A 230686-nucleotide genomic window follows, 5' to 3' on the forward strand; every position below is an offset into this window, starting at 1 on the left:
ACTAGAGAATCGCATTTCCCCGAATCCCAGTCAAGAGTCTTTGGCACCGTATTTTGGGTGAGCGGATTTCTTTTGCCTCTTAGAAGGTGAAGAAAAATGCAAAGTGATGTGACGACGCCCTTTGGGCGCCGGCCGATAACGCTTGCTCTGGTGAAACGACAGATCGCCACAAAAGAGATCAAGCCGGGCAAGTCGGCAGATAAATGGAAGATCTTCCGCGACGCTTCAGAAGCGCGCGAACTGCTCGGCCTCCAGGATCGCAGCTTGGCGATCCTGGACGCGCTTTTGAGCTTCTATCCCGAAAATGAGCTGCGTCAGGACGCTCAGCTTGTCGTGTTTCCATCGAACGCTCAGCTGACACTCCGTGCACACGGTATTGCCGGCGCCACACTTCGCCGACATCTGGCACTTCTCGTCGACGCCGGATTGATCGTGCGAAAGGATAGCGCCAATGGCAAACGGTACGCCCGAAAGGACAAGGCAGGGACGATCGAAAGCGCGTTCGGATTTGATCTCTCACCTCTGCTCATGCGCGCTGAGGAACTTGCGGGCATCGCGCAACAGGTAGCCGCGAATCGAATAGCCTTAAAAAGGGCAAAGGAAAGCCTCACGATATGCCGCCGCGACGTCCGTAAGCTCATTACGGCCGCGGTCGAAGAGGGCGCCGACGGGGATTGGGAGAAAATCGAGACCGTGTTCGTCGAATTGATCCGCCGCTTGCCACGCTCCCCGAGCCTCCCTGACCTGGCCGGTTTGCTGGACGAAATGAAAATACTGCAGGAAGAAATCCTCAACATGCTGGATTTTCATGGAAAAACAGAAAATTATAGCGCCAATGATGCCCATAATGAGCATCACAAACAGAATTCAAATACCGAATCTATAAATGAACTTGAACCTAGCTCTGGAGTAGAGCGGGGGGTGAGGGCGAACCAAAGCCCTGACCCGAAGAGCGAGCCGATGAAGGCATTTCCGCTGGGAATGGTGTTGAGGGCATGCCCCGAAATCACAGCATACGGGCCCGGCGGCGCGATTTGTAGCTGGCGAGATCTGATGGCGTCGGCGGTCACCGTGCGATCGATGCTGGGTGTCAGCGCATCAGCCTATCAGGAGGCTTGTGAGACAATGGGACCGGAAAATGCGGCCGCCACTATCGCCTGCATTCTTGAACGGGCAGGGCATATCAACTCGGCTGGCGGCTATCTTCGCGATCTTACGGCGAGAGCGCGGCAAGGTGAATTCTCGCTTGGTCCGGTTCTCATGGCGCTGCTAAGAGCGCACGGAGGCGTTGCCGGGAAGACCGGATGAGTCGATAAAACCCTGACAGCTGTCAGGGTTTTTCGTAGCGTGATTTTGGCTTCCTGACGTCGGCGCTGCCAAGCAGGTTTCGAGCACTGAAAAACGGACGGAGCACCCTTCGCTGTGGTGTTTTAGAGAGTTGGGGGTGAACAGGGCCGGCTCAGCGGAAAGAAGGCCGATTAACGCCTTTTCCTACCACGGAATTCTCTCGAGGATGCCTTCTTCTTTCCTATCATCTTCGATCGTCGGCCAGGCACCAGGTTTTTCGATCCGTCCGGTGTCAAGCGCACCTTGATCACGCGATCTGAACCTCGCTGGCAGGCTCCGACTTCATTCGATCTTCGAAGGCTTTGTCTGAGGGGCTCTGGCGCTTTTATGCCATTGGCCGAGTTTCCGACCATCGCCTAAGACGTCAGCAGGAATGGCTTCCCGCACTGTTTCGTCAGTTTGCTCGCAAATTCCAGTGGCGCTGTGGTAGAGGCTGTCATCCGAGAGAAATCGACGCCCGTCCGCCTGAATTCACTCTGTATCGGCCTATCGACTTCCTGAACCAGGTCTTCTTCTGTAATGGGCCTTCCCGAGTTCATCAGTTGTGAGCTTAATCCCTCGCCGAGGGCTTCCTTCTATCCGCAGTAGGCTCTGGGCCGGTGCTCTATGGGGTCTGTTGAGGACCGGCTGGCAAATCTAGGACGCGCAGTCACCTTAGTGCTGCTCCAAGACTTTCGGCGTAACCCATCCATCGTCCCGGCGAAGGACCTTGCTCCCGGGGGGTGATGGCAGTGCCCGCCCGAAACTTGTGTTGATGTCTCCTTCCGGCTCAGGCGGCCATTGCTGGCGTCGCTGTCGGACAGGCGGCTCGGAGCGGCAATTGGATGCCGTTTTAATGCGGCGCCGGGGAGGGAGTTCTTGGCGACTCGCTCGGAGCTCTTCATCGAAAAGATTCTTCACGCGCAGATCGTGGGAGATCGCCCACCAAGCTAATTTGGAGGCTCGCGCTAGGTCTGCCTATTTCGACTGAGAAGTGCGGCACGGATCTGCTGCGGCGCTGCGCAACAAGTCGGTCTTCGGTCGAAAGTGGTTCCACGGGCTTGCCATCGATGTCATGGCGCATCGAGCCAGGTTGGGCGCTCGCGAAATAGTACCGTTTTGAGTGGACAAAGGAGCCAACGGCTCGGCGCAATGCCGTCGCTTTGACATCAGGCTTTGGCAGCGCGCGGATATCGTTGAAGAGGCCGAGCGCGAAGGGACGGATCGGATCGCCTGGCTTATTGGGGAGAATGCCGATCGGACGGATCAGCAGTATGCTGATCGCCTCTGCCTTTTGAACATCGAACTCTGTTGCTGCGATTGGTCCGTGGCTGGCGGTCCAGGGTTTGTCCATGAGCTCCTACCTTGCGCTTCCTTTCACTACGGATCGATTGTGAAGAGAGGTTGACAGAAGCGCTACCCTGTCTTTGATACAGCGGCGACGGAGCATCGCAAGCAATCTGGCGACAGGATACGGACGTTCTTTCCGCTCTTTGCTTTCGAGGCAACAGCGCTATTTCAGTTCCCTTGCAACGTCGGAGGAGCAAACCGTGAAGGCGACGCGAGAGAAACAAATCCGAAATCGGGCCTATGAAATCTGGGAGCAGGAGGGCCGTCCGCACGGCGAGGACCTCAAACATTGGCTGAAAGCTTTCGAGGAGATTGGAAGCGAGGCCCAATCTACCGCGAAGCAATCAGGAGAACGATCCGAGGCTGACAAGCGAGCGAAGACGGTCGCTAAGGTGAGAAAGCCGGCAAGCCTTGACGAAAAGCGATCGAAAGACAAGCTCATTCCTGGGGCCGAATCTAATGCCGCGAATGCAACGGTGACCCAAGTGCCTCCAAAATCCAAAGAGCGGAAGGCCGTGGATGCTGCTTTATCAGAAAAGCGCGGGGAGACGCCCAAGAGTAAGCTAAAGCGCGCCTCCAAGAGCATCGAAAAAGCCATGAGTGAAAAGCAACTCGAAGAGTTCGCATCGACCAAAACAAAAGGTAAACCTCAACATGTTGCTAAGTAAAGCAACGGATTCGGCCGCCCCGTAACCAGGCTCTCATGGGCGAACGAGCCCGAAGCGGCGCGCTTCGTCCAACAGCGCCCTGACTGAAGACGGCTGCCATTTCCGGCCACCACGCGGCGGCCGCTCATGCATTTGGTCCAATTGGGCAGCAATGTCGCGCAGCGATAGATCAGGATCGGCGATCGCGATCGCGGCGACCAGCTTCATCAGATTGTCCTCCGGCGGTCGGCGAGGAGAGCGGCCGAGCAGTTCTGGCTCGGCGAGTTTCTCGCGTACCATCCGATGGATTGCCCGGCGCAAGCGTTCGACCGTCCAGTCGTGACCTTTGCGATTGAGTATCCGCACGACATTATCCCAACTGTGTTGCGGTCGCAGCTGGCGTACCGTCGGCAGCCATGTCTGCGCCGATGAGATTAACTCATCAAGATAAGCCCGATTGCGGGCGGCCGAGACAGCGCGGAGCGCCTCCGGTCGGCGCTCGCGAAGTCCGGGATTACCAGCGAGCCGGCCCCGCGCCTTAGCTGCCGTCATGCCGGCTTTGGTACGCTCCGCGATCAGCGCACGCTCGAGCTGGGCTACGGCACCTAGCACCTGGAGAGAAAACATGCCTTGCGGCGTCGAGGTATCGATTGGATCGCGAAGGGATCGGAAGTGAACGCCCTTCTCCTCGAGGTCTTCGATGACGGCAAGCAAGTGGCTAACGGAGCGTGCCAGCCGGTCCAGACGGACGACGACGAGCACGTCGCCCGCGATAAGTTCCCTCATAAGCTTGGTCAGGATCGGCCTGGACCGGGATGCGCCGGATCCGTGCTCCTGATGGATGCGGTAGCAACCAGCCGCTCGCAACTCGTCGACCTGGGCGTCGTTGAACTGCTCGTCCGTCGACACACGCGCATATCCGATGAGCCTTTGCGGCGGAGGACGGGGATCGGGGATTTCACGTCTCGCCATGAAATTTCGCGACCCTTTCAGAAGTCGTTTTGTACAAATAATGAATGCGTGAGAAAACGTTCCTTTGCAAGCGTGTTTTAGGTGTCGAATAGCGGCCCGCCAGACGCGAAATACGCCCGCGGACGAGCAACGGAGCGTGCGCATAGGCAAACGCGCGTCAGCGGGCTTGCCTGGCGGAAATGCTGGAAACCCAGCGGGTCTGGAGGAGGCGAGGGGAGCGGGCCGCACTTACGCGGGGACAACTGGCGCGGTGAGAGGACGATGGCAAGCCTGGAAGGGCTGTCGTGGCGCTTCAAAGACCAGGCGTTTAAATTCGAACAACCTGGCCGGCATCCGCTGAAAAGCCCGGAAACCACGCGTTTCCGGGCTTTTAGGGGGACCGACATCACTGATTTGCGACTCGAGATCAATCACTTCCGATAAACGCTACTTATCGATGGTCAAACATCGTTCCCACAAAAGTGGCCTATGACGGACGCCAACTGTCGACTGGTGTCCGTTTGGCAAATCATTTACCATGATTTCAATGTCTTATGATCTCGCCAGATTGCCCATCTCAAGCCTGCTGCGGCCGATTTCGGAAGCGGGGTCGGCGTTGACCCGTCTCGACGAACGCATTGCGCGTTCGCCGCTCAGTGAGGGGTTTATCGAGCGCTCGCACTTCACCGACGCCTGTGCCTCGCTGTGGATCGACGGCGAGCTCGTCCATCTTGAAGACCTCGTTCTCCATGATGCGACAAAGGATATTCGTACACCGACCCACGAACTGACCATCGCCCGCGATGTTCTGAAAACCCGTCGGCGCATTGCCGCGCAGCCGCCCGGCTGGGCGCTCTCCGCCGATGGCACCCGCAGCCTAAGGGGCCAGGCGGGGACGGTGGCGTTGGGCGGCTTTGCGGGCGCGAGCGAGACCGCGCCGGCTATCGACGGGGACGTCCGAGGAGGGGAGGGGGACGAGGTCGAAGATAGTGTAAGCACGCTCGACGCCGAATTCGCCGCCATCGATGCGGTGCTGGCTCGCTCCGACGCCGCGATCGAGCAGGCAAAACTGCCCGGCCGCGCCGGTGCCTCGGAAAAGGATCCGCTGGTTTACGATCTTGACTGGGACGAGGACGAGCGGCTGGAGGAATGGCGGGGCGTGCTGCGGCAGGCCCAGGACCTGCCTGCAGTGCTGCAGGCAATCGTCGCCCTCGATGCCTGGAACGAGATCGCGGTGCTTCAGCATGCGCCCTGGCTCGGCCGGCTGCTGTCCGCTTCACTCCTGCGCCAGGCCGGCATCACCACCGGCGCGCATCTCGCGGCGATCAATCTCGGCCTGAAAACTGTCCCCGTCGATCGCCGCCGGCATCGCGACCGGGAGGCCCGGCTGCTGGCCATTCTCGGCGGCATCATCGCCGCCGCAGAGCTCGGCCTGAAGGAACATGACCGTTTGCTGCTTGCGCGCAAAATGATGGACCGGCGGCTGATCGGGAGGCGCACCTCGTCAAAACTGCCCGAGCTGATCGAACTGGTGATCTCGCGGCCGCTGGTGTCGGCAGGTATGATCGCGAAGGAACTTTCCGTCACGCCGCGGGCGGCGCTGCGGATCGTCGAGGAGCTGGGCTTGCGCGAGATGACGGGGAGGGGGAGGTTTCGGGCGTGGGGATTGCTATAGTGCTCGAATTGAAACGGGGGAGCTCGCGTGACCGTCTACTTCGTAACTGAACTCGATAACAGTTTGGCTGGGCGGCTCTACATTAAGATAGGACGATCAAAGGCGCTGACCCGCAGAATCTCGAATTTGCAGACGGGCAACCGGCGAACGATCGCGCTGATGGGGGAGATCAGAACTTCTTCAGTCGAAGAGGACAAAGAAATCGAGCAGGACCTCCACCGCGTCTTTCGAAACAAATTGGACGTCCGCGAGTGGTTTTCTCTCACGCCAGATGATGTCATCGACAGTTTGAAACGGTATTCCAGCAGAGCCTATATTGCCGTCGGACAGGACGCTTTCGAGATTGTCCCTTACGATCGTGATGCTGTTCCTGAATTTGCAAGTCCTTGGTTATGGGGCGAGACTGATCTCTACGAATTTTGCCCAAAGTGCGGTTGGGCATGTGGGTGGACCTATAGCGAGAATTTTGGTGGCGATCTGTGCCTGGAATGCGGCGCTTCAGAAAGCGACTACGACGCTCCAGACCCAGATTGAACGTTCGGCTACCTAGCGAGTGACAGTTATGAAACGAGTGAAAAGAGATCCAGCCAAATTCGACGCCATTGAATTGTACACGGCGGTTGGGCGTGATCGCGGGTACAAGCTCAACGTTGAAGGCGATATGGACAATTTCCTCGACGCCGTGAAAGGCTCGCTCCAGGCATCGCAAACAAATCCGCTTCTGCTTCATGGAAAGCGGGCAGAGGCGCTCTTCGCTCATGTTGCTGGTGCTTTGGGCTACTGCAAGCTCATAAAACAGGAGGACGCCGGCGCTATATTCGCGGCGGCAGGAAATCTTATCGCTCCAGATTACAGGATTGTGCTGAACGACGGGTCAGCATTGCTGGTCGAGGTAAGGAACTTCTACCTCAAATCGTTCGACAAAGAATTTACGCTGCCTGCGAAGACGATGGCCGGTCTTGAGCAATATGCTGAACTCAATGGTCTTCCACTCAAGATCGCGATCTATTTTTCCAACGCAAATGCCTGGGTCTTGCTGTCGAAGAGCGCGTTCAAAAGGGTCGGAAAGCATTTTACGATTTCTTTTGTCCAAGCAATGGCCCTCAATGAGATGGCCATACTCGGAGATCGCACCATCGCCACGCTACCGAGATTGTCCCTTGAATTCCGGACGACGCCAGACCTGGCGATGGAGCCGGACGAAAACTCCGAGGTCGTCTTGACCAACAAGTCGATGAAGTTCGAGTGTGGGGACACCGAGATTGTTGGGGATGATGCTAGAGAGATTGCTTTTTATCTCATGAGATATGGGCGGTGGCCATGCGGTGAGCCGACGGCTTCATTTCAGGGGAAAAAGGTCATCGCCCTCCAGTTCTTGTTTGAACCCGAGCAGGTGCATGAGGGTCAGGGATGCGAAACAATCGGCGGTCTAAGCCAAATGGTCAGCAGTGCATACAGGGAGCTGACAGTTGACGACACGGGTGTTGTAGCGCTGGATATCCGACATGACCCGGAAGTATTCACGCTCCGAATTCCGGAAGGCTTCAAGAACGAGACCCTGCCGCTTTGGCAATTCATCCTGCAGCCCAATCCTGTGTTCGGCCAAACAGAAATCAAAAAGACAATCGACATGTAGATTGCAAAAGAACGTTGTCTCGTTGTCCTGGGGGACTTAAACCTCTGCCGATCGATGGATATGTTTTCGTAGTGCTTAGGACCGAGGGAAGCTATGTCGGCTGACTTGCATACCCAGCGTGGCAAATGGTCTGAGGCAAATGTGCCGCACAAGGGTTGGAGTTGCGTTGGCGTAGATGATCTCGAGGAACCCTCGCAGGTGTGCGAAATGTGTGAAAGCGTCGATATTCGCTACGTCCACTACATGGAGCACCCGGACTATCCGGAGACACTGGCGGTCGGGTGCGTCTGTGCAGAGCACATGGAAGAAGACTACGCGCGACCGCGAGCCCGAGAGAAGGATCTGAGGCGGCTCGCTGCACGCAGGAAAAACTGGCGTGGAAGGAAGTGGCGGATCTCCCAAGCGGGAAATTCCTATCTCAATTCCGAGGGGTTCAATCTGACGGTTTATCAAGGCACGGAAGGGTATCGCATTGCCGTTTCACGCCGTGGAACCGCGAAGCGTCAATCCGGTCGTAAATGGTATCCCTCGGAGGAAGATGCCAAGATGGCCGCCCTCGGGGCGCTCATTTGGGCGAAAAGTCACCTCTGATCAATTCCCTTCGAGTTCCTGCAGGCCGTTGAAGAGAGGCACCAACCAACAGCTCATCCGAGGTCGATGATGTTCCAGCCTGCAGCAATCAGGCCTTGACGTTGGGCAGCGGTGATCCGTTCCCTATCCATTGCAAGACCAAGGAGATGTCTCGGTCGGCTCGCAGCGACGTAAGCTTTTTTCATGAAAGAGGCTCGAATTGAAATATGCGTTTTAGGGCGTTCAGGATCGAAAATTGGCGCAGGCAACGCGTGGTCGATGATATGCGGCAGCATTTCTTTCAAATCAAAGAGCTTCTGGTATTTCGTTTCCAGAAGGAGGGTTGCGTCGTGAGTCTCGCCCTTCACGCTGTGAAGGGTTGCCAGCTCGATTCTGACGCCGCCTTCTGAGATGAAGGTATTTGCAGGGGCTTGAACTTCCGCAGCTGCAGGCGCCGGCGCAGGATCATAGGCGAGAAAACTGTTCAATCCAGCATTGTTGCCAGGAAGATGGAGGAGCGCACGAAGCGCGTCCACATGATGCGCCCACTCGTCCTCCGCCGGCTCAGCACCGATTAGCCAATCGGCTATCATTTGACGGAGCGGTGCATAGACCTGGGCAGATCGAACATAGTCGGACAGACCTGCTCGGGATGGTGGTTTCTCTTGGCCTGCACGATTTGTGAAGTGGACGCCTGCCAGCCGAAAGGCGGTCACGAGGGCGTCGAAGATGAGCGAGAGGCCTTTACCGCTTGCACCAAGGCAAGTTGCTTGTCTGACCGCTTGGCAGAGCGTGTTGGGCTTTGTGCTTTGGGGTTGCAAGTTACGTTGAAAACTAGGCCAATAGCTTCCAATACTGAGGGGGGCTGCCGCCTCACCGTTGTTCTCGGCGACCCCGGCCACCGCTTTAACGACGAGGCGCCGCTCGACGGGAAGTGCTTGCACCAGTTCGGCAAAGCGACCGAGAACCTGCCCTCGCGTGCCGTCACAAAACAGTATAACCGTGCTGCTCGGATCTTCCTGCTCCAATTCACAGCTGGTAGTCAGAGCAAGTTTTCGGCTGCTCAGCCCTCCCAGCTGGCCAGCAATGGTTGGGCAATACCGATGGCTTTCTGAAATCGGCTGCATATCCGCGGCATTGTAAGAGGTGTTTGGCCGTTCACCGCCGACCCCGTCAAAGATCGATTGATCCGGGTCGCCAAACCTCTGGTAGTGTACCATCGGATGGTCGAATATTGCGCTGATAAGGTCGTCCTGAAACCGCTGCACATCCTGCATTTCGTCGATCAATACGATCGGAAATCGATGTCGCAGAGAATCGACGAGGTGGTGATTGTGGAAGAGCGCTTCCTGTGCGTATGCATACATTTCCGAGTAGAAGAACGCGCCTTCAGCTTGGAGTCGGCTCTTAATCGCTAGCAGATTTGCATAGGACGGAGATGGTGATGGCGCCGGAAATGCCGGAGTTTTAAGCACAAGGTTGTCGTTCTCCCAGCGGTACCGAAGATCTGATAGCGAGGCGTGCTTATTTCCCAAATAGGTCTTTGTGCCAGGCAATGCCATGCGCTCAAGCCGGGCCGTGCAATGATCGTCGTCGATCTGGGTGACGGTCACACCTTTCGACCGGAGGGAGGGCAGGGCGATGTAGGTATTAACGAATTCCTGTATCGTGCCGATGAAGTACGGATAGTTTCGAAGGGCGAAGCCCGACGGATGCCCTGATAGGCATTTCAGGATCTCGTCTCGGGCGACATTGGTGTGGGTCAAAACACAGATACCCTGCCTTGGAGCGGTCCATTTTCGGACCAAGCACAAAAGCTTGAGACCCACCAAAGTTGTCTTTCCGCTCCCCGGGCAGGCCTGGAGATCGTGGTCCCCGCAAAGTGCTTGCCGGCGAGAGGCATCAAGGACCAGAGGAACTGAGCGGTTCCGGTTCAAGACGAGAAGCAGCTCATCGATATCGTTGTCGCCTAGTTCGATCATGACGGATCAAGCCCCAGCCTGTTCATGGGCACCAGTGACATAATCGAGTGAGCGAACCAGGTATGAAGGTAGGGCCGCTCGCAGTTCTTGCCGCATCTGCTCTACAAGCTGGAGGTTCTGCTGGTGACGCGCCTCCGCCTGTTGCTCCGTCTCATCTGCCGGCGCCGCGGTAAGCTGGGGGGTAAAGCGCCGTTCAAGGATGGGCCCCAGCTTATAGGCCGTTTCCGTTTTCGACTTGTCGACTGAGATCCGAGCATACACGGTCAGCGCCCGCTCAGTCGGATCTGCTGGCAGCTGGGCAAATGGTACATCGCCTCCGGGAGCGGCCTCGTAGACTTCTTCAGCAAGTCCGCACATCAGCAGTGAAAACTCGAACGTCCAATGGTTGGAGATTTCGACACGGACATTCTGTCCCTGAAGTTGACGACGGTTTGTCACCCACGTTGCTCTTGCCTCTGGGTTTCCATCGTAATGCGATTCCCAGTAGACCGCGCCCCTTGGCTTGTATGGGATAAAGCCGAGAGGATTTCCTTCAGCAATCTTTGCTCCTTCCGGCCGCAGATCCATATCCCTGACACAAACAACTGGGATCGGGAGCCATTTGTCACGGTGTTGCTCATCAGCCAAATTGAGCCGCTTGAAGATGTTGGCATAGCGGGCGAAGGCAGTGCTGCCTACATTGACGATCGATATGCCATAGTCATCGAGCGGCCTGCCGAGCAGCTTCGCTATCGTTGGCAGCAAGATGTTTTCACCATCGCCTTCGACAATAATAACCCCTTTGGCGAAAAACAGGTTTGCCTTCGTGACGTCGAGAAATTTCTCTAGGAAGACATAATCGTCGTCGTCCAGCTCGGTGAGCCCCTTTCGGAGTGGAAAGGCTTTCCCTCCAGACATGATGATCAAGCTCTCGAGGTCGGACTTCGAAGCGAGGTTCGGGCTGTGTGTCGTGAGGATGCTCTGCAGAGCAGGTTTTTCATCGCCGCCAAATCCTTCTCGAATCGCCTTGAGAAACTTCATCTGCAACTGGGGGTGCAGGTGGGCTTCGGGCTCCTCGATGAGCAACATTGGAAAGTCGTCTTGCTCTTCCTCGAGCAGCAGAAGTTCCGTGGCCATAAAGAGGAGATTGCTATATCCCAGTCCCTGCATTCGCTCGTTTTCGTCGATCAGCAGTTGGAGTCTCTCGATAACGGCCCTTAGCATCTGCTTACGCTCAACTGGACCTAATGCGTTGAGATCGATACCGCCGACGATTTCGATGATGGGGCTCAGTGGCGTATTGGCAAAGTCCAAACCTTTGAGCTGTCCTTTAATTCGCGTGAGGCTGTCCGCGATGCCTGGGTTTCCGAGAATCGTGACGTTCGCTTGGATAACCGCGTCGAGAAGATTGTCGACGTGGACAGCATTGCGAAAGCTTTCAGCTGCGTTGAGGACCTGTGCGAGCCGAGAGCCCCGGCCGCCGCTTAGTTCGGCTTCGGCATCACGTAGTGGCTTAAGATAGGTTGCCGAAAGGTACTCGCGCGCCTCGCGTTCTATGGACGGTCCCTCACCTAAGGCGCCGGATCGGATGTCGGAACGAATCTGCCGGGTGCCCCTAACGACTTGCTCGGTCAGCTCTGCAGCGAGGGTCACATAGAGGAATGGCTTACGCTGGCCGTCAAACTCTTCGAATGTCAAATGCTCGAGGAAAGCCGCTGCTTGATGAGTGGAAAGGTCTGAAAATCTAAGCCGGATTGAAAATCGCGTTGTGTCGCGGCGGAAATCGCTTTCGAGAATGCGCAACCACTCTCCTGTCCTTGACGACAAAGTGTATCGTATTGCATCGATAAGTGCGGTTTTGCCGGAATTATTCTCCCCAACAATAATATTCAAAGTCTTATTTAGTTCGACTTCAAGGTTTTCGAAAATGCGGAAATTCTCGACCTTAACCCGTTGCAGATACATGACTTCCCCCAAGAATCGCTTGGTCAGAATTGCAAAGCGTTTGACGGAAGTCTACTGCAGTAATTCTACTTCGGCGGGTATGCACATGGGAGGTGACCAACGAATGGAAGCCATTCTTGCTCGCAAAGGGAGCCACCTACGACGGGAGTTCCACTGCTTTCGCCTCTTACCGATCCGGATTGGTGCTCTTCGCTCATGGCCATCTCTTGCAAATGGCTCGACGTCGGGCGGGTTCATGTAGGCGGCCCGGAAGTTTTCGAGCGTCTCGTCGCTCGGGTTTTCGGCCTGCGGGATCGCACGGATTATCTCGTGCGACGGTGTCGATAATCGTGCGGCGTTGCTCATCTCGTATTCCATCGAGCCGCAGTGGCAGCTCCGCCGCGCCAATCCGGGCGCAAAGGCGATCGGCGGCTACTTGCTGCCCCTCTTGCTTGGCGAGCGCAACCCGGATGAACTCAAGCATGGTGAATGCGATTTCCGTGGCCGCAGGTCGGCGCGCATCTTCTCGACCAGCTCCGGCCACTGCTGCGCATCGCGGAGCTGCTGCGCCCTCAGTTCGCGGTCATAATGCCGATAGCCGCGTTCGCGCTCAAGATGGCTCGTCTTGTAGTCAAGCCCGCCATTGTCGGCTAGCCTGATCAGCTCCTCGCAGCGTTGGCGCCAGTGGTCGGGATCCATGTTGGATCCATAATTGGATCCATAAGCGAAATAAAGCACGCCGCCATTCCTCCGCCTAATGCCGTCAAGGCTTCGTCTTGTAGTCCATCATAAACTCCAAAAAAACAAATTGTTATCGGTCCTATGGAAGAAGTTTACTGTTCGTTATTGAATTTTCGTCCACTTTGAGCCAAACTGCAAGCTGGCATACGAGGGTTTCCATACATGACGACGGCAAAAGCGGATCTCGACTCCGACATTATCAGTCTTGCGCGCCTGGCACTTGCGGGTCGGGCTCAGGATATCCAGATGCTGGTGCAGCGCATCGCGCGCAAGACGCGCGCAGACAAGCCTGAGCTATCCCACTCGCTGACCACTCTTCTTCGAGAGGCTCCTTCGAAGGAGACTCCACTACGCCGGATGGCTGAAGTGCCAATGCCGGTGGATTCCGATTCCCGCCTCCACCTGCTTAAAATCGAGGAAGCGATCGAACTCGACCACCCTCCAGTGCTTGCAACGGAGGTATCGGTGGCGCTTGAGCAACTGATCACTGAGCGTGGCCGTCTCGAAGCCCTAGACGCGGCGGGGCTAGATCCCACGAGAACTGCTCTTTTTGTCGGCCCTCCGGGAGTTGGGAAGACGCTTGCCGCTCGATGGCTCGCAAAGAAGCTCGGCAAGCCCCTTATGATCCTCGACCTTGCTGCGGTTATGAGCAGCTATCTCGGACGCACCGGCGCAAACCTGCGCCAGGTACTCGATTATGCCAAACAGGCGGACTGTGTTCTCTTGCTTGACGAACTCGATGCAATTGCAAAGCGTCGCGACGATCGAGACGAGGTTGGTGAGCTTAAGCGGCTTGTCACCGTGCTCTTGCAACAGATTGATGATTGGCCGGCGACGGGGCTTTTGCTAGCCGCCACCAATCACCCAGATTTGCTCGATCCTGCCGTTTGGCGGCGCTTCGAGATGAAGGTCGAATTTCCAATGCCTGAGCGGCGGGCAATTCATGAACTCGTGAAAGACCTGCTTCAACCTTACAATGACAAGGCTGAACACTGGGCAAAAGTGCTTTCCGTTGCACTTCAAGGCCAATCTTTCAGTGATATCCGGCAATCGGTGGAGCGTGCGCGCCGGGCAGCTGCGATCTCGGGAGAAGCGCTTGAGACACATTTGCAGGCCCTGATTTCACCAGATCATCTTTCGAAATCGGAACGCATCAATCTTGCAACAATGTTGGTTGACGGCGGACTTTCCCAGCGCAGCGTCCAAAAAATGACCGGCGTCGCTCGAGATACCGTGCGCAGCCATTCTCAGGCTGAAGCTACCCCGCGCAAACGAAAGGGCGCTTGATGGCGAAACAGAATTTTCTTCTGGGGAAAGGCGAACGCCTAGTTTCTTCCGTGACCGGCGTCAGAGGTGGCGCCCCCAAACAGCATCCCTACACTTTTTTTGAATCTCGGTCTCGTCTGGCACCGATGTTGACCCGCGCCGTCTCCTTCGTGGACAGTCTTCCGGCTGCAGCATGCCCGGACGATAAAGCCGTTTTGTCGGTTGTCCTCAATCCAGAATATATTGCAAAGTCCTTTTATCCGAAGGAGCTGTTCCAGCAGGTCGGCGTGGAGGCCGTGGGGAGCCGCACGCGATCAATTACTCCGCGAAAGCGATCACTTGGACGCCCTTCAGAAGAGACTTTAACTACAGAAATTTTCGTGATGGGGCCGCGAGCGTCTCTGCGCAATTGGAGCTCAGCCCTTCCTCAGTGGAACAGCTCATCCGCTGCAACAAACGGGATCATATCCATCGAGGAGATCGGTGCTCCTAATGCCGATGACAAGCTGAAGGGGCATCTGCCAGATACGGGCAAGGTGACGTTTGAGGCGGTCCTACACACCGACGAGCTTCTCGGCGAGCAGAAAATCGTTCGTGCGTTTCGGACGTACCTTGCGGAGCTTGGGATCGACGCTCCCATGGATAACCGCTTTTATGCCGGTGGGCTTTGCTTTGTCGAGCTGACCGCGCCAAGTGAACGCGCTGAGGAGATCGCGACCTTTACCGCGGTCCGCGCACTTCGACAGATGCCGACCCTTCGTGTGCTCCGGCCGACAATTCGAGCCGCTGCGACACCCTCGCCTCAGATTCAATATCCTTCGGAAGCAGCATTGGATCCGGGGATCAGGGTCGCCATTTTTGACGGCGGTGTGCCAGACAATCATCCGCTGACAGCCTGGACTACGCCGATCGATACCACGGGCGTGGGTAGCTCGCATGAGGATCTTCGACGTCATGGTGTGCATGTCACATCTGCGTTCCTGTTCGGGCATATCGATCCGACTAAACCGCTATCGAGGCCTTACGCGCCGGTTGAGCACTATCGTGTTCTCGACACCGATCCCAGCCAGGATCCCGAAGGGCTTTACGAGGTGCTCTACCGCATTGATCAGACGCTTCTCAGTCAGCAGTTCGATCTGGTCAACATAAGCCTCGGACCGCATCTTCCTATCGAGGATGACGACGTCCACGCGTGGACTGCGGTGCTCGACGACCGTTTTGCACGAAACGATACTTTGGCAACGATCGCTGTCGGAAATGACGGAGAACGGGACGCGGCGCTTGGTTTCAACAGGATACAAGTGCCTTCTGACTGTGTGAACGCGATGGCCGTTGGTGCCGCAGATAGTCCCGATGCCACTTGGGCACGCGCGGCGTACAGCTCCGTTGGCCCCGGCCGAAGCCCAGGTCTTATCAAGCCTGATCTTGTCGACTTCGGCGGCTCGCTGCAGCGCCCGTTCCTCGTTGCAAGTCTGGACGGAAAACCGCAGCTCGAAGTGACGGGTGGAACGTCCTTTGCATCGCCGAGCCTGTTGCGGGTGGCCGCCGGCGTGAAGGCACACCTGGGCGCCAATGTCGACATGCTCGCAGTAAGGGCATTGCTCGTTCATACGGTCGAAGAGTCATCGATCTCTGCTGAAGAAGTCGGTCGGGGCCGGGTCGCCAGAACAATGGACGATATTCTATTGTGCGGCGACGACACCGTCCGGGTCATCTATCAGGGTACCATTTCTGCCCGCAACTACGTGAGAGCCCCGATCCCCGTTCCCGTCGAGGAAATGGAAGGCAAGGTCCAGATTACGGCGACGATCTGCTACAAGACCCTGACGGATCCCCATCATCCAGGCAACTATACGCGTGCGGGCCTGGAAATCGCGTTTCGGCCCAAGGATACAAAGCGAAAAGAAGACAAGAAACTGCATGCGGATACGCAGAGTTTCTTTGGCAAGGCTCAGAAGGGGCTGACGGAAGGCGATCTTCGGCGTGACGCCTGGAAATGGGAGAATACGCTCCACGCCTCGGTCGGGTTTCTTGGTAAGAGTCTGCGCAACCCAGCGTTCGACATTCACTATAACGCCCGCCTCGAGAGCCGAGATTTCGAACCGGAAGACGAATTGCGTTACGCGCTCGTTATCAGCGTCAAGGCAAAGCGCGTTGCGGATCTCTACGATCAGATTGTTCGTCGGTATCAGACGCAACTCGAGCCCCTGCGTCCGATTATTGAGATTCCGATCCGCCGGTAACATCGCTTAATCGCACCAGCGGATTCTTCCGTTCCGAATAAAAAAATGGGAGCGGCAACCGACTTGGCGCCAAACGGAAGGGTGGAGCGTGCCTGTGCCATCCTTCTCCACTTTTGCGCGCCAGACGGCTTTCTCGTCAGGAACTAGGTTCATTTCTAGAACCGCGCCGCAGCCACAGGGACATACCATCGTTGCCTGCCAGGGGTCTCCATCCTCATTCAGGATGTAGAGGGTCTTCGGTGCTACGAACCGCGGCATGCTCCCCTCGCGTATTACGCCGCGATAAGGGCGGCGCAACAGGTGACGAAACATTCCGGTAAGATAATGACCAGTATCCGAGAGCCAGGTCACGAGCGTGGCTCCGAAAGTTCTGGCAAGCCAAGAAGCGGCGAAATCTTGCCGTGGCCGGTCCACGGATGAAGAAGCACACAATTCTCCTGCTCCTCGTCCGCAGTCAAACGCAGCTGACCCAGACTGAATTCCACGGAGGCAACATCACTGTTCGGCATCTGGCGATAGGGGTGGATCCTTGCGAGGAAATCATTCACCGCTAAGGCTGCCGCGAACATGTTGATGCTGATCACCGCAGGCCGGCTGACGGTCAAGCCGCGGAAGTACTTGTCGCGCACCTGCTGTGCCTCTGCTTCCGGATCGGAGTTTGCAAGTCCTTCCTGCGCGACTGTTCGCAGCGAGATGACGTCACGAGAGATCAGGCTCGAACGCCCGGGAACGATGTAGTGGATCGTGCCCAAAATGTCCTGAATTCGTCCCGCCGCATTGCCGTCGCCGGTGGCATCGAGCATGACGCCGACGTCAAAATAAGGGATGATGTGATAGGTCGATACCAAGTTCATCGCAAAGCGCCCGGTATGCGTATCGACGCAGCCGAATATCACGTCGCACACAGAGAGCGCATCTATCGCCGCTGGCGACATCAGGGTTGACGGCACCTTGATGATCCGGGTCGGGAGCTCCGTTGCGATCGCCGCTGCTTCAGCGACGTCCACCTTGAGCCTACCCATGCGGGCATCGGCGACTGTGCTGTTCAGGATCCGGTTCAGATTGCGATCCTCGACGATATCAGGGTCTATGATGACGATTTCAGCAAAGCCAAGGCGAATGAGCTGTTCTAGCAAAGGGCTACCAGTTCCAGAAATGCCGACGATGCCTGCGCGCAGCCTTGCAAGCGTTGCTGTTGTGCCCTCGCCAAACGCCTGGTCCTGAGATCGGCCGAACGACGAAGAGCGATCGTGAGCAGTTGCGGGGAAGAGCCGAATGTCCGGTCCAGCAACGCTGATCATGTCGATCGACCGCATTTCGTCGCCCTGCCAGAGATAGCGGCCAAAGAGCCGACCACATGGCTGCATTACAATGCTACCATGTGGAATATCAGCGCCGATCCAGGAACGGACGACAGGGAGAAGCTCGTGATCTCCGATATCGTCAACCTCCGAGAATTGGGGGAAGTTGCCAGGGTGGCAATGAACCTTCACTACGCTAAGTCCGAGGTCCTCTGCATGATCGAGATGAGGAACGATCAGGTCGGTTGGCCAGGAAATGCGGTCATCAAGCCTTTTGCACTTGTCATGATCGAGCAAGATCACATCCCGAATGGAAAGGCGGTAGCGGTCTGAATGATTGCTTCCTCCGCAGAGCAAGAGGGCGGCGGCCTCGAGGCCATCACCAGGGAAGAGATGGCCTTGCAGCAAAGCATGCTGATCGACCGACATGCTGAGGGTCACGTTCATCGCGAGGCCTCCTGTTCGAAGATCTCCTCGATGAGGAAGAGGTGGGTTTCGAGGCAGTCAACGCCGGGCACCCACAGGTTTGCACCAGAGCGATGACGCGACCAGCGCTGAAAGATCCTGCCCTCGATCGGCTGCTCGACCTGCGTCTGCGGAATTTCGCGGCCATCGACTCGGGCAAGCTTCGGGTAGACGTAGAGCATGTCGAGCGGAGTCATGGGGTAGCCCTGTTCGATGCGGATCGCGAGCGACACGCTCTTGTGGTTGAAGCACGAGGGGACCGGGAAATCATGGAGAATTGCCCAGGTCGAGCCATCCCTGACGATATCGAAACGATGGCCATAAGCCTCCAGGAAAGCCATATCGGCGTCCAGGAGCGGCGCATCGCGCCGCCCCTGAACTTCACCGTCGGTCTGTTCCTTGCGGATCGCACGGAACTTTTCAGTGCCCGGATGACGAAGGTCGATCTTCTGGTCGAGATCAACCTTCTGCGGCTTGTGGCCGGCGAGCTTTACGCGGAGCGTATAGTTTTCCGGCGGCGTCAGGCCGGCGAGGACCAGGACCTCGCGGCCGGTGATGTACGGCTTGTCCCAGACGAACGACTTGTCGTTGATCTTAAAGCGGTAAGCCTTCGCCAGAGGAGGGCGCTTGCCTTCCTTCGCGTAAGCTTCCAGTTCGGCGATCTCGTCAAGGACTTCTTCGATGGGGGAGGCCGCGCCTTCATTTCCAATGCTGTTCATTTCTAACCTCGTGGGTTTGGTTGTGCTGACCAATCCACCGCGGCTGGTCAGTGGCTGCATCATCTGCGAAGCGTGCTAAGTATGTCAAGCAAAAAAATAGCATGCTTGAGAAAATTAGCACGCGACACGCATGCTTGACTTATCAAGCAGGCGGGGTAAAATGCTTTGCGCCGCGAAATCCATGGGCAGCGCTGGCGCCACAAGCGCTGCCATTGAAAGAGGAGAGTCGTGAAAGTCACCCTTGGAGAATATCTCGGGTCAATCCGCACAGATAGAAAGCTTACTCTTCGCGGAGTCGAAGAGGCGACAAACAAAGAAGTCTCAAATGCTTATCTAAGTCAGATTGAGAACGGAAAAATTCAGAAGCCGTCCCCAAACATACTTTATGCCCTCGCGAACCTTTATGGCGTGGACTACGACAAACTGATGGAGTTGGCAGGTTACATTACGACGACGCGTACCGATGTTGAGCGCCATGGGAGGGCGGCGACTTTCGCTGAATTACACTTAACGCAAGCCGAGGAATCCGAACTGCTCAAGTACCTTGGTTATTTGCGTTCGAAGAAGGATTGATCAATTGAAGCTTGACGACAGTTCGCTCACTCCGAGCGAGTATGCAGCAATCCATCGCGCGGCGACCGATCTGTTGAACAAGGCAAGCGCATGGGACCGGCTACCTACGCCGGTCCCCGATTTGCTAGGCGCCGCGACACTTCGCGTCGCACCGATGAGCGCGTTCGATCCCCGTGCGCTTCTGCGTCATGCTCGCGAGTTTGGCGCGCGCGCCGCAAACCTTGTTAAATCGGCGATCGAAAAGGTGAGGGGGATTTTCGATGTTCACGAAGACCTCATCCATGTCGATACAACGGTCGCAGAATCTAAGCAGAATTTTCTGAAACTTCATGAGGCGGGCCATAAACACATCCCGCACCAGTCTGGGCTATTCAAGTGGATCCAGGATTGCGACAAGTCGCTGTCGCCTGATGTTTCAGATCAGTTCGAACGTGAGGCTAACATCTTCGCTTCGGTTGTCTTGTTTCAAGATGGGCGATTCGCAGAGATGGCAGCCGACAGCGCTTTTAGTATCAAAGTGCCACTGGCCTTGAGCAAAAAATTCGGTGCGTCTGCCTACGCTTCCATGAGGGAGTATGTCAGGCGGAACGATCGGGCCTGCGCGGTGATTGTCCTCAATCCCGTTGAAATATGCCCTGTTCTCGGAATGCGTTCCGAATTGCGTCGCGTCGAGCTTTCGCCGCTTTTCCAGAAGCGTTTTGGTGAGTTGAAATTGCCTGAACATGTTGATCGGTTGAGCCCGCTTGCGGAGTTCATACCACTTGCAGGCCGACGCATGTCGCGCCCTGGAACACTACGACTTGAAGATAAGAACGGCGATGTCGTTGAATTCATCGCCGAGGGATTTGGAACGCCTTTTAATAGTTTCATCCTCATTCACGCGACGGCAGAGTTGAAGAAATCAATCGTTGTGCCTTTTCCCTCCAGTCGGATCGTGCGCATTGTGGGGCAGCAAAAGTTCTGAAGGATCCGCCCCGATCGCGGAGAGCTGGACTTTCTCAAAGCGTTTACTGACCAAACTCGGCAGCCCGAACCAATGAGGCGCCGATCAGTTGAACAGGTTCTATCGTTATGACCTACAGAGTGCCGGAATGGTCGGAAATACGTGCAAAAGGAAAGGCTCTAGCCAGCGAGCATCCGGATGATAAGTTTATGACAACCGTCCTTGAGGGCGCCTTTCTAGTAGGAGAGAGTGAAAATCCGATCCGGGGCAACCTATGTGCGGCAGCCATGCGTGAGCTCACAGGCCATGTGCTTCATTCAATGGCTCCCGATCAACGGGTGACAGCCTGTTGCTGGTACGAGCTCGTCAAAGATACTAAAGGCCCGACGCGCAGGCAGCGGGTTACCTACATTATTCAAGGCGCTTTGCCGGCAGACTTTGTGGAAAAGGTTCTGAAACTAGACCTTAGCAAGATAGCTCGACCACTGCTGGCGACAATCGAAAGGCTCAACCGTTCGACGCATGTGCGAGAAGAAACCATCCTCGACGACGACGAGGAGATACGCGTGCTGGTGGATGACTCCCTTGACGGCCTGCTGGATATCTACGACGCAGCTCGAACTTGCCGAGAAGAAGTGCATCGCTCGTTGAGGACGGAGGTCTTCGACGCTGTTCTGGACACACTACTGTCGGAGACCTTGCAGGATCTCGATGAGCTATCGACACATACCTCCGTTGATGGACATGACATCAACGACTACACGATGACTTTCGTTGATGACGAATTCATAGAACTGGCCGTCGATGGAACTGTTTACGTCGAGCTGCAATACGGCTCCGGATCGGATCTCCGAAATGACATGGGCGTCGTCCTCTCAGACTCGTATCCGTATACCGCAACGATGAATGCACGAGTGATCGAGCCACAGCGCATAATTCGAGAAAGCGTCGTCATCTCCGTCGATAATAGCGCGTTCTATGAATGATCGGTTCCTGCCGCTAGCTACGAAGTCCACGATGAAAATCGCGGTCTCGCCGTGTCTTCTCGGAACTTGTCCCAAACGCCGCGCGGCGTTGCGTGCTATCATGTCCGGAAATCTTTGCGACATGGCCGATGAACGCTAAAGATCCCGACAGCGGAGCTATGGCTGAAACTGGGTGATGACGGTTTGAGAAGGGCGGCGTATCGAGGCGGGTGATGAAGCCTGCCAGAACCTCTCAAGGAGAGCGATACGCCATGAACGAGACTATCAACATTGTTCGCCTTCGTCAGCCCGGTTTTACACGTATCCTGCGCCTACCCGGAGGTGAGTTCAAAAAGCTCGCCCTTAACGTCGAGGGCTATCACTGAGCCATTGAACGTAAGTAGCGTTGGAATGACAATGCCCACGCCTTTTCCCGCGCGCGTCGGCGCAACGACGAGGCTGTGAGGCTGCTCGCTATTAGTCAGGTAATAGTCAGACCAAAAACGAGCACTCGTCTTCCCAAACACTGGACCACTGATGCGATTGTACCGCTGAAGATAACCCGCACGCCGCATTTCATCCACGCGAGCCCAGCGCGCGGTGCCGTGATGTTGCCGATTGCGTCCGGGCATCATCTGCTGCATTAGCAGAATGGTTCCCGACGTTAAGACGACGACAGCCAAACCCCGGTAGAAGAAGAGGGTTGTGTAGCCCAGATAGAAAGGCGTCTCATACCAAAACGCGAGGATGTCAAACGTCATCAAAGCCCTTCCGTCAAAACCGTAACGGAATGTTGAGTACAAGCTCGCCCCACAAAAACCTGCAGCCAGTGAACACACGATGCTCACAGCTATTCTTAAAGGCCTAGTTTCGTTTGAAATCATCAGTCTATCGTATCGTTCGATTGGTAGTAGAATGCCGCGGTCCTCACGGCATAGAACCCGTCATCAGGCGATGTTGCCACTCGTTAGCGGCGGCACCCAGAGAGCGGAAGATCCGGACCTGGCTGAGATACGCAATATCCAGAAATGGACTAAAACGCTACGCCGCGAATTATAATCAAGTTAAAAAGAGTATATTTATTGTTACAGGTTCAATCGGATTAAAACACCTTTGTAACTTACCGAGGTTGCGGGCACTCGTCGTCTCGTTATCGATGACGTGAGTTGATGATCGCCGCGGCGTTGCGAACGCTTGAGATACGAGGGTGTTGGAAGCCTCAGCGCGCCGTGGTGACAGGTTGTTCCGGCCAAGCAGAAGCTAAATCGCGGCTTGACCAAGCATGACGCCAAAGAAGACCGCAGTGCGCAAGCCGTATTGTTGCCAGATGCCGCGAAAGCGGCTTCGTTCAATTGCACAAGATGCTTCCCACTTCAAAGGATGAGCTCTGGAGCTGGAGAGGCCTCTCCAGCTTACAAATGTAACGCAACGTTGGTTTGGCAGACCAGGCTTCGATGGTACGCTCGTAGGGTAAAGAAATAACTTCGGAGTCCGACCATGGATCGCGATAGTAAACGGGTACGTGCAGCTGGAAGTTCATCCCGCGCCGCCGCTGGCGTCACACGACTAACTGACCTGCCGACAGACGCACTTTCAGAAGTGGCGAAAGGTCTAACCCCCGAAAACCCGCGCGAAGCGGCAATCAATCTTGGCCAGTTTAAAATAGCGAACCTTGCGGTGCAAAAAGAGTTCGCGAGAGGCAACGCAGGGCAGTTTGAAGAGCGGCTCAATCGGCTCGGCACTTCATTTGCGACTTTGTCTGAGAAGGCGCTGCCCGAATTTCCGGACGATACTCCCGAGGCCAACTTTAATTTCGCACGCCGGCAAATTCCCGCGATCCAGCCACTATTAAAATTTTACGAGCCCAATGCGCAAACGGCAATAATCGACCACGCCATCTTCAACGTTAACAAATGGGACAAAGCCGCCGCGGTCGCCGAATTATCGACCAACCTAGGGGACCTTCATCATGATCATGATAGAAGGCGCATTGTTGATCGAGCGCTGACTTCTTTCGCGGACGATGATCCAGAAGTTCGCGGCAACGGAGCCAGGGCCCTTGTAAGGGGACATGACCATTTGAACGCAGGCCACAAGGCGCAACTTGCCGCCATGTTTGACCATACCCCGGAGTTGGTCCCGCTTTATAACCAGATGATGAAAGAGCAGCAAGATTTGTCCCGCAGGCAGCCTGCACGGCCGCAAGGGTCAGTGGACAGGAGCATCGACGCAATTGAGGTTCAGGTCCAAGCGCTCCCAGCAGGAGTCGGTTCATTGGAGCAAGCGAAGGCGATGCACGACGTCGCGAAATCCATCACTGAAACCTTTGATCGCGCGCGTGCGGAATTCATTAGTTGCGGTAGAAGCAGGGAACGTTCAAGCTCCGGGCGATGAGTTCATCGGGAGCTTGCAGCGCAGATAGCCAAGCTTGGATAACACGGAGCGCCCGATCACCCGATGGGCGCTTCCTGGAAGCTCTCTAGATGCCGTAATGGGCCGGCGTCTCATGAGTAGCCAGTTGGGTGGCTGTCCCTCAGAATGATGATGTTTTGGAACGAGGTCCGAGCGATCGGCCTCAAGCATCATGAGAGGAACAGCCATGGAGTATTATGCAGGAATCGACGTCTCGCTGAAAGAGAGCAGCGTGTGCGTGGTCGACGCGACGGGCAAGTTGGTTCGCGAGGCCAAGGTGGGCAGCGAGCCAGAATGCCTGGTCGGGTATTTTGATCAACTGGACTTCCCGGTAGAGCGCATCGGCCTTGAAGCGGGTCCGTTGTCCCAATGGCTATACGCGGCTCTCGTTGCTGCGGGTCATGAGGTGGTTTTGCTGGAAACACGGCATGTGAAGGCGGCGCTTTCGGCGATGACGGTGAAGACTGACCGCAAGGATGCACGAGGGATTGCGCAACTTCTCCGCATGGGGTGGTATCGTCCGGTCCACGCCAAATCGTCGCCGGCCCAAGACACTCGGGCTCTATTGGTTGGCCGCAAGCTTCTGCAGTCCAAGCTGCTCGACGTCGAGCTCAGCATTCGAGGTATCCTGCGCGGCTATGGATTAAAGGTCGGCGAAGTGAGCCGAGGGCGTTTTGAGGCGCGCATCCGCGAACTGATTGCAGGGCATGCGACATTATCGATGGTGATTGACGCGATGCTGACGGCGCGAGCAGCGCTGTGGAGCGAATTTACGAAGCTGCACCGCGAGATGCTCAGGATCGCCCGCGCCGACAAAGTTTGCCAACGGCTGATGAGTGCGCCGGGTGTCGGTGCCTTGGTTGCGCTGACCTATCGCTCTGCAGTCGATGATCCTGCCCGGTTCGAAAAGTCCAGCACCGTGGGTGCCTACTTCGGGCTGACGCCGAAGAAATATCAATCCGGCGAAACCGATCGCGATGGCGGCGTGAGCAAGGTCGGCGACGCGATGGTGAGAACCGCATTGTTCGAGTCCGCGCACATAATGCTGACGCGGGCGTCGCGCTTTTCCAGTCTGAAGCGCTGGGCGCTCGATGTGGCCAGGCGTCGCGGGATGAAGCGCGCGAAGGTTGCCCTTGCACGCAAACTCGGTGTCGTTCTTCACCGCATGTGGGTGGATGCGACGGAATTTCGCTGGAGCGCAAGCCCTATGGCGGCATGAGGCGAAATATGTGATTGATGCAGTCAAGTACAAGGCTTGCATCTGATGAGGTCCCGTCGCTGGGACGCAGGCTTGGCAAGGTCGTGTGTAGTGCTGTGACCGCTTCGGCGAAGCACGCTTCCTAGATTGACCTGTCGGCTTGTTGATCTGATGGCATAGTGTGGCAGTCTTCGTGCTGACCACGGACAGAAGCATGACCTCAGCGACGAGATAATCATTCAGAGGGACTTGACGATCAAAGGCCCATTACAGAAGTTCGCCGCTTTCATGGAAGCCCGCAGCGCCGAGACCATCACGACTGATCTGGCAATGGAGTGGGTCACCTCGATGGGTCGGCAGCCGAGTTGGTCCATCCGCCTGGCTGATGTGCGCTGCTTTGCCCAGCACCTCACTCATTTCGATCCTCTGACGGAAGTGCCACCAAGCGACGCTGTGCCGTCGGCACGGCGGACAAAGCCCTACATCTATAGCGACATCGAGATTCAGGCGCTTCTGGCGGCAGCACTGTCGCTACCGCCGGCCAACGCCCTGCGACGCTGGACATATCACTGCCTGTTCGGGCTGATAGCGGTGGCTGGACTGCGCCATTCCGAAGCGCTCGGCCTCCTCCGGGCCGACGTCGATCTCGACCAGGGCGTTCTGGCACTGTAGCGTTAACCGAGCATCGATCAAAATGTGGGATCTGGCGGCATGACCAGAGTTGCCCGTGATCAGCGCTCTTTCATATTCGGCAAGCGTGCCAAACAGGTTGAACAGGAATGCGCCGTGCGAATTCGTCGTACCGATCGCTTCCGTCAAAGAGCGGAAGGCGACCCCGCGTGACTTCAGATCCTCAAGAATCCGATCGGGTGGGAGAGTGACCGGCCCAGACGGTCGAGCTTCCAAACGACCAGCACGTCACCTCCGCACAATTCTGCAAGGCAAGCCTTCAGCCCCGGCCGATCGTCGCGCGCGCCTGAAGCGCGATCCTGATGTAGGTGACGCTGATCGACCCCGGCTGCGAGCAGGGCGTCGCGCTGCAAGGCAACCGACGGGCGCTCATCACTACTTGATACCCGCATGTATCCGATCAACATATACGACAAACCTCGAATCAGGAGTTGTCGTACAGTCTCACATTCCGACAGGGTTAGTCGCATAAAAATCCCCGGGCTGCCCCATCGATTTCAACCTGCCGAACCGTTACGCGGAAATCACCTGTTTTCCGTCATGCCGAAAATCTGAAAATCTCTTATGGCGTCACCACACGAAACTGGTGGACCTGTCCGCCTTTTGTGAGATGCGCATTCTTGGGAGGACTTCTTTTAGTTCTTGCTGCCGGCATTTGGTCCAAAGGTTCGGACATGTCCGTACGACGGGGCCACCTGGGTCGTCCTACGCTTTGGAAGCCGATCACCGCCCACGTCCTCCCTCCTGACGAGAACGTTCATCGAGCCCCCTAGTGGCGTTCGGCGTGACTTGTTGCGAGAGCTCCGCGGCTTGCTGCCTGATGTCGTTCTGCGTGCGCTGATCGACCACGTCATTGCGCTCGATGGCGATACGGGCATCCATGCCGGCGTTGATGTCGCGGCCCGCGGCTTGCCATTTGATAGTGTCCTGCATGCGCGGATCGTCCACGTCATTGCGCTCGATGACGGTACGGGCAACCATGCCGGCGTTGATGTCGCGGCCCGCGGCTTGCCATTTGATTGTGTACTGCATGCGCGGATCGTCCACGTCATTGCGCCCGATGGCGGTACGGGCATCCATGCCGGCGTTGATGTCGCGCTGCGCGGCTTGCCCTTTGATTGTGTACTGCGTGACCGGAGCGGTCACGCCATGATAGGTGATGATGTCATTTGCAGTTCTAGTCCCAGCTGAAGAGTCAATCAAGGCATTTAAGGAACGAGCGGATCGTGTTTCCTGTTGAAGCGTTCTGAATTCAGACCGAATTGTCTGATCGCTCTCAATAACTGCTCGGAACCTCTGAGCGGTGCTGCGCAACGCATTGATTTCATAGAAAGCTGCGACCCTGTCGTTTTGATTGGCTACCTGCCTGAATACCTCTGTCAGCGTCTCATTTGGCAGATTGTCGATGTTGACAGGGGCTGTTGCGCCGGGCGCATCGAAATCCACCATTGAGGTCTCCTGCTCTGGCTCGATCATCGTCATCTCCACTTTGGCACTGTCCCCCACGGCGCATTAGATGTTCATGTAGAAGCTTGCACTGTGCAATACTATCTGGCGTACGGTACCCGGTAAATGGATATTGCGTTTCATTTGTCGTAGCCGTACGCGCGATTTCTGGATTTCTGAGTAAGATGCTGCGTCCGCGTGAATTTTGCGCGTCTATTCAGTCGGGTCCGACGACAGCGAACCGAGAGGAATAACGGTTAGAGTCCCCCGGGCATAGCCAAGGCGAGACGCTATGGTGGCGCTGTAACGTTAACCGAGCATCGATCAAAATGTGGGATCTGGCGGCATGACCAGAGTTGCCCGTGATCCAATTTATCGTCGCCACCGATTTCCAGGCGAGGTAATTGCCCATGCTGTTTGGCTATATTTCCGGTTTCCGCTCAGCCTGCGGATGGTCAAGGATATGCCGGCAGCGCGATCATGCCAGGCGTCGAGCATCGTTCTCACAAGGGACTGAATAATAGGGCGGAGAATTCTCATCAACCCGTCCGACGACGGGAGAGGATCATGAAGCGCTTCAAATCAGCGCGACAGCTTCAGCGTTTGTTTCCATCCACGACCCGATCGGCAACCTTTTTCATATTCCCCGTCACGATATTCCATCCAACCACCATCGCGAATTGCAAGCAGCAGCCCTGGACACTTGGCGAGACGTCGCTCGCCTTCAAGCTGCCTGATCGCAGCAAATATCGTACTTCCTTGGCCTTGGCACGTTAAGTTTACGATGCCGTCGTAGCCCCTTCCTGCAGGTTCTGCACGAACGGCCCGATCAGCCGGTGGGCCTCCAGCAGTTTCGCCGGCGTGGTGATCCTGGTGACGAAGTTGGCGCGAGGAACTTGCCGCCCTACCTTGTCGGAAATATCGACCGTGTCGGCAAGGTTGTCCTTTGCCTCACAACGCTTCCACAATTACCTTCGCGACGTCCTCGCCTGGCATCGGAATAATGCGGCAAGCCGGCGGCTTTCTGGCATTCCCTGCATCGGGCCGATCACGGCAAGCGACTATCGTCGATAGCAACACTGTTTTTTTGGGCCGCTCCTTCGCGGCTGGCTTGGTCTAACGCCGCGCGCGCATAGTGGTGGCAAGGAGAACCTTTTCGGCATCAGCAAGCAGGGGGATAGCTATATTCGGCGCCTGCTTGTTATCCGCGCCGAGCTATGCTGCAATTTGGGTGACGAGGCTGATCAAGCGGCGCTCTGCGGCTTCAGTTCAATGACCTCGATTCCATCCTGGAAGGTTGCACCTGCGATGAGTTTAGGCAACTGATTTTGTCGCTTTCAGTCGTCGCCACGTCCTGGCCGCGGCCATGACCAGCTTGAAGACCATCAGCCTGGCGGTTTTCGAGGAGAGTGAGCCCTTGGTACGCACCGTGCGATGGCGAACGGTTGCAAAGACGCTCTCGATGGGATTGGACGTTCGCAGATGATCCCAATGTTCGGCGGGGAAATCGTAGAACGCCAGCAAGGCATTCTGATCTTTGGTCAGGCAGTCGACCGCCTTGCCGTATTTCGCATCATATTTCTCGACAAAGACGGCAATCGCCGTCTCGGCTGAGGCTCGGTTCGGGGCGGAAAAGATTTCGCGCAAGTCCGTCTTCATGGCGGCCTGCACCGATTTCGGCACCTTGTTGAGCACGTTGGCTGTCTTGTGCACCCAGCATCGCTGGTGCTTGGTGCGAAACCGGTAATTTTTCCGGGGTTGTACACGGGTTTTTAGGCTGAGACAGGCCATCAGAGTCGCTTTGCTCGGAGAGGAAGCGATGGCATTAGAATGGACGATCACAATCGTGGGCAGGAACGAATTTGGCGACACCTGCCGAAAGGAGATCCGCGTCGACAAGAGCTGGGAGCGCCTGTTCGACGGCGATATTGGCTTGTCCATCGACGATGGCAAGACGATCATGGCGGCGCTGCAAAGTGCTGTCGTCAGCCATGAGGCGGAAACTTATTCTCTCTTTCGCCGCGTTTGCCCGGACTGCCACACTCTCCGATCAGTCAAGGACTATACGACACGAAAGGTCCGAACTGTTTTCGGCGCTGTGAAGGTACGCAATCCCCGCTGGATGCTCTGCGAGAAGTGCTATCCCGGCATGGTCGCTGCCTTCGCGCCCTTGAAGGAAATCTGCCCCGATCGGGCGACACCGGAATTGATGGAGCTGACTGCGCGCCTGGGGAGCATGATGCCATACCGGCAGGCTGCGAAGGTGCTTGCCGAGTTTCTGCCGATTGAACCAACCGAAACGCATGCGACTGTACGCAAGCGCACCATCAAGATCGGCGAGCGGCTCGACGATCAGATCGCAAGTGAAGAGCAGCACGCGAGGTCGCAAACGGATGAGCGACGCCAGATGGAAATGCAGCTTCCCGGCGACCGGCGCAAAGAGTTCGTCGTCAGCATCGATACCGCCCATGTTCGCAGCGTCGATCGCAATTCGGCGCGCAACTTCGAGCTCGTTGTGGCCCGGTGTGGTCGCGGTGGCCGGGGCGAACCAGGTGGCCGATATTTCACGACCGGCAGTACCAACCAGACCGCTCTTCGAGACCGAGCGCTGCACGCGCTTCAGCAGGAGGGATATTGCGGTTTTGGCGACGTCACCGTGATCTCGGACGGCGCCGAAATTCTGAAGCGGCTGCCTCGCGCCATGCCGGAGCCGACAGCCCATATCATCGACTGGTTCCACATCGCCATGAAGATTCAGCCCATGCAGCAGATCGTCAACCACATCGTGCGATCCCAATCGAGCCCCTTCGAAGCGCTTCCGACCATCGACAGGGACATCAGAGCCGTGAAGTGGCGGCTCTGGCATGGGCGCATCGACCGCGCGATCCACGACCTTGAGCGGATTGTTGCCGGCTTGCAGCAGGCGCAGGGGGAAGGCGAGTTCTCGATCGCGCGGCTCTACAGCCTCGGCTGGCAACTCCTGACTTACATCCGTTCGAACCGTGGTGCACTCGTCAACTATGGAAAACGCTATCGCTCCGGCCTTCGTGTCGCTACGACCTTAGCCGAGTCAGCCGTGAACTCGCTGGTTGGCAAGCGGATGGTGAAGAAGCAACAGATGCGCTGGTCCATCCACGGCGCTCACATGCTGATGCAAGTCCGAACGGCAGACCTGAACGGCGAGCTTCGTGATCGATTGCGGGCACACTTCCGGCAGCCAGAACCGAACGTGCCTCCATTGTTCAAACCCAAACCTCCCCTTCTCCGAGCCGCCTGACCCCAGAGAAGTTACCGGTCTCTTGAAACTGTTAGGAGCGGAATCTTACGGTTAAATGCAAAACGACACCCTGCCATCGAGCGGATCGACCAATGGGTCGCACTGCTTGGCGTTGACCGCAGCGTGCGCTCGATCACAGCAGCAATCTGATCGTCGTCAATCGTCCGGGGCCGACCAGGGCGAACTTCGTCGAGCAGACCATCGAGCCGATCTTTAAGAAAGCGTCGTCTCCATTTGCCAACCGTATGTTCATGCACGCCCAGCTCGCCCGCAACCACCTTGCTCGGAATTCCGTCGGCACAGCGAAGAATGATCCGGCACCGCTCGAGCAACGCGATGCCTCCGTACCTGTCGTTCTAAATAGTCCCGTTCCGCCTTGCTCAAAACCAATGGTGCCGTCGGTCGGCCGGTCGCATTTGCCATTGCTCAACTCTCATGAAGAGTCAAGCGTACAATGCAATGAACTTCAGTTCCAGATGACTAGTAAATCAGCGGGTTCCAAGGGTCGCGCTATCTATGGCTGGAAGAAGCCTTCCGCGCATTTGCAATAATCGCGAGTCTTCGTGATCCGGCATGCTCCAACGCCTCCTTTCCCGTTCACCTGCGCTCGCTCAACGATGAGAGCGACGAGCCAATGCTGGTGGCCCAAGCAAAAAATTCGAACGGCGCGGTAGCTCCAGACAAGTAGTTGTCTCTTTTTTGACACATTATGGGCAAATTTTTAACGGGGATATTGATGCCCCCTTCTGGTTGTGTAGCGATGATGTATTCTTGCCCTCAGCACAAACTGAGGGGGATGTATGAGGAATAGTTTAGCTTTCTCCGCAGTTGCCTCATTTCTTCTTCTCTCCGGCTGCGCCATTTCTCCTTATCAGGAAGAAGTGACCGGCGTATCAACTCCGATCGTTGTCAGTCGAATACGCTGTGAGACACGCGATGCAATTAGAGGCCAGATGGCCGCTTATCTTCTTTTACAGGAAGACGATAAAGTAGCCTTGGCAAAAGGTTATGAATTAAAAAACAGGAAAATACCTTACTCAGAAATCGATCTCCGACCGCTGAGCCGCGATCTAAAAAATACAATCGCAAGCTTTGCACGATATGCGGTGACCTATGACTTTACTTTCGACGGGACGATAACGAGCAATATAAATGGTAGCCTGACTCCAACCACGACCTTCAGCGCTGGCAACCGTGGGTTCCCATTCACAGCGAGAATGGACAGGTCTCGTCAAAATATCCAGACCTTTCGGGAAACCGATACGTTCGGCGATCTGCTTAAAAAGACACCATCAGACTATTGTCCCGATCCACATGAAAACACTCCTCGCAATTACATCTATCCAATTACCGGATCCATCGGGATGGCAAAGCAGCTGCGAGACTTCCTCTCGCTTAAGGTGTTTTCCAACCTCGCCGCCGAGGAAGGGCCGCCAACTTTTACCTCGACCATCACATTCACCACAATGATGCGCGGAACCGCTGACCCAACCATCGTTATCTCACCCGTTTTGAACACAACTACTCGAAGCGGAGGCTACGGCGTTACTTCAGAGCGCTCGGACGAGCACAAGGTCATTGTCGGGTTTGCAGCGAAAGCGTCCGATATGAGCGAGGCTGAGGTTGCGCAGTTCCTCGCCCCGGGAACAGCCTTCCAAACTCCCCGCGGGACGGTCGAGGAGGTTGCCTCCGAAAAAGCAGTCAATGAAAGCATCTTGCGATTTGAACTTGGGCGTCAATCCGGCCCAATCATAGTCAATGAATCGTTGTTATCCCTATTCTAGGAGAACGAAAATGGCTAAAGGCAAGCAGTCAAAGTACAGTGAGACCGTGACCATCACAGCCCAGTCCGTCGGAACGTTCTTGGATATGCTGAAAACGAAAGGACTCCGCGAGAAGTTTCTGGCAGAGGCACCTCAGACCAAAACCGTACTTGCCGCAGGGCAAAGCGAGCAAGTCCTCCTCGACAAAAACATTTTTTCCGCGAATGCTGGGGCTAACCCGGAGGCACTCGCGGACGGTATAGATGCACTTTCGGCAAATAAAAAAGAGGTTCCTCGGGAGGTTTGGGAAGCTTCGCTGTCTGTTGAGCCCGACCTTATGGAGTTCGCTCGCTCATTCGTACTTAAACACAAACTCGCCACCGACCATTCAATCGCTAAAAGTCTTAAGGCTCGACGCTGTGGCAACGGAATTGAATGCCCGCCGGGCCAGTGACAGCCTTGCTTAGGTGGCTCTCTACAGGTGCAGGATCGCCATTGTTTGGACGCTCGTGAGGTAATCCGCTTCTGATGGCCCTTCGTAACGCTCCGTTAGAATATGACGTCAAGCCCGTCATGGCCTCAGCGACTTATCGGGCGCCGGCCAAACGCTTCGGCTGGCGGCACGATGGATAGGATAGTGTCCGCACCGACGACGGTCGCAAGATCTACATCGCGCATGCCGATCGTGTTTGCTCGCTTGCGTATTTCGGCCAACCGCCCCACCAGATAGGTGATAGCCTCCGCACCGGACGAGAGCAGCACTTCGCCACGGCGTTCCCCAACGCCCCATTCCGATTACCGTGATCCGCTTCATGATCTCTCTCCTGTTTTACCCAGTCAACAAACTGATGGGGACAGCGTTCGCTACAAGCGCCGCTCCTTATTGAAACTTTCGGCAGGCTGACTTAGCGTTTCCATGCGCATGTGAGCATAAGGTGACGCCTGGCGCCTCGATACAGTCACCACATCAAGAACCCAGCGTCGGTTTGGCTCCCGATTAGGCTGAAGAGAAATACGCCAATCATTGGAGAACTGGCCATGGACAATGGCGCAATCCACCTGAACGGATTCGATGAACAGGATCCCCATGCAACGGCGGGTTTGACCTGCGATATCGAGCTTGAGGCTGTTGGCGGGCTGACCCCGCGCGAAGTCGCCGGGCGAATTGCCGCCGCACTTAGAAGCCTCGCCACCCAAATCGAGACCGGACTGCTTGAAAGCGGACATCACCCGATCGACGACGCAGCTGGGGAAATTGGTACAGTTTATCTCGATTTTTTCGGTGAAGGATAAACGGCACAGGCTCCGGGGTGCGAATCCTGGAGCCGCTTTCGATGCTCTCGTGTCCAGCCCGGAGATGGGGTATTCGGCTTTCGCCCCATCTTCTACGGTGATGCAGGGAGGTGCAGCGCTTCGAGCTGATGATAGAACGTGGTCTGTTCAAACAGACACAAGCATCAGGAAAGGAAGCGCAGCATGAAGCACTTTATTGGCCTCGATGTCTCGGTGAAAGAGACCCCGTTTGCATTCTAGACGAATCCGGCAAGATCTGTCGTGAGGTGAAGGTTGTCAGCCACCCTCACGATCTCGTTGCGGTGCTGAAGGGCCAGACCTGGAACGTCGAACGGCGGACTTGAAGCCGGACCTTTGTCTGAATTAGATCGACTTGCGCGCGCCCTATACTCTCATCGAACAGCAATGCCCGTCCTGTGTGGCGGCCGGAAAGATCCGCAAATTCTGCATGAGATGGAATCGATCGGCCACCTGACGCGCTTTGCGGCGCACCCTCGCGAACAGCTTGCGCGTAAAGCCCGCCTCGATCTCGGCTCACGATCTCGATAGAAGGGTGCCGCTCCAGCCATTGCGCCGCACTCGCCACGCTGCGGTCCTCAAGTATGTCGACAACCGAGCGACGCTCCAGGTCGACGATCATCGTGCCGTAGCGCCAGGATCCGCCAGCTCCAGTCATCCATGCCAACGACACGGATCGAGGAGTCGCTGCGCGCAAATATTGCGTCCCGATTCAATTGCCGAAGGATCGTGTCATCGCTGATTCGCCAGGACGGCCACCCGCGCTATGGCCAAGGAGGCCAACGATCTCTGCGACCCTCCTCGTCCGGCGCGCATAAGGTGGAGCAATCGTCGGCAGTTGGTCGGTGAACGTCTGACGTTTACATTCTTCATTCGTACACCGCCAGCGACTTAACCGAAGCTTCTCTGTTACGGTCTTGCCCTGTGCCGGCAGATCTTGAAGGCTTCGATGAGACCGGCCGTGCCGGCTTCGAGTCCGCCGTCTGCAATCGGGGCAAACGCCGAATGCTGGTCCGGCAGCGGAAACCACCCAATTGTCATCATCAGTGAGGGCGACACCCAGAACTCTGATCCCTGGGCCGCGTGACCATTTCGTTTTCGTTCGCATGGTCGCCTATAGCGGCATTGTCGCTAACGGCCGGTGAACCACACAAATTGAGGAAGACCCTAATTAAATGGCAAGCGAGAAGCGCCTCACGCCGGCTGCAGCTTGCCGCCGAGCGCTCAGGCTCGATCGGTATGGCGTTCGCCGCTGCCGGCGGCAGAGCACGGCTTCCGACTTTTTGGCAGCGTCCGGTCCCTCGCTGACGCTTTTCGTGCTGCCGTCCTCTCCTTTGCCGGTCCCAGCCTTGGCGCACCGGTTAGCGCTCTGCGCTGCTGATTAGAATCGATGAGGGCGCACTTTCTCGAGGCGTTCCGGAGGCTCGCGTCTGCCTAAGCTGGCGCGCTCTGATGTTCCAACAGCCATACCAACGACGGAAACCGTGACGAACAATGAAGGTCGACGGCAAGGCAATTCCCGCTCACGAAAGGTTGAGTTGCCGACGGCGCCGCACGACGGCCGCACCTGTTCATCCAGTCGGAGCCGCCTTGTTAATATTTAATCTCGGCACAAGTGGTCGCGCTTGCCTCGCTTAGTCGCTTGCATTACCGTCATAGTTGCACTCACGGCTGGGAGGACGAGATGGAGCAGGACAAAGGCGGTTTCGAGATCATCGAACGAAGCGAAGCGGGCAATCTCGGCGGAAACGAGCTCAATGCGCGCATCCTCGAGGTCTGGCAGGAAATGTTGGACGAACCGGGCGGGCGGGCGCAAGTGGCCGCCGTGCTTGGCGTAAAAGAGTCAGAGCTTGATCCCGCCAAGCCGCCCGTGAGTGCAGCGGACGGGCCTTCGGGAGCGATCATCAGCACGGTCATCATTTCGGCTGTTACGGCGTTCGTCGTGGGGGCAGCGGGAGCTGCGGGAAAGCAAGCGGGAGATGTGGCTGGCAAGGCGGCAACCGAAGCGCTGGTTGCCGCGATCCGCGATTTCTGGAACAGCCGGATGCGCAGAAAAGTCACGCCGCCAGGCACCAATGATCTGGGACGGGCAAGGGACGACGAGGCTTGACTAATGCCTCTCGCGCCCGGTGACAAGACAGCCATCGCACTTTGGCTGGCGGCAGCACGCTACCTTGACGGCGAGGCGTGCCTAATTGAGGAAGACAAGGTCCTGAACGCGCACCAGGCGGCGTTCGCTGCGGTCAACGCCGAAGCATTGACGGCTAAGACCGCGATCACGTCGGAGAAGGAGGTCGCCGCCTATCTCTTGCGGGTGGGGCAGGACATTCGCCAACGTGACGCAACGAATGAGCGATTCACCGAGTTCTGCGACGAGCTTCGCCGGCTCGCAAGCGTGCTGGCCGATGGCAACGGCGATGGATCGACCTGTGGCACCGGCGCCCCCATAAAAACGTGTCAGAGCGGCATTCTAGAGGTTGCTAGGCTAGTGGAGCTTCGGGTTCGAGATCTGCTTTACGCGGCCGGAATTAGCGTGCCCGAAGACCTGCTCATCAGCTACGTGACCGCCCTCACAAAGAACGGCCATTCCTGCCTTCCTTTCAAAGTTTCGGGGTCCGCAGACATCGCGGCTCCTGTGCGGATCGTCGATATCGTTATCGTGGATGGCCAGCTTTCGGCGCGCGATGTGCTCGACATCGCCTACATACTGCACCACGAACTGACATGCCATGCCTTTCAGGCTTGTCAGAGTACGCAGAAGCTGGCAAACGCGCCTGCAAAGTGCCACTGGACGGAAGGATGGATGGATACGCTGGCCTTCGATGCCACGACAGGGTGGATCGATGTGGGACCGGCTGCCTGGGTTCCATTGCAGGGCGAGATGGGGAAGGGGGAGATCTGGGACTTCCACGATTTCCGTTATCGCGCTCCGCCTTACCTCCTGCCATCGGATCTGACGCGAAGGCGCGGGGCCCGCGAAGCGTTCCGAAGACTGCAGCAGATTTTCGAGGAGGATATGGCCTTCCCGGCTGAAGAGGCCAGGAAGCACGCAGAGCGATTCAGCTGGATCGCCAACACCCATGCAGAAGCCAACTCGCTGCGGCTTAGATTGCTTGCGACGCGTCTGTCCACCTTGTTGCGCAATAAGTCTCGCCCCGATGTTGGTATAAAGGCGGCCAGAGACTGTCTTGCTTTTACCGCCCATCGCAATCTTTCCCGTCTCGAACGCGAGCTTCCCGAGTAGATTTCTCAGGCTACTTGACATTATGGGGTACAGACCCCAGAATATTGATCAGTGTTTCTAAGATGTATCGAGATGGCAAGAGATACAGATGCCGGTGTGAAATTGCGGGGCGCACTCCTGCGTTTGGATGCGCTCAAGCCAGAGGGTTTCACCTCGCAGGAACTTGCGACGCTAGCGAGTGTCACGAGCGAAACCGCGCGCGATTTCCTCAAGGCAGACAGAGCCTCTTATACTCGCACCGTTCAGCCCAAGCCATCGGAAAAGGGCAGGGGGCGCCCGTCCAATCTCTATGTCGTCACTGACGAGGGTCGTGAAAGCCTCGTTGAAGAGATCGTTCAGCTGCGTCGGCAATTTGCCGAAAGCCCCGACGAGCTCTCAGCCGATGACTGCTTCCGCCCGATCGTCGAACTCGAAGAAACTATCACCGACCTCGAGGCGAGCGTCATGCGCGTTGCCGATTTCGAGGATCTCCTGATCGAAGCCAAGGAAAGCCTGAAGTCATGCTGGCGTGACATGAAGGCCTTGGAGGCAAGACAGTCGGTCTACGCAGTGGAGTTCGCTTTGCGTCTCGGTGCAGCCGAAAACCGCACCGAGACGGTGACCGGCAGGGCAGGGCGGACGGCTCATAGAAAGGTAGCGCAGCAGGCCGATGTCGAGCAAATCGACTTTGTCAATTGGATCGTCGGAAAGTTTGGCGGTTGGTTCGACAAGCAGTCCGGTCAATTCGCGCCGGTGCTTATGCTGTTTGACGGAATTCAGGGACACGACCCGATCTCGAGCCAGCTTGTGGAATTCTACCAGCGCAACGCGGTATCGATCGCAGCCTTCGATGTGGCCAGAATGGAGCACGAAGAGCGGTCGGAGCTCTACAAGGCGATTGCCCAGCTTCGAGAGGTTACGCCACTCGCCGGCAGCAAACTCGTGCTGACCATGGACGGCAAGACCGATCTGGGACAACAGCTGGCAGAAGAATTCGAGGCCCTAATGCGACCAACAGGCGGCCATGACGAAATTTATCTGCCAGATCTCGGATTGATGGACCTCAAGCGTATCCGACAGTCCTATCTTTCGCGTCTGGCCGTGGCCCAGCAGGGAGAGATTGAGCCGAATATGAAGCATTTTTTCTCGGTCTGCGCCTCTGCACTCTCCGCGTTTGATGCCGTAGAGGAAACCTCGGACACGATTGCGGACATGGCGAGCTTGCTTGGTGACGATACTCGAAGAGAGAAACTTCTAACCGCTGCTCACAATCTGCTCGGCGATGTTGTTTGTCTTGATTCAAACTTCAACCAGTCAATCAAGGATCATCTGGATGGTGCGCACGTAACTTATGTCGCAAACCGCTTGGATTTCGAGCTCTTCGATAGCAGTGGGGACCTTGCTGTCTAAGGCCGCTTGGTCCTAGCCGCGCGGCGCCTTCAACGGAAAATCCCAAAGAGGCGCAGCGTGATCGCTGCCACCAAATATGGCAATAATTTAAGCAGTCAGCGCCTCTTGCCACCCTGTGTGGCCGCGACGAGCTGATGGAGCTGTTCAATGACACGCTGCAGTCGCTGGTTCGCCAGATCGCTGACCACGCTGGTGACGAAGCTTCGATCGTCGTCGGCAAGATCCTCGACAAAAATGACGACAACTCCGGCTACAACGCCCAGACGAGCGAATATGGCGACATGATCGCCATGGGTATCGTCGACCCGGTCAGGTCGTCCGTACGGCTCTGCAGAATGCAGCTTCGGTTGCTTCGCTGCTGATCGCCACGGAAGCCATGATCGCCGAGCTGCCGAAGAAGGACGCAAGTCGGTCTGCGTATGCGGGGAGTAACAAATCTGGACCGTCGGCTTTCCCTCGGTGTGAATGCTGTGCCCTGTCTTCGCAAAAGACTGCTTCTTGAACGTTGCGGGTCATGAAAAGCGAGATCAAACATCTGCCCGAACAGCCCAGCCACTCCGTCGGAATGGAACACCAGCATATTGTTCGCCTGAATATATAGCCCACGGAACGTAAAGTTCATGGAGCCGCAAAGCACCTTCTCCGGGATGCCGTTGCGGCGGGTTATAAGGACTTTGTGATGCTGGAGATTTTGAACTGTCTGCGCTTGACCGCCGCTCCGCTCTGTTTGAAACGCTTAGCTGATCGCGATTCCGCACTGTCGGCGAGGTCGTGGCCGTTTGGAACGCCGTCTTCCTTCGAAGAAGAGTCGTCGATGATTACTCTCAAACGCGCTTTAAACCGCTCCAGCCCTGCGGCGATGTCAGGCTCATTCAGATCATAGCCATCACATGAGCGTGATGCCAGGATCGGCATGGCCTGGCCCATGAAATCGAAGAGAAGGTCGCGGGCCTCGAAACCAAGCCATTCATAGACGCTCTGGCCCGATCATTTCTGACGTCGGGTTTTACGAAATTCAAACTCTGCTTAGCGTTCGCGGGAATAATATCTTCCCTCCCGCCGAACTGTTCCTTGTAAGCCTGTGACGACGCGAAGTTGCGCGTGAACCCGATATCGACCAGTCCATCATAGGTCACCGACCTCTGTTCGGCGTCGAGTGTCAGGCTGGTGCCAGCCAACAAGTTCGCCATCACGGGGCATGTGTAGTTTTGTCGCGCGATAGACGTAGACGCCGTCGACTGGTTGGTACGGGAAATGGATCCAGCGGAACTTCTGGAACGGGGCCACTGTCGACAAGAAGTTCCTATCGCCGTTGACTTCGGCCCCAGCCCCCGCTGGGTAGGAAAATGCCAGACGATTACGCAAGGGTCAGAACTGGTCGGAGGAGGGCGACTTAACTTCAATCGAAAAACCGACGAAGTCCGGTTCCGGTTCTAGAACGTCAAAACCTAGCATTGTCATGCGATCGCCACGCCAGAGTTTGCAGGTAAAACCATCTTTGCTGTCAGAATTCTCGAATTCGTCCATAACGATCCCCCTTTAGCGGCAAAGCGGCCCCCGCAGACCGCCGCTGAATTTCTGCGGGTGAATATCGACTGCGAAACCTTGTAACTATCGCATGGATAGTTGATGTCGCTGCGACACTTCGCGTCTGCGAAGCAGACCTGCAACGATGCTTTCCAGTGTGAGCGGCAGCCTTTGAGGCTCCAAGCCATTTCTCACGTACCGGCTTTCAAGCCGTGCCCTTCCGATGCTGCGGCTGCTGCAGGGGGAGAAAATCTAGCGCGTTGCGCCTGAATATCTTGTCGCAGATTTCTTCGGTGAAGCTGCAGTCGTTGCTGAGGAAGGCTTTGCCCCTATCCACATTGTGTTCATAACCCTTTTCCTGACCGAGCATCAGCCAGTCAGTACCAAATATCAGACGGTCCACCCCTGGATCAAACAGGTCGGTCCAAAGCCGGAAGTTCGCCGCCGGTGATTTTCGCAGCGCAGCGTCGCCGCTACTTCCGAAAATAACTGATATCGGCGTAGATCTTCTGTCTGGGGTGCGCCTTAATATACTCGCCCAATGCCCACTCCCAGCTTCTTTGCGATGGCTGAAAGCCCATTGGTGGATAGAGCTTCACGCCGGCGAACCCAAACTCGTTCAACGCGCGTTCGACGGTTTTAAGAGAGCTCACCTTGCCCTTGTGGTTCTCGAAAACCACTTGCCGCAACGGGTCAAAGCCGATGTAGCCATGGAGCACCGGTCCATCTTTCTGCTTGGCGCAACCCACCGAAATTTGAGACATCGCTTCTATCTGCTGGGAAAGCGGTGATTTGACATCTTCATAGAGCCACTCGTCGTAATCGACGAGCGCGGGCGCCAGCATTAAGGGTTTGAAGCCTTGGCGGCTCGTGTCAGCGATGAGCTTCTCGACAGGGACATGGCGATATAATCTGAACAGGCTGAACCAATTGAGATATCGCGAAATCGTGCCCCTTGACGCAAATGCTTCCCGACTGGCAACGCGGGCATCGGTAAAGCTCATTTCGGTGTCGGACTGCATGATCTCTATGCGTGAGCCGAGCATGAAAGCTAGGAATTTTTCATCGCCGGCAACTCGGTTCTTCTGCTGAGATGTGGGGACCGTCATTGTCGCGATATTTCGCCGCCGCCGATCGAGCATGACCAGGAAGTTGGCGGTATCCGCTATGGCCGCCTCGCGTGCTTCAGTCGGCTCCCGTCTCGAGACCCGGGCACGCCCCTCGAAAAAGCGATCTCCTCCTTGGCTGTCGGCGCTTTGTCCGCTCCCAGGAGTGTCAGAATGAGCTCGATGAATCGGTTAACGGCGTCGGGATCCCTGATCTCGAATGTCCAAATCGCAGATTGCTTCGGAAAATCCCGGACAACGACCTGGCGCAGGAACCGTGCTGCCGGCAGATCCGAAGCGTTGAAGACGTGGCAATGTGCATCGATGATCGGCTGTGCAGCGCCCGGTCGAGATGGAGCCGGATCTGTTCTACGGCAGCCGCCACTCAGCACAGCAAACGACAACGTCGTATGGCGAAGAAATTCTCTCCTCGCATCCCCGGCCCCGAGTATCCCTGAAATGATGCAATCATAACGGTAGTATATTGGCAATGGTGTTCATGAGGCGCGTGAGAAAAAGGAAGGAGAACAGGCAGACCGGGTCGGCGTCCTTCGCAAGGCAGGTTTGTGTCGCTCGTCCACTTAATAGGCCAGAGCTTACTTCAAAACGGATTTCAACCGGGCAGGGTCACGGGACATGCAAGATCTGCCAGTCGCGATCGGACGCTACCGAAGGTAGGGAATTGCAGATCTTGTCAAAATGGGCGCGATTGACCGTAGAGCTTGCCCAGGCGCAAGCTCATGGCGTGCCTGCTTACGCCGTATCTGCTTGCCAGTTTGGCGACTTGAACGTCATCGTCGATCGCCAGCTCGGCGTCGTCCGCTTCGAGGAAATCCTCCGGCATAAGGAGGTTCGCCGCAAAAAAGTTGGCCTCTATCTCAAGAACGCTTGACGCCTGGGAGGAAGTGGCATCGCGGAAATTGATGCGGTACTCACGATCGACATGAGCGCCGAGCCCTTCATGCAAAAGGTAATGGCCGAATTCATGCGCTATGGTGAAACGTTGCCGCTGCTTCGACTGCTCCGAATTGACGCCTATGATGGTCACGCCGGGCTTGCGCGCCAGAAGGCCGGACGTTTCCCCAAGATCTCCATATTGCACTTCGATACCCGACTCTTCGGCTATTCGTTCGACCGGCACCGCTGGTCCATATATCGCATGCTCGAGCAGAAGCGAGTGCACCGTGCGCTTGATTAGCGCAAACCTTGGTCGCCGTGCAGTCATTTCGAGCCCTTGCTTGGGTCAGAGCTCAATTTTTCGAGAAGTTGGTCGAAACCTTGCGGCGCGTCGGAGACGGCCATCTTCACTTTTACCGTTTCCGCTGGTGGAAGAAGCTCGCCCGGCTCGGCCGCGAGCGCCTGCGCTATCGAGAGGAAATTGTGGAGGGGTATCGCTTGTGTGCCAGCTTCGATGTTTGTGATCGAAGTCCTCGCTAGGCTCACTTTTTCAGCCAAGGAGGCCTGACTCATGGCCCTTGCTTCGCGCTTGCGGCGAATGGCTTCACCGACTGCAGCGTAAACCGGATCAGGCATTTCCGACCATCTCTTTCCTCAAATCCCGTAAACGATTCTACATCATCATCGGTATATGTCAATTTTGCTGACATTCGTCATTGTTGCTGACATGTAGGATCTATTGACATTAGGATGGAATCGGTCCTTTTTGGTGTCCACGTTCCCCCATGTGGACGGAGCGGATGCGGCAACGAAACGAAAGGACAGGCCGATGACCGTCGAGACCGCGGGAGAGCACGAGGATGGCAAAGCCAAGCCCAAGTCGTACACGTTCTTCGTGAACGGCAAGAAATACGAGACGGACCAGCTCTCGCTGACCGGCCTCCAGATCAAGGCCAAGGTATCAGGTTGGGATCAAACACATGATCTCATCCTGGAAGGCCACGGCAACGACCCGGACCGCGTGATCGCCGACGACGAGAACGTGAACCTCGAGAAGGATCACGGCCCGTTGCGTTTCTCCTCTGCCCCCAAGGCGAACTTCGGCTGAGGGACTGGCGATGCTAGAGAGGCAGGTAGAAGATCTCAACAATCGATACCCGGGGGTGTCTACCAGGCCGCTGCCAAGCGGCGCGGTCGTGGTGAGCGTCCCGAATGTATCCCTGCCTGAGGGGTGGAACAAGCCGTCAACGGAAATCCGTTTCGTGGTTCCGGCCGGGTATCCTTATGCGGCTCTCGATTGTTTCTGGGCCGACTCCGGGCTCAGGTTGGCGGACGGCCGGATCCCGAACAATACGGGGGAAAGCAATCCGATACCGGAAGACGGTGGCACCGGCCTTTGGTTTTCGTGGCACCTTCAAGACCAAAAGTGGAACCCCAACAGGGACACGCTTTCGAGCTGGATGAACGTCGTCATCTCGAGATTCAGGCATCTCCAATGAGCGGTCTCCGTTTCACGTCCGAAGCCTATGCCGAACTTCAAACGCGCTTGTTCGCGGAAAGCGACGTGGAAAGCTGCGCCGTCGCATATCTGGACTACTCCGCGGGAGCGGACACCTGGATCGTCTGCGCGATCGCGATTCCATCCGACACCGTCTATGAACGGCGCACGAGCGACGCCGCGGTTCTGAGCGCTGGGCACGTCGTGGAGATCGCCAATCGAGCCCGTGCCGAGAACTATTCTGTGGCAATGATCCACACACACCCTCATTCAGCGGGTTTTCCCGAGTTCTCCCCGGTTGACGACAGCGGAGAACTCGAGCTCGCCGAGTTCTTCGGCAGGCGAATTCCCCGTGGCAAGCATCTCGCGTTGGTCGTCGGCCGCGACGGTTGCCGCGCCCGCGTCCTCGGGCAACGCCAGGAAGTTCCCGTGTGGGAGGTCGGTTCTAGCCTGGTTCTCCGCTCGGCCCCGGAACGGATCGACATCGACGATCGTCATGACCGTCAAATCAGGGCGTTCGGGGAAGGAGGCCAGCGGGCCGTTTCCCGACTGCGTGTCGGGGTAGTCGGAGCCGGTGGCACAGGCTCGGTCGCGATCCAGCAACTCGCGCATCTCGGGGTGAACGATCTCACGATCATAGATCCGGACTATGTCGAACTGACTAATCTGAACAGACTGGCGGGTTCGATCCCGTCCGACGTCGGATCATCGAAGGTTTCGGTCGCGCGGCGTATGTTCCTGGGCATCAACCCATCCGCAATGGTCGAGACGGTGCAGCGAAATGTCGTGGACGCGGACGTAGGCCGGAGGCTTGCGGAAATGGACTTCATTTTCCTCTGCACGGACTCGCACGCCAGCCGCGCCGTGATCTGCCAGGCGGCCTACCAGTTCCTCGTGCCCGTTGTCGACATGGGCGTCAGCATCACGACGGCGGAGAAAACGATCACGCATGTCACAGGTCGGGTGCAGATGCTCGCCCCCGGGCTGCCTTGCCTCGTATGCACACAGGCCTTGGACGGAGAGCAGATCCGGCGCGAAATGCTCAGCCCGGAACATCGGGTCGCAGACCCGTACGTGCTCGGTGACAAGCCGATCCCCCAGCCAGCTGTCATTTCCCTCAACTCGACCATGTCGTCCTTGGCCGTCACGATGTTTCTCAGCGCGGTCACGGGCGCGCCGTTGGCCGCCCGCTTCCAATACTACGACGGCCTCCGGGGAACTGTGCGTCCGACGACGGCGCGGAGAGTCGAGAACTGCGTGGCATGTTCGGCGGCGGGTGCGCTGGCGAAAGGATATCGGTGGAGGTTGCCTGTAAGAACGTTGAGGTGTGACGATGTCGGACCGACGTGAAGTGGTTCTGTGGTATGGCCGAGCACCCCGTCTCGAAGTAGTTGCAGAATTCGACGCCAAAGGCTTGCGGCTCGAGCATGTCATCGATCCCTACTATCGGACGGACATCCTGCCTGTCAGGGCAGTCGTGTTTGAGATCAGCGCAGAATGCCTTGAGAGCGTCGTTTCCGCGGCAGAGGCGCAAGCTGGGAGGGCGCTTGATTACAATAGACTTGTCATCTTCAACGCTGTCGATGACCGCAGCATGGGGAATGCGCAGAAGGCCATAGGGGAAATTCTCGCATTGCCGCACGCCGTTCGGAGGACTGGCGCGGAAGCGAGGGAACTTGCCGCTCTCGCTCAGGGGCATGACAAAGGCGGCCGGCCTAGATTGGACCTCGACATATCGATCGCAAATGACCGACGGCCCCTCGAACCGGGAGACACCCGCCTTTTCCGGAGGGCATTCGCCGACTGCACGAAGGTTTCGCTGGTCGAGTTGACGGGCGGTCGATCCGATGCCCGGGTTTTCGCGGTCCACAGGACGATGGATGGGTCTGACGGCGGCGTTTGGCCACAGCCCGCCTTTGCAAAGCTCGATTCTCCCCACAAGATCGCCTTGGAATACCAGAACTACAGAAAGTACGCGGAGCCTTTCATTCCCTTCGGATTGCGCCCGAATGTGAGCGGGACCTACGAAGGCTCGGAAAAGGCGCTGATGGTCGGGAACTTCGTCGATCGCTCGGAATCGCTCTGGGACCTTGCCAGGCGGAATGTTGCGGATGAGGCGATAAACTCGCTCATAGACGACACCCTCGCGGGTTGGCGGGCCCAGGCATATACAAGAAACCCGGACTACGGCTCCATCGCAGCGGCGATGCAGGGCGCGGGTATTTTCGACCCTGAGAAGCTGCAGCGAAGCCATCTGAAGCATGCCGAGAGGCAGGGACTGCGGGAAAACTTTCCCAAGTTATGGGAGCGCTTGAAGGCCCACTCCGTCCACTATCGTGCCTGCCCGATACACGGGGATCTGCATGGGGAAAATGTCAGGGTCCGAAAGGGTCAGGCAATTCTGATCGACCTGGCCTCCGTCGCCGCTCGCGGGCCCGCGGTAGCTGACCTTGCTTCTCTCGAAGTATGGCTGGCGTTCGAACTACCGCCGGAATGCGATGCGGATCGTTTCGGGGACGATGTATGGACCAGAGAGGTGGACAGGCTGTTGGCGGTGGCTTGTTTCCAGCACCCGCCTGGACCTGTGGACCCGCTTTCGCGTTTCGCCTGGATGGCGAACGTTGTCCGGCAGATCCGCCATATGGGCATTGCCGCGCAGACCACGTCGAAAGAGTATCAGACCGCCGTCGCCGTCCAGCTCCTCCGCAGATGCCAGTGGGATGGGGCAGGGGACGCTGATAGGTACCGGCGGAGCCATGGCTACGTCATCGCTCTCAACCTCATCAAAGACGTATTGTAATAGAGGGCTTCATGGACCAGCCAGCCAGGAAAATCCGACTCCAGGGCGAAGTGGAATACAGGGATGAGTCCTTAGAACTGTTGAAACTCCCTGGAGACGCCGCGATCGTCGTCCGCGGACAACCGAGATCCTTCATGCTGAAGTGCCCGGACGGTTGCGGAGAAACGCTTGCGGTGAACTTGGATGGAAGAACCGACAAGGCGTGGATCCTGGACATGAGAGGCGGAGAGCCGACGTTGTTTCCCTCCGTGTGGAGAGACAGTGGCTGCAAGAGCCATTTCGTTGTTTGGCGTGGGCACGTGTTGTGGTGTGATCGATGGGAGGACGGAAACGTCGAGCCGGCCTACGACCCTGCCCTCGAAGACAAGATATGGAAATCACTCCCGGATGATCGGCTGAAGAGTGCCGTCGAAGTCGCATATGAGTTGGACGAGATTCCTTGGGATGTGTCGAGGGTCTGTCGGCAACTCGCTAGGTGCGGTAAGGCGGAGGCGGGGACCGGAAACCGCCGAGATTGGTTCCGTAGGAGATAAGGGTGTCGAGATTTCTGTGTGGCGCCTGGCTATCTGGTGAGCGATGTCTTTCGGAAAGTGCGCCAAGTCTATTGGGACCTGTCCGCCTGTCACTTGGCAGTTAAACGGGGTCTTCCTCAATTTGTGTGGTTAACAGACCGTTAGCAATGATGCCGGTATGGGCTGGCATGCGAACGAAATCGAAATGGTCGTCCGGTCCGGGTATTAAAGTGCAGAGCGTTGTATATTGGGTTGTGTCTGCTTGCGGGCCAACGTCTGGCATATGCCCTGATTGCCGATACCGGACCAGAACTCGGCAGGGTTGGTCGTACCGCAGTCTTCAAGACCTGCCGATCCAAGGTAATGTCGTGACGGTGAAGCTCCAGTTGAGCCGCTAACGTTGCACGCATCTGCAGTGCAAACGGAAAACGTTTACCGATCGGATCCCAGCGATTGCCTCCCCTATGCCCGCCGGACAACGAGGGTGGACAATACGGGCGGGCGGCCCGGCGAACGCTTGATGCAGCGGCTCGGGATGCCGATCAGCGACGACACCTTCGGCACTTGAAGCGGAATGCTGCACGGGCCGACGACGACGCCCCGACTCGGATCGTCGGCATCGATGACTGGAGTTGGAGGAAATCGTGGCGCTACGGCACGATCATCGTCGATCGTGAGCGTCGAAAGGTCGTGGACATTCTCGAAGACCGGAGCGTGGTAAGCGTTGCGCAATGGTCGGAGCGGCACCCCCAATATCGAGGTCGTGAGCCGAGATCGATGCGGGCTTTACGCGCAGCTCGTGAAGGCGCGCCGCAAGCATCTCAGGTGGCGGATCTCTTTCATCTCGTTCAAAATTTGCGCCACGCTATCGAGGAACAAATGAGCCTTTGCGGCCGCGCTACAGGCAGAGCATTGTTGGCCCCACGAGGACATCGAGATTTATAATGATGATCGAGCTTTGCATGAGCAGGCCCCCGAAACGCCGAGGCGCAATCAGCTTCGCCGCGCGCATCGGCAGTCTCGGGAAGGATGTGTTCGAGACGATCCACGCCTTGAGCAAAGAGGGCCTGTCGTGCTCGGAGATTGCACGTCGCACAGGATATGGCCGACGCAGCATCGCGAAATGGCTAACTTTCGCGGCGCCACCCGACCGACGCAGGGCCGCGCTGCAGCCGACATCTCCTCTATATTCGAAGCGTTTCTCACCCAGTGTTGGAAGGATGGCAATCGCTGCGGACGGCATCTGTTCCACGATATCAGGCACCGCGGATACACCGGCAGCTTCTCCAATCTTGAACGCCTCCTGGCAACCTGGCGCCGAGCCGAGAGGCCGGGAAAGGATAAAGATGATGCGGTACCGGCTCCGATCGTTCTCGCTGACCAAACCTATGACAATGCGCCTGTGCGTGATCCGCAAACCGGACATTTGATCTCACCGGTTATCGCCGCTGCTCTTTGCATAAAGCCGCGCGGAACGCTGACAATCAATCTGGCGCGGAAAGTCGATGCCCTCAAACAGGGATCACCGACGTTTGCGGTTTTGCGCAAGTTTGCCATGCGGTTTCGCAGTATATTTCGTAGCCGGGCTTCGGGGAAACTCGAAGAATGGATCGATGATGCCATTCACTCCGGGCTCGCTTCCTTGGCCCGTTTTGCCCGCGTTCTTCGCCGTGATATCGACGCCGTCTGTAACGCCATCGATCTACCCTGGAGCAATGGTCAGGCAGAAGGTCAGATAAACCGCCTGAAGACGATCAAACGTGCAATGTATGGCAGGGCGGGCCTAGAGCTTCTCAGAGCACGGATGATGCCGATCAAATTGGCCGATCTCCACACAAAGTGAGGAAGACCCAGCTTCGGTTCCATACTGGACGTCCGATCATGCCCTACAGACGAACCCTGACTTCTGCGCCAAGCTAAGGCGACCGACATACCTTGCGTTGACCTACTGTCGGGTTTGTCGCGTCCGCGACATGGTGATGTTCGGCCCGGGCGTGCCGCGCTCAGTTAAGACATTGAATGATTTGCAGAGCAGTTTATCTGAGGCGCTCCCTGCGCAGTTGGCACGATTCTTGCTGCCCTAGTTGTACGGCGGCACACGTCGGCATGCCCTTCCATCGCTTAGAGAGTGGAGTGCCACCATGTCCGAACAACCCTTGCCGACGCTGCCGATGTGGCGCGTCGATCACATCGAGCCCTCGCCCGAGATGTTGGCGCTACGCGCCAACGGTCCGATCCACCGCGTGCGCTTCCCGTCCGGGCACGAAGGCTGGTGGGTGAAAGGCTACGACGAGGCCAAGGCGGTGCTGTCCGACGCGGCGTTCCGGCCCGCGGGAATGCCGCCGGCGGCATTCACTCCGGATACGGTGATTCTCGGTTCGCCGGGGTGGCTGGTCTCGCACGAGGGGGGCGAGCATGCCCGGTTACGCACGATCGTGGCGCCGGCCTTCAGCAACCGCAGGGTGAAGCTGCTCGCGCAGCAGGTCGAGGCGATCGCCGCGCAGTTGTTCGAGACGCTGGCGGCCCAGCCCCAGCCCGCCGACCTGCGGCGCCACCTCTCCTTTCCGCTTCCGGCCATGGTCATCAGCGCGCTGATGGGCCTGCTCTACGAGGATCACGCCTTCCTCGCCGGGCTGTCCGACGAGGTGATGACGCACCAGCATGAAAGCGGCGCCTCGCGCCAGGCCTTGGAAGAACTGCGCGCCTACATTCGCGGCAAGATGCGGGACAAGCGCCAGGATCCGGGCGACAACCTGCTGACGGATCTGCTCGCGGCAATCGACCAGGGCAAGGCGACCGAGGAAGAGGCGATCGGCCTGGCGGCGGGCATGCTGGTGGCGGGCACGAGAGCACCGTCGCGCAGATCGAATTCGGCCTGCTGGCCATGTTCCGCCATCCGCAACAGCGCGAACGCCTGGTCGGCGATCCATCCCTGGTGGACAAGGCGGTGGAGGAAATCCTGCGCATGTACCCGCCGGGCGCGGGCTGGGACGGCATCATGCGCTATCCGAGGACCGACGTGACCATCGCGGGCGTGCATATTCCCGCGGAGAGCAAGGTGCTGGTCGGGCCTGCCGGCGACGTCGTTCGATCCGCGCCATTTCGACGACCCGGAAACCTTCGACATCGGACGCGACGAAAAGCTGCACCTGGCGTTCTCCTACGGGCCGCACTACTGCATCGGCGTGGCGCTGCCCAGACGGGAACTCAAGGTGGTGTTCGGTTCGATCTTCCAGCGCTTTCCCGCGCTGCGCCTGGCCGTGGCGCCAGAAGAACTGACGTTGCGCAAAGAGATCATCACTGGCGGGTTCGCGGAGTTCCCGGTGCTCTGGTGATGCGCGGACGCCGACGGGAATCGCGATCCTCTCCGCAATTTGCCGGCGCGCCTGGCGCGCGCCGGTCAGATCAGCCAGCCAAGAGGTAACCAAGATGGACGTGCAAGAAACCACGGCAGCATGCCGGGACGCCTTCGCCGAACTGGCGTCGCCAGCGTGCACCCACGACCCGTATCCGTTCATGCGGTGGTTGCGCGAGCACGATCCGGTGCATCGCGCGGCGTCGGGCCTCTTTCTGTTGAGCCGCCACGCCGACATCTACGAGGCGCTCAAGGCCACGGGCGATGCGTTTCGGGGACCGGCGCCGGGCGAACTGGCGCGCTATTTCCCGCGTGCGGCGACCAGCCTGTCGGTCAATCTGATGGCGTCCACGCTAGCGATGAAGGACCCACCGACGCATACGCGTCTGCGCCGGCTGATCTCGCGCGACTTCACCATGCGCCAGATCGACAACCTGCGGCCGAGCACCGCGCGCATCGTCGCAGCGCGCCTGGACGGCATGGCGCCCGCGCTGGAGCGCGGGGAGGCGGTGGACCTGCATCGGGAATTCGCGCTGGCCTTGCCCATGCTGGTCTTCGCCGAACTGTTCGGCCTGCCCCAGGACGACATGTTGGGGCTCGCCGCCGGCATCGGCGCCATTGTGGAAGGCCTGGGCCCGCACGCCAGCGATCCCCAGCTCGCCGCGGCGGACGCGGCCAGCGCCAGGGTGCTGGCCTACTTCGGCGACCTCATACAGCGCAAGCGCACCGATCCCCGCCACGACATCGTGTCGATGCTGGTCGGCGCACACGACGACGATGCCGACACGCTGTCGGATGCGGAGTTGATCAGCATGCTGTGGGGCATGCTGCTGGGCGGCTTCGCCACCACTGCTGCGACCATCGACCATGCGGTCCTGGCGATGCTGGCGTATCCCGAACAGCGGCACTGGCTGCAGGGAGACGCCGTGGGGGTGAAGGCATTCGTCGAAGAAGTCCTGCGCTGCGACGCGCCCGTCCTGTTCAGCCCCACTCCGCGTATCGCCCAGCGCGACATCGAGCTGGGCGGCGTGGTGATCCCGAAGAACGCGGACGTGCGGTTGCTGATCGCGGCCGGCAATCGCGACCCGGACGCCTTCGCCGATCCCGACCGCTTCGATCCCGCGCGGTTCTACGGCACCAATCCTGGCGGCACCAATCCTGGCATGTCGACCGACGGGAAGATCATGCTGAGCTTCGGCCACGGCATCCACTTCTGCCCCGGTGCGCAACTGGCCCGGATGCAGTTGGCCGAGAGCCTGCCGCGGATCCAGGCGCGCTTCCCCACGCTGGCATTGGCCGAGCAGCCGACCCGGGAGCCCTCCGCGTTCCTTAGGACGTTCCGCGCGCTGCCGGTGCGGCTGCATGCGCAGGGGGGGCCTGAGATGCGCGTCGTGGTCGACCAGGATCTGTGCGGAACCACCGGGCAGTGCGTGCTGACGCTGCCGGGCACCTTTCGCCAGCGCGAACCGGACGGCGTGGCCGAAGTGTGCGTGGCGACGGTCCCGCAGGCGCTGCACGCCGCCGTGCTGCTCGCGGCCAGCCAGTGCCCGGTCGCCGCCATCCGGGTCATCGAAAGCGACACTGGCGATGGCGAGCGCGCCAGCGCCGACCCTGCGCCTTCTCCGGCGGAGGCTGAGCGGCATGCCGCGAAAGACCAACGCAATCCAGGAGGACACGATGGGACGGTTTGAAGGCAAAGTGGCCGTGGTGACCGGCGCCGGCATCGGCAAGGGACGTGGCCGCGCTGGTGGCCTTCCTGCTCTCCGACGATGCTGCGTTCATCACCGGCCAGGTCGTGTGCATCGACGGCGGCATGCTGGCGCATGTGCCGACTTACGCCGACGGTGGCAACAGCCGCGCCGCGCGGCCTGCCGGCGACACCGCCGAAGCGGCGCGCTGCTGATGGACATGCTGCTCAACCCGCTGGACCGTCGGCACCGGCTGCGGTACGACATCCCGGTCGTGCCCGGCGCTTTCCCCCTGGTCGGGCATCTTCCCGCCATCGTCTGCGACCTGCCGCGCCTGCTGCGGCGCGCGGAACGGACGCTGGGCAGCCACTTCTGGCTGGATTTCGGCCCTGCCGGACACCTGATGACCTGCGTGGATCCGGATTCGTTCGCACTGCTCCGGCACAAGGACGTGTCCTCGGCGCTGATCGAAGAGATCGCGCCCGAATTGCTTGGCGGAACGTTGGTCACCCAGGACGGCGGCGCGCACCGGCAGGCGCGCGATGCGATCAAGGCGGCGTTCCTGCCCAAGGGGCTGACCCAGGCCGGCATCGGCGACCTGTTCGCGCCCGTCATCCAGGCGCGGGTGCGGGCGTGGCGCGACCGCGGCGACGTAGCCATCCTGCGCGAAACCGGCGACCTGATGCTCAAGCTCATCTTCAGCCTCATGGGAATCCCCGCCCAGGACCTGCCGGGATGGCATCGCAAGTACCGGCAACTGCTGCAGTTGATCGTCGCGCCCCCGGTCGACCTGCCCGGACTGCCCTTGCGGCGCGGCCGCGCCGCCCGCGACTGGATCGACGCGCAGTTGCGCCAGTTCGTCCGCGACGCGCGCGCGCATGCCGCGCGCACCGGGTTGATCAACGACATGGTGAGCGCCTTCGATCGCAGCGACGATGCGCTCTCCGATGACGTCCTGGTCGCCAATATCCGCTTGCTGCTGTTTGGCGGTCACGAGACCACCGCCTCGACGATGGCCTGGATGGTGATCGAGCTGGCGCGGCAGCCTGTGCTGTGGGACGCCCTGGTCGAAGAGGCGCAACGCGTGGGCGCCGTGCCGACCCGGCACGCGGACCTGGCGCAGTGTCCGGTTGCCGAGGCGCTGTTCCGAGAGACGCTGCGCCTGCATCCGGCGGTCACGCTCCTGCCGCGTCGCGCGCTGCAGGAATTGCAACTCGGCCAACGGCGCATTCCCGCGGGCACCCATCTGTGCATCCCGCTGCTGCATTTCTCGACCTCGGCGCTGCTGCACGAGGCGCCTGATCAGTTCCGCCTGGCGCGGTGGCTGCAACGCACGGAGCCGATCCGACCGGTGGACATGCTGCAGTTCGGTACCGGCCCACACGTCTGCATCGGCTACCACCTGGTATGGCTGGAACTGGTGCAATTCTCCATCGCCTTGGCGCTGACCATGCACAAGGCCGGGGTGCGGCCGCGGTTGCTGAGCGGCGTCGAAAAAGGCCGGCGCTATTACCCGACCGCACATCCGTCCATGACAACCCGCATCGGATTCTCATGAGCTGGCATCGCATGCCCCTTGTGGCGAGGCAGCGGCGCCGGCGACGCGCGGCATTGCTGCGCTCGGCGCGCGCGCTCGGTGCGAACGCCGGCAACACCGCGGCGGTTCGCCGCTCGCCGTGGCCGTCTCCTGTCAGGTACAAGGACATGAACAACATGCAGACCGGTTCCACGCTACACGACGACCGAACTTGCGTTTCCGCGCTCGGCGGATTGGGCGCGCAGGCGCGCGGCGCATCCGGCAGGCTGCTGCCGGAGATCTGGATGCAGGACGGCGCAAAGCGGGTCGAACAGGCGCTGGCGCGTCTTCTCTGCGCCGAAGACGACGGTGAGACCGAGCTGATGGCGGCGATGCGCTACGCCACCTTGCAAGGCGGGAAGCGCACCCGCGCCTTGCTCTGTCTGGCTGCCGGCGCACTGGCCGACACGCCGGCGCACATGCTCGACGACGTCGGCGCCGCCATCGAGATGATGCACGCCTGTACCCTGGTCCACGACGACCTGCCCGCGATGGACGACGACGTGCTTCGCCGCGGCCTTCCGACCGTGCACGTCAAGTTCGGCGAAGCCACTGCGATTCTGGTCGGCGATGCGCTGCAGGCGCACGCCTTCCTGACCCTGGCGAGCCTGGATGCGCCGGGCGACAACCGTATCGCGCTCGTGCGCGAACTGGCGCAGGCGGTGTCCGCCGAGGGTGCCGCAGGCGGGCAGGCCATGGATCTGTCGCTGGTCGGAAAGCACGTCGAGCTGGACAGGATCGTGGCGATGCACCGGATGAAGAGCGGAGCGCTAGTGCGCGCGTCCGTTCGCATGGGCGCGATATGCGCCATCGCGGAGGATGCCGCGCACGCTGCGCTGTACTGTGCGCTCGATCGCTACAGCGCCTGCTTCGGCCTGGCGTTGCAGGTGGTCGACGACATTCTCGACGCGACAGCGGATACCGCGACGCTGGGCAAGACCCCCGGCAAGGACGCGGCGGCGCAGAAGCCGACCTGCGCGTCGATCATGGGGCTGCAGGCAGCGCGCCAGTTCGCGCTGGATCTGTTGCGCGACGCCGGGGAGGCCATCGCCCCGCTGGGGCCGCGTGCGGAACGGTTGGCGCAGATGCTGCAGCGCGCCAACGCGTATCTGTTCAAGCACGCGCCATGCGCATGAGCGCGCGCGTCCGCGTGGAGTCGCCCCTGTGCCGCTGCGATCGGCCGGCGGCAGCGGTGCATGCTGCGCTGTGTCCGAGTCCGCGGCGCCGATCGCAGCGGTTGGCCAGCACGGTCGCGGCGCACGCGGCGCGCTGCGCGCAAGCCCATGCGGCGGACCGGCGCCAGCATCGGGGCGCGTCGCCGCGCCGGAGCAGGCCGGCCGTCCGGCGCTGCCCATGTGCGCGGCGTCTGCCCGATCCTGGTTCTCGTCAACCGTCTGCAGAAGGAACATCCCGCGTGAACGCGCTGTCCGAACAGATCCTTTCCGAATTGCGCCACCTGCTGAGCGAGATGAGCGACGGCGGCAGCGTCGGTCCGTCCGTCTACGACACGGCGCGAGCTCTGCAGTTCCACGGCAACGTCACCGATCGGCAGGACGCATACGCGTGGCTCATCGCGCAGCAACGGGCCGATGGCGGATGGGGAAGCGCGGACTTCCCGCTGTTCCGCCATGCGCCCACGTGGGTGGCGTGGCTGGCATTGCAGCGTGCCGATCCTCTTCCCGGCGCTGCCGACGCAGTCCAGGCTGCAACCCGGTTCCTCGAGCGCCAGCCCGATCCCTACGCGCATGCGGTGCCGGAAGACGCGCCAATCGGCGCGGAGCTGATCCTGCCGCAGTTGTGCGGCGAGGCCGCATCCTTGCTGGGCCGCGTGGCGTTTCCGCGCCACCCGGCGCTGTTGCCGTTGCGGCAAGCGTGCCTGGTCAAGCTGAGGGCGGTGGCGACGTTGCCGAGCGGCCATCCGTTGTTGCACTCCTGGGAAGCCTGGGGGACGTCGCCGACCACCGCATGCCCGGATGACTACGGCAGCATCGGCATCAGTCCGGCGGCCACCGCCGCGTGGCGTGCGCACGCCGTGACACAGGGGAGCACGCCGCAGGTCGGGCGCGCCGACGCGTATCTGCAGGCGGCATCGCGGGCGACGCGCAGCGGCATCGAAGGTGTCGTTCCCAACGTCTGGCCGATCAATGTGTTCGAGCCATGCTGGTCGCTGTACACCCTGTATCTGGCCGGGCTGTTCGCGCATCCCGCGCTCGCCGAGGCGGTGCGCGTGATCGTCGCGCAGCTCGACGCCCGCCTGGGCGTGCGCGGTCTGGGCCCGGCTTTGCACTTCGCGGCCGATGCGGACGACACCGCCGTTGCGTTGTGCGTCCTGCGCCTTGCAGGCCGCGACCCGGCGGTCGATGCGTTGCGCCATTTCGAAATCGGCGAGCTGTTCGTCACCTTCCCCGGCGAGCGCAATGCCTCGGTGTCGACCAACATCCATGCCCTGCATGCGTTGCGACTGTTGGGAAAGCCCGCCGCCGGCACCAGCGCCTACGTCGAGGCCAATCGCAACCCGCACGGTCTATGGGATAACGAAAAATGGCACGTTTCGTGGCTGTATCCCACCGCGCATGCGGTCGCTGCGCTGGCGCAAGGCAAGCCCCAGTGGCGCGACGAGCGCGCGCTTGCGGCGCTGCTGCAGGCGCAGCGCTACGACGGCGGCTGGGGCGCCGGTCGCGCGTCCACATTCGAGGAAACCGCCTATGCGCTGTTCGCGTTGCACGTGATGGACCGGAGCGAAGAGCCGACAGGGCGCCGGCGCATCGCGCAGGCGGTGGCGCGTGCGCTGGAGTGGATGCTCGCCCGCCATGCGGCGCATGCATTGCCGCAGACGCCGCTGTGGATCGGCAAGGAACTGTATTGCCCCACCCGGGTCGTGCGCGTGGCCGAACTCGCCGGATTGTGGCTGGCGCTTCGTTGGGGGCGGCGCGTCCTGGCCGAGGGAGCAGGAGCGGCGCCATGATCCAGACCGAACGCACGCTGCAGCAGGTGCTGGAGTGGGGGCGTTCCCTGACCGGGTTCGCCGACGAGCATGCCGTGGAAGCGGTCAGGGGCGGCCAGTACATCCTGCAGCGCATCCACCCGAGCCTGCGCGACACCAGCGCCCGCACCGGCCGCGATCCGCAGGACGAAACGCTGATCGTGGCGTTCTATCGCGAACTGGCGCTGCTGTTCTGGCTCGACGATTGCAACGACCTTGGCCTGATCGCTCCGGAGCAGCTCGCCGCGGTGGAGCAGGCGCTGGGGCAGGGCGTGCCGTGCGCGCTCCCCGGATTCGAGGGCTGCGCTGTGCTGCGCGCTTCGCTGGCCGCGCTCGCCTACGATCGTCGCGACTATGCTCAGCTTCTCGACGATACCCGGTGCTACTGCGCGGCGCTGCGCGCCGGACACGCGCAGGCGGCAGGGGCGGAACGCTGGTCCTACGCCGAGTACCTGCACAACGGCATCGATTCGATCGCCTACGCGAACGTGTTCGGTTGCCTGTCGTTGCTGTGGGGGCTGGACATGGCGACCTTGCGCGCGCGTCCGGCGTTTCGCCAGGTCCTGCGGCTCATCTCCACGATAGGGCGCCTGCAGAACGATCTGCATGGACGCGACAAGGACAGGTCGGCCGGCGAGGCCGACAACGCGGCGATCCTGCTGCTGCAGCGCTATCCGGCTATGCCTGCGGTGGAGTTCCTCAACGAAGAGCTGGCCGGCCATACGCGCATGCTGCACCGGGCGATGGCGGAAGAACGCTTTCCCGAGCCGTGGGGACCGTTGATCGAGGCCATGGCGGCCATCCGCGCGCAGTACTACCAGACCTCGACCAGCCGCTACCGCAGCGACGCTGCGGGGGGAGGCCAGCGTGCGCCGGCCTGAACGCGCGGGAGGCGGCGGCGCGCGCGCGCTGCCGTCGGTCCGATCCCACGCAACGCCGTCGCCCGATGCGACGGATGGAGCGAGCATGAGCGACACCGCCCTGAGCGGGCGCAAGGACGACCATCTGGACATCGTGCTGGATCGGCGAACGGCGCCGGCCACGGTCGCCGCCGGCTGGGAGTACATCCGTTTCGAACACTGCGCATTGCCCGAGTTGGACCTGACGCAGATCGACCTGCGCGCCTCGCTGCTGGGCAAGACCATGCGCGCGCCGCTGCTAATCAGCTCCATGACCGGCGGCATGCCACGCGCCGAGGCCATCAACCGGCATCTGAGCGAGGCAGCGCAAGCCTTGGGGATCGCCATGTGCGTCGGTTCGCAGCGCGTGAGCCTGCAATCCCGCAACTCCCAGGGGCTGACGCGCGCGCTGCGCCGCCTGGCCCCAGACATTCCCTTGCTGGCCAATATCGGCGCCGCGCAACTGCGCGAGGCCGACGGCCTGGACCTGGCGCGCCGGGCGGTGGATGCGCTGGAGGCCGATGGACTCATCGTCCATCTCAATCCGCTGCAGGAAGCGGTACAGCCGGAGGGCGACCGCGACTGGCGCGGCGTCCTGGCGCAGATCGCTCGCGCCGCGCGCAGCGTGGGCGTGCCGATCGTGGCCAAGGAAGTGGGGTCGGGCCTGTCCGCCTCGGTGGCCTGTGCGCTCGTCGAGGCGGGCGTGGCGGTGATCGATGTCGCCGGCGCCGGCGGCACCAGTTGGGCCGCGGTGGAGGGCGAGCGCGCCCGCGATGCAGCCGACCGTGCAGTGGCGATGGCGTTCGCCGATTGGGGGATTCCGACCCCGGCCAGCGTGCAGGCGGTACGTCGGGCGCTGCCAACGGTGAAGCTGATCGCGTCGGGCGGGATCCGCGACGGCGTCGACGTGGCCAAGGCCATCCGCCTGGGCGCGGACATCGCCGGGCAGGCGGCCGGCGTGCTGCGCGCGGCGACGGTGTCCACCGAGGCGGTTGTCGCGCATTTCGAGATCGTCATCCGCCAGTTGGCCGTCGCCTGCTTCTGCACCGGATCGGCTGATCTGGCGGCGTTGCGTCAGGCGCGCTTGTTGCCCTCGGCGCATCTGCCCGCCGGTTGATGCCGGCGTCGCCCGCACGTAGCGGTGGGCGCCTAGCAGGCTGCTGAAATACCTACGCCAAAGATAGACTACTGATCCACCTTGGCGAGGCGGTTCGATGCGCGGGAGCGATGTGTTCATGGAACAGCTGTTCACGATGAAGCGGTTGGAGGATTTCGTTCCAGCCGATCATCCACTCCGCCCGATCCGGCTGACGGTCAATGAAGCGCTGGTGCGGCTAGACGGCTTGTTTTCCGGCATGTACGCCTGCAGTGCCAAAGGCGGTCGCCAAAAGGAACTCTAAAACAACTGATGAACCAGCGCCAAGTGATCTATGCGCAGGCCCAGCTCAGAATTGACCCTTTAATCGGAATCCCAATAAGAGCGCGGCTGAGTGCCGGAACAAGCTTCATGCCAAGCTTTGCATCGCCGTGCCCGAACCAACTCCTATCACGCCGACGAGGCACACCGGCGGTTCTGATGTGAAGGCCGCCGGTAAGTTCGGTCACAGCTCCGCCTGTTGCAGCGGCGATGTGAAGCCGCAGCTTTTCCGGAATTGTCTTGGTCTCCGCGCCAATAGAGGCTGGGTTTGCAGCAGCGGACGGCTCGTATCGCTCTCCAGTTGCCTCATGATCATGATCGGTATTGATCCAGATCGAGATCGCCCTCTGGCCGACGCGGTTGCGGGTCCTGTCATTGATGAAGGACCCTCCATCCCAAAGAAAGCTGGACGGATCGCGGGCGATGATGCTGGGCATCAGCGCCTCTGTCGTCAAAAGAGCTGGTCTTCTTGACCCCAGCCATGGAGCTCAACGTCCCGCGTCGGAGCGCTCTCTACTTCTGAAGGAAGTTACTAGGTCCGCTCGGGCTTGTTCGGAGGCTTTGCTGATGGACGTCGTGGTTGCTGTGGCATGCCCAGCCACCGGTCTATTGACAATATCAGTACGCTGCTCAGGCGGTAAAAAATCAGATGCGCCCAGCTGATGGGTGGGGGGCTGCATCGGCACGCGAGCCCCCGAATTGCCGATCTCGCTCAGCTGCCGCTTCCTGGGGAGGCTTTGCGGATTATCAGTCCTCTGCCTCTTCGCCGGTATCAGCAGCGCTGTGTAATGAGCAGTGTTGATGATGACGCCGCCGCTGTTCACGAGGTTGCTCCTGTCAAGTGTACTCGTCAGCTCGTCCTGGGCCTCGCGCGTCTTGCCCAAATGCCGTTCAAACGGCGCTGGCGCGACTTGTCGGGCTTGCTGCTCTTGCAAGACGGCGTGTTGCACCTGCGAGCCAGCTGCTACAAAAGCTTCCGCGGGGATTGCGGCAAGCTCGTGCGGCAAGCGCTCCTCCCTCAGTCGGTTTTGCAGCGCCTGCCGATCGGCGACGAGGTAGTTGAGGTCCAGCGGCAGCTGCGGGGCTGGCCGCTCTTCGTTCGCCAATCGACGAACCAGCTCGCGCGTGCCGTCCACCACGAAGACGCCGCAATCTACACCGTTGTTCTGCCGGGCCATGGCGGGTGACACCAGGGTGGTCGCGTCCAGTCTTGTTGCGAGCTGTTGTGCAGGCGCGTCGTTGTATCCCTGTCCATTGTGCTGGATGGAGTCGTAGTGATAGGCGACCGCTCTTTCTGGGTCGCGGCGATCAACGAGCAGCAGCGACCAATGCTCGATGCGGAGAGGATCCGGCGCCGGATCCATAGGATCGGCACTGTTCACTGGCAGGAACACGAAGTCGGCTGGGGCGTCGTTTTGATGATAGATGGACAGCACCTTATCTTGCACGTCCACGTCGGGACGGCGCAGTTGATGGGAGACCATCGCATCCACCAACCGCGTCCGGGCGGCGAGCGCTGGATGAGCCTCCTGCAGGTCCTGCGCCAGCAACTGGTAATCCCTGTGGATATGGGCGTCGCTCAGCAGTTCGGCGGCGCCGAGCACCGCCCCCTTGGGGAGGTTGGACGAGCCTGACGGAAAGGCTCCGATCTCAGCATCGGAGGAGGTGGTCAGATCGACCAACGGAACACCGCGATAGGTGTCGGGTGGCAGGAGGTTGCCCTGGTCAAGCGCATCCGGCGAGGGCCGGATCTGCTGTTCGCTGGCAGCCAACATTGGCGGGGCGGCGGCCTGAACTCCGGCGTGCCCAGAGCCCGCCGCGAAAGCGTCCGCCACGATGCTGTTGAGGTTATCCAGTCCAGCGGGCATCCCTGGGTCGCTGAAAAAAGACGAGGCGGGTCGATCGTCCTGCCGCTCCTGAAGCACCTCGCGGTACCCCTGCACCAGTCGCAGAAGCTCCTCCGGTTTGGTTGGCGGCTCGTCGGCACGATCATCGAACAGCGGCCGGAGCGCCTCGCGAACCGCGTCTGACATGGGGGACGGGGCAGCCCGCCCGGGCTCCTGAGAGCCGCCCGCTGAAACGGCCTCCGCCTCGCGAACCCGGTTCAACGCGGGCACGAGCTTGCGGTCGGCCGGGAACAAACTCTTGGCGAATTCGATCCGCGAATCGTGATCCAGCCCAGAGATCGTCTGCCCCCGACGCTCAAGCTCCTCAGAAAACTTGCGAAGACTACGACCATAGAGGGCACGGGTGCTTGGGGCCAACCTGCTGTCACCGGTCACCTGTTTTAAGACATGCGCGTCGGCCTTTGAGGGCATCCTCGGCCGCCCAGTAGGAGCTGAATAGCCCGGCTCATGATACGTACGAAGGGCGTTCAACGCGCTCTTGATATCCCTGTTTTCCGGAAAGTAAGCATCGACGTGATCGGCCAGGGATTGGTGATTCTTTAGATCAATCGCTTGGCCACGAGCGCCGAGATCATTCGCCAATCGGCGAAGTGCATTCGTGTATATATGGACCGTGTTCAGGCTGTAGTGTTGCTGAGCCGCAGCGTGAGTGATCGCCTGATCAATAAGGCGCCGGTGTTCGCTGGACAGATGGGGATAGTGGCGATCATGGTCGCCACTCGCGACAGGAGCCGGATCGGCTCGGCGCGCCTCGGCCAAGTGCTGCTCAAAGCCCACTTGCCGGGCTTGGCCCGCGGCGCCGAGCACCGCCCCCTTGCCAGCGGGCATCCCTGGGTCGCTGAAAAAAGACGAGGCGGGTCGATCGTCCTGCCGCCCCTGAAGCACCTCGCGGTACCCCTGCTCCAGTCGCAGAAGCTCCTCCGGTTTGGTTGGCGGCTCGTCGGCACGATCATCGAACAGCGGCCGGAGCGCCTCGCGAACCGCGTCTGACATGAGGGACGGGGCAGCCCGCCCGGGCTCCTGAGAGCCGCCCGCGGAAACGGCCTCCGCCTCGCGAACCCGGTTCAACGCGCGCAAGAGCGTGCGGTCGGCCGGGAACAAACTCTCAGCTAATTTGATCCGCGAATCGTGATCCAGCCCAGAGATCGTCTGGCCCCGACGCTCAAGCTCCTCAGAAAACTTGCGAAGACTACGACCATAGAGGGCACGGGTGCTTGCGGCCAACCTGCTGTCACCGGTCACCTGTTCTAAGACATGCGCGTCGGCCTTTGAGGGCATCCTCGGCCCAGTAGGAGCTGAATAACCCGGCTCATGATACGTACGAAGGGCGTTCAACGCGCTCTTGATATTCCTGTTTTCCGGAAAGAAAGCATCGACGTGATCGGCCAGGGATTGGTGATTCTTTAGATCAATCGCTTGGCCACGAGCGCCGAGATCATTCGCCAATCGGCGAAGTGAACTCGTGTATATATAGACCGTGCTCGGGCCAAGGTGATGCTGAGCTGCAACGTGAGTGATCGCCCGATCAATAAGGCGCCGGTGTTCGCTGGACAGATGGGGATACTGGCGATCATGGTCGCCACTCGCGACAGGAGCCGGATCGGCTCGGCGCGCCTCGGCCAAGTGCTGCTCAAAGCCCACTTGCCGGGCCTGGCCCGATTGCCCCATGACGCCGCCGCTGTTCACGAGGTTGCTCCTGTCAAGTGTACTCGTCAGCTCGCCCTGGGCCTCGCGCGTCTTGCCCAAATGCCGTTCAAACGGCGCTGGCGCGACTTGTCGGGCTTGCTGCTCTTGCAAGACGGCGTGTTGCACCTGCGAGCCAGCTGCTACAAAAGCTTCCGCGGGGATTGCGGCAAGCTCGTGCGGCAAGCGCTCCTCCCTCAGTCGGTTTTGCAGCGCCTGCCGATCGGCGACGAGGTAGTTGAGGTCCAGCGGCAGCTGCGGGGCTGGCCGCTCTTCGTTCGCCAATCGACGAACCAGCTCGCGCGTGCCGTCCACCACGAAGACGCCGCAATCTACACCGTTGTTCTGCCGGGCCATGGCGGGTGACACCAGGGTGGTCGCGTCCAGTCTTGTTGCGAGCTGTTGTGCAGGCGCGTCGTTGTATCCCTGTCCATTGTGCTGGATGGAGTCGTAGTGATAGGCGACCGCTCTTTCTGGGTCGCGGCGATCAACGAGCAGCAGCGACCAATGCTCGATGCGGAGAGGATCCGGCGCCGGATCCATAGGATCGGCACTGTTCACTGGCAGGAACACGAAGTCGGCTGGGGCGTCGTTTTGATGATAGATGGACAGCACCTTATCTTGCACGTCCACGTCGGGACGGCGCAGTTGATGGGAGACCATCGCATCCACCAACCGCGTCCGGGCGGCGAGCGCTGGATGAGCCTCCTGCAGGTCCTGCGCCAGCAACTGGTAATCCCTGTGGATATGGGCGTCGCTCAGCAGTTCGGCGGCGCCGAGCACCGCCCCCTTGGGGAGGTTGGACGAGCCTGACGGAAAGGCTCCGATCTCAGCATCGGAGGAGGTGGTCAGATCGACCAACGGAACACCGCGATAGGTGTCGGGTGGCAGGAGGTTGCCCTGGTCAAGCGCATCCGGCGAGGGCCGGATCTGCTGTTCGCTGGCAGCCAACATTGGCGGGGCGGCGGCCTGAACTCCGGCGTGCCCAGAGCCCGCCGCGAAAGCGTCCGCCACGATGCTGTTGAGGTTATCCAGTCCAGCGGGCATCCCTGGGTCGCTGAAAAAAGACGAGGCGGGTCGATCGTCCTGCCGCTCCTGAAGCACCTCGCGGTACCCCTGCACCAGTCGCAGAAGCTCCTCCGGTTTGGTTGGCGGCTCGTCGGCACGATCATCGAACAGCGGCCGGAGCGCCTCGCGAACCGCGTCTGACATGGGGGACGGGGCAGCCCGCCCGGGCTCCTGAGAGCCGCCCGCTGAAACGGCCTCCGCCTCGCGAACCCGGTTCAACGCGGGCACGAGCTTGCGGTCGGCCGGGAACAAACTCTCAGCTAATTTGATCCGCGAATCGTGATCCAGCCCAGAGATCGTCTGGCCCCGACGCTCAAGCTCCTCAGAAAACTTGCGAAGACTACGACCATAGAGGGCACGGGTGCTTGCGGCCAACCTGCTGTCACCGGTCACCTGTTCTAAGACATGCGCGTCGGCCTTTGAGGGCATCCTCGGCCACGGCTCGTGATAGAGTTTGATAGGTTGCATGATCAGTTTCTTGTCCATCGGTATTCCAGACTGCCTGTGGCGCCTACAAGGTTTTCAAATGCCCTAGATTGCGTGCTGTCTCGCGTGGGTCAGCGGTTATTAGGGTTCGGCAATATTGGTTACTAGCTCTTTTGGAAGGTCAGAGAGGTGAGTGTCTACCCCGGCGTTCCCGCCGTCACGGGGTGATATCGAGATCCACTGGTCGACTCCGAAGTCATGTCAACTGACCTATAAGGCTAGCATCGAAGCTTGGTCTGCTAAACCGATATAGCGTTACATTTGTAGTCCTGCACTTCTCCAGCTCTGCGGGGAAATTAATCTAAGCCCAAGAACGACTTGCCAACATCTTCCACACCATCAACACCCTCGCCATTGAGGCCATCGAAAGCGGACGCGAGCAGATTGCCAACGAAGCCATCGAGAAATGGGAGCCGGAGTTTGATGCCGAGGCCGCCTTCGCATGACGCCGGAACATCCTCTCGCATCCACCTAGCGCGACGTCCGCTGGGCGTTGAAACGTTGAAAGTCTCATCGCTAAGGTCGACAGAGCTATGGAATAGGGTAATAGATAATCTATAGCCAATATTTTCTAAATATATGCAGACCCGCGAAACAGCAGCCTCCGAATACATGGCCGCGGCCTATCTGGCCAACAAGGGCAACCATCGCCACTTCATGGAGAAGGAAATCTACGAGCAGCCCGAGGTCATCGCCGATGCGCTCGGTCATTGTATAATCTTCTTAGAAAATGGATCGGCCGTCGGTAACATCGCCAAGCTGCGCAAGGCCTCTGCCGTGATTTGCTGGAGCATGCCGTTTATCCCTTTGGCCCCCTCACGCTGCTTGGCTGTGCTTGGGGGCAACCCGGTCGAGAAAAGCATCGAATGCGGCAGCAACAGCGCGAATCACAAAGCGATGCTCCTGCCGCACGCGGATGAAACCATCTTCGATGTCCACGATCCCGTCCTCGGCCAGCATCGCCAAGCGTTCAGCTGAATCGAGAAAACGGATTGGGTCAAATCCGTGGGCGGCACAGATTGCCGGCACATCGGCCTCCAAATCGCACATCAGCCGATCGATGATTGCGGCTCGCACGCGGTCTTCGTCGCTGAGACGATAGCCCTTTGACGTCGCCAGACGGCCAGCTGCGATGTGCCGGCTGTAGGAATCCCGTGTGACCTCGTTCTGGACGTAACCCTCGCCGACACGGCCGATAGCTGACGCGCCAAAACCGATCAGGGTTTTGCAGGTGTCGGCCGAGTAACCCAGCGAGTTACGCCGCAGGCGCCCGGCAGTCTGTGCCAGCGCGAGCTCGTCGTCCGGCAAGGCGAAATGGTCGAGCCCGATCTCTCGGTAGCCGGCGGCAACCAGCGTCTCGGCCACGGCCGCAGCCTGTTCGGCGCGGGCAGCGCTGTCCGGCAGCGCTGTCTCCTCGATCAGGCGCTGATTCTTTATAGCGGACGGAATGTGCGCGTAGCCGAACACCGCAAGCCGGTTCGGGCGCATGGCGACCGCCGCCGCCGCGGTCTCGACGCAGGACTTCACCGTCTGATTCGGGAGACCGAAGATGAGGTCGAAATTGATGCGGCTTACTCCATGCCGGCGCAGCTCTTCGACGGCAGCGACCGTCTGCGCCTCACTCTGGACCCGGTTGATCGCTTTTTGAACAATGGGATCAAAGCTCTGCACCCGGAGGCTCGCGCGGTTCACCTCGGCTGCCCCTAGGGCTTCGGCTATCTCGGTCGTGAACGTGCGTGGGTCGATCTCGACGGCGATCGTAGCTGTTTTCCTTAGTGCGAAGCGGCGGCGCAGGAGCTCCATCAGAGCGAGGAGCTCAGCGGACCCGACGAGGGTCGGTGTTCCGCCGCCGAAATGCACGTCGCTCACGGGCAGTGCCTGCGGCGCTTGCTTCGAGACCAGCCGGATCTCGTCGCGCAGCAGCGCCAAATAATTGAGGATCGGCGCATCATGGCGGGCGATGGTGGTGGGGAAGCCGCAATACCAGCACAGCGATCGGCAGAACGGGACGTGGAGATAGAGCGACACCGGATCGTCAGCCGGTAGGTCCCTCAGCCATTCCTCATACGTCTCGGCACCGATCCTCGCGGAGAACTCCGGCACCGTCGGATAGATGGTGTACCAGGGCAGGCGGGCCTCGCGATATTTTGTCAGGAATGAGGTCTGCAACAGTTACCGTCCCATGCTGATAATTGCCATCCTTACCGCTGCGCTCTCCTGTGTCTTTGCGCTATGTCAATCCGTTCCGCTTTCGGCGCGCTCAACGGCGGTGATGTCAGGTTAACGCGTTTGAAGTTGGTCCTGCCTTGGCTGACAGGTTCAGGCGAGCGTACCGGTCATGGCTTTCCAATGCGCCATTGCTCCCAGGCGATGAAGGTGGAGAGAAAAGGCTGAAGGCTTGGACTGAGGAGGAACGAAGAGGTCGCGAATTGCGGAGAAGACTGAAATGAAGCAAGGTTTCCCGGGGATCGGAATCCCTGCATTGTCCGTTCTCGTTTCCGTATAGGCAGATGGGAATTTTCCGCCCGGTTATTCAGCCCTTTGTGCGATCGATGTCCGACGGTTGGCATGATCTGTCGTCTGGCAGCAGCATAAGAGCCGAGCTTGTCGGTGATCATGCGCTTCGGTGCCAGCCCCTGTTTCTTGAGCAGCCGTGTCAGCAATCGCTTTGCCTTGGTGTTGCGCCGGATCTGGACGATTTCATCGAGGACATAACCGTCCTGGTCGACTGCCCGCCACAGCGGGTATTTCCTGCGGCCGATGGTGGACCGAATTTCTTCGACCAACACCGGATGGTCTCGTATGAGACCACGATCCCCGTTCCAAAAGCATTTCCTCGACCAGGCGTAAGCTCAAGGGAACCGATAGTACAGCCAAACGGCATGGGCGATGATCTGAGAGCGGTGACGTTTATAGCTAACTGGCGAGTGGTTCATGCCCCCGCAAATAGCAGAGCCAAACTGACCACGAGTTAACCTGACATCACCGTGTGACCGCTACTTGCGGCGCGGTAGAGCGCAAGCTCGATATTGAAATCCGAGCTGTGTTCGGAGGAGCCGCAGTCGTAAACATAGGTGAATTTTGAGACCAGGCGATCACCATCGAATGTACGGCTCGTGCGGGAGGCTCGAATGTTTCGCTGCTGCCAGTGTGAAAGCCACCATGTCCAACCGGGTGCTGCGTCCTGTTGATCTTGAACCGTGCATCGGTCTGCGTCCCCCGAGTTCTACTTTTGTTATCCCGCCGCAGCCTTCCCCACGCCGGAGAAGCAATCGCACGTTGTCCGATCAAATCGGTTTCTACAGTGGGGGATGGTGACATGACAGCGCGGAGGCATACAGAATTCGTTTCCCGACGCGGTTTGACGTCGCGTATCGCAGTGGCAAAGCCCGGTCGAATGATCTATATTCCACTCATGACCGACGAACAGATTTCGAACTCGACAAAAAGGACCGTGGAAAAGGTGCTTCGCGACCGGCTCGCTGCCGCCGGCTTTGCGGGTGCGGAGATCCGTGCCGATCGGGATGGCGACGGCGATCCGATCCTGGTTGTCGATGTAAATTATGACTTCTCGGACAAGCCGATCAGCTCCAAGATCACTTTCGGGCTGTCGACGGAGGTGAGGAGGGCGCTTCTCGCCGTTGGCGAAGCGCGGTTCCCGCAGATCCGCCATCATTTCAACGAACAACAGAAAATTGCTAGCTAAATCCGTGTCCCACGACCTGATCGCCACAGCCCGCAGGCTTGCGAAGTCCAGTCCGTTGCGGCCGCGCGGACCTGAAGCGCGGCGTCAGCACCGCCTACTATGCCCTGTTTCATACGCTGGCCCATGAGTGTTCTGATCTTCTCGTCGGGGCTGGCGATACCCGCAATGATCCGGCATGGGCACAGGTCTACCGCTCGCTCGAACATGGGATAGCGAAGAACTCATGCAAAGCTGCCGCGACCAAGGCATTTCCAAACGGAATCCTGTCGTTCGCTGACACGTTCAGCACCATGCAGGAAGAGCGACATCGAGCCGATTACGACCCGCTGGCACGATATGTCGGCCCCGACGTCCTCGTCTTGATCGACAATCGCGAACAGGCCCTCCGCGACCTGAACTCTGCGCCGCGATCGGATCGCAAGGCGTTTGCCGTCTGGGTTCTGTTTCAGAAGAAGCGCTAGCCATCGAGAAGGCAAAGGATTGCGCCAAAGTTGGCTTCTGCGAAAACCCGACACTCGCGATCGGCTCAATTAGTCCGCCACGACCACTGCCACTTCGCGGTCAGACCGGCCGTCAAGTCCACGTCCTCGCCAGTCTCTTCCAGTTGCCCCTTAGAATAACCGATCTTGAAGGCAGTATGGCCCTCATCATCGAAATTTAAATTGATGTCGTTTGGCACTTAAACGGGGTCTTGTTCACTTTTGTGGAGATCGGCGTCATCCGTGCTTTAAGAAGTTCAAGGCCTGCCCTGCCATACATTCCACGTTTGATCGTCTTCAGGCGGTTTATCTGACCTTCTGCCTGACCATTGCTCCATGGCAGGTCGACAGCGTTACAGACGGCGTCGATATCACGGCGAAGAACGCGGGGCAAAACGGGCCAAGGAAGCGAGCCCGGAGTGAATGGCCTCATCGATCCGAGTTTCGTCGAAGCTCGGCTACGAAATATACCGCGAAACCGCATGACGAACTTGCGCAAAACAGCAAACGTTGGTGATCCCTGTTTGAGGGCATCGACTTTGCGCGGCTGATTGAGTGGTAGCGTTCCGCGCGGCTTTATGCAAAGAGTGGCGGCGATAACCGGTGAGATCAAATGGCCAGTTTGCGGATCACGCACAGGGGCATTGTCATGTTTTGTCGGCAAGATCGATCCGAGCCGGTACCGCATTATCCTTATCTTTTCCCGGCTTCGCGGCGCGGCGCTAATGTCCACGACCTTTCGACGCTCAAGATCGACGATGATCGTGCCGTAGCGCCACGATTTCCTCCAACTCCAGTCATCGATGCCGACGATCCGCGGCGGGGCGTCGTCGTCGGCCCGTGCAGCATTCCGCTTCACTTGTCTAAGGATGGTGTCGTCGCTGATCGACATCCCGAGCCGCTGCATCAAGCGTTCGCCGGACCGCCCGCCCGTATTGTGGCCAAGCAGGTGGACTATTTCGAGGTGGCCGAGGAGCTGCATTTCGGCCGGGCGGCCGCCAAGGTGCGCCAGTAGCAGGCGCCTGATCGCGATCCCTATCTGCATCTTGAGGCGATCAAAGAGGGATAGGGGATTTCAGGTGAGGGAATGGCCTACTTTTGGCGTCGGCTCGAATCTCTCAGCAAGGAGTTAATGCGATGTCTCACCGGCCAATCGCTCTTTGTCCTCATGCATTGCTAGACGTTCATACTGCTGGACAGGATAAATAAGCTCGCAGCCATAAGCAAAATACAGGAGCAATCGTTGAAAAAATGAATTTTTAGCCGGCGTATACCTTCCGACGTGGGCGGAGGCCAATTGCAAACTCGGTAGACGCTCGCCATCGACCGTAGCCAACTGCAGATGCGAGTAGCCAACTGGCTTATGTGATTGCTGTTTCTGGCCCATGCTATGAAACCCTTGAATGCCCATGGTGTGCGGTTGAGCCCTTACTATAGCCTAGCGGGTGGCAATCCCCCATTCCAATGCGTAGGAGACATGACAGTATGCAGATTGATTATGCCGTCGGCGATGGCCCTTCCATCTATGGTGTTGACCTCGCCAGCAAAGGTCTCAGAAAACGGGAGCTGCGGTCCGACAGACTAAAACTCGCAACACAAAGGATTTCATCTTTCATGGCTTTCTATCCTTGGACATTTATCCGGACATTCACATTTGTCGGCGCTACTGCCATTGTGCTCGGCACGCAGGCTCCGTTGGCGCAAGAATTGTCCACCCCGTCACAATGGCCGGACACGCCAACGTCACGAGTACAAGCCCTCGCAGTGCTCCAGACGCTGAATGCCCAGCTCCTCAGCAATACCAGCGCAACGTTGACACTCGATAGTTGGTGCGCTTTGCACAAGCTGGCGCCGGAAGGCTCCAAGATCGTGGCGCACCGTGTCCGCGGGCAGGACAAACCCGCAGATGCTCTTATCCGCGAACTATTGGCCGTTGGACCAGATGAGCCAGTCTCCTATCGACGCGTTCACTTGGCATGCGGCGACCGCATACTCTCAGAGGCTGACAATTGGTACGTGCCGGCAAGACTGACGGCTGATATGAACAATGCGCTGAATACGACCGACATATCGTTTGGTCGAGCTGTTCAATCACTCAAATTCGCCCGCACAAACTTATCGGCCGAATTACTTTGGTCACCTCTGCCGAAAGGTTGGGAAATGGGGGCCGAACTGCCGGAGTCGGCGATGGCGCCTCTTGCCGTGCCGCCGTTCCTTCTCGAACATCACGCTGTGCTGAAATTGAGGGACGGAACGCCTTTCAGCGCATTGATCGAAAGCTATACCAGCAGCGTTCTGGATTTTCCGGCTCCGCATGTGCGTCCTCGATAGTGCTTGGCGCGATTGTCACCAAACTCGGCATGTCAGGATTACAGGACGACGAAGCTTCCGCCGGACATCGTTGCCCGGCAAGGTCGCGCTCGATGTCGTAAAGTGCACCGATACGGTCGAGAGCCTCACGTGCGATCTCGGCTTTATTCGAGGTCCAGATATTGTGGAACGCGTCAGCAATGATGACATGGACGCCTCCCTTCCGCCGGAGCCAAGCTTGGGGAATATGAAGGCGTATCAACGAGAGGGTTCATCATGCAAGCTCATGCCAGCGTTGTTCGTAGACCTACTGCCGACAGTTGCTTCCCCATATGCACGCCGGACAAGGCGGGTCGCCGAGATTGTCGGTCTGCTCGGCCATAGCGCAGGTGGACGCCCCGGCGAGCGATTGATGCGCCGGCTCGGCATGCCAGTCAGTGACGACACTATCCTGCGGCAGCTGAAGCGGGACGCTGCAATCGCCCACCGTGGCTCTCCGATCCGGGTCGTTGGCATAGATGACTGGAGTTGGCGACGATCGTCGCGGTACGGGCACGTATCGTCGATCTCGAGCGCCGTTCGGTAGTGGACTTCCTTGAAGACCGGAGCGCCAAGTGCGGCGCAATGGCTTAAGGGGCACCCTTCTGTCGAGATTGTCAGCCGCGACCGATGCGGGCTCTACGCCCAAGCCGCTCGCGAGGGCGCACCTCAAGAACTTCAGGTGGCCGATCGATTTCATCTCATGCAGAATTTGCGGGTCGCAATCGAGGAACAGATGAGCCTTACGGGTCGCGCTACGGGAAGAGCGTTGCTGCCCGATAAGGATATCGGGAACACACAAGTCGACCTCCTTCAGGATGATGCGGACGTTGACACAACGCTTCGGCGCAAGATACGCCGCTAGCTGATCGTTGCGCCTGCCAGACGCCACAACCATCGTGCGCGTCAGCTCGCGCACTGGGATGAAGGACAAAAGCCGCTTCGACACGCGATACTTTATCGCCTCCGCCGAGCTGACGGCCGAACGGGCCGCTCATGCCGTGCGGGCCACTGGCTGATCGAGAACGCTCTGCACTGGACCCTCGACGTCTTCTTCAACGACGACCAGTCGCGGCTCAGAAAAGGCCACGGCGCACTCAACCTGGCCATCGTGCGCCATTTCAAGAGCGTTTGCTGTTTTGCGCGGCTTTGCCATGCGGTTTCGGGGTATATTTCGTAGCCGCAACTGGGTTGTGTCTGCCTACGGGCCAACGTCAGGCATATGCCCTGATTGTCGATGCCGGAGTAGAAATCGGCACGGCTGGTCGTACCGCAGGCTCCATGGAACGGTTCCTCCTGTTGTGGCGTTCGAACAACGCCACCCTTTAGCACGTCGATGCTGTTAGAGCGGGCCGTTCACCTCATCAATTTTTGTGTCTTGGAATTGAGCTATCGACCTGGCTGGTCACTTCGTTGTCTCCAGGCAACAGCGAGAAGATGTCAAAGCATGTGGTGGACGGCGGCGATCTGGCCGAACTGCTGGTTCGGTTTGTTAGATACAGGAGAAGACGCGGCTCCTGAATGGTCATCCATATCGAGGTCTACTGTGACTAGCTCTTGCTTCTTGCCAGGATGCTCGACGGTGTTGCATCGATGCGGCAGTTCCACTCGACGGGCCTTACCTCGGCAGGTTCCCCTCGCGGCTTTCCAATGCGTCATGGCGCGGGGCCGATGAATGTGATGGAGGCGAGTGCGGAGCGTCTCGTCAATATCATCGCTGAATGGGCGGCGATCAATTTTTGGCAAGCCGGCGTGTATCGCTTCGCATTGTCCGATGTACGACAGTGTCGGACCTGCAACATAACCGGTTCGATTGATTACGTTGTATCAAAAGGAGTTTTTGCTTTGGCACGCACATTGCGACGAGTCGTTCGCAGATGCGTCAAGGACCAACGATAGTCGCGTGGAGATGTCGAAATGTCAGCAAAGCTCATTCTACCGGTGCCCGCATCCGGTCATCCTACAGAAGGACATTCCAGATGCAGAAGAATGAAGAGGCCGTACTCGCCAAGGAATAGTCGAGCCGAGGCTTCACAGGCGCTTTTGCTGCGCTTGCCTTCGCGCGAATGCAAACTCTACACTCGCTCCAACCCGACGAGTTCCTGGATGTCCGCAAAGGGCGCACTGTCACAGCACCTGCGGGAGGGCGTCGGTCGATGACGCATGCCGGAATAGTTTCGCGTACTCGTGCATTTGCCCTGAGCATGGTCGCGCTGCACCCTCTGATGACCGGGGAAGCGGCGGCCGTCGAAGCTTCGCGAGCCGAATCCGAGATCGGAAATTTTGTGCTGAGCAACGGCATGGAGGTGGTCGTCATACCCGATCACCGGGCGCCGATCGTCACGCAAATGGTCTGGTACAAGGTCGGCAACGCCGATGAGGTACCCGGCAAATCCGGCATCGCTCATTTCCTGGAGCATCTGATGTTCAAGGGCACGACGAAGCACCAGGCCGGCGAGTTTAGCGCAAAGATCGCGGAGATAGGCGGCGAGGAGAACGCCTTCACTTCGTCCGACTACACTGCCTATTTCCAGACGGTCACGCCGGGCGCACTCTTGACGATGATGGAATTTGAAGCTGACCGGATGCGCCATCTCGTGATCGTGCCGGAGCGCGATGTCATTCTCGAGGAGCGGCGCTTGAGGGTCGAAGGCAATCCCAAGGCGCTTCTCAACGAGGAGATGCAGGCGACCCTCTATCAAAACCATCCTTACCGCATCCCGGTGATAGGCTGGATGCAGGAGATAGAACGGCTCAATCGCGGGGACGCCATGGCGTTCTACGATCGCTACTATGCCCCGAACAACGCCATACTGGTAATAGCAGGCCATGTGGACGTCGCTAGGGTGGGCAAGATGGCGGAGGAGACCTACGGGCGTGTACCGCGCGGTCGGGAGCTGCCGCCTCGGGTGCGGCCGCAGGAGCCGGAGCAGAACACCAAACGGACGGTCGTGCTCACCGACCCGCGCGTGACCATGCCGAGCTTCCAGGAGTCCTTGGTGGTGCCTTCCTACAGAACGGCCGAGCCGGGCGAAGCCGAATCCCTGGATCTTCTGTCGGAAATACTCGGCGGAGGAACGCGCAGCCGCTTCTACCAGGAATTGGTGGTGAAACGGGGAATAGCCTCTTCTGCCAGCGCCGATTTTGAGGGAATGTCACTCGATGCGACGAGCTTCACAATTTACGGCTCGCCGCGGGGCGAGGCGAAGATCGATGCGGTGGAAGACGCGATCGAAGCTGAAATTCGGAAAATCATCAGGGCTGGAGTCACGGAGGTCGAACTCGAGAAGGCCAAGAATCGCCTCGTGCGCTCGATGATCTTCGCACGCGACAGCCAGGCGGAAATGGCCCAGATCTTCGGGGCGGCGCTCGCCACCGGCAGTACTGCGGAGGATGTGCAGAAATGGCCGGAGAGGGTCCGCGGGGTAACGGCGGCTGAGGTTCAGGCGGTTGCCAGGAAATATCTTAATCCGGACCGATCGGTGGTGGGGTATCTGCTGCCGCGAGAAAACGCATCCTCAGGAGATAGGCGATGACGACGTTAAATGGACTGCCGTGCGAGGCGGTTAAGCGACTGCTGATTGTGCTCCTATTGCTGAGCCTTGCCGCGGCGATGCCGGCTCGGGCGGCCATCGCCATCCAGGAGGTCAAGGCATCGAGCGGGATCAAAGCCTGGCTGGTTGAAGATTATGCGGTCCCGATCATCACCGTTAGTTTCGCGTTCCGGGGAGGCAGCACGCAGGATCCTTCCGATAAGGAAGGCGCTATCAATCTCATGAGTAGGTTGTTTGACGAAGGAGCTGGCGACCTTGACAGCAACGCCTTTCAGCAACGGCTGGACGATGCCGGCGCCGAGATGCGATTCGACGCGAGGCGTGATGCGGTCTACGGACGCATGCGAGTGCTTGCCAATCAGAAGGATGATGCGTTCGCTCTTCTCCGGCTGGCCATCGAGCAGCCGCGCTTCGACCAGGCGGCCATGGATCGCGTTCGTGCCCAGATCGTCTCCCGTATCACGGCAAAAGAGAAGGATCCGGAGACGGCCGCACAGATCGCATGGATGAAGGCGATCTATGGGGATCATCCGTATTCCCGGCCGTCTAAGGGCACCGTGCAATCCCTCGCCGCCATCACGGCCTCCGATCTGAAGGCGCTTCATACGCGACTTTTCGCTCGCGGCAACCTTGCCATCGCCGTAGCGGGCGCAATCGACGTCGGCGCGCTCAAGCGCGATCTGGATCAGATATTCAGCGGCTTGCCTGCGGAACCCTCCCTTGTGCCGGTCGCGGAAACCGCGCCGAAGCTGGGGCAGGAAATTCGAATCCAGCATGACTTACCTCAGGATCGGCTGCGCCTGGCCTATCCGGGAATCAGCCGCAAAGACCCGCAATTCTTCGCAGCCTATATGATGAACCACATCCTCGGTGGAGGCGCGTTCACGTCCAGGCTCTGGAACGAAGTGCGCGAGAAGCGAGGGCTCGCTTACGGCATCGAATCTCGCCTCGAGAACAACGATCATGCCTCGGCACTCGTTATCGGCACGAGGACCCGCCCGGATCGCGCCGCAGAGACGCTCTCCCTCATTCTCGCCGAGGTGAGGCGGATGGCGGAGGAGGGCGTCGGCGAGGAGGAGCTCGAAGCGGCGAAGAAAAATGTAATCGGCAGGTATGCGATCGACAATCTCGATTCATCCAGCGTGATCGCCGACACTCTGATCGCAATCCAGATGCAAGATCAAGGCATCGACTATATCGAGCGGCAAAAACAGTTAATCCAGGCCGTAACCGTTGAGAACGTTCGGTCGGCCGCGAGACGGCTTCTCTCCGCCGATCCCGCCGTGATGATCGTCGGACCGCCGCTCGAGGGCCGGAAAGGATGACGGTTCGCAGGGAAAGCCCGCCCGTTCGGCGGCAGATTTCATGATCTATAACAACCATTCACCGGATCGCTCAAAGATCCGCACTGTCAGTTGATCGAGGGATTAGACAATGGCAAGCACCAATTTCCGCCCCCTTCACGACCGCGTCGTCGTTCGCCGCGTTGAATCCGAAGAAAAGACCAAAGGCGGCATCATCATTCCCGATACCGCTAAGGAAAAGCCGCAGGAAGGCGAAATCGTCGCCGTCGGTTCCGGCGCTCGTGACGAGTCCGGCAAAGTCGTCGCTCTCGACGTCAAGGCTGGCGACCGCGTTCTGTTTGGCAAGTGGTCCGGCACAGAAGTCAAGATCAACGGCGAAGACCTTCTGATCATGAAGGAAGCCGACATCATGGGCATCATCGGCTGATCCAGCCGGTCGCTTTTTACCCGAAATCGCTGACAACCCTTCGGAGCTTTCAAAATGGCAGCTAAAGAAATTAAGTTCGGCCGCACCGCGCGCGATAAGATGCTGCGCGGCGTCGATATCCTCGCTGACGCAGTCAAGGTGACGCTCGGCCCGAAGGGCCGTAACGTCGTGATCGACAAGTCTTTCGGCGCGCCGCGCATCACCAAGGACGGTGTTTCGGTCGCCAAGGAAATCGAACTTGAGGACAAGTTCGAGAACATGGGCGCGCAGATGCTGCGTGAAGTCGCCTCCAAGACCAGCGACGTTGCCGGCGACGGCACGACGACGGCAACCGTTCTTGCCCAGGCCATCGTTCGCGAAGGCGCCAAGGCCGTTGCTGCCGGCATGAACCCGATGGACCTGAAGCGCGGTATCGATCTTGCTGTCGATGCCGTCGTCAAGGAACTGAAGAACAACGCCCGCAAGATCTCCAATAATGCCGAAATCGCCCAGGTCGGCTCGATCTCCGCCAACGGGGATGCCGAAATCGGCAGTTTCCTTGCTGAGGCCATGCAGAAGGTCGGCAATGAAGGCGTCATCACCGTCGAAGAAGCCAAGACCGCCGAAACCGAACTCGAAGTCGTCGAAGGCATGCAGTTTGACCGCGGCTACCTGTCGCCGTACTTCGTTACCAATCAGGACAAGATGCGGGTCGAGCTTGAGGATCCCTATGTTCTCATCCACGAGAAGAAGCTCTCCAACCTGCAGTCGATGCTTCCGGTTCTCGAAGCCGTCGTGCAATCGGGCAAGCCGCTGCTCATCATCGCTGAAGACGTCGAAGGCGAAGCACTTGCCACGCTCGTCGTCAACAAGCTGCGCGGCGGGCTGAAGATTGCTGCCGTCAAAGCTCCGGGCTTCGGCGACCGCCGCAAGGCCATGCTCGAGGACATCGCGATCCTCACCGGTGGTACGGTCATCTCCGAAGACCTCGGTATCAAGCTCGAGTCCGTTACCCTTGAAATGCTCGGCCGTGCGAAGAAAATCGTTGTCGAGAAGGAAAACACCACGATCATCGACGGCGCCGGCGCCAAGTCCGACATCGAAGGCCGCGTTGCTCAGATCCGTGCGCAGATCGAAGAAACCACCTCCGACTATGATCGCGAGAAGCTGCAGGAACGTCTTGCCAAGCTCGCAGGCGGCGTTGCCGTCATCCGCGTCGGCGGCTCGACGGAAGTCGAAGTGAAGGAAAAGAAGGACCGCGTCGACGATGCACTGCATGCGACCCGTGCGGCAGTCGAGGAAGGCATCCTGCCAGGGGGCGGTGTGGCGCTGCTGCGCGCCTCCTCGCAGCTGACGGTCAAGGGTCAAAACGCCGACCAGGAAGCTGGCATCAACATCGTCCGTCGCGCGCTGCAGGCTCCGGCCCGCCAGATTGTTGAGAACGCTGGTGACGAAGCTTCGATCGTTGTCGGTAAAATGCTCGAAGGAAATTCCGATAACTACGGCTACAACGCTCAGACCGGCGAATATGGCGACATGATCGCCATGGGTATCGTCGATCCGGTCCAGGTCGTTCGCACCGCCCTTCAGGACGCAGCCTCGGTCGCCGGTCTTCTGGTCACCACGGAAGCCATGATCGCCGAGCTTCCGAAGAAGGACGTTCCCGCGATGCCGGGCGGCATGGGTGGCATGGAAATGATGTGATAAGGCGAACGCCTTAGCACAGCGGGTATGATCCGACAGAGCAGCCGCGTTCGCATTGTGGGTCGCCGTTGATGTGTCGGGGGCGTGTTTGACTTGCATCAAGGCTGATTGACCTAATGGGCCGTAATGTCTTCGTTTCTACCCTATGCGCATAAAGTCGCGCAACCTTTGGCAATAGCTTTGGAGAGCAATATGGTCTTGTGTATGGAGTCCCCGGCTCCCTCGATTAAAGTGCAGAACTGGCTGCGTGGCGAGCCCCTCACGATCTTCCAGCCCGGCAAGGTGTACATCGTCGAATTTTGGGCAACTTGGTGCGGACCATGTGTGTCGGCGATACCCCATCTGGTGCAGCTGCAGGAGAACTACAAGCACAGCGGACTTGAGGTCATCGGAGTCGCGGCAAGTGAAGTCGCTCCATCGGCCGATGAGGCCCGAACCAAGTTGAACGCGTGGTTGACCGAAAAGTGCTCGAATCTGAACTATCGGATCGCGTTCGACTCCACAGGCGAAATGATAAAGCTTTGGATGGAACCCAGCTTTTCTGTCGGAATTCCGACCTCGTTCGTGGTCGACCGAGACGGCCACATCGCCTTTATCGGTGATCCGATGAAACTCGATGACGTTTTGCCGAAAGTGCTTAACGGCAGCTGGCGCACCAGCGATCAAGCGAAAGCCGCTGATACGGAGCGGATCGCCGAATGCGAACCGATAGCGCGCAAAGAAGCGTTGAAGAAGCCGATCAATGATAAATTTTGGGCATCGGTGAAGATAGAGGATTGGAAGACGGCACTCTCGGCGATCGAAGAGGGCATCGCCTTGATGCCGGACGACATCAATATCCGCGTGCTCCATGCGCAGCTGTTGCTTCACAGAATGCACGATATGCGGGCCGGCTTGCCCGTCATCCGCCAATTGATTCGCGACGCGATCCAACGAAACTCTGAGCATTGGATGATTATGGCGATAGACCAACTCTTCCATCCGGCGTATGACCATTCGCGCTTCCCGTCTGCTGAGCGTCTCGCGATGGGCAAAGAGCTGTCTGAACACATCCTTGCACTTAATCCCCAGCAAGGCGACGTCCCTAAGTTCCTGTCTTATCGGGCGGTCGCTCGGTACTATTACGAGAGCGGCAACAAACATCGCGCGATCGAGTTGGTCGAGCTGGCACTGAAGTCGCTGGACGGTCCGGAGCCAGTCCCGGACGAAATGAGACAGGACTTTCTGTCGGATTTGCTGCAGACCTTGGCCAACTACAAGGGTGAGGAGGTTCGCTACGGCGCACTCTGTGTCGCTCCGCATAACAAGTTCTCGAACGGTGCCACGCCGAGGGTGGAGAAAGAGAAATCGAATTGAAGATGCGTAAGAAAACCTCTTGAATGACCTTTTATTCCGTTTGGACCACCAAAAGCTCGGCGCATCGGCTCCCTCTCCACTTTCGCAAGCATCTCAAAACGACGGCACTAACGGCGGCGCTGCTCACCGCAGCGTCGGCGAGAAGTGGGCGCAGCAGTATATTAAACCGACGTCAGCATGACTTCCGACGTGGAAGCGGCGCGCGCGAGCTGGTTGACGGACCGCAACGACACATTCCGTTAGCGAATGGTCGAAGCCGAAGATGATCGGGAGCGGCAAACTTGCTAATGCGAGAGATAAGCGGTCGGCTGGCCCCCAATGCGATTCGGTGGATCGTTGCAATCTCGGTGACGCTGCACCTGATGGCCAATTGCGCAGTTGGGCAGCTTCCGGCTAAGAAACCTCTGCCCCCGCCATCAGAGCAAAGCATCACCGTTGAAATTCTGGCGGAGGCGCAAGCTGAAGTGTCGCGATCCTCCGCTGTTATCGAGGGGAGAAGCACGCCCCTCCCATTGTCTGCGTCGGCTAATGAGGCACACAAAGAAGCGGGCACGAAGCCGATTGCGTCTGCAGAACCAACCCCAGCAGGGGACACCATGGTGCACGCGAAACAGCTGTTTTCGTCAAAGATATTGGCGGATCCGCGGAGAAAGGAAGCGCTGTTGGCGCTTAGGCAGCTCGCTAGAGATGATCAAATTATTCAGGTGTGCAACGTCGAGCTCATGGAGCAAGTCCAAAGGTGGAATTCCGACTACCAGCCGGATTTCGTGGTCGCTTACGCCAAAGCCGACACAAAGCTGTCTGGTCTGACGCTCCAAGCGAATGGCGGAGCACTTCGAAGCAAACGACAGTGGTACGATGTCAAGTTCAAATGCGAAGTCACCCCCGATCTGGAACAAGTCGTCGCGTTTGAATTCTCGCTAGGAGCGGAAATTCCCGAAAGCGAGTGGAAAAGGCATTCTTTGCCCGTCGGCGACAGCCCATCCGATTAGGACCGAGGGACAGCTCATCCTTGAGGTGCGTCACGGCCCCCATTGATGAATGACCTCGGCCGTTGATCGTTTTACATTGTAGTAGCTAGCCACCAAACTCTTCCTGCTGTAGCCATGGCGGCGGCAGCGGGAGAGATTCTGCCGACCATTCAGCAGTTGGTGCGGGAACAACGGCGACGGCCCTTAGACCGCTGATGTCCGCTCTATACTTCACGGCCGGTCCTTGGGGTCGAACTGAACGATAGCGATCCAATTGGCAGTGAGTGCCGGTTTATTCTCGTTCTCGATTTCGACCGTAACCTCGCAGGTGGTCACCAGCATGTTGGCGGCGCGAAAGCGGCAATCCAAAAGCACGAAGCGGCCACGCACACGGCTGCCGGTCTTGACCGGCGACATGAAGCGGACGCGGTCGAAGCCGTAATTGAGGCCCATGGTCTGTTCGCGGATCTTCGGCATGCCACTGAAGTTCATTACCGACAGAAGCGAAAGTGTCAGGAAGCCATGGGCGATCGTGCCGCCGAACGGGCTTTCGGCCGCTGCGCGTTGCGGGTCCACGTGGATGAACTGATGGTCATGGGTCGCATCGGCGAAGAGGTTGATTATCTTTTGATCGACGGTGATCCATTCTGATTTGCCGACTTCCTGGCCGACCAGCCTCGACACTTCCGCGAGGGAGATTTCATGCATACGAGCTCACTTGATTCAATTTCTAAATACGAAAGTATTGGCGTTCTCCGATGGAGGAGCGTCGCTAGCTGAAAGCGTCACAATCATTCGACGGTGACCGATTTGGCGAGATTGCGCGGCTGGTCCACATCTGTGCCCATGAAGACCGCCGCGTGATAGGCAAGAAGCTGTAGCGGCAGCGAGAAGATCATCGGCGCGATAATCTCCTCGACACTAGGCAGCACGATGCGGTGCATCGTATCGAGTTTGGATATCGCAGCTCCCCTCTCATCGGTGATGAGAATGATGCGACCACCCCGGGCGGCCACTTCCTGCATATTCGAGACGGTCTTGTCGAAGAACCGATCATGTGGGGCGATGACGATGACCGGCATGTTTTCGTCGATCAGCGCGATCGGACCGTGCTTCAATTCACCCGCCGCATAGCCTTCGGCGTGGATATAGGAAATCTCCTTGAGCTTCAGCGCGCCCTCCATCGCTAAGGGAAAATTCGTGCCGCGGCCGAGATAGAGCACGTCACGGCATTTCGACAGTTCCCGCGAGAGGAGCTCGATCTTCGGCTGGATGCTGTTCAGCACCTGTCTCATGATGTGCGGCATCTCGGTCAAGCTCTTGACGAGTGCCTGCTCCTCATCGTCGGTGACCGTGCCGCGCCCCTTGCCTGCGCCGATGGCGAGCGCAGCGAGGACGGCAAGCTGGCAGGTGAATGCCTTGGTAGAGGCAACGCCGATCTCCGGGCCGGCGAGGATCGGGAAGACGGCATCGGCCTCCCGGGCAATGGTCGATTCGCGGGCATTGATGACGGCGCCGATCTTCAGGCCGTGCTCCTTGCAATACCGGAGCGATGCGAGCGTGTCGGCGGTCTCACCCGATTGCGAGATGAAGAGCGCCGCCGACTGCGGCGACAGCGGAATTTCGCGATAGCGGAATTCGGAGGCGACGTCGATTTCCACCGGTAGGCGCGCATAGCGCTCGAACCAATATTTGCCGATCAGGCCCGCCAGATAGGCAGTGCCGCAGGCAGAGATGGCGAGGCTCGCAACCTTCGCAAAATCGAAACCGTCGGAAACGGGCACCACGCGATTGTCGATGAAGTTGACGTAGTGGCCAAGAGCACGGGCGACGACTTCCGGTTGCTCGTAGATCTCCCTCTCCATGAAATGGCGATGATTGCCCTTGTCGACCAGATGGGCGGTAGCCATCGAGATCTGCCGTGGGCGCGTGACGACGTTGCCCTCGCTATCGAAGATTTGCACTCCCGTTTTCCCGATAACGGCCCAGTCGCCATCGACTAGATAGGTGATATCATTGGTGAAGGGAGCAAGAGCGATCGCATCGGAGCCCAGGAACATCTCGCCGTCGCCATGGCCGATCACCAGCGGCGGCCCATTGCGCGCCGCAATGATGGTCGATGGATCATCCTGGAATAGGATGGCAAGCCCGAAAGTGCCCTTGACGCGCTTCAGCATAGCATGCATCGCCTCCTGGCACCCCATACCATCCCGCCGGTATTTTGCCAGAAGTTGGGCAACGACCTCGGTGTCGGTGTCGGTCTGGAATTCCGCCCCTGCCGCCGCCAATTCGTCCTTCAGTTCGGCGAAATTTTCGATGATGCCGTTATGGACGACGGCGACACCGTCGCTAAAGTGCGGGTGCGCGTTGCATTCTGTCGGTGCCCCATGGGTTGCCCAGCGCGTGTGGGCGATGCCGATGGTGCCACTCAGCGGCTCTTCCTTCAGTCTCGTCTTGAGATTGACGAGCTTGCCCTCTGCTCGGCGGCGATGCAAAGCGCCCTCGGTGATGGTCGCAACGCCGGCCGAATCATAGCCGCGATATTCGAGACGCTTTAACGCGTCGACCAGCCGCTCCGACACTGGCTGTTGCCCAACGATGCCAACAATCCCGCACATGTTCGTCTCCGTATTCATCCCGGCAGCCTTAGCCGACGCAGTAATCGCGAGGACGGACGCCCGCCCGGCGCGCCTTCCTTCGGATCTCCTAATAGCATTTGGCAAGATTGGTAAAATTGATTGTAGCGATAACTATCATCCACCCTATGGATACATTGAGATGCGTTTGAGGGCCTTGTTCGTGGCGCTCGACCGAACGCGGCACACGGCCGCCCGAAGCACCCACCCCAGTCAGCCGGCCGTGAGCGCAACGATCGCGCGGCACCGCACCTATTTCGGCGACGAACTGTTTGCAATGCAAGGCCCGAACTAGCCCCGCTAGCTCCCTACCGAGGAATTGAATCCTCGTTGCTCGGATCGGCCTGGTCCCGAGCGAGGATCTGACTTTGCTGGTAGCACTATCGAAACAATTCGTTGACCCAGTTGTAATAGCTCATCGCAGGACTAAGCCCGCCGCCGCGTGACAGCGCCCAATGGGGTTGACTAGAGTGCGTGCGCCGCTGTCAGGGTGCATTTGGCGATCAGAGCGTCGAACCTAACGGAGGAGACTAGATCAAAAAGCCTGAGGCGCATATCGGTGTATCCGTTTGGCAAATAGGACGCATGAAAACAAATAGTTTTACCGCACTTACCGAATCCTACTAGGACACAGTCATTCTAACCGGTGCGGAAGTGAATAAGGAGTAGCCGGGCGAAACCGACTATGCGACTGCCCTTGGCGACTGAAACGGAGAAAAAATTTGTCTGATGCAAAACTGCAGAGCGTACTTTCCTGTCTTTCGCAATTGGGCAGGCAGCTGGATCCTTTGCCATCCATGACAGCACCGGATGCTAGTTGCATCAAACTAAACACGAATGAGAATCCATTCGCGTTGCCGTCACCCGTAATGCAGAGCGCTGTTGCGGCGCTCGAACGGCAGTATCTATATCCAGAAGATGACAACAACGGCTTGAGGGAAGCAGCCGCCAAAGCCTATGATCTCTCCAGGGATCAGGTGATCGCCGGGAACGGATCGTCTGAACTTCTCGGGCTCATCTATAGGGCATTCCTTGCTCCAGGTGACACTGTGGCGATGATGTCGCCAGGGTTTTCGTTCAACCGCAAACTGGCCGCGCTGCAGGATGCTAAATTTCTCGAAATCGGATGTGACGAATTTCAATCATTGCCGATCGAGCAATTGCTTTTCGGGCCTGCAAAAGATGCTAAATTCATTCTCTTAGCCAATCCGAATAACCCGACTGGGACATTTGTTCCGATTGCCGACATCGAACGCCTTGTAGCACAATCCGACCGCTTGATCGTAGTGGATGAGGCCTACGTGGACTTTGCACCTGACAGCGCTCTGCGTCTCATTAACCGTTATTCGAACCTTCTGCTCTTAAGAACATTTTCGAAAAGCTATGCCGCCGCAGGCATTCGCGTTGGGTTCGGCCTCGGTCATCCTGAGGTCATCGGCAGGCTGCGCAACATCCAGAACGTCTTCAACATGAACGCGATAGGCCATGCGGTTGGAGTCAGCATCCTTTCGCATCGGGCCGCCTACGAAGAGAATCACAAACATATTAGGGATGAGAGACAGCGAGTGAGCGCTACGCTGACGCAACTTGGATTCTCCGTAACTCCCTCGCAGGCAAACTTCTTGCTGGCCCGTGTGCCAGCTGGACGAGACGGCATCTGGTGGCAAGCCTCCTTGGAACGGAAAAAGATACTCGTTGCCGCCTTCCCTGATGAGGGTCTGAAAGATTGCATCCGCGTTAGCATCGGTACAAAAGCGCAAATGGATGCGTTTCTTGAGGCGGTCAATGACATTTTGGGGGCTGAGAGTTCTCGAGCGTCGGCCGTGAAGCCTCATTAGTCTCTGCTCTGTGCTGTGCGGCAAGATGGTACGGCGAGAACCGCACTGCTTTGGCCGATTGTCTACACCTCCGAAAGTAGGTCCCATAGGCCGGCTTGCTTCGGTGAATGCCGGTGCTTGCCAATGCCTTACCTCAAGGTATGCCTCCGTTCTAACTGCAAACCCTGGGCACCTGGGCCGATATCCTTGGAAACCTTAAGGATGCATCGTGGGCAGAGCGGGGGCGGCGCCTACTGATGAGCCTTTCAGCAAGAGCCGAAAGTGCAAGCACAGGTGCCCAACGTCGAGATACCTCAATGCTCTGGGCCCAGCCGGAACAACAGTCAAAGGCAAGCATAAGTCATGTCAAGCCAAGTTTTCAAGTCTTAGGTCGCTTGGATCACGCCTGAAGCTCTGTGCATGAAAGTTGGAGATAGCGGAATGAGAAATGCCTTTTCTTCTAAGCTAACCGTTGGCATCTTTGATCACTTGGACGAGGACGGTCGCGATATCGCACAACAATACGCAGATCGCTTGAGGTTAACAGAGACCTGTGATCGGCTCGGTTTTTATGCGTATCATCTCGCAGAGCACCATTGTACCCCGCATGGGACGGCTCCATCGCCGAATTTGTTCCTATCGAGCGTCGCACAGCGCACCCGCCAACTTCGTGTCGGCCCTCTGGTCATGCTGCTTAGCCTTTATCACCCGCTGCGCGCGTTTGAAGAGATCTGTATGCTGGACCAATTGAGCGGTGGTAGGCTCGATCTGGGCATAGGGCGCGGCTCTCTCCCGGCCGAATTGGGTTATTTCGGGATCGGTGCAGACGCGATGCCAGAGTGCTACGTCGAAGCGAGCGAAATCCTTGTCGAGGCGATGAAGGGCGGCACCCTATCCTACCAGGGCCACCATTTTGAGCTAAACAACGTCCCTTTGACACTGCGGCCTCATCAGCGGCCGCATCCGCCTACATGGATCGCCACGAATCGACCCGAGTCTGCGTGTTGGGCCGCTGCGAATGGCGCGAATATCGCGTGCCTAGGACCCGCGTCCGTTGTTCGCAAAATTACTGATGCCTTCCGCTCCCATCGAGGGAAAATCGGTGACGCGGGCGATGAATCGCCCTTTCTCGGATTGCTTCGAATGGTAGTAGTCGGACGTTCTGCCGAGCATGCCTATTCGCTCGCGGCACCTGCTTACGAACGATGGCTTAAGAGCTTCAAGTTCCTTTACGATGTCAATGCGATTCCAATTCCATCAAACCTGCCGCTCACCTTCGATGCAGCAATAGAGAGTGAATTGTGCGTGGTAGGAACGGCAGCTTTTGTGCGACGAACCCTTCTTGATCAGTTGGAGCAGGCGGGCGCCAACTATCTTCTTTGTCAACTCGCGTTTGGAGATCTGCCCTTGGACGATTCCCTATACACCGCCGTGGCCATTCAAACCGAAATCATGGATCGAGTTGGCTGACTGTGGCAATAGCCTGCGAACTTAGGAATATGGAAGCGCCGCTTGACCTTCCCATGCAGCCTGCGGGAACTAATGGTAATTAGTGTCTCCATTGCCATGCGCCCCCGCACTCCCTGCAAATTGAGGATGTCGCGACGCTGAGGATCGAGGCATCCCCAGTTGGATAGATGGTGTACAAAGTCAGGCGGGCATCGACTGCTTAATAGCGAGCAAATATCTGTCGATTTGTTCTTGGCCGGCTAGCGTTATTGATTTGCGACAAGGAAAGGCTAGTCGGGCGGCGGCATAAGGCCCTCACAAACCTTAATGACGGAACTGAAGATGTCTGACTCCCTGATTGAGAAATATGGAGACGCCCGGCTGCCGCGATACACGAGTTATCCTACCGCCCTGGCTTTTTCTGCAGCCGTCGGGCCTGACGATTACGTGAAAGGCCTTGCGGAAGTGGGCATTGCCGGACCCGTCTCAGTCTATGTCCACGTGCCTTTCTGTCGATCCTTGTGCTGGTATTGCGGCTGCCATACGAGCATTACCCGACACGACGCACCGGTCATCGAATATCTGGATGTCATGAGCCAGGAGATCGAACTTGTCGCTTTCGCTGCGGGCAACGCCGTGCCTGTCAACAACATACACTTCGGAGGCGGTACGCCGAGCATTGTGAACCCCGATGACTTCGCGCTCCTGATGAGAAAGTTGAGGAGTGCGTTTCAGTTCGAAGACGCCGCTGCCATCGCAGTTGAGATCGACCCGCGGACCCTCAAAGCGGCGATGGTCGATGCATTGGGTGAGAACGGCGTCAATCGCGCGAGCCTCGGCGTACAGAGTTTTGATCCCGTCGTGCAGGCGGCGATCAATCGTATTCAAACGGTCGATCAGACGGAAACGGCAGTGAGCAAGCTGCGGGCTGCGGGCGTCTCCAGTATCAATTTCGATTTGATATATGGCCTTCCGCATCAGACCGTCCGGTCCTGTGTCGATACTGTAAAACTTGCCATAGAGATGCGGCCGGACCGGCTGGCGGTTTTCGGCTATGCCCATATCCCCTCCTTGAAGAAGCACCAGCGTCTCATCGAGGATAAGACACTTCCCGATGCGTGGCAACGCAATGAGCAGGCCGAGGCGATAGCGGGCGAGCTGGTTAAGGCGGGATATGCAAGGATTGGTCTAGACCATTTCGCGCTGCCGGAAGACGAGCTTGCCCTTGCATCCGGAAACGGAACGCTACGGAGAAATTTCCAGGGCTACACCTCCGACAGCTGCGATACCCTCATCGGCCTCGGCGCTTCCGCCATCGGACGGCTTCCGACCGGCTACGTTCAAAATCATGTGCCGCTTGGTCGTTACGCTGAGCGTGTGAACTCCAGCGTGCTGCCTACCGCGAAGGGATACCGGCTGACGCGCGAGGACAATTTCCGCGCCAAGGTCATCGAACGCCTGATGTGTGACTTCGAGGTCGATCTTGCCAGCTTGAGCATGGAGTTCGGATACGATCCTGACTTCCTTGTGGAGCGGAACGAGAGCCTGAAGGAGCTGGAGGCGCACGGCGTCGCATTCATCCGCGATGGCCTGATCACCGTAGAGCAGAATGCCCGGTTCATGGTGAGGGCGGTGGCGGCTGCTTTCGATGCCTACTTTGGGTCGTATGGAAGGACACACAGCAAGGCCGCTTAGCTGGAAATAGAAGCCCCAATTTCCAGCCTTCCCTAGTTTTCGCGATGACGATAAATCGCCGACGGTGGACGTCTGAGTATAACCAGAAGTTGATCATAGTCGCATTTTAAAGAGTTATATTCGTTTAATTGAGGTGGCTGCGTCTGACCTCCGGGTCAGGTGCTGATGTTTCCGTCATGGAGGCTTAGGTTAGAGACGATTTGGCGGCTTCTTTGAGCGAACGCAAGGAACGGTGCGTCTTCCGTCCCATGGTTTTTGCATAGGATAACGGGATGACTGACGCGCAGATAGGCCTTTCCATAGTAACGCCGGTGATCGTGCTGTTCGCGATTGCCTTATATCGCATGGGAGTCCTGCAGCGGACAGGCATCGTTTCGTCCGCTCAGGCAGCCATCGCGATCGCGGCCAGTCTGTTACTGTAGAGGTAGAGAATGAATATGCAGATCCCGCCGGATTTCACGGAACTGAAAACGTCCTACGCTCAGCTGCTGGCTTGGTGCGGCATCCTCGAGGCGATTGCCGATTTTCTTCCTTGTCGTGTCGATGAGGCGATCTGTAACCATATGGCGACAGATCTGATGCCGCTATTGGACCGGATGTATTAAATGGAAGAGCGGCTTCTCTCTGGTGGTTTAAGTCTTATCACGAGCGACTGCGAGCAAATGGATGCCGAACTGCGACGGAAAACGAGCAGGAGCATGAACCGGGATGCTGCACAGCAGGTGACCAATGCATTTGAGGCGTTGAAGAGTGGCAGATGCCATCTCTCCTCAGATGCCACCGCCTATATGTTCCGTTCATTTTCTCCATTCGATGCGAGAGCATATTAAATCTAAGCAGGAGATCATGAGGGTGATCGCCACGTTGTCTGAGCTATAGCGCGGGCAATCTGAATTAGCGACGATTCTCATCTTGTTTGCCGCGCGGCACTGAGCAGCGTGCTGTTCGGCAGCCGGTCGATATTGAGTTATCTTGAGAGCGCGGTAGCCGCCTGTCCCTTGAATGGCTGAAGCTTTGACATCTGCAGCAAAAGTGTGACTTGCAATTAATATGGACTCTGGCGCGGGTGGCTGCCTACCTGGACGGAACCCTTTCAGCAGTTCTTGCGCGCTATTGAATAGGGTCACAGCGGGTAAATCTGATCCGGACTTTGCGCGGTGATGGTGTGCATGGATCGCATCACCATCCGCGCGGCCGAGGCCGTTACTGGGTCACTCGCGCGAGCTCTGCATTCAGCCGCTTGCGCACCGTGTTCGGAACCTGTGCCATCTTGATTGCATCAAGGTTGGACGGATTGTCGCCCACTTGGATGAGCACAACCATCCCCATGCGTGCGTGCGGCGTGCATTTAAGGAGATAAGCACCAGGAATGTCGAATTTTGCCTGGTACTGCTCACTCGGCTTCGACTTGAATTCCGGAGCACCTTCGGGGATCAGTCCCTTGAAAGTCTCCACGTTGTGGCCCTTGTCAGTCGGTACGAAGGTGACCGTATCGCCGGGTGCGATCTTCACGAAGCTAGGTTCAAAGACCATGGCGTCCCCTCGCGCACCTTTGTTCAGCATCTGAATTTGATGTTCTGCTGCCATTAACGGGGCTGCAATCAGCGCTGCCGTTGCAGCGGTAAGACCGAATTTCAAACGCATCTCCATATCTCCTGTGTTTCGAGGTCGGCTTGACCTCGGCCATAGGGATACAACGGGGAGCTGCTGCGCTCCTTGACGGCGGTCAAATTGGAGCGAGTCCCGCTGTTTTGTTTCGGCGTGCGTCGTGGGGAGTATTATTCGTCAGCTTGGAAGCATATGCAAACATCCGCAATCTCATAGGAATCAGGGGGATGACTTAGGTCGAAACCGTGTCGAGAAGTTCGCGTACATTGTGGGCAAGTTGCTTTGCGGAATAGGGCTTGCGTAGCCATCTTTGTGCGGACACCATGTCGCGGCCCGCCACGCCAGGCTCGGAATATCCGGAGGTCAGCATCACCGCTATACCCGGCCGCAGGATGCGGGCCTTCCTCGCAAGCTCATCGCCGGTTATGCCGCCAGGCATTACGATGTCGGTAAATAGCAACGCGACATTTTCTTCGCGCGTGAGTATTTCGACGGCTCGCTGCGCGTTCTCCGCTTCCAAGATATTGTAGCCCATCGACGAGAGCCTTGCGACCACCACGCGGCGAACACGAGCGTCATCCTCAACGACCAGAATTGTTTCTGATCCGCCCGGTAGCGGTTCCGCGACAGCAGGCTTTTCCTGGATGCATTCCGGCTGTTGGCTCGCTGCCATGGCAGGCAGATAGATTCTGACCGTGGTGCCGCGGCCAACTTCGCTGTAAAGCTGGAGATGCCCACCGGACTGCTTGACGAAGCCATACACCATGCTGAGACCGAGGCCAGTGCCTGAACCCGCCTGCTTCGTGGTAAAGAACGGTTCGATGGCGTGCTTCTTGACTTCGTCCGTCATGCCGAGGCCGGTGTCGCTCATCGAGATCAGGACGAAATTGCCACTCCGGACCTCGGGATACATCTTGGCGCAATTGGCATCGAGATGGACGCGCGAAATCTCCATCGTAAGGCTCCCGCCTTTTGGCATGGCATCTCTTGCATTTAATGCAATATTCAAAATTGCGTTCTGCAGCTGCGAGCTGTCGACCAAAACACCTAGTCCTGAACCCGCGATAACGGTGGAGAATTTGATATTCTCTCCAAGCGTCCGGCGAAGCAGATCGGAAAAGCCGGTGACGAGCTGTCCAAGATCATCATACTGCGGATTGAGAGGCTGGCGCCTGCCGAATGCCAACAACTGCCCAGTCAGTTTCGCTCCGTCGGCGGTAACTTCCTGGGCTTCCTGCAAGATGTCACGAAGACGGCCTTGCGGAAGCTTGTCTTCGATCATCTCGAGATTGCCACTGATCACGGTCAAGAGGTTTCTGAAATCGTGGGCGATTCCGCCCGTCAGTTGTCCAACTGCTTCCATCTTCTGAGCCTGCCGGAGGTCTTCCTCGATTCTGTAACGACTGGTGAGATCCCGCACGAAACCGGTAAAGATGCGCTGCCCGTTCCCGGCAGCCTCGCCGACATGCAGTTCCATGGGAAACTGTGTGCCGTCAGCGCGCTGACCGGTTACGACACGGTCGTAGCCGATGATGCGCTTTTCGCCTGTCCGGAGATAGTGCTCGATATAGCCGTCATGGTCATTGTGGTACGGGTTCGGCATCAGCTTGCTGACATTGTGCCCGCGAACATCATCCGCCGGCATGCCGAATAGCCTTTCGGCGGCCTTGCTGAACGACAGGACATTGCCTTCGTGATCGATGACAATCATCGCATCAGGCACCGTATCCAGAATCGAAGTCAGGTGTGCCTCGCGCGCGGTGACCGCCTCCTGAGCCAGTTTCAGGGCGCTGATGTCATTGTTTGCCTGGATGATCGCAGAGCCGCCTTCGAGAAGATTCACGAGAACGCGTCTCGACACGACATGGACATCATGCCCGTTCTTATTGCGATGGACGACCTCGCCCTGCCAGAAACCGCGGGACTTCAGCTGGCTGCGGATGCTTTCGATCGGTTCCGGAGAGCGGGTCGCCAGGAGCTCGTGCACGGTTTCGCCAACGGCTTCTTCGCGCATCCAGCCATACATGTTTTCACAGCCGATCGACCAGTGGGTTATCACTCCGTCGAAGCGGTGGATGATGATATCCGCCCCATCCAAGACATGCACCATTGCATCGAGTTCCTGATAGGATGCGGTTCTCGGCGAAACGAGACGATGTGGCATGGCTGCGGACCTGCGTTGACTTGCGTTAAAGGAGGCTAACGCTGTGGCAGGTTTTTTCCAAAAAATCATCAGCATTGCCCGACAGCTGAACCACACGGTCCAAATTCATGATCCTCAAGGCATGCCGGCCTTCGGGAACTACGATGTTGCGCGACGCAAGCTTGGTGATGGTCCTTGAAACGGTTTCGATGGTGAGGCCGAGGTAGTCGGCGATATCCTGGCGATTCATGGGAACGCGCAGCAGGCGATGATTGAGGTCGTTTTCGGCGTGTGTCGCGAGCTTCAGGATGAAGCTGCAAAGGCGCTCTTCTGCATTTTTCTTCGACCGCAGCACCATGTGATCCTGCGCTGCTGCCACTTCGCGGCACAGCAGGGCGATGTACTCTGGCCGGAGGCACTCGCAGCGGGCGATTTCGTCGAGGAAGGCCTTCCTGGTGATGCGGCGAATTTTGCATTCCGTAACCGCTTCTGCAGTGAAAAGGATATCGCTTTGAAGAGACGCACCGATGAGATCACCGGAAAAAAGAAACGCGGTGATGACGCGCCGACCCTCTCCGATGATACGATGCAGACGCACAACGCCTTCGGTGACCTGAAAAAGATGTTTGACGCTATCACCCTCCCAGCAGATCGCCTTGCCCGCAGCGACCGTTTCCGTAGCGGACAAAAGGAATAGGGAGGACAGCGACGTCGCCGTGCGAACCGGCTCGTTTGTAAGTTCGTTGTTTTCGAAAGCCGCATTCTTCTGCATCAGCATTGATCGTGTTCCCGTGGTCAATGAGGACATCTGACGTTAGCCGAGTCACACGGGAATGATGGCAGCGTGCCAAAAAGTGAGAGTTTGTAACAGTTTGTAACGGCCACGGCAGTCGGTCCCAAACAAGCGCTTCGTTGATTTAGATCAAGGAGCCGGCACCCGGTCCATGACAGTGCTGTCCATAGTAGCGAGAGCGCCGGCCGCCGCCGTGCGGTCGTCTGCGCAGTGGGACGACATCATGAAATACACAAATGAAACAATGGTGGTTGCTGTTGGCGCGTTTCTAGCCTTGCTCGGCGCAGCATTCGCTCGCGATCATCTCTTCGCTGTCCATATGGCGATACTGTGCTTCTGTCTATTTGCAGGCACTATGCTGCTCATGAGGAAGTTCGATTTTTCACCTGCCGGACGGCAGCATAAGGTCGACACGTCCGGCTATGTTGACGAAGTCATACGCTACGGCCTCATCGCGACCGTCTTCTGGGGCGTCGTAGGCTTCCTCGTCGGCGTTATCATTGCGGCGCAGCTGGCGTTTCCGGAACTCAACGCCGCGCCTTACCTTAACTTCGGGCGGCTGCGCCCGGTTCATACCTCCGCAGTGATCTTTGCGTTCGGCGGCAACGCCCTTATTATGACGTCCTTTTACGTCGTGCAGCGTACCTGTCATGCCCGCCTGTTCGGCGGCAGTCTGTCCTGGTTCGTCTTCTGGGGCTACCAGCTGTTCATCGTCATGGCTGCCACCGGCTACATTCTCGGAATTTCGCAGGGTCGTGAATATGCAGAGCCCGAATGGTATCTCGATCTCTGGCTGACGATCGTCTGGGTCGCCTATCTCGTCGTCTTCTTGGGAACGATCCTGAAGCGCAAGGAACCGCACATCTACGTGGCGAACTGGTTCTATCTCGCCTTCATCGTTACGATCGCAATGCTGCACGTCGTGAACAACCTTGCAGTTCCCGTCTCTTTCCTGGGATCGAAGAGCTACTCGCTGTTTTCTGGCGTCCAGGACGCGCTAACGCAGTGGTGGTATGGCCACAACGCCGTCGGCTTCTTCCTGACGGCCGGCTTCCTCGGAATGATGTATTATTTCGTTCCCAAGCAGGCGAACCGCCCGGTCTATTCCTACCGGCTGTCGATCATCCATTTCTGGGCTCTGATCTTCATGTATATCTGGGCCGGGCCGCACCATCTGCACTACACTGCGCTGCCGGACTGGGCCCAGACGCTCGGCATGGTCTTTTCGGTCATGCTGTGGATGCCTTCGTGGGGCGGCATGATCAACGGCCTGATGACGCTGTCGGGCGCCTGGGACAAGATCCGCACCGATCCCATCATCCGCATGATGATCATGGCAATCGCCTTTTATGGGATGTCGACCTTCGAGGGTCCCATGATGTCGGTCAAGACCGTCAACTCACTCAGTCACTATACGGAATGGACGATCGGTCACGTCCACTCGGGCGCGCTTGGCTGGGTCGGCATGATCACCTTCGGTGCGATCTACTCCATGACGCCGAAGCTTTGGGGGAGGGAGCGCCTCTACAGTCTTCGCATGGTTAATTGGCACTTTTGGCTGGCAACTCTTGGCATCATTATCTACGCGGCCGTTCTTTGGGTCGCAGGGATCCAGCAGGGTCTGATGTGGCGCGAGTATAATTCGCAGGGCTTTCTCGTGTACTCCTTCGCAGAGACAGTGGCCGCAATGTTCCCATACTACGTGCTGCGCGTCGTCGGCGGCGGCCTCTACCTCGCCGGTGGTCTCGTGATGGCATGGAACGTCTTCATGACGATCCGCGGCCGCCTGCGGAACGAGGCAGCTATTCCGACCACTTACGTGCCCCAGACGCAGCATGCCGAGTGAGGTGAAAAATGGCATCGATATTGGACAAACATAAAATCCTCGAGAAGAACGCCACACTCCTTCTGGTCTGCTCGCTCCTAGTAGTCAGCATCGGCGGCATCGTCGAAATCGCTCCGTTGTTCTATCTCCAGACCACGATCGAGAAGGTGGAGGGGATGCGGCCATACACACCGCTCGAGCTAGCTGGCCGCAACATCTACATCCGCGAAGGCTGCTACGTCTGTCACAGCCAGATGATCAGGCCGTTCCGAGACGAAGTGGAGCGTTACGGCCACTATTCTCTCGCGGCCGAATCCATGTTCGACCATCCATTTCAGTGGGGATCGAAGCGAACCGGTCCCGACCTGGCTCGTGTCGGCGGCCGCTATTCGAACGAATGGCACTTCCAGCACCTCTCCGATCCGAGAGCAGTCGTGCCTGAATCGATCATGCCCAAATACGCGTTCCTCAAGAAAAACGAGATCACTGCCAGAGTCGGCATGGATGATCTCAAGGCCAACGAGGACGTCGGAGTGCCTTACACGGACGACATGCTTGCCGAGGCCGAGGCTGACATGAAGGCGCAGGCCGATCCGAGCGCCGACACTACCGCGCTCCTCCAGCGTTATCCGAATGCAAAGGTCGGCGACTTCGATGGCGATCCGAGGAAGCTAACCGAAATGGATGCCCTGGTGTCCTACCTGCAAATGCTCGGGACGCTGGTCGACTTCTCGACCTATGACGACGCCACCGGCTACCGATGAGGTGAACCAATGGAAACTTACACGGCAATGCGGCACTTCGCCGACAGTTGGGGCCTTCTGTCGATGGCGGTGTTCTTTCTAGGCGCAGTCGTCTTCACGCTCCGTCCCGGTAGCAAGCAGTCCGAAAAGCAAGTCGCCGCTATTCCGCTGGAGGATGATTGAGATGTCGAAAAAGCATATCGATGAAATCAGCGGCGTCGAAACCACGGGACACGACTGGGACGGCATTCGCGAACTCAATACCCCGATGCCCAGGTGGTGGGTATGGACATTCTGTGCGACGATCCTCTGGGCGATCGGATATGCCGCCGCCTATCCGGCAATCCCAATGATCACGTCCGCCACGAAGGGGTACATTGGCTTCTCGAGCCGTGGCGAGCTCCAGCAGGATCTCAACCATGCCAAAGCTGGAAAGATGGCGTTCCAAGAGATGATCGCGGCTAAGTCCGTCCAGGATATCGACGCCGATTCGGCCCTTCGCGAGTTCGCGATCGCCGGCGGGGGTTCTGCATTCAAGGTCAACTGCGTACCTTGCCATGGCTCCGGCGCTAGCGGCGGACCGGGATTTCCCAATCTTAACGACGATGACTGGCTATGGGGCGGCGATCTCAAGACGATTCAGACGACGATCGCCCATGGCATTCGCTTCGACGGCGACGCCGACACGAACGTCTCGCAAATGCCGGCCTTCGCCGACATCTTAAAGCCGGAGCAGACGAAGCAGGTCGCAGCATATGTGTGGGGCCTAACCAACATTCCTTCCAATCCGGCACTCGCCGAATCCGGTAAGCAGATATTTCTCGACAACTGCGCGGCCTGCCACGGCGAAGACGCCAAGGGCAACGCTGAGATAGGCGCGCCCGACCTCGCCGACGCGATCTGGCTCAAAGGACGTGGCGAGGATTCGATCGTTCGCCAGGTGACGGCTCCCAAGCACGGCGTGATGCCAGCGTGGGGCGGCCGCCTAGGCGATACGACCATAAAAGAACTGACGGTGTTCGTGCATTCGCTGGGCGGTGGGACCTGAAGAAATACGATATGACTACCCATGATTACAACCCGCTTTTCACTGTGTACGGCGCTCCGCGCGCGGTCGTACACGCCCGCGTCTCAGTGCGTGCCAAGCCGGACGATGTAAAGCGAGAGCAGGGCAATCCGGAAAAAATCGGCAGTTCGAGGTGAGTTTGACTTGCGTCAAGGAGCACGCAACGACCAGCCGATAGATTGCCATTTGTGAGGAAGTTCCCAGCGGGCACTCTCCCCCGTAGTTCCTCACGAGGCCACGCCACCCGTCCACAGGGGCGTGGCCTTCTTTTTGGCTTCTCCGGTTTGACCTGGATCAAGGAAGGATGCTGCCGAAAGTCGCACACGGGCAGGTGAAATGGAACTCGTCCTATGAACCTCTGCACAGCGCCAAATCCCCCCAAGGACGTCGAACGGCGCCATGCAGAGCGTGTAGACGCCCGACGCAACCGCCAGCCGCTCTACGCGGCGCGGAAGAAGGTATTTCCCAAGCGGGCCGAAGGAAAGTTCCGTCGGTTCAAATGGATCATCGCCTTGATCACGCTTGGAATTTACTATCTGGCCCCGTGGATACGCTGGAACCGCGGACCTTACGCACCGGATCAAGCAATACTGGTCGATTTGGCCTCACGGCGTTTTTTTTTCTTCTTCATCGAGATCTGGCCCCAAGAGTTTTACTACGTGGCGGGCCTGCTTCTCATGGCTGGGTTCGGCTTGTTCCTGGTCACATCCGCTGTCGGACGTGGCTGGTGCGGTTATTCCTGTCCGCAAACCGTGTGGGTCGATCTCTTCCTTGTCGTCGAGCGGGCGATCGAAGGAGACCGAAACCCCCGCATGAAGCTCGATGCCGGCCCCTGGACATTTGAGAAGCTTAGAAAGCGGGTGGCGAAACATGCCCTCTGGCTGACAATCGGCGTAGCCACGGGCGGCGCGTGGATATTTTATTTTGCCGACGCACCGCAGCTTATGAAGTCTCTCGTGACAGGCGGGGCCCCCACAGTGGCTTACGCCACGATCGCAACCCTGACTGCGACCACCTACATTTTCAGCGGGCTGATGCGCGAGCAGGTGTGCACGTACATGTGCCCCTGGCCCCGCATCCAGGGCGCGATGCTGGACGAAAACTCTCTAGTCGTTACCTTTAATGATTGGCGGGGTGAACCGCGTACGCGCCATGCCAAGAAGGCGGAGGCATCAGGTCAGGCTGTAGGAGACTGTGCCGACTGCAACGCCTGCGTGGCCGTCTGTCCAATGGGTATTGATATCCGTGACGGCCAACAAATGGAGTGCATCACCTGCGCGCTTTGCATCGATGCTTGCGACGGCGTGATGGACAAGATCGGCAAGCCGCGCGGTCTCATTGCCTACGCCACTCTCAGCGATTATTCGAGCAACATGCGCCTTGCAACCGATGGCGGCAGATTGCCTGTGCAGCCGGCGCGCGTCCGAAATGCCGAGGGGACATTCGTCCGTGCGATCCGGCATTTCGACTGGCGCATCATCTTCCGTCCACGCGTGGTTTTCTACGCCGCCGTTTGGGCGGCGATTGGCGTCGGGATGCTTGTCCATCTGGGCCTCCGCGAACGGCTGAAATTGAACGTCGTCCATGACCGCAATCCGCAGTATGTACTCATATCCGATGGCTCGGTCCGCAACGGCTACACGCTCAGAATTCTGAACATGGTGCCCGCACCCAGAAAGGTGAACGTGCGGCTGGAGGGCCTGGACGGCGCAACCATGCGCATCCCCGAGATCAGCATGCTGGATGGGCGTGCCTTCATCATCGACGCCGAGCCTGACGCGGCGACGACCCTCAGGGTATTCGTGACGCGGCATGAGACCGCAACGCCCGTCAGTGGCTTCCTGTTCGTCATCGAGGACGCCGACCACACGGACAGGGCTCTTTACAAAGCCGCATTCAACACTCCGGGAGAAGCCAGATGACCACACAAGTTCCTGCACGAGCTTTTACAGGCCGCCATATTCTTTTGATCATGGTGACGTTCTTTGGAGTGGTGATCAGCGTCAACGTCACTATGACTTGGTTTGCGTCTTCAACCTGGAGCGGGCTCGTGGTCGAAAACACCTACGTGGCCAGTCAGCAGTTCAACAGCAAGGCAGCTGCGATGAAGGCGATGGCAGCCTCCGGCATTGCCGGAACACTTTCCTTCAGCGCTGACGCAATCCATTACGACATCCGCAAAAAGGATGGCTCGCCCGCTGCCGTGGACGAGGTCGCTCTCAATTTCAAACGGCCGGTCGGAGAGCACGAGGATTTCCAGCTGCCCGCTGAGAAGATCGGAGAAGGAAAATTCGTAGCCCGTCACATCCTGCCTGAAGGTGACTGGATAGTGGAAATCACCTCCCGGCACGGGGGAACTATGGTGATGCACGAGGCAAGACGTATCGACACCGCGGAGTTTGGCAAATGACCTGCTGCACGATGGACGCCGAAAGCGCGATGGCCCTCAGCGACACGACTCCTAGTGCCGAGGAAATAACACTGGCGAGCCATTCGCTCGGCGATGCGCTGCGCCAACTCGATCTGAGCGTGCCCGATATCCACTGCGGCGCGTGCATAAGCACGATCGAGCGTGCTTTGGGGCAGCTACCTTTCGTCAGAAAGGCACGCGTGAACCTGACGGCGCGTCGCGTGGCATGCATCTATCGCGAGACGATGGACGGCGATCCGGTCAACCCAACTGAGATCATGGCAGCGATCAGCGCTGTCGGATACAGGGCACATCTGTTTGCGCCGCTTGCAGGCGAGAATGACAAACCGAAAAACCAACTGCTTCTGGCAGTGGGAGTATCCGGTTTTGCGGCCGCGAACATCATGCTGCTGTCGATTTCGGTCTGGTCCGGAGCGGATGCCGCTACTCGCGACATGTTCCACTGGATTTCGGCGATGATCGCCGCTCCGGCGCTTGTCTATGCCGGGGGCTTCTTCTTCCGCTCGGCATGGAATGCGCTCAAGCACGGCCGGACGAACATGGATGTGCCGATCTCGCTGGCAGTGGCCCTTTCCTATGCCGTCTCGCTTTGGGAGACGATGCACCACGGCGAGCATGCCTGGTTCGATGCTTCGGTCTCCCTGCTGTTCTTTCTGCTGATCGGAAGGACGCTTGACCATATCATGAGGGAGAAAGCCCGTGCGGCAATCAACGGATTGGCCCACCTTGCTCCGCGCGGTGCTCTGCTGATCCAGCCTGATGGGTCTAAACGCTACGTGCCCCTCGAAGATATCGCCGTCGGCGATGAAATTTCGGTCGCGGCAGGCGAGCGTATTCCTGTCGACGGCGTCGTGGCAGGCGGCGCAAGCGAAATAGATCTGTCGATCGTGACCGGCGAGAGCGCTCCGGTTGCCGTCGCCGGGAATGACGAAGTCAGGTCGGGTGCGATGAATCTCACCGGCTCGCTCATCTTGCGCGCCACAAGCACGGTCAAGAATTCATTGCTTGCGGAGATCATTGCTCTGATGGAGGCCGCCGAAGGCGGCCGGGCGCGATACAGACGCATCGCAGACCGTGCAGCGTCGGTTTATTCTCCCGCGGTCCACTTGCTGGCGCTCATGTCGTTTCTCGGCTGGGGTATATTCGGCGGCGACTGGAAGCAGGCGATGCTCGTGGCTGTTGCCGTGCTGATCATCACTTGCCCGTGTGCCCTGGGTCTGGCGGTTCCCGTTGTCCAGGTGGTTGCCGCCGGCGAACTTTTCCGCAGGGGGATTATGGTGAAGGATGGCTCGGCATTGGAGCGATTGGCCGATGTCGACAGCATTGCATTCGACAAGACCGGCACACTGACGATGGGCGTTCCGTATCTGATCGAGGTCGAATCCGCTGATGAAAAGAGTTTGGCGGTGGCCGCCGGCCTGGCCGCTCATTCGCGGCATCCGCTGGCGCAGGCACTTCTTCGCGGTCCCGCGGCAACGGCTAGATCCTTCGATCGCGTGACGGAGATCGCCGGCGGAGGATTGGAGGCCGTGACAACGGAAGGCACATATAGACTGGGCAGTTCGTCCTTTGCCCGCGAAGAGTCACGGCAAACGACAGGCGCAAATGGCCCCTTTTCGGAGGTCGTATTGTCGAAGGATGGGCAGGCGATGGCCCGGTTCTTTTTCGACGACACTTTAAGGCCTGGGGCGGCCGAAGCGGTCTGCGAGCTGAAGGCCGGAGGCCTTGAAACGATAATCGTATCGGGTGACCGGCAGGCAGTCGTCGACAACGCCGCGCGTGTAATCGGCATCGACAGAGCGCTGGGCGGGTTGACGCCGAAGCAGAAAGTTGAGGAGTGCGAGCGCCTCTGGACCTTTGGCCGCCACGTCCTGATGGTTGGTGACGGCATCAATGATGCGCCTGCACTTGCAGCAGCCCACGTCTCCATGGCTCCCGCGACTGCTTCGGATATCGGCAGACAAGCCGCCGACCTCGTATTCTTCAACGATCGCCTGACCGCTGTTCCGGATGCCATCGCAGTGGCAAAGCGGTCTGCCGGACTCATCCGTCAGAATTTTGCGCTGGCAATTGGATACAACGTTCTTGCCGTGCCGATCGCAATCGCCGGGTTCGCGACGCCACTGATTGCGGCGGTTGCCATGTCGACCTCTTCGCTGATCGTTATGGCAAACGCCCTGCGCCTGAACAGCTTGAGACAGCGGCAGCAGATAGCTGCAACGACGAGCAGCGCGGAAGACGCGGAGGTGTCGGCCGCATGAATATGCTCGTCTACCTGATCCCCATTGCTCTTGTGATGGGTGGGATCGGACTCGGCGCGTTCCTGTGGTCGCTGAAGAGCGGACAGTACGAGGACCTTCAGGGGGCGGCCTGGCGAATAGTCGCCGATGACGAAGATGACCGTGATGACGGAAGATACCAATAATCTGGAGAAGGGGACTGCCATGCTCGCTGTCAATCCGGCGTTGTTGAATTCTGATCTGTTCAGGGGATTGGAAGAAGATGCGCTTGAAGCCTTTATGGGCATCGCCCGGCTTCGAACCGTCGCGCCGCTGCAGCAGATTGTTGCTGAAGGAGATGATGCCAGATCGATGTTCTGCGTCATTCACGGCTATGTACGGCTCATCAAAACGGATCGCGCGGGACACCAGGCCGATATCTATGTCTGCGAGCCCGGGGATACATTCGGAGAATATCTTTTGTCGGTAGGCAGAACCTACGCCTATGGCGCTTGTGCGACCAACCACACGGCGATTGCGGAGTTCGATTTCGGATCTTTGGCCGCACTTCTCGACCGGTTCCCGCCGGTCGAGAAAAACATCACGCGGGCGATGGCGAGGAATTTCCTGGCGGCGGTAGAATGCATCGCTGCCGATCGTCTAAACACTGCTGTGCAACGCGTAGCGAACTACCTCCTCGACCGAGGCTTGCATGATACGACGTCTGCAGTGATCCGGCTTCCTTATCCGAAGCAGGTTCTTGCCCGTAAACTCGGACTGGCTCCAGGGGCTCTCTCTCGCGCGTTCGCCTCCCTCTCCACGTTCGGCATCGCTGTCAGAGGTAGGTATATCCATATCGCCGATGCCGATCTGCTGAGGACGGCATGTTAGGTCGCGCTCTGCGCCTCCCACACCTCACCCGTATGTTGGAGCTGCCGTTGCTGCCGCGATGCGGATGCTGCGTTTCAGCACGCCGGTGCGGCGGACTAGCGCGGAGATCGTGTGCCGTGAAGGTGGAAACATGCTCGAAGCTAAGTTATCTGTAGCGTCAATGCTGCAGTGGGGCAATAAAGCATGGACACGGATCGTATTCTGGTGGTCGACGACGATCCCCGGATAAGACAGATGTTGGTTCGGTATTTCGAAGATAGCGGATACAAGGTGCGCGCAGTCGGCGATGGCGCCGAAATGCGCGCTGAACTGGCCAAGACCGGCTACGCGGCGATCTTTCTGGACCTTGTTCTTCCGAAGGGCGAAAATGGCCTCGAACTGTTGAGGGAACTCCGCAACACGTCCGACGTACCGGTCCTGATGCTGACCGGTCAGGACGACATCACTGACAGGGTTGTCGGTCTGGAATTGGGTGCGGATGACTATATCGCAAAACCCTTCCACCTCCGCGAGCTTCTAGCACGGCTCCGTACCGTCCTGCGCCGCCGCAACGCGTGCCTCACAACCCCCCGCTCGTCAGGAGAGGAGGAGTGTTTTCACTTCGAAGGATGGCGCCTGGATATCGGCCGCCGCCGGCTGACATCTCCGTGCGGGGAGGATGTGCCCCTGACAACCGGCGAGTTCGACATGCTGCTCGTCTTCCTGCGGAATACCGGGCGCGTTCTTAGCCGTGAGACATTGATGGACATGACAAGAAATCGCAGCTTCGCGGCCTTCGACCGCGCCATTGACGCTCAAATCGCGCGGTTGAGAAAGAAAATCGAGACCGACCCGAAGGATCCCAGTCTGATTCAATCCGTGAGGGGCGTCGGCTACGTGTTCACCGCACAACTGCGCTAAATGCTTCATAATTGATCGGCGTCAATGTTCGCTCAAGCGCGCGCGTTATGTTCCTTCGAACAGCAACGTCCGACGTCACGAGCATCGGTTAGTCCAACACCTCCCAAAATACGCATAAACACCAGTCGACCTTGGGCAGCGGACCATTCCGGTCAAGACGTCAGAACAGCTGCCACCTTATGCGCCGAGATCGGCGCGGCTCTTTCCGTCCTTATCATTGGATTTGCTGCCCGTCCGCCGATCAGCGCTGGCAATTACGAGTTATATGCCCCCTGGCATGAAGGGCGTGCACGGGAAATAGGCATGTTGGACAGACGGTGCCGTGAAATCGATGGACTGACGACCGACATGGTCAGGCTGGAAAAGCGGGTTAGGGAAATCGAGACACTGCTGGGAGCCATGCACCTTCGCTGCGAGGTCAACACGCACTATGGCGACCAGGACAGTGTCGGTGATGCTGTGCGACAGCGGGCGCTTTATGCAGATCTAACAATAATCGGACCCTTACTTCTTGGAGACCGTGATCTCGCGCTGTCAGTTATTGACGGCAGTCTGGCCGAAACGGGAAAGCCGCTACTTGTTGTGCCGAAGGGCGCGAAGGCAACTCTGTGCCCACGGCACGTGCTGGTCGGATGGGATTGGCGCGTCGAGGCGTTCCGTGCGGTTCGAGAGGCTACGCGTCTCCTGTCTCGATCGAAGGAAGTTCGTGTCGTGATGTCCGATCGCGAAGCAGCCTGCAACGGAAACCGCGATCCGGGCGCCGACATTGCTGACTACCTCGCTCGGCACGGTGTTCGCGTGGCGGTCGATCGAATGCCGAGCGTCGGCCCATCACTCGACGCGGTCCTTGCGCGGCATGCAGCGGACGCATCCGCGGATATGATCGTCATGGGCGCTCACGGGTACCGGGGGCTGCGTCAACGAATCTTTGGCGGCGCCACGAGATGGATCCCTGAGAAGCTGCCATTGCCGCTGTTTTTGGCTCGATAATTTGCCGCCGGGCACCGATGCTGTTCGACGCATTGTATCCCTTGACTACGCGCCGGACGCGGCAGCATTCGCGAAGCCAGCGGATCTGAAACTCCCGGAGAAAAAGGACTGCAGCGTTCGGTCTGGCGTGCTTGCCGACATAGTCGTAGAACAGTCTTGCCGTTCTTCCGGAACGGGAATTTCGTTCCCATCCTCGTTATGGCTCCTGAAACATGCCGGAAGTCGTCGAGGCCCTCGGTTCGGCCGCCCGGTCGAAGCGAGTTTTTTCGCCTTGGCTCGGAAAAGGATCGAGTTCAGCCGTCCGAAGTAGACGTCGCTCTTACCTTTCCAGCCGGGTCATTCGGCAGCGAGCTGGTTGTCATGGATTTGGTGGTCACAATCTTCTTCGTTATAACTAGGTCACTGATTTAGGTTGCATGGCTTCATCCGCCACTAGCAGGCCGATTGATAGCCGCTCGCGTTGTCCGATCTCCGACAATGTGTCGAGGCCGCGACATAGAAGTGATTGTTCTAGGGCATTGGTTTAAAACGATTTTCTCCTTTGGCACGGTCCATGCTTGGCCATCTAGGAGCGCCCACTAAGCGTTCGCAACCCTCTACTGCCGTCAAAGGATAGTGCGAGTTTTGTCAAGCAACATCGGGGCGTCACTCAATGCGAGAAACGCATCTCTTCACCGCCTTCGTTGAAAATTTCCACTGAAGCCAAGACCGCTGATGTGGACCTAGGATCGATGAATGGGGGGCAAGGTCACGGGGAGGTTAGCGACCGATTACTGTCAGCCTCCGGCGGCTCGCAGTCTCAACCCGCTATCCCCATACAGAGAAATTGTACTTTCGCTATCGACGCAGCTCGAACCACCTCGTGGACGGCACCACTAACGGAGACAAACATGACGATCAACAAAATTGCATATGCCATTATCGTCGCAGGGACTGTCGCGGCGGCTTGTGAAGCTGACGCGTCCGACTTGATCATCGCACCCGATGCGGCCATCCCTAGCCCATGGCAGGTACGCCTGCGCGCGCTCGGCGCCATCACAAACGACTCTGGCCGGGTTGGTGGATTAACGGGCTCCGACCTCTCTTACTCTGACTCGGTCTTCCCAGAATTCGACATCTCCTATTTCTTCAATGACAATATCGCGGCCGAGCTCATCCTGGGCACGACCTATGCCAAGGTTCACGGTCGTGGCTCAATTGCCGGTTTAGGTGAGGTCGGCAAGACTTGGCTGCTGCCGCCGACATTAATGCTGCAATACCATTTCACCGATTTTGGTGCCTTCCGACCCTATGTGGGCGCTGGCGTGAACTATACAAAGTTCTACAATCAGTCAGGCAATACCGCCGAGAGCCTCCACGTCAAGAACGCGTTTGGCGTGGCCTTGCAGGTTGGTTTCGATTACATGATCGATGATCATTGGGGTCTCAACGTTGACGCGAAGAAGATCTTCTTAAGGCCGAATTTCGACGCTAATGTCGGCGGAAACAACGTCACTGGCAAAGCGAAGCTCGATCCCTTCCTCATCGGCGCTGGCATTACGTATCGCTTTTAATCCGGCTTCGACGACAACAAGCATCCCGCGCGAGTCACATATCGAGGGACGGTCATTCGCAGCAGCGCCCCTCGACCGGGCCTACGGCTGAAGTGCTCGTTTCAAGTTAGTTTAGCGCGGGACCGTCATGGACCACGCGGCCGGTTTCAGCTTGCCGCGTGGCGTCTCTGTGGAAGTGGGGCCAATTCTCGATTGCGAGTTTTGACGCCGCAGGAGCGACCGCATTCTGCGATCGCTGTGATCCGATGGGATCGCCGAGAAGGCTCGTCGGAGTTTCGGAATATTATGAGGCGCGTTCAAGGCGTGACCGAACGCGGATATTCGCAGTATCCGACGACGGATTAACGGGGACCTTTTTTGCCGGGTCTGTCAGAGCTGTTTCTCCATCAGAGCGGTCGCCTCGGCGCACACTGGCCTATGTATGATCATCTCGTCGCCTTCGGACAGAAGGGACAGCGCGAGCGCGTTGAAGCTACCACGCCTGGTGAGGGAATATGAGCCAACTTCTTCTCGAACATGCCGGTGGCAGATTGGCCGCGGTTGTCGGCGTCGCTGCCGTTCCTGGAAGCAGGGCATCGGCTGCTCAGTGCACACGAGAGACATGAACCAAAAATCCGCGTCAGAGTGAAAGTCAGTGCCGATTGACAGTGACCGCGAGGGCATCGGAAAGCCCAGCAGCCCCGTCCGTCGAAGCAAAGACACCGCACAAATATCAGCCTTTCCCAAACCCTGACGTACTCTCAACGCCTAGGTGGGTGAAGTCGGGGGCTTTTAACAGCCCTTGACCCGAGCTGGACTTCCGAGGACCTTTGCGCCTGCAGGAACATCTCGCGTGACTACGCTGCCAGCGCCCACGACCGCATTATCGCCAATCGTCACGCCCGGGAGAATGATTGCTCCACCGCCGATCCAGACGTGCCTGCCAATGCGGACGGGTCGTCCGAACTGCAGCCCTGCCTGCCTCTGCTCGGGATCATGCGGATGATCGGCGGTATAAATCTGCACAGCAGGCCCAATTGCGGTTCCTTCGCCAATCGTCACCTCTGCCACGTCAAGGATGACGCAGTTGAAATTGAGGTAAACGTGGGCTCCGATCCTGATGTTAAAGCCGTAGTCGCAGTGAAAGGGCGGACGGATAACCGCTCCAGGCCCGACCTCTCCTAGCCGCTCGCAGAGGAGCACATGCCACTGATCGGCGGGGTCGCCCAGTGTATTATTGTACCGCTTCAGCCAAGCCCCGGTGACCAGCAGGTCGGCTTGGATTTCCGGATCCGCCGCATTGTACATCTCGCCTGCCAGCATCTTCTCTTTTTCACTGCGTGTCATTGTTTCTTCTCAGATCGTGTTTCATAGAGGTGGTCAGTCGTTGATCGAGCCGAATTGCTCTTGTTCGCTCGATCGCAACTGCCCCGGCGACTGCAAGTGTAGGCTCAGAGGAGATAAAGCATTTTTTCCTCCGTAGGCGGCTGGGTCAATCATCGTCTACTCAAGCGGAGAAACATCCTGCCGAATAAGGGAAAGGCAGTAAGCAATCTTGCGCCTGTGCCAGCTCCGAAAGCGGGAGAATCGGACGAGGCGGCTCGGCTTGGGAGATTCCGAGCGAGTCTGCAAGCGCATAGACCGACCGAAGGCTGGAGAACTGCCTGAAGAGATCCCAGACCGGTTCAGGGCGGCATCGAGCCGGCGCGCTTCTGCAATATCGCCGGTTTGAGCAGCCATTACGATGCGGAGACAAATGCTGGGCATGACCCCCCTCGGCAAGCACGCTATACCAGGTATCGGCACCGCAGATCATGGCTTCTGTGGCGTTCCAGTCGCCACTGTAGCCGATCGAAAAATCGTCTGGCGTGATTCCTCTCTGGCCCGCCAGATGGCCTCCGATCTCATCGCTTTTGTCCGTCGGGTTCTTAATCGCGACAGTGCCGGATACTTTGGCCAAGCGCCCCACGAGCGCCGGCGTGAAGCGAAAATGTGTCGTTCCAGGATTGTCATAAATGAACGATTGGCAGACGGCTCTCATGGGCAACGGTCGAGAAGTGCTTGAAGACTTCATCCTCCGTGAGGGAGCGTAGGAGACGGTGGCAAGCAGGCCCGCGGCGCCCAAGGCTTTGGAATCCTGAGCCAACCTGACGTCCTCGTCGGTTCGCAAAGCACCGACTCCTACCACAACCGGTAAGCGGCCACCGGTTTCCTCGAGAGCCAACGCAAGTGCCCGGCGGCGTTCCTTTCGTGCGAGGTCCGTGTGGGTGCCGGTACTGCCGAGGAGACCGATGGAATCGACTTCAGCCGCGCAGAGCCGGGCAATCAGCCCGCGCAGCGCGTCCGCAGCGATCTGGCCGTCGCGTTTCATCGGCGTGATAGGAAATTTGGATAGTCCGCTCAAAAATTCATTCCTTACTCCCGATGTTCGTCTCATTCGCCGGTTGGATGGAGATCCAGCAGTATCCGTCATAGAACCTGAAGAGCCTGACGCAGATCGGCGATCAGATCGCTGACATCTTCAAGGCCTACCGAGAGACGGACGAGGTCTTCTCCGACCCCTTCGATCAAGTGAGCATCTTTCCGGATAGACTGGCGCGCCCGGAGTATGCTGGCCGGATGATAGATGAGGCTATCCGTGTCCCCCAGGCTCACGGCACGTGTCACCAACTGAAGCCGGTCCAGCATTGTTCGCGCACCTTCAAAACCCGAGTGAAGGCCGAAAGCAAGCATGCCAGACCCTTGGGTCATTTGCTTGCGCGCTATGGAACGGGATTCGAGGAAGGGATAGCTCACCCAGGCAACGGCTGGATGCGCCTCGAGCATGCGCGCGATCGCAAGGGCCGAAGCACTGTGTCGCTCCATCCGAAGAGACAGTGTCTTCAGTCCCCGCAGAATCAGGAATGCCGAGTGCGGCGACAATGTCGCACCCGTAATGTAGCGCAGGCCGGTTTCTCGCAACATATGAAGCGTTTCAGCGTCTCCAAGCAGCGCACCGCCCAGGGTATCGCCGTGCCCATTGATGTATTTGGTTAAGGAGTGCAGCACAATGTCGGCGCCATGTTCGATCGGCCGCTGGAGCGCGGGAGATGCAAAAGTGCTGTCCACCGCGACCTTTACATTAAGCCCGTGAGCACGCTCTGCGATCGCCGCGATATCAAGAATGGTGCTCAGGGGATTTACCGGCGTTTCGAAGTAAACCAGCTTCGTCTTGTCCGTGATTGCCGCGTCGAGGTTCGACGGTTCGGACAAATCCACGGGAACGACCTTGATCCCGAAGCGAGGCAGGCCCTGCTCTACCATGGCAACGGTATTCGAATACAGCGTGTTATGCACGACGAGCTCGTCGCCCTGCGACAGCAGTGACAGGATCAGGGTGCCGAAGGCAGCCATTCCGGTCGTCACCACAAGACCTGCCTCAGCCCCTTCCAGGTTGGCGAGCCTCTGCTCAAGAATCTCAGTGGTCGGGTTATATTCGCGGGCATAGAGCCTGCCGCCGTGCGATGCCGCAGCGTCATTCGCCGCCACGCTTTCAAAGCCATAGGTCGATGTCAGGAAGACGGGTGGCTGGACCGCTCTTGAGAAGGCGGCAGGATCGAACGCGTGGTGGATGGCCCGGGTGTCAAACCCAAGGCTCACGCCGTGCGACAGGTCGGAGTGGTCCTGGAGGTTGCCTTGTTGGTTGCTGCCGGTCATTGGTTCGCGGTATCCTCTTTGCTTCCGACCACAGTGGCAGCATACTGGTCCGCAAGAAATATCCAATTCCGCGGAAAGAAAATGGTCCAGTTGGAAAGTCAGGCAATACCCGAACGCGCAAGGAAGATGGGAGCACGCCAGATTTACGAGGCGCTCAAGGATCAGATCTTGAGCCAAGTTTATCAGGCTGGTGGTCAGCTGCCGTCATCTCGAAATCTGTCGAACGAGCTTGGCGTGTCACGAACGACCGTGACTGTCGCCTATGAGAGAGAGAGAGAGAGAGAGAGAGAGAGAGAGAGAGAGAGAGAGAGAGAAGAAAGCTGCAGCTCGCTCGCCTTGAAGAAATCCGACCCGATAATCCTACCACTACATGCCAACGCTTAGCATCGGAACCAACCAGAACAACCTTCGGCCATTTTTCCCGCGACGGTTGCTCGCCTAGCTTTCCGGCTGAGATTACATGCGCGAGGCCTCCTGGAATAGTATTTCCCGCATCCAGATGCTTCCAGGATCCGTGTTGTGAACGGCCGGCCACTGGACAGCCTCGGTGAACGGAGGAAGCGGGAGCGGAAGTTCGACGATTCGCAGGGGTATCGTTTTTGCGAAACGATTGGCCAGCCGCAATGGCATGCCCGCTATACGATTGGTTCCCAATAGTAATGGCGGGATCAAGTTAAAAGCGGGCACGACGAGTTCGATACGTCTCTTCAGGCCGTGCTCGAGCAATAACCAATCATCGATCAACGGCTTACGCATACGTCCGAAGGCAGCTTGAACATGCCCCATAGACATGTATCTCTCCAAGCAAAGCTGCCGTGGCAGCTGCTTGTTCGTGAGGCAGCCGACGCACACGAGTGTCTCATCGAACAGTTTTGCTTTGGGATGCGCGCTCGACATGAACAATTCCGGAAGAATTAAAAAATCGACATGACCGGAGTGAAGAAGCTCACCTGGATCGTCATCGAGAGGCACCAATTCGAAGCTGACGCCGGGGGCCTCCCGAGCCACGCGCGCCACGATCTTCTCAAAGAACACGTGTGTCATGAAGTCTGAAAGAATGACCCTGAAACGCCGCTCCGATTTCGCCGGGTTGAACGGTTCCGAGGAAACGATGGAGAACTGGATGTTCAGCAGGGTATCGCGGACCGCGCAGGCGAGGGCCTCCGCACGCGGTGTTGCAATAAATTCGCGGCCCTGCATTACAAACAGCTCGTCGCGGAAATAGATGCGTAGCCGGGCGATGGCTGCGCTCATGGCGGGTTGACTGAGGTTGATGCTGCGCGCAGCAGCGGTGACGCTTCGTTTGGTCATCAAAGCGTCGAGTGCAACGAGAAGATTTAGATCAAGACCCTTAAAACGCATGTCCGGATGTATCCATTGCGCGGACAAGCGCTACCCAGAGTTTAGCCAATACTGCAGAATAGACGTTAAAAGGGCTGCGGCGATGATGCCCCGCAGTGGTCGGGTTATATTCGCGGGCATAGAGCCTGCCGCCGTGCGATGCCGCAGCATCATTCGCCGCTACGCTTTCAAAGCCATAGGTCGATGTCAGGAAGACGGGTGGCTGGACCGCTCTTGAGAAGGCGGCAGGATCGAACGCGTGGTGGATGGCCCGGGTGTCAAACCCAAGGCTCACGCCGTGCGACAGGTCGGAGTGGTCCTGGAGGTTGCCTTGTTCGTTGCTGCCGGTCATTGGTTCGCGGTAATCCTCTTTGCTTCTGACCACAGTGGCAGCATACTAGTCCGCAAGAAATATCCAATTCGGCGGAAAGAAGATGGTCCAGTTGGAAAGTCAGGCGACACCAGAACGCGCAAGGAAGATGGGAGCACGCCAAATTTACGAGGCGCTCAAGGATCAGATCTTGAGCCAAGTTTATCAGGCTGGTGGTCAGCTACCGTCATCTCGAAATCTGTCGAACGAGATTGGCGTATCACGAACGACCGTGACTGCCGCCTATGAGCGGCTTGCGGCAGAGGGCTTTGTGGAGCTGCGCCAAGGTGCCCGCCCGCGGGTCGCAGCGTTGCCATTCGGGCAGCGTCCGAGAGACGCCACGTCGAAGCAACGGGCCGCTCAGCGCCTGTCGGCCTATGGTGAAAAACTTCGGGCGACACCGCCTTGGCTCGATTATTTGCCTAGTTCGCTCATGGTTGATTTCCGCTACGGAGATCTCGCTCCATCCGATTTTCCGGCGCTTGCCTGGAAGAAAGCTGTCAACGCGGTCATCGCTCAGCGACCGAGCCGACTTGCCTACGATGACCCGCGAGGATCGCTGCGTTTGCGCCAAGCCCTGCAAGGGTATCTTTGGCGAGCGCGAACATTGCGCTGCGATCTGGAACAAATCATCATCGTGAATGGCTCCCAGCAAGGATTAGACCTTTGCGCGCGACTTCTGCTCGGCCCTGACAGCGAGTTCGTCATCGAAAACCCCGGCTATCGAATGGCTCGTCAGATCTTCGCCAGCACAGGCGCCTCCGCAATCGCCGTCGGCGTCGACTGCGAGGGTCTGAAGACCGAGCTATTGGAGGGCGTGCGTGCCCGGCTGGCCTACGTCACACCTTCCCATCAGTTTCCGCTCGGCGGCGTCATGCCGATTTCTCGCCGTCATCAGCTTCTCGAATGGGCGCGGGAAAACGGTGCTTACGTGATCGAGGACGATTACGACAGCGAATACCGCTACGATATCAGCCCGGTGCCTCCACTCCATAGTCTGGAGGCCGGAAACAACGTCATTTATCTCGGTACGATCTCCAAAACGCTCTCGCCCATGATGCGCATCGGCTATCTTGTTGTGCCGCCGGAACTGCAGGACGTGTTCGCAACCGCCAAGCAGCTGTTTGACAGACATTCGCCGGTGACCGAGCAGGAGGCCTTGGCGTCTTTGATCGAGAGCGGCAGCTATGAGAGCCATGTGCGTCGCGTACGGCGGCTGAACAGAGACCGACGCGAGACGTTGTTGAACGCGTTACAGCGCGCATTCGGCGAAAGGATCTCCGTGGAAGGCGCCGACGCCGGACTGCATGTTGTGGTCTGGTTCAACGAACTGCCGAAGTCGTCCGAGACGGCTTTGCTGGAAATCGCGCAGCGTGCCGGCATCGGAGTTTACTGCATCTCACCTCTTTATGAGCCGCAACCGGAAGAGGCGACGGCGGATAGGCTCGGGCTTGTCATGGGGTATTCAGCCTTGACCCCGCAGCAGATCGAAAAGGGTGTTCAGCTTCTTTCGGCAGCAGTCGAACGAGCCAAGGGGCAAGTCTAACAGTTGCGGCGGCATACCAACCGACGCAAACGCCATAGGCCGTTGCTGGATGTCAGCCAGTCCCATCCAAGCAGAAACTGGACCAGCAACATGTGATCAAACTGGCTCTAGAGATCTAAAGACCAGTTCCCCGCTAAAGTTCAGCTATGACCGGGACTGGGTGCCATGACCGTGGGTTTTTACCTGCCAGGCACCAGCATCAGCCGTAACCGATGTTCCGACCCCACATTGCCGGTAATCGCCTGATCTGGGATGGGCTTCCATGGAAGAGCGACAAGGAGTTTCTCCATGGAGACTACGTTGGAGGTTCTCACGACGCGGCGGGGCCGACGTGAGGCTCATCGCCAATGGCCAAACGAGGTCAAGGCCAGGATTGTTTCGGAGAGCTTGCGACCGGGCGTGACGGTGAACGAAGTCGCGGAACGCTACGGCCTGAAGGCAAACCATCTGTCGTCCTGGCGAACACTGGCGCGGCAGGGCAAGCTGGTTTTGCCGGAGCCGGAAGAAGCAGTCGAATTCGCGGCCATGGTTATCGAGACGCCCATGCCGGAGCCGCTGGCTGCCAAGGCGGTTTCCCGCGCTGAGGTTATCGTCGGTCCGGTCACGATCCGCCTTGAAGAAGGTGCGTCTGCTGCCCGGATCGCAGCCATCGCGCGTGCCTTGGCGGCGACGACATGATCTTCACCAAATGGAGGATATAAGCGACGCACTTTCGAAGATTCTTCAAGCTGGGGGCTCGCAGATCGGCAACGTCACGGATTTTGGGACACCAGAGAAGCCATATCTGATCGCGTACGCACGCGATCCAGAGGGAAACGTCCTTGAGCTTGAGCAAACGAGCACTGGCCGCTAATGGCTGCATGGTCGCCATCCCCGTCATGTTCTACAGCACTCGGCACTGCAAAACGCAGCTCGGTCAAAGTGTAAGCTCGACACCGCTCTGATGTCCGTTGTCAACGCTTTGGGCATGAGGAAGCTACCGCTCTCGCGAACGGTCCTCTCATGATGATCGCGCATGGGTGGAGGCGGAACTGAAGGACGTCGGTGATCAAGCTCTGATGCGCGGGTTGGCTACCGCATTCCCGATTGTGCGTCCGGGGCTGTTCCTATCTTACTGCGGGCGTCGGTCGATGCCGGCCACAAAGCGGTGACGGATATTCCCCTGCCGTTGTCCCGCCTCCGCCCATGCGCGAGGTGCAAGTTCGCTGCAGTGACCTATGTTCTGATCGCCTGCGCCTCCCTTGCAACAGCCCACATGAAGCCGGCCAGTTCACGGGCAATTGCAGTGCAAACCACCGTCGTTCGTTTTCCCCGTGCGGCCAGCAAGCGATATCGAGCCGTCAATCGGCTCTGAGCTTTCCACGCGATTTCTCGCACTCTCGGCGGGGCTTCCTCCAAGCGATACAGCTTCCTTACGCCCAGCTTCGGCGGATGGCGATACGTCCACGCACTCTCAACAAGCATGTGTCGAACTCGACCGTTGCCAGCCTTCCTTATTCCGCCTCGTCTCACGGTTTCACCCGTGGATCGCTCGCCAGGAACGAGACCGAGATAGCCCATCAATTGGCGTGGGCTTTCAAATCGGGTTACGTCACCGACCTCTGTGGCGAAGGTGACGGCGACAATTAGATCGACACCACGCAGGGTCTGCAGCGCTCGAACGACCGGGGCGAGAGACCAGTTCGGGACAAATTCCTCGATCACTTTCTCCAGTCGTTCGGCACGCTCCTTCGAAGTGCGCACTGCCTCGATCATTTCCTGCAGTGCTATCTGATGTGCCGGATGATCAAACTGCTGCTCCTGCAGCCAGCGCAGATACCGCATCGTCCAACCTTTCTTGCGCGGATAGATGCGACCATGCTTGAGCATGAAGGCGCTACCTGTTGCCGGTGAACCCGTAATGTCTCGATAGCGGCAGAGCGGGCGCGAACGAGATCTCGCATAGCTTCGTGACCTTCGTCGGGAACCCAAACGGCCGTGAGCTCGCCGGCCCTCAATAGCCGGGCGAGCGCAAGCGCGTCTCGACGGTTCGTCTTAACCCGGTCACCAGGCTTCCTCGGGATCAGCGACGGAGCGACAACCATGCAGTCATGGCCAAGCGACTTGATGAGCCGGTGAAGGCCGTAACCGGTGGGGCCGGCCTCGTAGCAGAAATGCACGTGATCAAACTTCGCGACTATTCGCTGGATAATGCGGCGCATGCTGGCATCCGATGCATCAATCTCGCCGAAATAGCGAACTTCTCCGTCCCGGCCGGATTCAGCAATTGCAATCGCATTCTTCAGTTTGGCGACATCGATTCCGACAAAAGCTTCTCTATAATCTGCCACGGCTCGTCCTCCTGTCGTGAGGATCGGCTCGGCCCTTCCGAGCAACCCTCGGAAGACCAGTGTAGGGCGAGCCACCTCAGCCACGAAGACGGACATACGGTCTTACCACCAGCCCACCGGTTACAAAGAAAGCTTGATAAGGCTAACGCACGACTTGGCAGATAGACTGCTCCATACCCATATCGCGCCCGCCGTTTCCCCGCGGCGACGTCGGCGTCGCGCCTCCTTCGCCTCCGGCGCCGATCTCACAGACCGCATCGAGCCGCTTCATCGATGAACTTCAATGAAACCGTGAAACCATGGCAAAATCGATCAAATGGAAATGGACCTGCGAATCCTTAACCCCTAGCTAATGCGTCCAAAATTCCGCCAGCGTCTCGGCGATCAAGTGAAGAGAGGTGTTCAAACGACGCCAAATCGCTCAAGCATCTTTCGGAGCTGCGCATTCTGTTGATGAAGATGCTCTGTCAGCAAGCCCTTCAGGCGTCTGTTCTCGTCGTCAAGCAAGACTAACTCGAAAGACACTTCGGCTCGAGTGGTTGCCGCTCGCTCCCTCCGAGCAGGCCCCGTGCTATCAGCACCATCATTGACACTCGCACGTCGCCGGCGCGTCGCCGATTTTGGAGATCGCAGCTTGGAAAAATCGACATTCAATTTTTGCACGGAGTCGAACGGCGGATCATCGCCATGCTGAAGTGGATAAGTTTGCCCCGGATCAACGGATGAAGTCGAAAATTGCTCGCTGTCGCTGGCTTCAGCATTGTCGAGGCGAGTTTCCGTACTTGCATCCGGCGGCAGCTCGCTGCCTTCGCCTGGAGGCTTCGAGACCATGCGTGGCTCGAAAAGATCCGGCGCGTCAGCTACGGCATCACGTGCAAGAGCCTTGAGATCTGTGTCGCCCCAAATCGAACCAGGCCGCGTTGTCCGTCGGCGGGCCGACTTCAATTCGACAACGAACTTTCGTTGCTGTGGTTTCATATAGGTGTTCCAATCTTTTGAAAATGTGAGTCAGTCTCACGATAGGCCGAATCGTTCGAGCATTCATTTAAGCTGCAGTTTCTGCAAATACAGCATTTGAGCCAAATTGAATTCTCAGCTGCTTGATCTTCGTCGAGGCCTTCCACCTCATCCAAGAAGGTTTGTCAGCCGGACGAGGATTGCGCGCCTAGATCCTTATTTGCTACGGCAGGGCTTTGCGCAACCATGTCGGTGCGGGTTCTCTTCACAAGTCTAACCCGCCTCGCCCGCGATGTTCGTGAAGGCTTTTGCTCTTCTCACTTTCCGGCGCCAACGCATGCACTTCAGTACCCGGCCGTCTGAGCTCATGACGCCCCGATTCCTGGACCTCTTCGACTGGCGGCTGGACGTCGAGCTGTCCATTTCAGTTGAACCCGTCATCGCCACGAGATCGATGGGTGAGTTCTCATCATGATTGAGAGTATGGTATGCTTCCGTTAGGTCAAAGGGCACGGCGGAGGTTTGTTGCGCTCCACTTTCGTTTGCCTTGGTATCGGCCACATACTCAATCGAGCTCTCTCGTGTTTCTGCCGGCTGTCGCCGCGAGGTTATTCGAAAAAGAATTCCATAGTGTTCTCATAGTGCTTCTAGTGCTTCAAGGCACCACGACGTTGCCGCAGCTTTAACCGGGCTCGGCGCGGAGCCCGGATCATTTCTCCTTTTTCGCGACTGGGTTGGTCGGTGATCAATCGAGCCCGAGCCGCTTGCGCAGGTCGGCATTTTCCGCACGTAGCTTATCTGCCAGAGTTTTACGGAGCCTTTTATTCTCTTCTTGAAGCTGAATAAGATCCGCCATCTCATCCGTCGCGGGCACTGTCGCCTGAACGGCCTGCTCGGTCGGCTTTGGCATTCTTTTTCTTCGGCTGTTCTTGCCACCGAGGTGCGTTCCTGCGGGCGTCGGCTTCGCTTCTTCAGATAGTTCACGGCGCTTCCTGCGATTCTTTGGCACCTTCGCGGCCGTCACAGGTGATGAGACTACCGTCGTTTCGGCACTTGCCTTCTGGCGCCGTGGTGCGCCCTGCGTTTTGGGCGCCGGCGCTTTTGCCAGTGCATCCGCGTCTTCTACCTTGATACTGGGTCCCGCATTATTCTCGTCAGCCATGAGTTATCTCCCTCTGTAAGCAAGATTTCTTTTCGGCTGAGTGAAAGACGGAGTCAACCTAGTACTACAGTTGGTGCGCCGGGAGACCGGCAAGGAGTAGATGGTGCAAGTCCATTACGATGAAGGCGTAGCGAGCCACATGGGCCCCGAGCCGTGCGCACGCATCCGCGAGGGTGTGGGCGAAGCGTCGGTAGGGGAGCATACAGGCCAGCCATTGAGCCGCGTAAGAGTGTTATCCCGGGTGCCGACGCCGTCAACTGTGCGGAAGGCGACACGGGCGGGTGCGCAATCGCGAGCATCCGTCTGGCCTGGCGTGGTCGCAGACCCTGGCATGTATGGAAGCTCCTTGTATGGGAACCGGGAGATCTCCGGGTCGGCCATGACCCCTTTTGGGTACATGGTCCGCAGCGGGAAGGCGAGGAGCCGTCGCCGCTGATGCACGACACGGAGAAGTCTGACTTCGGCATATTAGCTATGAAGCCGACGAACAAAACCGGGTTGCCGGTAGCGGAGTTGGTGGAGCCAAGGCCGGGGACCAAGAGGAACGCGGAACAGCAACGCATGCACCGGACACAGAGCCGGGCGCGCATGTCCCTGTCGCTGGATCGCGTACGGAAAGTCGCAAGGCTAAAGAAAAAGGAACGGTTCACCGCACTTCTCCACCACATCAATGTCGATGCACTTCGAACGGCATTCTACGCGCTCAGGCGCAAAGCTGCCGCTGGCGTGGATGGCATAACCTGGCAGGACTATGAGGCAGACCTTGAGCCTCGGCTCAGGGGCCTGCAAGCACGAGTTCACGGGGGAGTGTACCAACCGCAACCATCTCGCCGGACGTTCATACCGAAGGCGGATGGAAAGCAGCGGCCGCTGGCGATCGCAGCCCTGGAAGATAAAATCGTCCAGGGCGCAACGGTCATGGTGCTCAACGCGATCTATGAAGGTGACTTCTGCGGTTTCTCATACGGGTTCCGACCCGGACGAGGCCCGCACGATGCGTTGGATGCCTTGTCCGTCGCGATCAGCGAGCGGAGGGTGAACTGGATTATGGATGCCGACATCCAAAACTTCTTTGGGGCGGTCAGCCAGGAATGGCTGGTCCGCTTCCTGAAGCATCGGATCGGCGACAAGCGCATCATCCGTCTGATCCAGAAATGGCTGAAGGCGGGCATCCTCGAAGACGGAGTCGTGATCGTTGATGACAGGGGCACTGGTCAGGGCTCGGTAATCTCACCGCTCCTCGGCAACATCTACCTGCATTACGTTCTCGACCTCTGGGCCAAGCGCTGGAGACGGTGCGAGGCCACCGGCGACATGATCATCGTGCGCTACGCGGACGATGTGGTGGTCGGCTTCGAGCATGAGGACGACGCTCGTCGTTTCCTCGATGCGATGCGTGCGAGGCTTGAGGAGTTCATGCTGTCGCTCCATTCGGACAAGACCCGCCTGATTGAGTTTGGTCGCCGTGCAGCGGCCAACCGCAAGAAGCGCGGGGTCGGCAAACCGGAGACCTTCAATTTCCTGGGGTTCACGTTCATATGTGGAAAATCGCGCCGTGGGAACTTCCTCCTTCAACGGAAGACGCGACGTGATCGCATGCGGACCAAACTTCGCGAGATCAAGGCGGAACTGCGGCGTCGAATGCACAGGCCGATCCCTGAACAGGGGAGATGGCTGAAGCAGGTCGTAACTGGGCATTTTGCGTACTTCGCGGTCCCCACGAACGGCCGAGCCCTGAACGCGTTTCGGTTCTACATAACCGATCTCTGGAGACGTACCCTTCGGCGGCGCAGCCAACGGAGCGGTCTAACCTGGGATCGCGTAACAAGGCTCACCGATCACTGGCTCCCCAGACCCCGGATCCTTCATCCCTGGCCACAGTTGCGCTTCGCCGTCACACACCCGAGGTAGGAGCCGAGTGCGGGAATTCCGCTCGCTCGGATCTGTGCGGGGGGCGCTCAGCAATGGGCGTCCCTACCGCGAACGTTTAATCTGAAATCATGATTCACTCTCGGCATTTAGCTGGAGGGAATTGCATGTCCGTCGCAAGCTGGTCTGGGTCGGTATTGGCATGGCAACGCGAACTCGATGCATTGAAGGAGCGACTGGGGCCGGTTTTTCGTCGCCGTGAATTGCGCTTATCGAGTGGCGCCTTTCTTGATGGCGTTCTGTCGGGAGTGGAGCGCAAGACTGGCTGGCTGATGGCCGAGCAGGCAGGGCTGGAGCGGCCTTATCGGATGCAGTCGCTATTGGGGCGCAGCCATTGGGATGCCGAGGCTTTGCGCGATGTCGTTCGGGCCTATGCGGCAGAGGCCCTCGGAGATGCGGACGGCGTTCTGGTGGTGGACGAGACCGGGTTCCTGAAGAAGGGCGAGCATTCGGTCGGGGTGGCGCGGCAATATTCCGGGACGGCCGGCCGAATTGAGAACTGCCTGGTGGGTGTCTTCCTTGACCTATGCAAGCCGCTACGGCCAAACCCTGATCGACCGGCGGCTGTACCTACCGAAAAGCTGGGTGGACGATGAGGTGCGGCGCGCTTCAGCGCAGATCCCACAAGAGCAGCACTTTGTCACCAAGCCGGAGATTGCCTGTGACCTGATTGCGGCGGCACTCGATGCTGGCGTCCCCTGCGCCTGGGTGCTGGCCGATGCGCTTTATGGTTCGGATTCGCGCCTACGCAGGATGTTGGAAGGCCGCGGCCAGCCTTATGTTTTGGCGGTCCGCTCCAATCATTGCCTACGCTTTGTACGCGATCAAGGGATCGAGCAGACCGATCCTCAAACGATGGCCGAGGAGTTGGAGCCGCAGGCTTGGCAGAGCCATGCCGCCGGCGAAGGCGCCAAAGGCTTGCGGCTCTATGACTGGGCCCGCATCCCTCTTGGCTCTCGCCCGGATCCACAGTGGGAGCGCTGGCTCTTGATCCGCCGCAACCGGCGCGAACCCAACGCTCGCGCCTATTATTTTGTCTTTGCGCCCGTCGGAACCGAGCTTTGCGAATTGGCGGGTGCTGCCGGATTGCGCTGGACGGTCGAGGAGTGCTTCCAGCGCGCCAAGGACGATCTCGGCCTCGACCATTGCGAGGCCCGTTCCTGGCATGCCTGGCACCGCCACATGACGCTCGTCATGGCGGCTGCAGCGTTTCTCGCCAAGTTGGGCTCCGACGTGCGCCGCAGCGCCGCTGGCAAACCGAACGAAACGAGTCCAAACCCGCCAATCGCCGCCTAACCTACAAACTTGCGCTTTTGCCCAGCGTCGCAGAGATCCGCTATCTGATCACGCGACTCCTATTGCGACCACCAATCAGGACTGGCTTCGTTCTGGCATGGTCACTCTGGCGACGAAAGCATCAAGCCTACGCAATGAGCGCCCACTACAAAACCAGACTAAAAATGCAACTGTAGTACTAGGCTACGGGGTTGCTCTCAATTGAGACGCAGCGCCCAACGACCTTGTTGAGAGAGAGAGAGAGAGAGAGAGAGAAGAAGAAGAGAGAAGAAGAGAGAAGAAGCTGAAGCTCGCTCGCCTTGATTAAATCCGACCCGATAATCCTCCCACTACATGCCAACGCTTCGCATCGGAACCAACCAGAACGACCTTCGGCCATTTTTCCGGCATTATGGAGCAAATGCCACAAGAGCCTCTATAGAAAAATCCGCAATTATGTCGTAACCACCACCAGAGCCGGACATCATCTCCTCATCCGAGACCGGAAACGGCTCGCTGCATCGCTGGACCGGGTCAAAAGGCGTTCCATCAACCCGGCAGTCGAACTTGGACCGTATCGGGGCGAGTGGTTGTAACGCCGGATTCAGAAACCTACCTATGTGCATAGTCTCTCGATCCACATTGGGATAACAGATGCGTTCAAGGCGAAGCCCTTGACTTAGTTAGCCCCACCACTTATCTATGTGTTCAGGCAGGCTGACTTAAAGGTCGCTGCCATGTCAACCAAGGCTCCATAGTCTTGGTCTCGTACACCACGGTAATGGACAATTCATCAAGGCCCGGCGAAAGCTGGGCCTTATGCTTTTGGTGTTCGAGCTTTGTGGTAGAGGCACATTCGCGCAAAGTAGCTCAGATTCCGGCGGGAAATCGACTTCTGATCGATCACCTTAGGATGGCACGAGAGTATCTCCATCCGCACAGAGCAACCGTCATCAAGGGGCACGAGGCAGTAAACGACGGCCCATTTTCGGCCGTCTGCGGTTTCCACAAAGACTAGGTTATCCATGCCACCGTAGCTTTTCGAGACGTGCGTTAGGCTGTTGACCACAATACTTGCTCTGATCGCCCCGACGAGAGTCTTGGACATTGCATAACGGTCCCCGTCGAATGTCCGTTTAGTCCCGTGGTGATCAAAGGCATGATGTAGTTCTCCGTGCTTTGTCCTCTCGGTGTAGACGTGGTTCGAGAACACCACCTCCACGACCAAGTCAGTTCCGTGCTCGATCCCCTTGCCTGGAATCGCTGCGGAAAATGCCTTCAGGTGTGTCAGGTCGTAGACGACTTCGTCGACGGTGATCGGGAAATGTTCTGTAGGGATGCTCACATAGGCGCTATAACTGCAACGGTGCCGTGTGCCAACCGGTATTACGCGTAGTCGACCGAAAACTAAAGGCTCCATAGGTCACGGACGATCCTGGTATCCTGCCGTTGAGGCCCTGGCGCGGTACGCTAGCGTGGCCAAGGGTCAGCGCCACAGGGAGGATCGTCATTCAAGAGCTGATCCACCGCCTCGACTCCCGGAAGGGCCCCTGGTAATGATCTCCACATGTTCAGATTGATACGAATAGAGCGCTGACCTTTTTGCCCGTCTTCCGACGCGCTTGTCCGCCTATGTCCCGTATATCGAACGGAAAACTGAACATGCTCCAGAAGCGAATTCCTATCCTGAGGCCGAACTCCTACGACCCCTTCTCCGCAGGAGACCGGAGGTTCGAAGTACGACCGCTGCGCTTGGCCTAATCCGAAGGGGGCTTCGGGCAGCATCCGCTCCTGCGCCCAGACAGCGGCGATCTAGATCCGGAGAATCGCTCCCCGAGGACAACGCCTACGGCCTCTTCGTAGACTTCCGCTGGGCCGACAACGGCGGCGATCCGTACTGCCCGCGCTGCGGCTGCCTGGAGCCCTACAACGTCCGTCGAGTCGTTTCCGGTGCTCGGAGGCGGAGTGCCGCGCCGAGTTCTCGGTGACATCAGGAACCGTCCTCGCCAACCGGAAGCTATCGTTCAAGAAGATCATGATGGCGATCTGGGAGGAAATCACGGCCGCGAAGGGCATGGCGGCGCTTCATCTGAGCCGCAAGCCCAACGTCCAGTACAAGACCGCGTACGTCCTGTTGCAGAAGCTCCGCGAGGCCGTCGGCCTTCGCCGTGATGCGATCAAGCTGCACGGCACGGTGCAGATCGACGGCAAGTATGTCGGCGGCGTTCCCGCAAGGCGAACAAGAAGGAAGAGCGCAAGGACGGCCGCAAGAAGGAAAACCAGAACGGCAAGCGCATGTGCGTTCTGGCGCTGAGGGAGGCGAACCGACACGCGCCGAACCGGACGCTGACGCGGGTGATCATGGGCGAGAACGGCAAGGACACCTGGGCCGCGGTCGCCAAGCATGTCGATCCAAAGGCGCTCCTGATCGCCGACGAGCACAAGGCGTACGACGATCGGCCTTGTCCAGATGACTCGAGTGAACCACAGCCTGCGATACCAAGAGGAAGACGGTACGAACTCGAACGTGATCGAGAGCTTCTTCAGCCGCGTCGAGAAGGCCTACAAAGGCATCAACCACCGCTTCTCCACGAAGTACCTTGACTGGTACATGGCGATGCTGTCGTGGAAGGAGGACACGCGCTACATGGGGCTGCGCTGGCAGTTCGCCGATCTCCTGCGAACGGTCACCTCAAGGCCAACGTCGCGAAACCTCTGCGGGTACTGGCAATGCGCGGCCCAGAACATCGTCGACCAGATGTGGCTGCAGGGCGAGCCGCCGGACTAGCGGCTGATCTCCCAGAGGTGGCGACGGCCGTCTGCGGTGCCAGCCCGGCGAACCAGTCCTTGCTTCACCAAACCGTTCAGCGTTGCGGAGAACCTGCTCGTGAGAGCAGACTCCAACCGTGCCGCTTCGCTCCCGAGGTCGGCCTCGCTTGCGAACTTCTCGGCGATTTCCGCTGTCGTCGTCGGACGCTCGGAGCGGCGAAGGATGTCGAGCACGATGTGACGGTTGTTTTTTGCCTTCCAGAAGTTCGGTGACGCGCCCGCCCACCGTTTCTCGGGAAGAGGCGCGGCGTGCCTTCGAAGGCGGCGTAGTCAGTTCGAAACTGGGGTCGTAAACCTTGATCACCGTCTCGAATGCGGATTTCTGAGCTTCGAGGACGACGATCTCGCGCCGCAGTTCTTCCATCTTGCCGTCGATCTCGAGCAACTTCGCTTTCAGTTCGTCTACGACTTCCACCATAAGCAACACTCCCGAGGCACCCTCAGGAGATAGCATCAGCTCTCATCGAAATCTTGTGGCAACTGCTCCATAATGCCGCATTTTTCCGCGGCGGTTGCTCGCCTAGCTTTCCGACTGAGATTACATGCGCGAAGCCTCCTGGAATAGTATTTCTCGCATCCAGATGCTTCCAGGATCCGTGTTGTGAAGGGCCGGCCACTGGACAGCCTCGGTGAACGGAGGAAGCGGGAGCGGAAGTTCGACGATTCGCAGGGGTATCGTTTTTGCGAAACGATTGGCCAGCCGCAATGGCATGCCCGCTATACGATTGGTTCCCAAGAGTAATGGCGGGATCAAGTTAAAACCGGGCACGACGAGTTCGATACGTCTCTTCAGACCGTGCTCGAGCAATAACCATTCCTCGATCGACGGATTACGCGTACGTCCGAAGGTAGCTAGAACATGCCCCATAGACATGTATCTCTCCAAGCAAAGCTGCCGTGGCAGCTGCTTGTTCGTGAGGCAGCCGACGCACACGAGTGTCTCATCGAACAGTTTTGCTTTGGGATGCGCGCTCGACATGAACAATTCCGGAAGAATTAAAAAATCGACATGACCGTAGTGAAGAAGCTCATCTGGATCGTCATCGAGAGGCACCAACTCGAAGCTGACGCCCGGGGCCTCCCGAGCCACGCGCGCTACGATCTTCTCAAAGAACACGAGTGTCATGAAGTCTGAAAGAATGACCCTGAAACGCCGCTCCGATTTCGCTGGGTTGAACGGTTCCGAGGAAACGATGGAGAACTGGATGTGCAGCAGGGCATCGCGGGCCGCGCAGGCGAGCGCCTCCGCACGCGGTGTTGCAATAAATTCGCGACCCCGCATTATAAACAGCTCGTCGCGGAAATAGGTGCGTAGCCGGGCGATGGCTGCGCTCATGGCCGGTTGACTGAGGTTGATGCTGCGCGCAGCAGCGGTGACGCTTCGTTTGGTCATCACAGCGTCGAGTGCAACGAGAAGATTTAGATCAAGACCCTTAAAACGCATGTCCGGATGTATCCATTGCGCGAACAAGTGCTATCCAGACAATAAGTTTAGCCAATACTGCAGAATAGACGTTAAAAGGGCTGCGGCGATGATGCCCCACAACTGCAAGCACCACGGCACGCCTGATCCGATCACCGCGCTCGACACTAAGGCCAGCGAGGTGATCGGACGTGCTAGCCCAGGCATTGGGTTCCGGAGTACCGCTGCTTCCAGGGGAGGATCGATCACAGCATGACGCTAGAGGAGCACTTGATCGTCCACGACCATCCCACCTCCGAGACAAGGATGGTAGGGTGCTTGGCTCGCCAAGCACCCGCGCTTCAAGATGCATATTTTCGATCTCCTCGTTGTGGCTCAACTTGACGAAAAGCTTCTTCGCCGAGATGCTGGGGAAGCGCATCCGGTGCGGTTTCACGAGCGATGCCGAACTTTAGGCTCCAACCACTTGGCAACTGCCCGCCTATGGGTCGCCTTCATGAGGCACCCAATCGTGAGAAGGATCATGCCGCCAGCGATGCGGTGGATGGTCTGTGCTGGAATTCTTGGGTACATTGCTGGCATCTCTCCGGTAATCAGAATCAAGAGATGGCGATACTACTGTCCACCCCGCAGCCCTCTCCATGCAAAGTCCATATGCCATCATGCGCTTCGGGTATGGTCGAGAACTCGATGTGAAGTGCGCGCTGCGGGCAAGCCGTCAGCAACTGCGAGGTGCGCCTCGTTCAGTAAGCCAATCGACGGCTTCTGTCCTTCGCGGTGCGGCAGGTCCGGCTCTAATTGCGTTTTGCGGCTGTCGTTGCACCATTTGCCAATGGCGCGCTGCTTTCCTGCAGGTGACTGAAGCGCACAAATTTAGATTGAGTGCGCCTTGCAAACGCCATCCACAGCATGAATAGCAATCATACGAAAAGTCAATTTTTCAGACCTGGCGAATGCCTTTAGAAGAACGTCGGGTAAAATCGGAGGCAGAAATGAAAAGCCAAACACACCTCAACTGTTGCAAAAAAACATGAATGGCAATTCCGGCATCAGATGTCATCAGGACAGACCTCACAAGGAATTTGAAGTGGGGCGGTCTTCGCATGGAGATTTTTTGTGCTTCTGAGCCATTCCTGCAAATATGGCGTCAGCCAGCACAATCGCCTACGCATTCTGTGCGAGCACGGTCTCGATATCGACCGCAGGATAAGCTCTCGCACACTTCAGCTCGCGGCCTTTGCTCTCAACCCCGGCGGGTTTGATGAGGCCCAAGGTCGAGGGAGGAGGGGCTGTCTTATCGTCAAAGGGGCTACATGATTTTTGTTGGTTCACCGACACGCCAAACCCGCCTGGCGCTTCTTCGGGAGCGCGTTTGCCGTTTTGAAGGATTGCAAAATGACCCCATCAGTGCATACAAGCCCCATTTGGGTCTCGCGGCCATGCACGGCTGCGCACGGTCAAGCAGCGACATGTCCCTATGTCTCGGTGTCACAGGCCAGGTGCCCTGACTAAAAGAAAACTCCCAAACCCTCCAACCTAATGGCGTTGCCGGGAAGACTTCCGGCGCGCTCATCCGACCTTAAGGACGTGGCGCGAGAACACTAGCTCCCGAGGAGAGAGAACCATGGATCAGCCCGCTTGGAAGCGGCCGCATACGCGTCTGATCGTCGAAGGCAGTGACGCCGCACAGCGACCGCAGATGCCGAACTTGGCGTCCGTCGACCTAAACCTACTGGTAGATCTCGAGGCCCTGCTGAGGTACCGCAACATCACCCACGCGGCCCAACAGGTTGGACGGAGCCAACCTGCGATGAGCCGAGCGTTGTCAAGGCTGCGCGGTATGTTCAATGACGATCTTCTGGTTCGCGGCTCGGGCGGTCTGGTGCCGACGCTGATGGCTGAACGCTTGGCCAAAATGCTGCCTTCGGTGTTGGATGCGATTCGCCAGACGGTGAACTGCAGCGTCGCCTCAAGGGAATGGCGATGGAAGGTAACGATGGCCATGCCCGACCACCAAGCGTTGGTTCTGCTGCCGCGTCTCCTGCCGCGGCTGCGCGAGCGTGCCCCTCATCTCGACATGGTCACCGACCCTGTCTTGGCCGGCGCACTGCGGCGACTCGAGCAAGGCGAGATCGATCTGGCCATAGGGCAGATCGGCGCCGCTCCGCCTGGCTACTTGCGGCGCAGGCTCTACGCCGACCGCTTTACCTGCCTGATGCGCCACGATCACCCGGTCCTGGAACAGGAATGGACGATCGGGACGTTCGCGGCCTTGCGGCACGTTGCCGTTGCCTCGGAGTCGAACGACCGCTTCCATCAGATCTATGACGTGTTGGGCGAGTCGGGCGTGTCGAATTGTGATCCAATCGTGGTTTCCAACGTATTGACGGCGGCGGTAGTGATCGCAGCGACCGACTTGGTGCTGATTGTACCTAACCGCATTGCGACGCAAATCGCCGCCATGCTACCGCTCGCGCTTGTCGATCCGCCTATGGAACCAAAGCCCTACGAGGTGGCGCTTATCTGGCACGAACGTTGCCACCGCGATCCAGGGCATCGCTGGCTGCGGCGCGAAATCACCGCCGCAGCGCGGACGGCCGGATAGGCCTAACGCACGCATCAAATGGCGAAGCGACTGGACCGTGATTACTCTAACCGCTGGCGAAGAGATGTGCGGTGAGGACCGGCGAGCTTATGGGATGCTGCTACAGAGTGATGACCGAGGAGGGCATCGCGGACAGCGGGGGCAAGGGCCTCCGCACGCGGTGTTGGGATAAGTTCGCGGCCCTGCATTATAAACAGCTCGTCGTGGAAATAGGTGCGCAGCCGAGCGATAGCCGCGCTCATGGCCGGCTGACTGAGCTTGATGCTGCGAGCCGCGGCCGTGAGCTTGCGTTCGGTCATCAGAGCGTCGAGCGCAACGAGGAGATTTAGATCAAGGCCTTCGAAACGCATATCGTAGTGTATCCATAGCGTGAATGATTGTCATTCAAACAATCAATTTTACCAATCTTGCTGGGTGCTATTAGAAAACGCTGAATTTAACCGAAAGCAAGGGCGTCGAGGAAAAATTTATAAAGGTGCCGAAGTACGGGAAGTGTTCGACATCGAATCATGATGCTCTGGAGATTCTACGAACTGAATTAGCCAGTATCACGATTGGACGCCCTTGTGACGTGCACCGACGACACCACTGCTTTGATCGCGCTTGAGTGCCTCAAGAAAAAGACAAACTGGAGTTTTTGCATGTCTTCTGAAGTGCGTTGGAAAATATGCTGGGAAAATGAGTTGGAAGCCTCAGACCACTCGGAACTCGCTGAGTTTTTCCGAACGATCTATGGGCCGACAGGAGCGTTCAATGCCAAACCCTTCGAGGGTGGCCGAAGCTGGGGTGGTGCGAGGCCGGAACGCCGCGCAATCGCTTACGACTCGAACGGTGTAGCCGGCCACATCGGCTTCTTGCGCCGATTCATAAAGGTTGGTGCGACTGATTTGCTTGTGGCCGAGCTTGGCTTGTACGGGGTGCGACCGGATCTGGAGAGACTAGGAATCGCTCACTCGATCCGCGTTATATCTCCGGTCCTGCAGGAGTTGGGCGTCCCATTCGTCTTCGGTACGGTTCGACACGCCATGCGGAACCACGTGGAGAGATACTGCCGAGACGGTACGGCCAGTCTTGTGACGGGGGTTCGTGTGAAGTCGACCCTTCCAGATGTGCATCCCTACATGCCCTCCACCCGCACCGAAGACGTACTCGTTTTCGTAGTTCCGATTGGACGCACGATGAGCGAGTGGCCGTCCGGCACATTGATTGAACGAAACGGACCGGAACTATGAAACAGCTCGATTATATACGCGAAGTGCCGATTGATTGCGCTGACGGCAGCGAAGATCGCAGCGTTTACTTGACGTTCGACGATGGTCCCAATCCATTTTGTACGCCGCAGATACTGGATGTGCTGGCTGAACACCGCGTACCGGCGACTTTCTTCGTCATCGGTGCGTATGCGAAAGATCAGCCGGAACTCATCCGACGTATCGTCGCGGAAGGTCACGATGTCGCTAACCACACGATGAACCATCCGGATCTGTCGACATGCGGACCCCACGAAGTAGAACGCGAGATAAGTGAGGCAAATAAGGCCATTATCGCCGCATGTCCTCAGGCGGCGGTCCGGCACATACGAGCGCCCTACGGGGTGTGGACCGAGGACGTGCTTTCCACATCGGCAAGCGCTGGACTGGCGGCTGTACACTGGTCGGCAGACCCGCGAGATTGGTCTCGCCCGGGCGCCAACGCGATAGTTGATAGAGTGCTGGCCTCGGTTCGGCCCGGCGCAATCGTGCTGTTGCACGACGGGTGTCCTCCCGACGAGTTGGGCAAATGCACGCTTGCCGGTCTGCGTGACCAAACTCTTATGGCACTCTCGCAGATCATCCCAGCATTGCATGGCCGTGGATTTGCAATTCGCCCCCTTCCCAGCATCACTGAACAGACGAGAACCCATGTATCTGCTTGACACAACCAGCACCGCCGCCATCTCGATCTATGCGCTGCTCTCGACGGTCTACAAGAGCATGCAGGTTCTTTATGCTCGGCCGACAACCGGTTCGGCGGTATCGGCGGCACCGGTCGAAACCGGCCCTTTGCCAGCCGTGGATGTTATCGTCCCCTGTTTCAACGAGGACCCGCGCATCCTCTCTGCATGCCTAGCGTCCATTGCACACCAGGATTATGCTGGAGAACTGCGCGTCTATGTCGTTGATGACGGTTCTAGCAACCGCGACGCCATCGTGCCTGTACATGATTCCTATACGCGCGATCCGAGGTTCAGCTTCATTCTGCTCCCAGAGAATGTCGGAAAGCGCAAAGCTCAGATCGCCGCCATACGCCGATCATCTGGAGACCTGGTGCTGAATGTGGACTCAGACAGCACTATCGCGTCTGACGTCGTCACCAAGCTTGCATTGAAGATGCAAAATCCGGGGGTCGGTGCGGCCATGGGCCAGTTGACGGCCAGCAACCGGAATGACACCTGGCTGACGCGATTGATCGACATGGAGTATTGGCTTGCCTGCAACGAAGAGCGCGCGGCACAGGCTCGCTTCGGTGCCGTTATGTGTTGCTGCGGCCCATGTGCTATGTACCGGCGGTCCGCGCTCGTTTCGCTGCTAGATCAGTACGAGACGCAACTGTTTCGGGGCAAACGAAGCGACTTCGGTGAGGATCGGCATCTGACAATCCTCATGCTGAAAGCAGGCTTTCAGACCGAGTATGTTCCGGACGCCATAGTGGCAACCGTCGTTCCGGACAGGCTGGAACCGTATTTGCGCCAACAACTGCGTTGGGCACGCAGCACGTTTCGAGACACGTTTCTAGCGCTCCCTCTACTGCCTGGCCTCGACCGTTATCTCACGTTGGACGTGGTCGGGCAGAATGTCGGGCCGCTGTTACTCGCCCTGTCGGTAGTGACCGGACTTGGACAGTTCATACTGACAGCCACAGTGCCATGGTGGACAGTCTTTATGATTGCATCCATGACCATGATACGCTGCAGCGTCGTAGCGGTTCGTGCTCGCCAACTTAGATTTCTAGGGTTCTCTCTGCACACGCTTGTGAACCTCTTTCTCCTACTTCCCTTGAAGGCTTATGCTCTGTGTACACTATCCAATAGCGATTGGCTGTCGCGCGGATCCGCGGTCAATGCACCAGGCATAGGTGGGAAGCAGGGTGCCACCAAAAAGCCAGAGCTGGCGACATCTGAAGTCACTTATAGTGGCCAGTGATCGTCGCGCCACCGCAGAGATAATTTTGGGACAAGACATGAATGGTCAATTATTGAATCTGGAGGCGGCCGTAGCGGATCCGCGTCGCCTCCATCCCAACCTATCGGAGCGGGAGTACCATTCGAAATTAGACGCAAAGGAGTCGCCATCTGGCCCTACGTTCTCCGTTGCAATCGACCTCGATGGCGTTACGAAGTCATATGACGACAAAGTCGTAGTCGACGGGCTGTCGTTTTGCGTTCCGGTGGGAGAGTGTTTTGGTCTGTTAGGGCCGAACGGCGCAGGGAAAAGCACAATTACCCGTATGATCCTAGGCATGACATCGCCTGGCGCGGGCAAGATCACTGTGCTCGGAGTGCAGGTGCCGGGCCAGGCTCGCTTGGCACGCGCGGGTATCGGCGTGGTGTCGCAGTTCGACAATCTCGACTTGGAATTCACGGTTCGCGAGAACCTGTTAGTGTACGGCCGCTACTTCCGTATGAGCACGCGCGAGATTGAAACGGTCATCCCATCGCTCCTTGAGTTTGCGCGGCTTGAGAGCAAGGCAGACACACGTGTGGCGGACCTATCCGGCGGCATGAAGCGGCGCCTGACGCTGGCGCGTGCGCTGATCAATGACCCGCAGCTCCTCATTTTGGATGAACCGACCACTGGTCTCGACCCTCACGCGCGCCACCTGATCTGGGAACGGCTGCGATCGCTGTTGGCACGAGGCAAGACGATTCTCCTGACGACCCATATTATGGAAGAAGCGGAGCGGTTGTGCGACCGGTTATGCGTGCTTGAAGGTGGGCGAAAGATCGCCGAAGGCCGACCTCAAGCGCTGATCAACGAGCAGATTGGCTGCCCGGTGATTGAGATCTATGGTGGCAATCCACAGGAGCTTAGTCTTTTGATCAGGCCAAATGCCCGGCGCGTGGAGATTAGCGGCGAGACCCTGTTCTGCTACACGCCTGATCCAGAGCAGGTGCGCGCGCAGTTGCGTGGCTATACGAGTCTGCGCCTCCTGGAGCGTCCGCCTAATCTAGAGGATGTTTTCTTGCGGCTAACCGGACGCGAGATGGAGAAGTAAGCGATGAGTAAAGATGGCGCAACGGCATTGCCCGCCAGCGGTTTGAACTGGGTCTCAGTTTGGCGTCGAAACTATCTGGCATGGAAAAAAGCCGCGCTAGCATCCATTCTCGGCAACCTCGCCGATCCCATGATCTATCTATTCGGCCTCGGCGCGGGCTTGGGAGTGATGGTGGGGCGCGTTGACGGCGTATCGTACGCAGCATTTTTGGCGGCCGGAATGGTCGCGACAAGCGCGATGACTGCGGCGACCTTCGAAACGATTTATGCGACTTTTGCTCGCATGCAGGGTCAGCGCATTTGGGAAGCAATGCTGTACACACAGCTCAGGCTCAGCGATGTCGTTCTCGGGGAAATGGCGTGGGCAGCAACCAAGGCGTCTCTGGCGGGTACGGGAATTGGTATTGTCGCCGCCATGCTGGGCTACGCTCATTGGTCGTCCCTCCTCTATGCGCTTCCAGTCATTGCCCTGACTGGCTTAGCCTTTGCGAGCCTGGCAATGGTCGTCACGGCACTTGCGCCCAGCTACGACTACTTCATATTTTACCAAACGCTTGTAATTACCCCGATGTTGTTCCTATCTGGCGCAGTCTTTCCGGTCGACCAACTGCCTGTAGCCTTCCAGCAGGCAACACGCTTCTTGCCTTTGGCGCATTCGATTGATCTCATCCGTCCGATGATGCTCGGCCGCCCAGTTTTTAACATCGGTCTGCATATCGGCGCTCTCTGCATTTACATAGTCGTACCATTCTTCTTGTCGACAGCATTGCTTCGTCGACGACTGATGCGTTGATGATGCTCGCGGCGGGAAAAGAGGGACACGCGATGCTGCAACGCTGCAGTCGAAAAGTAAGCGAGCTCGGCTTGCAAGAAATGGCAAAAATAAGGTCGAGGCGCATGCGCAACCTAAGATTGAACTGGCCTCGCGCATATATGACAGTTCAGAATGTTTCTGGAGCTACCGCAAATGCTAATTAGAACACGCATCCATTCCACACTTTCGCCTGAGCCATTTGCAATCCTTGGGATGCCGAGGACCGGCACGCACTATTTGGAAGAACTGCTAAACGAGCATCCGAATGTATTGAGCAACGGTGAGCTGCTCAATACGTATGATACGAATTGGCCTGATAAGGATCGCCTGTTAGGTAGCGACTACGAGCTTCTCGAGCGTGCCTTCTTGCGCTACCCGACGCGCAGCGACAAGGAGGTTACTCATGTCGGCTGCAAGATCAACGACCCTCAGTTTCAGGAACGTCCCGGCTTTTTTGCCGAGCTGGCCCGTTGGCCAGGCCTCAAGGTCGTCCTTCTGGTTCGCAGAAACACCTTGGAATCGCTCAGATCACTAGTGCAGGCAAGGCAAACCCGACGGTGGCTTAAGTTCAGTTCGGACAAGCCTGTCGCTCTGCCGCGACCCGTGACATTGTCAATCGCCGCCTGCGAAGCCTATTTCAAGGCTGCCGCCGATTTCAACGCTCGGGTCGCTAGCGCCTTCGAGACTGCTAGCATGGTTCAACTCGAGTATGAGGAGCTCCTTCACGATCCCTGCGCTTGCGTGGCAACTGTCTTGGAGTTCCTCGGGGTTCCACCGCTTCACCTTTCCGGTCGCGGCATCCTACAGCGCCAAGAATCGCGCCCGTTGAGTGAAACGGTACGGAATTTTCGAGAGTTGCGGGATCACTTCGCACATGGACCTTACGCGAAACTCTTTGATCTTGATCAAGGTTGATCAGCAGAAGTTCAAATAGGTCGATCTATTCGATTCAACATCCGGAGTGGCGTGGCCCGATGAACGCTGGCCGTCCTCTGCCGGGATGAAATGAAGATCGAGGGATATTTCTGATGCCCTGCACCAACCCGTTATTAGTTCCAGCGAAGGCCCCTTTTCTATGTTTGTGCCGCAGAGAAGTAATGCCGCACTTCCCCACCTGCGGGAGTGTCGCTCGTGGAAAGAGTACGCTCATCGGGCATTTGCTTTGGGAAACACAACAGATTCTGGACGACGAACTTGAAGAATTATGACGTTGCCGATCGTAAGATCATTGCCAGACCGAGGAGTGATTATCTCAGCCGATTGGAGGCCGAGAGCATCTTTATTATTCGGGAAGCAGTCTCGGAGGCTGAAAACCCTGTTCTTCTCTATTCGGTTGGAAAGGACAGCTCGGTGCTACTTCACCTGGCTCGAAAGGCCTTCTACCCTGCTAAGGCGCCGCTTCCTCTGTTGCACGTCGATACGCGATGGAAGTTTCGCGAAATGTACCGCTTCCGTGATCATGCGGCCCAGGCGAGCGGAATGGATCTGATCATCCATGTAAATCCGGATGCGATCGAACAAGATATAAATCCATTCGATCACGGTGCAGTCCATCACACGAGGATAACCAAGACAGAGGGCCTCAAACAAGCGCTGGACAACCACAGGTTTGATGTGGTCCTCGGCGGCGCACGGCGCGACGAAGAACGGTCGCGAGCGAAGGAGCGCATTTTCTCGTTTCGTACTGACAAGCACGTATGGAATCCAAGGAACCAACGGCCGGAACTATGGAGCCTCTACAACGGCAGAAAAGCACGCGGCGAAAGCATGCGCGTCTTCCCGCTGTCGAACTGGACCGAGCTGGATATTTGGCAATATATCCATGAGGAAAACATACCGCTGGTTTCCTTGTATTTTGCGAAAGAGCGTCCAGTCGTCGTTCGGGACGGTCTCATCTTGGTCGTCGATGACGGCAGGATGCGGCTATCGCCAGCCGAGACAATTTCTATGCAGACGGTGCGTTTTCGAACACTTGGTTGCTATCCGCTGACGGGCGCTATTTCATCGAATGCGGCAAACGTAAAGGACGTTATCGTTGAACTGCTGAGTGAGCGCCACTCGGAACGGCAAGGAAGACTGGTTGATGCTGGCGCGACCGCTAACATGGAGAAATGCAAGACCGAGGGATATTTCTGATGCTGCGAAGCGGATCGTCAAATACCTCCAGCAAAAAACTCTTCTTAAGGTTCGTCGCGCAACAACAGGCGAAGAGCACTCTGCGATTCATTACGTGCGGAAGCGTAGATGACGGAAAAAGCACTCTCATAGGACGCTTGCTTTGGGAGACACAACAGATCTTCGACGATCAGCTTGAGGCCCTGAAGGCCGCATCAAAGCGGTATGGGACGCAAGGGGAAGAAATCGATTTCGCCTTACTCGTCGACGGTCTTACAGCAGAGCGCGAACAGGGTATAACGATTGACGTTGCCTATCGCTATTTCTCGACACTGAGGCGAAAGTTTATAATTGCTGATACTCCTGGGCACGAGCAGTACACACGAAATATGGTGACCGCTGCATCAACAGCCGATGCTGCTGTTTTGCTCATCGATGCTTGCAAGGGGATATCAGCACAAACTCGCCGGCATGCCTATCTCGCTGACCTCCTCGGAGTTCGTCACGTTACCCTTGCAATAAACAAGATGGATAGGATTGGATTCGACAGGCGCGTCTATGATCATCTGAGCAATGAAATGACTGACTTTGCATCGAAATTGCGGTTTGATGAGATAACAGCAATTCCGATCAGTGCATTAAAGGGCGACAACATCTCGACCCATTCAATGAATATGCCTTGGTATACCGGCGGCACCTTGCTGGGATTTCTGGAAACCGTCAAGCCGTCCCGCGAAGCAAATGATAGGCTGGTTATGCCGGTGCAATGGATCAATCGAGCAAACTCCTCATTTCGAGGAATCTCGGGAACGGTCGCTGAAGGCACCGTTAACGTGGGCGATACTATTCGCGTCGCTGCGTCAGGGCAGACGGCAAATGTCACGGGCATCGTCACAATGGATGGCTGTTTGGAGACCGCGTCGGACAATCGCGCCATTACGATTACCTTGGACAAAGACTTGGACGTTTCCCGCGGTGATGTATTATCTAATCCTTCCTCGCCGGTTGAGCTGACGGACCATTTCGAAGCTACAATCGTGTGGATGCACGAAGAGCAGGGCCTCGTCGGTAGAGCGTATGATATCAAGCTAGCCACGCAATGGGCATCAGCTTCGATCTCTACGATTAAACACCATATTGATGTTAACACTTTCCATCATGAGGCAGCCGGCAGTTTGTCGCTAAACGATATTGCTGTGTGCGATGTATCCCTCAATAGACCGTTGGCATTTGATTGCTACGAAAATTCTAAAATACTTGGTGGCTTCATATTAGTCGACCGCTTCACCAATGTCACACTCGCCGCCGGGATGATCAAATCTAACCTTCGACGTGCTCAAAACGTGCATCGTCAATCGCTGTCCATAAGCCGGGTGGAGCGCGAACTGCTCAACGGTCATAGTGGCAGGGTCATTTGGTTCACCGGTCTTTCAGGCTCGGGAAAATCCGCTATCGCGAATGCCCTGGAGATCGAATTGCATGCGCGCGGGAAGCGCACTTATCTCCTTGACGGCGACAACATTCGACATGGCCTTAGTAAAGATCTCGGGTTCACCGATGCGGATCGGGCTGAAAACATCAGGCGAATTGCTGAAGTCGCGAAGTTAATGATGGATGCCGGATTGATCGTGTTGGTAGCGTTTATCTCGCCGTTTCGTCGGGAGCGGCAGTTGGCGCGCGAATTGATTGGTAAAAACAATTTTTCGGAAGTTTACGTAGATACGCCCCTCGACACCTGTGAAAGACGCGACCCGAAGGGCTTGTACAAGAAGGCCAGAAGCGGTTTATTGCCCAATATGACAGGTATAGGCAGCCCCTACGAGAAGCCACTCGCACCAGACATTGCTGTGCACGGCGCCGATACGCCAATCGAAGAAAGCGTCAGGGTAATTGCGTCCCTCTTGGATATGAGGTGAGCTAACCTCATTTCGTCCTTCGTTGAGTTCCCGAGGACACCAAGGAACGAGCGCTGAATTTCTCCGCTGGTGGAATCGCGGCGAGCTTCAGCAGGTCAAGCCAGCTCACGGCTCACGGACTGATTGTTCCGAACGACCATCAGACGCTCCGAGTTCAGGATCGTGTTACGCTATTGTTCTTCGCGCTCATTGCTATCAACGTCCCGCATCAGTCTCCACGGGATAGCTTCCTCGCCTCGACCGTGATGGGCAGGCGGGTATCCTGCGGAAGGTCGGGGAGGGCTAGCCGCCATCCATTCCTCAGCAATACAAAGCCGCCCCACAAGTTTTCCTTCTCGACCGAAATGATCGGCTCCTCGAGATCCTTCTTGGGAATATAGGCAGACAAGCCGACGCCAGTTCTACGAATTGTCACTTTCATCTGGCTGTCGCTTTTCTGAGACAAGTGGCGATTTCAGAAGTCCCCGGAGTTGCAGCCTTATCGAGGCTCATTATTTCATAGGCGCGCATCCCGACGATGGTGCCGCGATCAACCCATTCGACCGCATAGATGTAAAATTGCTGAAGAAAGGTGCCCACGTCTCGCACAAAGCCTTCGTCGCCCTTCCGCACGAGATTCTCGCCGATGTCCTTTCCAGGATAAGTGCCGTCATTCCTTACTTGACGGGTGGCGCGGACCCGCTCACCCGGCATAAACCGTGGTCGCTCGCGAATTTCGACCTCCTGTTCGCGTACAAGACCCATTGGCCGCTCCTCTCATTCTTTGTGCTGCGATAATCGGTTGATGGTCAGGCAGCGACGCAGGTCTTCGGCACCGGACATACCAAGGCGCATTGCTGCGTGTCGAATTCTCCCCTGCACTCGGTGCATTTTTTAGGATCAACCACGTATTTTTCCCCCTTGAAATTGATTGCGCCTGAGGGACATTCATATTCGCATGCGCCGCACTGGGTGCATTGGGATGCAATGATCTTGAAGGCCATGTTTTAGCTCCTGGTTCAGTCAGAAGGTGGCTCAAGCCGTCGCCACCAACGGTTCGACACCGAACTCGGCGGCGTAAAGCGCACCGATCGCAGTCTCGATGTAGTCATAGCCATAAGCGTCCGTTGCTCGCACGCCCGCTTCTGCCAACTGTTTCTTCGGGCAATCACCGATCTTGGCGCACAGCAAGACGTCTATGCCTTCGAGCGCGGCAATGATGTTATAAAGAGTAGCCTCCTCGCCCCAGCCACCGAGGCAGTACTGCTCGATCTTGCGGTGCCCTACCAAGTCAATCCCTTTTTGAGAGACTGCGTAAACTTGGAATTCCTTCGCATGGCCGAAGTGTTCGTTGATCCGGCCGCCGCCTTTGGTGGTCACGGCAATAAGAAGCGATCCGCCGGACCCCACGGACGTGACTGCTGTGATCGCGTCCTTCCTTGCCGCCAGATGATCGCCGCGCTCGCGCGCGACCAGCTGGCGGTAGGCGTGGCGCTTGCTGGCGTTGTAGGTAACATCGCTGGGGATTTGGTCGAGCGTAAACTCCCGCCCACGATCATCGCCGAGCAGACCCACAGCATCGGCGCGGCACTGCCGGCAATGGCGCATCAGCTTGGCGCCGCCTTCGAGACGATCTTGAAGCGCCTTCAGTTCTAACGGCTTTGGACCACGCTGACCGGTCAGTCCGTAATAGGTACCGTGGGAAGGCTCTGAAATCAGGGGCATCACGTTGTGCATGAATGCGCCGCGGTCCCTGACCCATCTGTTAACTTCGATGAGGTGCGCGTCATTGACGCCCGGGATCATCACCGAGTTAATCTTGGTGAGGATGCCGCGTTTGGACAGCATCTCCAAGCCTAACATTTGCCGCTCGTGAAGGATCCTGGCGGCTTCGATGCCGGTGTAGCGACTGTGCCCGTAGAATATCCACGGGTAGATCTTTGCCCCGACCTCCGGATCCACCATGTTGATGGTGATCGTCACGTGATCAACATTCATGTCAGCAAGCTCGTCGACATGGTCCGGCAGCGCGAGTCCGTTGGTCGAGATGCATAGCTTGATGTCGGGAATTTCCCTCGCGACTCGTTCGAACGTCGCTTTTGTCTTCTTCCAATCGTAACAGGCGTCGCCCGGTCCGGCGATGCCAAGGACGGCAAGCTGCGGTACTTCGCTGGCAACGGCAATCACCTTGCGCAGCGCCTGGTCGGGAGTAAGCTTTTCCGATGCAACCCCAGGCCTACTTTCGTTAGCGCAGTCATATTTGCGATTGCAGTAGTTGCACTGGATGTTGCACGCTGGTGCGACCGCGACATGCATGCGGGCGAAATAGTGATGCGCTTCTTCTGAAAAACAGGGATGGTCCTTGATCCTCTCCCAGATCGCCGGATCTATGTCATCCGGCGCAGTAAGGCCACAGGACGAAGATGCGCAGCCGCCGGATTTTGCGGCCCGCGGCCCCCCGTCGGAGGATGCTTTGCTGGTAGTCTCAAGCTGTATCATCGGTTCCGACATCGCACGGCTCCATTGGCGAGTGAACGTTACAATTCCACAAGCAAGAGCGATGCCAATCCATAAAATGCTGCTGTTTCACCGGGATAACGTTAACTTGTCCGCTTTGCCGGCTTGCTGCTACAAAGTTTTTGTCGGACTTGCGACAAGGGCCACGGTCGCACCCGAAGTGTCGTGTGTTAGACCAACTGAAGACAGAAGTGACGCTCGCGACATCCCTGATAACACTCGCGTCAGAACTTTTTCACCTCGATACGAAGCCGGCGCAGAGCATAGCCGACCTGCCGCGGCGTCAGGCCTAGGATACGAGCCGCCCTGGCCTGAACCCAACCGGCCGTCTCCATTGCATTGATCAGACGGTCACGGTCAGTCAGCCCCGATGCCCCGATCGTGGATGCGGGACCTGTTGGAGCGCCGGTGTTAGCCGACGGTCCGACTAACACCCCATTACCTGGAGCGAGGTCATTGATGGCGTTGTTGCAATTACCACAGCCAGCTCCTTTCTTGAGGAGCGAAGAAAAGCATCGGCCTTGCTGGCAGGCGAAATCCGATGGAGCGATCGTACTTGAACGGGCGAGAGTGGCGGTCCGTCGTACGCAGTTCTCCAGCTCGCGAACGTTGCCGGGGAAGTCGCATTTCGACAATATGTCGAGTGCCGATGGCGCGAAGTCGAGATCGCGACCATTCTCATTGTTGAATCGCTGGAGGAATACTTTCGCTAGACGTGGAATGTCACCGTCGCGCTCCCTAAGCGGCGGCAAAATGATAGGCACCACATTGATCCGGTAATAAAGGTCGGCTCTAAACTCCCCATTCGCGACGGCCGTCTCGAGGTCTTTGTTGGTGGCGCATATTAGTCTAACGTTTACTTTCAATGTCTTCGTTCCGCCGACTCGCTCAAGTTCACCTTCCTGCAAGACGCGCAATAACTTCGCTTGAAATGCTGGCGATATTTCGCCTATTTCATCCAGCAGCAACGTTCCACCATCCGCCAGTTCGAAACGGCCTGCTCGCTGAGAGATCGCTCCGGTGAAAGCGCCTTTTTCATGTCCAAACAGCTCCGATTCCAGAACACCTGCCGACAGTGCGGCGCAATTCAGTTTCACGAAAGGCTTCTTTCGCCGTGATGATAACTCATGTATCGCCCTCGCAAAGGATTCCTTGCCGGTGCCGCTCTCACCCCTCAGAAGTACAGCGGAGTTGGTCGCTGCCACGATAACGGCGGTCTTGACTACCTCCTTGAGCGCAGGACTCTCTCCGACAATCCAGCTGATAGTTTTGGGAGTTTGCGGGGCGGGGCCAGGCTTCCCCCCGATCCGCGAAATCTGTTCTGCTTGTTGTTCCTCGGCGATTGATCCGCCATCTCTGCACAGGTTGCGATTGAGCCGGGTGGCCAAGCCGGTGAGGTTGGCGACCATGGTCAGAAAGAGTATCTCCTCCTCGTAGTTATCACTGGCGGTGCCAGTTTCAGCGCGATCAATCCATAATGCCCCGAGCACCTTCTTTTCCACCTTGACGGGGACACCGATGAAGGTAGCGGCACCATTGCCGTCTAAAGACGTTCGCAGCGCAGCTTTGAATAGGTCCGACTTCCTAATGTCCGGCACGACGAGCGATGTACCGGTAGCGATGATATGCTCTATTGCCGTTTTCGGCTCGATTGTGGGAGTGGGTGACGGAGAGTCATGGCCAACACCGGAACATGCGGTGATCTCTGCCTCTCCTTCCTCGGCGGAAATCACGATCGCGCCGTGGCGCATTGGCAGAAGCGAAGAGAGGGTATTCAGCGCATTAGCAAGCGCGATCTCAAGACGAGGGGAAGCGATGAGGTCTCTCGATATCCGGTAGATTCCGCTGCGCCACATGTTGGGGTTATGCATGTTCATGACGGATGGTTCGCCCGCAGGTCTACTCTATCAGCACGTGAGCTGTTAAACCCTGGCGGGGGGTTGTCCATGACTTTTCTACCCTTAAAACGCGAACTTCGTTGTTCGAGCATTCAAAAGTTGATTATACCTGCATTCGAAAACACAGCAAATTAAAATCGTTCGAAAAGCGGCCAATGGTGATTTCCTAATGAATATCCGTTCGCCGTCGCTTACGCAGCAAGGCGGTCGATGCTCTCTGAGCCGGAGGTGGCGCTCATCATCCGAACTTGAAGAGGATCCCGAACCCACCTCGCGGATAATTCCACTCGATGTCACCGTTCGCTTCGCATAACACTCTGCACGTGCCGCATTCCATGCAGCCATCCGCAACGATTTCCACCTGCCCGGTGTCGTTCAACTCATAGCATTTGGCCGGACAAATCTTCGTCAGTGCGAGCAGGTTCGGGCTTGGCGACAGGTGCGCCCGCACTTTTATGTGTGGGCGCCCCGTGTCGACCAGATAGCGATTCTGGTAGAGTTTGTCCTCGATGCGCTCCACGATGGTTGCCGTCATCTGAATTCTCCTTTAGCGCCAAGCGAAGGCGAGGCGGATTGCGTCGCTGACCAACCCCCAACGGGACCGTGCCTTGATGAAGGCGGCGGTTGTCGCCTTTTCCCTTTCGATCTTAGGAGTCCCATCAACGCGCACGAAATTCTGCGCGGCCTGCGATATCAGCTTCGGATACGTCGTGAAGAAACTTTGACAATTGGTATGGAGGAGGGCGGGCATATCTTTGTGCTTCATCAGGTCTTTCATAACGAAGGACTTGTCCAGCATGCTTTTGTAAAGGGAGAGGTTCTGCTTGGTCATCGAACCTCCGCGGCATTTTATGCGGAAGATCGACTCGCCGGCGATGCGCCCCGACGCCATGGCGAGGTTGGAACCCTCGCGGTGCACGGCATTGTTGAGTTGCGCCGCGTCGCCAACGACGACCCAGCCGTCGCCGAAGAGCTGCGGGATTGCCTTGAAGCCGCCCTCCGGAATGAGATGCGCGGCGTATTCCTTGACCTCCGACCCCGCTAGCAGCGGTCGGATTGAGGGATGGCGCTTGAAGGCGTCGAGAAGGGCGTACGGTTTTTCCATGGTTTCAGCTAAGCCGGAGACGAGGCAGCCGATGCCGAGCGAGATTGACTCCCTGTTGGTATAGAGGAAGCCCAATCCGGTAATTCCGCGTGAAATTGTCCCGCCTGCTTCGATCACACAGCCTTCGTCCTCGGTCAGGCCAAAGCGCTCTGCGATGACCTCTTCCGGCAGGAAATGCATCTCCTTGACCGCGAGCGCCACATTTTCCGGCTTCGGCATCTCGCGCAAGCCGGCCCGCGTGCCGAGAAGCCCGTTTACCCCTTCAGCGAGAACGACTACATCCGCAAGGATCACGTCCCCTGCGCGGTCCGTGTGAACACCTATGACCTTGCCGCTCGAATCCCGGGCGAGTTTCGTCGCCGTTGTCTCGCACAGAACCGTGCCGCCAGCCTCACGTACCTTGCACGAGAACCACTTGTCGAATTGGGCGCGGATGATCGTGTAGCGGTTTGGCCTCCGCTCATTGAAGTCGTCTGATCGATAGTGCATTCCTGTGTGCGACGTGTCGTCCATTATCCAGAACCGCTGCTCGACCAGATGCCGTTCAAGAGGCGCGTCGTCGCGGAAATCCGGAATGATCGTCTCCAGCATGTTGGCGTACAATATGGCGCCTTGGACGTTCTTGGAGCCTGGATACTCTCCGCGCTCCAACTGCAACACTCTCAGACCGTGACTAGCCATCGTGTAAGCAGCCGCGTTTCCGGACATACCGGCTCCGACTACGATGGCATCGAACTTCTCCTCGCTCATAGGCCTTACCTCAGTTCACAAGCTTCATACGATCGCGCGGCGCCATCCGCTTGGTGAAGGCTTCTGTCAATGCCGGCAAGAACGTGATCGCATCAGCCACAACGCCCATATGGGCGAAATCGAAGATGGGGGCGTTCCGATCGGTGTTGATAGCGACAATTAGATCAGCTCCTTCGACGCCAACCCGATGCTGGACTGCGCCCGATATTCCGGCCGCAACGTAGAGCTTGGGCCGGATCGTCTTGCCGGTTTGGCCGATCTGCCGATCAAGCGGCATCCAACCCTTTTGGACCAGCGGTCGCGAACAGCCAAACTCACCGCCGATCGTCCTCGCGAGATCCTTCAAGTGCTGCAGGTTCTCGGCTGCACCGAGCCCGAGCCCGCCGGCAACCACGATGTCGGCATAGGCGAGATTGGCGTCCTCCGTTTGGCCATCAGAGAGAAAGCCAAGGACTTTGGTGACGATCTCTTCCTCGACCATCGTCAGATCGTGTCGGACAACGCGTCCGATTGGCTTAGCCACTCGCTGCGGCGTCGACATGACCCTCGGACGCACCGTTGCCATTTGCGGACGGCAGTTGAGCGTATAGATTGTGCACAGCAAGGAACCACCGAAGGTCGGCCGTGTTGCCGCGAGGGAACCATCTGCATCAACATCCAGTTCCGTGCAGTCGGCCGTGAGCCCCGTCTGCAACGTCGTTGCCACAGAACCCGCAAGGTCGCGGCCGAGCGTGGTCGCACCGAGCAGGAGAATTTCAGGTTTGTGGCTAATGACCAGATCTGTCAAAGCTTTGGTAAAAGGCTCATTTCGATAATTGGCGAGTAGCGGCGACTCAATGAGGTAGGCGAGGTCGGCGCCGTAAGCGAAGGCGTCTGCAATGGCAGGCCCGGTCCCCACTCCATCCGGCGGCCCGACAACCACCCCAGCAAGCTGAACGCCCAGCTTGTCGGCAAGCTTGCGGCCCTCACCGAGCAATTCGACAGACACGGGATGGACCTGGCCCCGCTCAAGCTCAATGAAGACCCAGACGTCCCGATGGTCCTGGAAATCGTTGGGCAACTCCTTCTTCATGCCAGCACGGCCGGCGGCTGGAGACGGCGTTTCACTTTTTTGGGTTTCCATCATATGCTCCTTGCTGCTCACGCACTGCCATTGGATGAAAGCTCAACTTCCAACGCCGGTTGGTTGGTGAAGATCGATGCGACCACCTCGTCGGCGACATGGTCCACCGTTTTGTCGGTAGTGTCGATTTGCATAGCTTTTTGCGCTCGGGGGGTGGGAGCGAATACGCGCTTCACGACCGTCGGCGATCCTCTCAAGCCGCAGTTAGCCAATTCCTCAATGCCGGCGTCGGCAGCACTCCACTTCAGAATTGGGAAACGCGCGGCACGCAAGGCGTCATCGAGAGAGCCGCGGCGGATAGTATTGACGCCTTCCAGCATAGTGATTAGGCACGGCAATTTGCTCCTCAGCATCTGCGTGCCGCCTTCCGAGCGCCGCTCAACCGTGATCTCGCGCGCATGGAGATCGATAGAGGCAATTTTCGTTATGTAAGTCAGTTGTTGGAGATCCAGGCGCTTGGCAATTCCAGGCCCGACCTGGGCGGTGTCGCCGTCGATCGTCTGCTTACCAGTAAAGACGATATCAGGCGCGCCAAAGCTATCGCCAATCTTCGCGATTGCTTGAGAGATAGCGAATGAAGTTGCCAACGTGTCGGATCCCGCAAAGTGACGGTCGGTCAAAAGTATCGCGCGGTCCGCGCCGTAGGTGAGCGCCTTGCGCATCGCTTGCTCTGCCATGGGTGGGCCCATAGTGAGGACGGTGACCTTGCCCCCATGGCAGTCACGCACTTTGAATGCTTCTTCGAGCGCGAACAGGTCGTAAGGGTTGATGATGGTCGGCACACCTTGGCGCATGATGGTATTCGTCACCGGATGGACGCGTATCTGCGCGGAGTCCGGCACCTGCTTGATACAGACTACGATGTGCATGATGTTTTTAGGCTCCCGATCGAATGTGGATTGGCGTTTCGGCTTACTCCAAGCAGTATTCGTGCCAACCACATTGCGCATAGGTAACCCCCTGAAATGTTGGTGTGTTCTCTTTGTCAGGATTTCGCCAGGCGACAGTTTTGTCGGATTGCCGACATTGTCGTGTAGCAATCCTGCCGCACTCATTTCTTTCCGAATGGCGTCCGGATGGAGTCCAACGGTACAAAAGTGCGACACGGCGCCGCAGCCTTGGCCGGATCGCGGTCCTTGAGCACTTTAAAGACCCGATGCGTAAGCGGCGAAGAAGTTGCAAAGTCCTCGTAAGCGCGCTCGAGCGTGGCGCGCGCACGGGCAGCGATCGCTTTGTCCTGGAGATCGGAATTAACCTCCTCGGCCAGGTATTGCCCCATGCGCTTCATGATGTGGAGCCGGGAGACATTGAGCACCTTCGGATCATAGGACACGCCAAGAACTTCGAAGAATTCCTCGGCAGCCGACAAGCGCTTTAGCTGCGCGAGAATGTCGGTGACATCAATAGGAAGGTTCTCGCCCGCACAACTGTTCATTTGCGTTTTCCTTTGGTGGTCGCGGATGCGTTCGCTCCAAGCTGACGAACAGCAGCGAGCTTCGCAGATCGAGAAATGAGACGCGGTTGACAGCGGCAACGCTACTCAGGATTGACCCGTCGAGGCCCTGCAGCATTATCCACGGCTCAAGCCGTATCGGGAGGCCGCCAGACCGACCCCGGCACGAACTTCGTCGACCTCGTCGGCAGCCACGCAGCCGTATCGATCCCGCTGTGCAGCACGCGGGCTGAAGCAAACGAGTGGGCGGCCCCAGCTTCCCCACGTGGTGAAGGCGACGCCGGGCCATGCGTGTTTTATTGAGAACGACCGGAAGTTTCTGGTCCTCGGTTCTTCCCCTCAGGCGGGGCGCCGGATTGGGAGCCCTCATCACTTAGCCTGCCCCCTGGAGACAGGGACAGCGTCACGTAGTTTTTCCACGATTCCCGGTATCAGTTCGAGTACCCGATCCACATCCTCCTCGCGGTTATGGCGTGAAAAGGAGAAGCGAACTGCACCGAGTGCCGTAACGTGGCGAATGTTCATCGCCCTTAGAACATGGCTCGGTACCGAGGATCCAGAGGTGCAGGCGGAGCCCGAGGAGCAAGCGATGCCATGGCGATTGAGCAGAAACTGCATGGCTTCTCCAGCAATGCGGTCGAAGGCGACGTTTGTGGTATTCGATAATCGTGCCAGCGGATCACCGGTGACGAAGGTCCTGGGGATCCGTTCAAGAAGTCCTTTCTCCAATCGATCGCGGAGCGATTTTACCCGCTTGTTTTCCTCGTCCATGCACTCCAACGCGAGTTCGGCCGCCTTGCCTAAGCCCGCGATCCCGGGCGTATTCTCTGTGCCCGCGCGGCGGCCGCGCTCCTGGTGACCACCCCTGACGAGTGCATGGAAGGGCACGCCGCGTTTTATGTAGAGCGCGCCGACGCCTTTCGGCCCATGTAGCTTGTGGCCGGAGAGCGACAGCATGTCGATTGCGGTCGATTTCAGGTCCATCGGAAGCTTGCCGACCGCTTGCACTGCATCGGCGTGGAAAAGTGCGCCAGCTTGCTTGGCCATCTCAGCAAGCCTTTCCACGGGGAAAATTGTTCCCGTCTCGTTGTTCGCCCACATGATCGAAACGATCGCCACGCGATGGGTGAGGGCGGTCCGGTAGGCGTTAAGATCGAGTCGGCCATGGTGGTCCACCGGGATCCTGTGCACCTTAACGCCGCGCGTCTTCTCAAGGTGTGTACAGAGCGTCAGCACCGCCGGATGCTCGACCTCTGAAGTGACTATCTCGGTGCGCCCAGGAACCGCCTCGAGACCCGAAAGGATCGCCGTATTGACGCTTTCAGTCCCGCCCGAGGTGAAAGTGATCTCATGGTCGAACTTTGCACCGATCAGCGCTTGCAACTGCTGGCGCGCCGTCTTGATCGCTGCGCCGGCAGCGGCGCCGATATCATGCATCGATGAAGGGTTGCCAAACTGATCTAAAAAGAACGGCAGCATCGCTTGAACAACTTCGGCATCGACTTGTGTTGATGCATTGTTGTCGAGATAGACAGGCCTCAATGATACCACGCTCCAACTACCGAAATGATGGAAGCCTCACAGCCGCAGGCCCGTCGAGCGGATCCCGCATTGCCGTTCGCCCTGCCCAGACGATCAGCTACAGGATTTGCCGCAGGCGCACTTCTCCCGCGGGTTAGGATTGTCGAAGATAAAACCGGAGGAACCCGCCTCCGTGACGAAATCCAAGGTCAAGCCGGCGATATGGTCTTGAGAGCCCGCGTCCACGAACACCTTGACCCCACCCGTCTCAATGACAGCATCGCCCTCTCGCAACTCGCTCTCCAGGCCCACATGGTATTTGGGGCCGGCGCAGCCGTCCACTTGGACCATGATGCGCAAGCCGTTCACAGGCTCGGGAGACTGGGAAATAATACCTTTCGCTGCGGCGATTGCCTTTTCGGTGAGCGTGACCATCGGATCGTTTCTCCTGGTTTCCGAGTTGCGTTCGCAATCGACAATGCACGTAGCGTGCCAACCGAAAAACCCGTTCCAAAACAACGTAAAGCTCAACCACCGCTATGTGGCATTTCCGACACCGTCGGAGATCGGACAATGCAGAGTGGTGGGGCTGGGTTAGCGTGAACTCGTATGAGTCATTCCTGCCAAGCGCCGGCGACCGACGTGGGTTCTCGAGTTTGCTCAGTCCGCGACCCAACTTGAACCACACTGAAAAATTAGAGCCGCAACCTTTCGCGAAACGCAATTTAGGGCCTGCGTCACTGAGCCGTCAGAACGTTCTGTCCTCTGGTTAGGGGCGGGCGCGGCCAAGTCACTTCAGCGTTGCAAGAATGTTTTGCGGTGACGAGACTCCATACGGATCGGTTTCGCAATTATCCGAGAGTCCTTCCTCCACAAACCATTGCTCCACAATGCCGTCGTCGATCAGGGCAGCGTAGCGCCAAGAGCGAAGGCCGAAGCCGAGATTATCCTTTGCGACTAACATGCCCATCTTGCGAGTGAATTCGCCTGAACCATCAGCAATAAGCTTGACCTTCTTCAGTCCCGACGCCTTGCCCCACGCATTCATCACGAAGGCGTCATTGACAGAGAGGCAGTAGACCGACTCGATTCCGTGCTTAACGAATTCGTCGTGGAGCTTTTCAAAATCCGGCAATTGCTGAGTCGAGCAGGTCGGGGTGAAGGCGCCGGGAAGCGAAAATAAAATCGTGCGCCTACCGCTAAAATAGTCCTCCGTAGTCTTGTCTTCCCAACGGTATGGATTTGGCCCTTCCACGGTCTCATCGCGAACACGCGTGCGAAAGGTAACGAACGGAACCCTTTTGTTCATCGTCATCAGCATTGCTCCTTTAGAAAAAGATCTGATGCGTTTGCCACCACACCTGCTGTCGAACCGGCGATTTTGGATTGTCTTCCAGATTTCGCCACCAGCGCGCAGGTGCTCCAGGAAAACGCATTGGCGGACGCGTCAGAGGCGTTGCCTCAAATGCTCTTCTCGGCTGCTGGCCGGCTTCCAACGAACGAGTAGCAAACGCCGTGCCATTTTGACATCAAGGCTGTAACGGCACCGCTTCTGCCGAGCACGGTTAGGATCTGGTGTAACGGATACTCAGTCCATTTCCATCGGCTTGAGCAAGCGCTGCCAATATTTTAAGTCGTGCCGTGCGCAGGTGGATGGCAACTCGCCGGGAGCTCGGTCATATGCTTACCTTGTCCGCGGGGGACTGATCCAATGGGCAGTGTTGCAAATCCACCATGCCGCGAGTTTGTTCTCGCGTCTCAATAACGAGGGCTGCAATTTTTGGCGCAGACCCGACATCCAATCTCGTCGTTTTGTCGATCCCGAGACGCGCCGGTGTTCATTCTGACTGCAACGGCGAACTCATTTAACCTTTGAAAACCAGCAAAAACTTGACTAATCGGCTCTGTAACCGCGATTGGCACGAGTTTTGAAACGCCCTCCTCGCGAGCAGCCAGACCTGCCGCGCCGCAGATCATCTCGTGGCGACGTCTGGAGCGAAGGAGGGGAAGCAACATGTCAAATGTCATTCAGAACCGCAATTTGTCGAAAAGGAGAGTGACCCTCCTGACCGATCGGCGATCATCGCAATCGCTAGGTCTCAGCCCACCTATAGACCTCGATATGGACTTCGATCGGTATGTGTTTTCCTGCGTCCTCTTGCATGCGCTAGAAGAGATTGCTGCGGAGGTGGCAACTGCGACCGAGGCAACAGGCCTTTCCCGTGCCGAGCTTCGAAACGTCCTTAACCGCTCTGTTCCCGCCAGTGTTATGCAGGCCTTCGGATTGGAAAAAGTGCGCGAAGCCGAGCCGTGTGTGGAGGAGGAACTTCTGCGCGATCTGCTGCTCGCGCATGCTCGACCGGGCGACCCAACAAGCGCCTGTTTCGCCAAGATCATCGCCCGGCGCGCCTTGCGTCACGACCATCTGTGGTTGGAGCTTGGTCTTTCCGATAGGTCCGAACTCAGTCTCTTGCTCGCCACCCATTTCCCCACGCTTGCAGCCGGCAATACCAATAACATGAGGTGGAAAAAGTACCTTTATCGCATGCTTTGCGAGGCTGAGGGTTTTTCGCGATGCACCGCACCCAGTTGCCGGGAATGCAAGGACTTTAAAAGCTGCTTTGTCCCTGAGGAAAGCGCAACACTGGGGTGCGCGACTGATTTGAATTAGGAGCAGCTAACGTCAGCTATTGGCCGCAGCCATGCCTTGCCCGTCAATTCAGCAGACGGCGTTGAGACGGTTCGTGCGCCGCCCATATGGAGGATTTGGCAATGATCGTTGAGGATTCCGCGGAAATCCGCAGAAAGACACCGTTCTATCGACATCTCTATGTCCAGGTTCTTGCGGCAATCGCCGCGGGTATCCTGCTCGGACATTTCTATCCCGAACTCGGCACGCAAATGAAGCCGCTTGGCGACGCCTTTATCAAGCTCGTGAAGATGATCATCGCGCCGGTCATCTTCCTGACGGTCGCGACCGGTATCGCCGGTATAACCGATCTCGCCAAGGTCGGCCGCGTCGCCGCCAGGGCGATGGTCTACTTCCTGACCTTGTCGACGCTTGCGCTCGTCGTCGGCCTCGTGGTCGTGAATGTGGTGCAGCCGGGAGCGGGCATGCATATCGACCCGGCTTCGCTCGATGTGAAAGCGATCGCCGCCTACACCGCGACGGCGCATGAGCAGTCGGTCACCGGCTTCCTCATGAACATTATCCCGACGACGCTTGCCGGCGCCTTCGCCGAAGGCGACATCCTGCAAGTCCTCTTCATCTCCGTACTCTTCGGCATCGCACTTGCCCTGGTCGGCAAGAAGGCCGAGCCCGTCGTCGACTTCTTGCAAGCGCTGACACTGCCGATCTTCCGGCTGGTGACTATCCTCATGAAAGCCGCACCAATTGGTGCCTTCGGCTCCATGGCCTTCACGATCGGCAAATACGGCGTCGCCTTGATCGCTAACCTCGCCATGTTGATCGGCACCTTCTATCTCACCTCGTTCCTGTTCGTCTTCCTCGTGCTTGGTGGGGTGGCGCGTTACAATGGTTTCTCGATCGTCTCGCTCATCCGCTACATCAAGGAGGAACTGCTGCTGGTACTGGGCACCTCGTCCTCGGAAGCGGCTCTTCCGGGCCTCATGAACAAGATGGAGAAGGCGGGCTGCAAGCGTTCGGTCGTGGGTCTCGTCATCCCAACCGGCTTTTCCTTTAACCTCGACGGCACCAACATCTACATGACGCTTGCGGCGCTCTTCATCGCCCAGGCGACCGACACGCCGCTCTCCCTCGGCGACCAGATCCTGCTGCTGCTCGTCGCCATGCTGAGCTCCAAGGGTGCCGCAGGTATCACCGGCGCCGGCTTCATCACGCTTGCCGCGACGCTCTCGGTCGTTCCGGCGGTGCCGGTCGCCGGCATGGCGCTGATCCTTGGCATCGACCGTTTCATGTCGGAATGCCGCGCAATTACCAATATTATCGGCAATGCAATTGCGACGCTCGTCGTCGCGAAGTGGGAAGGAGAGCTCGATCGCGCGCAGCTCTCCGTCGCGCTCGCCGGCGAGCTGCCGATCGACTACATTCCGCCGGTCATCTAGCCGGCCAAGTAATGCCTCCCAGGGCCCGCACGACAAGTGCGGTTTGGCGCGGTCTGGTTCTCCAGATCGCGCCCTTTTTCTACGCGACGATGGGCGCGCCTTTTGTGCAACGAGGTGCTCCCTTGCGTGGGATGACTCGTTCGCGGCGGCGGCTACAAGTTTTGTCATCGAAAGTTTTCGATCGCAACAAGGGCGTTACAAGCACCCGCTAATGCCCAAATGAAACGCCAAGTAGCATGCTATCGTGAGCTCCCATTGCTCGTGGCCCGTAGCCGATGCACTTCCGCTCGCGTCAGGCCGCTTCGCTACGATCGACGATGGCCTCGGGTCCAAAATCGTGCCGCGGACATCTTCCTTGGAGAAGTATTTCGGCCACCACTCTCCTGTCTTGCCCGCGGCGATTGGGCGCCGACTGACGTTCGGGCGAAACGCCGGATCGGAACCGCGAGGAGCAGTTATTTCAACTGGATTCGTTCTGTCGAACTCTGGCCGGCGAGGATGGGAGACGGTCGGCGCCGTTTCCCTCGTATTGGGGCCGATGACGGGCGCGCCGACCTCAAGGCAGTTGTGCAGCACATGGCGAAGCCGCTGGAAGTCGCACCAAAAGGGCGGACTATAATTGCTGGCGGATTTCTCCTGATCGTCTCAGATTCGGTGTCCGCCCCGACTTCCTGCCGTCATCCCACATGGACGTACACCGGACTTTTTGTCGCATCTGCGACACAGGTGTTTCGTCTGCCTCTCGCCTTCCTAAGACTTAAATAGCTGAAAAGCAGTCATAAAAGTACTTCCTCGGCTTAATCAGCCAGATTGGCATGAGTTTTGAAGCTTTCCATCACAAGGCGGCAATCCACTTCGGGCCTGCACTGTGTCGTGGGTAAGCGCGATGGAGCGAAGGAAGAGAAAGACTTTGGAAAAGCATCACGCTGCATGGAAGAAGAGAACATCATCGTCTCGCTCCATTTTGGAGTGCGATGCGATGCCGGTTCCGGCCTTCTCGAACCTGACCCCCCGTCGCCGTCGGCCGCCGCGTGATCGTGCATCTTCATCGCGCCATTCGAGTCTGAAAAAATGCCGCCCCTCGGCGAATTCGCTCGTCCGCTCTTCGCCGGACGGGCCGCAGCCTGCCGACGAGGCCAGCCACTTTGCCGAATGTGAAAACGATCCACCTGATGAGTGGCAAGATGGAAGGAGAAAACCGGGTGGACAGCGGTTCCATCCCAGATCATATCCCGCTCAATTTTGTGAGGGACTTCAGTCTGTTCACGTCCCGGCTTGGCACCGGCACCCAATGGAGACCTACACGCAGCTGTTGCTCTTGCATCCATGGAGGGCCCCACAATCCTTTAGTCCGGGGTGCCGGGTGATCACGCGCGCGCAAAACCAGCGCAAGGCGCTGCAAGACCTCGAGACCTCGTCCAGTCATCGCAGCATCTTCTCCCAAGCGCTCGGAGAAAGCTGGTCAATGATCCCGCTCGAGATCGATCCAGCGACTCATGGCATCTTTCTTACACTCCTAAATCCGCTGTTCTCGCCTAGGCGAGTGCGCGACTTGCTCCCCATGCGGAGGCAATGATGCATGGGGAGGCTGTCAATCAGGTCGGTGCGATCTGCTTTCGGTCCAATCCTGACGGGATCCTCGAAGTTCTTCTGATCACGACACGCGAAACCGGCCGCTGGACCATTCCGAAGGGATGGCCGATCAAGGGATTGCAGCCGCATGATGTTGCGGAACGTGAAGCGTGGGAAGAAGCCGGCATAAAAGGCAAAGCCAAAAAGAAGCCATACGGGTACTACGCATATCTGAAGCGGCTTAAAAACAACCGCTCCATTCAGTGCGTCGTGGAAGTCCATCTCCTGAAGGTCAAGAAGGTCAGACCCACGTTTCCGGAGTGTCGAGAACGCGTGCTAGCCTGGCTCCCACCGACCGAGGCATCTTCACAGGTTCCTGAACCGGAGCTGAAGAGTCTCATTGCCGGATTGAACGCCAAATTCAAGCTTCGGGCGGGAAAATGAAATCGCCGGCGGGCGATGGTGCAAGCCGGCAATTTGCGTCCGTTTTCGAGAAACCAGCGGGCGTCAGCCCGACACAATCAGCAGTTCAGAGTGCGACCATCTTCTCGAACCTGCGCCGGTTCCATCGGCTGCTTGTGGTGACGTCTCCTGATTCTAGGCTTTGAGCGCCTTGAATAAGCGCCAGACGAGGGCGCGGATCGGCGGAGCGCACCTCTTTCGCCTTTGCTGGCAACAGCTTTTGTAGCAGTCGCTCGGCATGGATCCAACACAATGCGTGGATGGTGATCGGAACTGGCCGGCGTCGTCGGAGATGATCACGGTCTTTCCAAGTGACGATGGCGGATGGCGCCCATATGGCGGCTTCGCCCAGAAGGCGCACGAGCTGCCGATCGAAATATCGATGCTATTCTCGGCCAATGCTCCAGGAAGACAACTGGGTATGGAATATGAGGGGTGAATTGCTTTTCACCTTTGCGATGATCGCTTGCTTAGCGACGTGCGCTTTCAGCCAATTCATCGCTCGGTCGTTGAGGACACAATCCTGATGCCCCCAGCAGGATCGACAGGAAAGTGGGCCGTGATTTCGATAGGTGGTGCGGACGTTCGAAAAGCAGCTCGCCGCCTATGCAAGGCAGCGCCATTCTGCATGTCGGGCTTGTCCGGCACCCTTCATCACGGTCGACGATATCGGTGCCCGGCACAATCGGCGCAGCGACTTCACCACTCATCGCTCAGCACGCGGATCACACGCGCCTGCGGAATATGTTTTGCGATCTCCAAACCTCTGGGCAACGCGGCAAGAATGAAGACACCCAACACGGTACTTCCTTGAAATGCACCAGATGGCCCGACAGCGGTCTTAGCTGACGTCATCAGACACCTTCAGTCGGTTTGTCGGAGCCGCGACACAGCTAGTTTCGTAACGTCTTGGTCATCCTAAGGCTAAATGCCTGAAATTCCGCATTAAATCACCTTCGTCTTGATCAGCCAGATTGGCATGAGATTTGAAGGACCTGCGTGCTGAGGTCCTGTGCTTGTGTCGTGAGCAACTGTGTTGCCGAATGGGAAGACCCGCGAAGCTGATGAGTGGTTGGATAGAAGGAGAAAACAGAGTGGCGAGCAATCCCATTCCAGATCATGTTCCATCCGAGTTGGTGAGAGACTTCAGTCTGTTCACATCGCCCGGCATGGCACCAACACCGAACGGAGATCCGCACGCAGCTGTTGCTCGCGTCCATGGAGAGCCCCGTATTTTTTATTCCCCCTTTAACACGCGCGATGGACGGGGTACCTGGGTGATCACGCGCGCGCGAGACCAGCGCAAGGTGCTAGAGGATCTCGAAACCTTTTCCAGTCATCGCAGCATCTTCTCCTCCGCACTCGGCGAAAACTGGCCAATGATCCCGCTCGAGCTTGATCCACCGGCCCATGGCATCTTTCGTGCACTCCTAAATCCGCTGTTCTCGCCTGGACGAGTGATGGCGTTGGAGCGGACTGTCCGTAAGCAAGCGAGTGCGCTGATCAACCGGATCGCCCGAATGAGGACCAGCTGTGACGTCATGAAGGATTTTGCCATTCCATTCACAGTGGACGTCTTCCTTGGCTTTCTGGGGCTCTCGAATAGCCGAACCGAGATTCTTATTCGCTGGGTAAGCGATTTGCTCCACGGCAATGGAGTTAAGCGAACGGAAGCGGCTCAATCGATCGTGAAGTTCATTGACGAAGTTGCAGCGATGCGCCGCAAGCAACCAGCTGCCGATTTCATGACGTTCGTCGTGCAGGCGCAGATCGAGGGTCGCTCCCTGACAAAGGAGGAAGTCCGGGGCATCGGCGTACTTTTCTTGGTTGCGGGACTCGACACGGTCGCTGCCGCGATAAGCTTTGACCTAGCCTATCTCGCACGCAATCCAGGGGACCAGGACTTGCTGCGGAGAGAGCCCAACCGGATCGCGCTCGCGGTTGAAGAATTGTTGCGCGCCTATTCAACCGTTCAGATCATTCGCGTAGCCACGAAAGATGGAGACTTTGAAGGTGTGCCGATCCGTAAGGGAGACTACGTTTCATGCGCCACGATGATTGCTAACCGTGACCCCGTCGAATTTAAGTGCCCTGACACTATCGACCTGGCACGACAGGACAACCGCCACATAGCGTTTGGCTATGGTCCTCATCTTTGCCTGGGAGCAAATCTTGCGCGGCGAGAGATTGCCATAGGGATCCACGAATGGCTGGCGCGGATCCCCACCTTTCGGATCAAGGAAGGTACGGCGCCGATCACCCATGGCGGCCATGTATTCGGGGTTGAAAATTTGATTCTGACCTGGTCCCGGCCGACTCGCCCGGAGCCGGTAGAGAGAAACGAAGAGCCATCGCACTCGCCAACCGTCGGCATTCTTTCTGCATCAAGCCACGGCATGTGATGTGCTAAACGGAACGAAGTTTCGTATAAGGTCCGGGGGAGCGTAGCCGTTTTAAACGAGAGCGCCGACAATTTTGTCGGCTTTGTCGCATCCACAACACAGCCTTCTTTGGTCGAATCTTTGCCTTTATCTAAGGCTAGATGGCTGAAAAGAAAACATAAAATCTTTTTTAGCGCCGTCAGCCGAACTGGCATGAGTCTTGAACCTCCTTAAAGGCGCCGGTGGCCCGGCTAGCATTCACGTCGATGGACAACCGCGATCGCTGGAGAGCGTAAACTGGTCGTGATGCTAAATGCACGGACAAAACCATTGTCTACGGAGGAAAGAAATGACGAGGATCGCAGAAAAGCCTTTTGAAGCTGTCGAAAAACCACCCTTAGACCGCGCCAGAGCGACCGATTGCGGAGGCGAGCAGCTGGCGCCGGTTCTTGACGCCCAGAAAATGTTCAAGCCCATCATGGAGACCACTATCAGGATCGGTAACCCACTGTCGCCGATTGCTGCACTGCAGGCCGACGTCTGCGCCGAATTTTCGCATCTACAAGCACCGATTGGGGCGACGTCGGCGTCCGAAGTGGTCGAACGGCAGTCGGCCGTCCTGCGCAAGCGCGTCGACATGGCTATTGAGCAGACCAGGAAACTCCAGGCGCTGAACCAATTTGGCCGTCGTTCGGGGCAAAAAAGGTCGGACCGATGATGTATGGCGCACTATTCGTATCGGGGCTGGTGGCCTGTGTAATGATGATCCTCGTGATCGGGCACGAAGCGAAAAAGACGGATAACGGTGCCCCGCAATCCGCCATCTATGGCCATCAGAGCTAGGTGTTGCCGGGCTTTAAGTTTACGCCGACGCCAAAAATACGAAACCTTGGCTGCGCAGGTGAAGGCATGAAAACGCCACTTCCAACCTCAGAACCCCAAATGAATGAGCCGATGGACCAAGCAAGCATAACCGAACTACTCGACCGCGAGGCGATCCGCGACTGCCTCTATCGGTATTGCCGCGGGATCGACCGGGCGGATGAGGCCGCGCTGCGGAGTGCGTACTGGCCGGATGCGCATGACAATCATGGTGCCTATACCGGCTCGGCCGAGGGCTTCATCCGACTTGCACTAGGTATCTTCAAGACCGGACCGCGTAATGTCCATCAGATAGCGAATATACTGATCGAATTCTCCGGACCGTCAGAGGCAGCAGTCGAGAGCTATTTCATGGCGCTGCAACGCGGGCCGGACACGGCCGGTGAGATATGCCAGATGCTCCTGTGCGGCCGCTACTGTGATCTGTTTCACAAGAGGGAAGGGGAGTGGCGCATCGCCGAACGAACCGTGATCTACGATTGGTTTGAGCAACAGAGCCCACCCGCGCCTCCAGAATGCGAAAGGTTTGGATCGCGGCAGCCGATTGGAGCGCCTCATCCGAATGATCCAGTTTATGCGCTTTTGAAGTGCATCATACCTTCGAAAAATCACCTGGAGAACCGGACCGGCATCGGAGGCGAAGGACCATGATTAATCTGCGACACCCAGCGTTCCCTGCTGCCGACGTCTGCTCGGTGAAGATGCGCTTAAATGGTCGTCTGTTCAGGGTCATGACCCCGCCAGCCACCTATTCAGGCATCGAGAGCCCGATGCTGGCGCAGCCACTACGAGATCCCAACGAAGTCTCGCCTCAAATCGAGCCACGCCTTCGCCGTCAATATATTACCGAGAGGACGGCCCGTGTTTTGCCCTACACGTGCGTCGGTCAGGCGGCGGATCCTGATGAGTAGGATTGGAGAACCGGAAGAAGTGGCCGACGCTGTTTACTTCTTGGCTTCGTCTGACGCCTCCTACATCAACGGCTCGATCCTCCATGTGGACGGCGGCTTGACCTCTTCCAGCGCGGACGCGCCAGCAGTGATCTGAGATACATGAGTACCGGGAATTGCCGAGGCGACCGGTCGCGCCCGTCAAGCTCCCGCTCACTTGGCTCGCAGCGCGGCCTGATCGAGACGGAACGTCTCATTGGATCAGCCCCAGCCTTCCACGAGGCGGCTCACGGTGAATGGCAACAGCGGCTTGCGGGGTCGACTACTCCACCATCAATGAGAACCGACCCCGCGGCCGCCAAGAAGCTGGGCGCATCATCTGATCTTCCCCACCGCGCACAAGAATGGCTCGAGAACCGAAGGACGGAAAACAACTGTCTAGCGGAAGGAAGAGACTTAGCCGATCGGCGCCAATGCCGGTCAAAACCACAACCAAACCCAAGGAAAAACCCCAAATGGCGGTGTTTTGCCCCTTGAGTTCTTTTATTGGAGAAGATTCATGGAATTCGCAACATTCATGCTGGCCACTCAGCGCGGTTACCATCAATCGTCCGATAGCGTCATCCGCGACGCCATTGAACAGACCATCCTTTCGGAGCAGGCCGGCTTCAATACCGCTTGGTTCGCGGAACATCACTTCAACAATTACAGCCTAGTTCCGTCGCCCTTGATGATGGTCGCTCATTGCGCCGGTGTGACCACCACCATTCGCCTCGGCACTGCTGTCTGCGTGCTTCCGCTTTATCAGCCGCAGCGCCTGCTCGCCGAGATCGGCTTCGCCGATGTGGTTGCAAGCGGCCGCCTCGAGCTCGGTGTTGGCTCAGGGTATCAGCAGTTCGAATTCGAGCGCTTTGGCGTCAACATCGATGAGGCGCCGGCCATATTTTTGGAATACCTGGACATCTTGCTCAAAGGTCTCAATCAAAATGTCTTCTCGCACAACGGCCACTTCATGCAGCTACCCCCTACGGCGATTTCGGTCCGCACCATTCAAAAGCCCGCCCCGCCGATCTGGATCGCAACTGCGTGTACGCGAAGCATGCGCCGAGCTTATCGTGAGGGACATAATCTCTTCGTAACCGCGTTACACGACGGCTTGGAGATTTTGGGCGCGGTGCGGGGAACCATTCAGAAGGCGGCAGCTTCCGAGGGTAAGAGCCCTAGCGACGCCAAGGTATCGCTGCTGCGCTGCTGTTACGCCAGCGATGATGGAGCGGAGATCGACCGGTATCTCGACAACGCCCGTTTCCAGCGCCGGCTATCCGAAGCGCTGTATCAGCGTCGCCAGCAGAGCCAGGATGGCTATATGATGCAGGCAACGCCGACGCAGCAGGATCTGTCTTTCGAGACTATGCTCGACAACCTGCCGATCGGCAGCATAAACCGAGTTATTGATCGCCTCCTGCAAGAAATCGAAGTCCTGAAGCCGGACCAGATTGCAATTCAGACTCAGTTGGGAGACCTCGATCCGAAGACAATGCTGCGTCAGATAGAGCTCTGGGGAGAAAAGATCATCCCAGCAATCAACAAATCGCTCGGTCATCTGGAGGTTTGAGGCACTACGGTTCGTATGCTTGATTATTTCAAGCGCCGCGCATGCGCGATAGGGGCCTCCGCAAACCGACACAATGGCGTTGCGGGCGCACAATGACGCTGGGCATATGGTGTAGCTAACGCCGATGTCACAGCGCATGCTGGATTATCGTCAAGAGCCGATGGGAGACAGCGTTATCGGGCGGATGGTCGGGTAATTCGTCGCGTCCGGCTTCGCGCTCGTCTGGGTCGAATGGTCGATGTACGCGCGGCGAGGTCTCTGCTTGAGCAATCACAACCAATCCAAACTGGCCGTCGGTCCCTGCGACCGGTCACCTGCGCGACCTGAAAAAAGGACTGTCTCCGCCAATTTCCTGCAATTGTACACTGAAGTACCGGTGACTGTTTAAAAACCTACTCGTCACATCCCAAACACTACCGGACGTAATATCGTGACGCTTGAAAGGTGAAGCCGCGCGCAATCCGCTATAGCCGTCGAGCTTTCCAGTCCCACTGCCTAAAACCGTGACACCACGGGCCATTGAGGCTCGGTCTAGCAAATAGGTTTTTCGGAACTGCTGTCTCTGGCATACTACATTTGAACCAAACCGAGCACTTCAATCTGAGAGGGCTTGCGCCGTAGACCAATTTGTCGCCGTTCTGACGCGACAACCAATTTATGACACCGTCGTCACCTTTGTCGGCTCCGCGACACCGCTTTATTTCGTCAGATCGCGTACTCTACCGTCTAAGTAGCTGGAAAAGCAGCAAATAATTTTCGGTCAGCCCAATCGATCTGCTTGGCATGACTCTTGAACCCCTTCTTGCGAGGCGGCGGAAGCTGCCGGCGGGCATCCACGTCGCGGACAACCGCATTGGTTCAAACAAGTGAAGGAAAGTAAGCATGGCAGCTCTGCGTCAGATCGCATTCTATGGGAAGGGGGGCATTGGCAAGTCCACCACCTCCCAAAACACGCTCGCCGCCCTTGTTGACCTCGGGCAGAAGATCCTCATCGTGGGCTGCGACCCTAAGGCCGATTCCACCCGCCTGATCCTGAACTCGAAGGCGCAGGATACGGTTCTGCATCTCGCGGCAACGGAAGGTTCGGTTGAAGACCTTGAACTCGGCGACGTGCTCAAGGCTGGCTACAAAGGTATCAAATGCGTGGAGTCTGGCGGCCCGGAGCCCGGCGTCGGCTGCGCCGGACGCGGCGTAATTACATCAATCAACTTTCTGGAAGAGAACGGCGCCTACGACGACGTCGACTACGTCTCCTACGACGTGCTCGGCGACGTAGTGTGCGGCGGCTTCGCGATGCCGATCCGTGAAAACAAGGCCCAGGAAATCTACATCGTCATGTCCGGTGAGATGATGGCACTCTATGCCGCCAACAATATCGCCAGGGGCATCCTGAAATATGCCACCGCCGGCAGCGTACGTCTGGGCGGCCTGATTTGTAACGAGCGTCAGACCGACCGCGAGCTTGACCTCGCTGAAGCGCTGGCTGCCAAGCTCAATTCCAAGCTCATTCACTTCGTGCCACGCGACAACATCGTCCAGCACGCCGAGCTCAGAAAGATGACAGTGATTCAATATGCGCCGGACTCGCAGCAGGCGGCGGAGTATCGCGCGCTGGCCGAAAAGATCCATGCAAATTCGGGCCAAGGTACCATCCCGACTCCCATCACCATGGAGGAACTTGAGGACATGCTGCTCGACTTCGGCATCATGAAGACCGACGAGCAGATGCTTGCCGAACTTCAGGCCAAGGAAGCGAAGGCGGCAGCCTGCCAGTAACCGAGGCTGCAGACAAGGGGCACGCAGCTGAACGCCGCGCGCCATTCGACGAACGATGCCTCGTTGCTGAGGCGTCATCCGAACCTTCAAAGGGGGCAGGCCCAATGAATCTCGACTACGAGAATGACAGTGCTTTCCATGCGCAGCTTATCGAGGAAGTGCTGTCGCAGTATCCAGACAAGGCGGCTAAGCGCCGCAATAAGCACCTCAGTGTCGCGACGGGCAGAGAGGGAGCCGGCGAGGACGTAAACGCCGTTTCCGAATGCGACGTAAAGTCGAACATCAAGTCCATTCCGGGCGTGATGACGATCCGCGGCTGCGCCTATGCCGGCTCAAAAGGTGTCGTTTGGGGTCCGATCAAGGATATGGTCCACATCTCGCATGGTCCGGTTGGCTGTGGTCAATATTCCTGGTCACAGCGCCGCAACTACTACGTCGGGCTGACAGGCATCGACACCTTCGTGACGATGCAGTTCACCTCCGACTTCCAGGAGAAGGACATCGTTTTCGGTGGCGACAAAAAGCTGGAAAAGGTCATCGACGAGATCGAGGAACTGTTTCCACTCAATAACGGCGTTACCTTGCAGTCCGAATGCCCGATCGGTCTGATTGGCGACGACATCGAGGCTGTATCCCGAAAGAAGGCCAAGGAGCACGATAAAACGATTGTGCCCGTGCGCTGCGAGGGCTTTCGTGGTGTGTCGCAATCGCTCGGCCACCACATCGCCAACGATGCGATCCGCGATTGGGTCTTCGACAAGAAGGACGTGGAATTCGAGTCCGGTCCCTACGACGTTAATGTGATAGGCGACTACAACATCGGCGGCGATGCCTGGGCCTCGCGCATCCTGCTTGAGGAGATCGGGCTGCGCGTGGTCGGCAACTGGTCTGGGGACGCAACGCTCGCAGAAGTAGAGCGTGCGCCGAAGGCCAAGCTCAACCTCATCCACTGCTACCGGTCGATGAATTACATCTGTCGGCACATGGAGGAAACGTACGGCATCCCCTGGATGGAGTACAATTTTTTCGGCCCATCCCAGATCGAAGCCTCTTTACGCAACATAGCCAAGCATTTCGGACCAGACATCGAGGGCAAGACCGAGAAGGTCATCGCCAAGTACAAGCCCTTCGTCGAGGCTGTGACCAACAAGTACCGGCCTCGCCTCGAGGGCAAGAGGGTGATGCTTTACGTCGGCGGATTGCGCCCCCGTCACGTCATCACGGCCTACGAGGACCTCGGCATGGAGATCGTCGGCACCGGCTACGAATTCGCCCACAGCGACGACTATCAGCGCACCGGTCATTACATCAAGAAAGGCACGCTGATCTACGACGATGTGACCGGTTACGAACTGGAGAAGTTTATCGAGGGGATTCGGCCCGATCTCGTCGGCTCCGGCATCAAAGAGAAATACCCGGTACAGAAGATGGGCATCCCGTTCCGTCAGATGCACTCTTGGGATTATTCCGGCCCGTATCACGGCTATGACGGTTTCGCCATTTTCGCCCGCGACATGGATCTGGCCATCAACAATCCGGTCTGGGGCCTCTACGACGCGCCCTGGAAAAAAAAGACGGCGCCCGCGGCGGCAGTTGCAGCCGAATGAGTCAATGTCTCGCGGACAAGGACCGCGGGAGACCTGAAACGTCTCAAAGGTCTCTGTGCCGCCGTAAGTCGCGGCCAGATGGAAAGAGGTGACCACTATGCCGCAATCGGCCGACAAAGTTCTCGACCATGCTCCCCTGTTCCGCGAGCCGGAATACAGGCAAATGTTTACCGAGAAGAAGCTAAACTTCGAATGTCCACACCCGGATCAGATCGTTACTGATCAACGCGAATTCACCAAGAGCTGGGCATATCGCGCAAAAAACCTGGCCCGCGAAGCGCTTGTCGTGAACCCCGCCAAGGCATGCCAGCCGCTCGGAGCGGTTTTCGCAGCGGCTGGATTTGAGCGGACGATGTCGTTTGTCCATGGCAGTCAGGGTTGCGTTGCCTATTACCGATCGCACCTGTCGCGACATTTCAAGGAACCGTCATCCGCGGTATCGTCGTCCATGACAGAAGACGCGGCTGTATTTGGCGGCTTGAAGAATATGGTCGACGGGCTCGCCAATACCTATAAGCTCTACGACCCGAAGATGATCGCGGTCTCGACCACCTGTATGGCAGAGGTCATCGGCGACGACCTGCACGGCTTTATTGAAAACGCCAAGAACGAAGGTTCCGTCCCGCGTGACTTCGACGTGCCCTTCGCCCACACGCCGGCCTTCGTCGGCAGCCATGTCGATGGGTACGATAGCATGGTGAAAGGGGTGCTGGAGCATTTCTGGAAGGGCACGAAGCGCACCGAAGTCGCTGCTTGCGTAAACATCATTCCTGGCTTCGATGGGTTCTGCGTTGGCAACAATCGCGAGTTGAAACGCCTGCTCAACCTGATGCGGGTAACCTACGTGTTCATCCAGGACGCCGCCGACCAGTTCGATACGCCTTCCGACGGTGAGTTTCGCATGTATGACGGAGGCACCAAGATCGAGGACGTGAAGGCGGCGCTGAATGCTGAGGCAACAGTGTCGCTGCAGCACTACAATACTCGCAAGACGCTGGAATATTGCAAAGAGGTTGGACAGGCGACGGCCTCATTCCACTATCCGCTCGGCGTCAAGGCGACCGACGAATTCCTGATGAAAATTTCGGAGATTTCCAGGAGGGAAATCCCCGAGCCAATCCGGTTGGAGCGTGGCCGACTGGTCGACGCAATGGCAGACAGCCAGTCCTGGCTGCACGGCAAGAAATACGCGATCTACGGCGACCCGGACTTCGTCTACGCCATGGCGAGCTTCATCATGGAGACCGGTGGCGAGCCAACGCATTGCCTCGCCACCAACGGCACCCCAGCCTGGGAAGCCGAGATGAAGGAACTGTTCGTATCTTCGCCCTTCGGCAAGGATGCACAGGTGTGGGCCGGCAAGGATCTCTGGGCAATGCGATCACTTCTGTTCACCGAGCCGGTGGACCTGCTGATCGGCAATTCCTATGGCAAGTATCTTGAGCGTGACACCGGCACGCCACTGATCCGACTGACGTTTCCGATCTTCGACCGGCACCATCACCATCGGTTTCCCCTCATGGGCTACCAAGGCGGGCTGCATGTCTTGACGACCATCCTCGACAAGATCTTTGACAAGCTCGATCGCGAGACGATGCAGCCGGGTGTGACGGACTACTCTTATGACCTCACTCGCTAAGAGCGGCGGCCGGCCTAGGCCGGCCGTCTCTCCGCCGAACTTGAAGGCCAGCGCAATGCCCTCGCTCGACGTCAAAATCCAAGAAGCCTTCGACGAGCCTGCCTGCGCGAGAAATCGCAGCAAGGAGCCCAAGGCGCGCAAAAAGGGCTGTTCGAAGCCGTTGACCCCAGGAGCTGCAGCCGGCGGCTGCGCTTTCGACGGCGCCAAAGTCGTGCTGCAGCCGATCACCGACGTCGCGCATCTAATTCACGCGCCGCTCGCCTGCGAAGGCAATTCCTGGGACAATCGCGGCGCTGCGTCGTCAGGTTCCATGCTTTGGCGCACAAGCTTCACCACGGACCTTACGGAACTCGACATAGTGATGGGGCGCAGCGAGCGGAAGCTCTTCAAAGCGATCCGCGAGATCAAGGAGGGATATGCGCCGGCGGCAATCTTCGTCTATGCAACCTGCGTTACGGCGATGATCGGTGACGACATCGAGGCGGTTTGCAAGCGCGCGGCGGAAATGTTCGCCATACCCGTGGTGCCGGTCAATGCGCCGGGCTTCGTCGGTTCGAAGAACCTCGGCAACAAGCTCGCCGGCGAGGCGTTACTCGACCATGTCATAGGCACGGTGGAGCCCGATGACGCAGGCCCTCACGACATCAATATCCTTGGCGAATTCAACCTTTCCGGCGAATTCTGGCTAGTGAAGCCGCTCTTGGATAGGCTTGGTATCCGTGTCCGCGCCTGCATTCCAGGCGACGCACACTATGTGCAGGTTGCCTCGGCCCACCGCGCACGTGCAGCTATGATGGTGTGCTCGACCGCTCTCATCAATCTCGCTCGCAAGATGGAGGAGCGCTGGGACATCCCCTTTTTCGAAGGCTCCTTTTACGGCATTTCTTCCACCTCGGAAGCGCTCCGGCGGATCGCTGAACTGCTCGTAAAGAAAGGTGCCGACTCCGAGCTTCTCAATCGCACGGAAGCGCTTGTTGCGGAAGAAGAGGAAAGGGCATGGAAGAGGCTGGAAGTCTACCGGCCTCGACTTCAGGGCAAGCGCGTGCTTCTCAACACCGGAGGTGTGAAATCCTGGTCGGTCGTCCATGCGCTGATGGAGATCGGCATGGAGATCGTCGGCACATCGGTCAAGAAATCGACGGTCGATGATAAAGAGCGAATCAAGCAGATTCTGAAGGACGAAAACCACCTGTACGAGTCGATGGCACCGCGCGAGCTCTACTCGATTTTAACCGAGCACAAGGCTGACATCATGCTGTCTGGCGGTCGCACCCAGTTTATCGCACTGAAGGCGAAAATGCCTTGGCTCGACATCAATCAGGAGCGCCATCACGCTTACGCCGGCTATGACGGCATGGTGCAACTCGCACGCCAGATCGACCTGGCAATCCACAACCCGATCTGGGCGCAGGTGCGCGAACCCGCGCCATGGGAGCAGGCACTGCCTGCGGAGGAGAGGTTGGGAGAAGGAAGAGCAAGCGCGTTGAATTCGAACGGCGAGACCGCCGGTGATGACTGTTGAGGTACTATTATGGCCCACATTCTCCTCCAAACTAAATCGGCGGCGATTAATCCTCTGAAATCGTCGCAGCCGCTGGGCGCTGCCTTCGCCTTTCTCGGCATCGACGGCGCAATACCACTGTTCCACGGCAGCCAGGGGTGTACCAGCTTTGCGCTGGTGCTGCTCGGGAGGCATTTCAAGGAAACGATCCCGCTGCAGACGACGGCGATGGACGAAATCGCGACGATCATCGGCGGCGCGGATCGCCTCGAACAGGCGATTTTCAATCTCAAGGCCCGCACAAGGCCCCGGCTGATCGGGATCTGCACGACGGCACTGGTCGAGACCCGCGACGAAGACGTCGCTGGGGACCTCGCCAACATCAAACGCAAGCGGGCGACAGAGCTCACAGGTACGGAAGTGGTACTCGCCAGCACGCCGGACTTTGACGGTGCGATAGAGGAGGGTTGGTCCAAAGCTGTTACCGCTATGATCGAAGGGATTACGCGGCCTGGGACGCAGAAACGCGACCCGACGAAGGTCGTGATCTTGCCCGGCTGGAACATAACAGTCGCCGACATAGAGCATCTGCGCGAGACGGCCGAGAGCTTCGGGCTCACACCGGTAATCCTGCCAGAGGTGTCGGGCGCGCTCGATGGCACCGTCCCCGACCACTGGGTCCCGACCACGTATGGCGGCACGAAAGTAGAGGACATTCGCGATCTCGGTGCGGCGATACAGTGCATCGCCATCGGCGAGCAGATGCGGCGACCGGCTGAAGCGTTGCGACGGCTAACCGGCGTACCGTACGTGCTGTTCGAGTCGCTCACAGGCCTAAGGAACGCGGACCGGTTTATCTGGCTGCTTACAGCAATGTCGCGCGAACAAGCGCCGGCCAATGTCCGTCGCAGCCGCATGCAGTTGCAGGACGCCATGCTCGACGGACATTTCCATCTTGCCGGCAAGCAGGTCGCAATCGCCTCCGAGCCGGATCAACTCTTTCAGTTCGCAGACTTTTTCACTGGCATGGGTGCGGAAATTACAGCCGCCGTCACCACGACCGGGACTTCAAAGACACTTCAAATAGTGCCGGCGGGCACGGTCCAGGTCGGCGATCTCGGTGACCTGGAACGTCTCGCCGCGGGGGCCGATCTTCTCGTCACGCACTCGCACGGCCGGCAAGCTGCAGAGCGCCTCGGCATTCCGCTGATGCGTGTTGGTTTCCCTGTCTTCGACCGCCTAGGCAGCCAGCACAAGCTTACAATCCTGTATCAGGGGACGCGCGACATGATCTACGAGGTTGTCAACATCGTTCAGGCTAACCAGCACCCGCCGACGCCGGGCGCACTTGATCCAACCTGTAGCCGGGAAATGCAAAATGAGCTCAACTCGTCGTCTCTCGCTCGTCAATGACGGGTTTCAGATAAAGCGGCCAGAACGGCAGGCAGGCGCATTGCGGGTAGCAATCGCCACTCAAGACATGAAAGGACTGAACGCGCATTTCGGGTCGGCCAAACGATTTGCCATCTACGACGTGACGCCCGACGCGTGGAGTTTCGTGGAAGCGGTAGCGTTCGATGACGTTTCCGATGAGAGCGGAACGCATAGAGCCGAAGGTGAAGACCGCATCGCTCCGAAGGTGGCAGCTTTGAAAGGCTGCCAGCTCTTATTTTGTCTCGCTATTGGCGGGCCTTCGGCAGCCAAGGTTATTGCGGCAAAGATCCATCCGATCAAGGTGCCGCAGCCGGAATTTATCGACGACGTGCTCGCGCGCATTCAGACGATGCTCAGAGCGGCTCCTCCACCCTGGCTACGCAAGGTGTTAGCGGAAGCGGGCGCCGCCGGAAAGAAAGCCAGCTTCGAAGACGAGGACTAAATGATGACAACGTTATCTGATCCCGCGGTTGCTCCTGCTGTCAATGACGACAAAACCCTTGCAGACCCTTTCGTCAAATGCCTCGTGCGGCTGATCCGCGCTGAAGATTCCTGCGGATTGTGGAGAGGCAAGTGCGACGCCGATCTGCTGGCCAACTTCACCGTAACGGATGAACAGCGCCGAGCAATCCCCATCATTGGCGATCCCGATCCGTATGTCCTGTGGAAGCTCGATATTTTTTACGCAGCCGTCGGCCTCGCTATCGAGGAGCGCTCGGACCTTTTGGTGTCGCGGACGATGGAGGTCAGCCAGGAGGGCTTCGGGCGAGTGCTGTTTACGACCAAAAGGTTGGTCCTGCTGTCAAAGACCCTGCGTGACGTTCACCGGTTTGGCTTCAATACGCTTCGGGATTGCGCCAAAACCGGTACGAGGCTGGTCAACGATGCGGTCGCAGTCATCAAAGCTTATCCGGACGTGGCGAGGGCGTGATGGAGCCCATATCGGGGAAAGAGATCATGTCAGACCTTGAAGAATTGAAGCAAAGAGTGCGGAAGCTGCAGACGCGCGCCGGGACTGCGAAGATGGAATTGCACGACCTCGCCGAAGACCTTCCGGTCAACTGGGCCGAAATTACAGCAGTCGCTGAGAAAACGTTTCACGCGTTTGCTGAGTTGGACGCTGCGAAAAGAGAACTCGCTGTGTCGGAGAATTCACAATGACAAGCTCATTCGTCACCCGCGATGGGTCTAGATGGATACCGGAATATCTGAACAAAATCGATGGTGCGACCTGCATCGGCTGCGGCCGCTGCTTCAAGGTCTGCTCACGTGAGGTTATGCACCCTCACGGCGTCGACGATGCAGGTGAAATCCTCGGCGTCTGCGATGGCGAGGACGACGACTTCGATGGCGAGCTCAATCGAGTGATTATGGTCGTCGACTACCCCGGCCGCTGTATCGGCTGCGGAGCCTGCGCCCGCGTCTGTCCCAAGAACTGCCAGACTCATGTCGCGACTGACACGATTGTCTGATGATCCGACAGAAGAACCAGGAGAACTGCAATGCGCTTTGGAACCCTTCACCGCATCCTATGGCTGCTCATGTGCACCAGTTTTCCCGTGGTCTACTCCGTCTCGCATTCCATTCGCGTAACGATCGTCACGACACTGGCTGCCTCGCTGCTTCTTCAACTCGCTTATTTCGGAAGTGTTCTTTTTCTGGTCTGGCGGAATAACTGCGCTCGCAGAGCTGTCCGAGCGCCTCATCATTTAGGCTTCTTGCGACGAGGACACCCCAACGATCGCTAGGGCATGGGTCAATCCTCGGAAGGTCCCCAGCTTTGGGAGAACGTGGCGCGCAGCTCGCATGGCCGAAAGTGCAATCGCAACCTCATCATGTTGACACCATGGGCTGTTCTGCGAGCAGGAACGATCCTGGCCATTCTCCGGGAGCATGATGGGATATTGACTTTGCATGGCGCAGGAAGACCCGCAGGCACTAGCTATAGATCGAAGCGCTCCATCGAAAAGAAAGGCAGATTCAAAGTCGAGGACTGAATGATGACAACGTTATCTGATCCCGTGGTTACCCCTGCTGTCAATGACGACAAGACCCTTGCCAGCCCCTTCCTCAAATGCCTCGTGCGGCTGATGCGGGCTCAGGATTCCTACGGATTGTGGAGAGGCAAGTGCGACGCCGTTCTGCTGGCCAACTTCACCGTCACGGATGAACAGCGCCGAGCGATCCCCATCATTGGCGATCCCGATCCATATGTCATGTGGAAGCTCGATATTTTTTACGCCGCCGTCGGCCTCGCTATCGAGGAGCGCTCGGACCTTTTGGTGTCGCGGACGATGGAGGTCAGCCAGGAGGGCTTCGGGCGAGTGCTGTTTACGACCAAAAGGTTGGTCCTGCTGTCAAAGACCCTGCGTGATGTTCACCGGTTTGGCTTCAATACGCTTCGGGATTGCGCCAAAACCGGTACGAGGCTGGTCAACGATGCGGTCGCAGTCATCAATGCATATCCGGACGTGGCGCGGGCGTGATGGAGCCCATATCGGGGAAAGAGATCATGTCAGACCTTGAAGAATTGAAGCCTTAAGGATACAGCGGCCGCTGATCGCAACGCCAAAAATTTCCAATTGGGCGCCCTCGCATCTGGCAAAGGCGAGAGTCGAGGATCAGCCATTGCGGAACGTGTAGCTGTAACCATTGATAGCCGGCGCTCCGCCTAAGTGCGCATACAGAACCCGCGATCCCTCTGGAAAAAAGCCTCTCCTGACAAGATCGATCAGTCCTTGCATCGATTTGCCCTCGTAGACCGGATCAGTAATCACGCCCTCGAGCCGCGCACACAGGCGGATAGCGTCCTTGGTTTCGTCGGATGGGATACCATAGCATGGGTGCGCGTACGCCTCGAGGAGGACCACGTCGTCTTCGACGATTTCCGAGCCGAGATCGACGAGCTTCGCTGTATTCCGGGCAATGCTTAGCACCTGCGCCTTGGTTTGGGCAGCAGTGGCGGAGGCATCGATACCGATCACGCTACGCTGTCGGCCGTCCTTGGCGAACCCGACCAGCATACCAGCCTGCGTCGATCCCGTGACCGTGCACACGATGATATAGTCGAAGGCAAACCCAAACTGTTGTTCCTGGGAGCGCACCTCCTCTGCGAATCCCACATAGCCGAGGCCGCCATACTTGTGAGCGGAAGCCCCGGCAGGTATCGCATAGGGTATGCCGCCCTTTGACCTGACGTCTTCCAGCGCATGTTCCCAGCTGCGGCGGATGCCAATGTCAAAGCCCTCGTCGACCAAGCGCAGGTCGGCGCCCATGATACGGCTCAACAGAATGTTGCCCACCCTATCATAGACGGCGTCCTCATGCGGCACCCAGCTCTCCTGCACCAAGACGCATTTCATGCCGATCTTGGCGGCGACCGCAGCGACCATCCGCGTGTGGTTGGACTGCACGCCGCCGATTGAAACAAGAGTGTCGGCCTTGGTGGCGATCGCGTCTGGGATGATGTATTCGAGCTTGCGGAGCTTGTTTCCGCCAAACGCAAGACCGGAATTGCAGTCCTCGCGTTTGGCATAGATTTCGACTTTTCCCCCAAGGTGCTTTCCCAGGCGGTCAAGTTTCTCGATGGGGGTCGGACCAAAGGTAAGCTGGTAGCGTTCAAATTTTTCCAGCATGTTCTCTCCAATAATACGATGAGCGAAAACAGGTATGCACGTGTCACTTTGATAGGCTGCTCGCTCGGCTCCTCAAGTATCGAGACAAGACAAGCCGTAGTGCGTGCCGCTCAGAGGGTCACCGTTTCCTGTTGAACCGAAAGCGACAGTCTGCCCCCAGCGTGAAAGCTATGGGACTACGCTCTCTTGTCACCTTAGCGTTTTTCGTCGCTGCGACTCAAACGGCTTTTTGCCGTCACCACTTGCCGGCTACACCAACATCGCGAACTTCTCCACGTCATTCAAGCGGCACTACGGATTTTCGCCCAAAAAGGCGAGAACTGTATGACGCGCCTACACTGTAAAAAATTTGCCCGCGCGCAGCGTGACCTTCGGCAAAAGGACGTTAACCGTCTTTTAACGGTGGCGGGAATCAATCTGATACGCGAATAGGTGACAACAGCGGACATGGCGCCCGCCAAGGCCTCGTTGACTCTTTTGCACGATAAACGAGGATGCATTGTGCACACACCCCAACATGGTCACAAATCGGTGTCACCAATGTTGATAATCGGGAAGAATAGGGTTTGCTGACCGGGGAGGGCTGGAGCAGATCGGAGGAGGACGGCCGGCTTTAGAAGTGGCCATGGACCAGCCATAAAGAATGGCGTCAGAGTTCTCAGTCCCAATGAAAGGATGTTTAATGAAGGTCATAATCGAAAATACCGTATGCTTGAACACGGGTGATGCGGCAATTTTGATGGCAATACGGCACATTCTCAGATCTGCTTTTGGACATGATCTGAAGTTCCTGGTGTTTGACTCGCAGCCGGACGTTTCGCGACGGCTGTATCCGTCGCCTGCCTATGGAGACATAGAGTTCCGCCGGTTGATTTCGGAGACGGTGTTCAAATACAGCCATGGAACGGGCTCCTTCAAGGACGCCGCCAAGCCACTTTACAACAAGCTTCTCTTGAAGCTGCTCCGCATCTTTTCAGATGGATCCTTGTCGAAGTTCGGTCTCATCAGCAAGCGCGATCGGAACAACATCCAGGCTTATCGTGATGCAGATATGGTCATTACCACGGGTGGAACCTACCTGGTTGAGACATATAATCTGGAGAAGCGGCTCAACCAATTCGAGCTGGACGATATTCTCGGCAAAACGCCGATCTTTTTTACGCAGTCTCTGGGACCGTTCCGCAATCCGACCAATCGCCAGAGGTTGAAGCAGGCCTTCGACAAGAGCGAGCTTATTCTTCTGCGCGACGCGCATTCGAAAGACAATATTTCGGAGGTGGTGGCCGATATCGAGAAATGCCATGTCGTTGCGGATTCGGTGTTCGCTCTGGCTGATACGGCCCGCATACAGGCCGTTCTTTCAGCACCCGCAGGTTCGGGCACAGGTGTCGTGGCGATCTCCGTCAGGAACTGGAATTATGTGAAAGATGGCGAAAATGGAATGGGTCGATACATCGATTCCATTCGTGCCATGGCAACTGTCCTCGTTCGGGCCTACGGCAAGAAAGTGGTCTTCGTCTCCACGTGCCAAGGTGTGCCGGAATATGCCCATGACGATTCAAAAACTGCAAAAGCAATCTACGCCAGACTGGACCCGGATGTTGCCGCCAATACCTCCGTGGACGATGGGTTCCATTCACCAGAGCAGTTGATGGCAATGGTGAAAGGGTTTGATTTCGTCGTCGCCACGCGCATGCACATGATGATCATGTCGTTGTGCGTGGGCACGCCCGTGCTGCCAATCGCCTATGAATTTAAGACGAAGGAGCTGTCGGCGCGCCTTGGGATTGCCGAGCTGACGCTTGACATCAACACGGTCACCGCGGCAAAAGCCACCGAGATCCTGGCGGGATTTGTTTCGGGGCTCGAGCAGTATCGGCAAACGAGCTTGAGCTCAGTGCTTGAAGAGCATGCCTCGGCAATGTCAGTTGTGGAGCCGTTGAAGCAGGCTTTTGCAAGATTAGCGGCGAAGCGGAGCGGTTACGTTCTTCCAGCTGGCCAACAGGTTGCGCCGCGAGGGGGGGTAAATCAGAGCCAAAACCAAAGCGATGCCGTAGTTTAAGACGACCGCCGCTGAGATCGACCATAGATCGTTTCCAAGCAATTCGCTCTTGGCAAGGGCATCACAACCGATCCAGGCCAAGAGCGAAGAAATCAGGAACAGACCCTGAATCGACATAAAGTCCCATCCCGTCACCGGGCCTATTCTGTGGAGAAGCACTGCAAGCACCGGTATTCTAAGAACATAGCCGCTGATGGCATAGGCCGCAGCGACGCCTGTTGCCCCCCATGGCAGTCCAACGAAAAACGACAGGACTGCGGTTAGCGACGAGTATATGCCCCAATGGAACATCGTTTTTGTTTTGCCTTGGCAGATGAAGATCCAGCCGGTGGTGTTTCCGGTAGGTTGAACCAGACTTGCTATGCCAAGCCAGGCAAAAATCGGCGTGACGGGCTGCCATTGCGGGCCGAACAAGAAGTTCACCACGGGACCGCTGGCGCAAGTCAGGGCGCCGATGCCCGGCATGGTCACGGCGGCCAGCAGCCAGTTCGTCCGCATGTAGATGTCTCGGAACCGCGGCTTGTCGTCCTGAATGCGGCTCAGCATCGGTATCATTACCCGCGTCAGCGGTTGATTGATGTTTTGTAGCGGAAACAGCAGAAGCTTGTAGGCCCGGTCGTAGTAGCCGAGCTCGATGGTGCTGGAGTACTTGCCGATCAGAATATTGGGGAGATTTCGGGAGAAGAAGTTCACCAGATTAAACCCGGTGAGGTTGAGGCCGAAGGAAATGATGTCGTGGTCGACACGGAGTGTCGGCCGGCCAGGCATCCAGCCGGTACTGAGCCACGCCGACAGCAGCACGATTGCTACGGCCACGGCAGGACCGATCGCCAGCGACCAGTAACCGAACCCCAAATAAGCGGCCATGGCAGTGACGGCAAAGCCACCGACCGTGGACGTCACGTCATTGATTGCCAGCTGGGTGAACTGGAGGTTCCGGTTCATCAGCGCTAGTGGCAGCGCGGCCAAGCTGCCGATCAGCAACGGCAGCGCTGAAGCGATGGTGATCGCTGTCATTCGTGGATCGCCGTAGAACGCCGCAACCGCCGGTGACAGGGCCACCAGCACGGCGGTTGAACCGAGACCGACGGCAGTGCTGACCCAGAACACCTCGTTGAGCTGCGCGGGCGTGATGTCCTTGCGCTGGATGACGGCCTGCTGCAGCCCCATGTTCTGAAACAGGCTGATGAACGCGGCGATCGGGCCGACCGAGGCCATCAGGCCGAAATCCTCCGGTACCAGCAAGCGCGCGAGGATAACGACCGACAGGAACTGCACGACCATCTTGATAAGCTGGGAGCCGGCTGTAACAAGCCCGCCGCGCAAAGCCGTTCGTCCAAAGGAGCGCTGGTCCATGGTGTTCACTTTCATTTACCTGCTTTTGCGATGTCGCTGACGATAGTCGCGAAGCGGTCGTTCAAGGTTTCGGCATTGTATTCCCGTTCGACCTTCAGGCGCGCGTTCCGAGCAAACTGCTCACACTGTTCCGGGTGTGTCGCAATCCAGAGGATGGAATCTGCAATGGCCGCAATGTCTTTCTCGGGCGCGAGAAAACCGGTCTTGCGATCTGCGATCAGCTCCGGAATGCCCGAGTGATGAGTGCTGACGACGGTGAGGCCGGCGGCCATGGCTTCCATGAGGGCGACGGGAATTCCCTCGACGTCCCCATTGCCCGCCGTGACGCTGGGCAAGACGAAGACATGGGAATGCCTCAGTTCCTCCTTGACCGTAGCATGGGGCAGGCTTCCAGTGAACGCGACACGGTCCGTAATGTCACCCTCGGCCGCGATTTGCTGAAGCTGTTCGCGATTGGGACCGTCGCCCACGATCGTGTACCGCCAATCGAACTCTGGTTTTGATTTCTTGACTAGGCTGAGGGCCCGAAGGGCAAGCTCCACCCCCTTCTTCTCGATCAGCCGGCTCACGGAAATAAGTCGCAGCGGCAGCTCGCGCCGGGACTGGGGCGTGAACGGTATCTGTGTTATGTCGATGCCCATGCGGTGTACCGACACCTTGTGATCAGAAGCACCGGCCTCGATGAGAAGCCTGCGGAAGTAATCGTTGACCGGCAGGTTGAGCGATCCAAACTTGAAAAGATCACGGTATTCGCCAAGTCGCTTTTCATGAAACGGAACGCCAACGTCGTAGCCGTGAAAAACCGTTATGATCGGGGGAGTGATCAAGCCTCTTTTCTTGAGACGCGCAACCCGCGCACCATTCTGTCCGAAATGGGCGACGATCACGTCGAAACTATTGAGACGACGGACCGAAAGCATGTCGAGAAGTGTAGAGGCCTTGTCCCTCAGTCCGCTCGGGAGAGTTGCGATCCTGGAGCGGAGACCCGCTGCGGGTCCCCACCAATCCCGTGTTCCCGCCATCAGTGTCGACAGGGGCTCGACGGAGGTGTCGATATGAGCTTCCGGCGCAATGCCGTTGCAGACGACACCCACCTCAAAGTCTCGCTGAAGCAAACCTGCCATCTGATTGATAACAAAGGTCTCGGAGAGTACAGGAAACCTTCCGACAACATAACCAACGCGCATATGAAGCCCTTTTGATGTGATCCCGAGAACAGTGTTTCGGGTCTTGTGCATGGCAGGAAGGCCATGCACACTCTGCGGATCCTAGTCAATCTTGTTGAGGCCCAGAATGGGCCGTGTCAGATGCCCGACGCGCCTCGGTCACCGAGCCTGCGGCTTCAGTCAGGACATCCATGAACATGGCGAATTGGCGAACTGGGTCCAGTTGCGGCCGTTTTGAAAACTCCAGAGCCGCAGAAGACAGGGCTTCGTAGTGCCCCTTGTCATCCCACAGCCGACGAACGGCCTGTACCCAATTCTCCACTGGTGCGTCATAGTCGAGCAGGACGCCACCCGCGCCGATCGCTTCGGGAAGGCCGCCGCGTGTTGAGCCCACGACCGGAATTCCACTGCAGTGGGCTTCGGATGCCACGCGTCCCCAAGCCTCTTCCCATTTGCTTGGCGCAAGCAGGATCTTCGTTCGGCCATAGACCGTCGTCATGTCACTCGTGCGGTTCTCAAGCTTGACATTGCCGAGTGGGGCGATGATCCGCTCGATCTCGGCACGATGCTCGTCGCTCAGCTTCCAGCTCTCGACGAACAGTAAAGGGATGTCCTTGCACTGTTCGGCAATTTTTACCGCCAGTTCGAAGCCCTTCTTATTGTAAGGGTTGATGAGCGTGACGTATTCACCCGTCGAATTGGTGCGGTAATGAGAAGCATTGATGGTCGGCGGGATCACGACCGAATCGATACCGAACTTCTCTTTGTAGATTCGCGCCGTAAATGCGGAGTTGGCAATGTAGAGAGCCGAATGGAGCTCTCTCAGGTCGCCGGCCAGTTCATTGAACTCGACACTTCTCAGGTAGACGACAAGCGGAATATTGTGGATTTGAAGCGCCTTGCCGATCGGCACAGACTTGTGGCACTGAACGACCGCCACATCGGGCTTGGTCTTCTGAACCGCAAAATCTGCCGCTTCCCAGGGATACCAAGCTCGAACCACCGGATAGCCAGGGAATGTGTCCATGGCAGCGCGCTGGCCCAAGAGCTTCATCTTCGCTCTGACTTTGAAGCCGAAAAAGCCGTCGCCGATCAAAGGGGCTAGAACCGCGGGTTGATGTCCCATAGACCGCAATTGCTCTATCAGATGATGCGTACTTGACTGCACGCCGCCACTGAACTGGGGATAATATCCATTGCCGCCAGCAAAAAGAACATTCATGATCGCTGCTCCTCTACCGCATTACTGCGAGTTATTTCGCAAATTGCGCCGCTTCAGACCTTGCTTCGAACTTGCCGATCCTTCTGTCCAACAGTCGTTGGCATCAGGAATAGGTCAGGGGCGCTTTGCCAATTTGCTTTAGAATTTCCGGGATCGATCCCGAGGATGACCATTGGCAGGAATGTCTTGATCGCGCTTGCTCAAGCCGTTCAGGCTGCCTGGCGTCCGATGCCGAAGTATTCAAGTCCGTGACGCGCAACTGTCTTTGGATTGTAAAGGTTACGGGCATCGAAGATGACAGGTGTTGCCAGTGCTTCACGCAACATGTCGAAAGAGGTAGCCCTGAAATTCTTCCACTCCGTAACGATCATCAGTGCGTCGGCTCCACGCAGCGCGGCTTCCTTGGTGCCGCACAATAACAGGTCATCGCGCTGGCCATAGATGTTCTGGCACTCGGCCATGGCCTCTGGGTCATACGCACTGACACTGGCGCCCGCGTCCCACAGGGCTTCCATCAACACACGGGAGGGCGCCTCGCGCATGTCGTCCGTGTTTGGCTTGAAGGCAAGACCCCACAAGGCAAAGCGCTTGCCACGCAAATCACCGCCGAAATACTGGTACGCCTTGTCGAACAGAACAGATTTCTGGGTGTTGTTCCGCTGCTCGACCGCTTTCAGCATGGTGGCATCGAACTTGACGCTCTCGGCAGTCTTGATTAGGGCGCGTACGTCCTTCGGGAAACAAGAGCCGCCATAGCCTGCACCGGGATAGATGAAGTGATAACCGATGCGAGGGTCACTACCGATGCCCTTTCGGACCTCTTCAATATCGGCGCCCAGATGTTCGGCAAGACATGCCATCTCATTGATAAAGCTAATTTTTGTCGCTAACATGCAGTTGGCGGCATATTTCGTGAATTCGGCGCTGCGGATGTCCATCACGATGATCTTTTCGTGATGGCGGTTGAAGGGCTCGTAGAGCTCACGCATCAACTGCTCAGAAACCGGCGACTGCGTACCGATGACGATCCGATCCGGCCGCTGGCAATCGGCGACCGCCGAACCTTCCTTCAGGAATTCGGGGTTCGACACCACGTCAAATTCAAGCACTTCGAGCCCGCGCATCTTGAGAATTTCGCCGACGCGCTTTCTCAGTTTGTCACATGTTCCGACCGGAACAGTTGATTTGCTGACGATAATCTTGGGTTCGGTCATTTCCTTGGCGATCGTCTCGGCCACAGCCAAAACATATTTCAGATCGGCAGAACCGTCTTCGCCAGGCGGGGTGCCCACCGCGCTGATCTGGATCCGGCCGTGCTTGATCGCAGCGGCCGCGTCCGTCGTGAATGTCAACCGTCCAGCCGCATGGTTTTCCTTGACGAGATCCTCGAGGCCAGGTTCGAAAATGGGGATGATGCCATCTTTCAGCCGCTGGACCTTCTCTGCGTCAACGTCGACGCAGATAACATTGTGGCCGACTTCAGCGAGGACCGCTGCCTGAACAAGCCCCACGTAACCAATGCCAAAAACAGTCAGATTCATTTGACCTCCTTGTTCGCTTTCCGACAGGGCAGGCCTGTCGGTATGCTTAGTCAATGCCCTAGGTTTCTTCGAAGTAAGGAATGTGGCGGACCGTGCCAGGCTCGGTACGGATTCTCGATTGGAGGACGAGGACGACCCGCAGCAGGAAAAAAGGAGAACTGCGGTTGTCTAAAGCCTCGTATTCCTAAGCAAAACATCACCCTCCACACCACGCGGATAGTGGGCTACCAATTCGAACCAAGGCAACAGGTCAAGAATCGCTCGTAGGGACAGCTGCCCATCATAGAGTTCCTGGTCGCTGTATTCCGTGTAGATGAAACGTGTGTTGCTCAAGGTCTGTTCGCCGCCAGCGATGACATTTGCCTCGGCTCCCTGCACATCCATCCAGATGAAATCGATCTTCTTCAGGCCCGCTTCGCTGCACCAGTCATCCAGCCTCCGAGTTTCAACTGAAATGGGGCGGTCGAACCGAACCCAGTCATATTCGGAAAGATGGATCTTAGGCCGGCGTATTGAGCCAGAACGGTCCCATTCCTTCGCACTTCCATCTCCGTTGCTGGGGTGGAAATCGATCCTGCCAATTCGATCACTCATTGCGATCTCAAATAGCTTCACCTTGTCTAGGTAAAGGTTCATGTATGCCTTAAAGCGAGCAGCCGCCCGAGGGTCCGGCTCAAAGCAGTAAAGCTGGGCTTCCGGGCAAAGCCTGAGAAAGCGTCGCGTATCAGTTCCATCATTGCAGCCGATATCCAGGATCACGGGATCGGGCTTTTGGAGGAGCGAAACAATCTGTCGATGTACCTTCAAAGAAGACGCAGGTTCCCGCAAGGCCTCCAGAAACTCTCGCACGGGCCGGTGGATAGATTTTCGCAGGCTTCCGCTAAAAAACTGGATCGTTTCCATTTAAACTTTTTCTCCACATTTCAACTGCAGGCGACCCCTGCGTCACTTTCACCGACCAAACTTTGGTCGCCTCCGAGCGGTCCTGCAGCCGAGGCAGGTAGGTGTTATGTCAGTACAGCCTCCATGCACTCCGAGAGCGTGCACGAGAGACCTCCGGTAGACGTGTTCAAGAAGCGAGATTTTCAAATCCGCCGGTTTTGGTAAAATTGGTTGTTTTGATGCCCTCCATCCAGGAGGTGGATGGATCACCACCGTCAAACCCATCATGCTTATCCGTGACAATACTGCACGGTTCCTTCGATCTCCGCGTACGACGCTCCCGCAGCGTTGACGATATGCGCCTGCCGATGAGCCGCCACCGCAGCTCCTTCCTGGCATGGGTAAGGGGTTCGTGCTCCGTTTGGCCGAGCTTGGTCAAGGCGATGCCGCGCGCCGGCTATTTGTCTGCCACGTTTTCGACAAACCATTCATAGGATTTGACCAGTCCGACCTCAAGAGAGGTCTTGGGACGCCACCCCATTGACTCCAGTTTGGCGCTGGACAAGAGCTTTCGTGGCGTTCCGTCAGGCTTGGATGCGTCAAGTCCTATCTCACCTTTAAAGCCAACAATGTCGCAGATGAGCCGCGCAAGTTCGATGATGGTTATGTCGCTCCCGAAGCCGACGTTAATGTGTTCTGCCTCGGAATAATGCTTAAGCAGGAATATCAACGCATCGGCACAATCTTCACTGTACAAGAACTCCCGGCGCGGCGTTCCGCTCCCCCAAATAGACAATCGATCGAGGCTTTTAATCTTTGCATCGTGTGCTTTGCGTATTAACGCTGGCACGACATGACTGGAGGCGAGATCGAAATTATCGCGAGGACCATAGAGGTTTGTCGGCATGGCTGAAATGAAGTCTGCGCCGTGTTGCTTGCGATAGGCCTGACATAACTTGATGCCGGCAATCTTCGCAATTGCGTACCATTCGTTGGTCGGCTCAAGCTGACCAGTCAGTAACGCTTCTTCCTTTATGGGTTGTGAAGCATACTTCGGATAAATACAACTTGATCCAAGAAAAAGTAGCTTCTCAACGCCGTTCTGCAAGGAGGCCTCGATAACGTTGACCTCCATTGCCAGGTTCTGATAAATAAAGTCAGCCGACATAGTGTTATTTGCAAGGATGCCGCCCACCTTCGCTGCCGCCATTATGACAGCGTGCGGTTTCTCTTTCGACAGAAACTGCTCAAATTCCTTCTGCCGCGTTAGATCAACGTTCTGCCTATCGGCAACGATAACTTCGCAGTCGATTGGGCTATCGCGCTGCCGACCATGCCCCTGTGTCCTGCAACCCAAACTCGTTTTCCGCTTAACGAATACATCGACTTCAGGCCTCCTTTACTGTCAAGCTGCCCTTTATTACGTGAAGGTCTTCGTTGATCATTTCGCGGACAAGCTCCCTCACGCTTGTTTCGTGTCTCCAGCCCAGAACCCGTTGCGCCTTGGTCGGATCGCCTAAGAGCAGATCTACCTCTGTTGGCCTGAAATAACGTGGATCTACTGCCACGACGCATTTGCCTGTGGCGACATCAATGCCCTTTTCCTCGACCCCTTCTCCCACCCATTCAATCGTCTTTCCGGTTTCCTCGAATGCCCATTCTACAAACATGCGAACCGGTGTTGTCACCCCCGTAGCCAGGACATAGTCGTCTGGCCTGTCCTGCGCTGACACATCATCCACATGCCGCGCACATACTCACGGGCATGGCCCCAATCACGTTGAGCATCAAGATTTCCCAGATAAAGCACGTCCTGTTGGCCGAGACTGATTGCTGCCGCACCCCGGGTAATCTTGCGAGTGACGAATGTTTCACCTCGCAGCGGGCTCTCGTGATTGAAAAGAATACCGTTGGAAGCGTGGATGTCGTAAGCCTCTCTATAGTTCACGACAATCCAGTACGCGTAGAGCTTTGCGGCAGCGTAAGGTGAACGCGGGTAGGTGTCTTCTCATTTTGCGGTACTGCTTGGGACCATATAGCTCTGACGTTGATGCCTGGTAAAAGCGGGTCCGATTGGTCAGTTCAAGAATTCGAATAGCTTCAAGCATGCGCAAGGTACCAATTGCATCAGCATTCGCGGTGTATTCCGGCGTTTCGAAGCTTACCTGGACGTGACTCTGCGCGGCGAGATTGTAGATTTCATCCGGCTGGGTTTGCTGCACAATGCGCAGCAAATTGGTCGAATCTGTCATGTCTCCATAGTGGAGAAAAAACCTGGCTTCAGGATCGTGCGGATCCTGATAGATGTGCTCTATACGTTGGGTATTGAATGATGATGAACGACGCTTTATGCCATGAACTATATAGCCCTTTTCCAGCAGCAGTTCCGCAAGGTATGCCCCATCCTGACCTGTTACCCCCGATATTAAAGCTACTTTCTGATCTGCCACTTTGAAATCTCCAATTATTTTGCTTGTGGGGGGAGGACTGCATTTTGAATAGCGCTCTCAGCGCCAAACGAGGTCGATGCAGATCACCCCGCTGATGAGGCGCCCGTGCGTGAACAGGATGCCGTCCGAGGCAGAAGTGGATAGAGCGGTTTCGCTCCGTCTGAGGGATTTCCTGCACCAGGCCTTGGAGCTCGACCTCAGTAGGCCTAGAAAGTCGATGCGTCGGCATTCGCGGTACATTCGAGGCTGACCACTTATGAAGCCGGAAGATCCTCTGACGAATCTTCAATCAAGATCAAACGACTTGGGTCGTTCAGGTCGAATTCAATAACCCGAGGCACGAAAAGTCGGGCGTAGCGCGTGAAGGCGCTGGTCGGGGGAAAACGAATCACGGTATCGCATCGCGCGAGAAGATACATCTCAACGAGGGCGGAAAGGCCGCCCTCGACTCCAAGTGCTGGACTGTGCAATGGTCCCGCCCGGCGCGCCTGGAAACTTTTGGAGATAGTGAACAGATCTGGAACTGCAGCCGATACCTGATCCAAAACCTGCTCGCTATCCGTACACAAGAACACCCTCACAGGTTTTGGATGCGGTAACGTTTTGGCCTTTTCGATGGCAGCGCATACCTGCCGTAGGGCAAACTCCGGATCGGACCAATAGGGCGCATGGTCCATAATATCTTCGCCATTGCCGTGTCGAACATGAACGCCGATTATGCTGTGACCTTTGAAGTGTTCCTGATAGATAGCTTCAATCCGAGCTTGAACTTCGGCCTGCGGCTTGACACTCTGAAAAATCTGTCGCTCTGCCTCCTGATCGCAGCGCCACATCAAACAAGCATCACACACTACTGTATTGGCTTCACTATCAGCTTGAGCCTCGAAAAGCTCACTCAGTTCGTCGCGTTCTCGGAAAATCTGTTCATCTGGGCGGTAAACGCAGTCAATCGATGGCTTATTCCACCACTGTGGGAAGAACGGCCCCGGGAACGAAACCTGGTTGATCTGCTCATCGCAAATAACCGGAACGCCAGCAATGTCTCCAATAGGCTCGAAGAACAGCGGAAAGGCGTTCGTAAAGGGTTGATCGAGATAACAGGACTCACGCCAATCGATGGCTAGCGTGCGCCCCGTCCGCTGCGCGTAGCGCCAAGCCGCCGCCAGCGACCACAGGCAATCACCGAAACCAGTACGCCGTCGAGAAACGACGAACCGGTCCTTCATCAATCCACTAACTAGCATTTGCGTTGGCCTCGTGCCGGAATACCGATGGACTGCGATGTTACATCTACGTTTGCACGCCAAAATCTGATCACAGCAGTCGGGATGCTACCAAATTGGGTATGGAGCCCCTTGTAACACCGCGATCCATAGCCGTTGCGTTCTCTTAGCACTGCCCGTCCTTACTGCGCCGCTTGTAAACTCGTCGCCGACCGCTTGCTTCGGGTTAATTCAGCGGTTTCTAATAGCGTTCCGCAAGATTGGTAAAATTGATTGTTTGAATGACAGTATCCACGCTCTGGATATTCCGAAGGCAACTGCTTCAAGAGCCTTTGCTGTCGTTCGGGCGGGCGTCGGCTCAATAGGAAAGGCACTGACTAAAGGAAGAGGGTCATCGCTACCTCCTGCGGGAGCGGAACTGACCGCCGAGGTTGTCCGCCACGCCAGCCGCATCAAAGTGCTGCTAATCGCGGGATCGGGATCACGAGCCGTTGCAGAATGGCTTCGAAACCTGGGCACCGGCGACGGTCGCCCGCTCGGAATTTCGGACCACAGATTGAGGGCTCGCTCTCCAACGGCGTGTCGAGCCGGATGGATGTGACGCGCGTGTGCGACATCCTGAACAAGAAGCCGTGACATCGGCCACGTCAATGCGATCACCCTGCTGATTGGCTCAGCGGACTGCCGGGCGTTCAACTTCGGCTCTCACCTCAACCATCAGCTCCTGGAGAAGGCTGGCGCCGAGGATGCCCGGTTGGCAACGTTTCGACGACTTTGACTTAGTCACGGCGTTCCGTGGTGTCCATTCGCTTAGCAGCGCCAGTCCCTTTCAAGCAGTTGTTAAGCGGTATTTTGGTCGCCAGCCTCAATGTAGCAACGCAATTCAGGCGCGTTTCCGGAAGCTCGGATGTGCAGGATACGGCCGTCCTCCAATGTCAGGCGCAGGCCATCCACGTTATTCGTTGCCTTCACGCGACCGATCCTGCCAAACAAATGCGCAACATTGGCTTCCGACGAATGCAGGGCCCTGCAGGAAAAAAACCAGGCGGCTTTCTGCGACCCGGCGCTACGCGTTTGGTGATGAGACTCGAGCTTTCTGCCACCGAGGTCGATGTCTTGGCCGCCGGCACCCGATTACTGCTCACGCGCTCCGGCAGGCAAGTGCTAAATAGATCGGTACTGTCTTTCTTGGCGACCGCACGCATGCCGGGGAATTTGGTGCTGCGCCGCGGCTGTGAGATCAGGCTCGGTCGCCAGGCCGACGCGCACGAAAACAAAATTTAGATCACGGCCGCTAGGAGTACAAGATCATGGCATCCATCGCTTGGATGCTTTTCATCCAAACAATCAATTTTACCGATCTTGCCCGATGCTGCCATAGCAAAGCAGCACAGGTCTAGAATGCGGGCGACTTCATTGGTCTCGGTGTTTGCCTGCGGACTGCGCCGGAACTCATCCGGCTGCTAAGAGCAATAGGCCTTATGAGTCGCAGAAGCTCCGCGAGGGGCAATTTTCGCGAGTCGGTTCGGCTCCGAGTAGTGCCGTGTCCAGGCCGTAACGCGTGATGGAAAGGAACAGAATGGCAGATCAACTCGCAACAGAAATTATTGGTACAATCAAGAACCGCGCCGAATCAGAGAACCGCGAGAGAAAAAACACGGTATCGATCGGCGAAATAACGACTGCCACGGAGTTGACCTCGCTTGGCATCGATTCACTGGGTTTAGCCGATGTCCTTTGGGACTTGGAACAGACCTACGGTATCAGGATCGAGATGAACACGGCCGATGCCTGGTCGAATCTCCAAAATATCGGCGATGTGGTCGAAGCCGTCCGTGGCTTGATCGCCAAGGAGGCTTGAATGGACAGGCGCGTCGTAATTACTGGGATTGGCGGGCTTTGCGGGCTTGGGACCAACGCCGCCTCCATTTGGAAAGAGATGCGCGAGGGCCGCTCCGCCATCGGCCCGATCGTCAACTCCGAGCTCCATGAATTGAGGGTCAGGATCGGCGCCGAGATCAAGGCGCTGCCCGAGCACGACATCGAGCGCAAGCAGCTCGTCTCCATGGACCGCGTCAGCCTGCTCGCTGTGCTTGCAGCGCGCGAAGCCATGCGGCACGCCGGACTTTCCTGCAATGAGGGAAATGCCTATCGCTTCGGTGCGACGGTGGGCGTTGGCGGCTGCGGCTGGGAAACGATCGAGGAAACCTACCGCGCCATGCTTCTGGGCGGTAAGCGTGCCGCCGTCTTCACTGTACCCAAGGCGATGCCGGGCGCCGCCACCGGCCAGGTCAGCATGAGTCTCGGCCTGCGCGGGCCGGTCTTCGGCGTCACGTCCGCCTGTTCCTCGGCAAACCATGCGATTGCCTCCGCGGTGGACCAGATCAGGCTCGGCCGGGCCGACGTGATGCTTGCCGGCGGCAGCGAAGCGCCGCTCATATGGGGTGTGCTGAAGGCATGGGAAGCACTGCGCGTGCTTTCGCCCGATACGTGCCGGCCCTTCTCCGCCGACAGGCAGGGACTGGTACTCGGCGAGGGTGCGGGCATGGCCGTGCTGGAAAGCTATGAGCATGCCACGGCGCGTGGTGCCACGATCCTTGCCGAGATCGCCGGCGTCGGCCTTTCCGCCGATGCCTCCGACATCGTCGCGCCGACTGTCGAGGGGCCGGAGGCAGCAATGCGCGCCTGCCTTGCCGATGCCGGGCTGGCTGCAACGGATGTCGACTATCTCAACGCGCACGGCACCGGCACCAAGGCCAACGACCAGATCGAGACGACGGCGATAAAGCGCGTCTTCGGTCAGCACGCCTATTCAATGTCCATCTCTTCTACCAAGTCCATGCACGCGCATTGCCTCGGCGCGTCCGGCGCACTCGAGTTGATCGCCTGCGTGATGGCTATCCGCGAGAGCGTCGTGCCGCCGACTGCCAATTATCGTGAGCCTGACCCCGATTGCGATCTCGACGTCACGCCCAATGTGCCGCGCGAGCGCAAAGTGCGCGTGGCACTGAGCAACTCCTTCGCCTTCGGCGGCACGAACGCGGTTCTGGCATTCAGGCAGGTGTAATCAGGATACAGTGGTTCCGGTTGAACGACCGCATAGCCCGGGCCGCCAAGCCCCGACCACATCACTGATCTCAACTTTGATAACCTCAACAACCGCCTGGATCCCTTCGATTTCACGTCTTTGAAGAAAGGTGGCCGCCAATGTTGTGCAGCAGGGCTCCTAGACGAACCGAGTCCAAGGGCAAGTCCTTCATTACGAGTCTGTTTCGGATTCGCCAGCCGAGCATCCACGACCCGGGTGTCCCGTCCGGTCGCGACCAAGTCTTTGACTCTTATCCCGATTGATTCGGAAAATTATCGCATTCCTGACTAGCCCGAGCACTCGCGGACCACAAGGACGTCCGCCGATCCCCGGCGACGTCCACAGTTCCGAGCTGTACTTGGATAACATCAAGGCCCATTCGCTCGACGCAGACTGGCATATCTGAGCGGTGACAAGCCCGGCCAAGGTGAAAGCCGCCGCTCTGTACCGAGGTTCCTACTGGTTCCGGTCCCCAACCATACTTCGACCTGTCGGCCGGCGATAAAGGCGCACAGCCTGCGGATCCTTGTAGCCGATTTCAAACTGCGGGCAGTCTCTTCCCGAGCCTTAGATCCGGGCTCTCCAGCAATGATAGCACTCTGAAAGTTAGGACCAACGAGGACCGACGCGCCGGACGCGCGCGACATCCTGTTGAGTGTCTGCGGTCACCGTGCCGTTGCCGCGGGGTAGCCGGCCCCTCAGTGCGACGATCACATGATCGGGGACGACGAGGTAGGTTCAGTCGAGTCTTCTTAAATTCAAGAAACAGATAATAGATTGATCATAAATCGATTGGAATAACTTCTAAAGCTCGGGCATCGGTTACCTGTCCAAAGCGAAGGAAACCAAGATGACAAAGACCTTAATCCTCGTCTTCCATCCGGATTTGTGCCGTTCCAAGGCCAACAAGGCGCTTGTTGCGGCAGCGGCTGGACTGCCGGGGACTGAGATAGCCGATATGCAGGCTTTCTATCCGAACGGTATCGAATTATTCCGGGATGGGGAGTCCGAGGCTGCGCGGCTTCTCTCAGCCGACCGTATAGTGCTGCAGTTCCCTTTCCAGTGGTATTCCGCCCCACCGCTTCTAAAAGCATGGCAGAATGCTGTTCTCACCCGCATGTTCTACATGACATACGAGCAAGAGGGTCGTGCACTTGAGGGCAAGCCGCTGCTGATCGCGGTTACTACCGGTGATGTTCCGGAGTCATATGGTCCTGGTGGCCGAAATATGTTCACCATGGACGCGTTGCTTGCTCCACTGCGGGCTACTGCCCATCGCTGCGGGCTCGCTTGGACCAAGCCGTTCGTTGTCTACCAAGCGGACAAACTGGACCCCCCACTCCTTCAAGTCGCAGCAGCCGATTACGCCGTGACGCTGCGAGCGTGGATCAATACCTCCTCCTGCAGCAAGGTGGTCTGAGGCGTGGAAAAGCCTCATGCCACGTTCACGGATCATCGTGCCTGTGCTGAACGAGCAGCCTGCGAGGTTCGACACGTCCGGGAAACTTCGCTAGGTTGTTTGTCGGCAAGGCAAGGCAAGGGATGGCGCTCAAGGCAGATCGACCACAATGGCGGCCGTCACGCGCATGCTTGAGAAACAGATCATCCCCGCATGACCGTGGCCTGCCAGGCTCATCGTCGTGATGAGGGCTCAGAAAGCCGGAAAGAGTCTTCTAGCCCAATTCGATCATCGGTTTTGGCACTGCGTCGCCACCTATCGATAGCCTTTGTCCCGACCGACCCAGCTCTGGACGCAGAGTGAACTGGCTGCAGTCGGGAAGCTTCAACGGTACTTCTGGAGAGTATTGATTTCGGTACCCGACACTCCGCTCCTCTACATGTTACAAACGACCGGCGTCCAGTATGAGGATAAAGTCTGCGCCGCCCCCGGCCATTACCCTCCGATGGGGCACGCCTATGAGAGTAGTGTTTCCAGGGATCTTGGATGCATCAAGCCCCCGGGTGCCACCGCTTTCCATGGTTTTGACGCTTTGGCTGTCGATGCCACGGCCGTCGGAGAGGCTTGCCTTCCCTCCAATTCCCGCGCTTCGATGACGAGATGATGTTTGATGCCGAAGGCCCATCGCCCAAAGCTTTGCCCTGCCGAAATCGCGCAACCGGCCCCCGTGGGGCGGTCGAAAGACTACGAGCTATTCTCGCTCAGCTGGAGCTCAGGATGTAACGACGATTTGAAGTGAGGGCGGGACGCGCGTTCATTGAATAGAGCGTAGTGAACCTCTTGATGTCGGCCGTATCCACCTCGATCGGTTCCTTCGCTATCATCCAGTCCACGATTTCGCTGCAGGGCGGTGTGGTGAGCGACCCCTCATAGGCCCAATACGTGAGCGAGGCGGGCAGCAATTTGCTCGGCTCGACGTCGGGAAGGGCGGTCTCTTCACCCGCGTTTTGCGGGAAGGCCGCAGCCAAGCTGGCGAAAGTCGCATTGGTGGCGCCCGGAACAAGGAAAACGCCAAGCACGCCCAAAGCACCCGTTTCGGCGTGTTTATGGACGAAATGCGCCTCCATCGGGAAATGCTTGCCTTCGACCAGATGTTCACTCGGAGAATGGAAATGGTATTGCACCAGCTCATAGGGCCGATCACCGCGGCGAAGCGTCCCTCCGGGCGCCGCTTTCACCTGGATCGTGTGCCCATTATTGAGGATCGTCCCGCCGCTCTTCCAGTCTAGCACCAGGTCCGGGATGTCGGCCTTGATCGCGCCCCGGATATCGAGCGGCGATTGCTGCGAACCGGACGAGCAGGCACGGTTCTCCTCGGTCAAATATCCCCAGTCTTCTGGACCAGCGTCGCCGCCATAGCTCCAATGCACGCCTTCCGCTGCGAAAGCGGTCTTGACGCAAAGCGGGCAAGCAGCAAGCATGGCCAAACGTTTGATGAAGTCACGCCTTTGCATATTCATTCCCCCACTCATGAGACGAGCAAATAGCGCTCGCCGTAGAAGATACTCATAAAAACGATTGTCTGATGACCCATCGGTCGCAGCGGCGGTCATGATGCTTTCCAGCATAGTTGCGCGCTCGATCGGGGTCTGCAGTAATTCCTCTTCATCAATAAGTCGAGCTCAAGTTTCAGTCGATAGTATCCCCACGGTGACGGCCGCCTTGCTGAAGAGGGCTGAAGACTGCAAGTCCTAGTGCAAGCACTAGGGATAGTCTTATGACAAAGCAGCTTGTTGAGGTTATCACATCGGTCGAGCGACGTCGGCGCTGGTCTCGGGAGGATAAAGAGCGGCTGGTCGCGGCAACGTTTGAGCCAGGAGCCAGCGTGTCGGAGATCGCGCGATCTGCTGGTATCCATTCCGGCCAGTTGTTCCGCTGGCGAAAGGAACTGTGCCAGGTATCGGCGCCCTCAATCTCACGGTTTATCCCTGTCGAAGTTGTCGCGAGCTTGCCAGCGCCTGATGCGGTGGAAACGGCCCCGCCTGCACGGTCGCGCAAGAAGACGAGCATCGTGACGATCGAGCTTGGCCGCAGCCGGCGCCTTCGCGTCGAGAGTGACATTGACACCGAAGCCCTGGTTCGGATCCTCGATATCCTGGAGCGGCGATGATCCCGGTTCCGAGCGGCGTGAAGGTCTGGCTGGCAACAGGTTACACGGACATGCGAAAGGGTTTTCCCGGCCTTGCCCTGATGGTGCAGGAGACGTTGAAGCGCGATCCTCACAGCGGCCATTTGTTCTGCTTCCGCGGACGTCAGGGTGGATTGATCAAGGTGATCTGGCATGATGGCCAGGGTGCCTGCCTGTTCACCAAGAAGCTGGAACGGGGTCGCTTCTTATGGCCGTCGGCGGCCGATGGCACGCTGGTGATTACGCCGGCGCAGCTCGGTTATTTGCTCGAAGGCATCGATTGGCGGATGCCGCAAAAAACCTGGCGGCCGACGTCGGCTGGATGAGCAAAACCGCTGGCATGACGGGAGCGAATATGATTCCATCTCGTCATGACCGACGCGGCCGATCAGCTTCCCGACGACCTTGCCAGCGCTCACGCGATGATCCTCGCGGAACGTGCCGCCCGTCGTGAAGCCGAGGCCGTTGCTGCTCGTGCGCAAGCTGTGAACTCGCATTCCGATGCGCTGATCGCCCGGCTGAGACTGGAGATCGAGAAGCTCAAGCGCGACATCCATGGCAGCCGCTCGGAGCGGAAGGCCCGGCTTCTCGAACAGATGGAATTGCAGCTCGAAGAGCTGGAAGCCGACGCCAGCCAAGACGAACTGGCGGCAGAGATGGCGGCACGATCATCGACAGTCAGGGCCTTCGAGCGCAAGCGTCCATCGCGCAAACCGTTTCCCGAGCATCTGCCGCGCGAGCGCGTCGTCATTGCCGCGCCGACAAATTGCCCGTGCTGTGGCTCGGCCAGGCTGGCGAAACTGGGCGAGGACATCACTGAGACGCTGGAGGTAATCCCGCGCCAGTGGAAGGTGATCCAGACGGTGCGCGAGAAATTCTCCTGCCGCGAATGCGAGAAGATTACTCAGCCGCCTGCGCCCTTCCATGTGACGTCGCGTGGCTTTGCCGGGCCAAACCTGCTGGCGATGATCCTGTTTGAGAAGTTCGGTCAGCATCAGCCGCTGAACCGGCAAAGTGAGCGCTATGCCCGCGAGGGCATCGATCTCAGCCTGTCGACGCTTGCCGACCAGGTTGGCGCTTGCGCCGCGGTCTTGAAGCCAGTGCATGGATTGATCGAGGCACATGTGCTGGCTGCCGAGCGGCTGCACGGCGATGACACCACGGTGCCGATCCTGGCGACGGGAAAGACCGAAACTGGCCGCATATGGACCTATGTCAGGGATGACCGGCCGTTCGGCGGAACATCGCCACCGGCAGCCCTCTACTATGCCTCGCGAGATCGTCGCCAGGAGCATCCCGAGAGGCATCTCAAGACCTTCACCGGCATTCTGCAGGCAGACGCATACGGCGGCTACAATCCCCTGTTCAAAGTGGATCGCAATCCAGGTCCGCTGACGCAGGCGCTGTGTTGGGCGCATGCCCGTCGCAAGTTTTTTGTGCTTGCCGACATTGCCACTAATGCGAAACGGGGAAAGAACGCAGCAACGATCTCGCCGGCTGCGCTCGAAGCGGTCAGCCGCATCGACATGCTGTTCGACATCGAGCGCGAGATCAATGGCTTATCTGCCGGTGAACGACTGGCACGACGGCAACAAGACAGTCGTCCTCTCGTCGACGAGCTTGAGGAATGGCTTCGTTCTGAACGAACAAAGCTGTCGCGCAGCTCACCGGTCACCGAGCCCATCGATTACATGCTGAAGCGTTGGGAGGGCTTCACGTCCTTCCTCAACGACGGCCGCATCTGCCTCAGCAACAATGCTGCTGAGCGGGCCCTGCGTGGCTTTGCTCTCGGCAGAAAAGCGTGGCTCTTTGCAGGCTCTGACCGGGGTGCGGATCGCGCCGCCTTCATGGCGACGCTGATCATGACAGCCAAGCTCAACGACATTGATCCGCAAGCTTGGCTCGCCGACGTGCTCGCCCGCATCGCCGACACCCCCATCACTAAGTTGGAGCAACTGCTCCCTTGGAATTGGTCGGCCGTGGGGGCGATTGCCGAAAAGGCGGCGTGATCAAAGGACTGGATCGGCGATGGGATACCGCAACACCACGCTCTACACCCTTAAATATGTGGCTGAGATGCTCGACGAGGACGAGGACTTTCTCCACGATTGCTCTATCGAGATGTTCTCAGAAGATGGACGCTTGAGTGCCTACGACACCTATCCGGCATCTGAACTGAGCGAAACCATCGTCGTCTTCACTGAAGACGGAATCGATAATCTTCAGCACATCGTCAATGTACGTAGAGAAATGGGTGACGCTCCACCCAAGCCTGCCGCTATCAAACCGCCGGAGCCGTAGCTGCTGCGGCCTTCACCGGACGGGTACAGTCGATACCTTTCGTAGTTTGTTACAAAGAGCATATCCCGTTTCGAGTCGAATCCATCCAGTCGGGAGGGTCAAAATCGTTGGAGATGTCGTCCGGGTGGACGAAACCAGGCGTTACGCCGGTGGTGATCGATCGGCGGAGAGCGCCTGGAGGGAGCGCTTCGACATGGCGCTCGTCATGCTCAGCGTACTGATCCTGATTCTCGGCCTCGTCGGCTTCCTCCTCAATGTCTCGCCTATGCGCTGGAAAGTGATCTCTTGCACTGGCGTCCTCAGCAAGGATGATTGAACCAGCGGTGGACGGTGCCTTTGTCGCGGAGGGCAATTGAATTTCCGATTCGCGTTCGTTGACTCGATCTGAGCTGGACGAGAAACGCGTCAGCCTTGATCATAATCGTCTCGAAGACGACGCCCCTCACGCCGAGAAGCGATAAGGAGGTTCCCTCCCGCACGCATCCGTTCGATGCCGGGGCAGCAGGCAATTGCTCCCCAGCCTGGGCACTCGCGCTGGCAGGCGCATGGTATGGCTGGCTTGGATTACGATCGCGCCAGAGCGGTCCCCGGAATGCCGGCTGATTGCCGCATAGAGACCGCGGTCGTGATCGGCCGAGTCGGTGTCAACGCGGGCTCCCGAAACTCGTGCCCCTTGAGCCGAACACGCCCATACGTTGCGCAAGCATGTGCGCCCTCCACAAAAACCAAGCTGGATCTTTCGGTGCCCCGGGGCCATGTGATCTGCTTCGCCAGATACTGCTCTTCTGCCTGCGTCAGTTCGTCGTAGCCGATCAGGCTGAAGAGCTCTTCCATCCGGCAATCTCCTTCTCGATCCGGATGTTTTTTCAGAGCGGATGCGGTCGCAGAAGTCGCATTCCGGCGATCGCTGCGCGCATGGCGTGATTGGCCCAGATGACCGTGGAGATGCCGGCGTCGCGGTCGGCAGAGACCGGCGTGTTGTAATATTTCGTCGGAACGATGCAGACCGGGAGCTTGTTGTTCCACTCTTTGGCAAAGGCGAGGATCTGGTCTGCGACAGCCTTGCGGGAATAAATGAGGATCGCATCGGCTCCGGCTTCCCGATAGGGGTCGGCTCGAAGCAGCGCTTCGTCAAGGCCATGGCCGCCGAACAAGGGCTTCAACGACTATTACGACCTTCCCAACGACACGGCTTACGCCGAGATCTCGCCTCCGTCGGTCTCGTCTTCTGGGCAAGCCGCACGCTCGCACGCGGCCTGGACCGGCGCTATGCCGATATCATGGAACAGGCGCTCTATAATGCGCAATGAGCGGTCTTTCGCTCGACGGCAGGAGTTTTTCTATAGAAATCCGCTTGCGAGCAGAGGCAGGCACCACCGTTGGAAATGGCATGGCTCCCGTTGTTGCGCACCTAATTTAACATCGCCCGTCTCGTCGCCTCGATCGGCTCTTACATGTATGCGGTGGCCGAGGACGAGATCGCGTTGCATCCCTACGATGAAGGCACGGCACGGCTGGAGCTCACGAACGGCGCTGCAGTCGAGCTGAGTCAGACGACCAACTATCCCTGGGAGGGCGCGATCGCCTTCACGACGAGGATCGAAAGGCCGGCGCGGTTCGCGCTGTCGCTGCGAATACCGGAATAGACGGAAGGCGCGAGCTTGAGCGTAACGGCACGATGGCCGATCTTTCGGCCCATGTCGCCGACGGCTATGCCCGCATCGAACGCGAATGAGCGGCCGGCGACCGCGTGGCGCTCCATCTGCCGCTCAAGCTTCGGCCGCACTATGCCGATCGGAAGGTCAGACAGGATGCCGGCCGCGTCGCGCTGATGAGCGGCCCGCTCGTCTATTGCCTCGATGCAGCCGACAATGGCGGGGATGTGAACGCGATCGTTGTCCCCCGCGAGATTGCGGCCGCGGAGACGACCGTGCTCAAGGACCTGAACGACGCGGTCGCTGTCGACCTCCCGGTCAAGTGACGACACGGCGAACTGGGGAAAGGCGCTTTACCGCAAGGAATGCTCGTGCCAAATCTTGACGACGAGGCCGCGATCCCAACGGCCTTTGCAATCGCGCGAACGTTCCAGGGCGCGGCCTCCTGCTTGGGCGTTTCCAGCGTCAGCGCGACCACCTGATCCATCAGCGCGGGATCGAGTGGCGCAATGCCGGGCGAACGGCTCTTGTCGCGCAAAAGGCATCCACGCCTTCGGTCATGAAACGCTCCTGCCATCGCTAGACGCAGGTCTTCGATCTGCCGGTCGCCGCTATAATAGCCACCGTCCCAGGCCGTCATCGCTCATCAGGATGATCCTCGCCCGCCACCCATGCTTCTGCGGCGAACCGCAGCAACGATGGCTAGCCGCACCGCTGGCGCCGCTTCGAACTGTCGAAAGGCAAAGCTTTTGCTGAGAAACTGCACGATGTCGTCGAGCTCTACGTCTCGCCGCCGGCCGTGCCATTGTCCTTTCCGTCGATGAAAAATAGGCGCTCGACCGAACGCAGCCGGGCCTTCTTTGAAGAAGGGGCGGGGCGGCGTTTCGTCGTTACGGCAAACTGCTTTTTTGTCGAACTTGGCGTAATAGAACCGAGCTTCGTGCTGCTCGGCGGAAACCGTGTCCGGCGGTTGAAACGCCAGCGGCGAGCTGAGCGCGTGGGCGCGCCATAAGAGTTTGGTCCCGCAGACCCGTAAACGCGGATTGGTCCAACTCGCCAAGGAGCGGAGCAAGGGGCGCATGGGCGCTAACGTTAATAGAAAGATGGACATCGTTTGCCGCACACGTCCCAGGGTTTCGCCAACGAACGAGATTCCGCAGCGGCCATTCCAAGGAATATCAACTGAAAACTTCCGGTTGTGCATTGCGAACTCACGCCGAAAGACTCCACAGCATTAGTTAAAACCATCATATTTCTGCTTCTTCTGCGCTTTGTCTGTTTCGACGATGTAGCATCGACCCGGAATGTGCCGCTCTTGGTGCATTGCGGCGAAAGGCGGTGGCGGCGTTCGCAACGACAGCCGCGTCGCTGAAAGGTGATGCGACCTTCCGGCGCATTACTCCTTGCCCCTTCCATGACTACCGCATCGCCAGATGCTGGGACATCATCCATAAACCTGGTGTCAGAAACACGACACAGCGGTGCTCGAGCCGCCGCCTAGCGATGGCGCCTCTCGCCACTGAATTACACTCAAAAATTCGCGTCAGCGCTCATAAACCCCAGTTGGCATGAATTTTGAAACTCCCTCGCCGTACAGCGCAGGAGCTGCCAAACAGCATGGAATTATTCGACAAGTGATGGCGGAAACAAAGGTCCCATGGCTTGGGCTCGTAGCTCGAGAGCCTACTGCGAGGTGAGGAGCATGTCTGCAGCAAGCAACTTGCGCGTCGATAGCAAACGACTGATCGAGGTGAATTCCATGGAGTACCGCAGGATCACAGACGTGACTTCAACGTCTAAGGCAATAGCCAGAATGTCCGATCAGTTTTCGCTTGATGCGCCAGTCTATTGCGAGGTGACGACTGATGAGGAGGTTGCCGTCGCGTTTGACATGTTTCTAAGCCAGCTCAATGGAGCTATTCGCATTGAACAGCTGTTCGACCGATTATTCGTTTTTGCGCGCAACTTCAACTGCCGGTGGATTGCCTATGGTGCTCCGGCGCAATTTCAGGATCCACATAGGCAGAACGGAGGCAAACCACAGATTACATCGAATTATCCTCCCGAGTGGCAAGAGCACTGTGTCGAAAAAGGCTATGACAAGATCGATCCCACCGTAAAGACGAGCCGGTTTCATTCGGCCGCTTTTCGGTGGAGTGAAGCGTACAAAGATGCAAGCACAACTGACAGCGAAAGACGCGTCTTCGACGAGGCTGCAAAGTTCGGCCTGAGGTCTGGTGTTACCATTCCTCTGCATGGGCCGTGTGGTAGCTTTTCGACCATGAACTTTGCTCAAACGGAAACGCGCGATCTAGAAAATATCGCGGTCGCCTACCTGCAACTTGCCGCGTTGCATTTTCATTTGCAGGTAGTGGGATGCTTGGACGTGAGCGGCGGCGATGTTCCCAGCCTTTCTGCCAGAGAAAAGGAGTGTATTCGGTGGGTAGCAAAAGGAAAATCATCATGGGACATCGGAGTTATTCTCGGAATTTCCCAAAATACAGTCAATTTCCATGTTAAAAATGTATTACGAAAATTAGAAACGGGAAGCAGGACGGTTGCCGCTTTGAAAGCTGCGCGATTAGGACTGATCGAACCGTAATTTGGACTGCCATACATCAATCAGACCTCGTTAGGGCTTCAATTGACAGTTTGCCGACTATCCACGATTCTCCGTCCGCAGGCCGTTGGGAGCATTCAGTTGGAGTATTTGCTTGGCCAATCCACTATCTGGCCGTTGCCACGGCATCGATAGACGCGTTTGACGCTTCCCCAGGAACGGCCGTCACTTCGCGCATTTGGGCGCATAATATCGCGAACACGGCAATAACCGAATGGCGGCATATCGCCGGTTGATCGGTTTGATCTTATCGACCAGACCCGCGTCCGCAAGCGGAGCCCGCCTACGAGCTTCCGAAGGACGTTGCTTGGAGACCCGCCGCGTTATTGGATCGAGTGACATCGAGCTTAACAAAGCTTTTTTGGGCCAACTTGAGAATTTCGCCTTCGATCGTCTTCTTGCCGAGCGGGCGCTGTCGTTCCTCGACCTGGTTCTGAAGAGCTCGATAGTCGGAATCGGATAACTCCTCCTGCGATGCTGTCGCTGCAAGCATGCGCCAGGTGAACAATTGGTTCGCCTGGATGCCATGCCGCCGAGCAAAATGCTCCCGTCGCGTCCGATTTCAATGTCTCTTGCAGATTGCGAGCCTTTCGGCCGTCAACTGGTGGCGGCGCTCCGAGCCGGACAGCACTTCTATCTTCGAATTGTGAGCAGTCATGATGGGCACGTTACCTCGCTTACCTAACCGTGGAGATCGCGTCCGGATTTTTTGGGCCACATATTCTGACTGGAGTAGGCGGATACTAAAGAATGGCTGGTGACCACACTACCGACGTAGGTAGGCGCATGGGCTGTGTTTAGCGTTTAAAACAGCAAAACAACCGCGCGAATTTCAACTGACGCTGTCTTGTGAGCAGAGCAAGATTGCATCGCGTTGTTCAAGGAGTATGCCGCGACGCTTTCGTGGCATCGTCGGGAGAAGATCATGCTTCAAGAGCGTCATTCCAACTTGCTGGCCACCTTTGAAAGACTCGAATCGAACGTGCGAACGTATTCGCGATCATTTCCTGTTGTGTTCAGGAAGGGCGAAGGAGCCATCCTCGAAGACGAGGGTGGTCGTCAGTATATTGATTTTCTCTCCGGCGCGGGTGTCCTTAATTACGGGCATAACGACCGCAATTTTCTGAACCATGCTATGCAATACCTAAACGCCAACGGAATTATCCACGGGTTGGACATGGCTACGTCAGCAAAACGAGAGTTTTTGGAGCGCTTCGAGGAAATAATATTACGTCCTCGCGGCCTGACGTACAAATTTCAGTTCACTGGTCCCACCGGCGCCAATGCCGTCGAAGCTGCTTTGAAACTCGCACGCAAGGCCACTGGACGTCACAGTATAATTTCCTTCACCAACGGCTTTCACGGAGTGAGCTTGGGGGCGCTTTCCGTAACGGGCAATCGATACTACCGAGATGCGGCAGGCATTCCTTCCGGCGGCGTAGCGTTCATGCCTTATGACGGGTATTGGGGGCCCGATCAGGATACTTCGGAATTTATGGAAAAGGCGCTTGCGGATGCGAGCAGTGGTTTCGATCTACCAGCAGCCGTCATTTTGGAGACTGTCCAGGGCGAGGGCGGCATCAATCATGCGAGCAAGAGTTGGCTGCAGTCGGTGGAGCGGCTTTGCAGAGAGAAGGGTATCCTCCTAATTGTCGACGACATTCAGGCAGGTTGCGGACGAACGGGTGATTTCTTCAGCTTTGAATTTGCGGATTTATTGCCAGACATCGTTCTCTTGTCCAAGTCCCTCAGTGGCTGCGGACTGCCGCTGTCCCTTTTGCTGCTCAAACCCGAATTCGATATTTGGCGACCGGGCGAACACATCGGTACCTTCAGAGGCAATAACCTTGCCCTCGTAACGGCGACTGCTGCATTGCGAAAATATTGGACGAATGGAGAGCTGTCTGCGCGTGTGACGAAGACAGGGCACATTATGAGCCAACGTCTTCGGGAGATTGGTGAAAGCAATCAAGATCAGAGTCTTCTCGTGCGCGGAAGGGGCATGATGCTGGGGCTCGATTGCGGCACAGGAGAACTGGCCGGGAAAATCGTCCGAAACGCCTTTGAAGAAGGGCTCGTCGTAGAGCGATGCGGCGCGGACGATCAGGTTATCAAGCTTCTCCCTCCGTTGACAATTGACGAGCAGACACTTCAACGCGGCCTGGACATTCTGGAGAAATCTGTCAACGCAAAGGCTTAAAGTGGTTACTGCATCCTGCTACACCTCCGAAGAAATGGCCGCGCTCGTGATCTAACGTCGTCGAGGCCGTAGCCGGCGCGCCAGGAAGCATGACCTGGCTTTGAGCTTTAAACAGCGAGCGCGTCATCCCGATCCGTCTGCCGAGGGCTGGTTTCGGGCGAGAACGAGCGGTCCGCCATGCCGTTGCGTCCACCCGCCTTGAACCGTGCGACTCAGCGGGACACGGTCTTTGGTGAGACGCATAGAAGCGTGCGGCTTTTGTTTGAGACGACCGCCCCCCGGCTACCACCGCCATTTCTTATCGACGCAAAGGCGTCAGTCGGCGTTCCTGTGAATGTCCATTCGAAATCTGCAAAACTGACGTGTGGCAAATCCAGTCCCCTTTATCCGCTCCGAATGGACAACCTCCTGAAAGCTCACATCTAGAGCGCCCCGGAATGGTACTTCTCAGCTGACCAAGCCGCAGATCGAACGCGGCCGCTGACCCCAGCCAAGCGGGCCGGAATTGGGCCAGGTCGATTGCTTTCCCGAAAGCAAAATCAGCGTGCCGATCCTTCCCACCAACTGACTTGAGCTTCGGCTTATCAGCTATCTGGTCTGATAGTGGACCGAGTGCTGGATGCAGAATTAGTCTCAATGGCGTTCTCAGTCCGAGGATGGCTAAAATGCTTCAGAGCTTGGCGATCATTGTCAACGACGCACGAGAGATAATCATAGACCAGAAAGGTCGCTGCCAAGCGGCGCTAGGCTTGCCTGCGGGCACATCAGTGCTAAGTCACTTGTTGTCTCAGTTGGCGCAGGCAGGCGTGCAGAAGACGGTGATCTTAAGCCTTTATGGTGTTGGTGATCTCGGCTTGGATTTGCATAACAGCCTGAATGGCATGGAGCTCTGCTTCCGCGCTCTGCCTACGCCGAATGCCGGGCGCCTCATTGATGCAGTAACGGTAGACGAGATTAGGGAGGTATTTGGTGACGTCTTTGTTTTCACCGAGAACCTCAACATCGACTTCTCGCTTATCGAGCGCTTGGCACAGTCATCTGACAGCAACCTCGTCGTAGTAGGTAGGGCAGATAGCCAGCGATCGTTGCGCTTGCTAACAAATAAGTCGCTACGGCTTACAGCAATCCTCCCCCAGGACGCTGCCAGTGGGAGAAACGTCTCTGATTTGAGACCTGTCGGCGTTTATAAGTTCGGGCCCAAATTCCTTCGCAGCATTGCGCGAAATCGACGGCGCCGGTCCAATGATGATCTTGAGTTTTTCGAAGCTGCATTGGGCCGTCAGGCGTATGAAATGCACGTCATACATCGTGAAACCACAGCCCGCCACGAAGGTTGACGTCAATCTTGAGGGGCTGCTTCTGCCTCCAGTTCCAACTTGACGCGGCGGCCACGGCAAAGGCGAAGTGGCGCGCCGCTCTCCGTTCATGCTTTGTGGACATTCGGGAAGCCGTTCCGCCGATCGGCCCAGAGATGACCCAAAGTTCATATTCGACATCATGTTACGCTGACATCAGCGATGCCCGCCAAGCCAGGCCGATCCAAGGCATGCGAGTGCCGCAACATCCGGCGCCCTCCCGAGCCCTCTTATCTGGCTGCTTGAGGTGGGCCATTGTGGGGGCGTGTCTGTGAATAGCATTTCTTGCCGTTCTATAGTCCCGACTGAATCGAGGTGTTTGCTCTAAGCTCAAGGCGCTCCTGCGGGCAAGGATCTCCATTGAACCGCTCTGACATCAGCAATCTGAGCGCGATGGCTAACTTAGTAGCGATCTCGTCAGTGCTGACGTCTATCAGGTGTCGAGCGATGTGCCACCAGACTTGCAGCAGATCTCGGCAACCGAAACGCCTTCATCATCCTGCTTTGAAATGGACGCCTTCTGGGCGTCCGAAATCTGCAACGCCTTCACCGTTTTCCGTTCCTGTCCCAGCCAGAAAAGTGCACCGAAAAACTTTAACCAATATGGTCCGGTTTGAAGAGTTCAGCTCATTGAGCCGACAATGACGGAGATGGAACACAGCTCCTTTGGTGCCTTCCTCTTGTTCTAGAAGGATTTTTTCATTTGGCATAGTGCATGCACGGCTGTCGCAAACGCACCACGCAGCCAGGATCAATGACCATGATCAACAACAATGCTTCTGGACCAAACTCTGACTACTTTTCTCAAGGCTCCGTCATTCCTCCTCGTGAGGCACTGACCTTTCTTGACCTCGAGCTGAATATAACCAGCCATCGTGTGCGGCGAAATGGCCACCCGATACATCTTACTCCAACAGCATTCCGTCTTTTACATCACCTGATGAAAGACCCATTCAGGGTGTACTCCCGACCTGAACTGAAGAATGCAGCTTGGCCGGACAATGTGCATATTGGCCCCCGCACCATTGATGTTCATATCGGCCATTTGCGCGCAGCCCTCAACCGAGTAGGCGAGCCAGGTCTCATACGAACCGTGCGGTCCCTCGGCTATGCGCTTTTCGAGTAGGGGTCGGCAATGCCTCGGCAGCGGGTAATAGCCCCTATATACCCCTTGATCATCGTCTTGCGTAGCAGATGGTCGAGCTAACTTCATTGGGAGTGAACCAACATCGCGAAAAGAGTGCCTGTCTCGCGCACATGTCTCACGAACGTCATGTTGTAGTGACGGCCAGGCCAGAATGGCAGCAGACATATACGGCGAACGGGCGGCCGTGTCGTTTCTTCCATCGGACGTTCAATCGCGGAAGGAGTTCTGCCGGCATTGACAGAAAGGTCTCGCAGCCGACACTCCTGTATGTTTTGGCGTATCGGCGACATGGTGGTTTGGCGCGGCTGTCTGCTGCGCATTTTGCTTAACGAATTGAAGAATCAAAAGAAAAATTCTTAGACGAACTTTTTGCCGGTTGGGCACGATTTTTGAATCCCTCGTAGTAAGCGGTGGAAATGCCAACATCTTCCTCTTTTATATTCAATTCACGTAACAAAAAGGAAAGCCACTATGCCAACTCCACGTCGGAAGGCACAACCCCAGCGTCGCTTTTGCGCTCGTGCCGTTCGTTTCTTAGCTTTTTTGGACCAAGCATCTTAGTCCGCTCACAGAAAGTCATCAGTCGTTTCGGGTTGGTCCGCACGGGATTGCGGGGCGCCCAGTTCCGCTATTCCCAAACAGTGCTTCAGGACTTTTTTAGTCGAGCAAGGAAGTAGATCAGAATGGATCTCCCCGTTGTCAGTGCCATCAAGGACAGCTATGAGCGGCTGCCTCGGCAAATGAAGGTCGCCGCAAGTTGGTTGGTGGATCATCCGACTGAGGTCGCACTGCTGTCGATGAGGGAGCAAGCGCGAAGAGCGCATGTCCCTCCCACAACACTAACGCGACTAGCAAAGCGCCTTGGCTTTGACGGTTTCGACAAGTTGAAAGTTGTGTTCGCGAACAGCGTCAGGAAACGGCCACAAAGCTACACGGGATGTAAAGAGGAATTGATAGCACGAGGGGAGGCCGAAGGTGATGGCGCCATGGTTAGCGACACGGTCGAAGCACTGGATAGCTATCTCAGTGACCTCGCGAAACCCTCCACCATTGCCGCGCTCGCAGGAGCCGCCGATCTCATGGTGGAAGCAAGGCAGATCTTTTGCATCGGCCTGCGCTCGAGTTTTCCTGCGGCCCATCTTATGCATTATCTCGGGTCATTGATTGACTTGCCCATGGCATTGATTGACGGCGTAGGGGGAACCCAGAATGATGCACTCCTGTCTGCGAGCCGACGAGATGTTTTATTGGTAGTTTCAGTTCGCCCGTATAGTCGATACACAATGCAGATCGCTGAATTCGCAGCGACGCGCGGTGCGAAGCTCGTGGCGTTGACGGACAGCGAGCTCTCCCCTATTGCCAAAATCTCTGAAACTGTAATTCGCGTTCGGACCGAAGTGCCTTCGGTCTTTCACACCATGACTCCGGCGTTCGCGGCGGTAGAATGTCTCTTGCAATTGATCGCAGCCAGACGCGGCAGCTGCGCGATTCAAGCTTTGGCAGCCAACGAAGCAGATCTCGCAGCACTAGATCAGCAGTGATAGGAGTTTAAAAACTATTTGCGACAAGGTCCTTCGCGATTGGGTCCGTCTCGTTTCCTTCGCTCGGTTGACGACGGTTCTGTCGATATACTGAACCGAAGTATTCCCGTCGCTGCGGCTCCAAACGCTTGAACTATAAGGCTCGTGCCGCACTGTCCCCTAATTGGCACGCCGATTGCTTGGGGACACGCCGAATTATTCCTTGCGATAGTGGCAAACCGCAGACTTCAGCTGAGGAGGTTTAAAATGAAATGCACTCGAACGCTCAAGATCACTCCAGCGGACGCTGCACTGTTGAGCGCGATCCCGCCAATCAAAGTTTTGCCGCGTCCGACGCAGGTGCCGCTGTCATTCGCCCAGCAGCGGCTTTGGTTCCATTCGCATCTGACGGGCGGCCGGGACGCCTGTCACTTGCAGATGAGGCTTCGGCTCCGAGGCAAGCTCGACGACGCGGCGCTGCAGTCCGCCTTGGACGGGCTGGTGGCGCGTCATGAGGTGCTGCGCACCACCATCGGAGTGGATGGCGACGAACCATTCCAGCGAGTGGGGCCGGCTAACGTCGGTCTGCCGCTAAAACAAGACGATGTCATAATGGGAGCCGCCGCGGAGGCGACCCTCGCGATGTTGATAAGCAATGAAGCGCAGGCACCATTCGACGTCGAAGCCGGGCCGCTGGTCCGCGGGCGGCTTGTGCGTTTGACAGTGGACGACCACGTGCTGCTGATCACCATGCACAACATGGTCTCCGATGAACACTCATTGAACATCCTGACGCACGAGTTCATCGAGCTCTATACCGCCGTCCGGACTGGCCGCCCGCATCAGCTGGCGCCGTTGCCGGTGCAGTATGCGGACTACGCGCTTTGGCAGCGCAGTTGCCTGGTGAGAGAGGTGTTAGAGCGGCAATCGGAATACTGGGGGCGGATGCTGGCGGGTGCCCCAACAGCTTTGAAGCTGCCGAGGGACCGGCTGCACTCAGCGCGGGCTGACTACAAGGCCAATTCCGTCGAGTTCGTTTGGCACGAGCCGCTGACCGCGCAGCTCATGGCGCAGAGCCGACGTTTTGGGACTACGCTGTTCGTGACTATGCTGGCGGGCTGGGCGTTTTGGTTGGCAAGGTTATCGGGTCAGGAGGAATTAAGCATCGAAATGCCAGGCGCCAACCGCACGCGCACAGAGGTTTCTAGGCTTATTGGGCCCTTCATTAACACCCCGGTGTTGCGGATCGATTTGTCGGGCGATCCTACGTTTGAGGCATTGCTGGAGCAAGTGAACACGGCCGTGCTTTTGGCGCAGGTATATCAGGACTTGCCTTTTGATCAGGTGATCGAACGCGTCAATCCGCGAAAGCAGGCCCACACCGCAATCATACATGCTATACCTGCATCGTCAAACAACCCTGGGGCGCCAGTGGAATTGCCGGGGCTGAGCCTCGAGTACATCGGCGTTGACGAACGTGTCGCGCAACATGATCTGGCGCTTGAGCTTGGTGAGGTAGGTGAGACGATTCACGGAAGGCTTGTCTACGCGACGTCGCTGTTCGACCAGAGCACGGTCGAGCAATTCGCGAGGTATTTGCAGCAGGCGCTGAGCCAGATGGCGGTCGACTTCGGCCAGCGGGTTTGGTCGGTGCCACTGTTGGAGAAGGAAGGGAGTCGTCTTTCGGCAGAGTCGAAGCCGAGGGAAGTGGCTTTTTACCAGGATCGCTGCGTTGACGAGCTGCTTGAGTCGCAGCCGGAGCTGGACGCGGTTCATTGCGAGGACGAGAACCTGAGCTATCGTGAACTGAACGCGCGGATCTCCGCGGCGCCTCAAGTTCGCCAAGTTCAAGCATCGGTCGACAACTTGGACGCGATCGAGGGAGCGCGCGACGGAACCGAGGGGGAGCTACAAGCTAACAGCATCACGCGTTATCATGTAACAAAATTCTATCGAGAACAAATCACCGACAAGACTTATTCCGAGCAGCTTAGACATATCGTCGAGCCCTCATTCGAAGAGTTCGAGAGTCCCGGCAATCTGGATACGAGCGGCGAGCACGACAACACCGTCGTGCCCGGATTTCAGCACAAATACCCTCAGACGGGGTTGTTGCTGGTAACGGACCGTTGCGCTTCATATTGCCGTTATTGCTTTCGCAAACGCATCGTGGGTAAAAATTCCGATGAAGTTGCAACAGATTTCGCGCGAATTTCAAAATATATTAGAGGACACCCCGAAATAACTAACGTGCTGCTATCCGGCGGCGACCCGTTCATGCTTAGCACTGCCAAGCTCGAAAAAATCCTGGATAGTATGCTGCCGATCCCGCATTTGAATTCGATTAGGTTCGGCACGAAAATGGTCGCCTACGAGCCTAAGAGGTTTGAGGATCCCGCTTTATTACCTTTGTTCCAGCGGATCAATGACGCAGGTAAGGCCGCAGTGATCGTCACACATTTCGATCACATCGGTGAAATCTCGGTCGATGCAGAACGCAATATTCGTTCCTTGGGTGCACAAGGCGTGCAGTTCCTCAACCAATCGGTACTTCTTAGGCGTATCAATGATAGTCCCGAAATCTTGGCCGCGACGTTCGCCAAGTGCCACCAAATGGGTGTCCACCCCTATTATCTCTTCCAAGGTAGGCCGGTAAAAGGCGCATCGCATTTTCAGGTTTCACTGCGCCGCGGACTAGAGATTGCCCACGGCATCAACCAACGCCTCAGCGGTATTCAAAAGACCTTCAAATACATCATGTCGCATTACACAGGAAAGATCGAGATCCTCGATCTTGGAACCGATGGCCGCATGTATATGCGATATCATCAAAACAAAACTCCGGAAAAAATTGGAAAGATCTTTTCACGACTGTACGCCGAGGGTGCATGCTGGTTGGATGATTTGCCCGAGGGATGAAATCCAAAGGCTCGCGTTTCTGGTTGTCGGCCCGTTTTCGCAAGGCAACGATGCGGAGATCGATATATCGCGCTTCCGCAGCCCGAAGAAGCTTGCCGTTACGCAAGGCTTGTACTCTCGACGTCTTCGATTGGCGGAAAGACCTATCGTAAGTATTCGGCAACGATCGGCGAGGGCCGCAGGGCTTTTTTGCGTGAACGACGGTTCCACTGATGGCTAGCGCATCGACTTGTTTGAAGATCGCAAAGCCGATGGCGGAAACGTTCACTTGGAGTGCCCGCTCCGGAGGTAAGATCGTCCAAGGCGCGGTCGCTGAAGTGCTCAGGGTGCGGGTTTCGGTAATTCGCGGACAGGGATTCCATTAAATCTCGGACAGCGATTTCACTAAATCCGGGACAGCATTTCCGCTAATTCCCTGACAGTCTTTCGGCGATTACAACATCGACTTTCGTACGCGCCGTTTTTGCCATTCTGAGCCTCGATTTGAACGAGGGGCTGATGAATGGCGAGACGGAAACAGCCGAGACTTACTGACGTGAAGGACATTCGATCGATATTGCGACTGACGCACGAACAGGGGCTTTCGGTTCGTGCGATATCGGAACGGCTGAAGATCGCAAAATGACCATTTCGACGTATCTGCTGCGGGCGCGTGAAGCCGGGCTGACGGGCTGGCCGTTGCCGCCTGGGTTTGACGAGGACGCTGTTTTGCTGCGTCGCCTGTTCCATCGTCGTTGCCGCCCGCCCCAGGACATGCACGAGCCCGACTGGGGCAAGATCGCCAGCGAATTAAAGCGAAAGGGCGTGACGCTGACTCGCGGACCGCGGCCCAACGGTTATGGATATACATGGTTCTGTGAGCGGTTCGCCGCTTTCGAACAGCGCGCCAGCGCCACCTTTCGCAATCGCCACACTGCCGGCGCGGCGATACAGACCGACTACGCCGGCCACACCGTCCGGGTGATCGATCCGGCGACGGGTCGAGATTTGGCCGGCGCAGATCTTTGTCGCGGTTCTGCCGCCCTCCTTGTACACCTTCGCCTATGCAAGCTTCACTCAACGGCTGCCGGACTGGATCGAGGGTCAGCAACGGGCGCTGCGCTTCTTCGCTGGCGTGACGAAAGCGATCGTCTGCGACAACCTCAAGGCCGGCGTTGCCAAGCCCTTGTGATTTGAGCCGGCCATCAACGCCACTTTTGCAGCATTCGCCGAGCATTGCGACACGACGATCCTGCCGACCCGTCCAAAACGGCCGAAGGACAAGGCACAGGTCGAAGGCAGCGTTCTCATCGTTGAGCGCTGGATCCTGGCGCGGCTGAGAAACGTCCGCTTCTTCAGCCTCGTCGATCTCAACGTGCGGATCAGCCAGCTTCTCAACGATCTCAATAACCGACCGATGCGACGGGTTGGCAAATCCCGACGTCAGCTCTTCGAGGAGATCGAACGCGAAGCGCTTGCACCCTTGCCGGCAACCGCATTCGAATATTCCGAATGGAAATCGGCAAAGGTTCATCCCGACTACCATGTCGAAGTCGATAAGGCCTTCTATTCCGTGCCGCACCGCCTGATCGGCCGCCAGGTCGATGTCCGGCTCACAAGCCGGATCGTCGAGATCTTCCACGATCACCAACGCGTCGCCCGCCACCGCCGGACGTCGCAGCGGTCACCGTCAACGAGCACATGCCTAAGACACATCAGCACTATGCCAACACGACGTCCGCGAGCCTCATCAAGCAGGCTGCAAAGATTGGCCGCAACGTTCGCGGAGTCAGCGTATACGCTGCCTGTGTCGATACTATCTTCCTAAGTAGGTGCACGCGGCCGATGTCGCCGTTTAAAGGTGCCAAGCCACCGCCAAAACTCCAGTTCGGACTAGGTTTTGGGATCGCACCTGAGAGAGCGGGCCGTTGCGGGCGTGTAGGCCGCACAGGTCAGACGTGGCCATCCTGTGGACGTGTGACCGGTCATGCATCAACTTTCAAAACGGCAGGGCTCATACCGCGATCTTTTGAAGATCCCTGGCCTCTTCCCTCTCATCGTTGCTGCGACCCTGTCCCGTCTGGCCGGGCGCATGTTCGTCCTCACATTGGTTCTGTTCGCCCTGGCGCAGTTTTCGTCATCGGCGCTGGCAGGGTGGCTGACATTTGCAGCGATCGTTCCTGGTCTGATTGTAAGCCCTCTCGCGAGCGTTCTGCTCGATCGCGTAGGGCCGACAATTGCGGTTAGGATCGACATGATCGCCAGCGCAGTCTTCGTCGTCGCGATCAGTTTCGTCGGTTGGGCCGGTTGGTCCAGTCCGCCGGCCTTGTTCATCCTGGTGATGCTGTTCTCGCTCACCGGGCCTTTGGGCGCCGCGGGAACCCGCATTCTGCTCCCGCGGCTCGTTCCACCCGGCGCGCTTGATCGGGCCAACGCACTGGACATCGCAGTCTACGCCATCGTCGATGTCGTTGGGCCGGCGATGGCGGGTGTCGTCCTCGCCTGGCTTGGGCCAGAAGCTGCGATGGCTATGATCGCCGCAGCGTACGCTGGTGCCGCGATCTGCTTGCCCCACGTCCAACACTTGCCGGGATCGGATTCCACACACACATCTTTCTTGCGTCAAACGATCGAAGGCATTCAGATGGTGGCGCGGCAGCCGACCCTCCGCGGCCTAGCCGTCTCCTATTCACTGTATGAGATCACATGGGGCGCCCTCTACGTTGTGGTTCCGGTTTACGTGGCCGATCACTACGCCACGGCGGCGGGCGATCCAGTAACCGGGCTTTTGTGGGCTGCGATGGGTATTGCCGGAGGCGTCAGTGCGCTCCTTGCCGGGCATGTGCGCACAACTGGACGCGAGCGCGGTGTCATGGCCGCCGGAATGCTTGTCACCGCATTTGCAGCATGGCCGGTTGGGGCGGAATTCGGATTCGGCGGTCTGGCAACCGGCCTGATGCTCGCCGGCGTGGCGTCCGGGCCTATCAGTGTCGCACTGCTGACCTTGCGCCAACGCCGTACCGATCCGCAACAGCTTGGGCGCGTGCTTTCCATTTCGATCAGCCTGAACGGCGCCGGTTTCCCGCTGGGCTCGGCCATTGCTGGGATGGTGATCCCTGAATCGTTGTCAGCCACATTCGCTCTGGCAGGTATCGCCTCCGTCGTTGCAGCCATCGCAAGCATGTCGATCCCTTCGGACACAGCGCCGGCGGCCTGATGCTTCGCCGCTGTAATGTCGCTTTTCAGCGGCCGAGCGATACCGAGGGGCACTCTCTCTCTCTCTCTCTCTCTCTCTCTGAGCGTTGTGAACCGGCGCTGAACTTTGACCCCGTATTGGAGTGCGCCCTTTGGGGTGGACATGGATCAGGCTGCTGATTTGCCAGTCTGGCGGATGTGTTGATCCTCGAACTCTTGGGGGCTCAAAGTAGCCGAGCGCTGAATGGAGCCATCGTTTGTTGTTGTAGGCCTCCTCGATGAAGTGGGGAAGGTGCTCGGTGATCTCTTCGAAGGTTTCGAAGGCCATCGGATAGACCGCCTCGACTTTCAGCGTGTTCATGAAGCTCTCTGCCTTGGCGTTGTCATAAGGGTTGCCCCGGCGACCCATTGAACCGATCAGGCCGTTGGCGGCCAGTGTCTCGCGGTAGAGCTCGGCAGCATACTGGGCAGATTCAACCGGTCGTCGCAACATCTTGAACAAGGATGTTACGATGAAGCCTCACAAGCGTCGTTCAGATCGCTCGACACGAAGCAAACTACGTTCGCCGGGCCGGCCACCAGTCTGGCAGCGTGAGAATCTTTGCCGCTTCTGGCAGGGTATTTCGTCTGGTCAGACGAGTGAGGACGCGGCGGTAGACGCCGGCGTTTCGGCACCGGTCGGAGCGCGATGGTTTCGGAGTTCAGGAGGAATGCCACCAACGCATTTGGCCCCATCGGCAAAGGCGCCGGGCGGGCGATATCTAACATTTTCAGAGCGCGAGGACATTGCAATCGAAGTCGCCAAAGGCACCTGCATCCGGGCCATCGCACGCAAACTCGGCAGGTCGCCGAGCACGATCTCTCGCGAGCTGCGGCGGAACGCAGCCACACGAGGTGGGAACTTGGACTATCGGGCCAGTACAGCGCAATGGCATGCCGATCGCGCCTCCCTTCGTCCAAGGCCAGGCAAGCTCGTCACAAACCCTGCTCTGCGCGATTATGTTCAGGAACGGCTAGCAGGTACGATTACCAAAGGAGATGGCGTCGGATTTACCGGCCCTGATGTGATATGGAAGGGGCGCCGTGCTGTTCACCGCCAGAGCAGGCGCTGGTCAACGGCCTGGAGCCCGGAGCAGATTGCGCATAGGCTTCGGCTCGATTTCCCCGAGGATCCGACCATGCGCATCAGCCATGAGGCTATTTACCAAGCGCTGTATATCCAGGGACGTGGTGCACTGCGTCGGGAGCTAACCGCCTGCCTGCGGTCCGGACGGGCTTTGCGCATGCCTCGGGAACGAGCCCGAAACCGCGGCAAGTCCTTCATTGGCGACGCAATACTGATCAGCCAGCGGCCGCCCGAGGTTGAGGATAGAGCCGTGCCCGGACATTGGGAAGGGGACCTCATCCTTGGCTTGGGAAGCTCCGCAATCGGTACACTGGTCGAACGTGCTACGCGCTTCACGATGCTGCTGCACCTGCCGCGCATGGAGGGCTATCAACCCGGAAAGAGCATCAAAAATGGTCCGGCGCTGGCCGGCCACGGTGCCGAAGCTGTACGCGATGCCATAACGAGATCGATCACAAGTCTTCCAGAGACGTTGCGCCAGTCGCTTACCTGGGATCAGGGCGCAGAAATGGCCCAGCATGCACTTCTGCGGGTCGACACGGGACTACAGATCTACTTTTGCGATCCCCAAAGCCCCTGGCAGCGCGGCACAAACGAAAACACGAATGGCATATTGCGGCAGTATTTTCCTAAAGGCACCGATCTCAGCAAACATACCTCCGACGAACTCGATGCGGTCGCCCATGCTATCAATACAAGGCCACGCAAAACACTTGGCTGGAGAACACCAGCGGAAGCACTCGACGAATTCCTCTCAAACGTTAAAATCCACAGTGTTGCGACGACCGGTTGAATCTGCCCTGCGAGCCGCGGTCGGAATGGTGGACCACGCCCGGCGGCGGCTTTCTCCTGTCAATGGCCGCCTCAAGGCTGTCACCGTCAGCCGTGCGTCGATCGATTGACCGATGGCGTAACCGACGATCAACCGCGACCAGGCATTGAGGATGATGCGACGTAGATGAAACGGGTCGGCAGGGAAACATAGGTGATCTCGCTGACCCAAAGCTGGTTGGGAGCCGCTCGGATGTCCTTCGCCAGGTTCGGGAAGATCGGGCCGTCGTGATCGCTGTCGGTCGTGGCGATGAACCGTCGCCTGATCTTAGGCCGCAGATCGTGTTCGCGCATGAGGCGGTCAATCTTCTTGTGGTTCACGACAAGGCCCTGCTGCCGCAGGGCCGCACCGACGTGGCGGTAGCCGTAGAACTCGAGCTCGTCGTAGATCGCGAACGTCGCTTCGACGATCGCGGTGTCGTCGGCCGATCTTTCCGGGCGGTCATAATAGGTGGAGCGCTTCCCATCAGCCGGCATCCTTCCGCCACGGAGATGCCGCGGGGCCGGTGATGACGGATGTAGTCCCGTCGGTCGCGGTGCCTTTTCACAGCCCCTTTGCGAACGTCAGCTCCAGTGCCTGTTTGCCGACCAGCCGCTTCAGCGCCGCGATCGAGGCCTCGTATCCCTGGATGAGGTCGGCGGCCTGCGCATCGTCGTCAAATGCGCCTTCCTCGTATTTTCGTGACCCAGATGCGGATAAGATTGCACGACACGTCGTGGCGTTTTGTCAGACCATGCAACGGTTCGCCGGCGAGGAATCCTGCACGACCTGACGTTTAAATTCGACGCTGTGACTGCGGTGCTTTGCCATGAGTCTTCTTTCCGAGAACCCGGTAGGCCGGTCAATTCCTCACCCGGGTCTATCCACCCAAGGACCGCACTTCATTATCCGCATTAGCTGTGTAGACTTGAGGACGTTGCTGTTCGGGACCAGACGCACGTGAGACGCAGGTAGTCGCCGCCGCGGGATTAAGCGCATGTTTTTGCATATCCTTTCTAACACATCCTCGTCGTGGCACACCAATTGCATCGGCGTCGCGAAGAAGCCGTTACGATCATTGCGTCTCATACTTAAGGAAGGGGGTCCGTTGAAGACCTCGAACGATCCCAAGTATCGCGCTCCACCCGATGGCTACGAAGGCTTATTGTCTAAGGTCCTACTGCGAAGTGCGCGTCTGCTGAAGTAAGTTGTTTTTCTTTCTTGTTCTTGCTGTTAACAGCCTCTGGTTGTAGGTGGCAAGCCAAGGCCGTTCAGGCGGCATAATTCCAACGCATGAGTGTGTGGACTGAAAGCCGGTCGGTGGAAGACGCATGATGGGGCAGGGGCGAATGCGCGCGTGTATCTCGCCTGCGGGGCGACCGACATGCGCAAAGGGATCGACGGCCGCGACGCCTGGCAATATTCATCGCCCACGCCTTAAGCCAGGACCATATTCTGACCACCGTCAGCATGACTTGAGCCGCTTCATAGAGCAGCGTTCGCATCATTGTGTCACCACACAGGGAAATCCGGCCGACGCGATTGCTCTCACCAGATTGGTTCATCACTGGGCCAGCACTAATGCAGGGCCAAAATCCGTGGCAAGGCTTCAAGTCGGTCTATGTCGCACGCGCCGCTCTGGCATGCCGGAACCAACGAGATCTCCCGCCTCCAGATCGTGCAGACGAAAGCGGCTGCTAGCATATTGTCATCGCAGCCATCGATGGACTGAAGGTTGTGCAGAGGCGATAACCTATAGACCATCGTACAAACCTTCGCTAGTGCGTCAGGCCAGAGCCCGGATGAAGTCTGCTGCTTTCACTGACCCCCCCATGCGCGCCAGCTTCTTGGTCCTGATCACGCGAACTTGCAATTGGTGTCATCGACCAATCAATCAGGTCTACGGCACGTTGAAGTATCGCTTTGGTGCGTGCAAGATCTGGCGAAGCGGCGATGACATGTCCGATCTTGTCTCGTTCATCACCTTTCCTGACGATCGGAGTCCCAGGTTCGATAAAAATCTTTACCTCTTGGACACCTGGTACCGCAGCCGCCCGAGTGTCCCCACCGATGGTATCGAGGATGCCATCGCGATCAGGAATTAGGACCCGCGCGGCCGCGGTATCCGAACGACTCTGGCGAAAAGTGCATTCCTCTCCGATGACAAGCTTGATGTGTTCGGCGATGAGATCGATGCCGTACGCCAGCTTGACCAGTTGAGAATTAGGTGTACCCGCAAGACGAGGATTGACTTCAATTATAACTGGGCCGAGCTTCGTCCACCGTAAATCAATGTTCTTTGGCCCCCAGCCAAGACCGAGGGCTTGCAGACAGCTGAGCGAAACATCTACGAGGCGGTTATGCCTGTAATCGGTCAGAAAGGCGGGATAGATGTACTCACGACAGACGAAATGCGGTGGGTCGCCGAAGTCAGCGGCGCCAATTCCGATGACCTCATTTTCCATTATTTCAACGCTATAGTGGGGCCCTTGCGCGAATTCTTCGACCAGTATTCTTGGCGAACACTGCCATCTGTGATCTCCCAATAGATAGTCCGTATGTTCGGCAAGCTCATCCACATTGCGGCACAATCGGACACCGCTGCTGCCGATGCCGACGGCTGGCTTGACAATCACCGGAAAGTCAATTTCGGTAGCAGAGTCTTTTACGCCCATAGCATCTACCGCGAAGCGAAATGCAGGCACAGGTACACCGCACTCCGCAAGAAGCTGACGTTGAGCGAACTTGTCGCAGCATCGCTCAACCGCTGCGGGGTTCGGTCCCGGCAGACCGAAGTGCTGGCAGAGCTTGCCGACGGCCGCGTATAGTGACTCCCGCGCGCTGGTTATGCCAGCAACGTCGGCGGACCGGGATAACCTAGAACATACCTGTATCATCGCGGCAAGGTTATCTGTGTCGACACAGATTGTCTCACAGTCACTTCCTACAAGATAGTCATACTGACTTGGATCAGCTGACAGAGTAATCGGATGAAGACCAAGACGCTGGGCCGCCTGGATGTACAGCGGGCCATTACTTGCGCCTTCAAGGAGAACGAGAGCTCTTTTTCGCATTGACTGGTGACTCCGAAAGATTGCATGAAGTGCTGTCGCCCTTCACACCGCAACCGGCCCACTTCGCGGCCGAACAACGATTAAGATCACGTAGCAGCAGACGCTATTCTGTTGAAGGCGATCCGAATTCTCCATTCGAAACAGAAGGTCGCCAGTAGGTGACGGACATGAATGCTGTCTCGGTTTGATAGCAGTGTGGATTTGCATGCACATGGGACTGAATGCAGCCGCTTTCAGTCACTATTGCAGTTGACGAATACCAACGAATACCCCGAGCCTATACTACCATCCTTAATAGCTGCACGGGACGAGATTGTCCCACAGTCGGGGGCGAACTGTGGTTTGGGAGGAGGCCGCTCAGGCGCGTGTGATGGTGACGCACTCACCGTTGCTCCGCCGCCGCCCATACGCGAGATGCAAGTTGCAGCGTCGGGCGGATTTACGACGGGGACGGCTGCGCTTCTCTCGCGACGGCCCACATGAAACCGGCCAGTTCGCGGGCGATCGCCGTGCAAACCACGTCGTGCGCTTACCCCGCCCGTTCAACATTCGATAGCGCGACGTTAGCCGGGTCTGCGCCTTTCATGCGATTTCCCGCACTTTCGGTGGAGCTTGTTCCAGACGATACAGCTTTTTCGCGCCCATTTTCGGAGGATGCCGATAAGTCCACGCGCTCTCGACCAGCATATGTCGAACTCTTCCGTTCCCTGCTTTGGTGATGCCACTCCTCCTGACTTTCTCTCCCGGTTGATCGTTCTTCAGGAACAAGGCCGAGATATCCCATGAGCTGGCGTGTGTTCTCGATCCGACAGCACATCGCCGGTTTCGGTGGCGAATGTCACGGCGACGATCAGGTCCACGCCGCGTAATGTCTGCAATGCACGAACGATCGGCGCCAGCGACCAGGCAAAGCAACGAACTCCTCGATCGCACCTTCCAGCCGTTGGACCCGTTCGTTCGGGATGCGCACCGCCTCGACCATTTCCTGGAGTGCGATTTGATGTTCCGGGTGATCAAACTGTTGCTCCTGCAGCCAGCGCAGATAACGCATCGTCCAGCCGTTCTTGCGCGGATAGATACGACCGTGCTTGAGCATGAAGGCGCTTATCAGTTGGCGGTGCACACGCGATGTATCGACTGCCGCCGCTCGAGCGCGAACGAGATCGCCTATGGCCTCATCCCCTTCGTCCGGAACCACACCGCGGTCAGCTCGGCGGCCCGCAACAGGCGGGCGAGCGAAAGTGCATCTCAGCGGTTCGTCTTCACCCGATCACCGGGCTTCCTTGGGATCAGTAAGGGCGCGACCACGGTGCAATCGTGGCCATCGGATCAAGCGATCGAGACCGTAGCCGGTGGAACCGGCTTCATAACAGAAATGCACGTGCTCAAACTTTGTGGCTATTCGCTGAATCACCCGGCGCATGACTGCGTCCGACGCCTCAACTTCATGGAAAGAAGGACCTCTCCGTTCCGACTGCCATCCGCAATCGCGATGGCACTCTTCAGCTTGGCAACACTAATTCCGACAAAGGCTTCTCTATAAGCCGACATGGCTCGTCCTACTGTGATGAGGATAGGCTCGGCAAGCCCGAGCAACCCTCGAACGCGCAGTGTGTAGGGCGAGCCACACTTCACGTTTTCAGAGGCGGACATACTGTATTACAACAGACAAGCCGGGCTTAGCAAACACGGCGCCGAAGTCGATCCTCAAACTTTACAGGATCTTCACAACCGCAAATCGCTCGACAATGTTAGGTTCCCGCGCGTCTGAGATCAGCCACCGGTAAGAGCTGGTGGCAATTCCGAATTACGCACGCGGGGGTCAGGAGCCAATGGCAAACAGAGCACTTATCCTGCTTGAAGGTCATAAGAGTAACGGTCCGCTCTACATTCAGGCGGCCCAGCGTCTTGATCTTCATCCAATTACTCTGACAACGGATCCAACTCAATACCATTATCTGGAAAGGGAGAAGATTGATGCAATCCGTGTTGATACGAAGAGTCTCGATTCGCTGATTCGCGTGTGTTCTCGGCTACGGACGACCTATGACATTGTCGGCATTACGGGGTTTTCGGGCCTCGACGAGTCGTTATATTTGACCGTTGCGAAGCTCTGCCAACACTTCGGTCTACCAGGACCGAACCCCGCAGCGGTTGAGCGATGCTGCGACAAGTTCGTTCAGCGACAGTGTCTCGCGAAGGCTGGAGTTCCAATGCCTGCCTTTCGCTTGGCGGCAGATGCTATGGGAGTAAAAGACTCTGCTACCGAGATTGGCTTTCCGGTGGTAGTTAAACCAGCTGTAGGGAGCGGCAGCAGCGGTGTCCGACTGTGCCGCGACGTCAGTGAATTAACGGAACATACGAACTATCTGTTGGGAGGGAAGCACACATGGCCGTGCGAGCCTCGTATACTGGTCGAACAATTCGCGCGAGGGCCGTCTTATAGCACTGATACGATGGGAGATATGGTCATCGCCGTTGGTGCGGCGGAGTTCGACCAACCACCGTATTTCGTCGTTCGCGAAAGCGTCTTTCCAGCCCGGCTAACTGGTGATGACTATAGACGCATCGTCGATGTTTCACTGAGCTGTTTGCAAGCCCTCGGTCTTAGTTGGGGGCCAACGAACATTGAATTTCGATGGACGAAGCAAGGCCCCGTCGTTATTGAAGTTAATCCGCGGCTTCCCGGTTGGACCACTCCCCGTTTAATTCAACTGGCTTACGGAGTTGATCTCATCACCGAGCACATCAATCTTGTCACCGGTGAGAAATGCGATTTGCGTGCAACACATTTGCTCACTGCAGCGGCGCGGTTCCTAGTTCCTCATCGCGATGGTATCCTTGATTGGCTCGACGGCGACAGTCGGGCGGCTGCGGTACCTGGTGTCGCTGAGGTCAGATTTTATGTTAAACCAAACACCCTGATCGTCAGAAAAGGCGATTACTTGGACTCTGTTGGTCATATTATCGCGGCTTCACCCAGCTTTGCGCAAACTGAGGCCATACTCAACCGTGCTGTTGACTTAATAAGCTGGTCAATCAATGGTTGCGTTTGTGTCTAGCGGCCTAGCGCGCAGCAAGCGAGCACCGGCGTGGAATCATTAGTGTTCTCCGGTAGGGATTGGGTTGCTGACCAATCTGTACGACAGATGTATCCATCCGGCCAGGCTTGCAATTACCCATAAGTAACTGACTCGCTTACGAAAATTTTCAGTAAAATCTTGAATCAAAAGTCTCACTTGTGGTTCTTTGTCGAGCATCTGATTCGTTTAAGGCGGTGCTGTATGTCGGTCGAGACGATGTGACGGCTGATAATGACAGCCATTGGAGCAAGCAGTAAATAGACGCGGCGTCTTTCAAGGATGCGCGCCTTGGCCGACTCTGCACAGAACTTTTACGACAGCTTGGAGAGCACATGGGCGGCTCTATTCCTTTCGCGTGCCAGGACTGGGCCGCCACCAAAGCGGCTTATCGGTTTTTCTCCAACCCGAATGTTGAGGAAGGCGATATCCTCAACGGCCATTTTGCCGCGACCGCTCAACGCTATGATGCCTGCAGCGGCCCGTAGCGGATCCGATGGAAGCCCTCGGGCAGGACGTGTAACAGAAAGCGGCGGATGAACTCATCGGCCGACACGGTCATCACCTGTTGCCGATCGCCGTGCCGACAATCCTTCCAGCGGAAACGCACCGCGCCATCCTCGATAGGCGAAGGGCGGCTTGGCAAAGACGACCCACTCGGCCCTTCGCAGCGGCGCCAAATAGCGCCGGAAGGCGTTGCGTTCGCTCAGGGCCCGCAAGTCGGAGAAGAACTGCAGTTTGCCGGCGTCGAAGGCTTTCTCCAGGTGCTCCAGGAACAATCGTCGGAACAGGCGTGAGAGAACGCGGACCGGCAGGAAGAAGCCCGGCTTGCAGGCGATCCATCGCGTGCCGTCCGGCGAGAACCCGCCACCCGGGACGACGCAGTGCAGATGGGGTGGTGCAACAAATTTTGCCCCCAGGTGTGCAGCACGGCGAAGAAACCGATCTCGGCGCCGAGATGCTTTGGGTCGGCAGCGATGGTGCGTAGCGTCTCGGCGGTGGCGCGGAAGAGCAAGCCGTAGACGAGCGCCTTGTTCTGATAGGCGATGGCGGCAATGGGCGCCGGCAGCGTGAAGACGGCATGAAAGTACTGTGTATCGAGCAGCTCGGCCCGTCGATCCTCCAGCCATTGCGCACGGGCCAGCGATTGGCAGCGGGGACAATGTCTGTCGCGGCAGCTGTTGAAGGCGATTGCGCCTGTGTCCGCATTGATCGCACGCTTCCACGTGCCCACCGAGCGCGGCGGTGCGGCACAACTCGATCGACGTCACGACGCGGCGCTGAGCGGTCGACAGCGATGTGTGCTGGGCACGATAGGCCTCGCCGTAGCGGCGGAGTATGTCCGCCACTTCCGGCCCCGAACGGACCATCGGGAGCTCAGAAGTACTGAGGCTTGGCGGGCGGCGGCAAGGTGGGCGCTGGACGTGGCAAGAGCTCGAAGGGGCTCGCGGTAGCGCAGACCTTGTTGGTGGCGATGCGCAGATAATGGGCGGTAGTCGCCAGGCTGCGGTGACCGAGCAGCAATTGAATGGTGCGCACGTCGGCGCCTGCCTCAAGGAGATGGACGGCGAAGGCGTGCCGCAAACTGTGCGGCGTCACCGGTTTGGACAAGCGGGAGAGATCGTGCGCTTTCGCGCAGGCTTGCCCAACTGCATCCCGAGTGATCGGGTGGCTGGTGCGATCTCCGGGGAAGAGCCACTCCTTTGGCCGCCGCATCCTCCAATAATCGCGCAGGATCTCCAGGAGCTTGGGCACAACATCACATAGCGGTCCTTCTGGCCTTTGCCCTGCTCGACACGGACGACCATTCTCTGGCTGTCAATGTCCGTGGGCTTCAGGTGCACTGCTTCCGAAATGCGTAGACCGGCGGCATAGCAGGTGGTCAGGATCGCGTGATGTTTGAGATCGAGCACGCAGCCGAGAAACCGCTGCACTTCATCCGGACTGAGGACGATCGGGAGCTTCTGTGGCTTCTTGGGAAGCGGGAGGACCTCTTCAGGCACCCAGTCTCTTTCAAGCGTCACCTTGTAGAGAAAACGCGGCGCCGAAATGGCGGTGTGGATCGAGCCCGGCGCCAGCTGCTTCTCGTTGGCCAGATAGACCTGATAGATCCGGACGTCCTCGCGTCCGAGCAAGTCCGGCGACTTGCCGAAGTGTCGTGCAACCGCGACACCTGATTGCAGATACGAGAGTTGGGTATTGAGCGAGAAATTGCGACCTGCATGTCCTCGCTCATGCGCTGGCGAAGTGGGGTCATGACGAGCTCCTCTGTCCGATGGAATGGGCTAAAATAGCCGTCCCATCCTCGCGCAGTTGGGGCTCCTACTGAATACGTGACCTCCTTGCCGCGCCGGCGTAGCGGAGCAGGTTTGGATGAGCGAGGCGATAGTCGCCCAGTGTTCGGCCCTGGCATCCAAGCCGCGTTCATAATGCCGGGTTTCTGACGTTCGAAGCAAGGTCACTTATCCCTTCCATCCCCTGTTTGGCCAAACCGTATTGGTAACCGGCAGCCATGAGCACGAGGGCGTTGAACATCTGCTCATTCGGCAGGCCCATGGTGGTTCTTTCAAATCCCTGCATGGATGTTTGATCCTGCGACAAGTTCGATCGAGATTGTAGTCGAGCCGCGCCTTTCGGCAACCAAGCTCGTTGAACTGCGCGCTTTCATTGATTCTCTCGTAACCTGTTGCTCGATGCAAGAAGCCGAAGGGATAGGTCATGAGAAAGCAGTTTCGCATGCAATTAGTCTAGATCTGTTCGTCACAGCCCGGCCGGTAGACCTGAGCGACACCCAGCGCCAAGAAGTGGGGCATTCTGCGATGATCGGTGAATCCGGTCGTCGCTACCGCAGTGCTCCACCGGCTATTGCACCACGCCGTCATTCTGTTCGGGCGGAAACGGAGTAATCGACCAATCGATCAAGTCGACGGCCTGCTGCAATATCGCCTCAGTTCGAGCAAGGTCGGGTGAAACGGCGCGTACATATCCCATGGAGTCTCGGTAATCGCCTTTCCTGACGATCGGTGCCTTGGGTTTCACATTCAATTTAACCTCGGCGATCCCGGAGACCGCAGCCGCCCTACGGTCGCCATCGATCCAATCGAGGATGCCATCGCGCTCAGGAAGCAGGGACCGCCAGGCCGCGATGTGGGAACGCGTTTTGCGCAAATCCCATTCATCCCCGATGGCAAGCTTGATATGCTCGCTGACGAGATCAACACCGTAAGCGAGCTGAATGTGTTGAGGGCAGCCGCCAAGCCGCGGATTGACTTCAATGACCACTGGGCCACGCTTCGTCCAGCGGAGTTCAATGCACGATGGGCCCCAGCCAAGGCCAAGAACTCGCAAAGAGCTTAGCGAAACATCCGCGATTTGCCCATTCTCGTCATCGGTTAGTGGGGCTGGAAAGACGCCCTGACGAAAGACGAAATGGGGTGGGTGGTCGAAATCGGAGGCCTCGATCCCAAAGACCTCGTTTCCCATCATATGAGCGATGTAATGGGGACCTTCGGCGAATTCTTCCACCAATATTCTCGGCGAAGATCGCCATACGTGCTTCCCCCCCAACAAATAAGTCGTATGATCGGCCACCTCATCGACGTTGCGGCACAACCGGACACCGCTGCTCCCGCTGCCTACGGCTGGCTTGATAACCACTGGCAGGCCGATCCCCGCAGCAGAAATTTCAACCTCAGTCGCATTCGCTGACAAGCGGTAAGCAGGTATTGGGACGCCAGCCTCCGCAAGGAGCTGATGTTGAGTGAATTTGTCGCAGCACCGCTCAACGGCTGCGGGGTTCGGTCCCGGTAGACCGAAATGCCGGCAGAGCTTGGCAACGGTTGCATAGACCGACTCTTGGGCGCTCGTAATGCCGACAATGTCATACGTTTCACCCAGCCGAGAACATTCGCGAATCAGCGTATTGAGATTGCCTGTATCGACCCGGATCGCCTCAATGCTTTCCGCCGCAAGATAGTCGTACTGAGCTGGATCAGCCGACAGGGTAATTGGATGAAGTCCAAGACGCTGGGCCGCTTGGACGTACAGCGGACCATTGTTCCTGGTGCCTTCAACTATGATAAGGGCTCTTCTTGCCATGGGCGTTGACACCTCCACTTGTGCTGTAGCCGCTTGAGCGACGCGGGCGTTTTGTCCGTGCGTGAGCTCAAATTTCAGGGCAAACGTAGCACTATGAGCGATTTACAGTCGCAAAGATTCTGTGAAGTTATCTGAAAGTATCTGTTGCGATGTTTTGCGGATCTAGTGGCTTGATCGAAACAAAAGAGTCCGATTATGATTTCCTTTTCGACATGCGGTTTGCGACGATAGCGCATGCGCACAGCTATTACATTCGATGTTTCGGCCGCCGACCGGCATGGCCCTTTAGGCCATTTTATTTCCGCAAGTACCTCGCCGCAGAAGCACGTGTGGCGGGTGAAGATCATTTTGATGAGCGGTGATGGTCTTGGACTGTCGCGATCATGGAGGCGACTGGCACGAGCATGGTCTTGCACCGCACCGCTGGCGCAGCTTCAAACTATCGAATGATAAGGCTTTTGCCAAGAAACTACACGACGTCGTCGGACTATACGTCTCGCCGCTAGCCCATGCCTTGTCCTGTCCGTCGATAAAAAAGCCAAATTTAGGCACTTGAGAGGTGGCTCGGGAAATTGAACGGTTGTGATAAATGGCTTTCGGCTCATGAACACTGTCAAGCGAAGCGAGGAATTGACCCCGCCTGTTGCCTCACCGAAGAATGTTACCAAACGATTTGGTGGGTGGAAGAACCGGCGTCATCCAGTCGCCATTGAGTATCTCAAGGGCCGAGTCCTGACGCCAGGCTTTCACCGCCATCTGCACCGTCCGCAGGCTTTTGTTCGTGAACCGTGTCCGATCGACGTTCATCAGCCGCTACAGTACGACGGCTGCCGAGACTGTCGGCTCAGCCTCCGGCCATGCCCGAATCTGAGCTTCATACGGCCCGAGCATGGTCGGCCTCTTCGGATAGGGTTTGGTCCGCCGATATGACCTTTTATGCGTAGGTCGCACCTCGCCAGCTTTCCAAGATTAGCGGTGAAGCGCTGCAGGTTGATGACGACAGGTTCCTCAGGCGTTACTTGCACTCCACGCCGATCGACGCGTCTTCCCAAATCCTCCTGCGCCGCACGGATGCCAGTGAAGAGCATTACCGGGTCCGCCGTGGCTTCGGCACCCACGAACCTGCCATAGCCGACCAGCCGTCGAACGATGGCGCCGTTCTTCTGCTCGACCCATGCCTGATCATTCTTCCGATAGGCACGGGAACGGGTCACTTCCAACCCTTGACATCGGCACCAAGAAACCACGAGTTCATTCATGAAGGCACTGCCATTGTCGAAGTCAGCGCCCAGCAGCGGAAAGGGAAACAGCGACCTGGCACATTTAAAGGCAGCGATCACAAGACCGCTTTCTCGCGTCCGCACCGCACGCATTCGGTCCACCCTGTGGCAATATCGGTCAGCACCATTATCTGTACGAAGCTGCCGGATGAAGAGGTGCCGGAATGCGCCACGAAGTCGACCTCGACATAACCTGGCGGCGGATCGTTCCAGTCCCCGAACGTGCGCACAGGAACCGACCGCCGAACCGCAGAACTCATTCCGGCACGGCGGCGTTGTCCGCCGCGGGCCACAGCACGCACTTCCGACAGGAGGCGATCCATGGTCGCTGCGTTGATTGTCAGCAGCTTGTCCCGCAGCTCGATATCAAGATCCAGCCGGCCATGCCGCTCAAGAGCCGGCAGCAAGATGGGGATCAGCGGCTTGAGGCGTTTCGAGCAGAGGCGGTCGGATGCTTCCCACAATGCTACCAGTGCCTCCCGAACATCGGCGCCATAGGGATATTGTCTAGTGGGTGACGAGCCGGTCGCTCGACGGCGGAGCACTCGGATCGCATGCTTGCGGTGATAACCGGTACCTGCGACGAACTCGTCCAGAATCCGTTGCTTGTCGGCCCGGCAGCTCGATCGATATCGCTCGACAATCGCTTCGACCAATTCCGACCCTCGCCACCCATCCTCCGAACCAGGATGACAACGACGGCTTCATCCCCTCGGGACGGGGACCCTATCGGTAACAATCAACGTGAGGCAATGCGGGGTCAGTTTCTCATTTCGCCTGACAAACACGGCAGTATGCCGGGAACAGGGAGCTATGATGACGAAACGACCCCGCCGCAGCCATAGCCCCGCCTTTAACGTGAAAGTCGCGCTTGCCTCGATAGAGCCGAAGACGTCTTCGATGACGGTCGGACGGAAGCCCCGAATCGGCCGTTTTTGTCAAAAGCCTGCATCCCAAGACTGGCGAACTGACGCTGGAGAACGATTTTTTAGCAGGCGCGCTCGGGACTGTTGAGCGGAAAGCGATGATCGACCGGAACCACGGTTTCCCGCCAAGCCCAGATACTCCGCATCAGCCGTGGCAGCGTCTATTACCTGCCCCGGCTGGCGTTGGGGCCTGATCTGGTCCTGATGCGCCGGATCGACGAACTGCATCTGGACTATCCATACGCCGGAAGCCTGATACTTCAAGGGCTTTTGAAGGCCGAAGGGCATGATGTTGGACGCCTGCGTCTACCCGTATCTCCTGAAGAACCTCGCCATCACCCGGCCCAATGTTCCGATGGCGCGGGGCTCGTCTATCTCTGCGCGCCGTCGTGGACGGGTTCAGCCGCCGGGTTCTGTCCTGTCGGCTGTCGATCACCATGGAGACGGCGTTCTGTATCGAAGCTGTCGAGGAAGCGCTGTCGCGTTACGGCAAGCCCGACATAACACCGACCAGGGCAGCCAGGGCAGATTCACCTATATCGACTTCATCAAGGTGCTGAAGGATGCCGAAATCAGCATCTCCATGGACGGCAAAGGGGCCTGGCGGCACAACTTCTTCGTCGAGCGTCTCTGGCGCTCGATCAAATACGATGAGGTACGTCTCCACGCCTATAAGTCGGCCCCAGAGGCCCGCGCCGGGATTGGCCGGTATCTGGCTTCCTATGACGGCCGACGCCCACATTCATCCCTTGACCGGCAGACGCCGGATCAGGCTTACTTCAACGCGCTGACGCCGATGATGGCGGCAGCGTAATCGAGGCGGGAATCCACTTAGCAAAACGCCCCAAGTTGTTCAGACAAATCGAGCCACCCCTAGGAGAGAAGGGGCCGCATATCTTTACTATTCGCTAAGGTTGGAAATGGTGTGATCGACCAACTAATTAAGTCGACGGCACGCTGAAGTATGGTGTCCGCAAGAGCAAGGCTGGATGAAGTAACGATCACATATCCAATAGGGTCTCGGGAATCGTTTTTCCGGACGATCAGCGTCTTGGGTTTAACATATAATTTGACCTCCACAACACCTGGTACGGCAGCCGCCCGACTGTCGCCATCGATCCAGTCGAGGATGCCATCGCGCTCAGGAAGCAAGATTCGCACGGCCGCAGTCCTCGAATGCCTTTTGCGCAAATCCCATTCCTCGCCGATGACAAGCTTGATGTGCTCGGCGACGAGATCGACCCCGTAGGCCAGTCGGATCAGTTTAGGTTGCCCAATACCAAGACGCGGATTGACTTCAATGACTACTGGGCCATGCTTCGTCCAGCGGAGTTCAATGCACGTTGGGCCCCAACCAAGGCCAAGTGCTCGCAAACAGCTTAGCGAAACATCGGCGATTCGCTGATGCTCATGCTCAATTAGCGCGGCCGGACATGTGGTTTCGCGACCGACGAAATGTGGCGGCGGGCCGAACTTGGCGGCGGTAATTCCAATGACCTCATTTCCCATTAGATCAGCGATATAAAAGGGTCCTTTTGCGAATTCTTCTACCAAGACTCTCGGCAAAGATTGCCATACGTGCTTCCCGCCCAATAGATAGGTCGCATGTTCGGCTACCTCATCGACGTTGCGGCACAACCGGACACCGCTGCCGCCGCAGCCCATTGCTGGCTTAACGATCACAGGCAGGCCGATCTCTACAGCAGAGCTTTGCACTTCCGTCGCGTTCGCTGCCAAACGATAAGCAGGTACTGGAACGCCCGCTTCTGCGAGAAGCTGACGTTGAGTGAATTTGTCGCAGCACCGTTCAACGGCTGCGGGATTCGGTCCCGGTCGACCGAAATGCCGGCAGAGTTTGGCAACTGTCGTAGGGATAGACTCGTCGAGTCCCGCAAAGCCGATGATGCCCGCGATGTCATATGTGGTACGCAGCCGGGAACATTCGTCGATCAGCGCATCGAGATTGTCTGTATTTATACGAATTGCCTCGGTCCCGTTTGCCGCAAGATAGTCGTATTGAGTCGGGTCCGCCGCCAGGGAAATTGGATGAAGACCAAGACGCTGGGCCGCTTGGATGTATAGTGGCCCATCACCTCTTGACCCTTCAACCATGATGAGCGCTCTTTCTGCCATTGGCTTTATCCCCTACGTGATGTGTGGCGGTTCTGAGACTACATCGGCATCTTACTTTTTTCGCCGTGCCTGGCTCAGAGTTTGCCGTTAGCCTACCATCGTCAGCGATTTACGGTAGTAAAGATCGTGTAAATTATGCGAAGCATCTGTTGCAGATCGTGTCCCGTAAGGTGGTGTAGGTCCTGAGGTGGCCATCAGTGTTTTTCCGGCAGGGTCGGGTTGTTCAAAGCCGACCTGATGGAAAGACCAGCGATGACAGAGGTGGCTCGGTTTGTCTGAACAACTCGGTGCGGTTTGCTAAGTGGATTCCGGCCTCGATTATGCTGCTGCCTTTATTGGCATCAGCGCGTTGAAGTAAGCCTGATCCGAGGTAAGCGCGTCACTGCCGAACGGTGTGAATCTGACACTGGAATGCTGTGTTGTGGACGATTCTCGATGGCATGGATATCGATGCGGTGGTTCGCCATCCGGTTTGGCAATATCTGATGGGATGGTTGCCGCCCGCACCAAATGGCATCGCAGTGTGCCAGAACAGTGGATAATGTACAATGTATTGCGCCTACATCAGCGGGTATTTGACATACGCTTCCATCGTTACCCTCGACGAGGCCTGCTGAGCCAAACCTTCGTCAAAGAAGGAAACGGAGGGCGAGTACATCGATCGCGATTAGGTGCGCCGGTCCGATGATCGACACACCGGTTGTATCGGTACTCATGGTTCGATAATCATTTGCTTAGTGGCACAAGCATGCGTAAGTGGCGCATGATTGCCTTGTCAGTCAGGCAAACCTGCTCCTTGTGGTTGCGATGGAGTCGACAAATCGGCCGCTGTGCGGTGCGTGCCATTTCAGAGCCTCACAAATCCTGGCTAAGCTTCACGAGCGAGCACAATATCGTTTGCCGGCCTATCTGCCTCCGTTCTGTACCAGTCAATTGCCCCCACATCATAAGTCAGTTGCCGCGAAAGGACATTCACAGCGCCCTTCTGCCTCGGCAGAGTTCATCCGTTGTAGCCACGCATCACGCGCGACACCGCTCTACCGATTATGACCGCTGACGGCAGGCCCTCATTGATACGGATCAACGGTATGATTTCCTTTGAAGTGAGGTTCGGAGTCACCTCGCTGCAATCCGCACAGCTCGGGGACCACACTCATGCGCTGCTCCGTTAGCAACGGATAAACCGGCCTGAACATCCAGTACGGCCTGCGAGCGGTACGGCAAGCGACAGGAACGGCAAAGGCCCATTCCACGAAGTTCGCTAAAGTTCACAGCTTTGCGGCGGTAGCCAGATTCCGCCCCGAAAGAGAGGCCGGCAGAGCAGCGTTCCAAGCCTTTGTGGTGCAATTTTCACCCGAAGGGCAAAAAATAACGCCTGATGGCCCGCCCAATGCTGTTGGAGAAAATCAGCAACGTGGCCAATGCGACGAGGGCCGTCAGCTCAAGCCCATGGGCTGTTGGATCGCTGATGATGGTGTGAACGCCATGTGGCAAGAGCCAGCTACGGACGCATTTGAGAATTGCTCCCCCCAACGCCTGGAGCGGGATCTGAAAATCACGAGTGAGACGTTGGCACTGTTCGTTCGGTCGTTCGGTCCTGGTTGAACGCGACCGTTCCCTTTCCGGAAGACGCTCAGGCCGTAGCTCGCGCGAAGGCGGCTGAGTGTTACGACCAGTTCATGGCTCGCTTGGCGCTCGATAGTCGCGGGGTCCGAAGCTTTATCAGGAGGTATCGGACGAGGTCGACGAGTGTGGTTAGCAGGAAATGGACATGTAGGGAGGTGGAGGTGGTGCCTCTGATCGCCAGCAGCTGTGACGTCTCTGGGGATCTCCCAGTCTTACGGATCGTGATGAGACTTCGAGCTACCGACCGGCTGTGACGAGTTCGCCAAAGGCTTGTCAGTCATCGGGCTGAAGGGTGTCATATCTTCCGGCGCGGGATGGAACTTGCGTATGTATTCATCGACAGAAGATGCTGATCTGCTCGTCTAAGCTCGTGCAGGGAAGCAACTCGGTCACGAGCTGCTAACAGTCCGCACAACACTTCCGAAATGGCCAGAGCCGGCGTCAAAGTATGGAAGAAGGTTTGGCTCTCTGTAGAGAAAAGCACGACATTCTCAGCGATGGTCACGAGAGGAGAAACCTCACTATCTGTGATCGCAACAATTCCAACGCCTTTTTCCCTAGCAGCTTCAGCAAGTTCCAAAGTTTGGTGTGAGTAAGGATTTATCGAAATTGCCAGCAAAACGTCTTGGCTCGTGGCGCGAATAAGCGCATCGCCGCTTGTACCGGCAGGACTATCGAGATGAACAGTCTTTTCGCCAAGCAATGTCATGACGTAGTGGAAATGCCAAGCCACTGAGTGGCAAGATCGCAACCCCAGAACGTAAACTCTCCTGGCTTCGCCTAGGCGCTCGGCGATGATGTTGAGCCGCATCAGCGTTTCTGGTTCACAGAGACGAGCAACTTGTGCAGAGAGGCCTTGTAACATACGTTGCGCCAGTCCTTCCCCGTTTGCGGCCCCCTCGTTTCGCTGCAACGCACGAGCGGCAAACCCCTCCGCGCTCACCCGAATGACGTCCGCATGCTGGCCCCGAAAGTCTTCGTAACCGGAGAATCCGAGAAACTTTGCTAATCGCGTCATCGTCGAGGGTTGCACGCCCGCATTACGGGCGAGTTCTCGCATCGACACGAGCGCGACTTCCTGAGGATGCTCCAAGATATGACGAGCCGCCTGCTGCAGTTGTTGCGACATATCGTCAAACCGCTCGATAATTCGAGCGTGCAAAGGGCCTTTTTGCAACATTTGCCTCACATCATCAGCTGCCATACCTCATCCGGACCTTCTCTCCAGCGAACAAAAAAGTCAAATCACCAGAGGCGGTTCCCACCATATAGTGCTCACAGTCCATTCATTTAGAAAACAAATGCATCAAAAGTTTTGTTGTAAAACAGTTGTTGCATACTCGAGCAAAATCTGCAATTCAATATTCGAACGCGCCGGTCCCGGCTAAACGGTCAGCTGAGATATTTTTGTATGACTAAAATCCTTCATCGAAACATCGGTACGAATCTGCCCAAGGCCGTCGCGGGCGAAGGCATCTACATCACGGATAGCGAGGGTCGAAGGTACATAGACGGGTCAGGCGGCGCCGCCGTCAGTTGCCTTGGCCACAACCATTCGGAAGTGCTTGCAGCGATGAAGGCGCAGATGGGGCGCATCAGCTATGCTCATACTTCGTTCTTCACCACCGATATCGCTGAACAGCTTGCTGAGCAGCTTGTTGAGCTTGCGCCGGAGGGTCTGGACTATGTTTACCTGGTCTCTGGCGGCTCCGAAGCCGTCGAGGCCGCGCTTAAGATGGCGCGCCAGCATTTCGTGGAGGTTGGCCAGCCTGAACGACGCCATATCATCGCACGTCGGCAGAGCTATCACGGAAACACAATTGGAGCGCTGGCAACCGGTGGAAATGAATGGCGCCGCGCACAGTTCAAGCCTCTCTTGCCTGAGACCCATCATGTCTCACCGTGCTACGCCTATCGCGACATGCAGACTGGTGAAACACCGGAGGCTTACGCCGAACGGCTCGCCGCCGAACTGGAGGCTAAGGTCATCGAGTTGGGAGACGACAGGGTCATGGCATTCGTTGCGGAACCCTTAGTTGGCGCGACGCTGGGCGCCGTGGGGCCGGTTGCTGACTACTTCAAGCGGGTGCGGGACATCTGCGACAAGTATGGGATCTTGCTCATCCTCGACGAAGTCATGTGCGGGATGGGCCGCACCGGAACGATATTCGCGTTGGAGCAGGAAGGAATCGTTCCCGATCTGGTGACCATTGCGAAGGGCTTGGGCGGTGGTTTCCAGCCAATCGGAGCGGTGCTGCTGTCTGAAAATATCTATCGCGCATTTGCGGAAGGTTCGGGGCTGTTCCAGCACGGACATACTTACATCGGGCATCCGATCGCTGCGGCGGCAGCCAGCAAAGTGGTCGAGATCCTCAAACGCCCGGAAATGATGGTCAACGTCGTAAAGATGGGTGATCGGCTTCAGGCTGGACTTGATGCGGCACTAGGCCAATCCCCTTACGTTGGCGACATCCGTGGCCGGGGTCTGTTTCGTGGCGTGGAAATTGTCGCGGACAAGGACACGAAGCAACCGTTCAATCCAGCTCGAAAAATTCACTCGAGGATTAAAGGAGAGGCAATGCAGCGTGGCCTGATGTGCTATCCGATGGGTGGCACCATTGATGGCAAGCAAGGCGATCATGTGCTGCTGGCTCCGCCCTACATCGTTCAACCCGAGCAGATCGACCTCATCGTCGAGCGGCTCGCTGCAGCAATCAATGCGGCCATTGAGAGTTGAGGCTCCGTCATGAATGCCTTGCGTCTAACACCATCTCCCTGTCTTCCTCTTACCGACGAAGAGTGGCCCACAGAAATTGCAGATATGAAGGCAGGCTTCGCCGGAGCGCTGAACGTGTACCGAACAATGGCGCACCATCCAGCATTGCTGAAGGCCTGGGCTCCGCTGCGCCAGCATATCGTCAAAGACAGCGCTTTGGGGGCCATTCGGTCGGAACTCGTTATCCTGAGATCCGCCCATCGGATGGGCGCGGATTATGAGTGGGCCCATCACGTTAGCCGCGCCCGATCTCTTGGTATTTCAGATGCACGAATTCAAGCTATACGCGGCTCGCCCGATGGGGAAGATGGACTAATTGCCCGGGCCGTTGATGCGCTTTTCGATGGCTTCCAGTTGCCCGCAAGTCTCGAACGAGCGCTATCAGCCGCGATCGGGACGCAAGCTGTCATCGACCTCATGGCGACAGTCGGGTTCTATTCCATATTGGGCTACATCCTCCTGACCTATAAAACCCCGATAGACGAAGCCGTCGCGGCAGTAATGACGGAGCGGCCACTAACTGAAATTCTGGACTATGGCCGCGGATCCATGAGTTAGGCGTTTTGTTAGGCGGAACGAAGAAGCTTTGGTCTGGAAGGCCACACCGCTTCACAGGATATCGCAATGATCGAGCTAGATCGCATAGATATGGCGCTTCTTGAGGCAGTTCAGAAGAATAATCGCCTGAGCTCAGAAGAACTTGCAGAGGCAGTCCACCTCTCTCCGACAGCATGCCAACGTCGCTTAAAGCGATTGCGCAACGAAGGAGTTATCGAAGCGGATGTGTCGATCGTATCGCCCAAAGCAGTCGGACGACAAATTACGATGATTGTTCTGGTCTCTCTTGAACGAGAGAGAGCTGACATCGTCGACCGATTCAAAGGTGCGGTTCGAAATACACGGGAGGTAATGATTGGCTACTATGTAACTGGAGATGCCGACTTCATACTTGTTGTCACTGCGAAAGACATGGAGGGGTATGAACAGTTCACCCGTCGCTTCTTCTATGAGAACCCCGATATCAAGGGATTCAAGACAATGGTTGTCATGGATCGCGTCAAAGCCACTTTCGCCTTTCCCGTGGAGGTTTAACATCTGCTGCCCTGGGCCCAGTGGTAGACGAGAGAGGTTCCGAAGGGTCACCGATATACGTCAGCGAGATACTAGTCCCACTCGCGAGGGTACCGAGAGCCGGCAAAATCCCGGCTTTTGCGTTGCACCGAGGCGCTGCCGGTAAACGTCGGCAAATTGCGGTCATAACAAAACGAAAGTAGGGGAAGTTCACAAATGAGGAATCTCACAACCGACCTGCTCTCCAGGATAGAGCGCGATGCGGTTATCGAGGTGCGTCACGCCATGCATCGCGAGCCGGAACTTTCAAACGCTGAGTGGAAAACGCAACAGCGGATTATCGAGATGCTGGCAACTTTCGGCGTAACAGGCGCCAAAACGTTTCACGAAACAGGCGTGTACATTGATATAGAAGGATCAGCACCTGGTCCCGCACGCTCGGTCGCGCTGCGCGGGGACATCGACGCACTACCGATTCAGGAAGACCGCGATGACCTGCCCTATACGTCGCAAGTGCCGGGTGTAATGCACGCCTGTGGCCACGACATGCACGGATCGATTGCCTTGGGAACGGCTCTTGCTTTTCACCGAATGCGAACAAACTTCTCCGGAAAAATTCGAATTTTCTTCCAGCCGGCGGAAGAGGCCGAGCCGCTCGGCGGTCGTACGGTGCTGGAAGAAAATCTGCTCGACGGCTTCGACGCCGCAGTCGGGTTTCATGTCCGGACGGATATCCCGGTGGGCTCCTACGGTGCTCGGGCGGGCGCTGTGACGAATTCATCCGACCAGTTTACGCTCGAAATTACTGGAACGATGGCCCACGGTGCGAAACCACATGCGGGAGTGGACGCGATTGCCATCGCTGGCGCGTTCATCAACGAGGTTCAGAAGGTGGTTTCCCGCGAAATGCCGGTAGACGATCGAGCGATCGTGACAATCGGGACGATCCATGGCGGAGAAGCGACAAACATCATCTGCCCATCCGTCAAGATGACGGGTACGATCCGGACCGCCAGTTTCGAGCGGCGGGAACTCCTAGTCCGACGCGTCCGCGAGGTTGCCGAAGGTGTCGCCACGATGCATCGGGGCACCGCAGGATTCAGTTCTCAATTTGGCGAGCCCCCTGTGGTCAACGACCGCGCCATGGTCGAACATTTCCGACAGCTTGTCGTTCAAACTGTGGGCGAGGACAAGTATGTTGAAGGAGCGTCGAGCGCTGGCAGCGATGACTTCGGCTTTTACTCAAGCTGCGTGCCATCGATCTATTTTTGGTTCGGCAGCAAAGAGCCAGGCAACGAGTCCGGCGTCCACACACCTAGTTTCGGGGCCTCTGACAAGGTTCTGATCCCGACAACAGAGCTAGCGATCCGGTACTGTTGGGATCTTTTGCACGCTGACGGGATCTACCCAGCCCATTCAGGATGCCATTCTTGAGATGCCCGGGAATGAGCGCCGGCCTGCTGCGCTTGGACAAGGTGCCGCTGCGACTTTAGATGCCCTTCCCAGGTCTCTCCGTTGCCGCGAAAAGAGGCTATCCTGATGACCTCACCCATCTTGGCGGACGCGTTTGCTCTGCGATACTTCGCAATTTCGGCACCAATGACAGAGGTGGCTCGGTTTGTCTGAACAACTTGGGGCGTTTTGCTAAGTGGATTCCCGCCTCGATTACGCTGCCGCCATCATCGGCGTCAGCGCGTTGAAGTAAGCCTGATCCGGCGTCTGCCGGTCAAGGGATGAATGTGGGCGTCGGGTATTATAAAAACGGAGATAGCGGCCGATCCCAGCTCGGGCCTCCGGCACGCTTTTGTAGGCGTGCAGATAGACCTCCTCATATTTGATCGACCGCAGAGCCAGATCCCGCGAAGAGGCGACAACCATCTGCGGGGGCTGCGAAGCGGCAACGGTGATCCTCACAAGAACCAGTGCCAGAAACGAGAGTAGTCTCATGAGTTGGGGGCTTAAGCTGCGTGAGCGGTTGGGCTTCAAGCGCGCCGCAGTGGCGGTCGCGCGAAAGCTCGCGGTCATCATGCACAGCATGCTCAAGACGGGAGAGATGTTCAACGCATTGGCTGGCGCCACCGCATAAGCGAGAGTGTCAGCCTTCTTCCCTCAGCGTCGTCAAAATCTGATTTGAGGCACTGAGCGTCCCTGCTGCGGACGTGGGTCGGATCATTCCGTTTTACTGGCCGCAGCTCGGTCGAGACTGCGCATCAAACATAGGAAGATTCCACCTGAGTAGACCCATTATGCGGCGACCATGTGACGACCGCGGAGACAACCCTGCTCCCGGCACCGGACAGCTCTGAGAAACCATGGCCGCTGAGGCCCGATCCGACCAATCAATTTACGCTGCGTTGCGCGTTCCGCAATACGGGGACAACGCCGAATGCCCAAAACACCTTGACTAACGGAATGCGATTAGATGGGATATTCGGCTTTGCGTCTCAGCGTTGACCATTGCGGATTGCGGTGCTGCGCTTCTGGCTGATGGTAAAACGAGGTCATGTCTCTCAACAGCCTCAAACATCAAAGGGAGAAGCGCAGCATGAAACACTATTGTGCACTGGACGTATCGGTGAAAGAGACCGCGGTCTGCATTGTCGATGAGACAGGCAAGGTTTGCCGGTAGACGAAAGTTGCCAGTCACCCTGAGGATTTGATCTCGGTGATCAAGGATCCGAAGTGGCAGATTGGACGGATCGGTCTTGAAGCCGGACCACTGTCGCAATGGCTTTATGAAGGACTTGCCAAGGCGGGATTGCCGGTGATCTGCATCGAGACCAGGCATGCCAAGGCATTTTTGAAAGCCCAACCGAATAAGACGGACCGCAACGATGCGCGTGGCATGGCGCAGA

At 57.7% G+C, this 230686-nt stretch carries 185 protein-coding genes and 46 pseudogenes (1 of these 231 cut by a window edge); 144 read left to right on the forward strand and 87 right to left on the reverse strand.

Features of this window, described 5'->3' with window-relative positions:
- The first annotated feature begins 96 nt into the window (after positions 1-96).
- Positions 97-1308 (forward strand): plasmid replication protein RepC, encoded by a 1212-nt coding sequence (gene repC / locus ISN39_RS33940; protein WP_194732343.1) that lies wholly within the window; start codon positions 97-99, stop codon positions 1306-1308.
- Positions 1309-2326: 1018 nt separating this feature from the next.
- Here repC and ISN39_RS33945 read toward each other — a convergent pair.
- Positions 2327-2680, reverse strand: a pseudogene (locus ISN39_RS33945) (ProQ/FINO family protein); the annotation flags it as partial.
- 196 nt (positions 2681-2876) lie between these two features.
- Between ISN39_RS33945 and ISN39_RS37785 the strand changes: the two are divergent.
- Both ISN39_RS37785 and ISN39_RS33955 read left to right on the forward strand, forming a co-directional pair.
- A pseudogene (locus ISN39_RS37785) lies at positions 2877-2978 on the forward strand (DUF2934 domain-containing protein); the annotation flags it as partial.
- A gap of 183 nt (positions 2979-3161) precedes the next feature.
- The gene (locus ISN39_RS33955; RefSeq protein WP_194732611.1) at positions 3162-3344 is read left to right on the forward strand and encodes a DUF3008 family protein; all 183 of its coding nucleotides are present in this window, start codon (positions 3162-3164) and stop codon (positions 3342-3344) included.
- A gap of 33 nt (positions 3345-3377) precedes the next feature.
- Here the strand turns inward: ISN39_RS33955 and ISN39_RS33960 are convergent, their stop codons facing one another.
- Positions 3378-4295, reverse strand: a complete 918-nt coding sequence (locus tag ISN39_RS33960; RefSeq protein WP_194732345.1) for a recombinase family protein — start codon at positions 4293-4295, stop codon at positions 3378-3380.
- A gap of 261 nt (positions 4296-4556) precedes the next feature.
- On the opposite strand from ISN39_RS33960, the gene ISN39_RS33965 reads away from it, so the two are divergent.
- From ISN39_RS33965 to ISN39_RS33985, 5 genes are all read left to right on the forward strand, one after another.
- Entirely contained in the window at positions 4557-4718 is a 162-nt protein-coding gene (locus tag ISN39_RS33965) for a hypothetical protein (protein ID WP_194732346.1), read from the forward strand.
- Between the two features lie 94 nt (positions 4719-4812).
- A complete protein-coding gene (locus ISN39_RS33970; protein WP_194732347.1) occupies positions 4813-5949 on the forward strand; it encodes an RHE_PE00001 family protein in 1137 nt (378 codons plus the stop codon).
- Positions 5950-5976: 27 nt separating this feature from the next.
- Positions 5977-6483, forward strand: coding sequence for a GIY-YIG nuclease family protein (locus tag ISN39_RS33975; RefSeq protein WP_194732348.1), 507 nt, complete (start codon positions 5977-5979; stop codon positions 6481-6483).
- A gap of 28 nt (positions 6484-6511) precedes the next feature.
- Positions 6512-7585 (forward strand): hypothetical protein, encoded by a 1074-nt coding sequence (locus ISN39_RS33980; RefSeq protein ID WP_194732349.1) that lies wholly within the window; start codon positions 6512-6514, stop codon positions 7583-7585.
- A gap of 93 nt (positions 7586-7678) precedes the next feature.
- Positions 7679-8176: a hypothetical protein gene (locus tag ISN39_RS33985; protein WP_194732350.1), complete on the forward strand. Its 498-nt coding sequence runs from the start codon at positions 7679-7681 to the stop codon at positions 8174-8176.
- Positions 8177-8229: 53 nt separating this feature from the next.
- On the opposite strand, the gene ISN39_RS33990 is transcribed toward ISN39_RS33985, so the two are convergent.
- From ISN39_RS33990 to ISN39_RS34000, 3 genes are all read right to left on the reverse strand, one after another.
- Positions 8230-10137: a UvrD-helicase domain-containing protein gene (locus tag ISN39_RS33990; RefSeq protein WP_194732351.1), complete on the reverse strand. Its 1908-nt coding sequence runs from the start codon at positions 10135-10137 to the stop codon at positions 8230-8232.
- Between the two features lie 6 nt (positions 10138-10143).
- On the reverse strand, positions 10144-12081 hold the full coding sequence (locus ISN39_RS33995) for an AAA family ATPase (protein ID WP_194732352.1): 1938 nt from the start codon (positions 12079-12081) through the stop codon (positions 10144-10146).
- A 411-nt stretch (positions 12082-12492) separates the two neighbouring features.
- Complete coding sequence (locus ISN39_RS34000; protein ID WP_194732353.1) at positions 12493-12759, reverse strand: hypothetical protein; 267 nt, start codon at positions 12757-12759, stop codon at positions 12493-12495.
- Positions 12760-12963: 204 nt separating this feature from the next.
- Between ISN39_RS34000 and ISN39_RS34005 the strand changes: the two genes are divergently transcribed.
- Positions 12964-14088, forward strand: a complete 1125-nt coding sequence (locus tag ISN39_RS34005) for an ATP-binding protein (protein ID WP_194732354.1) — start codon at positions 12964-12966, stop codon at positions 14086-14088.
- Positions 14088-16310: a S8 family peptidase gene (locus tag ISN39_RS34010; protein WP_194732355.1), complete on the forward strand. Its 2223-nt coding sequence runs from the start codon at positions 14088-14090 to the stop codon at positions 16308-16310. The genes ISN39_RS34005 and ISN39_RS34010 overlap by 1 nt, the downstream gene beginning before the upstream one ends.
- Positions 16311-16657: 347 nt before the next feature.
- Here the strand turns inward: ISN39_RS34010 and ISN39_RS34015 are convergent, their stop codons facing one another.
- Both ISN39_RS34015 and ISN39_RS34020 read right to left on the reverse strand, forming a co-directional pair.
- Positions 16658-18058: a ThiF family adenylyltransferase gene (locus ISN39_RS34015; protein WP_194732356.1), complete on the reverse strand. Its 1401-nt coding sequence runs from the start codon at positions 18056-18058 to the stop codon at positions 16658-16660.
- On the reverse strand, positions 18055-18795 hold the full coding sequence (locus ISN39_RS34020; RefSeq protein ID WP_194732357.1) for a multiubiquitin domain-containing protein: 741 nt from the start codon (positions 18793-18795) through the stop codon (positions 18055-18057). Before ISN39_RS34020 ends, ISN39_RS34015 begins: the two co-directional genes overlap by 4 nt.
- A 228-nt stretch (positions 18796-19023) precedes the next feature.
- On the opposite strand from ISN39_RS34020, the gene ISN39_RS34025 reads away from it, so the two are divergent.
- The 3 genes from ISN39_RS34025 (at position 19024) to ISN39_RS34035 (ending at position 21297) form a co-directional block, all read left to right on the forward strand.
- A complete protein-coding gene (locus ISN39_RS34025) occupies positions 19024-19368 on the forward strand; it encodes a helix-turn-helix transcriptional regulator (RefSeq protein ID WP_194732358.1) in 345 nt (114 codons plus the stop codon).
- A 4-nt stretch (positions 19369-19372) separates the two neighbouring features.
- Positions 19373-20332 (forward strand): ImmA/IrrE family metallo-endopeptidase, encoded by a 960-nt coding sequence (locus tag ISN39_RS34030; protein WP_194732359.1) that lies wholly within the window; start codon positions 19373-19375, stop codon positions 20330-20332.
- A 107-nt stretch (positions 20333-20439) separates the two neighbouring features.
- Positions 20440-21297, forward strand: a complete 858-nt coding sequence (locus ISN39_RS34035; RefSeq protein WP_194732360.1) for a hypothetical protein — start codon at positions 20440-20442, stop codon at positions 21295-21297.
- A gap of 317 nt (positions 21298-21614) precedes the next feature.
- Here the strand turns inward: ISN39_RS34035 and ISN39_RS34040 are convergent.
- Positions 21615-22160: pseudogene (locus ISN39_RS34040) on the reverse strand (type IV secretory system conjugative DNA transfer family protein); the annotation flags it as partial.
- 613 nt (positions 22161-22773) lie between these two features.
- Here ISN39_RS34040 and ISN39_RS34045 point away from each other — a divergent pair.
- From ISN39_RS34045 to ISN39_RS37365, 3 genes are all read left to right on the forward strand, one after another.
- Positions 22774-23670 (forward strand): hypothetical protein, encoded by an 897-nt coding sequence (locus ISN39_RS34045; protein ID WP_194732361.1) that lies wholly within the window; start codon positions 22774-22776, stop codon positions 23668-23670.
- A gap of 205 nt (positions 23671-23875) precedes the next feature.
- The gene (locus tag ISN39_RS34050; protein WP_194732362.1) at positions 23876-24907 is read left to right on the forward strand and encodes an IS110 family transposase; all 1032 of its coding nucleotides are present in this window, start codon (positions 23876-23878) and stop codon (positions 24905-24907) included.
- A gap of 267 nt (positions 24908-25174) precedes the next feature.
- Positions 25175-25558 (forward strand): hypothetical protein, encoded by a 384-nt coding sequence (locus tag ISN39_RS37365; protein WP_246763645.1) that lies wholly within the window; start codon positions 25175-25177, stop codon positions 25556-25558.
- A gap of 60 nt (positions 25559-25618) precedes the next feature.
- Here ISN39_RS37365 and ISN39_RS37370 read toward each other — a convergent pair.
- Positions 25619-25983: pseudogene (locus ISN39_RS37370) on the reverse strand (recombinase family protein); the annotation flags it as partial.
- A 316-nt stretch (positions 25984-26299) separates the two neighbouring features.
- Positions 26300-27052, reverse strand: coding sequence for a hypothetical protein (locus tag ISN39_RS34060; protein WP_194732363.1), 753 nt, complete (start codon positions 27050-27052; stop codon positions 26300-26302).
- A gap of 316 nt (positions 27053-27368) precedes the next feature.
- On the opposite strand from ISN39_RS34060, the pseudogene ISN39_RS34065 reads away from it, so the two are divergent.
- Positions 27369-27759 (forward strand): annotated as a pseudogene (locus ISN39_RS34065) (DDE-type integrase/transposase/recombinase).
- Positions 27760-27819: 60 nt separating this feature from the next.
- Here the strand turns inward: ISN39_RS34065 and ISN39_RS34070 are convergent.
- Positions 27820-27957, reverse strand: a pseudogene (locus ISN39_RS34070) (ParA family protein); the annotation flags it as partial.
- 46 nt (positions 27958-28003) lie between these two features.
- On the opposite strand from ISN39_RS34070, the pseudogene ISN39_RS34075 reads away from it, so the two are divergent.
- Positions 28004-28234 (forward strand): annotated as a pseudogene (locus tag ISN39_RS34075) (transposase); the annotation flags it as partial.
- Between the two features lie 32 nt (positions 28235-28266).
- Here the strand turns inward: ISN39_RS34075 and ISN39_RS34080 are convergent.
- A pseudogene (locus tag ISN39_RS34080) lies at positions 28267-28756 on the reverse strand (transposase); the annotation flags it as partial.
- An 85-nt stretch (positions 28757-28841) separates the two neighbouring features.
- Between ISN39_RS34080 and ISN39_RS34085 the strand changes: the two are divergent.
- Positions 28842-30299 carry an ISKra4 family transposase gene (locus tag ISN39_RS34085; RefSeq protein ID WP_246763607.1) on the forward strand — a complete coding sequence of 486 codons (1458 nt, stop codon included), beginning with the start codon at positions 28842-28844 and terminating at the stop codon, positions 30297-30299.
- A gap of 71 nt (positions 30300-30370) precedes the next feature.
- Here ISN39_RS34085 and ISN39_RS34090 read toward each other — a convergent pair.
- A pseudogene (locus ISN39_RS34090) lies at positions 30371-30722 on the reverse strand (helix-turn-helix domain-containing protein); the annotation flags it as partial.
- Positions 30723-31099: 377 nt separating this feature from the next.
- On the opposite strand from ISN39_RS34090, the gene ISN39_RS34095 reads away from it, so the two are divergent.
- From ISN39_RS34095 to ISN39_RS37375, 4 genes and pseudogenes are all read left to right on the forward strand, one after another.
- Positions 31100-32083, forward strand: a complete 984-nt coding sequence (locus ISN39_RS34095) for a hypothetical protein (RefSeq protein ID WP_194732364.1) — start codon at positions 31100-31102, stop codon at positions 32081-32083.
- Positions 32084-32093: 10 nt separating this feature from the next.
- Positions 32094-32516, forward strand: coding sequence for a hypothetical protein (locus ISN39_RS34100; RefSeq protein ID WP_194732365.1), 423 nt, complete (start codon positions 32094-32096; stop codon positions 32514-32516).
- Between the two features lie 584 nt (positions 32517-33100).
- On the forward strand, positions 33101-33355 hold the full coding sequence (locus ISN39_RS34105; protein ID WP_194732366.1) for a hypothetical protein: 255 nt from the start codon (positions 33101-33103) through the stop codon (positions 33353-33355).
- Between the two features lie 183 nt (positions 33356-33538).
- Positions 33539-33718 (forward strand): annotated as a pseudogene (locus ISN39_RS37375) (IS110 family transposase); the annotation flags it as partial.
- A gap of 22 nt (positions 33719-33740) precedes the next feature.
- On the opposite strand, the pseudogene ISN39_RS34110 reads toward ISN39_RS37375, so the two are convergent.
- Positions 33741-34403: pseudogene (locus ISN39_RS34110) on the reverse strand (ISL3 family transposase); the annotation flags it as partial.
- Positions 34404-35057: 654 nt separating this feature from the next.
- Here ISN39_RS34110 and ISN39_RS34115 point away from each other — a divergent pair.
- The 4 genes and pseudogenes from ISN39_RS34115 to ISN39_RS34130 all read left to right on the forward strand — a co-directional run.
- Entirely contained in the window at positions 35058-35483 is a 426-nt protein-coding gene (locus tag ISN39_RS34115) for a hypothetical protein (protein ID WP_194732367.1), read from the forward strand.
- A 3-nt stretch (positions 35484-35486) separates the two neighbouring features.
- The gene (locus tag ISN39_RS34120; RefSeq protein ID WP_194732368.1) at positions 35487-36617 is read left to right on the forward strand and encodes a hypothetical protein; all 1131 of its coding nucleotides are present in this window, start codon (positions 35487-35489) and stop codon (positions 36615-36617) included.
- Positions 36618-36689: 72 nt separating this feature from the next.
- Complete coding sequence (locus ISN39_RS34125; protein WP_194732369.1) at positions 36690-38006, forward strand: hypothetical protein; 1317 nt, start codon at positions 36690-36692, stop codon at positions 38004-38006.
- A gap of 155 nt (positions 38007-38161) precedes the next feature.
- A pseudogene (locus tag ISN39_RS34130) lies at positions 38162-38508 on the forward strand (TCP-1/cpn60 chaperonin family protein); the annotation flags it as partial.
- Positions 38509-38669: 161 nt separating this feature from the next.
- Here ISN39_RS34130 and ISN39_RS34140 read toward each other — a convergent pair.
- The 5 genes from ISN39_RS34140 to ISN39_RS34155 all read right to left on the reverse strand — a co-directional run bounded on the left by ISN39_RS34140 (position 38670) and on the right by ISN39_RS34155 (position 41705).
- On the reverse strand, positions 38670-38921 hold the full coding sequence (locus ISN39_RS34140) for a hypothetical protein (RefSeq protein WP_194732370.1): 252 nt from the start codon (positions 38919-38921) through the stop codon (positions 38670-38672).
- Positions 38922-39374: 453 nt separating this feature from the next.
- On the reverse strand, positions 39375-39533 hold the full coding sequence (locus ISN39_RS34145; protein WP_194732371.1) for a hypothetical protein: 159 nt from the start codon (positions 39531-39533) through the stop codon (positions 39375-39377).
- Between the two features lie 205 nt (positions 39534-39738).
- Positions 39739-39936 carry an amidohydrolase family protein gene (locus tag ISN39_RS37380; protein WP_246763608.1) on the reverse strand — a complete coding sequence of 66 codons (198 nt, stop codon included), beginning with the start codon at positions 39934-39936 and terminating at the stop codon, positions 39739-39741.
- Positions 39937-40006: 70 nt separating this feature from the next.
- Positions 40007-40642, reverse strand: coding sequence for a hypothetical protein (locus ISN39_RS37385; RefSeq protein ID WP_246763609.1), 636 nt, complete (start codon positions 40640-40642; stop codon positions 40007-40009).
- 691 nt (positions 40643-41333) lie between these two features.
- Positions 41334-41705, reverse strand: a complete 372-nt coding sequence (locus ISN39_RS34155; protein WP_246763637.1) for an ImmA/IrrE family metallo-endopeptidase — start codon at positions 41703-41705, stop codon at positions 41334-41336.
- Between ISN39_RS34155 and ISN39_RS37390 the strand changes: the two genes are divergently transcribed.
- Entirely contained in the window at positions 41613-41837 is a 225-nt protein-coding gene (locus ISN39_RS37390; RefSeq protein WP_246763646.1) for a hypothetical protein, read from the forward strand. The genes ISN39_RS34155 and ISN39_RS37390 overlap by 93 nt on opposite strands.
- A gap of 23 nt (positions 41838-41860) precedes the next feature.
- Here the strand turns inward: ISN39_RS37390 and ISN39_RS34160 are convergent, their stop codons facing one another.
- Positions 41861-42172: a helix-turn-helix transcriptional regulator gene (locus tag ISN39_RS34160; RefSeq protein WP_194732373.1), complete on the reverse strand. Its 312-nt coding sequence runs from the start codon at positions 42170-42172 to the stop codon at positions 41861-41863.
- A gap of 193 nt (positions 42173-42365) precedes the next feature.
- Between ISN39_RS34160 and ISN39_RS34165 the strand changes: the two genes are divergently transcribed.
- The 15 genes and pseudogenes from ISN39_RS34165 to ISN39_RS34240 form a co-directional block, all read left to right on the forward strand.
- Positions 42366-42644 carry a multiubiquitin domain-containing protein gene (locus ISN39_RS34165; protein WP_194732374.1) on the forward strand — a complete coding sequence of 93 codons (279 nt, stop codon included), beginning with the start codon at positions 42366-42368 and terminating at the stop codon, positions 42642-42644.
- A 387-nt stretch (positions 42645-43031) separates the two neighbouring features.
- Entirely contained in the window at positions 43032-44384 is a 1353-nt protein-coding gene (locus ISN39_RS34175) for a ThiF family adenylyltransferase (protein ID WP_194732376.1), read from the forward strand.
- A complete protein-coding gene (locus tag ISN39_RS34180) occupies positions 44368-45834 on the forward strand; it encodes a phosphotransferase (RefSeq protein WP_194732377.1) in 1467 nt (488 codons plus the stop codon). Before ISN39_RS34175 ends, ISN39_RS34180 begins: the two co-directional genes overlap by 17 nt.
- 11 nt (positions 45835-45845) lie before the next feature.
- A complete protein-coding gene (locus ISN39_RS34185) occupies positions 45846-46367 on the forward strand; it encodes a DUF6527 family protein (protein WP_194732378.1) in 522 nt (173 codons plus the stop codon).
- A 167-nt stretch (positions 46368-46534) separates the two neighbouring features.
- Positions 46535-48189 (forward strand): annotated as a pseudogene (locus ISN39_RS34190) (ISL3 family transposase).
- A 298-nt stretch (positions 48190-48487) separates the two neighbouring features.
- Positions 48488-49681: pseudogene (locus tag ISN39_RS34195) on the forward strand (cytochrome P450).
- A 94-nt stretch (positions 49682-49775) separates the two neighbouring features.
- Positions 49776-51392, forward strand: a complete 1617-nt coding sequence (locus ISN39_RS34200; protein ID WP_194732379.1) for a cytochrome P450 — start codon at positions 49776-49778, stop codon at positions 51390-51392.
- 41 nt (positions 51393-51433) lie between these two features.
- Positions 51434-51604 (forward strand): annotated as a pseudogene (locus ISN39_RS34205) (SDR family oxidoreductase); the annotation flags it as partial.
- Positions 51604-52947: a cytochrome P450 gene (locus tag ISN39_RS34210; RefSeq protein WP_194732380.1), complete on the forward strand. Its 1344-nt coding sequence runs from the start codon at positions 51604-51606 to the stop codon at positions 52945-52947. The pseudogene ISN39_RS34205 and the gene ISN39_RS34210, both read left to right, overlap by 1 nt.
- A gap of 155 nt (positions 52948-53102) precedes the next feature.
- A complete protein-coding gene (locus ISN39_RS34215; protein WP_194732612.1) occupies positions 53103-54101 on the forward strand; it encodes a polyprenyl synthetase family protein in 999 nt (332 codons plus the stop codon).
- A gap of 60 nt (positions 54102-54161) precedes the next feature.
- A complete protein-coding gene (locus ISN39_RS34220; protein WP_194732381.1) occupies positions 54162-54383 on the forward strand; it encodes a hypothetical protein in 222 nt (73 codons plus the stop codon).
- Complete coding sequence (locus ISN39_RS34225; RefSeq protein WP_194732382.1) at positions 54380-55930, forward strand: hypothetical protein; 1551 nt, start codon at positions 54380-54382, stop codon at positions 55928-55930. The genes ISN39_RS34220 and ISN39_RS34225 overlap by 4 nt, the downstream gene beginning before the upstream one ends.
- Positions 55927-56829, forward strand: coding sequence for a hypothetical protein (locus ISN39_RS34230; RefSeq protein WP_194732383.1), 903 nt, complete (start codon positions 55927-55929; stop codon positions 56827-56829). Before ISN39_RS34225 ends, ISN39_RS34230 begins: the two co-directional genes overlap by 4 nt.
- An 85-nt stretch (positions 56830-56914) precedes the next feature.
- Positions 56915-57964: a type 2 isopentenyl-diphosphate Delta-isomerase gene (gene fni / locus ISN39_RS34235; RefSeq protein WP_194732384.1), complete on the forward strand. Its 1050-nt coding sequence runs from the start codon at positions 56915-56917 to the stop codon at positions 57962-57964.
- Positions 57965-58061: 97 nt separating this feature from the next.
- Positions 58062-58232: pseudogene (locus ISN39_RS34240) on the forward strand (IS5/IS1182 family transposase); the annotation flags it as partial.
- Between the two features lie 43 nt (positions 58233-58275).
- Here ISN39_RS34240 and ISN39_RS34245 read toward each other — a convergent pair.
- The 5 genes and pseudogenes from ISN39_RS34245 to ISN39_RS34270 form a co-directional block, all read right to left on the reverse strand.
- On the reverse strand, positions 58276-58701 hold the full coding sequence (locus tag ISN39_RS34245; RefSeq protein WP_194732385.1) for a hypothetical protein: 426 nt from the start codon (positions 58699-58701) through the stop codon (positions 58276-58278).
- A 51-nt stretch (positions 58702-58752) separates the two neighbouring features.
- A pseudogene (locus tag ISN39_RS34250) lies at positions 58753-63360 on the reverse strand (hypothetical protein); the annotation flags it as partial.
- A 603-nt stretch (positions 63361-63963) separates the two neighbouring features.
- Positions 63964-64119, reverse strand: coding sequence for a hypothetical protein (locus ISN39_RS34260; protein WP_194732656.1), 156 nt, complete (start codon positions 64117-64119; stop codon positions 63964-63966).
- A 105-nt stretch (positions 64120-64224) separates the two neighbouring features.
- Complete coding sequence (gene hemN, locus ISN39_RS34265; protein ID WP_194732386.1) at positions 64225-65577, reverse strand: oxygen-independent coproporphyrinogen III oxidase; 1353 nt, start codon at positions 65575-65577, stop codon at positions 64225-64227.
- Positions 65578-65727: 150 nt separating this feature from the next.
- Positions 65728-66344 (reverse strand): annotated as a pseudogene (locus ISN39_RS34270) (IS6 family transposase).
- 383 nt (positions 66345-66727) lie between these two features.
- Here ISN39_RS34270 and ISN39_RS34275 point away from each other — a divergent pair.
- Together ISN39_RS34275 and ISN39_RS34280 are read left to right on the forward strand one after the other, a co-directional pair.
- Positions 66728-67114 (forward strand): hypothetical protein, encoded by a 387-nt coding sequence (locus ISN39_RS34275; protein ID WP_246763611.1) that lies wholly within the window; start codon positions 66728-66730, stop codon positions 67112-67114.
- Positions 67115-67152: 38 nt separating this feature from the next.
- Positions 67153-67575 carry a hypothetical protein gene (locus tag ISN39_RS34280; protein WP_246763612.1) on the forward strand — a complete coding sequence of 141 codons (423 nt, stop codon included), beginning with the start codon at positions 67153-67155 and terminating at the stop codon, positions 67573-67575.
- A gap of 196 nt (positions 67576-67771) precedes the next feature.
- On the opposite strand, the gene ISN39_RS34285 is transcribed toward ISN39_RS34280, so the two are convergent.
- Positions 67772-68638, reverse strand: coding sequence for a transposase (locus ISN39_RS34285; protein WP_194732387.1), 867 nt, complete (start codon positions 68636-68638; stop codon positions 67772-67774).
- 569 nt (positions 68639-69207) lie between these two features.
- On the opposite strand from ISN39_RS34285, the gene ISN39_RS34290 reads away from it, so the two are divergent.
- From ISN39_RS34290 to ISN39_RS37400, 9 genes and pseudogenes are all read left to right on the forward strand, one after another.
- Complete coding sequence (locus ISN39_RS34290) at positions 69208-69924, forward strand: hypothetical protein (RefSeq protein ID WP_194732615.1); 717 nt, start codon at positions 69208-69210, stop codon at positions 69922-69924.
- A gap of 289 nt (positions 69925-70213) precedes the next feature.
- Positions 70214-70711 (forward strand): annotated as a pseudogene (locus ISN39_RS34295) (transposase); the annotation flags it as partial.
- Between the two features lie 181 nt (positions 70712-70892).
- A pseudogene (locus ISN39_RS37395) lies at positions 70893-71065 on the forward strand (ISAs1 family transposase); the annotation flags it as partial.
- Positions 71066-72167: 1102 nt separating this feature from the next.
- On the forward strand, positions 72168-73478 hold the full coding sequence (locus tag ISN39_RS34300; protein ID WP_246763638.1) for a pitrilysin family protein: 1311 nt from the start codon (positions 72168-72170) through the stop codon (positions 73476-73478).
- Positions 73475-74821 carry a pitrilysin family protein gene (locus tag ISN39_RS34305; protein ID WP_194732389.1) on the forward strand — a complete coding sequence of 449 codons (1347 nt, stop codon included), beginning with the start codon at positions 73475-73477 and terminating at the stop codon, positions 74819-74821. Before ISN39_RS34300 ends, ISN39_RS34305 begins: the two co-directional genes overlap by 4 nt.
- A gap of 109 nt (positions 74822-74930) precedes the next feature.
- Positions 74931-75227, forward strand: coding sequence for a co-chaperone GroES (groES, locus tag ISN39_RS34310; RefSeq protein ID WP_004675403.1), 297 nt, complete (start codon positions 74931-74933; stop codon positions 75225-75227).
- A gap of 54 nt (positions 75228-75281) precedes the next feature.
- Positions 75282-76910 (forward strand): chaperonin GroEL, encoded by a 1629-nt coding sequence (gene groL / locus ISN39_RS34315; protein ID WP_194732390.1) that lies wholly within the window; start codon positions 75282-75284, stop codon positions 76908-76910.
- A 192-nt stretch (positions 76911-77102) separates the two neighbouring features.
- Positions 77103-78266 carry a TlpA disulfide reductase family protein gene (locus ISN39_RS34320; RefSeq protein WP_194732616.1) on the forward strand — a complete coding sequence of 388 codons (1164 nt, stop codon included), beginning with the start codon at positions 77103-77105 and terminating at the stop codon, positions 78264-78266.
- Between the two features lie 287 nt (positions 78267-78553).
- Positions 78554-79258 (forward strand): DUF930 domain-containing protein, encoded by a 705-nt coding sequence (locus ISN39_RS37400; RefSeq protein WP_246763613.1) that lies wholly within the window; start codon positions 78554-78556, stop codon positions 79256-79258.
- A 210-nt stretch (positions 79259-79468) separates the two neighbouring features.
- On the opposite strand, the gene ISN39_RS34330 is transcribed toward ISN39_RS37400, so the two are convergent.
- Positions 79469-79945: a MaoC family dehydratase gene (locus tag ISN39_RS34330; RefSeq protein ID WP_194732391.1), complete on the reverse strand. Its 477-nt coding sequence runs from the start codon at positions 79943-79945 to the stop codon at positions 79469-79471.
- Positions 79946-80028: 83 nt separating this feature from the next.
- On the reverse strand, positions 80029-81855 hold the full coding sequence (gene glmS, locus ISN39_RS34335) for a glutamine--fructose-6-phosphate transaminase (isomerizing) (protein ID WP_194732392.1): 1827 nt from the start codon (positions 81853-81855) through the stop codon (positions 80029-80031).
- 740 nt (positions 81856-82595) lie between these two features.
- Between glmS and hisC the strand changes: the two genes are divergently transcribed.
- The 6 genes from hisC to ISN39_RS34370 all read left to right on the forward strand — a co-directional run bounded on the left by hisC (position 82596) and on the right by ISN39_RS34370 (position 87664).
- Complete coding sequence (hisC, locus tag ISN39_RS34345; RefSeq protein WP_194732393.1) at positions 82596-83711, forward strand: histidinol-phosphate transaminase; 1116 nt, start codon at positions 82596-82598, stop codon at positions 83709-83711.
- Positions 83712-84131: 420 nt separating this feature from the next.
- Entirely contained in the window at positions 84132-85160 is a 1029-nt protein-coding gene (locus tag ISN39_RS34350; protein WP_194732394.1) for an LLM class flavin-dependent oxidoreductase, read from the forward strand.
- A gap of 321 nt (positions 85161-85481) precedes the next feature.
- On the forward strand, positions 85482-86834 hold the full coding sequence (gene hemN, locus ISN39_RS34355; RefSeq protein ID WP_194732395.1) for an oxygen-independent coproporphyrinogen III oxidase: 1353 nt from the start codon (positions 85482-85484) through the stop codon (positions 86832-86834).
- A gap of 272 nt (positions 86835-87106) precedes the next feature.
- The gene (locus ISN39_RS34360; RefSeq protein ID WP_194732396.1) at positions 87107-87256 is read left to right on the forward strand and encodes a hypothetical protein; all 150 of its coding nucleotides are present in this window, start codon (positions 87107-87109) and stop codon (positions 87254-87256) included.
- Positions 87257-87265: 9 nt separating this feature from the next.
- A complete protein-coding gene (locus tag ISN39_RS34365) occupies positions 87266-87439 on the forward strand; it encodes a hypothetical protein (RefSeq protein WP_194732397.1) in 174 nt (57 codons plus the stop codon).
- A complete protein-coding gene (locus ISN39_RS34370) occupies positions 87440-87664 on the forward strand; it encodes a hypothetical protein (RefSeq protein WP_194732398.1) in 225 nt (74 codons plus the stop codon). It abuts the gene before it with no gap.
- A gap of 373 nt (positions 87665-88037) precedes the next feature.
- Here ISN39_RS34370 and ISN39_RS34375 read toward each other — a convergent pair whose 3' ends face one another.
- The 3 genes from ISN39_RS34375 to ISN39_RS34385 form a co-directional block, all read right to left on the reverse strand.
- A complete protein-coding gene (locus ISN39_RS34375; protein WP_194732399.1) occupies positions 88038-88478 on the reverse strand; it encodes a pseudoazurin in 441 nt (146 codons plus the stop codon).
- A gap of 196 nt (positions 88479-88674) precedes the next feature.
- Positions 88675-90606, reverse strand: a complete 1932-nt coding sequence (locus ISN39_RS34380; protein ID WP_194732400.1) for a PAS domain S-box protein — start codon at positions 90604-90606, stop codon at positions 88675-88677.
- Positions 90607-90631: 25 nt separating this feature from the next.
- Positions 90632-91363 (reverse strand): helix-turn-helix domain-containing protein, encoded by a 732-nt coding sequence (locus ISN39_RS34385; protein ID WP_194732401.1) that lies wholly within the window; start codon positions 91361-91363, stop codon positions 90632-90634.
- Positions 91364-91601: 238 nt separating this feature from the next.
- On the opposite strand from ISN39_RS34385, the gene ccoN reads away from it, so the two are divergent.
- From ccoN to ISN39_RS34445, 13 genes and pseudogenes are all read left to right on the forward strand, one after another.
- Positions 91602-93224, forward strand: coding sequence for a cytochrome-c oxidase, cbb3-type subunit I (gene ccoN / locus ISN39_RS34390; RefSeq protein WP_194732402.1), 1623 nt, complete (start codon positions 91602-91604; stop codon positions 93222-93224).
- A gap of 8 nt (positions 93225-93232) precedes the next feature.
- The gene (gene ccoO / locus ISN39_RS34395; protein WP_194732403.1) at positions 93233-93967 is read left to right on the forward strand and encodes a cytochrome-c oxidase, cbb3-type subunit II; all 735 of its coding nucleotides are present in this window, start codon (positions 93233-93235) and stop codon (positions 93965-93967) included.
- A 9-nt stretch (positions 93968-93976) separates the two neighbouring features.
- Entirely contained in the window at positions 93977-94129 is a 153-nt protein-coding gene (locus ISN39_RS34400) for a CcoQ/FixQ family Cbb3-type cytochrome c oxidase assembly chaperone (RefSeq protein WP_022719054.1), read from the forward strand.
- 1 nt (position 94130) lies between these two features.
- Positions 94131-94994: a cytochrome-c oxidase, cbb3-type subunit III gene (ccoP, locus tag ISN39_RS34405; protein WP_194732404.1), complete on the forward strand. Its 864-nt coding sequence runs from the start codon at positions 94131-94133 to the stop codon at positions 94992-94994.
- Positions 94995-95005: 11 nt separating this feature from the next.
- Positions 95006-95190: pseudogene (locus ISN39_RS37405) on the forward strand (hypothetical protein).
- Between the two features lie 172 nt (positions 95191-95362).
- The gene (gene ccoG / locus ISN39_RS34410) at positions 95363-96934 is read left to right on the forward strand and encodes a cytochrome c oxidase accessory protein CcoG (RefSeq protein WP_194732405.1); all 1572 of its coding nucleotides are present in this window, start codon (positions 95363-95365) and stop codon (positions 96932-96934) included.
- Positions 96931-97422, forward strand: a complete 492-nt coding sequence (locus ISN39_RS34415) for a FixH family protein (protein ID WP_194732406.1) — start codon at positions 96931-96933, stop codon at positions 97420-97422. Before ccoG ends, ISN39_RS34415 begins: the two co-directional genes overlap by 4 nt.
- Complete coding sequence (locus ISN39_RS34420) at positions 97419-99704, forward strand: cation-translocating P-type ATPase (protein WP_194732407.1); 2286 nt, start codon at positions 97419-97421, stop codon at positions 99702-99704. Before ISN39_RS34415 ends, ISN39_RS34420 begins: the two co-directional genes overlap by 4 nt.
- A complete protein-coding gene (gene ccoS / locus ISN39_RS34425; RefSeq protein WP_022719059.1) occupies positions 99701-99868 on the forward strand; it encodes a cbb3-type cytochrome oxidase assembly protein CcoS in 168 nt (55 codons plus the stop codon). Before ISN39_RS34420 ends, ccoS begins: the two co-directional genes overlap by 4 nt.
- 19 nt (positions 99869-99887) lie before the next feature.
- Positions 99888-100553 carry a Crp/Fnr family transcriptional regulator gene (locus ISN39_RS34430; protein ID WP_194732618.1) on the forward strand — a complete coding sequence of 222 codons (666 nt, stop codon included), beginning with the start codon at positions 99888-99890 and terminating at the stop codon, positions 100551-100553.
- Positions 100554-100736: 183 nt separating this feature from the next.
- Positions 100737-101453: a response regulator gene (locus ISN39_RS34435; protein WP_194732408.1), complete on the forward strand. Its 717-nt coding sequence runs from the start codon at positions 100737-100739 to the stop codon at positions 101451-101453.
- Positions 101454-101756: 303 nt separating this feature from the next.
- Positions 101757-102443 carry a universal stress protein gene (locus ISN39_RS34440; protein WP_246763614.1) on the forward strand — a complete coding sequence of 229 codons (687 nt, stop codon included), beginning with the start codon at positions 101757-101759 and terminating at the stop codon, positions 102441-102443.
- An 890-nt stretch (positions 102444-103333) separates the two neighbouring features.
- On the forward strand, positions 103334-103996 hold the full coding sequence (locus ISN39_RS34445) for an OmpW family protein (RefSeq protein ID WP_194732410.1): 663 nt from the start codon (positions 103334-103336) through the stop codon (positions 103994-103996).
- Between the two features lie 771 nt (positions 103997-104767).
- Here ISN39_RS34445 and ISN39_RS34450 read toward each other — a convergent pair.
- The 3 genes from ISN39_RS34450 to ISN39_RS34460 form a co-directional block, all read right to left on the reverse strand.
- Complete coding sequence (locus ISN39_RS34450; RefSeq protein ID WP_194732411.1) at positions 104768-105322, reverse strand: sugar O-acetyltransferase; 555 nt, start codon at positions 105320-105322, stop codon at positions 104768-104770.
- Between the two features lie 160 nt (positions 105323-105482).
- The gene (locus ISN39_RS34455; protein WP_194732412.1) at positions 105483-106379 is read right to left on the reverse strand and encodes a dihydrodipicolinate synthase family protein; all 897 of its coding nucleotides are present in this window, start codon (positions 106377-106379) and stop codon (positions 105483-105485) included.
- Between the two features lie 65 nt (positions 106380-106444).
- Complete coding sequence (locus ISN39_RS34460; protein WP_194732413.1) at positions 106445-107671, reverse strand: aminotransferase class I/II-fold pyridoxal phosphate-dependent enzyme; 1227 nt, start codon at positions 107669-107671, stop codon at positions 106445-106447.
- Here ISN39_RS34460 and ISN39_RS37410 point away from each other — a divergent pair.
- Positions 107582-107941: pseudogene (locus ISN39_RS37410) on the forward strand (winged helix-turn-helix domain-containing protein); the annotation flags it as partial. The gene ISN39_RS34460 and the pseudogene ISN39_RS37410 sit on opposite strands and share 90 nt — an antisense overlap.
- A 186-nt stretch (positions 107942-108127) precedes the next feature.
- On the opposite strand, the gene ISN39_RS34470 reads toward ISN39_RS37410, so the two are convergent.
- Both ISN39_RS34470 and ISN39_RS34475 read right to left on the reverse strand, forming a co-directional pair.
- A complete protein-coding gene (locus tag ISN39_RS34470; RefSeq protein WP_194732414.1) occupies positions 108128-109033 on the reverse strand; it encodes a LysR family transcriptional regulator in 906 nt (301 codons plus the stop codon).
- 94 nt (positions 109034-109127) lie between these two features.
- Positions 109128-109364 (reverse strand): annotated as a pseudogene (locus ISN39_RS34475) (methionine gamma-lyase); the annotation flags it as partial.
- 82 nt (positions 109365-109446) lie between these two features.
- On the opposite strand from ISN39_RS34475, the gene ISN39_RS34480 reads away from it, so the two are divergent.
- Positions 109447-110928, forward strand: coding sequence for a PLP-dependent aminotransferase family protein (locus tag ISN39_RS34480; RefSeq protein WP_194732415.1), 1482 nt, complete (start codon positions 109447-109449; stop codon positions 110926-110928).
- A gap of 288 nt (positions 110929-111216) precedes the next feature.
- Positions 111217-111606: a transposase gene (locus ISN39_RS34485; protein WP_246763615.1), complete on the forward strand. Its 390-nt coding sequence runs from the start codon at positions 111217-111219 to the stop codon at positions 111604-111606.
- Positions 111607-112143: 537 nt separating this feature from the next.
- Here the strand turns inward: ISN39_RS34485 and ISN39_RS34490 are convergent.
- The 3 genes and pseudogenes from ISN39_RS34490 to ISN39_RS34500 form a co-directional block, all read right to left on the reverse strand.
- Positions 112144-113354 (reverse strand): annotated as a pseudogene (locus ISN39_RS34490) (IS110 family transposase).
- A gap of 306 nt (positions 113355-113660) precedes the next feature.
- Complete coding sequence (locus ISN39_RS34495) at positions 113661-114236, reverse strand: hypothetical protein (protein ID WP_194732417.1); 576 nt, start codon at positions 114234-114236, stop codon at positions 113661-113663.
- A 724-nt stretch (positions 114237-114960) separates the two neighbouring features.
- Entirely contained in the window at positions 114961-115377 is a 417-nt protein-coding gene (locus tag ISN39_RS34500; RefSeq protein ID WP_194732418.1) for a SyrB-like regulator, read from the reverse strand.
- Between the two features lie 435 nt (positions 115378-115812).
- Between ISN39_RS34500 and ltrA the strand changes: the two genes are divergently transcribed.
- From ltrA to ISN39_RS34510, 3 genes are all read left to right on the forward strand, one after another.
- Positions 115813-117288 (forward strand): group II intron reverse transcriptase/maturase, encoded by a 1476-nt coding sequence (gene ltrA, locus ISN39_RS34505; protein ID WP_194732419.1) that lies wholly within the window; start codon positions 115813-115815, stop codon positions 117286-117288.
- Positions 117289-117413: 125 nt separating this feature from the next.
- Complete coding sequence (locus tag ISN39_RS37790) at positions 117414-117902, forward strand: transposase (protein ID WP_281438353.1); 489 nt, start codon at positions 117414-117416, stop codon at positions 117900-117902.
- Positions 117826-118602: an IS701 family transposase gene (locus ISN39_RS34510; RefSeq protein WP_281438354.1), complete on the forward strand. Its 777-nt coding sequence runs from the start codon at positions 117826-117828 to the stop codon at positions 118600-118602. Before ISN39_RS37790 ends, ISN39_RS34510 begins: the two co-directional genes overlap by 77 nt.
- A gap of 796 nt (positions 118603-119398) precedes the next feature.
- Here ISN39_RS34510 and ISN39_RS34515 read toward each other — a convergent pair.
- Positions 119399-119926, reverse strand: coding sequence for a hypothetical protein (locus ISN39_RS34515; RefSeq protein ID WP_194732420.1), 528 nt, complete (start codon positions 119924-119926; stop codon positions 119399-119401).
- 639 nt (positions 119927-120565) lie between these two features.
- On the opposite strand from ISN39_RS34515, the gene ISN39_RS34525 reads away from it, so the two are divergent.
- Together ISN39_RS34525 and ISN39_RS37795 are read left to right on the forward strand one after the other, a co-directional pair.
- Positions 120566-120895, forward strand: coding sequence for a hypothetical protein (locus ISN39_RS34525; protein ID WP_194732422.1), 330 nt, complete (start codon positions 120566-120568; stop codon positions 120893-120895).
- 165 nt (positions 120896-121060) lie between these two features.
- Complete coding sequence (locus tag ISN39_RS37795) at positions 121061-121369, forward strand: transposase (protein ID WP_194732423.1); 309 nt, start codon at positions 121061-121063, stop codon at positions 121367-121369.
- Between the two features lie 579 nt (positions 121370-121948).
- Here ISN39_RS37795 and ISN39_RS34540 read toward each other — a convergent pair.
- A complete protein-coding gene (locus ISN39_RS34540; protein WP_194732424.1) occupies positions 121949-122854 on the reverse strand; it encodes a LysR family transcriptional regulator in 906 nt (301 codons plus the stop codon).
- A gap of 1603 nt (positions 122855-124457) precedes the next feature.
- On the opposite strand from ISN39_RS34540, the gene ISN39_RS34545 reads away from it, so the two are divergent.
- Entirely contained in the window at positions 124458-125438 is a 981-nt protein-coding gene (locus ISN39_RS34545; protein WP_194732425.1) for a LysR family transcriptional regulator, read from the forward strand.
- Between the two features lie 116 nt (positions 125439-125554).
- On the opposite strand, the pseudogene nodD1 reads toward ISN39_RS34545, so the two are convergent.
- Positions 125555-125788 (reverse strand): annotated as a pseudogene (nodD1, locus tag ISN39_RS34550) (transcriptional regulator NodD1); the annotation flags it as partial.
- 291 nt (positions 125789-126079) lie between these two features.
- Between nodD1 and ISN39_RS34555 the strand changes: the two are divergent.
- From ISN39_RS34555 to cysN, 8 genes and pseudogenes are all read left to right on the forward strand, one after another.
- A complete protein-coding gene (locus ISN39_RS34555; RefSeq protein ID WP_194732619.1) occupies positions 126080-126670 on the forward strand; it encodes a NodA family N-acyltransferase in 591 nt (196 codons plus the stop codon).
- A complete protein-coding gene (gene nodB / locus ISN39_RS34560) occupies positions 126667-127353 on the forward strand; it encodes a chitooligosaccharide deacetylase NodB (protein ID WP_194732426.1) in 687 nt (228 codons plus the stop codon). Before ISN39_RS34555 ends, nodB begins: the two co-directional genes overlap by 4 nt.
- Entirely contained in the window at positions 127340-128620 is a 1281-nt protein-coding gene (nodC, locus tag ISN39_RS34565) for a chitooligosaccharide synthase NodC (RefSeq protein WP_194732427.1), read from the forward strand. Before nodB ends, nodC begins: the two co-directional genes overlap by 14 nt.
- 37 nt (positions 128621-128657) lie before the next feature.
- The gene (gene nodI / locus ISN39_RS34570) at positions 128658-129692 is read left to right on the forward strand and encodes a nodulation factor ABC transporter ATP-binding protein NodI (protein WP_194732620.1); all 1035 of its coding nucleotides are present in this window, start codon (positions 128658-128660) and stop codon (positions 129690-129692) included.
- A gap of 3 nt (positions 129693-129695) precedes the next feature.
- Entirely contained in the window at positions 129696-130484 is a 789-nt protein-coding gene (locus tag ISN39_RS34575; protein WP_194732428.1) for an ABC transporter permease, read from the forward strand.
- A 153-nt stretch (positions 130485-130637) separates the two neighbouring features.
- On the forward strand, positions 130638-131420 hold the full coding sequence (locus ISN39_RS34580; protein WP_281438355.1) for a sulfotransferase: 783 nt from the start codon (positions 130638-130640) through the stop codon (positions 131418-131420).
- Between the two features lie 327 nt (positions 131421-131747).
- Positions 131748-132641: pseudogene (gene cysD, locus ISN39_RS34585) on the forward strand (sulfate adenylyltransferase subunit CysD); the annotation flags it as partial.
- Positions 132641-134536 carry a sulfate adenylyltransferase subunit CysN gene (gene cysN / locus ISN39_RS34590; RefSeq protein WP_194732430.1) on the forward strand — a complete coding sequence of 632 codons (1896 nt, stop codon included), beginning with the start codon at positions 132641-132643 and terminating at the stop codon, positions 134534-134536. The pseudogene cysD and the gene cysN, both read left to right, overlap by 1 nt.
- Positions 134537-134744: 208 nt before the next feature.
- Here the strand turns inward: cysN and nifT are convergent, their stop codons facing one another.
- From nifT to ISN39_RS34655, 13 genes are all read right to left on the reverse strand, one after another.
- Positions 134745-134957, reverse strand: a complete 213-nt coding sequence (nifT, locus tag ISN39_RS34595) for a putative nitrogen fixation protein NifT (RefSeq protein ID WP_194732431.1) — start codon at positions 134955-134957, stop codon at positions 134745-134747.
- Positions 134954-135280: a nitrogen fixation protein NifZ gene (locus ISN39_RS34600; protein ID WP_194732432.1), complete on the reverse strand. Its 327-nt coding sequence runs from the start codon at positions 135278-135280 to the stop codon at positions 134954-134956. Before ISN39_RS34600 ends, nifT begins: the two co-directional genes overlap by 4 nt.
- Before the next feature lie 44 nt (positions 135281-135324).
- Complete coding sequence (locus tag ISN39_RS34605) at positions 135325-135519, reverse strand: 4Fe-4S dicluster domain-containing protein (RefSeq protein WP_194732433.1); 195 nt, start codon at positions 135517-135519, stop codon at positions 135325-135327.
- A 31-nt stretch (positions 135520-135550) separates the two neighbouring features.
- Positions 135551-137026 carry a nitrogenase cofactor biosynthesis protein NifB gene (gene nifB / locus ISN39_RS34610; RefSeq protein WP_194732434.1) on the reverse strand — a complete coding sequence of 492 codons (1476 nt, stop codon included), beginning with the start codon at positions 137024-137026 and terminating at the stop codon, positions 135551-135553.
- 230 nt (positions 137027-137256) lie between these two features.
- On the reverse strand, positions 137257-138909 hold the full coding sequence (nifA, locus tag ISN39_RS34615; protein ID WP_246763616.1) for a nif-specific transcriptional activator NifA: 1653 nt from the start codon (positions 138907-138909) through the stop codon (positions 137257-137259).
- A 259-nt stretch (positions 138910-139168) separates the two neighbouring features.
- Complete coding sequence (locus tag ISN39_RS34620) at positions 139169-139465, reverse strand: ferredoxin family protein (RefSeq protein WP_022719231.1); 297 nt, start codon at positions 139463-139465, stop codon at positions 139169-139171.
- A 12-nt stretch (positions 139466-139477) separates the two neighbouring features.
- Positions 139478-140785, reverse strand: a complete 1308-nt coding sequence (locus ISN39_RS34625) for an NAD(P)-binding protein (protein ID WP_194732435.1) — start codon at positions 140783-140785, stop codon at positions 139478-139480.
- Positions 140786-140795: 10 nt separating this feature from the next.
- Complete coding sequence (locus tag ISN39_RS34630; protein ID WP_194732623.1) at positions 140796-141908, reverse strand: electron transfer flavoprotein subunit alpha/FixB family protein; 1113 nt, start codon at positions 141906-141908, stop codon at positions 140796-140798.
- A 17-nt stretch (positions 141909-141925) separates the two neighbouring features.
- Positions 141926-142777 (reverse strand): electron transfer flavoprotein subunit beta/FixA family protein, encoded by an 852-nt coding sequence (locus ISN39_RS34635; protein WP_194732624.1) that lies wholly within the window; start codon positions 142775-142777, stop codon positions 141926-141928.
- A 182-nt stretch (positions 142778-142959) separates the two neighbouring features.
- Entirely contained in the window at positions 142960-143343 is a 384-nt protein-coding gene (nifW, locus tag ISN39_RS34640; RefSeq protein ID WP_194732625.1) for a nitrogenase stabilizing/protective protein NifW, read from the reverse strand.
- 387 nt (positions 143344-143730) lie between these two features.
- Positions 143731-144903 carry a cysteine desulfurase NifS gene (gene nifS / locus ISN39_RS34645; RefSeq protein ID WP_194732436.1) on the reverse strand — a complete coding sequence of 391 codons (1173 nt, stop codon included), beginning with the start codon at positions 144901-144903 and terminating at the stop codon, positions 143731-143733.
- 93 nt (positions 144904-144996) lie between these two features.
- Entirely contained in the window at positions 144997-145317 is a 321-nt protein-coding gene (locus ISN39_RS34650) for an iron-sulfur cluster assembly accessory protein (RefSeq protein ID WP_194732437.1), read from the reverse strand.
- Between the two features lie 355 nt (positions 145318-145672).
- Positions 145673-146197: a peroxiredoxin gene (locus ISN39_RS34655; RefSeq protein ID WP_194732438.1), complete on the reverse strand. Its 525-nt coding sequence runs from the start codon at positions 146195-146197 to the stop codon at positions 145673-145675.
- Between the two features lie 699 nt (positions 146198-146896).
- On the opposite strand from ISN39_RS34655, the gene ISN39_RS34660 reads away from it, so the two are divergent.
- Both ISN39_RS34660 and ISN39_RS34665 read left to right on the forward strand, forming a co-directional pair.
- On the forward strand, positions 146897-147553 hold the full coding sequence (locus ISN39_RS34660) for a nitrogen fixation protein NifQ (RefSeq protein ID WP_194732439.1): 657 nt from the start codon (positions 146897-146899) through the stop codon (positions 147551-147553).
- Between the two features lie 101 nt (positions 147554-147654).
- On the forward strand, positions 147655-148968 hold the full coding sequence (locus ISN39_RS34665; protein ID WP_194732440.1) for a dicarboxylate/amino acid:cation symporter: 1314 nt from the start codon (positions 147655-147657) through the stop codon (positions 148966-148968).
- A 797-nt stretch (positions 148969-149765) separates the two neighbouring features.
- Here ISN39_RS34665 and ISN39_RS34670 read toward each other — a convergent pair.
- Positions 149766-150197 carry a hypothetical protein gene (locus ISN39_RS34670; protein ID WP_194732441.1) on the reverse strand — a complete coding sequence of 144 codons (432 nt, stop codon included), beginning with the start codon at positions 150195-150197 and terminating at the stop codon, positions 149766-149768.
- On the opposite strand from ISN39_RS34670, the pseudogene ISN39_RS37420 reads away from it, so the two are divergent.
- Positions 150153-150514 (forward strand): annotated as a pseudogene (locus ISN39_RS37420) (cytochrome P450); the annotation flags it as partial. The gene ISN39_RS34670 and the pseudogene ISN39_RS37420 overlap by 45 nt on opposite strands.
- Positions 150515-150540: 26 nt before the next feature.
- Complete coding sequence (locus ISN39_RS34675) at positions 150541-150984, forward strand: NUDIX hydrolase (RefSeq protein ID WP_194732442.1); 444 nt, start codon at positions 150541-150543, stop codon at positions 150982-150984.
- Between the two features lie 717 nt (positions 150985-151701).
- On the opposite strand, the gene ISN39_RS34680 is transcribed toward ISN39_RS34675, so the two are convergent.
- Positions 151702-151857, reverse strand: a complete 156-nt coding sequence (locus ISN39_RS34680; RefSeq protein WP_194732443.1) for a hypothetical protein — start codon at positions 151855-151857, stop codon at positions 151702-151704.
- A gap of 239 nt (positions 151858-152096) precedes the next feature.
- On the opposite strand from ISN39_RS34680, the gene ISN39_RS34685 reads away from it, so the two are divergent.
- From ISN39_RS34685 to ISN39_RS34760, 16 genes are all read left to right on the forward strand, one after another.
- Complete coding sequence (locus ISN39_RS34685; protein WP_194732444.1) at positions 152097-153404, forward strand: cytochrome P450; 1308 nt, start codon at positions 152097-152099, stop codon at positions 153402-153404.
- 328 nt (positions 153405-153732) lie between these two features.
- Positions 153733-154101 carry a hypothetical protein gene (locus ISN39_RS34690; protein WP_194732445.1) on the forward strand — a complete coding sequence of 123 codons (369 nt, stop codon included), beginning with the start codon at positions 153733-153735 and terminating at the stop codon, positions 154099-154101.
- A gap of 236 nt (positions 154102-154337) precedes the next feature.
- Positions 154338-154916: a nuclear transport factor 2 family protein gene (locus ISN39_RS34695; protein WP_194732626.1), complete on the forward strand. Its 579-nt coding sequence runs from the start codon at positions 154338-154340 to the stop codon at positions 154914-154916.
- A 210-nt stretch (positions 154917-155126) separates the two neighbouring features.
- Positions 155127-155312: an SDR family oxidoreductase gene (locus ISN39_RS34700; RefSeq protein WP_281438356.1), complete on the forward strand. Its 186-nt coding sequence runs from the start codon at positions 155127-155129 to the stop codon at positions 155310-155312.
- A gap of 402 nt (positions 155313-155714) precedes the next feature.
- Positions 155715-156770 (forward strand): LLM class flavin-dependent oxidoreductase, encoded by a 1056-nt coding sequence (locus tag ISN39_RS34705; RefSeq protein ID WP_194732447.1) that lies wholly within the window; start codon positions 155715-155717, stop codon positions 156768-156770.
- Positions 156771-157652: 882 nt separating this feature from the next.
- Positions 157653-158546, forward strand: a complete 894-nt coding sequence (nifH, locus tag ISN39_RS34710; protein ID WP_022719163.1) for a nitrogenase iron protein — start codon at positions 157653-157655, stop codon at positions 158544-158546.
- Between the two features lie 104 nt (positions 158547-158650).
- Entirely contained in the window at positions 158651-160153 is a 1503-nt protein-coding gene (gene nifD, locus ISN39_RS34715) for a nitrogenase molybdenum-iron protein alpha chain (RefSeq protein ID WP_194732448.1), read from the forward strand.
- A gap of 97 nt (positions 160154-160250) precedes the next feature.
- Positions 160251-161792, forward strand: a complete 1542-nt coding sequence (gene nifK, locus ISN39_RS34720) for a nitrogenase molybdenum-iron protein subunit beta (protein WP_194732449.1) — start codon at positions 160251-160253, stop codon at positions 161790-161792.
- Between the two features lie 55 nt (positions 161793-161847).
- Positions 161848-163314, forward strand: coding sequence for a nitrogenase iron-molybdenum cofactor biosynthesis protein NifE (gene nifE, locus ISN39_RS34725; protein WP_194732627.1), 1467 nt, complete (start codon positions 161848-161850; stop codon positions 163312-163314).
- Between the two features lie 9 nt (positions 163315-163323).
- Positions 163324-164706 carry a nitrogenase iron-molybdenum cofactor biosynthesis protein NifN gene (gene nifN / locus ISN39_RS34730; RefSeq protein ID WP_194732450.1) on the forward strand — a complete coding sequence of 461 codons (1383 nt, stop codon included), beginning with the start codon at positions 163324-163326 and terminating at the stop codon, positions 164704-164706.
- Complete coding sequence (gene nifX, locus ISN39_RS34735) at positions 164672-165169, forward strand: nitrogen fixation protein NifX (protein WP_194732451.1); 498 nt, start codon at positions 164672-164674, stop codon at positions 165167-165169. Before nifN ends, nifX begins: the two co-directional genes overlap by 35 nt.
- Complete coding sequence (locus tag ISN39_RS34740; protein ID WP_194732452.1) at positions 165170-165658, forward strand: NifX-associated nitrogen fixation protein; 489 nt, start codon at positions 165170-165172, stop codon at positions 165656-165658. It begins immediately after the preceding gene.
- A gap of 26 nt (positions 165659-165684) precedes the next feature.
- Positions 165685-165888, forward strand: coding sequence for a CCE_0567 family metalloprotein (locus ISN39_RS34745; RefSeq protein ID WP_194732453.1), 204 nt, complete (start codon positions 165685-165687; stop codon positions 165886-165888).
- Entirely contained in the window at positions 165885-166199 is a 315-nt protein-coding gene (gene fdxB, locus ISN39_RS34750) for a ferredoxin III, nif-specific (RefSeq protein ID WP_194732454.1), read from the forward strand. Before ISN39_RS34745 ends, fdxB begins: the two co-directional genes overlap by 4 nt.
- Before the next feature lie 69 nt (positions 166200-166268).
- Complete coding sequence (locus ISN39_RS34755) at positions 166269-166475, forward strand: exopolysaccharide production repressor protein (RefSeq protein WP_246763639.1); 207 nt, start codon at positions 166269-166271, stop codon at positions 166473-166475.
- A gap of 249 nt (positions 166476-166724) precedes the next feature.
- A complete protein-coding gene (locus ISN39_RS34760; protein ID WP_194732456.1) occupies positions 166725-167213 on the forward strand; it encodes a NifX-associated nitrogen fixation protein in 489 nt (162 codons plus the stop codon).
- Between the two features lie 135 nt (positions 167214-167348).
- Here the strand turns inward: ISN39_RS34760 and ISN39_RS34765 are convergent, their stop codons facing one another.
- On the reverse strand, positions 167349-168362 hold the full coding sequence (locus ISN39_RS34765) for a 1-aminocyclopropane-1-carboxylate deaminase (RefSeq protein ID WP_194732457.1): 1014 nt from the start codon (positions 168360-168362) through the stop codon (positions 167349-167351).
- A gap of 682 nt (positions 168363-169044) precedes the next feature.
- On the opposite strand from ISN39_RS34765, the gene ISN39_RS34770 reads away from it, so the two are divergent.
- On the forward strand, positions 169045-170424 hold the full coding sequence (locus tag ISN39_RS34770; RefSeq protein WP_194732458.1) for a polysaccharide pyruvyl transferase family protein: 1380 nt from the start codon (positions 169045-169047) through the stop codon (positions 170422-170424).
- On the opposite strand, the gene ISN39_RS34775 is transcribed toward ISN39_RS34770, so the two are convergent.
- Positions 170323-171795 (reverse strand): lipopolysaccharide biosynthesis protein, encoded by a 1473-nt coding sequence (locus tag ISN39_RS34775; protein WP_246763617.1) that lies wholly within the window; start codon positions 171793-171795, stop codon positions 170323-170325. The two genes, ISN39_RS34770 and ISN39_RS34775, sit on opposite strands and share 102 nt — an antisense overlap.
- On the reverse strand, positions 171792-172904 hold the full coding sequence (locus ISN39_RS34780; protein WP_348652037.1) for a glycosyltransferase: 1113 nt from the start codon (positions 172902-172904) through the stop codon (positions 171792-171794). Before ISN39_RS34780 ends, ISN39_RS34775 begins: the two co-directional genes overlap by 4 nt.
- On the opposite strand from ISN39_RS34780, the gene ISN39_RS37425 reads away from it, so the two are divergent.
- Entirely contained in the window at positions 172836-172982 is a 147-nt protein-coding gene (locus ISN39_RS37425; protein ID WP_246763619.1) for a hypothetical protein, read from the forward strand. The two genes, ISN39_RS34780 and ISN39_RS37425, sit on opposite strands and share 69 nt — an antisense overlap.
- Before the next feature lie 70 nt (positions 172983-173052).
- Here ISN39_RS37425 and ISN39_RS34785 read toward each other — a convergent pair whose 3' ends face one another.
- From ISN39_RS34785 to ISN39_RS37430, 9 genes and pseudogenes are all read right to left on the reverse strand, one after another.
- A complete protein-coding gene (locus ISN39_RS34785; RefSeq protein WP_194732459.1) occupies positions 173053-174168 on the reverse strand; it encodes a glycosyltransferase in 1116 nt (371 codons plus the stop codon).
- Positions 174169-174377: 209 nt separating this feature from the next.
- On the reverse strand, positions 174378-175709 hold the full coding sequence (locus ISN39_RS34790) for a UDP-glucose/GDP-mannose dehydrogenase family protein (RefSeq protein ID WP_194732460.1): 1332 nt from the start codon (positions 175707-175709) through the stop codon (positions 174378-174380).
- Positions 175710-175877: 168 nt separating this feature from the next.
- Positions 175878-176612 carry an FkbM family methyltransferase gene (locus ISN39_RS34795; protein ID WP_194732461.1) on the reverse strand — a complete coding sequence of 245 codons (735 nt, stop codon included), beginning with the start codon at positions 176610-176612 and terminating at the stop codon, positions 175878-175880.
- Between the two features lie 436 nt (positions 176613-177048).
- Positions 177049-177974 (reverse strand): annotated as a pseudogene (locus ISN39_RS34800) (GDP-L-fucose synthase).
- A 5-nt stretch (positions 177975-177979) separates the two neighbouring features.
- Positions 177980-178333, reverse strand: coding sequence for a GDP-mannose 4,6-dehydratase (locus ISN39_RS37800; protein WP_348652038.1), 354 nt, complete (start codon positions 178331-178333; stop codon positions 177980-177982).
- Positions 178276-178539, reverse strand: a complete 264-nt coding sequence (locus ISN39_RS37805; RefSeq protein WP_281438358.1) for a GDP-mannose 4,6-dehydratase — start codon at positions 178537-178539, stop codon at positions 178276-178278. Before ISN39_RS37805 ends, ISN39_RS37800 begins: the two co-directional genes overlap by 58 nt.
- A complete protein-coding gene (locus tag ISN39_RS37810) occupies positions 178529-179041 on the reverse strand; it encodes a GDP-mannose 4,6-dehydratase (protein ID WP_281438359.1) in 513 nt (170 codons plus the stop codon). The genes ISN39_RS37805 and ISN39_RS37810 overlap by 11 nt, the downstream gene beginning before the upstream one ends.
- Positions 179042-179295: 254 nt before the next feature.
- On the reverse strand, positions 179296-180267 hold the full coding sequence (locus tag ISN39_RS34810; RefSeq protein ID WP_194732462.1) for a nodulation protein NodZ: 972 nt from the start codon (positions 180265-180267) through the stop codon (positions 179296-179298).
- An 837-nt stretch (positions 180268-181104) separates the two neighbouring features.
- Entirely contained in the window at positions 181105-181236 is a 132-nt protein-coding gene (locus ISN39_RS37430; RefSeq protein ID WP_348652039.1) for a hypothetical protein, read from the reverse strand.
- On the opposite strand from ISN39_RS37430, the gene ISN39_RS37435 reads away from it, so the two are divergent.
- From ISN39_RS37435 to ISN39_RS34830, 4 genes are all read left to right on the forward strand, one after another.
- A complete protein-coding gene (locus ISN39_RS37435) occupies positions 181174-181548 on the forward strand; it encodes a hypothetical protein (RefSeq protein ID WP_246763647.1) in 375 nt (124 codons plus the stop codon). The genes ISN39_RS37430 and ISN39_RS37435 overlap by 63 nt on opposite strands.
- Before the next feature lie 295 nt (positions 181549-181843).
- The gene (locus ISN39_RS34820) at positions 181844-182125 is read left to right on the forward strand and encodes an acyl carrier protein (protein WP_194732463.1); all 282 of its coding nucleotides are present in this window, start codon (positions 181844-181846) and stop codon (positions 182123-182125) included.
- Positions 182126-183331 (forward strand): beta-ketoacyl-[acyl-carrier-protein] synthase family protein, encoded by a 1206-nt coding sequence (locus ISN39_RS34825; protein ID WP_194732464.1) that lies wholly within the window; start codon positions 182126-182128, stop codon positions 183329-183331.
- An 871-nt stretch (positions 183332-184202) separates the two neighbouring features.
- Entirely contained in the window at positions 184203-184772 is a 570-nt protein-coding gene (locus ISN39_RS34830) for an NAD(P)H-dependent oxidoreductase (RefSeq protein WP_194732465.1), read from the forward strand.
- Positions 184773-185283: 511 nt separating this feature from the next.
- On the opposite strand, the pseudogene ISN39_RS34835 reads toward ISN39_RS34830, so the two are convergent.
- Positions 185284-185423: pseudogene (locus ISN39_RS34835) on the reverse strand (IS5/IS1182 family transposase); the annotation flags it as partial.
- Positions 185424-185512: 89 nt separating this feature from the next.
- On the reverse strand, positions 185513-186265 hold the full coding sequence (locus ISN39_RS34840) for a carbonic anhydrase (RefSeq protein ID WP_194732631.1): 753 nt from the start codon (positions 186263-186265) through the stop codon (positions 185513-185515).
- 263 nt (positions 186266-186528) lie between these two features.
- On the opposite strand from ISN39_RS34840, the gene ISN39_RS34845 reads away from it, so the two are divergent.
- The 5 genes from ISN39_RS34845 to ISN39_RS34865 all read left to right on the forward strand — a co-directional run bounded on the left by ISN39_RS34845 (position 186529) and on the right by ISN39_RS34865 (position 189556).
- Positions 186529-186921, forward strand: coding sequence for a transposase (locus ISN39_RS34845; protein ID WP_194727741.1), 393 nt, complete (start codon positions 186529-186531; stop codon positions 186919-186921).
- Entirely contained in the window at positions 186918-187265 is a 348-nt protein-coding gene (gene tnpB, locus ISN39_RS34850) for an IS66 family insertion sequence element accessory protein TnpB (protein WP_194727742.1), read from the forward strand. Before ISN39_RS34845 ends, tnpB begins: the two co-directional genes overlap by 4 nt.
- 45 nt (positions 187266-187310) lie before the next feature.
- Positions 187311-188948 (forward strand): IS66 family transposase, encoded by a 1638-nt coding sequence (locus ISN39_RS34855; protein ID WP_194727743.1) that lies wholly within the window; start codon positions 187311-187313, stop codon positions 188946-188948.
- A 19-nt stretch (positions 188949-188967) separates the two neighbouring features.
- Positions 188968-189240 (forward strand): hypothetical protein, encoded by a 273-nt coding sequence (locus ISN39_RS34860; RefSeq protein WP_194727744.1) that lies wholly within the window; start codon positions 188968-188970, stop codon positions 189238-189240.
- A gap of 124 nt (positions 189241-189364) precedes the next feature.
- The gene (locus ISN39_RS34865) at positions 189365-189556 is read left to right on the forward strand and encodes a hypothetical protein (RefSeq protein WP_194732466.1); all 192 of its coding nucleotides are present in this window, start codon (positions 189365-189367) and stop codon (positions 189554-189556) included.
- A gap of 248 nt (positions 189557-189804) precedes the next feature.
- Here ISN39_RS34865 and ISN39_RS38285 read toward each other — a convergent pair whose 3' ends face one another.
- Together ISN39_RS38285 and ISN39_RS37440 are read right to left on the reverse strand one after the other, a co-directional pair.
- Entirely contained in the window at positions 189805-190074 is a 270-nt protein-coding gene (locus ISN39_RS38285) for a hypothetical protein (protein ID WP_348652040.1), read from the reverse strand.
- Between the two features lie 32 nt (positions 190075-190106).
- The gene (locus tag ISN39_RS37440) at positions 190107-190403 is read right to left on the reverse strand and encodes an isocitrate lyase/phosphoenolpyruvate mutase family protein (RefSeq protein WP_348652041.1); all 297 of its coding nucleotides are present in this window, start codon (positions 190401-190403) and stop codon (positions 190107-190109) included.
- On the opposite strand from ISN39_RS37440, the pseudogene ISN39_RS34875 reads away from it, so the two are divergent.
- A pseudogene (locus ISN39_RS34875) lies at positions 190390-191258 on the forward strand (beta-L-arabinofuranosidase domain-containing protein); the annotation flags it as partial. The gene ISN39_RS37440 and the pseudogene ISN39_RS34875 overlap by 14 nt on opposite strands.
- Here ISN39_RS34875 and ISN39_RS37445 read toward each other — a convergent pair.
- A pseudogene (locus tag ISN39_RS37445) lies at positions 191255-191626 on the reverse strand (helix-turn-helix domain-containing protein); the annotation flags it as partial. The pseudogenes ISN39_RS34875 and ISN39_RS37445 overlap by 4 nt on opposite strands.
- On the opposite strand from ISN39_RS37445, the pseudogene ISN39_RS34880 reads away from it, so the two are divergent.
- Both ISN39_RS34880 and ISN39_RS34885 read left to right on the forward strand, forming a co-directional pair.
- Positions 191602-191723: pseudogene (locus tag ISN39_RS34880) on the forward strand (IS630 family transposase); the annotation flags it as partial. The pseudogenes ISN39_RS37445 and ISN39_RS34880 sit on opposite strands and share 25 nt — an antisense overlap.
- An 874-nt stretch (positions 191724-192597) precedes the next feature.
- Complete coding sequence (locus tag ISN39_RS34885; protein ID WP_246763620.1) at positions 192598-193497, forward strand: LuxR family transcriptional regulator; 900 nt, start codon at positions 192598-192600, stop codon at positions 193495-193497.
- A 382-nt stretch (positions 193498-193879) separates the two neighbouring features.
- On the opposite strand, the pseudogene ISN39_RS37450 reads toward ISN39_RS34885, so the two are convergent.
- A pseudogene (locus ISN39_RS37450) lies at positions 193880-194173 on the reverse strand (transposase); the annotation flags it as partial.
- Between the two features lie 267 nt (positions 194174-194440).
- Here ISN39_RS37450 and ectB point away from each other — a divergent pair.
- From ectB to ISN39_RS34935, 9 genes and pseudogenes are all read left to right on the forward strand, one after another.
- A complete protein-coding gene (gene ectB, locus ISN39_RS34895; protein WP_194732468.1) occupies positions 194441-195715 on the forward strand; it encodes a diaminobutyrate--2-oxoglutarate transaminase in 1275 nt (424 codons plus the stop codon).
- Positions 195716-196380: 665 nt separating this feature from the next.
- A complete protein-coding gene (locus tag ISN39_RS34900; RefSeq protein WP_194732469.1) occupies positions 196381-197052 on the forward strand; it encodes a hypothetical protein in 672 nt (223 codons plus the stop codon).
- Positions 197053-197830: 778 nt separating this feature from the next.
- Positions 197831-198196 (forward strand): winged helix-turn-helix domain-containing protein, encoded by a 366-nt coding sequence (locus tag ISN39_RS34905; protein WP_246763621.1) that lies wholly within the window; start codon positions 197831-197833, stop codon positions 198194-198196.
- A gap of 704 nt (positions 198197-198900) precedes the next feature.
- Positions 198901-199758, forward strand: a complete 858-nt coding sequence (locus ISN39_RS34910) for a MurR/RpiR family transcriptional regulator (protein ID WP_194732471.1) — start codon at positions 198901-198903, stop codon at positions 199756-199758.
- 246 nt (positions 199759-200004) lie between these two features.
- Positions 200005-201393, forward strand: a pseudogene (locus tag ISN39_RS37455) (condensation domain-containing protein); the annotation flags it as partial.
- Between the two features lie 210 nt (positions 201394-201603).
- Positions 201604-202656 carry a lysine 2,3-aminomutase gene (locus ISN39_RS37460; protein WP_246763640.1) on the forward strand — a complete coding sequence of 351 codons (1053 nt, stop codon included), beginning with the start codon at positions 201604-201606 and terminating at the stop codon, positions 202654-202656.
- A 502-nt stretch (positions 202657-203158) separates the two neighbouring features.
- Positions 203159-204414 (forward strand): annotated as a pseudogene (gene istA / locus ISN39_RS34920) (IS21 family transposase); the annotation flags it as partial.
- A 208-nt stretch (positions 204415-204622) separates the two neighbouring features.
- On the forward strand, positions 204623-205852 hold the full coding sequence (locus ISN39_RS34925; protein WP_194732473.1) for an MFS transporter: 1230 nt from the start codon (positions 204623-204625) through the stop codon (positions 205850-205852).
- Positions 205853-206342: 490 nt separating this feature from the next.
- Positions 206343-207749, forward strand: a complete 1407-nt coding sequence (locus tag ISN39_RS34935) for an IS30 family transposase (RefSeq protein ID WP_210388723.1) — start codon at positions 206343-206345, stop codon at positions 207747-207749.
- A gap of 128 nt (positions 207750-207877) precedes the next feature.
- Here ISN39_RS34935 and ISN39_RS34940 read toward each other — a convergent pair whose 3' ends face one another.
- The 5 genes and pseudogenes from ISN39_RS34940 to ISN39_RS34955 form a co-directional block, all read right to left on the reverse strand.
- Positions 207878-208264 carry an IS3 family transposase gene (locus ISN39_RS34940; RefSeq protein ID WP_194732475.1) on the reverse strand — a complete coding sequence of 129 codons (387 nt, stop codon included), beginning with the start codon at positions 208262-208264 and terminating at the stop codon, positions 207878-207880.
- A pseudogene (locus tag ISN39_RS37465) lies at positions 208254-208598 on the reverse strand (transposase). The gene ISN39_RS34940 and the pseudogene ISN39_RS37465 overlap by 11 nt, the downstream one beginning before the upstream one ends.
- Before the next feature lie 578 nt (positions 208599-209176).
- A pseudogene (locus ISN39_RS34945) lies at positions 209177-209326 on the reverse strand (transposase); the annotation flags it as partial.
- A gap of 219 nt (positions 209327-209545) precedes the next feature.
- Positions 209546-210841 carry an acetyl-CoA carboxylase biotin carboxylase subunit family protein gene (locus tag ISN39_RS34950; RefSeq protein WP_194732476.1) on the reverse strand — a complete coding sequence of 432 codons (1296 nt, stop codon included), beginning with the start codon at positions 210839-210841 and terminating at the stop codon, positions 209546-209548.
- A gap of 439 nt (positions 210842-211280) precedes the next feature.
- Positions 211281-212392, reverse strand: a pseudogene (locus tag ISN39_RS34955) (IS110 family transposase).
- Between the two features lie 281 nt (positions 212393-212673).
- Between ISN39_RS34955 and ISN39_RS34960 the strand changes: the two are divergent.
- Together ISN39_RS34960 and ISN39_RS34965 are read left to right on the forward strand one after the other, a co-directional pair.
- On the forward strand, positions 212674-213903 hold the full coding sequence (locus ISN39_RS34960) for an acetyl-CoA carboxylase biotin carboxylase subunit family protein (protein ID WP_194732477.1): 1230 nt from the start codon (positions 212674-212676) through the stop codon (positions 213901-213903).
- A 278-nt stretch (positions 213904-214181) separates the two neighbouring features.
- A pseudogene (locus ISN39_RS34965) lies at positions 214182-214385 on the forward strand (transposase DNA-binding-containing protein); the annotation flags it as partial.
- A 17-nt stretch (positions 214386-214402) separates the two neighbouring features.
- Here the strand turns inward: ISN39_RS34965 and ISN39_RS34970 are convergent.
- Both ISN39_RS34970 and ISN39_RS34975 read right to left on the reverse strand, forming a co-directional pair.
- A pseudogene (locus ISN39_RS34970) lies at positions 214403-215291 on the reverse strand (transposase); the annotation flags it as partial.
- A gap of 7 nt (positions 215292-215298) precedes the next feature.
- Positions 215299-216178, reverse strand: a pseudogene (locus ISN39_RS34975) (tyrosine-type recombinase/integrase).
- Positions 216179-216417: 239 nt separating this feature from the next.
- Here ISN39_RS34975 and ISN39_RS37470 point away from each other — a divergent pair.
- The gene (locus ISN39_RS37470; protein WP_246763622.1) at positions 216418-216540 is read left to right on the forward strand and encodes a hypothetical protein; all 123 of its coding nucleotides are present in this window, start codon (positions 216418-216420) and stop codon (positions 216538-216540) included.
- A 243-nt stretch (positions 216541-216783) separates the two neighbouring features.
- Here ISN39_RS37470 and ISN39_RS34985 read toward each other — a convergent pair whose 3' ends face one another.
- Entirely contained in the window at positions 216784-218019 is a 1236-nt protein-coding gene (locus ISN39_RS34985) for an acetyl-CoA carboxylase biotin carboxylase subunit family protein (RefSeq protein ID WP_194732478.1), read from the reverse strand.
- 234 nt (positions 218020-218253) lie between these two features.
- Between ISN39_RS34985 and ISN39_RS34990 the strand changes: the two are divergent.
- Positions 218254-218562 (forward strand): annotated as a pseudogene (locus ISN39_RS34990) (hypothetical protein); the annotation flags it as partial.
- Positions 218563-219355: 793 nt separating this feature from the next.
- Here ISN39_RS34990 and ISN39_RS38290 read toward each other — a convergent pair.
- Complete coding sequence (locus ISN39_RS38290; protein ID WP_194732479.1) at positions 219356-219955, reverse strand: hypothetical protein; 600 nt, start codon at positions 219953-219955, stop codon at positions 219356-219358.
- 160 nt (positions 219956-220115) lie between these two features.
- On the opposite strand from ISN39_RS38290, the pseudogene ISN39_RS35000 reads away from it, so the two are divergent.
- A pseudogene (locus ISN39_RS35000) lies at positions 220116-221039 on the forward strand (integrase core domain-containing protein).
- A 59-nt stretch (positions 221040-221098) separates the two neighbouring features.
- Here ISN39_RS35000 and ISN39_RS35005 read toward each other — a convergent pair.
- The gene (locus ISN39_RS35005) at positions 221099-222358 is read right to left on the reverse strand and encodes an acetyl-CoA carboxylase biotin carboxylase subunit family protein (protein ID WP_194732480.1); all 1260 of its coding nucleotides are present in this window, start codon (positions 222356-222358) and stop codon (positions 221099-221101) included.
- Positions 222359-224279: 1921 nt separating this feature from the next.
- On the reverse strand, positions 224280-225164 hold the full coding sequence (locus tag ISN39_RS35010; protein ID WP_194732635.1) for a MurR/RpiR family transcriptional regulator: 885 nt from the start codon (positions 225162-225164) through the stop codon (positions 224280-224282).
- Positions 225165-225395: 231 nt separating this feature from the next.
- On the opposite strand from ISN39_RS35010, the gene ISN39_RS35015 reads away from it, so the two are divergent.
- From ISN39_RS35015 to ISN39_RS35030, 4 genes are all read left to right on the forward strand, one after another.
- Positions 225396-226721: an aspartate aminotransferase family protein gene (locus tag ISN39_RS35015; RefSeq protein WP_194732481.1), complete on the forward strand. Its 1326-nt coding sequence runs from the start codon at positions 225396-225398 to the stop codon at positions 226719-226721.
- Between the two features lie 9 nt (positions 226722-226730).
- A complete protein-coding gene (locus ISN39_RS35020; protein ID WP_246763623.1) occupies positions 226731-227318 on the forward strand; it encodes a carboxymuconolactone decarboxylase family protein in 588 nt (195 codons plus the stop codon).
- 66 nt (positions 227319-227384) lie between these two features.
- A complete protein-coding gene (locus ISN39_RS35025) occupies positions 227385-227852 on the forward strand; it encodes an Lrp/AsnC family transcriptional regulator (protein ID WP_194732482.1) in 468 nt (155 codons plus the stop codon).
- 195 nt (positions 227853-228047) lie between these two features.
- Complete coding sequence (locus ISN39_RS35030) at positions 228048-229265, forward strand: M20 family metallopeptidase (protein WP_194732483.1); 1218 nt, start codon at positions 228048-228050, stop codon at positions 229263-229265.
- A gap of 231 nt (positions 229266-229496) precedes the next feature.
- On the opposite strand, the pseudogene ISN39_RS35035 reads toward ISN39_RS35030, so the two are convergent.
- Positions 229497-229676: pseudogene (locus ISN39_RS35035) on the reverse strand (integrase core domain-containing protein); the annotation flags it as partial.
- A gap of 9 nt (positions 229677-229685) precedes the next feature.
- Here ISN39_RS35035 and ISN39_RS35040 point away from each other — a divergent pair.
- Together ISN39_RS35040 and ISN39_RS35045 are read left to right on the forward strand one after the other, a co-directional pair.
- Positions 229686-229917, forward strand: a pseudogene (locus ISN39_RS35040) (IS110 family transposase); the annotation flags it as partial.
- 459 nt (positions 229918-230376) lie between these two features.
- Positions 230377-230686: pseudogene (locus ISN39_RS35045) on the forward strand (IS110 family transposase) (it continues 728 nt past the right edge of the window).

Source organism: Rhizobium sp. 007, from assembly GCF_015353075.1.
Lineage (GTDB): Bacteria > Pseudomonadota > Alphaproteobacteria > Rhizobiales > Rhizobiaceae > Rhizobium.

Coding starts and splice junctions, on each gene's coding strand:
- repC (WP_194732343.1), top strand. CDS start 97: ATGCAAAGTGATGTGACGACGCCCTTTGGGCGCCGGCCGATAACGCTT.
- ISN39_RS33960 (WP_194732345.1), bottom strand. CDS start 4,295: ATGGCGAGACGTGAAATCCCCGATCCCCGTCCTCCGCCGCAAAGGCTC.
- ISN39_RS33965 (WP_194732346.1), top strand. CDS start 4,557: ATGGCAAGCCTGGAAGGGCTGTCGTGGCGCTTCAAAGACCAGGCGTTT.
- ISN39_RS33970 (WP_194732347.1), top strand. CDS start 4,813: ATGATTTCAATGTCTTATGATCTCGCCAGATTGCCCATCTCAAGCCTG.
- ISN39_RS33980 (WP_194732349.1), top strand. CDS start 6,512: ATGAAACGAGTGAAAAGAGATCCAGCCAAATTCGACGCCATTGAATTG.
- ISN39_RS33985 (WP_194732350.1), top strand. CDS start 7,679: ATGTCGGCTGACTTGCATACCCAGCGTGGCAAATGGTCTGAGGCAAAT.
- ISN39_RS33990 (WP_194732351.1), bottom strand. CDS start 10,137: ATGATCGAACTAGGCGACAACGATATCGATGAGCTGCTTCTCGTCTTG.
- ISN39_RS33995 (WP_194732352.1), bottom strand. CDS start 12,081: ATGTATCTGCAACGGGTTAAGGTCGAGAATTTCCGCATTTTCGAAAAC.
- ISN39_RS34000 (WP_194732353.1), bottom strand. CDS start 12,759: ATGGATCCCGACCACTGGCGCCAACGCTGCGAGGAGCTGATCAGGCTA.
- ISN39_RS34005 (WP_194732354.1), top strand. CDS start 12,964: ATGACGACGGCAAAAGCGGATCTCGACTCCGACATTATCAGTCTTGCG.
- ISN39_RS34010 (WP_194732355.1), top strand. CDS start 14,088: ATGGCGAAACAGAATTTTCTTCTGGGGAAAGGCGAACGCCTAGTTTCT.
- ISN39_RS34015 (WP_194732356.1), bottom strand. CDS start 18,058: ATGAACGTGACCCTCAGCATGTCGGTCGATCAGCATGCTTTGCTGCAA.
- ISN39_RS34020 (WP_194732357.1), bottom strand. CDS start 18,795: ATGAACAGCATTGGAAATGAAGGCGCGGCCTCCCCCATCGAAGAAGTC.
- ISN39_RS34035 (WP_194732360.1), top strand. CDS start 20,440: ATGACCTACAGAGTGCCGGAATGGTCGGAAATACGTGCAAAAGGAAAG.
- ISN39_RS34045 (WP_194732361.1), top strand. CDS start 22,774: ATGGATCGCGATAGTAAACGGGTACGTGCAGCTGGAAGTTCATCCCGC.
- ISN39_RS34050 (WP_194732362.1), top strand. CDS start 23,876: ATGGAGTATTATGCAGGAATCGACGTCTCGCTGAAAGAGAGCAGCGTG.
- ISN39_RS37365 (WP_246763645.1), top strand. CDS start 25,175: ATGGAAGCCCGCAGCGCCGAGACCATCACGACTGATCTGGCAATGGAG.
- ISN39_RS34060 (WP_194732363.1), bottom strand. CDS start 27,052: ATGATCGAGCCAGAGCAGGAGACCTCAATGGTGGATTTCGATGCGCCC.
- ISN39_RS34085 (WP_246763607.1), top strand. CDS start 28,842: ATGGCATTAGAATGGACGATCACAATCGTGGGCAGGAACGAATTTGGC.
- ISN39_RS34095 (WP_194732364.1), top strand. CDS start 31,100: ATGAGGAATAGTTTAGCTTTCTCCGCAGTTGCCTCATTTCTTCTTCTC.
- ISN39_RS34100 (WP_194732365.1), top strand. CDS start 32,094: ATGGCTAAAGGCAAGCAGTCAAAGTACAGTGAGACCGTGACCATCACA.
- ISN39_RS34105 (WP_194732366.1), top strand. CDS start 33,101: ATGGACAATGGCGCAATCCACCTGAACGGATTCGATGAACAGGATCCC.
- ISN39_RS34115 (WP_194732367.1), top strand. CDS start 35,058: ATGGAGCAGGACAAAGGCGGTTTCGAGATCATCGAACGAAGCGAAGCG.
- ISN39_RS34120 (WP_194732368.1), top strand. CDS start 35,487: ATGCCTCTCGCGCCCGGTGACAAGACAGCCATCGCACTTTGGCTGGCG.
- ISN39_RS34125 (WP_194732369.1), top strand. CDS start 36,690: ATGGCAAGAGATACAGATGCCGGTGTGAAATTGCGGGGCGCACTCCTG.
- ISN39_RS34140 (WP_194732370.1), bottom strand. CDS start 38,921: ATGCCGATCCTGGCATCACGCTCATGTGATGGCTATGATCTGAATGAG.
- ISN39_RS34145 (WP_194732371.1), bottom strand. CDS start 39,533: ATGGACGAATTCGAGAATTCTGACAGCAAAGATGGTTTTACCTGCAAA.
- ISN39_RS37385 (WP_246763609.1), bottom strand. CDS start 40,642: ATGACGGTCCCCACATCTCAGCAGAAGAACCGAGTTGCCGGCGATGAA.
- ISN39_RS37390 (WP_246763646.1), top strand. CDS start 41,613: ATGGCCGAATTCATGCGCTATGGTGAAACGTTGCCGCTGCTTCGACTG.
- ISN39_RS34160 (WP_194732373.1), bottom strand. CDS start 42,172: ATGCCTGATCCGGTTTACGCTGCAGTCGGTGAAGCCATTCGCCGCAAG.
- ISN39_RS34165 (WP_194732374.1), top strand. CDS start 42,366: ATGACCGTCGAGACCGCGGGAGAGCACGAGGATGGCAAAGCCAAGCCC.
- ISN39_RS34175 (WP_194732376.1), top strand. CDS start 43,032: ATGAGCGGTCTCCGTTTCACGTCCGAAGCCTATGCCGAACTTCAAACG.
- ISN39_RS34180 (WP_194732377.1), top strand. CDS start 44,368: ATGTCGGACCGACGTGAAGTGGTTCTGTGGTATGGCCGAGCACCCCGT.
- ISN39_RS34185 (WP_194732378.1), top strand. CDS start 45,846: ATGGACCAGCCAGCCAGGAAAATCCGACTCCAGGGCGAAGTGGAATAC.
- ISN39_RS34200 (WP_194732379.1), top strand. CDS start 49,776: ATGGACGTGCAAGAAACCACGGCAGCATGCCGGGACGCCTTCGCCGAA.
- ISN39_RS34210 (WP_194732380.1), top strand. CDS start 51,604: ATGGACATGCTGCTCAACCCGCTGGACCGTCGGCACCGGCTGCGGTAC.
- ISN39_RS34215 (WP_194732612.1), top strand. CDS start 53,103: ATGCAGACCGGTTCCACGCTACACGACGACCGAACTTGCGTTTCCGCG.
- ISN39_RS34220 (WP_194732381.1), top strand. CDS start 54,162: ATGCTGCGCTGTGTCCGAGTCCGCGGCGCCGATCGCAGCGGTTGGCCA.
- ISN39_RS34230 (WP_194732383.1), top strand. CDS start 55,927: ATGATCCAGACCGAACGCACGCTGCAGCAGGTGCTGGAGTGGGGGCGT.
- fni (WP_194732384.1), top strand. CDS start 56,915: ATGAGCGACACCGCCCTGAGCGGGCGCAAGGACGACCATCTGGACATC.
- ISN39_RS34245 (WP_194732385.1), bottom strand. CDS start 58,701: ATGCCCAGCATCATCGCCCGCGATCCGTCCAGCTTTCTTTGGGATGGA.
- ISN39_RS34260 (WP_194732656.1), bottom strand. CDS start 64,119: ATGACCGAGCGCATCGGCGATGACCTCGGGCTGCTCGTAGATTTCCTT.
- ISN39_RS34275 (WP_246763611.1), top strand. CDS start 66,728: ATGACAGCGCGGAGGCATACAGAATTCGTTTCCCGACGCGGTTTGACG.
- ISN39_RS34285 (WP_194732387.1), bottom strand. CDS start 68,638: ATGCAGATAGGGATCGCGATCAGGCGCCTGCTACTGGCGCACCTTGGC.
- ISN39_RS34290 (WP_194732615.1), top strand. CDS start 69,208: ATGGCTTTCTATCCTTGGACATTTATCCGGACATTCACATTTGTCGGC.
- ISN39_RS34300 (WP_246763638.1), top strand. CDS start 72,168: ATGACCGGGGAAGCGGCGGCCGTCGAAGCTTCGCGAGCCGAATCCGAG.
- ISN39_RS34305 (WP_194732389.1), top strand. CDS start 73,475: ATGACGACGTTAAATGGACTGCCGTGCGAGGCGGTTAAGCGACTGCTG.
- groES (WP_004675403.1), top strand. CDS start 74,931: ATGGCAAGCACCAATTTCCGCCCCCTTCACGACCGCGTCGTCGTTCGC.
- groL (WP_194732390.1), top strand. CDS start 75,282: ATGGCAGCTAAAGAAATTAAGTTCGGCCGCACCGCGCGCGATAAGATG.
- ISN39_RS34320 (WP_194732616.1), top strand. CDS start 77,103: ATGGTCTTGTGTATGGAGTCCCCGGCTCCCTCGATTAAAGTGCAGAAC.
- ISN39_RS37400 (WP_246763613.1), top strand. CDS start 78,554: ATGCGAGAGATAAGCGGTCGGCTGGCCCCCAATGCGATTCGGTGGATC.
- ISN39_RS34330 (WP_194732391.1), bottom strand. CDS start 79,945: ATGCATGAAATCTCCCTCGCGGAAGTGTCGAGGCTGGTCGGCCAGGAA.
- glmS (WP_194732392.1), bottom strand. CDS start 81,855: ATGTGCGGGATTGTTGGCATCGTTGGGCAACAGCCAGTGTCGGAGCGG.
- ISN39_RS34350 (WP_194732394.1), top strand. CDS start 84,132: ATGAGAAATGCCTTTTCTTCTAAGCTAACCGTTGGCATCTTTGATCAC.
- hemN (WP_194732395.1), top strand. CDS start 85,482: ATGTCTGACTCCCTGATTGAGAAATATGGAGACGCCCGGCTGCCGCGA.
- ISN39_RS34360 (WP_194732396.1), top strand. CDS start 87,107: ATGACTGACGCGCAGATAGGCCTTTCCATAGTAACGCCGGTGATCGTG.
- ISN39_RS34365 (WP_194732397.1), top strand. CDS start 87,266: ATGAATATGCAGATCCCGCCGGATTTCACGGAACTGAAAACGTCCTAC.
- ISN39_RS34370 (WP_194732398.1), top strand. CDS start 87,440: ATGGAAGAGCGGCTTCTCTCTGGTGGTTTAAGTCTTATCACGAGCGAC.
- ISN39_RS34375 (WP_194732399.1), bottom strand. CDS start 88,478: ATGCGTTTGAAATTCGGTCTTACCGCTGCAACGGCAGCGCTGATTGCA.
- ISN39_RS34380 (WP_194732400.1), bottom strand. CDS start 90,606: ATGCCACATCGTCTCGTTTCGCCGAGAACCGCATCCTATCAGGAACTC.
- ISN39_RS34385 (WP_194732401.1), bottom strand. CDS start 91,363: ATGCTGATGCAGAAGAATGCGGCTTTCGAAAACAACGAACTTACAAAC.
- ccoN (WP_194732402.1), top strand. CDS start 91,602: ATGAAATACACAAATGAAACAATGGTGGTTGCTGTTGGCGCGTTTCTA.
- ccoO (WP_194732403.1), top strand. CDS start 93,233: ATGGCATCGATATTGGACAAACATAAAATCCTCGAGAAGAACGCCACA.
- ISN39_RS34400 (WP_022719054.1), top strand. CDS start 93,977: ATGGAAACTTACACGGCAATGCGGCACTTCGCCGACAGTTGGGGCCTT.
- ccoP (WP_194732404.1), top strand. CDS start 94,131: ATGTCGAAAAAGCATATCGATGAAATCAGCGGCGTCGAAACCACGGGA.
- ccoG (WP_194732405.1), top strand. CDS start 95,363: ATGAACCTCTGCACAGCGCCAAATCCCCCCAAGGACGTCGAACGGCGC.
- ISN39_RS34415 (WP_194732406.1), top strand. CDS start 96,931: ATGACCACACAAGTTCCTGCACGAGCTTTTACAGGCCGCCATATTCTT.
- ISN39_RS34420 (WP_194732407.1), top strand. CDS start 97,419: ATGACCTGCTGCACGATGGACGCCGAAAGCGCGATGGCCCTCAGCGAC.
- ccoS (WP_022719059.1), top strand. CDS start 99,701: ATGAATATGCTCGTCTACCTGATCCCCATTGCTCTTGTGATGGGTGGG.
- ISN39_RS34430 (WP_194732618.1), top strand. CDS start 99,888: ATGCTCGCTGTCAATCCGGCGTTGTTGAATTCTGATCTGTTCAGGGGA.
- ISN39_RS34435 (WP_194732408.1), top strand. CDS start 100,737: ATGGACACGGATCGTATTCTGGTGGTCGACGACGATCCCCGGATAAGA.
- ISN39_RS34440 (WP_246763614.1), top strand. CDS start 101,757: ATGTTGGACAGACGGTGCCGTGAAATCGATGGACTGACGACCGACATG.
- ISN39_RS34445 (WP_194732410.1), top strand. CDS start 103,334: ATGACGATCAACAAAATTGCATATGCCATTATCGTCGCAGGGACTGTC.
- ISN39_RS34450 (WP_194732411.1), bottom strand. CDS start 105,322: ATGACACGCAGTGAAAAAGAGAAGATGCTGGCAGGCGAGATGTACAAT.
- ISN39_RS34460 (WP_194732413.1), bottom strand. CDS start 107,671: ATGACCGGCAGCAACCAACAAGGCAACCTCCAGGACCACTCCGACCTG.
- ISN39_RS34470 (WP_194732414.1), bottom strand. CDS start 109,033: ATGCGTTTTAAGGGTCTTGATCTAAATCTTCTCGTTGCACTCGACGCT.
- ISN39_RS34480 (WP_194732415.1), top strand. CDS start 109,447: ATGGTCCAGTTGGAAAGTCAGGCGACACCAGAACGCGCAAGGAAGATG.
- ISN39_RS34485 (WP_246763615.1), top strand. CDS start 111,217: ATGGAGACTACGTTGGAGGTTCTCACGACGCGGCGGGGCCGACGTGAG.
- ISN39_RS34495 (WP_194732417.1), bottom strand. CDS start 114,236: ATGAAACCACAGCAACGAAAGTTCGTTGTCGAATTGAAGTCGGCCCGC.
- ISN39_RS34500 (WP_194732418.1), bottom strand. CDS start 115,377: ATGGCTGACGAGAATAATGCGGGACCCAGTATCAAGGTAGAAGACGCG.
- ltrA (WP_194732419.1), top strand. CDS start 115,813: ATGCACGACACGGAGAAGTCTGACTTCGGCATATTAGCTATGAAGCCG.
- ISN39_RS37790 (WP_281438353.1), top strand. CDS start 117,414: ATGTCCGTCGCAAGCTGGTCTGGGTCGGTATTGGCATGGCAACGCGAA.
- ISN39_RS34540 (WP_194732424.1), bottom strand. CDS start 122,854: ATGCGTTTTAAGGGTCTTGATCTAAATCTTCTCGTTGCACTCGACGCT.
- ISN39_RS34545 (WP_194732425.1), top strand. CDS start 124,458: ATGGATCAGCCCGCTTGGAAGCGGCCGCATACGCGTCTGATCGTCGAA.
- ISN39_RS34555 (WP_194732619.1), top strand. CDS start 126,080: ATGTCTTCTGAAGTGCGTTGGAAAATATGCTGGGAAAATGAGTTGGAA.
- nodB (WP_194732426.1), top strand. CDS start 126,667: ATGAAACAGCTCGATTATATACGCGAAGTGCCGATTGATTGCGCTGAC.
- nodC (WP_194732427.1), top strand. CDS start 127,340: ATGTATCTGCTTGACACAACCAGCACCGCCGCCATCTCGATCTATGCG.
- nodI (WP_194732620.1), top strand. CDS start 128,658: ATGAATGGTCAATTATTGAATCTGGAGGCGGCCGTAGCGGATCCGCGT.
- ISN39_RS34575 (WP_194732428.1), top strand. CDS start 129,696: ATGAGTAAAGATGGCGCAACGGCATTGCCCGCCAGCGGTTTGAACTGG.
- ISN39_RS34580 (WP_281438355.1), top strand. CDS start 130,638: ATGTTTCTGGAGCTACCGCAAATGCTAATTAGAACACGCATCCATTCC.
- cysN (WP_194732430.1), top strand. CDS start 132,641: ATGCTGCGAAGCGGATCGTCAAATACCTCCAGCAAAAAACTCTTCTTA.
- nifT (WP_194732431.1), bottom strand. CDS start 134,957: ATGAAAGTGACAATTCGTAGAACTGGCGTCGGCTTGTCTGCCTATATT.
- ISN39_RS34600 (WP_194732432.1), bottom strand. CDS start 135,280: ATGGGTCTTGTACGCGAACAGGAGGTCGAAATTCGCGAGCGACCACGG.
- ISN39_RS34605 (WP_194732433.1), bottom strand. CDS start 135,519: ATGGCCTTCAAGATCATTGCATCCCAATGCACCCAGTGCGGCGCATGC.
- nifB (WP_194732434.1), bottom strand. CDS start 137,026: ATGTCGGAACCGATGATACAGCTTGAGACTACCAGCAAAGCATCCTCC.
- nifA (WP_246763616.1), bottom strand. CDS start 138,909: ATGAACATGCATAACCCCAACATGTGGCGCAGCGGAATCTACCGGATA.
- ISN39_RS34620 (WP_022719231.1), bottom strand. CDS start 139,465: ATGACGGCAACCATCGTGGAGCGCATCGAGGACAAACTCTACCAGAAT.
- ISN39_RS34625 (WP_194732435.1), bottom strand. CDS start 140,785: ATGAGCGAGGAGAAGTTCGATGCCATCGTAGTCGGAGCCGGTATGTCC.
- ISN39_RS34630 (WP_194732623.1), bottom strand. CDS start 141,908: ATGGAAACCCAAAAAAGTGAAACGCCGTCTCCAGCCGCCGGCCGTGCT.
- ISN39_RS34635 (WP_194732624.1), bottom strand. CDS start 142,777: ATGCACATCGTAGTCTGTATCAAGCAGGTGCCGGACTCCGCGCAGATA.
- nifW (WP_194732625.1), bottom strand. CDS start 143,343: ATGAACAGTTGTGCGGGCGAGAACCTTCCTATTGATGTCACCGACATT.
- ISN39_RS34650 (WP_194732437.1), bottom strand. CDS start 145,317: ATGGTCACGCTCACCGAAAAGGCAATCGCCGCAGCGAAAGGTATTATT.
- ISN39_RS34655 (WP_194732438.1), bottom strand. CDS start 146,197: ATGACGATGAACAAAAGGGTTCCGTTCGTTACCTTTCGCACGCGTGTT.
- ISN39_RS34660 (WP_194732439.1), top strand. CDS start 146,897: ATGTCAAATGTCATTCAGAACCGCAATTTGTCGAAAAGGAGAGTGACC.
- ISN39_RS34665 (WP_194732440.1), top strand. CDS start 147,655: ATGATCGTTGAGGATTCCGCGGAAATCCGCAGAAAGACACCGTTCTAT.
- ISN39_RS34670 (WP_194732441.1), bottom strand. CDS start 150,197: ATGATCTGGGATGGAACCGCTGTCCACCCGGTTTTCTCCTTCCATCTT.
- ISN39_RS34675 (WP_194732442.1), top strand. CDS start 150,541: ATGATGCATGGGGAGGCTGTCAATCAGGTCGGTGCGATCTGCTTTCGG.
- ISN39_RS34680 (WP_194732443.1), bottom strand. CDS start 151,857: ATGACGTCAGCTAAGACCGCTGTCGGGCCATCTGGTGCATTTCAAGGA.
- ISN39_RS34690 (WP_194732445.1), top strand. CDS start 153,733: ATGACGAGGATCGCAGAAAAGCCTTTTGAAGCTGTCGAAAAACCACCC.
- ISN39_RS34695 (WP_194732626.1), top strand. CDS start 154,338: ATGGACCAAGCAAGCATAACCGAACTACTCGACCGCGAGGCGATCCGC.
- ISN39_RS34705 (WP_194732447.1), top strand. CDS start 155,715: ATGGAATTCGCAACATTCATGCTGGCCACTCAGCGCGGTTACCATCAA.
- nifH (WP_022719163.1), top strand. CDS start 157,653: ATGGCAGCTCTGCGTCAGATCGCATTCTATGGGAAGGGGGGCATTGGC.
- nifD (WP_194732448.1), top strand. CDS start 158,651: ATGAATCTCGACTACGAGAATGACAGTGCTTTCCATGCGCAGCTTATC.
- nifK (WP_194732449.1), top strand. CDS start 160,251: ATGCCGCAATCGGCCGACAAAGTTCTCGACCATGCTCCCCTGTTCCGC.
- nifE (WP_194732627.1), top strand. CDS start 161,848: ATGCCCTCGCTCGACGTCAAAATCCAAGAAGCCTTCGACGAGCCTGCC.
- nifN (WP_194732450.1), top strand. CDS start 163,324: ATGGCCCACATTCTCCTCCAAACTAAATCGGCGGCGATTAATCCTCTG.
- nifX (WP_194732451.1), top strand. CDS start 164,672: ATGAGCTCAACTCGTCGTCTCTCGCTCGTCAATGACGGGTTTCAGATA.
- ISN39_RS34740 (WP_194732452.1), top strand. CDS start 165,170: ATGATGACAACGTTATCTGATCCCGCGGTTGCTCCTGCTGTCAATGAC.
- ISN39_RS34745 (WP_194732453.1), top strand. CDS start 165,685: ATGTCAGACCTTGAAGAATTGAAGCAAAGAGTGCGGAAGCTGCAGACG.
- fdxB (WP_194732454.1), top strand. CDS start 165,885: ATGACAAGCTCATTCGTCACCCGCGATGGGTCTAGATGGATACCGGAA.
- ISN39_RS34755 (WP_246763639.1), top strand. CDS start 166,269: ATGTGCACCAGTTTTCCCGTGGTCTACTCCGTCTCGCATTCCATTCGC.
- ISN39_RS34760 (WP_194732456.1), top strand. CDS start 166,725: ATGATGACAACGTTATCTGATCCCGTGGTTACCCCTGCTGTCAATGAC.
- ISN39_RS34765 (WP_194732457.1), bottom strand. CDS start 168,362: ATGCTGGAAAAATTTGAACGCTACCAGCTTACCTTTGGTCCGACCCCC.
- ISN39_RS34770 (WP_194732458.1), top strand. CDS start 169,045: ATGAAGGTCATAATCGAAAATACCGTATGCTTGAACACGGGTGATGCG.
- ISN39_RS34775 (WP_246763617.1), bottom strand. CDS start 171,795: ATGAAAGTGAACACCATGGACCAGCGCTCCTTTGGACGAACGGCTTTG.
- ISN39_RS37425 (WP_246763619.1), top strand. CDS start 172,836: ATGAGCTTCCGGCGCAATGCCGTTGCAGACGACACCCACCTCAAAGTC.
- ISN39_RS34780 (WP_348652037.1), bottom strand. CDS start 172,904: ATGGCAGGTTTGCTTCAGCGAGACTTTGAGGTGGGTGTCGTCTGCAAC.
- ISN39_RS34785 (WP_194732459.1), bottom strand. CDS start 174,168: ATGAATGTTCTTTTTGCTGGCGGCAATGGATATTATCCCCAGTTCAGT.
- ISN39_RS34790 (WP_194732460.1), bottom strand. CDS start 175,709: ATGAATCTGACTGTTTTTGGCATTGGTTACGTGGGGCTTGTTCAGGCA.
- ISN39_RS34795 (WP_194732461.1), bottom strand. CDS start 176,612: ATGGAAACGATCCAGTTTTTTAGCGGAAGCCTGCGAAAATCTATCCAC.
- ISN39_RS34810 (WP_194732462.1), bottom strand. CDS start 180,267: ATGAAGGACCGGTTCGTCGTTTCTCGACGGCGTACTGGTTTCGGTGAT.
- ISN39_RS34820 (WP_194732463.1), top strand. CDS start 181,844: ATGGCAGATCAACTCGCAACAGAAATTATTGGTACAATCAAGAACCGC.
- ISN39_RS34825 (WP_194732464.1), top strand. CDS start 182,126: ATGGACAGGCGCGTCGTAATTACTGGGATTGGCGGGCTTTGCGGGCTT.
- ISN39_RS34830 (WP_194732465.1), top strand. CDS start 184,203: ATGACAAAGACCTTAATCCTCGTCTTCCATCCGGATTTGTGCCGTTCC.
- ISN39_RS34840 (WP_194732631.1), bottom strand. CDS start 186,265: ATGCAAAGGCGTGACTTCATCAAACGTTTGGCCATGCTTGCTGCTTGC.
- ISN39_RS34845 (WP_194727741.1), top strand. CDS start 186,529: ATGACAAAGCAGCTTGTTGAGGTTATCACATCGGTCGAGCGACGTCGG.
- tnpB (WP_194727742.1), top strand. CDS start 186,918: ATGATCCCGGTTCCGAGCGGCGTGAAGGTCTGGCTGGCAACAGGTTAC.
- ISN39_RS34855 (WP_194727743.1), top strand. CDS start 187,311: ATGACCGACGCGGCCGATCAGCTTCCCGACGACCTTGCCAGCGCTCAC.
- ISN39_RS34860 (WP_194727744.1), top strand. CDS start 188,968: ATGGGATACCGCAACACCACGCTCTACACCCTTAAATATGTGGCTGAG.
- ISN39_RS38285 (WP_348652040.1), bottom strand. CDS start 190,074: ATGGAAGAGCTCTTCAGCCTGATCGGCTACGACGAACTGACGCAGGCA.
- ISN39_RS34885 (WP_246763620.1), top strand. CDS start 192,598: ATGTCTGCAGCAAGCAACTTGCGCGTCGATAGCAAACGACTGATCGAG.
- ectB (WP_194732468.1), top strand. CDS start 194,441: ATGCTTCAAGAGCGTCATTCCAACTTGCTGGCCACCTTTGAAAGACTC.
- ISN39_RS34900 (WP_194732469.1), top strand. CDS start 196,381: ATGCTTCAGAGCTTGGCGATCATTGTCAACGACGCACGAGAGATAATC.
- ISN39_RS34905 (WP_246763621.1), top strand. CDS start 197,831: ATGATCAACAACAATGCTTCTGGACCAAACTCTGACTACTTTTCTCAA.
- ISN39_RS34910 (WP_194732471.1), top strand. CDS start 198,901: ATGGATCTCCCCGTTGTCAGTGCCATCAAGGACAGCTATGAGCGGCTG.
- ISN39_RS34925 (WP_194732473.1), top strand. CDS start 204,623: ATGCATCAACTTTCAAAACGGCAGGGCTCATACCGCGATCTTTTGAAG.
- ISN39_RS34935 (WP_210388723.1), top strand. CDS start 206,343: ATGAAGCCTCACAAGCGTCGTTCAGATCGCTCGACACGAAGCAAACTA.
- ISN39_RS34940 (WP_194732475.1), bottom strand. CDS start 208,264: ATGCCGGCTGATGGGAAGCGCTCCACCTATTATGACCGCCCGGAAAGA.
- ISN39_RS34950 (WP_194732476.1), bottom strand. CDS start 210,841: ATGCGAAAAAGAGCTCTCGTTCTCCTTGAAGGCGCAAGTAATGGCCCG.
- ISN39_RS34960 (WP_194732477.1), top strand. CDS start 212,674: ATGGCAAACAGAGCACTTATCCTGCTTGAAGGTCATAAGAGTAACGGT.
- ISN39_RS34985 (WP_194732478.1), bottom strand. CDS start 218,019: ATGGCAAGAAGAGCCCTTATCATAGTTGAAGGCACCAGGAACAATGGT.
- ISN39_RS35005 (WP_194732480.1), bottom strand. CDS start 222,358: ATGGCAGAAAGAGCGCTCATCATGGTTGAAGGGTCAAGAGGTGATGGG.
- ISN39_RS35010 (WP_194732635.1), bottom strand. CDS start 225,164: ATGTTGCAAAAAGGCCCTTTGCACGCTCGAATTATCGAGCGGTTTGAC.
- ISN39_RS35015 (WP_194732481.1), top strand. CDS start 225,396: ATGACTAAAATCCTTCATCGAAACATCGGTACGAATCTGCCCAAGGCC.
- ISN39_RS35020 (WP_246763623.1), top strand. CDS start 226,731: ATGAATGCCTTGCGTCTAACACCATCTCCCTGTCTTCCTCTTACCGAC.
- ISN39_RS35025 (WP_194732482.1), top strand. CDS start 227,385: ATGATCGAGCTAGATCGCATAGATATGGCGCTTCTTGAGGCAGTTCAG.
- ISN39_RS35030 (WP_194732483.1), top strand. CDS start 228,048: ATGAGGAATCTCACAACCGACCTGCTCTCCAGGATAGAGCGCGATGCG.